Genomic DNA, 230,686 nt, shown 5'->3' with positions numbered 1-230,686 from the left:
GCCTCGATGTTGTGTTTGGCTAATTCAGGAATTATATTTTGATCTTCGGGATTTAAATTAGGAAGTTTTTCGCAGGTAAGGATGGCGATTTTCATTTTTTGATAAGTATTATTTGGAATTTTAAACGCAATCGTAATTTGGGTTCCCTAGCCCGGATAGAAGTGGAAATCCTTTTATAAAAGCCTATAGCCTTTTGAGGGCTGAAAGCTTTTATAAAAGATTGTAGCGAATAGCCGGATAAGCTCCTAAAAAAAACTATTTAGAAGTGTCGCTTTCTATGAGTCCGTCACGCAAACGAATGACGCGATTGGCGTAAGCGGCGATTTCTTCCTCGTGCGTTACTAGAATTACAGTGTTTCCATTGGCATGGATGTCTCCAAAAAGTTTCATGATTTCTAAAGAGGTTTTACTGTCTAGATTTCCTGTAGGTTCATCAGCAAGAATAATGGATGGTTTGTTGACCAAAGCACGGGCAATGGCTACACGCTGGCGTTGTCCTCCCGAAAGTTGGTTGGGCTGGTGGTCCATTCTGTCAGCAAGATTTACTTGTTCGAGTACTTCGGTAGCTCGAACTTTTCTTTCTGATTTTGAAAAACCTGCATAAATCATGGGTAAAGCCACGTTGTCTAAAGCGGTAGTTCTAGGTAAAAGGTTGAACGTTTGGAAAACGAAACCTATTTCTTTATTTCGAATTTCGGCTAATTCATCATCTTTCATCTGGCTGACATCTTTTCCGTTCAGAATATAACTTCCTGAAGTAGGCGTGTCTAAGCAACCCAATAAATTCATTAAAGTTGATTTTCCAGATCCAGAAGGTCCCATTAATGCTACATATTCTCCTTTGTTTATTTCTAAATTAATGCCTTTAAGAACATAAACGATTTCGTTTCCAAGTACAAAGTCTCGTTTGATATTGGTTATTTTGATTAGCGGGTTTGCCATTAGAATATATGATTTTTGACCTTCGACAGCGCGCAGGTTGCTATTAAATTTGATTTTAAAAGTACAAAAGACTTTTGAATTATTAATAAGTAGTTGTTTTTTAAAATTTGTTACATTTTAATGTCTAATTTTCAATTCAAACTAACTTTTTTAAAATCAGGTAATTGCGAATTTTGTGAATTTCTTTTAAAATACAATTTTTAGTACATAGAATAAGTCAAAAGTTATTTATACTATTTAAGTGTTAATTTATATAATTCACACTTTATTTCTTTTTATTTCATAATTATATGTATTATTTATATGATTTTTGGATTATAATTACGAATTGAATATTGTTTCCTAAATTTACACAAATAATATTAATCAAATCAAGTAGTTATGAAAAGTTCAAAAATGGTTTTAGGAATAGCGGTAATCGCTTTAGGGTTTACTTCATGTAAAGATGAAAAAGCTGTGCAAGCAGAAAAAACAGTTGACACTTATGTAATGTATGTGGATTCATTAGGAAATGTTGCGTCAGAAGATGCTAAAGCAAACTGGCAAGGTATTGAAGCAACTTATCAATTAAGAAGTGGAGATGCTCAAGCAGCTTTGGCAAACATCAAAGATAATGCAGAAGCACAAGAACGTCTTGATGCAGCAACTGCTAAATATGAAGCCTTGAAAGCTAAGTATGAAGCTGAAATGCAAGAAAAAGCTATGGCTGCTAATCCAAAACAACAACTAAGAAATGCTTTGTTTGGTGAAGGAAAAATAGGGGATGATATGAGTTTTACTTGGGTAAACAAAGACAATATTCTAGGGGTTTATCAACAATTTGTAAGTACTGTAGAAACGAATAAAGATGCTTATTCTCGTGAAGATTGGGATGAAGTTAAATTAATGTACGAAGCACTAGACAGCAGAAAAAATACTGTTGAAAAAGAAGGGCTTTCAGGCGAGGATAACAGAAAAATTGCTGGTTTAAAATTGAAATTTGCACCTATGTATACTTTAAATAGAATGGGAGCAAAATCAGGAGAAATGAAAAAAGCTAAAGAATAAAGAAAAAGGAATTATTAGTTTAAAATTAGAAATGACAGTCAGTAATGGCTGTCATTTTTTTATTAAACAGAGACAGTAAATAGTCTTATGTTTGTTTTAGGAGTTGTCAGACGGCTTTTTTTTTATTCCAAAAAGGCGAGTTATTCTGAAATTTTGTAAATCTTTGTAATGTCTTTTAATATTGTATCAAAATCAATATTTAAATCAATCAATTTTCCAGTATGAATGTCAAAAACCCAACCGTAAACTTTTAGATTTCGTTGTCTGTTTGCTCTTTGTACTTCGGCAGTTTTAATGACATTAATGCATTGTTCCTGTACATTCAGTTCAACGAGTCTTTTGTATTTTTCACCTTCATCGGTTATGGAATCTAGTTCTTTTATATGAATTCTATATACATCTCGAATGTTTCTTAACCAAGGATTCAGTATTCCTAAATCAGCTTGTTGCATGGCTGCAAATACACCTCCGCAACCATAATGACCGCAAACTACGATATGATTTACTTTTAAGCTCGTTACAGCATAATTAATGACTGACATGGAATTTAGGTCTGTATTGGGAACCATATTCGCGATATTGCGATGCACAAAAACATCACCAGGCTCTAAGCCCATAAGCTCTTCGGCAGAAACTCTGCTATCTGAACAACCAATATATAGGAATTCAGGAGATTGCCCTTTTCCTAATTTGTCAAAATAATTGGTATCGCTTTGAAGTTTTTTAGTGATCCAATTGCGATTATTCTCGAAAATTTGTTTGATATCCATGAGGTTTTATTTATGATTCAAAAATACAAATCTATATCCTAATGACGAAATGTTCTTTGGGTTGTTCGCGTCTAAAAAAGACCAATCCCCATTGAAACGTATCAATAGTGACGGTTACTTTTGGATGGGTTTTAATGATTTCCCAAGCTATTTCCATTTCTGGAGACCAATGAATGTCATCAAATATCCAAACACTTTCGTTAGTTATCGTAGGGAGTAATAATTCAAAATAGTCTAGTGTTGCTTTTTTGGAATGATTTCCATCGAAGTAAATTAAGGAAAAGTGTTCAGTTGCAGTATTCAGTGATGAATTCCATTTCTCTAAATAAGAACTAAACGTTGTTACAATAGATTCTACATTGTTGAAATTGAATTTTTGCAAATGTAATTGAGCAATTTTTGCTGTTTCAGGACAGCCTTCCAGCGTTGTGATTTTTGCTTTTATCCCGGCACTTCGGGAGCCTATGGCAAGTGCAGCAGTCGCTAATCCTAATGAAGTTCCAATTTCTAAAATAGAGTTAGGTTGAAAATAACGAGTAATTCTATATAATAATTCGGCACGTTTTGCTGAAATTCCGGCCGTTTGGGCAATTTTAGCAATTACTCTTGTATTGGATTTGAAAACTTTAGAACCCGCCCCAAAGTCCGTTACTTCAATCGTATTATTGTTTGCTAAAAGTCCATTTCTATACTCTTTTAAGATGCTATATTCGGGTTTGAATGTTTTATCATAACAACATTTAGTCAACAAACTAAAGACAAACGGAGAATGTACCGCATGCTCATTTTTTGAGTGCCAAAGGAATTTAAGATAGGATTGGATTTGAAATAACATAGTCATTATTACGCAAAGGTTCGCAAAGTAAAAACACAAAGATACACGGAGATTTTTTAAAATTTGAAAAACAAAAAATAAACTTTGTAAGGCTCTGCATTTGCTTTGAGTGTCTCTGTGAAATAGCATTTTGCCTTTGAAACTTTACGACTTTAAAAAGGCTATATTTGCGCCCTTGGAATTCTACCAAGAATAATACCCATTTTTTACGATGATGATTGAACAAATACAAAATAAAGCGGAGATAAGTTCGGAAGAAATTGACAGATGTATTGCCATTTTAGCGCAATTAAATTCTGATACCGACCAAATTTTTGACATTCCAAAAGAGCAACGAACGGCTTTAATAAAAGCGGCCGGAATGTTCTCCAGACCAGACCGTGACGAGCTTTCTCGACGTAAAAAGGATGGCAAATTAGTTGCTAAACGAAAAAAAGAAAAGCAAGATAGAACCGCCCGAAAAGAAACAGGAATCCGATATGCTCGCGAGGCAAGTGTTTTTGTAGCGCCAAAATTATTGGCTTACAATGATCTTGCCCAAAAAGAACAATTGGAGCTGGAAACTCCACGAAATTGTTACGTTTGTAAAACCGAGTTTACTAAAATGCACCACTTTTATGACACGATGTGTACGGATTGTGGCGATTTTAATTATGCCAAACGTTTTCAAACCGCAGATGTAAAAGGACAAGTAGCTGTTATTACTGGTTCTAGATTAAAAATAGGCTATCACATTACCCTAATGCTGTTGCGTGGTGGAGCTACTGTTATTGCAACTACTCGGTTTCCGGTGGATTCGGCTTTGCGATTTTCAAAGGAAGACGATTTTATGGAGTGGGGACATCGCTTGAAAATACACGGCTTGGATTTAAGGCACATTCCTAGTGTGGAAATTTTCTGCAATTTTATCGAACAAAAATACAAGCGATTGGATATTCTAATCAATAATGCGGCGCAAACGGTGCGACGTCCTGCAGGATTCTACACCCATTTGATGGAAAACGAGGATCGTTCTATCGCTTCTTTGTCCCAACAAGTACAGGAGTTATTACTGGATCATACCAATTGCTTGGATGAATTAAAGGTATTGACATCTGGGGCTTCTTCCAATCAAAATATGCCGGTGACTTGGCATGGGCCAGAACCAGGAATTGGTTTGCGGGCTTCCGCCAAATTATCTCAGATTCCGTATTCGTTTGATAATGCACTTGTGGCTAACGAAGTTTTCCCAGAAGGAGAACTCGATGCCGATTTACAGCAAGTGGATTTAAGAAAAACCAATAGCTGGCGTTTGCGTTTGGGACAAATAGAAACCACGGAAATGATCGAAGTCCAGTTGGTTAATTCAGTGGCACCATTTGTATTGTGCAACCGTCTTAGTGAAGTGATGAAGAAAGACAATACTGGAAAAAAACATATTATTAATGTTTCGGCAATGGAAGGGAAATTTCATCGTTTTTTCAAAGAAGACCGCCATCCACATACCAATATGGCCAAAGCCGCTTTGAATATGTTAACTCATACTTCCTCTGGGACTTTGGCGAAAGCCGGAATTTTTATGAACGCCGTAGATACTGGTTGGGTAACTGACGAAGATCCTGCCGAATTAGCCAAAAGAAAACAGGTAGAAGAGGATTTTCAGCCGCCATTAGATATTGTAGACGGTGCGGCACGTGTTATGGATCCGTTGTTTGACGGAATAAATACAGGAAAACACTGGTGCGGAAAATTCTTGAAAGATTACAACCCGATTCCTTGGTAAAAGCGACCTAAACTCAGAAATCAAAATTAAAAAGGTATAATATAAAATAACCACAGCAGAATTCAATTTTGTTGTGGTTTCTTCTTTAAGGGCAACTGCTGCTGATTGTGGAATGCTGCTAACTATAATTTATTGAAATATTTAGAGTTTGAAATGTGATTTGAATTTATTTATGAATTAGTTTTGTTATTATTTACTAAATTTAAGACTGCTATTATGCGGTTTTCTTTTTTTTAGTATCTTTAATGAAGAATTTATTAAAATAGCATCAAGAGACATTATTCAATCGAATCACATTTAATTTAAAATACTATGGTAATAGAGTATCAAGGGGAACAAAACGGAATTCCGACAAGATTTACTATAAAAATTATCGGAAATAACATATCGAAAACAAGTTCGAATTTTCAAATTGATTTATTGGTAGGTGACAAGAAGTTACCTACTTTCAGATCATTTATTCATAAGAGTTTGTCTAATTGTTTAAAAGAAGTGTACTTGTTTCGCAAACATAACGGAATTAAATTTGATGTCTCTTCTGAAAAAATAGGGGCTAAATTTCCAATTTACACATCGAATTTATACAACTACCACAAGAAGACTTTGTTTATGGCATAAAGTTATTGCAGTAGCTATGCTTGTAAAAAAAAAACCACAACAGAAATAGATTTTGTTGTGGTTTTTTGTTAGTCTAGTGCTTTTATCTAGTTAGAGTAGCGAATTATATTTTTGTGGCAGTATATCCTTTTACAAATTCGACTAAATTTAATTTTAAAAAGTCAATTAAATAAGTTGAAGTAAGATGTGACTTAAAAGCGGTTTCATTTTCGAAACATTCCCAAATTATAAATTCAGATGCATCTTCATTTGATTGTTGAATTTCAAACAAAAGATTTCCAATTTCATTTTTGGTGTGTTTTTGCAATTTTTTTAGTTCTTTCTTTGTTTTTTCAATGTTATCTTTCTCCAGTACTTTCAAAATAGCAGTAGAGTAGAAGTTATCATTTTTCTCTTTATTAGGCTCTATTAAATCCCATAAATTCCCAAAACAATCTTCAAATACAAGAACTTTACCATAAGATTCAATTTTTGGTTCTCGTACTATTTTTATCTTTTTTTTAATTAAATTTTTATAATCTGCTTCAAAATTATCAGTATTTAGGAACAGAAAAACTCTTCCGCCGGTTTGATTTCCAATTCTTGTTTTCTGTGTTTCGTTTGCCGCTTTTGCTACTAATAAACTAAATTCAGATTGTTTGTTAGGTGCTATTTTTACCCAGCGCTTTGTTTCATCAATAACTGTGTCTTCCAGCACAATAAAGTTAAGTTTTGTGGTATAGAATTCAATAGCTTTGTCATAATCGTCAACTACAATTGAAATTTGAGCAATTTTTTGATTCATTTTATATTAATTTACACTTGACGGATTACCTTGATTTTAATAACTTTGTATGATTCTAAAAGTGGTATATTGTTGAGTCTTTTATGAAATATTTGCTAGTCTATCACTATACGACTAGTTCTTTTACTTTTCTCAAATATATACAAATAGTGTTAGGAATTATAAAAAAAGTTTGTTGTAGGGGAGTGTTTTTTACAATTATCAAGGTAGATATCAAAAAGTAACCCACAACAAAATCTAAATTCCGATGTGGGTTTATAAATTAAATAGCATTTATGAAAGTCATGGCAAATTGTACCTGAAACCTGAACTAATTCTATCCTTCTATCTTCGTGCTCAGCTCAAACCAGCGTTCTTCTTTATCTTCAATTTTATTATTGATGTTTTCCAGTTCTTTGGCTTTGGCCAAAACATTGCTTTCTTCTACTTTTCCATCTGCAAATAATTGCTCAATAGCTACTTTCTGAAGTTCTAAGTCCTTGATTTCACGTTCTAGTTTTTGATATTCTTTTTGCTCGTTGAAAGTCAAGTTTCCAGTTGGGTTGTTTTGTTTCCAGTCTTTCTTTTCGGCTTTGTTTTCCTCTTTTTGCGCTACATCAGTACTGTCTTCATAGGCTCTAAAATCAGAATAGTTTCCAGGGAAATCTTCGACCACACCATCACCTCTAAAAATGAATAAGTGATCTACAATTTTATCCATGAAATATCTATCGTGAGATACTACTAAAAGACAACCCGGATAATCCAAAAGGAAGCTTTCTAGAACATTCAGTGTTACAATATCCAAATCATTCGTTGGCTCATCCAGAATCAAGAAGTTTGGATTCTGAATCAAAACCGTACACAAATACAAACGTTTTAATTCACCACCGCTTAATCTGTCTACAAAATCATATTGTTTTTTAGCATCAAACAAGAATCGCTCTAATAATTGTGATGCCGATATCAATTTCCCTTTCATCAACGGAATGAATTCTCCGTATTCCTTAATCACATCAATTACACGCTGACCCGGTTTTGGGTTGATTCCGCTTTGTGTATAGTATCCTACTTTTATCGTTTCACCAATGACTACTTTTCCACCGTCAAGTGGCAAGGTCCCGGTCAATAAATTCAAGAAAGTCGATTTTCCTGTTCCGTTTTTTCCAATAATCCCAATGCGTTCCCCACGTTGAAAATCAAAACTGAAATTATCCATGATGACATGATCCTTGAATTTTTTGGAAATTTTGTGAAGCTCAATAATCTTGCTTCCCATTCGCTCCATGTTAATTTCAAGCTCTACTTTATTTTCACGACGGCGACTTTGTGCTTTTTCCTTGATTTCATAAAAATCATCCTGACGTGATTTAGACTTAGTAGTTCTCGCTTTTGGTTGGCGGCGCATCCACTCTAATTCTTTCACAAAAAGATTCTGCGCTTTATCCACACTCGAATTCTCGGAGGCAATGCGTTCTTCTTTTTTCTCTAAATAATAAGAGTAATTTCCTTTGTATTGGTATAATTTTCCGTTGTCCAGCTCAATGATTTCATTACACACACGCTCCAAGAAGAAACGGTCGTGCGTCACCATAAACAACGTAATATTTTCTTTGGCAAAATAGCTTTCCAACCATTCAATCATCTCTAAATCCAAGTGATTCGTAGGTTCATCCAGAATTAATAAATCAGGACGATTAATCAAAATGATAGCTAGCGATAACCTTTTTTTCTGCCCACCCGAAAGATTTTTGACTTTCAATTTGAAATTTTCCAACTTCAGTTTGAACAAAATCTGCTTGTATTGTGTCTCAAAATCCCACGCATTGTGCTGATCCATTCCGTCAAAAGCTTTTTGGTAGGCTTCTTCATCTTCAGGATTTTCTAGCGCTTTTTCGTAGGCTTCGATTACTTTCAACGTCTCATTATCTGAAGCGAAAATGCTTTCTTCAATGGTCAACTCGTCTTGCAAGTTGTTATTTTGCGAAAGGAAAGCCATTTTGATGCCTTTTCTCAAAACGACTTGTCCGGTATCTGATTCTTCTAAACCGTTAATGATACTCATCATAGTCGTTTTTCCAGAACCGTTTTTGGCAATGAAAGCAATTTTTTGATCTTTATTAATTCCGAACGAGATGTCTTTAAACAAGGTACGTTCACCAAAAGATTTCGAGATATTTTCTACAGAAAGGTAATTCACAGGACTAAATTTTTTGCAAAAGTAAACTATTAAATAACCATTTGCCAATAGTTTAGTGGATTCTGAGTTTTCTATGCCATTTATTGTTTCACATAATTTGATAAAAACGCACTTAAATCAAATTGATGCAACTTTTGAGGGATAGTAATAATTGGTTTTCGAGTGAAATTTTCATTGGTTACATAAAAATGAAGCCCATCTTGGGTACTAATGCCTTCAATTTGATGAAAGGGTAGTGCAATTTTGATTTTTCTTTTATTCCCAGAAAAGAAATCAGAGCCGTGATAATCGTAAAACAGATACATAAATGGCGATAAAAACCTGTTGTAGCCAGCAAGAACAAGCAATTTTTTTTCAGGAAAATGAGTTGCTGAGGTAATCAATCCCTTTACATTATAGGATTCTTTTAGTTGAGCTACATGCTTGCCTGGAATCTTAGGAATCTGATATACGCTGGTTTTTTTCTCTTTCCATTGTTTGGTAAACAAGAAAATATTTTCTCCCGAAACAATAAATGCCTCGCAATCAAAATTGGTTGCATTCGCTTTATTGGTCTTAAAATCCTTTTGATTGGAATAGGAAAAGGAGAGTGTGTCAATTTTTTGGATCTCTGTGTTGAGCGATTTTTTTTCAATTCTTAAAATCTTTAGATCTTTCCGATTTCCAGTGAAATTATTCCCGAAATCTCCAATATAAAAATAATCACTGTCTTGCGAAATATCCTCCCAGTCGGTATTGGTAACATTTTTGAGTTGGATTTTACTTTGAATGGCTCCTTTTTCATTCATGCCATAAAGAACAGTATCTGTATTGTCGTTACTTGTCCAAAACAGAGAATCGCTTTGTATTAAGCTGGACGTTTCTTTCAAAAGTGCATTCAGTTTAACTGAATATTTTGGTTTTATTTTTACCGAAACATACGCACAACTCCCGTCATTGACTGTTGCGGCAGGATTGTAGTTTTTAGAAAGCGGATCGGTACAACCCGAAACTTGTGCTTGCGAAGTACAAATGGTAAACAAGAGGATGAATAAGAATATTTTTTTCAATGAATTGTTTCTTGGGATTCTAGATTTGCCCACAAAAGTACTGAATTCTTAGCTTAAAAATTAGAATTTAAATGGTTCTGAAGCATTTATCTTAAGCTTATTTGCCGATTAAGGTCGCGATTTCTATTGAGCTTTTCTTTGGATTTTCTCAAAGTATTTTGAACACAAACGAAGTTTACTAGACTTCCATGAAAATAAGTTTAGTGAAATAATCGTGGCTAATGGAGATACTTATTTTTTAATTTTGAACCTTTGTGTCTTTGCATCTTAAAATATATCTTTGAAAAATGCAACTATCTGTTATCATTCTCAATTACAACGTTCGCTATTTTCTGGAACAATGTGTTTTAAGTGTTCAAAATGCTTTGGAAAACATTGAAGGAGAAATAATTGTAATTGATAACAATTCTTCTGATGACAGTTGTGCGATGATGGAGCAACGTTTTCCAAACGTAAAACTTATTCGAAACAACGAAAATGTAGGTTTTCCAAAAGGTAATAATAGTGGCGTAACCCAAGCCAAAGGAGAATACATTTGTATCCTCAATCCGGATACCGTTGTTGCTGAAGATACTTTCGTAAAAGTATTGACTTTCGTCCAACAACAATCAGATTTAGGAATCGTGGGATGTAAACTCATTGATGGAGCTGGAAATTTTTTACCCGAAAGTAAACGAGGAGTTCCTACACCTTGGGTTGCTTTTACCAAAATTACAGGTTTGTACAAATTATTTTCTGGAACATTCGGAAAATATTACGCGCAACATTTAAACGAAAACCAAACGGGAAAAGTAGACATTCTCGTGGGTGCTTTTATGTTCCTGAAAAGGGATTTATATCTTGAAGTGGGCGGATTTGATGAAGATTGTTTTATGTATTCTGACGATATTGATTTGTCATATCGGATTTTGCAAAAAGGAAAGTCGAATTATTATTTCCATGAAACCACAGTGATACATTATAAAGGAGAAAGCACTATTAAGGACGAAACGTATATGAAGCGGTTTCAGGAAGCGATGAATTTTTTTTATAAAAAGCATTTCAACGTACCATTGGTGTTTTCAATTTTTATGAAAGCAGGAATCGTGTTTTTCTCTTTTATAAAAATGTTTCAAGGAAAATCAACCCGAAAAATAAGGCTTGAAATAATTTCAAAAACTTATCTGTTGTATTCGGCTAATGAGAAATTAATAGACAAACTCCGTTTAGTCTTGCAAAAAAAAGTAGTGTTTCACGATTTGAAAACAGAAAAAATGGTAATTTCGTCTTCTGTTAAAAGTAAACAAAACAGGGAAGTTATTTTAGATAACGAATTCATTTCTTATAAAGACTGTATCGCAATTCTCGAATCTTCAAGAAATAAAACGTTTACCTTTAAAATTATACCAAAAAAAGCTAATTTTTTAATAGGAAGTAACAATAGTAACGAGAGAGGTGAGATTATAAAAATAGAGTAAAAAATTACATTTAATGTAATTTATATTTGAAATATTTAGTAATTTCGCAAACTGAAAATCAAAATCACCTTTTAGGTTAACAATATGGCAAGATTTGAATTAAAGCTCCCAAAAATGGGAGAAAGCGTTGCAGAAGCGACCATTACAAATTGGTTGAAACAAGTTGGAGACAAAATTGAAGCCGATGAAGCGGTACTCGAAATTGCTACAGATAAAGTAGACAGTGAAGTACCAAGCGAGGTTTCTGGGGTTTTAGTGGAACAACTGTTCGGGAAAGATGATTTAGTTCAAGTAGGTCAGACCATAGCAATTATTGAAACGGATGGCGATGCTGTTGCAGAAACGGTTCAAGGAGCTGTTGCTCCAGTTGAAGTTGCTGTTATCGAAGAAACAATGGACGCTGTTAAAGAAAGCGTTGCTCCTAATGCTTCGGGCATGACTGATTTTTCTGATTCGGAGAAATTCTTATCGCCTTTGGTGAAAAATATTGCCAAAGAAGAAGGTGTTTCTGTTGCTGAATTAGCATCGATTGCAGGAACAGGAAAAGAAGGAAGAGTTACTAAAAACGATATTTTAGATTATGTAAAAAATAGAACAAGTCAACCAGCAGTTTCGGCTCCTGTTGCGGCAGTTCAAAAAGCAGTTCCAGTTCCAGTAGCTCAAAAAGCAGCTCCAGTATCAGTAAGTGGTGGTGATGAAATCATAGAAATGGATAGAATGCGTAAGCTGATTTCTGGATACATGGTGGCTTCTGTGCAAACATCGGCTCACGTTCAATCATTTATTGAAGTCGATGTTACCAATATTGTAAAATGGAGAGAGAAAAATAAAGTTACTTTCGAAAAAAGAGAAGGTGAAAAATTGACGTACACACCTATTTTCATGGAAGCGGTTGCTAAAGCGCTGAAAGATTTCCCTGGAATGAATATTTCGGTAGATGGGGATTTCATTATCAAAAAGAAAAACATCAACCTTGGAATGGCTGCTGCACTACCAAACGGAAATTTAATTGTTCCTGTAATTAAAAATGCAGATCAACTAAATTTGGTTGGTATGGCAAAAGCGGTAAACGATTTAGGAAACCGTGCTAAAATGGGGAAACTAAAACCAGACGATACGCAAGGCGGAACCTATACGGTTACTAATGTGGGAACTTTTGGAAGTGTTTTTGGTACGCCGATTATCAATCAACCACAAGTGGGGATTTTAGCTCTTGGAGCAATCCGTAAAATGCCAGCGGTAATTGAAACTCCAGAAGGTGATTTTATTGGAATTCGTCAAAAAATGTTCTTATCTCACAGCTACGATCATAGAGTAGTTGATGGAGCGTTGGGAGGTAGTTTTGTAAAACGAGTTGCGGAATACTTAGAAGCTTTTGATGTAAACAGAGATGTTTAAGCATATATAATTACATTAAAAACCCGATTGATTTTTAAAAATTAATCGGGTTTTCTTTTTTTGAGGTTTTCGAGAACTTTAAACGTTGAACTTTAAACGAAATTAAACCCAAATTTCTATATTTGTATCCACACAAAATTTAAAAATGGAACTCAAACTCAATAAACCAATTTGCTTTTTCGATCTTGAAACCACAGGAATTGATATCGGAAAAGATAGAATTGTAGAAATCTCAATATTCAAAGTTTTCCCAAACGGAAACAAAGAAAGCAAAACTTGGCTGGTAAATCCAACGATTCCAATTCCACCACAAACAACAGCTGTTCATGGCATCACCGATGAAAAAGTAGCTAATGAGCCTACTTTTAATGAATTAGCGGCGCAAGTGTACAATATGATTAAAGACAGTGATTTGGCTGGATTTAATTCAGATCGTTTTGACATTCCGTTATTGGCAGAAGAAATGTTGCGAGCCGGAGTTGATTTTGATATGAAAAATAGAGTTTCGGTGGATGTACAAACCGTTTTCCATAAAATGGAAGAGCGAACGTTAAGTGCGGCACATAAGTTTTATTGTGGGAAAACGCTAGAAAATGCGCATTCTGCAGAAGCAGATACGATGGCGACTTACGAAATTTTAAAAGCGCAACTGGATCGTTATCCGGAACTGGAAAACGATATGAAATCACTATCGGAATTTACCACAAGAAAGAAAATTGCTGATTTTGCTGGTATGATTGCTTTTGATAAGGATGATGAAGAGATTTTTACTTTTGGAAAGCACAAAGGAGTGAAAGTGGATAAAATTCTGGAAACAGAACCCGGTTATTTCAGTTGGATACAAAATGCGGATTTTCCGTTGTATACCAAGAAAGTTTTAACGGCAATCAAACTTCGAAAACTGAATAATAAATTAAGCTAATTTTTGAATCAATAAGAAATGAAAATAATCTGCATTGGTAGAAATTACACCAATCATATAGAAGAATTACAGAACGAAAGACCAACAGAGCCTGTTGTTTTTATGAAGCCGGATTCGGCCGTTTTGTTAAAGCAGCATCCATTTGTGATTCCGGAATTTTCGGAGGATATTCATCACGAGATTGAGATTATTGTCAAAATAAATAAAGTTGGTAAATACATCGAGCCTAAGTTTGCGCATAAATATTATGACGAAATTAGTGTTGGAATTGACTTTACGGCACGCGATTTACAGGCGAAATTAAAAGCAAAAGGCTTGCCTTGGGAAAAAGCAAAAGCATTTGACGGCTCGGCAGTTATAGGTGAATTTTTACCAAAAAATCAATTTAGTTCATTAGAAAATATTACTTTTGAATTAACCAACAACAATAAAACGGTACAAAAGGGTAATTCCAGTCATATGTTGTGGAAAATTGACGAACTAATTTCACACGTTTCTCAGTTTTTTACCTTAAAAATTGGAGATATTATTTTTACAGGAACTCCAGAAGGAGTAGCTGCTGTAAAGCCAGATGACGTTTTGGAAGGATTTTTAGAAGGACAACAACTCTTTAGAATACAAGTAAAATAATGGCTATAAACTACAACCTTTCAAAAGTGTACGCACTTTCAGACAACGATGCAGAATTTGTAAATGAAATTTTGACATTGTTTGTTACCGAAGTTCCAGATGATTTAGTACAAATCAAAGAAGGAATAAAAAAGAAAGACCATAAGCACGCTTATGCTTATGCGCACAAGATAAAACCTACGCTTGATTTAATGGGGTTGAACGTGGCTTTTGAGGAGATTCTTCAAATCGAAGCCTGGACCAAAGCCGAAGGTAAAAAGAAAGACATCAAAGAAACTTTTAAAAGTGTCAAAAACCAAGTTAATGATGCTATCAAAGAAATCAAGAAAGATTTCGATTTGTAATATTGGGGCGTGACCCGCTGGAAAAGCGGGTCGGGCTATCCGTTACAAACTCCGGTAAAAAAACCGGGAGGATTTCACTGCTATCCCTCACGCGTGAATATTTACATAAGCTAAGTTCCGAAATATAGTTTTTAGTGCAATCGCACTAACATAAACGTTGTAAAAAATGAAAGCAACCATAGTTACCATTGGTGACGAAATTTTAATAGGTCAAATTGTCGATACCAATTCGGGTTTTATAGCCAAATCATTAGATAAGATTGGTGTTGAAATCAAGGAAATGATTTCGATTAGTGATGATAAAAAGCACATTTTAGATACGTTTGCATCGCTTCAAAATAAAGTTGATTTGGTTATTATAACCGGTGGTTTAGGGCCAACAAAAGATGATATTACCAAGAAAACATTCTGCGATTATTTTGAAGATGAATTAGTGGTTGATAAAGCGGTCGAAAAGCACGTAATTGAGCTTATAGAGCGTGTGATGAATAGAACGGCATCGCAAATCAATAAAGATCAAGCGTTGGTTCCGTCAAAATGTACGGTTCTTCACAATCAGGTGGGTACAGCGCCAGGAATGTGGATGAAGAAGGAAGATACCGTTTTTATTTCGCTTCCGGGAGTTCCTTATGAAATGAAATATTTGGTAGAAAATGAAATTATTCCAAAAGTAATTCGGGAATACAAACGTCCTTATATTATTCATAAAACAATTCTGACTTATGGACAAGGCGAAAGTCTTGTGGCAGAACGCATAGAGAATTGGGAAAATAATCTTCCGGAATTTATTAGGTTGGCTTATTTGCCTGCGCCAGGAAGAGTTCGTTTGCGTCTTTCGGCGCGTGGCACAGATAAAGAAAAATTAGAAGTGGCTCTCGAGGAAAATGTAAACTCGCTGAATGCTATAATCCATGATATTATCGTTGGTTTTGATGATGACGAAACTTTAGAGGTTGTAGTAGGAAAAATGCTTATAAAGCAAAATAAAACTATTTCCACTGCCGAGAGTTGTACCGGAGGAAAGATAGCAGCAGTTTTAACATCTGTATCAGGAGCTTCGGGCTATTTTAAGGGTAGTGTAGTTTCGTACGGAACTGAAGTAAAAATTAATGTTTTAGGAGTGCCGAAAAGTCTTATAGACGAAAATTCGGTGGTAAGTAAAGAGGTGGTTTCCGCAATGGCTTTGAATGTAAAAAGCATGATGAAAACAGATTACGCAATTGCAACAACTGGTAACGCTGGACCTTCAAAAGGAGATTCAAATGCCGAAGTTGGATCAGTTTTCATCGCATTGGCAACACCAACCGAAGTAATTGTTGAAGAATTTAATTTTGGTCAACCACGTGAAAAAGTGATAGATAGAGCTGTAATTAAAAGTTTAGAACTATTACAGAAAGAAATTTTAAAAAATGTGCAATAAATTTGTTGCTTAATAGGTTTATTTTTCTTTTCTTTGCACCCTGATTTTGAATAACGATAAAAGATAAGTATAATGTCAAGAGTTTGTGACCTTACAGGTAAAAGAGCGATGGTAGGAAATAACGTTTCTCACGCTATGAACAAAACTAAGAGAAAATTTTCTGTAAACTTAGTTAAAAAGCGTTTTTATCTTCCAGAAGAAGATAGATGGATTACTCTAAGAGTAGCTGCATCTACGATAAAAACAATTAATAAAAATGGAATCGCTGCAGTTTTGAAAAAAGCGCAGTCAGAAGGATTTATTAAATAATCTATTCCAAAATAAAAAAATAGCAAGATGGCAAAGAAAGGTAATAGAATCCAGGTAATTTTAGAATGTACTGAGCACAAGACTTCGGGTGTTGCAGGAACTTCAAGATACATAACAACAAAGAACAAAAAAAATACACCAGACAGATTAGAGATTAAAAAATTTAATCCAATCTTGAAACGTGTAACTGTTCACAAAGAAATTAAGTAATAATTAGAGATTTTGATAAAATCTTAAATGGTAACATTTAGAGGTTTTATTTAAATTTAAATAACATTTGAATCATGGCAAAGAAAACCGTAGCATCGTTACAAACATCTTCTAAGAGATTATCAAAAGCCATCAAAATGGTGAAATCTCCAAAAACAGGTGCATATACATTCGTAGAATCTATTATGGCTCCTGAAGCTGTTGATGAATTCTTGAAAAAGAAATAATTGACATTCACATTATATAGAAAAGCTACTTTCATTCGGAAGTAGCTTTTTTATTTTCTATATTTACAGTTAGAAAAACGTATTGGTTCTTTGGGCTTAAATACTTCATTCTTAATACTATTTATACAATGAGTTTTTTTAAAAGAATATTTTCATCAGAGAAAAAAGAGACATTAGACAAAGGTCTTGAAAAATCAAAAACAAATTTCTTTTCGAAGCTAACTAAAGCGGTAGCCGGAAAGTCAAAAGTAGATGATGAAGTTTTAGATAATTTAGAGGAAATCCTTGTGGCCTCAGATGTTGGTGTGAATACTACATTAAAAATAATTACCAGAATCGAAAGCCGTGTTGCATCAGATAAATACCTTGGTATAGAGGAACTCAATGGAATTCTTAGAGAAGAGATTGCAGCTTTATTATCAGAGACAAATACTGGAGAAGCTACTGAATTTGTAATTCCAATACAAACGAAACCTTATGTTCTAATGGTCGTTGGAGTAAACGGTGTTGGAAAAACCACTACTATTGGGAAGTTAGCGTATCAGTTTAAAAAGCAAGGATACAACGTAGTTTTAGGTGCTGCCGATACTTTTCGTGCCGCAGCTATTGATCAATTACAAATTTGGGCAGATCGAGTAGGGATTCCTATTGTGCGTCAAGAGATGGGTAGTGATCCTGCTTCGGTAGCGTTTGATACCTTACAATCTGCTGTTGCTCAAAATGCGGATATCGTTATTATTGATACTGCTGGACGATTGCATAATAAGATTAACTTGATGAACGAATTGACCAAAGTAAAACGAGTGATGCAAAAAGTCGTTGTTGATGCGCCACATGACGTGTTATTAGTTTTGGACGGCTCAACCGGTCAGAATGCTTTTGAACAAGCAAAACAATTTACAGCCGCTACTGAGGTGACTTGTTTAGCTGTTACTAAACTAGACGGAACTGCTAAAGGTGGGGTTGTAATAGGAATCTCAGATCAATTTAAAATTCCAGTAAAATATATTGGTGTTGGAGAAGGAATTGAGGATCTTCAGGTTTTTAATAAGTATGAATTTGTAGATAGTTTTTTTAAATAATAATTAGAATGGATTTTTCGTCTTTAAAAAATACACCGCCGATGTATCTTTATTTAGTGAGTATCATTTCTTTTGTATTGGCAAATGTTATTCGAGATAAAAGCCTTGGCTTTTATTATTTCTTGTTGATAATAGGTTTGGTTTTCTTTGTTTTAGGTTTTATGAGACGTCTGAAAACCAAGTAGATTTATTGATATAATGCACTGATTTTTTGCCACAAAACTGCATCAAAATCGGATAAAGCGAAAGTTGGATTATCTGGATTTGCAACATCGCCCATTCGGATAACGACCATTTTTTTGCTTGGAATAATATAAATTTTTTGATCGTTTTTGCCTAAGGCCATGTACATATCAGCTGGTGCTGTAGGTATTAAACTACCGTTGAACTGGAGTTGACTTTGTGGCAAATGGTAACTTGATTTTCCATTCAACCACCATAAATAGCCGTATCCCAGATTTATATTTTGTGAAGTGTTTGTAGCTTCGTTTATATAGTTCTCATTCACTATTGTATTGCTTTCCCATTTTCCTTTGTTGTAAATTAAAAGTCCAAAACGCGCCATAGAACGCGAATTACTTCCATAAACTGAATTGTTGCCTAACTGAAACCAAGCGCCATCCATTCCTATTTTATCTTTTAATCTGGTATTGAAATAGGAATTCCAAGTTTGACCGCTGGCTTGCGCAATGGCATCCTGTAATTTCACATATACATTGTGATACGCCCAACGCGTTCCTGCATCAGCTTTGTATGTAAGGCTTGTTGGATCAACATCATCTGTGCTATCGTCTAATCCAGAAGTCATATTGAGTAGATGTTTGTTTGTTATTAAATTTTCTTTGGCTAAAGGCAAACTCGTCCAACCGGTTCCTATGTATTGCGAAACTTTATTGTTTATGTTTAAAAGGTTTTCTTGTTGTGCAATTCCTGTTACAGTTGAGGTCAGTGTTTTTCCGGCACTTGCCCAATACCAAAAAGCGTTAGCGTCATGACCATTGAAATAATTTTCCATTACGATTCTTCCGTTAACAAGAATGATAAAAGATTTAGAATTTTTGAGTTCTAAATAATCCAATAGCGGTTGCACAGCGGATTGTTTCCAACCTAAACTTGCAATGGATTTTGTTTCCCAAGTGGTACCAGTTAAAGGCGGGAAATAGAGTGTTTCTAAAGGAGTGGGAATGGGAGTTGGTTCAGCAGTGTCGGAGCTGCAGCTACTACAAAATAATACAATGAGGAGACTATAGATTATTTTTGACATCTTGGTACTGATTTATTTCTAATTCCTTTACCACCAAAAATATAGAAAATAGTTTAATGTGTTTGAACTATTTTTGTTTTCTTTGAATTTAATAAGAGTAACTTTGTAATTAGAAAAAACGTGATTTAACTCAAATTCCCTAGCCCTGATTGCAGCGTAAATCCTTTTTAGCCGCTTTTTCAGCGGATAAAAAGATTGCAGCGAAAAGCAGGAAACAGCTCCTAAAAATAATTAGTATTATGAAAAAAACAGTTAGCATTCTATTTTTAGTATTCCTTTTTGTTGCTTGTCAGCAAAAGGTAAAGCCAGAAGACATTTCGAAAATAAATGGATATTGGGAAGTGGAGAAGGTTGTTTTTGATTCCATAAAGGATAAAGAATATGGGATGAATGAAGTGTATGATTATTTTGAAATAAAAAATAATAAAGGGATTCGGAAGAAAGTGATGCCGCAATTAGACGGAACTTTTTTAGTGAATGATACGTATGAAAACGTAACGGTTCGATTTGCGGATGACAAAGTTTTTTTAGACTATTCTACACCTTACATGAAGTGGAGTGAGGAGTTGATTGCTGTGTCAGCGGAAGAATTAGTATTATTGAACAAGGAAAAAATGGAATATCATTACAAGAAAGCAACATCAATAAATTTACTGGGCGATGGCAAAACGACTAAATAATCAGAGTACGATAGGGGATGTTTTGAAACAAATAATCCAAGTGAATAAACTGCAACCCGGAATGGATCAAATTGACGTGAAAGATGCGTGGAAAAACCTAATGGGTAATGGCGTGAACAGTTATACCAATAATGTGGTTTTGAAAGGAAGTACGTTGTATGTTGAGTTGACTTCGTCTGTTTTACGTGAGGAATTAAGCCACGGAAAGTCTAAAATTGTGGCTATGATCAATGAGGAACTACGACGAGATGTAGTGAAGGATGTGGTTTTGAGATAATGAAGAAGTGTTCAGTATTCAGTTTTTAGTGATCAGTTTCGGTTTTCAGGTTCATAAAAAAATCCCGTTTCAATTTTGAAACGGGATTTTCTATTTTTTTGTTTTCAGTATAATATCTGACTGAACACTAAAAAGTGAACACTGAATACTAGAATTGCTCTCTTCCAGCAAAATGGAACGCACCTTCGATAGCTGCATTTTCATCGCTATCAGAACCGTGAACTGCATTTTCTCCAATAGAAGTTGCGTATGCTTTACGGATAGTTCCATCAGCAGCTTCAGCAGGATTTGTAGCTCCAATTAAAGTTCTGAAATCTTCAACTGCATTGTCTTTTTCTAAAATAGCAGCAACAATTGGTCCTCTTGACATGAATTCAACTAATTCACCGTAGAAAGGTCTTGCAGCGTGAACTTCGTAAAAAGCTTGAGCATCAGCAACAGTTAATTGTGTTAATTTCAAAGAAACGATTTTGAAACCTGCATTTGTAATCATTGCAAGTATGTTTCCGATGTGTCCGTTAGCAACAGCATCAGGCTTAATCATTGTAAATGTTCTATTAGTAGCCATCTTTTGTTTTTTAAATTTTGTGCAAAAATAGTATTTTTTTATTGATTATTTTTACAAATTTAGCATTCAAATACCGAAAATTTGATTAAAGCACAATGGTATCAAATATATTGTTCAATGGCTTGAGTTGTTTGACTATTATTGGGATTAGATTTTCGCCGTATTCCAAGTAAAATTCAGAAAAGTTAGTTTGACGTTCCTGCAAACTTTGGTTGGGAAACAATTCGTTTTGTAAGTCGGTGATGCGGTGTAATACATCACTTAATTTTCTTTTTTGTGCTTTGAGCAAACGTTTCTCTAAATTTTCTAATCCTTTCGTTTGTTTTTTTTCTTGTGCTTTTACCGCTCCAATAAATGATTCATCTGTTTTGTTCGCTATTGCATACAGCATTTCAAATTGTTGGTGTAATTGTTCTTTCAAATGTGCCAAATCGATAGAGAATTCAGATAATTTGTTGGTTTTAGAGTCTACTAAGAGGGCTTGTTTCGAAAATAAATCGCTCCAATTTAAATCTAGTTTTTCTGCTTTTTTAGCCTGTTTTTCAGTTGCTAAGAGTACTGAATTTCTAAGTAAAAGCATTGGGAAAGTTATCTTTACAGATTCAAAATAGGATTTTAGTTCTAACCAATAAGCAATTTCTCCACCTCCGCCAATGTAACATAAATTGGGAAGAATTACTTCTTGATATAATGGACGCATAATTACGTTAGGACTGAATTTTTCTGGATGATTTTCTAATAATGTTAGAATTTCTGTTTCAGAAAACTCAATTTTTGTATGATTTACTTTGTATTTCCCATCTTCAAAAAGAATACGCTCGCGTACATTATCCTCGATGTAAAACAAATTTATTTCACGGGGATTAACTTGAATCGTATATTCTTTTAATTTTTCGGCAGTTTCTAGTACTAATTTGTGCGAGGATTGGTGTAGTAATTCTTCTTTTACAAATGGAATGAAATTACGTTTTAAATCGGCATTATCTGCATCCAAAATAACTAATCCATAGTCGCCAAAAAGTGCATTTGCCAAAAAACGTGTTGCATCGGCTAGGTTGTTGTGCGCAAGATAAGAATCTTTAAATAATTTTTTTAATGTTTCGGCATTCGTACTGGAACCCAATTCCAGTTTGTATACTTCTAGGAAATCAGCTAAACCATCGGTGGATAATCGTCCAACGGGACCTGTGCTTTCTTTGTTCCAGCGGAATTTTTTTCCTTTAAAATTGAAATAATTGATTTCTTCAAAATCATGATCCTCGGTAGCCATCCAGTAAATGGGTACGAAGTTGTAGGTTGGATATTTTGCTTTTAATTCGCTTGTTAAATTAATAGTCGAAATGATTTTGTACAAGAAATAAAGCGGTCCGCTGAATAAATTCAACTGATGTCCAGTTGTAACAGTAAATGTATTAGTATTGCTTAAAGCATCAATATTTTGTTTGGTTAAAACCGAAGTTTCAACATTCAAATATTGTTTTTGTAAAATGGAAACTAATGTTTTTCTGGAAGTTTCATTAAAATTTGCTTGCTTCTCGAGAATTTGTTCTTTATAGTTTTCAAGTGTTGGAAATCTGTTATATAAGGATGATAAGTTGTTTTTTTTGTCTAAATAATCATTCATCAAAGGAGAAAAATATCCGGAATTCTGATAGCTGATACAGTCGGTTGGCATAATAAAGTTTTATATGTTGCTAATTTACCATTATTTATTGGAATTATTTATTTGTTACTTTCGAAAAATAGTCTCATTTTTATCTAAATATTTTAACAATTCTATGAAAGATATCTCTAAAAAAATAACAAAAAATACAACAAAACATGTTCTTTTTGGCAGCTTAATAGGAACTACAATTGAATTTTTTGATTTTTATATTTATGCGAATGCAGCTGTTTTGGTGTTTCCTCAGTTGTTTTTTCCAAGTTCAGATGCAACAATGGCTACATTACAATCGCTAGCCACTTTCTCCATTGCTTTTTTATCGCGTCCGCTTGGTTCAGCGTTTTTTGGACATTATGGAGATAAAATTGGACGTAAATTCACCTTGGTAGCTGCATTATTGACTATGGGAATTTCGACCGTAACTATTGGTTTTTTACCTAGCTATGCCAGTATTGGGATTGCAGCACCTTTGTTATTGATGTTGTGCCGATTTGGTCAAGGTGTTGGTTTAGGAGGCGAGTGGGGAGGAGCGGTACTGTTAGCTATTGAAAATGCACCACCTCATAAAAGAGCTTGGTATGGCATGTTCCCACAATTAGGAGCCCCTATTGGTTTGTTGCTTTCTGGAGGAACTTTTTTGTTATTGACTGATACATTGAGTAATGACGATTTCATGAATTATGGCTGGAGAATTCCTTTTATAGCCAGTTCGCTTTTGGTAGTAGTAGGTTTTTATATCCGAACTAAAATTACCGAAACTCCTTCTTTTGAAAACTCAAAAAAAGAACAGAAAGAGGTGAAAATCCCTTTCTTTACGCTTATTAAATCGTATAAAAATCAATTAATTTTTGGAACTTTTGCTGCCGTGACTACTTTTTTAGTTTTTTATTTAATGACAGTGTTTACATTGAGTTGGGCTACATCCGACTTAGGTTTTGCCAAAAGGGATTTTCTATTGATTCAGTTGTTCTCGGTTTTATTTTTTGCGGCTTTTATTCCAATTTCAGCCCTGGTAGCTGATAAAATTGGGCGACGTAAAATGCTAATTATTGCCACGACTGCTATTGCGGTGTTTGGTTTTGCATTTTCTTATTTTCTAAACTCAGGAAGTACGGTCATGATCACTGTATTTTTATGCACAGGAATGGCTTTGATGGGATTTACGTATGGTCCCTTAGGTACTTTTTTGTCTGAATTATTTCCCACTGCAGTTCGTTATTCAGGAGCTTCTTTGACCTTTAACTTAGCTGGAATTTTGGGAGCTGCTTTTGCACCCATGATTGCGATTTGGTTAGCAAGCACTTATAGTCTGACTTATGTTGGATTTTATCTGACCATAGCGGCTTGTATTTCGTTGTTTGCACTACTGGTGATTAGTAAAGAAGAACATAAATTTTAAAATAGAAAAGATTTTGAAAGATAAAGGTCGACTGAAATTTTTCAGCCGACCTTTTTTTATCGTTTCAAACTAAAGTGCCCTATATACTCTTTTCCGTCTGCTCGAGTAACTATAAACCAATAATCAGTAGCAAGAAGTTGTTGGCTATTGAAAGTTCCGTCCCAAGTTTGATTTTCTTTTAGAATTTGTATTAATTTCCCATAACGGTCAAAAATTTGAATTCCAGTATTAGGTTTCAAATAAGCAAAATTAATAGTCCAAGTATCATTGAACCCATCTCCGTTTGGCGTGAAGAATTTTGGGTATGGAAGCTCATCTACTAAATCAATACAGCCTGCATCTGTTGCTTCAAGAATATTCACTGTTATCGGAGTTAGCATACTTTCGCAGTTGTTTATAGTTTGAGATGCGTAATAAGTCATTCCATTTTCAAGTACAATCGATTCAGATAATGTAGTTAAATAGGAAATGCTTGCGTACCATTTTATGTTTTGACCTTCGATAGCAATATTGCTAATTTTTGCATTTTCTTGAATGCAAAAAGTTTGGTTTGGATTACCAAATGGGATTTGCGTATCCTGAATTCTTACCGTAATTGCTATTCTTTCACTTTCGCAGTCATTTAATGTTTGCGTAGCATAATAGGTTACGCCATTTGATAATGCAGTTGTTTCAGCTAAAGCCGTTCCATTGGTTAATGAATCATACCATTTAATATTGGAACCCAAAATATTTAGATTGGAAATTTGTGTATTTGCATCAATACAAAATTGTTGATTAGTGTTTCCTGTTGGAGGTGGAGTGTCATAAATTCGAATTAAAATAGCAATTCTATTACTTTCACAGCCTATAGTTTGTGAGGCATAATAGCTTTTGTTATTTTCAAGTAAAGTAGAATTAGGTAAACTAATTGTACTAAAATTAGTTTCATACCATTTTATGTCTTGTCCAGCTATTTGAATAGTGCTCAACCTTGCGTTTTCTTTTTTACAGAAAGATTGAGTTGTAATTGCAGTTGGAGTAGCGGGCGTATTTACAATTGAAATGGTGATTCCAAGTCGTTCGCTTTCGCAATTATTTACAGTTTGAGTTGCATAATAAGTCACTCCGTTTTGCAAAGAAGTTGAATTAATCAAAAGCGTTCCAGAAGAGTTATACCATTTTATTGAAGTTCCAGAAATCTGGATGATGTCTAACGTTGGATTTTGGCTAGAACAAAAAGTTTGGTTGACATTTCCTGTTGGTGCAGGTGTATTCTGAATATTGATTAAAACAGGAATTCTTTCACTTTCGCATCCATTAATGGTTTGAGAACCGTAATAAGAAGTTCCGTTTTGTAATGGAGTTGTAATTGATAAAAGTGTTCCATTAGTTAAAGTATCATACCATTTTATATTTTGACCCGTAATTGCAATTGAACTTAAAGTTGCATTTTGTTGGATACAGAAGGTTTGGGTGGAGGTTGATGTTGGTAAGGGCTGATTATTAATTGTGATGGTTTGGTTTTGTGTTGATGTATTTCCGTTTCCATCATTATAATTCCAAATCACATTATACGTTCCAGGTAAACCATAAGTAAGGGGACTTAAGGTTGTTGCTGTAATCGTACCTGCACAACTATCTGTTGCTGTTGGGATTGTAGTAATTACTGTGTTGCAATCTCCGGTAAGTGTTGGCAGGGTTAAACTATCTGGAATTGGCGATTCAACATCACCAACAATTACATCTAGTGTTTTTGTATCATCGCAACCGCCTGTTCCGGTAATACTACAACTATATTGACCGCTATTTTGAGCAGTTGGATTAGAAATCGTTGGATTTTGTAGAGTAGAAGTAAAACCGTTTGGTCCCGTCCAAGCATAATCGGTTCCGCCGGATGCTTTTAGTTCTAATGTTCCACCAATGCAAATTGGAGAATTTGAAGTGGCTGTTGTAGAGGATAGGCAATCTTTAAATTTAACAAGGAAAGCATCGCCTCCATTAAACGTGTAAAAGTTGGTGTCTGGATAGCGATTTGGTTGATAGGTGTTTGGTGTCGCTATACTTGTAAAACTGTTAGTAATCCCAGCTAAATAAATATTTGAATTGTCACCTACTTCGGTTATGTAAGCATTATCAGCCATTTCTCCACCAAAATAGGTTGCCCATTCTCTCTTCCCATTAGTGTTTAATTTTACTAAATATGAATCAGTTCCTGAATTGCTACTTATTGGTTGATCTTGATATGAATTTGGAGTAGCTTCAAAACCATTTTCTACTCTTCCCGTAAAATATACATTTCCAGTTTTGGAAACAGAACCTCCTAAAGTCTCTGGAAAAAAATAGGAGCCCCAAGTTTTAAATCCATTTGGATTTAATTTAAAAATACATCCACTGTGATTAAGTTGATTAGATTTATAGATTTCTTGAAAAACTCCAGTTGTAGCTATGTTTATAGTACTATAAGTTTGTCCAAAGCAATACAAGTAATCGCTTGCATCTATTCCTAAATTGAAGAATAAATCATCACTATTTCCACCAAAATAAGTACCCCAAATTCTATTTCCATTGGTGTCGAATTTCACTAAAAAACCGTCTAAACCATTATTCATCTCTTGGTAGGAATTTGGTGTTGCAATACCGGAAGTGCTATTGGTAATCCCGAGAAAAATAAGGTCACCATTAGAATCTAATTTAGAATCTAAAATTGCATCTCTATTATTTCCTCCACAGTATGTTCCCCATTCTCGAACTCCATTAGAGTTAAATTTCGCTATAAATCCATCATAAGGATACTGACCTTGATTCGTGTAATTAGGCTGATATGAACCATTTGTAGCAATGTTTTTATCGCTTCTAGTTTCTCCTGAAATATAAATTTTTTCATTTGAATCGATTATTAAACTATTTATTCTTTCATCATTCAAATCACCATAGTATGTTCCCCATTGTCTGATTCCATTATTATCAAATTTGACTAAAAAACCATCATAACCATTCGAAATTGGATCACCAGAATTTTGTTGATGACTTCCAAAAGTTGCTATATTAGTTTTACTCAAAGTTTCACCTCCAATATATACGTTATCATTGTTAGAAACTCTAATTTGATTAATTCTGTCCGCATATCCTCCTCCATAGTACGTTCCCCAAACTCTTGTGCCGTCTGAATTAAGTTTGGTAAAAAAAGAGTCATAATCCCATCCTGCGTTGTAATAATTTTGATACGCTCCTGATGATGCTATATTGTTGTTGCTGTAAGTAGTCCCTGCCCAATATACAAAACTATCTTTTACGAACACTGAGGAAGAAAATTCCAAATTCTCTCCCCCATAATAAGTCCCCCACAACCGCACTGGAACCGGGTCAATTATTACGGTTTTATTAGTAGTAATACTTGCGGTTTCAAATCCGTAAACATTGTTTTTGATTCTTTTGTAACCAACAGTAATTTCTTTTTTCTCTATCCCGTCTTCTGTCCAACTAGCGGGCAGGGTTTCTTCCATTTCACCAAAACGAACTTTCATTTGGATTTTATTATCAACTAAATCCGTTTTAACACCGTTAAATTTCATTTGTATATCCGAAATTTTGCCTTTTGGATGCACTACAAAATTATATTCCACTGTTTTCAAAGTATCTTTTGGAATTGAAAAAACCACATCAATATTTGGGTAAATATTTTTATATGTTATTTGTTGGAACTTATGTACGTTAAGAATACCTTCAGGTTTATTCGTGACATTGTAATAATTATCATAATCTTTAGAAGCTTCAGCTGTAACTAATTCTACGTTGGGATTGGAATTAATAAAATCAATATCTATTCTGTGAAAGACATATTCTAAAGTATAATCAGGTGTTTTTTCTTTATTGTAATCTAAAGGAGATAAACTTCTTTTTTCTTCTATAGAATGTCTTATAGGATGTTTTTTTGTCTCATAAACATCATACGAAAACCCATTCTTCTTTAACTGAACATTTAGCCCATTTGAATTTAATAAATACTTTACTTCAGGATTCGCTTTTCCTTTCTGGTCAATAATCTGCCCTTTATTTTCTTTAAAACCGACCGATTGATTTTTATTTTGAGCAAATAAAGGTGTAATTAATAATATAAATAATAGCAGCAATTTTTCTTTCATCTGTACCGTTTAATCAGTTTTTGTTGGGTTATGATTGTTAGCGTTTCAAACTAAAATGACCTTTGTATTCTTTTCCATCTGCTCTGGTCGCGATAAACCAATAATCATCGGACGAGAGTTCATAACCATTCATGGTTCCGTTCCAATCATTATTTTGGATTAATGCTGTGATTAATTTCCCATAACGATCAAATATTTTTATCGTCAAGTTGGTTTCCAAATCTGAAAATTTAATACTCCAAGTATCATTAAAACCATCACCGTTTGGGGTAAAATATTTGGGATACATTAATAAAAAAACTTTGTCTGTGGCGGTTCCGCAACCATTTTTGTCTCTAACATGAATGGTATATTCACCACTATATAATGCCGAAAATTGATTGCTATCCTGAAAATGAATACCGTCAATTGAATATTCGAAATCACCTGCACCTGATGCAAAAACGGTAATTATATTCTCATTGTCCGTCCAATCTTTAGTTTCGGTAGCTGTAATTGTAGCAATATTTGATTTTTTGACCTCAAAATTCTTTGTACTGGAACAAGAAATAGTACTATAATTATTAGTAACGGTTACCGAAAAATTGCCGGGATTAGAGACTGATATGGATGATGTTGTGGCTCCATTCGACCATGAATAAGTGTCGAAACCTGAACCGGCATCAATAATAATGGAATTGTTTTCACAAATGGGAACAACATCAGGAATTATAATAATTGGTTTTGATAGTAGAGTTAATTTCAGTTCAATGATGGCATAACAAGGCGTATTTGAATTGATTCGAACGTAAATTTTGTTTTCACCCAAAGCTAAGTTGTAATTTGAAAAATTATTGATTTGATTCCCTGTCAATTGATTTTCGGCACCTAAAAAAGTCGAATAATAAGAAAAGGTGTATCCTGAAGTATTTGAAATCAACTTAGAATCATAATCTGATAAATTCACTTTCTCGGAGCCGTCATTCAAATCATCACAAAATAATTCTTCATAATTATTTGCAGGTAAAGTGTTTATCAAAGAGATTGTAATGGCGAGTTTATCTGGGCTTTCACATCCACCCATAGTTTGAGAAGCATAGTAAATCAAGCCGTCTTGCAAAGGAGTTGAATTAGACAAAAGAACTCCAGCTGAATTATACCATTTTATTTCATTACCTGAAATTTCGATGGTTTCTAAAGTTGGATTTTGACTGGAACAGAAAGTTTGATTTGTATTTCCTGTTGGTTGAGGAGTATTTTGGATGTTTATAAGAACTGGAATTCTTTCGCTTTCACAGCCACTAATGGTTTGCGATGCGTAATAAGTGGTTCCGTTTTGTAGTGGAGTTGTGTTTGATAGGAGTGTTCCATTAGTTAAAGTATCATACCATTTTATATTTTGACCCGTAATTGAAATGTTACTAATTGTTGCATTTTGTTGGATGCAAAAATTTTGTGGGGAAATTATAATGGGATTTGTAGGCTTATCCAATGTATAAAGTTTTAAATCGGTTTCAACAAAGCAAAATGGATTATTTTGAAAATAACTTTTGACTCTTATGGTTTCTTCTTTTTTGATAGTATTGGTATATGGATTTGGTAAAGGACTGGGTAATAAATTTCCATTTGAATCTAAATATTCTACTACTAAATTAGTTTGACTCCCTACTATAGTCGAGTTTATATTCGAAGTATCAAAGGAGTTTGATATTCCAGATCCTGGAATCGTCTCGCAGGAATAAATGGAGTTCAGAGTATTAATAGCAGGGGTATTAGTAATAGTGATGTCTTTTTCTAGCGTTTGTGAATCAGAGCCGCAATTTACTATCACTTTAACGTGATAAGTCCCTTCAGCTGAAAACTGGTGTGTTGGATTATTAATTGCTGCACTATTTGATGATGAATTAGGGTCGTTAAAATCCCAAGTAATTGAATCAAATGTTCCGTTTACCTTAAAGCTAGTCAAGCCGTTCAAACAGGTATTTTCAGTGATTATTTCACCAGTGGCATTTGATGCATCAAGTTTATATTTATAAAACATAACATCGCTGGCATTGTTACCACTGTTATTGTTGATAAAAGAACCGTTGATAGTTAATGGGGAACTTTGAAAATTTGCCGTTAGGAATAGGTCATTTCCATTAAATAAAATTGGGCTAGCAGCATCAGTAGACATGCCTTGCGAATAATAATTTGTTCCATTTGATTTTAGTATAAATTCAGATTCAAAATTGTTTAAATTGACTTTAAAAAGTACCAAATCCTCACTATCATATTCAGACGAACCACTAGTGTACGTTCTACTTTTGATGGTTGCATTGGGAAATGTCATTGTGCCGGTAAAACTAGAAAAAATAAATAATTCATTTCCTTTTTCAGTTAAATAACCAGTGTTTCCTGAAGAGTTTCCATCCATCCCGGGAATGTCCAAACGTGATGAGTTGTTAATTTGTTTAATTCTCTCTAAGTTTCCTGTGGTAATATTGAATTCTGATAAAATACTTTGGGTAAAAAGATATCCTTCGATAGGATCTGTATAAATAGTTCCAAGTATATCTGCTAGTTTGTAAAAAGATGCCCACAGATATAATTTGTCATTGTTAGGGTTATAATGTAAAAGAGTTGGTCTGTGAAAAGATGCATTTTTAGTTTTATTGTTGGAAATTTCTTTACTCCAGACAATATTTAAATTAGTATCGATTTTATCAATGTCTGAATGAGTATATGAACTATTTGAAGGTGAATATCTTGCGAAATATAAATCTCCATTTTTATCCATTGTAGAGCTAGTATACTCAGCATCGCTAGTTCCAAATTTTTTAGCTTCTTTTAGATTTCCATCAAGATCAAATTTAGAAATGAATAATAATGGATGATACAAATAATATCCGGTATTAAAGGTGTTTGTCAGTGTTATTTGATTGTTGATTGTTATGCTAGCATAGAATGTGCCAGTTATGTATAGAATATCATTGTAGATATAGATATCTCTCATTCCGTAATCTGCACCACTACCTATTGATCGGTTCCAAACAAAATTTCCATTTTTATCAAATTTCACCAGATTTAATCCAGGATACATAGGCAATCCACTAAATAATTGTGGATAGGTGCCTACAGTATTATGAGCATTATACCAAGTAAATAAAACATATATATTGTCTTGGCTGTCAATTGCTAACTTGCTTAAATAGAGATTTCTTTCGTCAATTTCTTTTTTCCAAACTAAATTGCAATTAAAATCAAATTTGTAAATAGACATCCAATCTCCAAAATTCCCTCCATTCTTTGCTAAGTATATACCATCGCTTGCTTTCTTTAAATCAGCAGTAGCATCATCATTCCAACCACCAAAGTTTTTTGTACAATCAAAACATTGACCTTGCATTGCAAATGAAAAAGTAAAAAGTAAAAAAAGTAAGCGTAATTTTTGTCTCATATAAAAAATTTAAACAAGCGTAAATGTAATTAAATATATAAAGATAACATGAAAACTAAAAAGGACTTTGTTTTGTATATGAATCTAAAGAATAAATAAAAATGTAGCCTTTTACTTTTGTGAAAAGAATAGAATTATCCCTTATTTTTGCACAAAACAATTCCTCTTGAAAACCAAATTATTTCTCATCACGCCGCCTTTTACCCAACTGAATACACCGTATCCGGCAACTGCATATATCAAAGGGTTTCTGAATACCAAAAATATTGAGTCTGTTCAGGCTGATTTGGGTATCGAAGTGATTTTGAAATTGTTTTCGAAAGAAGGACTTGAAAATTTGTTTAAAAATGCAAGTTTCAAGTTTACCGTTAGAGAAATTTCGGATAACTCGAAACGTATTTACGCTTTAAAAGACGAGTACTTAAAAACAATCAATCCAGTAATTGCTTTCCTTCAAGGGAAAAATCCAACTTTGGCGCTTCAAATTTGTCAGGAAGATTTCTTGCCGGAAGCGTCTCGATTTGCACAATTGGAAGAACTCGATTGGGCTTTTGGAACGATGGGAACGCAGGACAAAGCAAAGCATTTAGCGACATTGTACCTTGAAGACATCTCCGATTTTATTGTGGAATGTGTCGATGCTAATTTTGGTTTTAGTCGCTATGCAGAACGTTTGGGACGAAGTGCTAATTCTTTTGATGAGTTGTACGAAGCCTTACAACAAGAGCCAACGTATATTGATAATTTACTTCTTTCAATTCTAAAAGAGAGAATTGAAACTATTCAACCCACATTATTCTTAATTTCAGTTCCGTTTCCGGGAAATTTATATTCTGCTTTTCGTTCCGCACAATGGGTAAAAAAACATTATCCGAATATTAAGATTTCAATGGGTGGCGGTTTTCCAAATACAGAACTGCGTTCGCTTTCGGATGCTCGCGTTTTTAAGTTTTTCGATTATATTACATTGGATGATGGCGAAACACCAATTGAAGAATTAATTTCCAATATTGAAAATAAAGATTACAATTCTTATAAAAGAACTTTTCTGTTGGAAGAGGGGAAAGTAGTTTACAAAAATAATTCCCTAAAACACGATTACAAACAATCGCAAGTGGGAACTCCCGATTATTCGGATTTACTTTTGGATAAATATATTTCGGTTATCGAAATTGTGAATCCAATGCACCGAATGTGGAGCGATGGACGCTGGAACAAACTCACCATGGCGCATGGTTGCTACTGGGGAAAATGTACGTTTTGTGATATTTCTTTGGATTATATAAAAATATACGAGCCTGTCGCTGCCAATTTATTGTGTGATAGAATGGAGGAAATGATTGCTCAAACAGGCGAGAATGGATTTCATTTTGTTGACGAAGCGGCTCCTCCGGCTTTGATGCGTGCTTTGGCTCTTGAAATTCTTCGCAGGAAATTAGCAGTGACGTGGTGGACGAACATTCGATTCGAAAAAAGTTTTACTAAAGATTTATGTTTGCTTCTAAAATCATCCGGTTGTATCGCTGTTTCTGGTGGTCTCGAAGTTGCTTCCGATAGATTATTAAAACTAATAGATAAAGGCGTAACGGTGGAACAAGTAGCAAAAGTCACCCGGAATTTTACCGAAGCCGGCGTTATGGTTCACGCGTATTTGATGTATGGTTATCCTACACAAACTATTCAGGAAACGGTGGACAGTCTTGAAATGGTACGTCAATTATTTGAAGTTGGTGTATTGCAATCCGGATTTTGGCACCAGTTTGCGATGACCGCGCACAGCCCAGTGGGTTTGTACCCGGAGAAATTTGGTGTGGTAAAAGAAACCGAAGCGATAGGAACTTTCGCCAATAACGATATTAATTATACGGATGCAACAGGAATCGATCATGATAAATTTAGTTTTGGACTGAAGAAATCCTTGTTCAATTTTATGCACGGAATCTGTTTTGATTACGAACTGCAGGATTGGTTCGAGTTTAAAATTCCAAAGACTAAAATCTCCCCTGATTTTATATTTGACGCTTTACAGGAAGAGGAGGGTTTCAACATCAAGCCTACAGCCAAAATCGTTTGGTTGGGTGGAAAGCCATTTGTAGAACATTTTACCAAATCTAAAAAAGGAAATTCCTGGGAGATGATGATCTTGACTTTTCATGATAAGAAAGAAAGTTTCAATATTCAAACTAATAAGGAAGAAGGAGAATGGTTGGTAGAAATGTTACAAAAAATCTCTGTTTCGAACACTAAAATTTATAATTACCAAGAAGTTAAAGCTAATTTCGAATCAAATCTGGAGGATTTTGAATTATTTTGGTACTCAAAGCCAATTAAAACACTCAGAGAGTTTGGATTATTAGTTTTATAAATTTTTCTCTCTAACTATATCTATTTAGCATAAAAACTTAATTTTAGGTTTACGAAAACGTTTTCTTTTACTTATTTTTACGATTCTAAAATAGAAACAAATGAGTATTGGTTATAAAGTTAATGTAAACGACACTTTTCATTTTGATTTGGAAAAAGAAAGTGTTTCACAATTGGATGCAGTAAGTGTAGCAAAAGATAAGTTCCATATTTTAAAGGAAAACATACCTTATCAAGCAGAAATTATTGCTTCTGATTTTCTTCAAAAAAGCTACACCGTCAAGGTAAACAACAACACGTATACCATTGCTATTTCAAACCCTTTGGATATTTTAATCAAAGAAATGGGATTCGAAACAGGACTTACCAAACAAGTTAATTTTATCAAAGCACCTATGCCCGGATTGATTCTGGAAATCAGTGTTGTGGTAGGACAAACTGTAAAAGAAAACGACAATTTAATAATTCTTGGCGCTATGAAAATGGAAAACAGTTTCCTTTCTCCTCGAGATGGCGTTATTAAAACCATTTCGGTATTGATGGGAGATGCCGTTGATAAAGGACAGTTGTTAATTGAATTCGAATAAGATTATGAAAAAAATACTAGTTGCCAATAGAGGGGAAATTGCTATCAGGGTGATGAAAACCGCACAAAAAATGGGCATTAAAACCGTAGCAGTTTATTCAACTGCCGACAGAAATGCACCGCACGTAAAATTTGCCGATGAAGCCGTTTGGATTGGAGAAGCACCTTCGAGTCAATCGTATTTGTTAGGAAGCAAAATCATAGAGGTTGCCAAATCTTTAAACGTGGATGCTATTCATCCGGGTTATGGATTTTTGAGTGAAAATGCAGATTTTGCTGAAGAAGCTGAAAAAAATAACATCATTTTTATTGGTCCAAAGTCGAAAGCAATAAAAATCATGGGAAGTAAATTAGCGGCGAAAGATGCCGTTAAACAATATAATATTCCAATGGTTCCCGGTTTTGACCAAGCCATTACGGATGCCGAAAAAGCAAAAGTCATTGCCAAGGAAGTTGGTTTTCCAATACTGATTAAAGCTTCAGCAGGTGGTGGTGGAAAAGGAATGCGTGTGGTAGAAAGCGAAGCTGATTTTGAATCTCAAATGGATCGTGCTATTAGTGAAGCTATTGCTGCTTTTGGAGACGGTTCGGTTTTTATCGAAAAATATGTGGGTTCACCAAGACATATCGAAATCCAAGTTATGGCAGACAGTCACGGTAATGTACTGTATTTATTCGAAAGAGAATGCAGCATCCAGCGTCGTCACCAAAAAGTAATTGAAGAAGCGCCTTCTTCAGTTTTAACACCGGAATTGCGTAAAAAAATGGGAGAAGCAGCCGTTTTGGTTGCCAAATCTTGTGATTATTTAGGAGCTGGAACTGTAGAATTTTTATTGGACGAAAATAATAATTTCTACTTCTTGGAAATGAATACCCGTTTGCAGGTAGAACATCCCGTTACAGAATTGATAACCGGAACCGACTTAGTAGAAATGCAAATCAGAGTGGCAAGGGGAGAAGCATTAGCAATCAAACAAGAAGATTTAAAAATAAAAGGTCATGCAATGGAATTGCGTGTGTATGCCGAAGATCCGATGAATGATTTCTTGCCGAGTGTAGGGCATTTGGATGTGTATCAATTGCCAGTGGGCGAAGGAATTCGTGTGGATAATGGTTTTGAGCAAGGCATGGATATTCCTATTTATTATGATCCAATGTTGGCCAAATTAATCACATATGGAGAAACTCGCGAGGAAGCGATTCAAATTATGATTAAGGCCATTGAAGACTATCATATAGAAGGAGTTCAGACTACATTGCCTTTTGGGAAATTTGTTTTTGAACATGAGGCGTTTCGTTCCGGGAAATTTGACACGCATTTTGTAAAAAACTATTACAATGCTAATGTGTTGAAAAATCAAATAGCGCAAGAAGCCGAAATCGCTGCGAAGGTCGCTTTGAAACAATATTTTGAAGATCAAAAAATTGTACGCTTACTAAATTAAACAATGATTTTAAAAAAAAATAGCGGATTAGCGGTTAAAAAAAGAATAGTATGAAAGACAAAATAGATACATTAAATCATAAAATTGCTGAAGCTCATTTAGGTGGAGGTAAAAACAGAATAGCAAAACAACATTCGAATAAAAAACTGACGGCAAGAGAACGTGTCAATTATTTGATGGACGAAGGTTCTTTTGAAGAAATTGGGATGTTGGTGACGCACCGAACATCTGATTTTGGAATGGAAAAAGAACTGTATTACGGAGATGGAGTCATTACGGGATACGGAACCATAAACGGACGATTGGTCTATATTTTTGCTCAGGATTTTACCGTTTTTGGTGGTTCATTATCCGAAACTCATGCCGAGAAAATCTGTAAAGTGATGGATATGGCTGTCAAAATGGGTGCGCCCATGATTGGACTAAATGATTCTGGTGGAGCACGTATTCAAGAAGGTGTTCGTTCTTTGGGCGGTTATGCCGATATTTTTTACAGAAACGTACAAGCCAGTGGTGTTATTCCGCAAATATCTGCTATTATGGGGCCATGTGCCGGAGGAGCAGTATATTCTCCTGCGATGACCGATTTTACAATGATGGTTGAAGATACCAGTTATATGTTTGTAACAGGTCCGAATGTGGTGAAAACCGTAACCAATGAAACCGTGACTTCAGAGGAATTAGGTGGTGCAAGTACGCATTCTACTAAATCTGGTGTCGCGCATTGTACCTCGACCAATGATGTGGAATGTCTGGAAGATTTGAAACGCTTGTTGAGTTATTTGCCACAAAGCAATAAAGAAAAAGCACATAATTTACCTTATGAACTGAATGACGAAGTTCGCACCAAATTAGCAACTATCATTCCGGATAATCCCAACAAACCCTACGACATGCACGAGGTGATTGGTGGAATTATTGACGAAGATTCGTTTTTTGAAATTCATAAAAATTATGCCGAAAATATCCTCGTCGGTTTTGCTCGATTGGGAGGTAAAAGCATTGGGATTATAGCCAACCAACCGATGATTTTAGCTGGTTGTCTGGATGTGAACAGTTCCAAAAAAGCGGCTCGATTTACGCGTTTTTGCGATTGTTTTAATATTCCGTTATTGGTTTTGGTAGATGTGCCGGGTTTTTTACCGGGAACCGACCAAGAATGGAACGGAATTATCGTTCACGGTGCTAAACTGTTGTACGCTTTAAGCGAAGCAACTGTGCCGAGAGTAACTGTAATTACCCGTAAAGCCTATGGTGGCGCGTACGATGTAATGAATTCGAAACACATTGGTGCCGACATGAATTTTGCTTGGCCAACTGCCGAAATTGCCGTGATGGGAGCCAAAGGAGCTTCTGAAATTATCTTCAAGAAAGAAATCAATGAAGCCGAAGACCATGAAGCAAAACTTTTGGAAAAAGAAGCTGAATATGCCGATTTGTTTGCGAATCCTTACACCGCAGCGCAACGTGGTTTTGTTGATGAAGTAATTCTTCCGCAAGATACAAGACGCAAATTGATAAAAGCGTTTAGTATGCTCGAAAATAAAGTAAGCATTACTCCAAATAGAAAACACGGGAATATTCCTTTGTAGCATTTTATAAGAATTAAAAACCACCTGATGAGGGTGGTTTTTTTGTTTTATGCAAATTTAGGGCGTCAGATACTATTTTTGGAAAAAAGTAAAGAATAGATGATTTGAAGTAGTTAATTTAATTGCAAATGTTATAAAATTAGATATCGCTTGAATCAAAAGAAAGATTGAACTGGACAATTCTAATGATTTTGTAAGTAGGAAAAATATTTATTTTTAAAAACGGGTGAAGATTATTGGAAAATTTAAAAAAGGATCCTGTGATAGTATCAAATGTTCAGTTTATATAGTTCCTCAGAGAACTATAATCTTGATAAGTAAAGTGTTATTTAAATTAAAATTATCAGATTTAAAGACTATTATTTTTTTTTAGAACAAAAATAACTAACTTGCACCGTTGAAAAAAAGCGATATATCCTACAAAAAATTGATATTGAGTTCGCAATTTACTTTTTTTCACCGTCTTATTTTCCATGAAGAGATTGATTAATTTAAATACGTATTCTAAACTCCTATTGTTGATAATTTCGACAAGTATTTTCTTTTTTCTAATTTATATCTCGCTTTATCTTTATACCGTTCAAGAAGAGAGTCATTTTTACAAAACTACATACAATCAATACGATAAAGAAGTAAAGTCTTTGTTTAGGCTTAATTCTAAAACACATACTTCTATAATTATTGATGTCACCCATTGGAATGAGTTGGTTCATTTTGCGAAAACAAAAGATGAAAAGTGGTATAACGAATATATTCTTAGTGAATTTGAATCATATGGGGCTGATTATATTGGTATTTATGGTTTAGATAAAAAAATAATCAATAAGACTGTTTCTTCTAAGATTAAAACCTTTGATTTTATTCCAAAGGAGATGATGGCTGTGCTTTATAAATCTAAATTAAAAAGATTTTATGTGAAAATTCCAGAAGGTATTGTCGAGGTTTTTGCTGCGACAATTCATCCTTCAAATGATCCTAAAAAGACCAAAACGAAGCCCTCTGGTTATTTTTTTATGGCAAGACTTTTAGACGAGTCATTTTTCAATGCTTTAGGAAACATAAGTAGTTCAAAAGTAAATCTAGCATCAAAAGATTATGTAATTGCTAATGAAGATGATTTCGTTATTGTAGGCTTAAATTTAAAAGATTGGAAAAATGAAGTAGTAGCCAAATTACTTTTTAAAAGACCTTTCAATTTAAATTATACAAATACAAAAGAGATTCTTTTTATTGTTGTTCTGGTTTCCTTGATTAATATTTTTGTCTATATTTATTACACAAAGCGGTGGGTTTATAATCCATTAAAATTAGTCAAAAGTATACTTGAAACGGGTAACTCAAATGCTATAAGTAGTTTAAAAAGGGCTGATGGCGAGTTTGGGTACATTGGGAACTTATTCGAAGAGAATAGCAATCAACGGAAACAATTAGAGATTTCCAAACAAAAAGCAGAGGAAAGTGACACGTTGAAATCCTCTTTCTTAGCTAATTTATCGCATGAGATTAGAACGCCTATGAATGCTATAATGGGTTTTAGCGATTTACTTCATGATGCAAATTTGAAAGAAAATGAGCGATTAGAATATTTAAAAATTATAAGAAATAGTGGTGGTAGTTTGATATCAATTATCGAAGATCTAATCGAGATGTCTAAAATTGATGCAAAGCAAATTATGCCTAATTATAAAGGATTAGATATAGAAAATTGTATTAAAGAATTGTATAATGCTATTAAGGTTACCATCCCTAAAGACAAAGAAATACAGTTTTATATCCTTGAAAATCCAGAAAAACTTGAAAGGAATATTTTAACTGATGAAACAAAACTAAAACAGATTATTGTTAATTTGATTACGAATGCTTTAAAATTTACAGACAGAGGTTTTGTAGCTTTTGGATATTCAATTAACAAAGAAAAAAATGTTATTGAATTTAAAATTGAAGATTCAGGTATAGGAATTAGCGAAAATTATTTAAAAGTAATTTTTGATAGGTTTAGAAGAATTGAAAACGACGGATCGGTCGATTTATCTGGACTAGGATTGGGTCTGTCTATTACAAAAGCGTACGTAGAAATGTTGGGAGGAGAAATAAAGGTAAGCTCAACAATTGGATTGGGGTCGGTTTTTTTATTTACCATTCCATTAAAATGGGATCAAACGGTAAAAACAATACAACCCGAAAAAATAAAATCATTGTATAGGAATAATGACAATGAAATTATTTTAATTGCGGAAGATGATATGATTAATTTCTTGCTTTTGAAAAAAATTATTGAATCAAAAAAACACACCGTTTTAAGAGCTAAGAACGGACAAGAAGCAGTCGATATTTGTAAAGAAAACCCAAATATTTCGTTGGTATTTATGGATATAAGAATGCCTGTTTTAGATGGTTATCAGGCTTATGAAAAAATAAAAGTAATGAAACCAGAACTTCCAGTTATCGCCCAGACTGCTTATTCTTCATTTGAAGATAAAGAAAGGATAATACGTTTAGGTTTTATGGATTGTATCACAAAGCCCTTGGATAAGGAAAAAGTATTCGAATTATTGGATGCTGTTTTTATGGAAATTGATAAATAAAAGTTAGTCTATTTAAGTTTAGCAAATTACTTATTATTGTACTGTTTTATAAATTCTGAATTTAGACTTGATTCATCTTACCTGTTTTTTTAAATTTCTCTCTCATTAATCGCTTAACATTTACTAAATTTAGAACGGTTACTTCTTTCTTTAAAGTATATTTCTAAAATTTAAATCACAAACACATGGTTTTTAAATCGATAAATCCTTTTTCGCAATTATTGATTGGCGAACATGAGGTATTGACTAGTGCGCAATTGAATCAAAAATTGCAATTATCAGAACGGGCATTTAAAAATTGGAAGCAAACTACATTTGATCAAAGAGCTTTTATGATGAGAAAGCTAGCAGATACTCTTAGAAGGAACAAAGAGGAACTAGGTTTGTTGATAACCAATGAAATGGGTAAAATATTGCAAGAAAGTATTTCTGAAGTAGAGAAATCAGCTTTGAATTGTGATTTTTATGCAGATAACGCTGAGGTAATGCTGAAAGAGGAGTATTATGATACTCCTTTTAAAAGCATGTCGGTTTACGATCCAATGGGAGCTGTTTTTGCAATAATGCCATGGAATTATCCTTTTTGGCAAGTATTGCGTTATGCTGCACCGGTAATTATGTCGGGGAATGTGACACTTTTAAAACATGCTCCAAACGTTATTGGTTGTGCTAAAGCTATTGAAAAAGCTTTTTTGGAAGCCGGTTTCCCTGAAGGAATTTTTCAACATATTACGATAGATATTTCTCAAGTTGAAAGTGTAATTGCATCAAATATTGTGCATGGAATCACTTTGACTGGAAGTGAAATGGCTGGTTCATCTGTCGCTTCACTAGCAGGAAAGCATATCAAAAAAACAGTAATGGAGTTGGGAGGATCTGATGCTTTTATAGTTTTGAAGGATGCAAATCTTGAAAAAGCAGCCACAGTTGCTACACAATCTAGGATGTTAAATGCTGGTCAGGCCTGTATTTGTGCCAAACGATTTATTGTTGTTGATAAAGTAGCGGAGGAATTTACAGCACTTTTTACTCAAAAAGTCAAATTACTGCAACAAGGAAATCCATTACTAGAAGGAATCAATCTAGGTCCTTTGGCTCGCCTGGATTTAGCGGAGAAATTATCTGATCAGTTGGAAAAGTCAATACAACAAGGTGCAAAATTAATACTAGGTGGGGATCGCGAAAATTGTAATTTCCAGCCCACACTAATTGATTTGGTAGATTCAAACAATATTGCGTTCCAAGAGGAAACTTTTGGACCGCTAGCAACTATTATTAGAGCTAAAGATGAAAATGACGCTATAACCATCGCTAATAATCATCGATACGGATTAGCTGCTGCAATTTGGACTGAAGATCGTGAAAATGGGTACACATTGGCTAGAAAAATTGAAGCAGGAAATGTGTTTGTGAATTCATTAGTACGCTCTGATTCTAGAGTTCCTTTTGGGGGAATAAAAAAATCAGGTTATGGTAGAGAATTAGGCACAATTGGGATTAAAGAATTTATGAATGCTAAATCATTAATTCTTGAATAATACATTTGCGTTATTTTATAATTGAAGAATCGAGAACAGGAATTGTGTTTGCCACAAGTCTGCTCTCGATTTTTTTATGTACTCTATTTTCATGTATTAAAATGTCAAGCTATGAATTCATTGCTTGTTTTGCATTTTATTAATAGGTATAGATTGCGGCTTTTAAATCTTTTGGTTTATTGGCAAGGATTACGACAAATTGAGCTCCTTGGAGCGCAGCGTTTTGTTTTAATCGTTTTTCACCATTATCAGAAAATGACAAGGGAGTTTCTCCTTTTGTTCCACCGTAAAAACTAGTAATTACTCCAGACTCCTTTAATCCGATTGTTTGATGTTTTTTTAATATGACCACTTTTTTATAATCGGATATTCCATTTAGCTGAATTTTTTCTGATATGATTTTTGAATCATTTTTTAATTTTTCATTCAATTGTGCCACGGCATATTGACTTATTGTTTTTTCTTCAGTGCTTTGAACTAAGGTATAGTAAACTAAATTATTTTCTATTTTAATGAAGTTTATATCAATTCGTTCACCGTCATGCTTTATGATTTCATGAGTTTGTGCAAATAATGAAGAAGTAAATAAAATTGTGAAGGCTATAAATAAATTTTTCATATGTGTATGTAATAGTAGTTGTATATGAGCTCATTTTTTGAATGGGACATATATTAATATTTTTTTTCTGAAAAAATGTATTAAACTATTTCTGGTGGGGGAGTGAATTTTTTTAAAGCAAACTCTTTGACTACAAATAAGTCGAAAGAATTAATTCTGTTGTTATTTATAGAATAATAGTCAAAACAATTTAAAATTTCAATTGAATCGATGAAAAGGAGTTTCAATTTCCCTTCAGCATTGTTCTCTTCGGGATTGTTTTCTGTTAATTCATAAAAATTATAATGCTTTTCATGAACAAGTGCTGAAAGTTTCTCGCTCACCCATATCAAGGAAAAAGCGAGGAATAGGAGTGAAAATGATATTTTAAATATGATACGTAACATGGTTTAAAATTACAAAAAAAGGAATCGGTACACAATTAAAATTTTCATAAAAAAGGTACTAATGATAGTTTAATAAAGTTTTTATAATTCTTGATTCAGTCCTTTTCTCAATGAAAAGTTAATTGCGTTTTTATCGAAATATGAAGAGATTTTAGGTTTCTTAGTTTGAGGAAATTAGCTAGTCGGCAGTTTTGTTGTTTAAAATTAATAATTTAAATAAGAGTCAATTTTAAGGGGGTGTGTTGTTTTTTTTTAAAATAAATGGCATTAAATAGCATTTTTTTTTATTTATTTTAATTAATGTATTTGAAAAATAGGGGGTATTACTAAAATTTTGATTATTGAATTTTTAAAATTGATGTTTTAAAATACGGAATATCTATTATTTTTTGATCATTTTTCGTTATTAATAATTCTTCTCGAAACAAGGTAAAAAAGTAGTAAATAGTAATTCAAGTGAAATAAAAGTTAATAAATTCGCTTCAGATAAAAGAAAAATTAACATCTTAAAATGTATGGATTTTTTTACTATTTAAATATTTGTTCGCGACATAAATAATTAACTAGAATTAAAATTACCAAACTTGATTACTAATTAAAACTAACTAAACATGAAAAATTACTTTACTACGGTTGCAATACTATTTATATCTGCAGTAACATTTGCACAAGAGTCAACTCCAGTTCCAGCAACTACTTTTGCAGGATCTGCCGATGCATATTACAAATATGATTTTTCTGGAGTAGATAACAGTCTTACCAGTTTTACAAATTCTCACAATTCATTTGAATTAGGGATGGCCTCTATAGAAGCATCTCATAAAATGGGGAAAGCGTCTGTTTTTGTCGATTTAGGGTTCGGAAACAGAGCTGCTCAATTTACTTACAATGATGCTGCTTCAACTTTCATGATTAAACAATTGAATTTTACTTATGAGTTTTCAGATAAATTTAAAGTTACTGCTGGTAGTTTTGGAACTCATGTTGGATATGAATTGTTGGATGCAGTAGATAATAAAAACTACAGTATGTCTTATGCTTTTACCTATGGTCCATTCTTTAATACGGGAGTAAAAGCACAGTATACATCAGGAAAATTCAGCTTCATGGCGGGAGTTTCGAATCCAACAGATTTTAAAACGGCAATTGAAGCTGGTTCAAGTCAAAAAACTTTTATAGGTCAATTGGGATATGTTGGTGATACAGGAAGTGCCTATTTCAATGTGACTTCTGGAAGTAGTAACCCTGCTTCTGATGAGAACAAAACACAATTTGATTTTGTAGGTTCTAAAAAAGTGAGTGATTCATTTTCTTTAGGATTCAACGGTACGTATGCAATGACTAACAATGACTTTGATAGTTCTTTGGATGGAGAATGGTTTGCTTTAGTTGGATATGCTAATTTCGCATTGAAAGAATCATTAAGCTTAGCTTACAGATTAGAGTATTTAGATGCTAAAGATGCTACTGCGGGACTTGGTTCACTTGCTGGAACTAGTGTTGTAGGTAATACTTTATCACTAAACTACAAAGTAGGAAACTTGACTATTATTCCTGAGTTCCGTGTTGACACAGCTTCAGAAGATATCTTTACAAACAGTGATGCTGCGCCAAAAGGTTTAACGGCTTATGCATTACTTGCAACAACATACTCGTTCTAGTATTGAAATAATATTTTTTTTTTTAGCTGCCAAGATGCATTTAAGTATTTTGGCAGCTTTTTTTGTTTAGATTACAGTTGATTTGTTATGCGGTCATAGAAGCTTTAAGGGTTTGTATATTACATGCAACAACTTGTTCATCTTGTATTGAGTTGTTATTATGATTTCGAGTTTTTGACAGCCTGTTTATTTAGCTTTTAAAAGTATAAGAAGTCTATATTAGGATAAACTACGAAAAGAGTTTGAAATCTCTTTAAATAGAAAGCGGTTCTTTGAAAGATTCAAAAAACCGTTTTTGTAGGTATTGTATGATGAGTAAATTACTTATTGTTTTTTATAAATAGAATAAATGGTATTTCTTGTTTTTTCATCTAATACATCATTAACTTCTGTTTGAATATAATGTAGCTTAAAAGCCATTATAGCCGCAGGTAGATTTTTAGTGTCATACCCTATAATTCGCAATCCTTGTTCGACGTTAAAATCAATTGGAGCAGTTTCTAAAAATTCATCTGACCAAAGACCAAAACCTTTGTCTGCTAATATTTTCCAGGGGAATAATTGGCTAGGATCTTTTTTTCTGGTTGGTGCAATATCTGCGTGACCAATTATGTTTTGAGCAGGAATGTTGTAATCTTTTTTTAGCTTCGTCAAAAGTGCCAGTAAGCTATTGATTTGTAATTCAGAAAAAACTTCAGAGCCATTGTTATCCAGTTCAATTCCTATTGAAGTCGAGTTAATATCGGTATTTCTTCCCCAAGTACCAGCACCTGCATGCCAAGCTCTTAAATAATCATTCAACATTTGGACTACCTTACCGTCATCTGAAATTAGATAATGGGAACTCACTTGAGATTCTATTTTTGTGAATGTTTTTAGTGTTTGTTGTAATGAATCCTGCGCTGTATGGTGAATAATAATGAAATTTGGTTTTCTTAAATTAAAATTTACAGTTCCTATCCATTCTGTATTAACACCGTTTTGCAAAGGCGTAGATCCCATTTTGAAAAGAGTGTCTTTGTAAGTATGCAACTGTTTCGTGTATAGTGTGTCAATGTTTATTTCTACATGAGGAATAACAGGTAATGGCTGCGGATCTTTATTAGAAATGGTTTCTTTTAATGTTTTGAGCTTAGAATCATAAATTTTTTCACTCTTTTTATAAGGATTTGTTGAGCAAGAAGCAGCGATAACTGCCAAAATAAGGTAGTAAAAAATTTTTCTCATGTAGGTTTTTATTTAGCAACAGACTAAAAATCGATTAGTTAGATTTTTTTTTAGATTTCGATTTTTTAGGATTTTTAGACTCTTCATTCAAAGCAATATATTTTTCCTTTTGGTCTTTGTTTAATAATTCCATTATTTTTCTATCAGTAGTTTCTGAAAGAGCTTTGATATTTTTTATTTTGTCATCTTGGCTAACTTCTGCTTTTATAAGCATGCCTTGTGTCTTTATACTTTCGGTCAAAATATTTGATATTGCAATAACCTGAAGCTCATCAAGAATGAGTTCCGGTTTTATGCGCTCCATGATTTTTCCAACCGTTACTTCAACAGGAATTTCTTTTGGTTTGTCCTGAGCTCTGGACTGATCCATGGCACTATTCATTCTACGATTACTTCCATAACCATTGCCATAACCGTTTCCATATCCGCCATTACCGTATTGTGCAGAAATTATATTTGTAGATAATAATACAAATGCGATGATAAGTAGTGATTGAAATGGTTTCATATTTAGTTTTTAGAATGGATTAAATCGTCTTAAGAAAATTATGCGGGTTCTCCGTACAAATCAAATTCTGTTGCTTCAATAATTTTTATCATTACAAATTCACCCGTTTTTACATAATGTTTTGTTGCGTCTATCAAGACTTCATTATCTACATCTGGGCTGTCAAATTCAGTTCTTCCTACAAAATGGCCACCTTCTTTTCTGTCGATGATGCATCTGAATGTTTGTCCCACTTTCTCTTGGTTTAGATCCCAAGAAATTTGTGATTGTAATTCCATGATTTCATTCGCACGTTCTTGTTTTACGGCATCAGGGACGTCATCTTCCAACAAGTATGCATGTGTATTTTCTTCGTGAGAATAAGCAAAACAACCCATTCTGTCAAATTTCATTTCTTGAACAAAATCTTTTAGTATGTTGAAATCCTCTTGCGTTTCTCCTGGATATCCTACAATCAAAGTCGTACGAATAGCCATTCCTGGAACCGCAGCACGGAATTCTTTTAATAATTTAGTTGTTTTTGCTTGAGTGGTTCCACGGCGCATAGATTTCAAAATTGAATCTGAAATGTGTTGCAATGGAATGTCTAAATAATTACAAATTTTAGGCTCGCGCTTCATGATTTCCAAAACATCCATTGGAAAACCGGTAGGGAAGGCATAATGCAAACGAATCCATTCAATTCCCTCTACTTTTACCAACGCTTCCAATAATTCTCCAAGAGCTCTTTTCTTGTAAAGGTCTAAACCATAATACGTCAAATCTTGGGCAATTAAAATCAATTCTTTTACCCCGTTTTTAGCTAATCCTTCTGATTCTTTAACTAATTTTTCAATGGTTTGTGAAACATTTTTTCCTCGCATCAATGGAATCGCACAAAAGCTGCACGGTCTGTCACAACCCTCTGAAATTTTCAAATACGCATAATTTTTTGGAGTCGTAGTCAATCTTTCTCCAAGTAATTCATGCTTATAATCTGCTCCTAAAGCTTTCAATAATTGTGGCAACTCTGTAGTTCCAAAAAACTGGTCTACATTTGGTATTTCTTTTTCTAAATCGGGTCTATAACGTTCAGATAAACATCCGGTAACGAATACTTTATCAACCAACCCTCTTTCTTTCTTGTCTGCATATTCCAGTATCATATTTACTGATTCTGCTTTAGCATTATCAATAAATCCACAAGTGTTTATTACAATAATATTTCCCTCTTCAGCTTCCGGAGCTTCGTGCGTAACGTCTTTTCCGCTTGCGCGAAGTTGTCCCATTAGCACTTCACTATCATACACATTTTTCGAACACCCTAGAGTGATTACGTTGATTTTATTCTTTTTTAAAGACTTAGTTCTCATAACATTAGAATCCCGATAATTTGGGAATTTTGCAAAATTACAATTTTTATTTTTAGGACCATAAATCTTTATGTTTTTTATGGAGCTATTCCTGGTCTCGAGGATTCGAGACATTCCAATCTCCCGAAAAAATAGGAAGATTTTTCCCGAAGTATCAGGACAATCAGTGCTAAAAAAAATCCGTTCCATAATAAAGAAACGGATTTTAAATTTTGTTTTTTGGATTGATTACAATTCAAATAGTAATGTTACTGAAACATTGTTGTTTATGGCCTCAATACTGGCGCCATCAGTAAATCCTTGATTAAAAAATCCTTGTTGTGAGTTTCTCTTGGCGTACGAATACGCTAAGTCTACTTTTGTAGAACCAAAACTGTATCCTAAACCTGCTGAATATCCGGTTAAATCTCCTATTGTTACAGCATTTTTATAAGGACTTTGTTCGTAACGATATCCTGCTCTTAGGCTCAAAGCTTCAATTTTATACTCAGCACCTATTCTTAGTTCGCCTGTAGTGTCTAGGATTGAATTCATATCTCTATTTAAATCATTAAAATAAGGATCGTTTTCAGGTTTAAATTTAGTGTTACTGTAATCCTTAATAGCATAATCAACGCTTATTAAGCCAGATTTTCCAAAAACATAAGCAAAGCTTCCTGTTAGTTTGCTTGGAGTTTGTAATTTATAAGGTTCGTAAATATTAACAACCTGAGGATTTACCACGTCATTAGTATCGTCAGCATTTGTTGCACTGCTTACTGCAACCAGTCTTTGAGACAGCTCATCATTTAATTTATACCATGTTGATGATTCGTAAGCTAGGCCTAAGCGAATTTCATCTGATAGTTTTGCAATCGCTCCTAATTGAAAGGAAAATCCTGTTCCATAAGTATATAAGTCATTTTCAAAACTCAATCGGGTTACGGTATAATCATTTGTCAATGGTGCATTATTATCTTCGTAAAAAGTTGATGATTTGTGAAAGTCAGTAAAATGAGAGTTTAAATTTAGTCCTATATAAAGCTTGTCTTTATAAGCAGTTGCAGCATTAAAAGATAGTTTTCCGTTGTATCCCGTGCTATAAATAGAATTTTCTTGATAATAATTGCCTCCAGAAGGAACATTGGAGCGATAAGGAGAATTATTATTAGTCCCGTCAACTGCGTCAATAATATAGGCTTGGTAGCCTAAAAATGCTTGTTGGGCTGCAAATCCATTTAAATTTGGATACTGGCTGTTAGGTAAGTTGCTGCCTAAAAATGAATATAAATCTGAAATAGATTCTCCAGGATTTGTGTTTACAAATTCTTGAGGTACTGGGGCTCCATTGTTAGAATTATTAGCATAACTTAAAAAATAATCGCCTATGGAATTATTTGGGTTGGTTCCAGCTGAAAAAAATCCATTATCAAAATTAGTAGTGTTTTCATAATTAATACCCAATGAAATCTTTTTCCAATTGCTATTTGGGTCGTTGTTATTGAAAACAAAAACTGCTCCAGCTTGGTTTAAGTCAAAAGAATTGTTTTTTTCACTTGCTGTGCTGCCAAAATAAGTAGACTTATTTTTCGTATCAAAATTACTCAAGGTAAGTGCCATTTGGTTATTTGTGAATACTGCTGAACCAGCAGGATTTACATTCAATGAAGATAAGTCACCACCGAGAGCACCAAAAGCACCACTCATTGCTCTAAAACGGGCTGTCCCGTTCAAGTTGTCCTGTGCATAATGCATTGCATCAGCTATTTCTTGTGATTGAACAGCATTTGCAGATATACCAAAGGCTAATAAAAATATATATTTTTTCATTTTTAATTCGTAGGTTTTAGTTTAATTTAAAAATAGGTCGGACTTCAATAATTATTATCCTCGACCACCTCTTCCTCCTCCTCCTCCAGACGATCTTCCTCCTCCTCCAGAACTATTTGAGCTAGGGCTATATGATCGGGAATTATTGTCGTTTCTTGAGCTTGGAGTATAGGATCTTTCCGATCTGCTATTTTCGTTGCGAGTACTATTTGTATTCGATCTTCTGCTTGGAGAAGTAGTCGAATTATTTTGATTTCTTGAAAATGATGGACTTGTTCTGTTGAATCCATTTGTAGTATTTCTTCTGAAATCTGTATTCGTATTTCCTCTGTAATTTGAATTGTTTCTACCGCTAATAGAACTGTTCTGAGTTCTAGAGTAATTTGCTGAACTTCGGGTGCTATAATTTCTATTGCCGCTTGTGTTAGCGGTGTAAGAAGAGCCTCTTCTACCAGCATTATAGGCGTAAGCTCTGTTGTTGTAATAATTAGGGTATCCCCAATTATTCCCGTACCAGTTATTCCAGCCCCAATTGTTTCCGTAATAGTTATTCCATCCAAAACCACCATTCCAACCCCAATTATTCCATCCAAAACCAATATTGTTCCCCCAGCCATATCCGCCGTTCCAACCCCAATTGTTGCCGTACCAACTATTCCATCCAAATCCTACATTCCATCCCCAGTTATTTCCATACCAATTATTCATTCCCCAACCATTGTCATAAACGTTTATGCTTACAGTTTGAGGATTACTTCCCCATCCGGGATAGTTGGTATAGTCTTGTAGGCTATCATTTTCTATATTATAATCATTGTAGTTCTCTATATCTGTGAAAATTTCTATAGGTTGATTGTTGTTCTGTAAAGATCCGAAATAGTCTTTATATTGATTGTTTGGAGTGTTTTGTGTCTCTACTTCTACAGCTCTTCTTGGAGTGTTTCCATATATTCCATCAGAATCATAATAGGAACTGTTTTGATAAGAGCCACAGGATGTTAACAAGATGCTCAAAAATCCAACAAAGTAATATATTGTAGGGTTTCGGAAGGAAAGAGTACTAGTTTTCATATATATGGAGTTTTTATTGTTGCACATTACAAAAATAGTTAGTTTTGCTGAACTATTTAGTTAAAATTATTAATGCAAAATTTGTGCCAAATTATTCAATATGAGTAAGAACTTAACTACAAGATCGGAAGATTATTCAAAATGGTATAACGAATTGGTTGTTAAAGCCGATTTAGCCGAAAATTCAGGAGTTAGAGGTTGTATGGTTATCAAACCTTACGGATATGCAATATGGGAAAAAATGCAAGGAGAGTTGGATCGAATGTTTAAAGAAACAGGGCATCAAAATGCTTATTTTCCATTGTTTGTTCCTAAAAGCATGTTTGAAGCAGAAGAAAAAAATGCGGAAGGATTTGCAAAAGAATGTGCAATTGTAACTCATTATAGGTTAAAAAATGATCCAGATAAGCCGGGAAAACTTATGGTTGACCCTAATGCAAAACTAGAAGAGGAATTAATTGTTCGTCCTACAAGCGAGGCTATCATCTGGTCTACTTATAAAGGATGGGTTCAATCGTATAGAGATTTACCTTTGTTGATTAATCAATGGGCTAATGTAGTGCGTTGGGAAATGAGAACAAGATTGTTTCTTCGAACAGCTGAATTTTTATGGCAAGAGGGGCATACTGCTCATGCTACAAGAGTCGAAGCTATTGAAGAATCAGAAAAAATGATGAATGTCTATGCTGATTTTGCCGAGAATTTTATGGCAATTCCAGTTATTAAAGGAATGAAAACTGAAACCGAACGTTTTGCTGGGGCCGAAGAAACTTATTGTATAGAAGCGTTAATGCAAGATGGAAAGGCTTTACAAGCAGGGACTTCACACTTTTTAGGTCAGAATTTTGCTAAAGCCTTTGATGTTAAGTTTGCAAATGCCGAAGGAAAGCAAGAGTATGTTTGGGGGACTTCTTGGGGAGTTTCCACTCGATTAATGGGGGCTTTAGTGATGACGCATTCAGATGATCAAGGATTGGTATTGCCTCCTAGTTTGGCGCCTATTCAAGTGGTGGTCGTTCCTATTTATAAAACAGATGAGCAATTGGCTGCGATAACCGCTGAAGTAAATAAATTGACTGCTGCTTTAAGAAAATTACAAATCTCAGTAAAGTTTGATGATAGAACTACTCAAAAACCGGGATTTAAATTTGCGGAATGGGAATTAAAAGGAGTGCCGGTTCGAATTGCTGTTGGTCCAAAAGATTTAGAAAATGGAACTTTTGAGGTAGCTAGGAGAGATACGTTGACTAAAGAGGTAGTTTCCAAAGATGAAATCACAACTTATGTAAGTGATTTATTAGGGCAGATTCAAAAAGAATTGTTCGAAAAAGCATTAAATTACAGAAACACACATATTACTGAGGTAAATAGTTTTGAAGAGTTTAAAGCGGTTTTAGATACTAAAGGAGGTTTTGTGTCAGCACATTGGGATGGAACTGCAGCTACTGAAGAAAAGATTAAAGAGTTGACTAAAGCTACTATAAGATGTATCCCTTTGGATAGAGTAGAAGAGGCGGGAAGTTGTATTTTTACTGGGCAAAGCTCGATAGGTAGAGTGTTGTTTGCGAAGGCGTATTAAAAAAAAATAATTTTTTTCGTATGTGCTATTGTACGTTTCAAAAATAGTTGTATTTTTGCATCCGCATTAGAGAAGCAGGGCCCGTTCGTCTATCGGTTAGGACGCATGGTTTTCATCCATGTAAGAGCGGTTCGATTCCGCTACGGGCTACTATTTTTATTGCAGATTAAAGTTTTCCTGAACTTAGAGGGAAGTATGGCCCGTTCGTCTATCGGTTAGGACGCATGGTTTTCATCCATGTAAGAGCGGTTCGATTCCGCTACGGGCTACAAATTTCAATATTTTAGATTGATAAAAACTTAGGGGATAATGGTCCGTTCGTCTAGGGGTTAGGACGCCAAGATTTCGTCTTGGTAACAGGGGTTCGATTCCCTTACGGACTACAAAAATTAGTAAAAGATAAAAAAATAATAAAATGGCAAATCATAAATCAGCTCTAAAGAGAATTAGAAGTAACGAAAAGAGAAGAGTATTAAATAGATACCAACACAAAACTACTCGTAACGCTATAAAAGCCTTAAGAATAGCTACTGATAAAACAGATGCTACTTCTAAATTGTCAAGCGTTATATCTATGATTGATAAATTAGCAAAAAAGAATATTATTCATGATAATAAAGCTTCTAATTTAAAATCTAAATTAACTAAGCACGTTGCAAATTTGTAAGTAATGCTATTTTTAAGATATAAAAAAAGCTCTCAGAAATGAGAGCTTTTTTTATGTTTTATAATTTTTTATTCCATCTTGTTTTTTAAGTATTCAAGCATTGAATGGGTGATTGGTTTAGATAGGAAATCAATGACCATTGGGTATTGTTTTGCTTTTTCTAAGTCTTCTGGGTCTATGGTCGAAGAAAGTACAACAACTTTTATAGTATTGAATTCTGAAAATTCTGGGCTATTAAAATGATCTAAAAACTCCCACCCCCCCATAACGGGCATATTTAGATCTAAAAAAATTAATTGAGGCTGTTCGTCAGTTTTGTTTTTAGTATACCTAAAAGCGTTAAAGTAGCTGAGTGCTTCTTCTCCATTTTGTGCTGTTATTATTTCATTAGAAAATGATGATTTTATTATAACTTTTTTGCATAACATGAGTGTTATCGGGTCGTCATCAATGCATAAAATTTGATCTAACATTATTGTTTGTTTTTAAATGTTAATGTAAATATAGTTCCTTTATTTACTTCACTTTCAATTTCAATTGTACCTCCCATAGTTTCAACTTGTGATTTCACTAAATAAAGCCCTAATCCTTTGCTGTCGGGGTAATTATGGAAGCGTTGATAAAGTCCGAATACTTTGTCTCTGTTTCTTTCTAAATCAATACCTATCCCGTTATCTTTAAAAATTAATTCAATGGTATTATCTGTTTCGCGTGCAGTAATGGTAATCTTTAGTTTCCTGTTTTCTGATTTGTATTTTATTGCATTTGTCAAAAGATTCAATAATATACTTTCTATGTAGGCTTTGTTGATGTTTAGGATAGAAACTTTTTCGAAATTAAGTTTTATGATTGGTTTGTATAATTCGATTTGAAAATTAAGTTGGCTAAAGACGTTTTCAAAGATTTCTTTTATTAAAACAGCTTCTTTCTGAATGGAAGGGTTGTCTTTGATGATGATAACTTTTACTAAGTCGTTGATAGTGTCGTTTAATAAATGAGTTGATTTATTAAAGCCGTTTAAGATTTCTTTTAATTCTTGATTTTCAATAGGAATGTCTTCCAGTAGGTTTAGTAGTCCTGTTAAGTTTGATAATGGAGCCCTAAGGTTGTGTGAGGTTATGTAGGAGAATTGTTTTAAGTCTTTGTTGTTTTGAGTTAATTCTCTGATAAGTTGCTCTTTTTCTTTTTCTTGCCTTTTTTCATCGGTTATATCTCTTTGAATGGAAATCCAGTGCGAGAGTTCATTTTCTGAATTGTAAATAGGAATCATTGAGAAGCGAACCCAGTATTCTTCTCTGTTTTTGGTTAAGCTAATTGTTTCTATAAGGCACTCCTGTTTGTTTTTAATAGCGCTTAATAGTTTTTCAAGTTCATTCATATCCGAATTTGGACTGTTGAATGGATCTGCTGTTTTTCCCGAGATTTCTTCAAATTCATATCCTGACATAGAAGAAAAAGCGGGATTTACATAAATAATATTAGGGATTTTTTCATCTAACGAATTGGCTTCGGTAATAATAATTGAATCTTTGGATTGTGTAAATACGGTTTCTAATAATTTAAGTCTTTGTTCTTCTTCTTTTTGTTTTGTGATGTCTTGTATGGCTCCAATCATTCTGATTGCTTTTCCATTTTCATCTTTTAGGAGGAAACCTCTATCTAGAACGTATTTATAAGAATTGTTGGCACATTTAAAACGGTATTGATCTTGCCAGTTTTCGGTTTTTTGCTCTATAAAAGAATAGAGTCTGATGGACATTTTAATACTATCTTCGGGATGAATTTTATCAAACCACCATTTTGAACTGTTGCCAACTTCGTTTTGAGTGTAACCAAAAACACTTTCAATTCCTTTATTCCAAGTAAAACTATCTTCTTGTATTTTCCAGTCCCAAATAGTATCGCTGGTTGCTTTGGCTACAATATCGTATTTTTCATTCGACTCCTTGATTTCGTCATTTGTATTTTTAAGCTTTTCGAAAATAGATATATTTCGAGTGTCATTTTTTGATAAAATAAGTTTGAAAGTTATTCCAGTTAAAACTATGAATAAAATATCTTTAGTAAAATTGTAAAATTGATGGTTTGAATCAGAAATATATTGTAGTAATAGTTTATGACTAACAATGGCTACAAACATTGAGATTAGAATGTAGATGATGATTACTTGATTGGTTTTGCTTTTCATTACTCAAATATAATTAATTATTGCGGAATTATTAAACAACATCGGTAACTTATTTTTTGAGATTTTTTCAAACCCCTCTTTTTGTGTCTAATGGGTTAAGAATATGTAAACTATTGCATAAATATTTTTTATATCAAAATAAAGTGTACCTTTGCACCCATTAAAAATCACAGATGGAATCTATTAGAAACATTGCAATTATTGCCCACGTCGATCACGGTAAAACAACTTTGGTTGATAAAATTATGTATCACTGTCAGTTATTTCGTGATAACGAAAACACAGGTGACTTAATCCTTGATAACAACGACTTAGAGCGTGAAAGAGGTATTACTATTACTTCAAAAAATGTTTCTGTAGTTTACAAAGGAACAAAAATCAACATTATTGATACTCCTGGTCACGCCGATTTTGGAGGAGAAGTAGAACGTGTATTGAACATGGCAGATGGAGTTTGTCTACTTGTAGATGCTTTTGAAGGTCCAATGCCTCAAACTCGTTTTGTACTGCAAAAAGCGATTGACTTAGGTCTAAAGCCTTGCGTTGTAATCAATAAAGTTGATAAAGAAAACTGTACTCCAGAAGAAGTTCATGAAAAAGTTTTCGACTTAATGTTTGAGTTGGGTGCTGAAGAGTGGCAATTGGATTTTCCAACTGTATACGGATCTGCTAAAAATAACTGGATGTCTGACCATTGGGAAAACGTAACTGATAATGTTGAAGCATTGTTAGATATGGTTATAGATAATGTACCAGCTCCTAAAGTTTCTGAAGGGACACCACAAATGTTAATTACTTCATTAGATTTTTCAGCTTTTACAGGTCGTATCGCTATTGGTCGTCTTGAAAGAGGAGTTTTAAGAGAAGGAATGCCAATTTCTTTGGTAAAAAGAGATGGTACAGTAACAAAATCTAGAATTAAAGAATTACATACTTTTGAAGGCCTTGGACGTAAAAAAGTAACAGAAGTAATTGCTGGAGATATTTGCGCAATTATTGGGGTGGAAGGTTTTGAAATTGGTGATACTATTGCTGATCATGAAAACCCAGAAGGTCTAAAAACGATTGATATTGATGAGCCTACAATGAGTATGTTGTTTACAATTAATGACTCTCCTTTCTTCGGTAAAGAGGGTAAATTTGTAACCTCTCGTCATATTAGAGATCGTTTGACAAAAGAATTAGAGAAAAACTTAGCAATGAAATTGGGTGAAACTGATTCTGCTGATAAGTTCATGGTTTTTGGTCGTGGTGTACTTCACTTGTCTGTTCTTATTGAAACAATGAGAAGAGAAGGATATGAATTGCAAATCGGTCAGCCACAAGTTATCATCAAAGAAATTGATGGTAAAAAATGTGAACCAATTGAGGAATTAACTATTGATTTACCAGAAACACTTTCAGGTAGAGCGGTAGAGTTTGTTACTATGCGTAAAGGCGAAATGCTAAGCATGGAAACAAAAGGGGAACGTATGATTGTAAAATTTAATATTCCATCACGTGGAATTATTGGATTGCGTAACCAATTACTAACTGCAACAGCTGGTGAGGCTATTATGGCACACCGTTTTATTGGATATGAGCCTTACAAAGGAGAAATTGCTGGACGTAACAAAGGTTCATTAATCTCTATGGAAAAAGGAAAAGCAATTCCTTATTCTATCGATAAATTGCAAGATCGTGGTAAATTCTTCGTTGAGCCAAATGCTGAAATCTATGAAGGTCAGGTAATTGGAGAAAATTCTCGTGGAGATGATATGTGTGTAAACGTAACGAAAGAGAAAAAACAATCTAACGTTCGTTCTTCTGGAAATGATGAAAAAGCTAGAATTATTCCTCCAATCATTTTCTCTTTAGAAGAAGCATTAGAGTACATTCAAAAAGATGAGTATGTAGAGGTTACACCAAAATCTATTCGTTTGAGAAAAATTTATTTGACAGAAACTGATAGAAAAAGATTTAAAATCTAATTTTATCTTTTGTGATATTGAAAAAGCCATTCGTTTATTCGAATGGCTTTTTTTTTCTTTCATTTTTAGGAGATCAATTTTAGAACCTTGTCACTAAAATCATTTTGTAATACTAAAGATTGCCTAAATTTATAGGTGAGAATAGTCGTTTAAAAGACTACTATATATTTTGTATTACCTTTTTAAACTAAAATGTCCTTTAGCTTCTCTTCCGTCTTCAAGTTTTATTGTGAACCAATAATCGTCTGATGGTAAAGCTTCCTTTAGGAAAGTACCATCCCAGCCAAGACTTGATGGTGATAATTGTTTTAGCAGTTTTCCATAGCGATCAAAAATATATATAATTGCATTTTGATATATACTACTATTAATTCCTTTTAGATTCCAATAATCATTGTATCCATCGCCATTAGGGGTAAAGAATTTTGATGCATTCAATACTGCAAAACTTTTTGTTGTTTGTCCACATCCATTAATACTCTCTATTATTAATTCGTGAAAACCACCAGGTACATTCTCAAATATAGTAGAAGTTTGAAAAGAAGTTTTAGTCCCATTTTCGTATTGAATCATATAGGTATAATCACTCGGATTATTGAGTTCAATTATAACTTGATTAGTTTGTTGAAGATCATGAACAATTATGTTGTTTATTTTTGCTAGATGAGATAGTGTTACAATACATTTTCGGGTCGTAGTACAGCCTAATCTATTTTTTACAGTTACAGTATATTCACCTTCCTTGGTTATTGATATGGTTGGGGTTGTTTCGCCTGTTGACCAAAAATAAGTAAAATCATTAGTCCTTGCTGGGGCTAAAATCCCTGCATCTAATTGTATTAAAGGGTTTACAGATGCCTCGCATAAAATCATATTTTCTAAGTTAGTAATATTTGGAGAAGTCACAACTGTAATGTCAAAATACCCAGTTCCATAGCAACCTTCCTTATTTTCTGCTCGAATAAATACTATTTTAGAATCAGAAACGAATGGCTCTTCGAGCTCATTTATGCCCATAGAAGCATCTTCTTTATTAGAATAAAAGAACAAATTAACATCTGAAGGTAAATTTAATTCAGTTTTTATTGAATTTTCTTTGTGTTTTAAATCAAAAGACCCTTTTCCATCACCAAGATCACATTCGTACATTGCTTCGGGTAATAGTAATATGTTTTTATTGGCATGTAAAATAACTGTTCCAATACTATAACAACTAGAATTTGGCTGCATTACTTTTGCATATAAAAGCTCATCTGGAACGTTATTTCTATAATCTATTGGAATAGATTGGGTATTCGTTACATCATTTTCAGCATCTATGCTACTATGGTAGTAATACACTTCAAAGTCTTTTTTGCCTAAAGCAATTGGCTCATCAGCAAGAGCTAAATTAAATAAAGCTAATCCATCAGTAGGTGTATTATCTTGTGTGTCACATTGTGTTAACTTGTAAGAAGTTGACAGTATTTTCGGAGCATCATAAATTGTAATTGTTTTTTCAAGAGGCTCTCTGTCTTTCCCGTTTACAGTTTTTATTAACGTTACTTTATAATCACCAGCTTGAGCGTAAGTATGATAGGTGTCAATATCTGTAGAAGTAAATCCATCTCCAAAATCCCAAACTACAGAGTCAATTTTTTCAACAGAATTACTATAAAAATGCGTTGCATCTCCCAAACAATTGAATTCATAACTAAAGGCATATAAAAATAAAGAAGTTATAAACGGTGGTAATCCTTGTTCTGTGCTGCCAGTTTTTAAGTCAATCGCATTTGTTATATAATTGCAACTAGAACCATCTAATTCTGGGTTGTTGATTACGGATATTTTATTACGATTGAAATCAGTTGTAAGGTATCCAGCTCGGTATATTTTTTCATCAATTGCTAATTGTAGTGCTCCTGCTATTAAAGGTGAAGTGTTAACAATTGTCTTAGAGGATAGGATATTGGTGCTTTTTAGATTATATTGGATTAAGTAACTTTCTAAAATAGTTTCACCATCAGTATTAAATTTATTAGCAGTGACATATAATTTTTTGGATTTTGCCGAGAATTCTACTCCATAAGGATTTGAATTACTAAGCAGTGCCATTTCATTACTTATTTTTCCTGTACTCGAATCAAAATCATAAAGTAAAACATTACCGGTGTCTCTTATTGGATTTCCTTTCGGTCCATTTTCATTTGTTCGTCTTGAAGCATTGTTTGCTATAACTACTTTTTTGCCGTTTGGAGATGCTTTTAAGTATCCTATTGCATTGGCTAGATAACCAGCTATTGGAATAGTAAGAGTAGTTGTTGTCTTGACAGGAGTTTTGTTTACACCCTGTGTACTTATTTTAAAAGCATAAAAATTATTTATAAAATGTGTAATTACCCAAAAAGAAACTCCGTCTCCATGTTGAACGGCTGTGATTTTTTCAGAACATTTGTATTTAACCTCGTCGCTATTACCAGGATTATAAGTAACTAGAGGGATGTTTTTTTCAGTAGTTACAATGTCACCAAGACCATTATCTAGTCGTATATCAACTTGAGAATAATTTAATCCATTATTTGGGGGATCTAGGTCATTTAATGGATTTTCATCGGCATTTGCAGGAAGCGGTTGGTCAACAGTAAAAATATAATAGATATAGGGATTGTTAGGTTTAGGAACTATTATCGCCGACTGTGTACTTGAATTATGTCCCATTAAACCATAGCCATTAGGCATAATCTGATGGTTTCTATTATAAACAATAGAACCATCTGTGTAAAAAAGTAAATTACCGTTTTTATCAGAAATTGTGGTGCAGCCTTCTTTGGTAACTAATTTGCCGTTAGTTAAAGCAACAGGACTCCCTGAATTAAAATCGAGACCAGCATTATTGCCAAAATACCATATAGCCGCTTCTTTTTGTCCAAAAGTCGGAATGGTTAAAAAAAGGAAAACAAACAGTAAATGGTAATAATATTTCATAACTATCAAATATAGTTAATATCTACAAAAAAAGTAATATTACGAATCATGAATATGGTTTGTAAATTATCTTTTCAAACTGAAATGGCCTTTAACTTCTCTACCATCGTCTAATTTTATAGTGTACCAATAATCATCTGAGGATAAAGGTTGATCTAAAAATGTGCCATCCCAGCCTTGACTAGAGGGGACAATTTGTTTTAGAAGCTTACCGTAACGATCAAAAATATAAATGATTGAATTTGTATTAAAATTTTCATTTACTCCTTTTACATTCCAATAGTCATTATGACCATCTCCATTTGGAGTGAAAAATTTTGGAACACCAATTACGGCAATTTTTTGACTCACAGTTCCACAACCATTTTTATCATTAATGTATACTTCATGAATTCCGGCAGTTACATTATCAAAGAAATTAGAATCTTGAAATGGACCAGAAGGTGCGTCCAGACTATATTCATATTGTCCTTCTCCAGTTACATTTACCGTTACTGAGTTTACATCTGATAAATCGGTAATGGCAATATTTGTAATTTTTGCAACATCTGAAGTGGCTACTTTTATAGTTTGGATTTTACTGCAGCCCGAATTATTTTTCACTTCGACGGTGTATAATCCTGCGATATTTATGTCAAGTGTTGAAGCCGTTTTGGTTGATAATACCGTTCCGTCTTTTGACCAAATATATGTATAGTCACTCGAAAGGGAATCATCCGGAATTCCTGCGTTGAGTTGAATAAAAAATGTTGGAAGGTTGGAACAAACAAAGCTAGTTGCTATAGTAGTATTTAAATCGGGTAATTTTAGTACTTCTAATTTAATTTTGCTTATCCCAAAACAATCATTCCCTTCTTCGATTCTAGCATAAATAATTTGATTATATGCTGTTTCATTGAAATAAGAAAAAGGATTAGTAAGCTCATTTTGTTCTAATAAAGCGTCATTTATATTTGAATAATAAAAAAGTGTTTGTGTATTAGTAGTGGGAATATTAGCTTCTTTTAGATTAAATAGATGTTTTCCATCTTCGATTCCATCAGTGTCACAAACTGGATTTATAGTGTATGTTTTTTCAGGAATCACGTTGACTTTTAATTCCAAAGTACTAAGACTTGAGCAACCTGTTTTGTTATTTGTAACTCGGACAGTAATATTTTGCGGATTGACGGTGTTATAAAAAGATGTATTTAGTTCGTTGATATTATTTTGGGCATCACTATCATTTATAAAAAATGCAGTTATTAGATCATTATTTTTATTTGTAAATTTCGTATTTACTTCATTTAAATTGAATAAACTAATGCCATCAGGAGTAAAACCTGTATCACATTGTACCAATATTGCACTGGTTTTTAATGGAAGTGGATTGACTATAAGTTTAATTTTACTTATAGCCGTACATAAATTAGGACTAGAAGCTTTTATGTATATTGATTGAAGATTGGGAATCGTATTGTAAAAAAAATTAGGTAATGGATTGGAATCATTACTAGCGTCGTTCTCTGATGGGTAATATTTTATTGTAAATGTATCTGTATTTTGGTCCCCAAAAATATGTGAAGAAACTGTGTTTAAATCAAAAAAAGATTGTCCATTTGAATCATTTCCATCTGTTGCATCATCACAAATAGAAAATTCAGTTACAGGAAATTTTATCAGGTCGTTTACGGTAATTTTAAAATCGGATGTGTTGAAACAACCCGTTAATGTATTTGTTATTCTTGCAAAAATATTCTGAGGATTTGAGGTATTTATATATTGAGTCGTATTTATGATTGGATTGATGTTTGTCAGTGCATCGTTTTGTTCAATGTGGTAAGTTACAATTACATAGTCTTGTAAGCCAATAATTTTAGTAGTATTTTTTGTTAAATCAAATTTTGTCGAAAAATCAGCTATTCCATCATTATCGCATTGATTTAGATCAAGTGCAGCCCCATTGGGGACATCAAAAGTGGGAGCCGAATTGAATGTTGCGGTTCCTGTCCATTGTAGTGAAAAATTACTACTTCCGATAGGTCGATCAACTACTAAATAATAGAAATCATCATCATCAACGGTCAGCCATTTTACAAAACTGTTTCCATCTGCACCTGGTCCCTCAGAAGTATCAGTTTCATTCTCCTCCATACCAGTAAAATTATTCTTTTGGTTTATACTTCTAGGGTTTGTGGTTGAACATCTTATGGCCTGACCTAGCATATCACAACTTGTATTTGGTCCAAAAACAAAAAAATCAAAATCTTCATTAATATCAGTGTTTTCCGGTTTCAGCAGGAAGCCTAATGTTCCTCCTTTTTTTATTGATATTTTTAACCAAATGCTATTGTTTTCTTCACTGGAACAAGTATTTAATCCTGAAAGTTCCTGAGTGCCTATTCCAGTGACGGTTAACCCTTCGAAACCCGTGTTTCCGCATGCAATAATGGCATTGCTACAGTCACTTTGCGCTTTAGTACTAATAGTTAAAAGACCCAGGAATAAAATCACAAGTAATCTAAAATCCATCATTTTTTTATGTTTAAAATAATTTTTATTTTATCGTTTTAAACTGAAATGTCCTTTAGCTTCTCTCCCATCTTCTAATTTTATGGAGTACCAGTAATCATCTGAGGGTAAAGGTAACCCAGAAAATGTTCCATCCCATCCTTGTCTAGAGGGGACAATTTGTTTTAGAAGCTTACCGTAACGATCAAAAATATAAATGATTGAATTTTCGTTGAAATTTTCATTTACTCCTTTTACATTCCAATAGTCATTATAGCCATCTCCATTTGGAGTGAAAAATTTTGGAACACCTATTACAGCAATTGTTTTACTCACCGTTCCACAACCATTTTTATCATTAATGTACACTTCATGAATTCCAGCGGTTACATTATCAAAGAAATTAGAATCTTGAAAAGGACCAGAAGGTGCATCCAGACTATATTCATATTGCCCTTGTCCAGTTGCATTTACTGTAATTGAGTTTACATCTGATAAATCAACAATTGAAATGCTTGTTATTTCTGCTATATCCGAAGCAGTTACTTTTATAGTTCGAATTCTGCTGCAACCGCTAAATGAGCTAACTGCTACGGTATATTCACCAGGAGTATTTACCTCCAATGTAGAACTCGTCTCATTAGTTAAAACGATATTATCTTTTGTCCAGATATAGGTATAGTCATTAGTAGGAGTGCCATCTAGAATTCCTGAATCTAATCTTACAAAGAAAGTAGGAAGGTTTGAGCATACTAATTCATTCTCATCTAAATCAGCGTTTGTGTTAATATTAGGTTTTGGATTGACTGTTAAGGTAACTCTTGGACTCAATCCATAACACGAGTTATCAGATGTACTTTCAACACGAACCCAAATTTTTTGCTCATTTGGATAGCCAGTATTACTGTAGTTTGATGTATTTGTTATTTCATCATTTTCTGATAGTGCATCTGCTTCATTTTTATAAAATTTTATGGAATATGCAGAACTTGAAGAAGGAAGAATCGCTAAAATATCAGTTGCTACACTACTGAAATCAAAAGTTGCGAGGCCATCAGTATCATCATTAGTTGCTCCTAAATCATCACAAGTCGAAAAAGTGCGAAGGAAAGAAGCTGGAATTTGAGTAGTAGAAACTATTAAGTTAATTTGTACTATACTAGCGCATTCATTGGTGTTTTTTACTCTAACCCAAACTGGCATTCCTCCCGAAGAGGTGTTAGTAAATGCTAGCGGATTAGAAATTAATTTATCAATATCTGCTGTTTCAGCTCCTAAAAGAGAAGTGTAATAGGTAAATGTTTCTGAAGTGTAATTTGTCGATATCTCATTATTTTTTACTGTTAAATTAAAATCAGAGAACCCGTCGGTATCATCGTCACATTGAATGATTGTCACAGTGTTAATTACTGGTAGAGTATAGATTGTCAAGGTGGTTTCGGCAGAAATTAAACCACAAGAGTTTCCAGTTTTATCTAATTTTACTCTGTATTTGTACCCGTTCATGACATTTTGTACACTTGTTATCAATAAGATATTGGTTGTTGCTCCAGAATAGGTTGAATTGTTTGTGATGTTATTCCAAGTGGTTCCATCCGTTGAGAGTTGCCATTGATAGGTGTTTCCGCCATTATCAGTTAATGTAATTGTTGTGTTTTCTAATTCACAAGTTGGTGAAACTATTGGTTGGTTGGTTATAACAATTGGAGCAGCAATAATATAATTATTATTTGGTATTGTATATGCAAAACCACTTGTGACTTTCCCATTAGTGTTAACAGTAATGGGATTGTTACCTACTATTCCATCATTGTTAGCATCAGAAAATCCTGCCTCGGTAACATCAAAACAAAGATCATTATCACTATCCAAATCGATGTAATTCAAAGTTCCATCTGAATCGGTATCAGTAATTACATAATTTAGTTTACCGCTATCTGGACTTGTTTCAAGTCCGTCAAATAAACCATTTGTACCAAAAGCTAGAGGTAAGCCATCTATAATCCCATCATTATTAGTATCTATAGCCATGCTTCCAGATTCAATTAAATCATATATGCCATCATTATCACTGTCTAAATCTAATAAATCATAAACTGCAGGAAAAGTATTGAAGACATCATTGTCGGTATTAATTCGTGTTAGTCCAGGCTCAAAAGCATTGTCAAGACCATCTTTATTTGAATCAGATCCAGAAAAGGTTATAAATCCTTTTCCTTGAGCCTCAATTGTATCAGGGATTCCGTCATTATCACTGTCTATGTCCAATAAATCTGGAATTGTATCAGAGTCAGAATCAAAAGTTTCTGTATGATTAATCATAAAAATTGCTTTATTAACAGCAGTTTCGGATAGATTATTATGCGTTAATGTGATGGAATTAGTAAGATAGGATGAAAACCCAAAGCTACCCAAACCAGGAGTTAACGGTGTTATACTATTCAATCGGAATCGGATTTCGAAAGATGAGAATTCAGTAATACCACTTTCAAAAATCCCATCATAATTAGTATCGACGAGTAGTTGATTTTGTGGGTTAGTTAAAGTAATGGTTTTATCTGATGGTACTTGTAAAATAAAATCGCCATCCCCATTTATATATTCTGAAATAGAGGTAGTTTGTGTAGGACTGTCTTGTGCTATATAATTAATGCGAATGCTTTGAGGATTTGTTAAGCTTATCTTGTATGTAACGGAATTCGTGATTCCAGCAGGAACTTCTGTAACAAATCCATATAATGATTTTCCTGTAACTGTCCCACTACCAGTGATTGTAGCAGTATAATTAGAACTTGAGATGGTATTTGACTGGTTTAATAGAGAAATATTAGCTTCAAGATTATTTATGATACCATCATTATCTAAGTCAATATCAATGTTGTTATTTGTTCCGTCATTATCTGAATCTAATGGACAGTCGCTGACTGGAATCTTGTCTGAGAAAATAGGAACTGTAGTTGGACAACCCACAATACTTCCTTTTACTTGATAATAACCAGGTTGAGTTGGGGTGTATGAATTTGAATTTGCACCAACAATTGGATTGTCATTAAAATACCACTGAAAAGTATCATAAGAAGATAAAGTGCTAATTTTTAAAACAACATTTGGTATACATGCTGAATTAGACACTGTAATTTTATCAGTTACAATTTCTGGTTTTGTATCAAATCCCGAATAATATCCGCCATAAGTTGCGGCGCCATTTGTCCCAAAGTAAGAAACATAAACTTGCTTCGTGGATTTTACCGCAATATTCCCCGTTTGATTAAAAACGGTGTATCTCACATAATCCGTATTTCCTGCTACTACTATAGGAGTACTCGAGATAGGAATATTGTTTATGGTTACAGTAGCACCAGCTTCAGTAACAATATTTAAACCACCATTATAAATTGTATTTCCTATCGATTCAATGGATGGAATATTATCAACAATGCTTGGCGTAGCACAATTTAAGGGCGGTACAAAAAATAAATTTTGGTTTGCTGATGAAAAATCTCCACCAATACTCTGATAAGCAGATACATTTTCGGAGGTTGAAACATACAAATTACCATCTATGAATTGGCTTCCGTCAATAACGGTATATTGTCCTTTATTTAGAGTAGCAATGGGTATCAGGGAACCATTAACAAATACTTTAGTCATGTCGACATTTGCAATTAATAAAACCCGTTCTAATTCATCAGTCCCAAGTCCTTTTACAAATATATATTCCTTACCAGTTTTTTCTGTTGGAACAATTTGGTCAAAACCTACATCTCTTCCTAGGGGATTTCCTTGAGCATTAACAATAGTACTGTTACTACCACCAAAAGAACCCGAATTGACAACTACAGGTTTATCTGATTCCACTAACGCACCTATCATAGCTGTACTATTAGAAATAGTGTTACTGTAATTTTCCAATGCCAAAACATAACTTTCATTTTTACCTAAAGTAACCGTTATTGGTCCATTTATAATGGTTCCGTCTGATAGTACAGAACCTATAGGAATATTTGAAATAGTGACTTTAGTATTATTCTCTGTTGATAATATTGATGCAAAGTTCAATACAATTTGATCGTAAACGGGATTTAACATTGCTCCTAATCTAAATTCTCTTCCTAGAGCACTATTTCCCTTTGAAACCAATCCGCCTGCATGATTATAGGAGTTGTTTTGTGAAGCAAATCCGGCATTAACTCTAACACTTACATAAATTAAATCTTCGGCTTCAACGATATATCCTTTGTTCTTTATAATTCCAATAGTAGTTTTTGGAGTAATCAATTGTGTATCTTGTCCTTGACCAATAGAATAAATAAATGGAGTAGTATTTTTGACCACACCAGTTATTATATTGCCTCCGTTTGCTATAATTTTAAAATTAACATCAGTAGCGCTTGGTGTTGATATATATAAATAATGGTCTCCTGCTAAATTTGTTGAACAGGTTAACGGTGGGATATAGTGTGTTTTGCTAAACTGCGAGAAACAACTTATGGAAAAAAGGGTAATGAGTAAGAGTAATGTTTTTTTCATTTGCTAAAAATAGCAAAATTTAGATTATCTTTTTAATGAAAAATGCCCTTTTATTACTCTTCCATTTTCTAAAATCAAATGAAACCAATAATCATCCGTGGGTAATGGCAATCCATTGAAAGTCCCATTCCAACCTAAGTCTGCGGTGGTTAATTGTTTTATTAATTTTCCATAACGGTCAAAAATAAATAAAGTAGATTTAGGTAAATTCTCTAGATTTTTAATTCTCCAAATATCATTATAACCATCATTATTTGGTGTGAAATATCTTGGATAATCTAAAACATAAACTAAAAATGGATTGGATAGACCACAACCATTTTTATCTCTGGCATACACTTCATATTCTCCCGGTGCAACTCCGTTAAACAATGGATTATCCTGAAAAAAAGAGCCATCTATCGAAAATTCATAATCGCCAATACCTGTATATTCAATTGTTATTGTATTTTTATTTCTTTCAAAATCATTTACTGTTACTCCGATAATGGTAGCAATTTCTGAAACTGCTACAAGATATTTTTTTGTTTTTGAACAACCATCAGCATTTGTAACGGTTACCGTGTAATCTCCGGGAGTAGTAACCGTAATTGTATTTGAACTTACTCCAGTGCTCCACAAATAGCTTGAAAATCCTGCGTTAGCAGTCAAGCTAATAGCGTTTCCTTGACACAAAATAACAGTTTCATCTTGAAAATTGGCTGGGTCAAACGAATTTACTTTAAGGGTTATCGGGGTGATGGCATAACAATCTGGACCGTTAATGATTCGTGCATAAATAATTTGTTGGGTTGTGACGGTATTTTTAAAAATATTTGACAAACTGTTTTGTTGCGCTACTGCATCTGTTGGGTTTAAATAATATTCTACGATTAAGCCAGTAGGTAAACCTGTTAGAATTTGAGGTGTTACTTGTACGTTTAAATCAAATTGTGATAAGCCATCATCAATACCATCGATGTCACAAGTTGAAATTGGGTTTTGTGTTACAATAACGTTATTGGAAATCATCAATTTTACTTCGGCATAATTGGCACAATCGTAAGAATTATTCACTCGTGCATATACCGACTGATTGATGAGTGTATTGGTATACGTGGTGGGATTTGTAATTGAATTAATTTTTGCCTCAGCATCAGCTAAATTTTCATAATAAACTACTGTACTTAAATTACTTGCATTGTTTTTTACAATGGCATCAACTTTTGTTAAGTCAAAAATAGTTTTTCCGTCATTATCGATGTCACATTGTATAAGGGAAGTATCATTTAAAATAATTTCTGTAGTATACTCGATTTTTATTTCCTCGGTTGCAATACAACTGGGAGTCAATTGGACCTCTAATCGATAAATACCAGGGCTTGTAGCTGTGTAAGAAGAAGAGTTGTTCACAAATGCTACATTATCCTTAAACCATTTGTAAGTGTAACCTAAACTTGCTGGTAGTTTTGCGTCAATAGTATAGCTTTCACCAAAACAAATAGGATTGTTTGTAGCCAATAATCGGTCTGGTCCCAAATCAATTTTTGGTAAAAAGCTACCAGCTTTAAGAAAAACTGCAGAGTCATAATATTGGTTCGTCTGGTCAGCAATTACTAATTTAACATGGTATATTTTCCCTGGTTCAACGTTTGTTTGAGCGGTCAATGTTTTTGTTTGTCCAGCATGATTGATTGAACTAGAAGCATTGTTGTATCCGCCAAAATACAATTCATTTTCTGGTCCACAGCTTTTTATGGGTTCGTTCGAACTTGGAATCGGATTAATTTGTGGATGAATACTTTTTGATGAAACTGGGATGGTCGTGCCGGGTAGTACTGCTAAATTTTGATAAGTGCTAGTTCCACTTTCTTTTATTAAAAAGGCGAAACCATCAGAATAATTACAAGGAAAATCATCTTGGTATTCATTAGAGGCAAATATATAATCAAAGCTTATAAAATCTGTTAGCGCTGTAAAATCGAATTCTAGAACAGTAGCGTTTAAAGTGTTCGAAATTCCTAATGCTTGTTCTAAATCGCTATCTCCTGACCAAGAAGAATTTCCTCCTCCGAGGTTTCTTATAAAAGGCCCTTCAGATTTATTACTGCTCCAAGTGCTCAAAAGAACACCTTCTGTAAAAGGAAAACTACCACCTTGATTATTAAAATATCCGTAGCTATTTTGACTGCCAGAAAAAGGATCTCCTTTTACAACGAAATTAGAAACATTGGCGCAGGAACTATTTACTAAGATGTTTTCAATAAGTTGCTGCGCTGTGTAAGAGTCATTTACGGAAATAGATTGTGCAGTCACATTAAATGTAGTGCAACTAATAAAAATATAAAATAATAGTATTTTTACACATTTCATCATGTGTAAAGATACTACAAATCTCTATTTTTTAATAATCGATACGAAAGGAAAATAAAAATTACGGTCCAAAGTAACACGATAGTAATTGAGAATATTGAAACATTGTATTCTTTAATATTATCCAAACCAATTTGAGTTCCCAAGTTTTTCACCACAGACAATCTACTAAAAGGTTCTACTATCAAATTAGACATGGATTGTAACGGTAAAAACTGAGTAATAGATGCTGCCGTATCGCTGTTAGGGAATACTTTAAAAGTTAAAACTCCATTAATGATTCCTTCGATGATATTCCAAACCAAAAGAAATCCTAATGCAAAAGCAGAGCGTTTTACTAATATTCCTAAAAATAAACAGAAAGAGAAAAAACCAACTAGTTTAACAAAATAAGCTAAAAGGTATTCTAAATCAGAGAAGACAATACTAAACTCCGTATAGGAAGAGTAACTTATTCCTAAAATGAGTGACATTATAAAAATAAAAACAGTTGATACTGTTGCAAATAGAACGACAGTTAGGAATTTAGATTGTATAAATTCCTTTTTACTCATTCCGTCTATTAAGTTTTGTTTTAGTGTTCCATAACTATACTCGTTTGCCATCATGGAGACTATTACTATTGCTAAAAATAGTTTTAGTATTGCTGCAATATATGTGTTGAAATGCCAGATGAAAGGGAAATTAAAAATTCCCATCTCAGCAAGATGGAATTTAAAAATACCAAGATCAAATTTTATGGAGGCTATTAAAGCTATAAAGGTTAAAAGAATAAAATAGGACAATGTTAAAACACGGCTAGCTTTATTTTTCCAAATTTTTTGCAGTTCTATGGAGAGTAATCTTTTCATGATTTAGTTTTTGAAAGTTGGGTTGCCATTAGTCAGTTCTAAAAATTGTTCTTCTAAGCTGTTTTTACGTTTTACTAAATGATTGAGTATGATGTTTTTTTCAAAAAGAAATTGATTCAATTCTTTTGCGTCTAAATCATTTTTCAGGTAAACCAAAACTTTCCCATCCTCATTTACCACATTTTTAATGGCAGGATGCGTTTTAACAGTTAGGATTAAATGTTCAGTGTCATCAGCTTGTAATTCAAAAAATCCTTCATTAGCTGACATTCCATCAACTAAACCAGTGTATAAAATTTCTCCTTTTCTTAAAACCAAAACATGAGTACATACTTTTTCTACTTCGTCCAATAAATGAGAAGCGAGTAAAATAGTAGTTCCTTTTGAGGCAATTTGTTTAATGATATCTCTAATTTGATGAATCCCTTGAGGATCTAAACCATTGGTGGGTTCATCAAGAATTAAAATTTCTGGATCATTCAGTAGGGCAGAAGCAATGGCCAACCGCTGTTTCATTCCCAATGAAAACGTACTGAATTTACTGTTTTGTCTGTCTACTAAACCTACTAATTCTAGTTTTTCATCAACTTTTGTATAGTTGATTCCTTTAATCTTACAAACTAGTTCTAGATTTTCTTTGGCAGTCATGTAAGGATAGAAATTAGGTCTTTCTATAATTGCTCCTACTTTTTTTAGCGCTTCATGAGTTTCCATTGAACCATTAAACCAGCTATATTCACCGGAGGTTTTATTGACCACGTTTAAAACGATTCCTAAAGTTGTTGATTTTCCGCTTCCGTTAGGACCTAGAATTCCGTATACATTGCCTTTATGTATGTCGAAAGAAACGTTTTTAAGGGCTTGAAGTGAGCCATAACGTTTGTTGAGATTTTTGATAGAAAGTATCGTTTCCAATGGGTTCGTCTTTTTGGTTTACTATAGGACGAACAAGACAGGAAATTGTTACCGCTGAAATTAAATTAGTTTATTTTAGACATCAATTTGCATAGCATATCTAATTTGTTTGCAGTAATAGGTTTCATTATATAATCTTTTATGACATCATATTTTTTCGCCATTTCTATATCTGCAGGATCAATAGAAGAGGTCATAATAAAAATTGAAATTTCTTTTTTTATGGGTAAATGAATAAATTCGTCCAAAAACTGCCACCCATCCATTACTGGCATGTTTAAATCAAGTAAAATGGCATCTGGAAGTATATCAGTTTCATTCCAATTTTCTTTTAATTTATCAATGGCAAATTGAGCATTATTAAAGGAATGAATTTCTTCGCAAAACTTACTTTTAGAGATAAGAATGCTCATCAATTTTACGGTTAATTTGTCATCATCAATAATGTATGTTAATTTATTTTTCATTTAAATAAATTTTAAAATTAGAACCTTGTCCGACTTCGCTTTCTATTTCAATTTTACCATTCATAGCTTCGAGTTGGTTTTTGGTTATAAATAATCCAATTCCTTTTGCGTCTTCATTGCCATGAAAGGTTTTGTACATTCCAAAAATTTTATGCCCATTTTTTTTTAAATTCAATCCTAATCCGTTATCTTTAAAGTTGATAACGGTGTAGTTGTCAATAATTTCGTGACTAATCTCTAAAGTAGCTTTCCGTTCGGGTGATTTATATTTAATGGCATTTGTGAATAAATTCAACAAAATACTATCTAAGTAAGCTGGAATTGCAGTAACAACAAGATCTTCTGGAATGGTATGTGTAATCTTTATTTCACTATCCTTAATGGCCAAGCTCAATGCCATTTTTGTTTTTTCTATTTCATTCTTTAATTGAATCTTAGTCTTTTCAATATTTGTTTTTTGTTGAATTGTGATAATTTCATTCAAATATTCGATGGATTCGGAAAGTTTTTCAGTTCCTTCTTTAAATAAATCAAAATAAGAAAGTTTCTCTTCAATATCATCTGTATTTTCAATCACGTCCACTACCATTGATAAATTACTCGTATGGGAGCGTATATTGTGGGAAACGATATGGGTAAAATTATATAGTTTATTATTTTGACTACTAGTTACATCCAATAATCGTTTAAGTTCAAACTCTTTTTCAATTCTGTGAGTTACGTTTCGACCCACACCAATGAAGTTAATGAAGTTGTTATTACTATCAAATACGGTAGTTATATTGAGTTCAAACCAATATTTTTCCTTGTTTTTATTATAATTTAAAATTGTGATTTTGATGCTTTCTTTATTTTTAATTGCTTTTCTCATTAATGAGGAAGCATTTAAATCAGTTTCAGGACCTATGGATAAATAGCCTGGTTTTTGTCCTATAACTTCTCCCATACTCAAACCGGTTAGATCTAAATAAGCTTGATTTGCCCACACTGCTTCTCCATTTTCATTTGCAATAACAATGGTATCTGTAGTTTCAGAGGCTGCAAGTGATAATAAACTCAATTTAGCTTCAACATTTTTTCTTTCGCTAATATCTCTTATGAAACAAACCAAGTAGGTTATATTATCCACTACAAATTTTTTTCCTGAGGCTATTTCTACGGGTATTGTTTCTCCAGATTTTGTCTTGATATACGTTTCATTGATGGTATATTCGTTTCGGTCTAGATTGTATTTCAGAAAAAACCGAAGTTCTCTTCTAAATTCCTCTGGAAATAATTTTGAATTATGTGAACCTTTCAATTCAAAGTTATTATATCCTGTAAGCTCTGATGATCTGGGATTACAGTCTGTAATTAATCCATTTGAAGTGTCAATAATAAAAATGGCATCATTGGCACTGGAAAAAATAGAAGAAAATTTCTCAACGCTTAATTGTAATTCATTTATTAAATTTTGCTCATTTGTAATGTCTTGAAATGTGCCCAATAAATTCATTGGCTTTCCGTCTACAACTTCTACCTGACAGATACATTCAATGTATTTAATATTATTTTTTGCTGTGGTAATCTGAAATTTATCATCAAATGAAACGCCTTCATTGATGGCTCTTTCGACAAGTAATTTAATTCGATCTCTATTTTCGCCTGGTGAATAAAAGTTTATACCACTTCCATTTATAGGCTCAAAATCTTCAGGAACTTCAAGGATACATTTTGTAACAGCGTCCCAAAATACCTCATTAGTTAAAATGTTCATTTTCCATATTCCAATTTTAGCTGATTGTGCAGCCTTGAAATAAAGTTCAAGCTTATTTGTCATTAGTAGGGTTTAAATTTTTAATTGTCTTGGGGACAACCAAATATAAAGTTTATATTTTGGTGCCATCCTTTTTTAACAAAAAAAATAATTAGAAATAATTTTATTTTCATGGGGTAATAGTTAAAGTGCTTGTATTTAGTGGTTTTTGTGTTTTTTGTGTTTTAATTCATTTAAAATAAAAAGTCAGGTTTTATCTAATAATTAAGGATTTGAAATTTGTAACTCATTATAATTTCGTTACTTCTGTCTGATAAAAACATTTAACTTACATAAAAATAAAAACCATTTAATGCTTGTAACTAGACTTATGTTGAAAGTATATATTTAAAAAAGAGTAGCCTTCAACGGCTTAATTTATTGTAATTTTGTATTAAATTCTTTTTCTAATGAGTAGTGAGCCAGTAATGCTGTTTAAAAAACCATCGTATCCAATAAATAAATCACTTTTGGAATACTTGGGGCGTTTTGATCGTCTGTCAAAAGTGCCTATTTTTTATGATGATTTATTGCGCTTTTCAGGATCTGTAAATGTTTATGATAAAAATGAAGAGGATACTTTATGGGTTAGAGTCTATTATACTGAATTTGAAAGACAAGAAATTGATTTAACGCTAAAAAAAATCTATTCGTTATTGCATTCTGATGGTAATCTGGGAATTCTAAAATTTTTGAATGTGGATTCCATTGATTACTGTACTTTTGGGAACTCGAAACCTTTTCGAATAAAAGTCAGAAACATATTGAATGATAATTATACTCATTTTTACATCAAGAAAGCCGATGCTTCCCGTATTTACGGACTAGAATTAGAGCATATTTTATCTCCAGATAAAATCAATTTTCTAGTGTATAATGATACTCTGATAGAGGAACATATCATGGGAATTCCAGGAGATGTTTTTATAAAAACACTTTTGTCAGATTGTACCGAAACTGAGAAAGCACAAATTGCTAAAGAGTTTGTAAAATTCAATGAACGTTGCATGATACGATTACTTGGCGACATGCGTTCCTATAATTATGTAATAGTTCCTACACATGATTTTGACCATGTTGTTTATAAAATTCGTGCTATCGATTTTGACCAGCAGTGCTATGAAGGGAATTTTAAAGTTTACCGTCCTCAATTTTTTAAAGAAAATTATCCTATGGTAAAATTGGTTAAAGACAAACTTCAAAACAGTTCTATTGAGCAATATAAAGATGAAGAAAGAGCGGTTCTTGCAAAAAGAATTCATTCAGCCGAAAATCGTATTAAAAGATTATTACAAATTATGGGAGATGATGTTATCGCTCCCGAAGAACATTTGAAACAATTGCAATTAGAATTGTACCGTTATACCAATGATTTGAATTTTAAAAAAGCCAAATCTATGGGTAATATCATGAGTGCAGCTTTTGGATTTATTACAAGAAATTTTAAAAACACGAATTTATTTAACACCGGATTTTAGTCTTTATAATTTGTGGCTGAAATAATCATTTAACTTTCAATACGAATACCCACAATTTATTTACATTACTTCAATTATGAGAAACTACATTTTCATTTTATCAGCGTTCACCTTTTTATCTTGTCAGCAAGAATCAGGAAATTTAACAACGGTTTTTTCGCTACCAAAAAAACTAAAAGAAGTTTCGGGAATCACCTATTTGGTCTCTAGTAATTTGATTTGGACACTAGAAGACAGCGGTAATGCAAATGAAATTTATGGGCTCAATTTTGAAAATGGTGCAATTGAAAAAACGCTTACCATCGAAAACACGGAGAATATCGATTGGGAAGATATTACAAAAGACAAAGAAGGAAATCTTTATATTGGAGATTTTGGGAACAATGACAATGAAAGAAAGGATTTGTGTATCTACAAAATGGATAAAAAGTCTTTAGCTACTGAGAGTGCAATGCCTACTTATAAAGTTTCATTTGCATATCCAGAACAAAAAGATTTTCCTCCAAAAAAAACAGCAATGTTTTATGATGTTGAAGGTTTTTTCGAATTCAAAAATAATTTCTATCTCTTTACTAAAAACCGAAGTAAAGGTTTTGACGGTACTGCTTTTTTATACAAAATTCCAAACACACCCGGTTTTCATCAAGCAGTTTTGATGGGAGAATTTAAAACCTGTGACAATTACAATCATTGCGCAATCACGGCCGCCACGATAAGTCCTGATGAGACCAAAGTTGCTGTTTTAACCCATGACACGGTTTTTTTATTCGAAAATTTCGAAGGTGATAATTTTTTAAAAGGAATAAAAAGCACTCTCGAATTAAATCATTTCTCTCAAAAAGAAGCAGTGTCTTTTATTGATAACGACAGGCTTTTTATTGCCGATGAAAAAACCAAAAGCGTAGGAGGGAATGTTTATGAGGTAAATATCAAAAAATTAAAATCCAAATCCTAATCCAAAAGAAATTCGGGCTTCCTCAGTGGCAGTTTTAAAATAAGTAATTCTTGCAGTAATGACGTTTAGTCCGTTGAGCCATAATCCTCCCCCAAAAGACTGATGCCATTTGTCTGAATTCTCTCCTTTTTGCCAAACTCTTCCATAATCAAAACCACCTAGAATTCCGTAAGTCATAGGCAAAATGCTCTTTCTAATTTTTCCTAAATTCCAACGGATATCACTACTTTGATAGAACGATTGATTGCCTAAAAAGCGCTCGTTTCTAAAGCCTCTTAAGTCATAATCACCACCCAAAGTTGCTCCTTGATAAAATTCGAAATTGTTATTCAATAGCATTTTTGCTTTGAGAATAGTTGCCAAAACTACTTTTCCATTAGCATCAATTTTATGGTTAAAATTCAATTTAGTTTCTACTGATGGAAAATTTCTTTTTGACTCATTCAAATTCATTTTCCATGTTCCAGCAATAGAAAATCCCATTCCCATAGAGGGAAATGAAGGGATATCGTAATTTTCAAAACTATATTTCAATGTTGCCCCTGCAAATTGTTGGCTATCAAAAATATCAGGATTTACAATGCCAGGAATGTTTATGAATCGATTATTGGTTTCCTCCACGCTAATTTGTTCAAATGAAGTTTGAAAATGGATTGCACTACCATATTTACCCACCTTTTTGATGGATGGTAAAACTTTCAACATTCTGATCCGGACACGATTGTAATCCATTCCGAAAATTTCATCATTATTTGCGGTTTCATTTCCAGTACCAAAATAATTGATAGTGAAATTCGGACTCGTAAATTGGCTCTCTAAGTCCAAATCCCATTTGCCAACTGATTTCGGGAAATGGGCATTGTAAATCAGTTCGTATCCACTTGTAGCAAAAAAGTAATTTGCTATTAAAATGTGTTTTTGCGTATATGGATTTTGATTGAATTTATTGATGGTATAGTTGGTAATAAAACCTATTTTCACTCCGTCATCTGGATTAAAACCAATATTTGGTAATCCTGAAAAAGCATTGTATTTTGGCTTTTCATAATCATACAAACTCGCTTCATAATCATCAGATAAAAGAACTCTGGTTTTTGGATCTACAGCGTAAGTATTTGTTTTGGATTTAAAATCATGAATTTTTACCTTTTTTCCGTTTTCTACGGTATAAGAATCTTCATTTTGACCTCCTATTAATCGTATGTTTATATTTGATTTCGCATTTCCTTTTACTTCAAAAATATCGTCTTCATCTAATCCGTAAATCCAAATGTTTTTTGTTTTTCCGGCAAAAAAATCTTTTGTGTAGAGCAATTCATCTCCCTCTTTTTTAGAACGATATACTTCGATTACAATCTTGTTTTTTGTTGCCTGACGAATTATAAATTTGTCTTTTTTATCGGTACCAACAATTAAAACTGTTTTTTGCAGCACTCTATAATAGTCAGATGCATAGTGCTGTAATTGTGTTTTTCGTATTTTTAATTTACGTTTTATGTCTGCTATAGTTACATCCTGAACTTCTTTTGGCAGATTATCAAAGGCATTTTCTATAGCACTATCCGAAAGGTTTTCCTGAATGAATTTAGCTTGTTTAAGCCACTCCTTTTCGTCAGATGTTTTAAGAAAGGCAAGGTCTAAAGGATAAGGTTCGCGATTGAGCCATTTTACATTTTTAATTTTCTCATTAAAAGTTTGCATGTGTCGCAATGCAGGCATATTCATCACTAGTTTCAGCAATGCTCCATCATATTTTGTAAAGGCCTGATCCCGATCTCTTGGAATGGGTTTGTAAATTATTTTATTACCTACTTTATATTCGCCCCAGCGCCATTGATCTTCATGTCTGTCCCAATCTCCAATGAGCATATCAAATAAGCGTGCTTTGATATATTCACCTTCATCAATACTATATTTTTCATCTTTATGAAGATTCTTGAATAGGTCTTCGGTGCTGATTATTGCGGTAGGGTTTCCAAAGCTTTTTACTTCAATTTGGCTATCTGTGGGGCGCTCTTCCACCATGTACAATTCATCCCCAAAATCAGTATTGAAATTTTTTAGAGCTTTATGTTTAGGAACATAATACAATTCAGGATTTGAATGCGAAACGCCAATTTTTTCGGCTAAATTCCCAATTGCGAAAGGAGTATATGGATGTGAAGTGGTGTAAAAATCAAGTAAAAAATTCTCCGCATAGGTGTCTTTAAATTCATTTTCAATAAATTGATCTTTAAATGCTACCGCTTGTAGAAAGCGAGAAGCGCTTTTTTTCAAGGCACGCATTACATATTCTTTTCCGTTTTTGTCAACAATTTGTAATGATCTGGATTGGTGACCGCCACCAGCACGTTTTGGTTTTAAACCACCAAAAAGAGTGTCAATCGTTGTTGTTTTTACTTCTATCGGTAAGCTATAATATTTTCGATAATGCTTTCCGAAAAGGAATCTATAAAATGCATTTTTATCGGTTTGCTTTGTAGAATAGATTGTTGCCGTGGTCGTTTTATCAAATGAAGTCGGAAAATTTTTGGTGCTGAAATCATCTTTTTTAGCCACTATAAATTGTTCGAAAATCAGTTTTTCTTTGTTGTTTTCCTTCCCGTAAAAAGAAACCTTTGCGGCTCCATTTTCATAAAAATTTAATGTAGCGTAGCCATTGCCACCATAAGAAAAATCATTTGGGTAAACGGCTTTTGCTGCCTCTGATTTTGATCCGGCACCACTTATAATTTGCTTGATATTGTCTTTTTCAATGTATTGTAAATTGTGGTCATGGCCAGAAACCACTATCACATTATCCTGACTTTGTAAGAGCGCTTTTATGCGTTTGGTAAAAAATGTATATTGTTTGTTTTGAATGTCTTGCGGACTTATACCAGATGTTTTTCTGATGAGGTTAATAACAGAACCCAAAACTGGAAGTGGAATTTTTTGTTCTAGAGGGAAAAATTGTTTTTTTAATGAAAACTGGCCACCATGTGTTCCATTACTCATTAATGGATGATGCAATGCTAGAATTATTGTTTTTTCTTGATTTTTATTCAGAATAGATTCGAACTCATTAAAAAAAGCTTCTCTTGATTTGATGTTACAATCATCATTTATAGTAGGGCTTTTGTCCCAGTCTTCCAGAAACCATTGACTGTCTATGGTTATTAAAATCAGGTTTTTATTGATTTCTATATCGTCAATTCCACAACCTTTTCGGGGTAAGAATGATTTTTTATCGTTTAAATATTCCGATACAAATTTTGCTTGGCGTTCTACACCTTTTATACCGCTATACCAATCGTGATTTCCTAGAATAAAAAGAGTCTGGCCTTTGAAGTTTTTAGATAATTTTAGTTGATTGGTAAGCTTACTTTCGGCAATAATTCGCTCATTTGCTTTATCAGTATTTGGTAATCCTTTTGGATAGATATTGTCGCCAAGAAATAAAAGTGTCGCATTTTTATTTGCTTTTTCTAATTGATCTTTCAGTAAACCAATTGTTTGTTGCGCTTTTTCTTCATTGGCATTTCCAGCATCGCCAATTAAATAAAAAGTATGCACAATTTTTGAGCTATCTATACCGTTTACAACTACCGGATTCTTGGTTTTTTTACCAAATTGTGCGTGGTGAGTAGCACACGATTGAAAAATCAAGGCCGAAACAAATAACATTAATGCTACTTTATTCGAAGTAATAAAACAATTATCCGAAAACAATTTCATAATTTAGTAGTGTAAAAATTTCTTTATGAATCTTATAGAACAATCCGAAAATTTTGTTAGTAAATTACTCAAAGATAAACTTTCTAATTCATATACCTATCATAATTTTAACCATACTCTAGAAGTAGTAGCTGCCGTAAATACTCTTGCTGACAACGAAAATAGTAGTGCTTCTGAAAAAGAAATTTTACTTATCGCCGCTTGGTTTCATGATACGGGATATATACAGCATTGTAATAATCATGAAGCTTCAAGCATTGTTATAGCCTCTGATTTTTTAACAAAAATGGGAAAATCTGATGATTATATTGAGAAAGTGGCCGGATTAATTAAAGTGACTGAAAAGCAATGTGTTCCCCAAACCCTTTCTGAAAAAATAATAAAAGATGCAGATTATTACCATATTTTGAGTGATGATTACATTTTTAGTTGTGAAGGTTTAAGAAATGAATGGAAAAACGTAGAAGGGAAATCGTTTACAGATAAAGATTGGGCTTTAGAAAATTATAATTTTTTAACGAACATTCATCGGTTTTATACAGATTATGCTTTGGCAAATTGGCAGCCTTTAAAGGAGAAAAATATAAAACGGTTGCAAAAAAAAATAAAAAAAATGAGCATAAAAGCAAACAACGAAGCTGAAAAAGAATATAAAAAAAGAGAAAAAGAAGACAAACCAGAGCGAGCTGTTGATACTTTATTTAGGGTAACGTTAAATAATCATACTAGTTTAAGCGGTATTGCTGATAGTAAAGCCAATATTTTACTCTCCGTAAACGCTATTATTATTTCTATTGCGCTTTCTACATTGATTCCAAAATTAGACAGTCCAAAAAATGTTCATCTCATGGTGCCTACTTTTATAATGCTGATGTCTAGTGTGATTACTATTATTTTTGCCATACTTTCCACACGACCAAAAGTCACAAAAGGCGTTTTTACTCGACAAGATATTGAAAATAAAAAAGTAAATTTACTTTTCTTCGGGAACTTCTATAAAATGCCTTTGGATGAATACCAATGGGCAATGAATGAAATGATGAAAGACAGAGAGTATCTTTATAATTCGATGATTAAGGATTTATATTTTCTAGGATTAGTTCTCGAGAAAAAATACCGTTTATTAAGAATTGCCTATAATTTTTTCATGCTAGGAATTATAATTTCAGTAATTGCTTTTGTAATTGCTTTTAAAATGGTTGGTTCTTAATTCAATTCATCCAATAGATCCTGGTAAGAATAGTTTTTTGGATTTTGTTCTTTAGTGTCGTTAATCACTTTTACCCTAATGGCTCTCAAACCGGAAACTCCTTGTAATTCTTCCACTTCAAATTGTTCGATCGTTGGTTCTAATACTTTTTTAAATTGTAAAAACTTGATATAATTCAAATATTCTGTTTCCTCATTATTATGGGAATAGACTATTGTGATTTTTTCTTTTTCGGTAATTCTCTCTTGGGTTCCCTTGATATTTGCTTTGTCGATGCGTTTTTTGACTACTTCATAACGCGCATTATAAGTTCCGTCAACATCAAAACGTTTTTCATCCATTCTAAATCGGATTGAAATAGCAGAACTAAACACCAAAATCAATGATGTTACATCAAGTTCATAAGGCAACGTAGATTTGAGTTGATGGTGTTCTAGCTCCATTTCGCAAAGCGTTTGCAATTGCCATAATCTCAAATTATGAAGATACAACGTGTCAAAAGGTTTTGATGGAGCAATTGAAGATCCAATATAAAGATTGTGTTCTACACCATCAGTTTTAAAGCGTTCATAATAATGGGGGTATATGTTTTGTGCTTCCGCTTGTTTTTTATCGAGAATAGAAGCGAGTTTTTTATTAATGATTGACATGGCATTGTCAAATTTCTTTCTCGAATGATAAAACATGCCTGTTTTTTCATCCAAACTTTCAAAATATTTTTTTTCCAAAGTTTCTCCGGTAGCGTCCGTTTTGGTATTTCTTAAAATTGGATGAATTTCATTTTCAATATAAAGCTGAATTTGTTGCTCGGTATCCGCTTTCAATGGAAATTCCAACTGGTTAGAAAACGATTGTAATTCAAATTTTCGTTGTTCTAATAAAACCAAATTCGTATTTGAATTCTGATTTTCAAAAATTTCAATAAGTGATTCGAGTTGATTTTTTAAATCTTCTTTCACCGTTTCATTTCTGTGACTTGAAGAGCCTTTAATGTCTATTTGCCCATATAAAGGATATACTTCCTTGAATACAATTTCCTTGAAAATATAATCTTTATTCGGATTATTAGTTTGAAAATATTTAAGCGCTTCTCTTCTAAATTTCCAATACACACTTGGGTGAATGGCGGTATATTCTCTTTGTATGATAGCTTCAATTTGGTGTCGCATATCATTATTATAGCGCTCTAATGTGTCTACCAAATAGGGCAAAATCAAATCAAGTTTGTTTGCATTAATGCTGTTAAGTTCTCTTGATTCTCCCGAAACCAATTCAATAATACCTAATAGCTTATCGTTTTTTATTACTGGGGCGAGAATACAGCTTTTAATATTTAGTTTTAAAAAATGTGCTCCTAGTTTTTCATTTCCTTCAATTTTGGCAAATTTCTCAACATTTGAAATTACAAAAGGTTTATTTTGTTCCAAAATATTTTCTAATGAACAACCAAAAAGTGCATTTTTACAGTCTACTTCTTGGATATCATGCAGAATAAAACTGTCTATTTTTTTATCATCATATGGAGGTTTTACAAACTTTTCTTCTTCTTCATTGTAAATAATGAAACCTACTTTTAAATTAGCTATTTTAAAAATAGAACGGAAAATAGTTTCAAAATCACCACCATTTCCAGTAGTGTCCGTTTTTGATTTCAAGAGATTGCTTTTCAAGTTTGAAACGGCACTCTCTATGGAAGCATCAAATAAGGATACAATTCCAAAGCCTTTTAAAATCCAACTTTCAGAAGGAAATTTTTCTTTCCAGAGCTCAATATTATCATAATTGTCCATTAATAAATCAATATCTTCATTAGTTAAGGTTATTGATTTATCCGTGGGGATGATTTCCATAAAATCAGCATTGTATAGAATCCTATAATGTTTCATTACACCATTTTCATCTGGAATATCATAAAATAAAGGTTTGTTGAAATCAAAATGCTGATTATAAAAGGTATTTAGAATCAAAAGACAATTCATGATGTAAAATTGATTTTGATCAAAATCCCTAATGGTCATGTCAAATGTTGTTCCAGCATTTAGGAGTATTTTTTTGAATCTTTCACTATAATTAAACGTGAAGTTTTGAAACGGAATTGTTACCGCTTTAATTTCATTTTTTGTTAGGGCTGTAGGGAAAAGATCAGCTAATAGGTACTGTATCAGTGTTTCGTTTTCAGGAATTAAATTCAAATTCTCGATTCCAGTTCTGAACTCAGGAAAAGGTTCGATTTCTTTCAATAAAGCCTTGGCATAATTCGATCGATAATCGATAGTACTGTCTTCGATTTCCTCTAAAGCTTCAATGAGTTTATGAAATGATATAAGCGTTTTGAACGGGCTTTCTTTAAACAAATGATAATCCATCTGATAGTTTATTTAGAATACAAAATTACTAATAAACGAAATTGGATAGTCACATTTTTGGCTCTTTTTTAGAATTAATAGGATTAAATCGTATTAATGAATTTTTTATAATAGTGAATCTGATTCGTCCTTAAAAAAAACAGGCTAATTATGCGATAGAAATGGCATTATGTTTTAATAGCTATTACTTTTATACAGAATGAATCCTTTTATTATAGAAACCTAAGAGTGTTTCATTTATTTCTTTTAGTTCAGGTGTAAGATATGTTTTTCTACCTTTTTCATCGTTTGTTAATTCGAGTTGACAAACAGTGCATTTAAATTCCTTGAAATGATTTGTTACATTTCTAGTAGTAATTATTTTATGACCAAATAGAGTGCATAGAATCTTTTTACTTAGAAATTTTTCTATGATTTGGATTGCATTCATACTATTTGGTCATTTAGATTTGGGGTTAAAAGGGGATTAAACTTAATTAATTGTCGTTTAAATACAAAATAAAATCGATTAAAAGCATTTTAATTTAATAAAAACAATAAAATTCTTATAAATTAAACGAAGGAAAAATTTGTCACCCCACATAAAAAAATGGGAGAGCAAAAAAAATCCTCAACTACTTAAGCAGTTGAGGATTAAAATTTATAACGATAAAAATTACTTACTAACTTTTTTCTTCTTTATTAAAATAAACCAAGTAATAATACATCTGTTTTTCTTCATCCCAACCTTTTTCTACAAATTTTTCTGCACTTTCAGGATTGATGAAATCCATTTTAATTTGGATGTGCGTATCTAAATTGATTACGTTTTTGATTGATTTTCGAGCATCAGAAACTGCTGCATTTGCAATAGGAAATGACGTGACATCTTCAATACTATATTTCTCTCCTTTGTCAACTTTATAGTTCTTAAACTCAGGAATTAAGTCGGGATTGTCTAATACTTCGTTTAAGAAATTTGTTTCCTCGAACTGATCATTTTTCGCAAAATAATTTACGGAGCGGTTCATAAACATCACCTCTTCTTTTTTGTCCTCGGCAGGGAAAACTACATCTTTAGCAAAGTTTTGACAGAATTTTAAATACTTTTTAGTGATAAAGTTTTCATCTTCAAAAGCATCTACAGATAAGAAATGTTCCAACCAATATCTGGCATCATAACGATTGCTGTCAACAGTTAGGATTTTGTAACCTTCTTCTTTTTTATAATTAAAGATAATACATCCTTTGTCTAGTTTATTCAAACTCACACCATGTTGCAAAATCATCTCTAAATGCGAAGCTTTTTCTTCAAACTGCAAAAAGTCTGCTTGAATTTCACTTTTGAAAATCCCTATAGCATCCACGACATTATTATCAATACTTACATTGGTTAAATAGGTAACATACACCTCACCATTCTTGATGTGCGGGTGATTCGACTGCTCAAATAAGTGTGAGGTGATTTTTTTAGAAACGTCATGAATTGTACTTGGATTATCAAAAACTTCCGTTGCAAATTTGAACATATCATTGTAATCCAAATCAATTTCATGGGCAAACTGAAAATAGTTTTCTTCTTTTTCTCTAAAAGGTTTAAAGAAAAATTCTTTCATCAAAGGCACAATTTCATCATTCAGATTAAAAGGTTGCTCTGATAAAAAAATCGCTTCGTTTCTACTTTTATTCCCCACTCTGTGAATGGATAAATTTTCAATGTGTGTATTGTATAAGTTGATCATTTTGTATGTTTTTTAGATAAAAGAACCAAGATGAAAGACAGTTAAAAAAGGTCTTTTATCTTGGCTCTTGATTCTTAATCTTCTAATTTTTTTAATTCCAGTTCTCCTCAAATCCAAAGTCTTCAAAACTATCGTCACCTTCAAACATGTCTAAATCATCTTCGTCTAAGCCGTCTTCAAATTCATCATTGTAGTCATCTGCATTATCAGATTCAAAGTTTTTCTCCATCGCTTCATCTGGCATTTCACCATGAGAAAAAATAGTTTCCGGATATAAATTACCAGCAACTTGATCTTCTATAGCAGCGAGTTCCACAAGGAATGTCCACATATTGATGAAATCATAAACATAGAGGATTTTAGTGTTTTCCTTGTTTAAAATATCAGATAATTGGTAATCGCTCATTATTTTTTGTTCACCTAAAACATCACCGGTATCAAAAAGTGAAATTTCTTCTTCTTGATTCCAAGTTTCATCGCAAGTGTAAAACGAAGCTACTTCCATTCCGTCAAATCCAAAAGAATTGAAAATTGCATTGTGCAAATCTTCTAAAGTATCGTCTTCAAGTATTGCAATGTCTCTAAAAACATCTTCTTCCGCGTCTAGAATTACTCTAAATTTATAAACCATAATCTTTGTTTTTATTGAAAGCTCAAAGGTAAAATTTAATTTTTAGATTTAGATTTTAGATTTTAGATTTGTTGATAAGATTTTTGTGTATAGATTCATTTATCAATAATGGTAATTCGAAGTTTATCTAAGTCAAGGTCTTAATAGAAAACGAGAGTTGTGAATTAGAATTTTCATTCGAAGGATTTCATTTTAATTGTTTTTTTAGACTTCAGTTTTATTTTTAAAGATGGTTGCAACTCTTTTTCTAAATTTATGGTATTTTTTATGATTTGGATAAGACCTGTTTGATGTCATATTATTAAAAACTAAAGCTACAGCAAGCAAAATTAGTACGCCGCTTAATACTGGAGAAAGTACATACCAATAGCCCATATTTTTAATTTCATTTGAACCAGTAACTGCTATAAGAGCGGTTGCCCCGCCTGGAGGATGTAGCGTTTTCGTTATTTGCATAAAAACGATAGATAGAGAAACAGAAAGTGGAGCAGTTAACCACAGTATATCTGGAACGAATTGATACACGGTAACTCCTATAATTGCAGAAATTAAGTGTCCTCCAATAAGGTTTCTCGGTTGCGCCAATGGACTTTGGATTACGCCATAAACTAGCACACTGGATGCGCCAAAGGAACCAATTAAATAAACAACATCAGATTGTGGTAACGTTTGGGATTGCAAATAAGCGAGTATTCCAATGCCTATAAAAGAACCGAGAAATGCCCAGAAATGTTCTTTGAAGTCAACCAATGTTTCTTTGTAGAGAATATATTTGGTTTTGCGGTAACTCCTTTTTATTTTTTGAACTGCCATCGATAATTATTTTGCTAAACTGGGAGAATAAGAGTAAACGGTGAACGGATAAATCATTTTAGAAGTGTATTTCGAAATTATACACACCACCAGAATTGGCAGAAACAATGTATAATCATTGGTTAAACCACAAACTAAAAATAGGGCAGTAAAAGGCGCATGAATACTGGCGCTCAAAACGGCTGCCATTCCTATTATCATGAAATTTATTGGAATTACATTGGCATTGAAAAACTGATTTAAAATTAAAGCAAGCAGTAATCCTAAAAAAGCACCAATAAATAAACTTGGTGCAAAAACGCCGCCATCGCCTCCTGAAGCTAAAGTGGCTGATGTAACAATAGGTTTCAAAACTAAAATTCCAATGCAAGTGAGTACCAATGAAAGCGAAAGTACCATTTCATTTGGATTGATGAAAATAGTTTTGATGGCATGATAGCCTTCGCCATACAGCTGTGGAAATACAAAAAGGCAAACGCTTAAAATTACAGATCCGAGGATGATTTTGTAATAGGGTACCTTTATTTTTGAAAATTGTGCTTTAAAAAACAACACACAACGGGTCAAATAAACCGAATTTATTCCTGCCATAATTCCAAGCAGTATAAAGTAAGGAATAGCTCTTAAATGCCAAGTCATATTATGTACTGCAAACAAAGGTTTTTCGTCCAATAAATGAATGAGTCCAAAAGCGATTGAAACAGCGATTAGATTGGTTAGTATAAATGCCCGAGTTACTTTTTTTGAAATTACTTCCAATGAAAATAAAAGACCGGCAATAGGACTGCTGAATAATGCGGTAATTCCGGCAGCAACTCCCGCACAGATTAACTCGGTTTTGTATTGTCGGAATACATTTTGTTTTCTTTGTGCCACAGAACCGATAGTAGCCGAAGCAACAACTGTCGAGACCTCTATTCCAGTAGAGCCACCAAAAACTACAGTCAATAAACCGTTAATGAAATGGGAAGGAATTTTATAACTGGGTAAATTATTCGAATTGGAATTAGTGCTTTCAAAGACTTCTTTTATGCCTTTGTTTTCCTTTTTCTTGAATACATTTTCTCGTAGAAAATAAATTATTGACAATCCAAAAACGGGGAAAACAACTAAAAATATTGGGTTAACTACCGTTTTATGAAAAAAGATTTCTTCATAATATTCAGTTGTATTTTTTAAAATAACACCTAAAAAAGCAGAAAGAAAACCAATTAATATGGATACAATTACTAGTTTTTGAACTTTAATGAAGCGATAATTTTTTTTGATTTGTGTGGTATTGTTCATTTGTAAAAGGAATGTGTCTGATTACTACAAAATTAAAGAAACATAATGGGAATCGAATAAAGAAAATGGATAGACTATTTTCTTTTGTGATTTAGATATTATTTTCACTTTTTTACAAGTAAAAACGCCTTATTTTTCATAAAACTCTACCGGTAAATCATCTGGATCTGCAATAAAGAAAAAACGTTTTTTAGTGTACTCATCAATACGAATTTCCTCTGAAGTTATATTTTGATTGATTAAAAAATCGCGGGTTAGTTGAATGTTGTTAACTTCAAAAGCTAAATGGCGTAACCCCGTTGCTTCTGGCTTTGAAGGTCGTTGTGGCGGGTTTGGAAATGAGAATAATTCAATCACATATTCTCCGTTAAGCGCCAAATCTAGTTTATACGATTGTCTTTCTTCGCGATAAATTTCATGAATAATTGTAAGCCCTAAAATAGTTGTATAGAACGTTTTAGATTTCTGATAATCGGAACAAATAATGGCAATGTGGTGGATTTTATTGAGTTCAAGCATGGCTGTTGTTCAAAAAAGCCTAATCGGTTGATTAGGCTTTAGGTTTTTATTTTTTTGTGTCAGAGCAAAGTCCTACAATTTCATGAAAAGTGTCGTGCAAATCCGTAATTGATTTCACAATTTCGGCATCAGTTCCATTTGACTTTACTAATTTGTGAAGTGCTTTGCTTTTAAGTTGCAGTCGTTCCGCTGAAGCTAAAATAGCGTTTGTTCTAAATTCTGTTGGAATATCTGATTTTAATAACATCGCTGCTTTGTTCATCATTTCTTCCGAACGTGCTTTTATTGGAGCCAGATTTCCTTCTTCTGCTGGATGGAAAGTTTGCGACATTACTTCGTGAAATTCTTTTATGGCAGGCCACTTATCAAAAGTAGATTGTGCCGAAACAGAGTTTGCGACAACGATAAGTGCCAAGACTAAAAATGTTTTTAGATGTTTCATTATGATTTGTTTAAGTTATTATAACAAAGATAGGGAAATTTAGTTTTGAGAAATTGCAATTCCAATATTCATCATTCATTCAATTTCCGAATCACTTTTGCCGGATTTCCAACCGCCAATGAATTGTCAGGAATGTCTTTGGTAACTACTGAACCAGTACCAATGACACAGCCATTTCCAATGGTAATACCCGGACAAATAACTGAATTTCCGCCAATCCAGCAATCATTACCGATGGTTATGGTTAAGGCGTTTTCCAAGGTTTTTCTCAATTCAGCATCCAGCGGGTGTGTGGCGGTATACAATTGTACTCCCGGTGCAAAAAAAACATTAGAACCAATAGTGACTTTGGCACAATCTAAAACAACACAGTTTACATTAAAATAAACATTTTTGCCACAACTGATATTGTATCCGTAATCACAATGAAATGGCGGTTCAATATAAAGATTCGCTCCTGCATTAGGAATCAGTTCTTTTATAATTTCCTTCGCTTTCTTGGTCATTCGATATTCTGTGACATTCAATCGGTGAAGTAAGTTTTTAGCTCTTCGACGGTCTTTTACTAAAACAGGATCGCCTGCTAAATAATATTCTCCGGCAATCATTTTTTCTTTTTCGGTTATCATAGTTTTTTTAATTGGAGCAAAGCAAGAAGGTATTTTTTGCTATTACATTTTAATTTTTGCTACTTTATAATGAATTTTCAGTGTTTCTTGCAATGCTGCACTTCCGTACCACAGCGTCAGTTCCGCTTCTAAAAGTTTCGATTGCACCGCAGGGTCTGTCGCCACAAATGTTTTCGCTTCTTCGAGACTGCTAGCATTAAAAATATAAATCCCTCGATAATTTTTATCATTTTTCATAAAAGGCCCTGCTACAACCAGTTTTCCTTCTTTGGCTAATCGATTGATGTTATTCATATGACCTTCAAATAGTTTTTGAGTTTCTTCTTTGGTAGCGTTAGTGTTGCTTCCTGTTTTTAGTAAACAAAAAACATATTGTTTCATTCCGTAATCATCTGCTTGTAGCGATTTTGCTAATTTTTCATCAAATGTAGATGCAGTTTCCTGAGAAAATAGTGCAGTACTAAAAGAGAACAGTAAAAGGAATATTATTGATTTTTTCATCTTTTTAGATTTGATTGTACACAAATTTAAGGTTTTCATTATAATATAAAAAATGTAGGATTCAAATTCGAAATGGATAGTGTAAAACAACTCATCCTGTAATTTCAACAGTTCAGTAATAACTTTTTCTGGTTCTGATTTTTGCGGGAGATATTTGCTTCATCAAAATCAAATATCATGAAACCAAGACGTGTAGAACTATCAAATCATTCAAAGAAAATTCTTAAATCGATTTTTACTTTTGCCATTTTATTCTTCAACTTGACTATTTTTTCGCAAAATACGATTTCAGGAAAAGTAGTAGATGAAAAAGGGAAACCCGTTTCGGGGGCAAATGTTTTTATCGAAGGAACTTATGATGGTTCGTCCACTACTGAAACAGGAAGTTTTAGTTTTACGACTACAACCGCGGGCAATCAAACATTAGTAGTGAGTTTCTTGATTTATGAAACTTCAAAAACGATAATTGATGTAGCTAATTTTCAAAATAAAACCATCAAACTACGAGAAAGCGTGACTTCGCTTGATGCAGTTGTGATTACAGCTGGAACATTAGAAGCGGGCGACAAAGCCAGAGTTTCGATGCTAAAACCATTGGATATTGTGACTACAGCTGGTTCTGCGGGGAATATTATTGCGGCTTTGCAAACGTTGCCAGGAACACAAACGGTAGGCGAGGACGGGCGATTGTTTGTTCGTGGCGGCGAGGCCAATGAAACACAGACTTTTGTAGATGGCATTCGGGTAGCGCAACCGTATGGCGCAACCACAAATAATTTGCCTACACGAGGTAGGTTTTCTCCTTTTCTGTTCAGCGGAATTTCTTTTTCTACAGGTGGATATTCAGCGGAATATGGCGAAGCGTTATCTAGTGTTTTATTGTTGAATACACAAGATGACCCAGACCAAAATAAGACGGAAATTTCTTTAATGACTGTAGGATTGGGTATTGGGAACACTCAAAAATGGAAAAAAAGTTCACTGAGCGTCAATGCGAATTATATTAATTTAGCTCCTTATCAAGCCGTAATTTCTCAAAACGTGGATTGGAATAGTCCTTTTCAATCGTTGTCTGGAGAAACGGTGTATCGCTATAACTTCAATAATGGGATTTTGAAAGTGTACGCTGCTTTTGACTCTTCAAAATTTGATATTAATCAGGAAAGCATCAATTCAGCGGAGAAAATCAGAGTTGATTTGAATAACAATAATTTCTATTTGAATTCGTCTTACAAAGGCGTTTTTGGTAACAATTGGCAAATTACTTCTGGATTGAGTTATGGCTACAGCAACAACAAAATAAATTTAGATTCAGATAAAGTGGCGAATGATGAAAATGCGGCCCATTTGAAATTAAAATTAAAAAAAAGCTTTTCTGACCGATTGAAACTTTCCTTTGGAGCGGATTATTTTGTGACTCAATTTAAGGAAGATTTCAACGAAAATTCAGGTTCGGTTTTCACCAATGGGTACGATTCGAACATTGCAGCTATTTATACCGAAGCTGATATTTTCTTCTCTAAAAAGTGGGCCGCAAAAGTTGGAATAAGGGCTTCAAATAATGATTTGCTGAACGAAACCGCTATTTCTCCCCGAATTTCATTTGCGTATAAAATGGCTAAAAACAGTCAGTTTTCATTTGCTTATGGCGATTTTACCCAAACTCCAAACGATGAATATATTAAGTATTCTAACAACAATCAGTTTGAAAGTGAAAAAGCTTCACATTACATTTTGAATTTCCAATACAATAAAAATGGAAAAACGTTTCGTGCAGAAACCTATTATAAATACTACAGTAATTTAGTGAAATTTGACACTAAAATGGCAGCGTACAATTCCATTTACAATAATTCTGGTTCGGGTTATGCGAAAGGTTTGGATTTGTTTTGGAGAGATGGAAAATCAATTAAAAACTTAGAATATTGGGTTTCCTATTCGTACATCGATACGGAAAGAGATTATAAAAATTTCAGTTCCCAAGTCACACCAAGTTTTGTTGCAGATCACAGCTTGTCTATCGTTACGAAATACTGGATAAACGACTGGAAATCTCAAATAGGTTTTACGAATTCCTACAGTTCAGGACGACCATATAACAATCCTAACGAAACGAAATTTATGAATGGAAAAACTAAATCGTACAACAGTTTAAGTTTCAATTGGGCGTATTTATTGAGCCAACAAAAGATTTTGTACTTCTCAGTTTCTAATGTTTTAGGTTCTCAGAATGTATTTGGTTATGAATATGCTAACAATCCAGATAATACAGGTTTTTACAAGAGAAAAGAAATTATACCTACTGCTGATCGTTTTTTCTTTGTAGGATTCTTTTGGACCATCAGCAACGATAAAAAAGACAATCAGTTGAGAAATCTTTAAGACTTTCAACTTAATCACAATTCATCCTTCAAAATTGACAGTTCAGTATTTTTAAATTTTATACCAATATAAACTGAGATACTTTTGAAGTATAAATAACACAACGTTTCAATCATCAAAAAAATAACCATTTAAAACCAAGAAATCATGACAAAAGTTATCACCACAATCGTATTTTTTATCTGTAGTTTAGTATCTGCTCAAGGGCAATTTGAGCAAGGAATGGGAAAAGCCTTCCAGTTATGGGGCGAAGGAAAAAACACCGAAGCTTCGGATTTATTTGAAAGAATTGCTGCTGCGGAAAAAACAAGTTGGTTGCCTAATTATTACGTGGCATTAGTAAATACGACGACTGCTTTTAGAACAAAAGATAAAGAGCAAATGAATTTATTGCTTTCGAAAGCACAAAACGCATTGAATATTGAAATGGATAAAAATCCAAGTAATGCCGAATTATTAGTTATACAAGCTATGATTCACACCGCTTGGATTGCTTTTGATCCAATGACAAACGGACAAAAATTATCTGGAACGGTTATGGAATTGTACGGAAAAGCAGAAGCAATTGCTCCAGAAAATCCAAGAGTTGTTTTTGGCAAAGCCGAATTTGAAATAGGCGGTGCTAAATTTTGGGGTACAGACACTAAACCAATGTGTGTGCAAATTGAAAAAGCTATTGGACTTTTTGCTACTTTTAGACCGGAAACACCTTTCTCTCCAAAATGGGGATTGGACAGAGCTTTAGCAGCACAAAAAAATTGTAAATAAGAGAATTTTTTTTTTCTGGATTGTAGCATCGGAATAAACAGCAAAGAAATGAATATACTATACAAACAACTTCAAAAAGTAATAAAACTAACCCTGATTATATTTATTGTAATTGAAGTTATTAATGTGATTATGGGTAGTGAAATTCATTTTGACAAGAGGCTTTTGGTACATTTTTTCTTTACAGCATTGTACACGTTTTCCCTTTATGGAGCTAATGCGTTGCTTTTTGTAAAATTAGATGCCTTTTTTGTAGATCGATTTTCAATTAAAAGATTGGTAACGGGTTTTATAGGTTCTTTTGGAGTCTCATTAGCAGTGATTTTTTTACTGCATGTTTTTGAAGAAGTAGTTTACGGTAATAACTCTTTTGAAAACTTTTTAGCAAACGAAAAGCCTTCGAATTATTTAGCGTCGATCATAATTACTTTTTTTGTGACGTTGTCAGTACACGCCATTGCTTTCTACAAGGCTTATAATGAGAACAAAGTCAAAGAGCAAAAAATTATAGCGGGAACCGCTAACGCTAAGTTTGAGAGTTTAAAAAATCAAATTGATCCTCATTTTTTGTTTAATAGTTTGAATGTATTGAGTTCTTTGATCGAAGAAAATCCAGATAATGCACAGCGATTTACAATTTCACTATCAAAAATTTACCGTTATGTATTAGAACAAAAAGACAAAGAACTGGTTTCTGTTGAAGAAGAATTAGCTTTCGCCAAAACATATATGAATTTATTGAAAATGCGTTTTGAGAACAGCTTGTTTTATGAATTGCCAACAACTATCATTTCGGCCGAAGCCAAAGTAGTACCACTTTCTTTGCAGCTTTTATTGGAGAATACCGTTAAACACAATGTGGTTAGTGAGCAAAGGCCTTTGCATATTAGAATTTATGTGGAAGGCGATTATTTAGCCATTCAAAATGATTATCAGAAGAAAGAAGTTTTACAGGAAAGACAAGGTGTTGGGTTGCAAAATATTGTCAACAGATATGCAATCATAACGAACAGGAAAGTCTTGATTGTACAAAATGAGAAAACATTCACAGTCAAAATACCGCTTTTGACAAAACAAATTACAGTTATGGAAACAACTTCAAATATTAACGAAAATAGTGCGTATTACAACGCCAAAAAAAGAGTGGATGCACTTAAAGGATTTTACACAAACTTGATTTCTTATTGTTGCGTAATTCCGTTTTTAATCTTTATTAATTTAACGTTTTCGCCACATTTTCAATGGTTTTGGTTTTCTGCAGCCGGTTGGGGATTTGGATTAACGATGCATGCTTTCAAGGTTTTTGGTTACAGTTCGAATTGGGAAGAAAGAAAAATCCAAGAGATTTTGCGCAAAGATGAGCAAAGACAAACTTGGAAATAGAAATCAAATGAATTTTAAACGCTTAAAAATTTAAATAAAAAATCATGGAAAATACTTATAAAAATGATGAACGCTATTATAAAGCGAAAAAACAAGTGGAAGAAATTAAAGGGTTCTACGGGAACTTGACAGCCTATATTGTCTTTAATATTGCTCTCCTAGTAATAAATTTAGTAACATCTCCGGAGCATTTATGGTTTTTTTGGCCTATGTTGGGGTGGGGAATTGGAGTGATTTTTCATGGTATGAAAGTCTTTAACTATATGCCGTTTTTTGGAGAAAATTGGGAGCAGCAAAAAATCAAAGAGTTCATGGATAAGGAAAATTTAAGAAAAGACAATTGGACTTAATGCTGTAGTTTTATCTCAAAATAGAATTTGTTTTAATAATAAATACATAATAACATCAAAATGAAAAGAAATAATAATTCTGAGTTTGGAGAATTCCAGCCGGAAGATAAGTACGCAGCCGCCCAACGGGAAGTTAAACGATTGAAAGGTTTTTATACGCATTTAATAGTGTATATAACGGTAAATTTACTAATCGTATTCATTAACTTTAGAGATTTAGATGCGGGAGAAAGTTATTTTAAAATAGAGAATTTCTTTACGGCTTTCTTTTGGGGAATTGGATTGTTAGCACATGCTCTTTCGACTTTTATTCCTAATTTTATTTTTGGAAGAAATTGGGAAGAGAAAAAAATAAAGGAATTCATGGACAAGGAAAAAAGTGAAAAATGGGAATAAAACCCAAGGATTCAGTACTAATTTAATTAAACAACCCAATAAACGATTCAATAGTAAATGACCACAATCATAATCGAAGACGAAAAACCGGCAGCAAGATTACTGCAACGAAAATTAGAAAAGCTAAACATTCAAGTGGGGGTACTATTGCATTCTGTTGCAGAAGCGATTGATTGGTTTTCCACAAATGAGCATCCGGATTTGATTTTTTTAGACATTCAATTATCGGATGGATTGTCTTTTGAAATTTTCGAGAAAGTTGAAATTAAAAGTGCCGTAATCTTCACAACAGCTTATGATGAATATGCGCTTCGTGCTTTCAAATTGAATAGCATCGATTATCTTTTGAAACCCATTGACGAAGATGATCTTGAAATTGCAGTTGCTAAATTCAAGTCGCTTTTGCCAAAGCAAGAATTACAATCTCAAAACCTTGGAATCGATTTTGAGCAAATTAAAAAGATGTTGACCAATCCATTTGAGAAAAACTATAAAAAACGATTTACGGTAAAAATAGGCCAACATTTAAAGGTGATTGCTACCGATGAAATTGAGTGTTTTTTTAGTGAAAATAAAGGAACCTATTTGCATACTTTTGACAATAGAAATTATTTAATGGAGTGCACGCTGGAACTTTTGGAACAGGAATTAGATCCCGCTGATTTCTTTCGAATCAGTAGAAAATTTATAATTCCGCTGAAAGCAATCAAAGAAATTGTTGTCTACAGTAACTCTCGTTTGAAAGTTATTTTGCCATCTTATAAAGAGGAAGAGGTGATTGTGAGTAGAGAAAAAGTATCCGATTTTAAGACGTGGATTGGGTAGTTTTAGAGCATAAAAAAACTGTTTCAAAGCGCATTCAAAAAAAACTAAAAAGGAAAAATTGGACGCTAGCAATTGAAACAGTTTAAGTACGTTTAGAACTTAGAAATTAATCAAATAATGATTTGATTTCTTTTTCTGTCTTGCCTAATTTTTGTTGTAATTTACCCCACATTTCATCTTCTTTTCCTTCATCGTATAATAAATTATCATCCGTCAAATCGGCAAATTTCTGTTTAAGTTTGCCTTTTAGTTCATTCTAGTTTCCTTCAATCTCTTTTGAATTTGGCATAATATCTAAGTTTAAAATTACTATTTGTTGATTACAAATTTGACTATTTTAAACTTCAAAAATATTATATAATTTTGAGAAACTGTTGCGAAATCCCATTGCATTATTCAGTTTTGTTTTGAGTTTAGTTAATAAAATAAATCAAATCAAGTCTTGAATAATTACTGTAAGTGTTCCTATTTAAAATAATGGTAACGTGTAACTTGTGTTTTTAATATAGATTATATCTATGGAGGTTTTAAGCCTTAAAAAACACTTTTCGGATGCCAATAATTACAAAAATTAATGCGGTGTAAATAATGAAAAATGGAATGATATATTCTATTAAACCCATTGGTAGCATTACGGCAATTATCAATAGTTGAAAACCCAATCCGTAAATTGAAAGTACCGTCATGAACCAGTTTGGAAACGTTTTTACTTTGTACGCTTCTTGGTCAAGTGTGTGGATTATTTTGTCAAAAGTTCCGTAGACAATTGTATATATTCGGAATAAAATATCAACTGATTTTTGTGTTTCGCCAGGTAAAGCACGAGGGGATTTGTATTCGAAAATTTTGCTGGTTGTATCTCCACCTACTGATTTATTTCTTAAAATAACATAGTAATAATTGTATAAAGTACCTTGTAATTGGATGCCAATAAAAGCTAAAATAGTAAGCCAAAATGATGTTTTTGAAACGTAACAAATTGTCATCAAAAAAAGAAAATTCAGAATGATATCAAACACGCTGTCTAAGTATCTTCCGGTGTAAGAAGGCGTGTTTTTTATTCTTGCCAATTCACCATCAGCAGCATCGATCATTGATTTTAAAATGATAAAAAAACCGGCAAAATAATAACTTCCTTCTAGGATAAAGTAAATTGCAAGTAATCCTGAAACTCCAAAAAGTAGGGTAACATGGATGGGAGTGAACCGAGTATTTTTTAGTGTATTGGCTAGAAATTTCCCAAATGGTCTTCCATAATCTGATAAATCTAAAAATTTATCTTGAGCGGCAAGTTTAGACATTTATGTTGATGAACAAAGAAATGTGACAATATAGTCAGGTGTAATAATTGTTGTGTTTTATTGATTTCAAATATCGTTTAAAACTATGCATTTTCAGTACACATCTCGCTTTAACTTCTAAAAAAAAATCAAACTACAGATTCGCAAATTATTCCAATTGTAATAGTTTAAAATTTGCAAATCTGCAGTAAAAAAATCGTAATTCAAACTTGCAGATTTCAGTCTGCTAACCAAATTTATGGACTTTCAGTCCGTGGTTTATTTTGATAATCGATGTAAAGTAAATGTCATTGCTGTCAATAAAAAGAAAGCCATTACTTGGTGTACTAATCCCAGCCAAAGTGGAACATGGTAAAGTAATGTGAAAACACCTAATGTGAATTGTAAAAATACAATTAATACTAGGATATTGATTCCTTTTTTCTGCAACAAAGAAAGTGCGTATTTTTTACTACTGAAATAGAGCGCAAGAATTAATCCTACAACAACATATGCCATAGTTCGATGTACAAACTGAACGCCACTTTTTCCTTCAACGAGATTCAAGAACAAAGTGCTTTTTTCAATAAACACACTGTCGTGAATGAATTGTCCGTCGCTCATTAATGGCCAGTGATTGTGAATTAAACCTGCATTTAATCCGGCAACAAACCCACCGTAGATTATTTGTAATAGTAAAAATACTAACGAAATACGTGCTAATTTCCGCAAGGGTAGTATGACAGCTACTTTGTTTGGATAGATTAAGTCCAAAGCTACCCACAGCGTATAGGCAAAGGTTATAAAGGCGAATGTCAGGTGTAATGCCAATCTAAAATGACTTACATCTGGATTGTCAATTAATCCGCTTCGTACCATAAACCAGCCTAAAAATCCTTGGAAACCACCCATTAAAAGTAAAACAACACATTTTTTGATGGTTCCGCTAGAAAGACGTTTCTTGAATAAGAAATAGATGAATGGTACAATAAATGCTAACCCAATTATTCTTCCTATAAAACGGTGAAACCATTCCCAGAAATAAATAAATTTATAGTCACTGAGTGTAAAATCGTTGTGTATGTTGATTTTTTGATATTCTGGAAATTTTTTATACTCTTCAAAAGCGTGAGACCATTTTTCTTCAGTTAAAGGCGGAAAAGTATCGGTTACTAAATGCCAATCGGTCATTGATAAACCAGAATTGGTCAATCGGGTAATTCCTCCCACTACAACCATCATAAACAATAATAAGCATCCTGATAACAACCAAATGATAACGTAATTATTCTCTTTTTTCATTATTTGAAATTAATTTATGCAAAGATATTTGAAATGTAATTAATTGTTAATTCAACAAGCGTTAATCTTTAATCCAATTTTCGCTGCTCTTTTTAGCATGAATTCATAGGCTGCTTCATATTCATTTGGAATTTCTCCTTCCAGAATAGCTTCTTTTATGGCTTCTTTTAGCATTCCTATTTCTTTTGAAGGCTTTAAATTGAATTTTTCCATAATCTCTTCACCTGATATTGGCGGTTGAAAATTACGTACTTGATCGCGTTCTTCTACTTCTACAATTTTCTTTCGAACAATTATAAAGTTATTGTGGTATTTTTTGAATTTATTAGGGTTTTTGGTTGTAATATCAGCCTCACAAAGTGTCATTAAATTTTCAACATCTTCACCAGCGTCAAAAACCAAACGACGTACAGCAGAATCTGTAACGGTATCTTGCGATAAAACTATCGGGCGCGAACTCATCATGACCATTTTTTGCACAAATTTCATTTTGTGATTCAATGGCATGTGTAAGCGTTCAAATATTTTTTTTGCCATTTTTCCACCCAGAAATTCATGTCCGTGAAAAGTCCAGCCTTGTTTTTTATTAAAACGTTTTGTGGGTGCTTTTCCAATGTCGTGCAATAATGCAGACCAGCGCAACCAAACATCATCAGTATGTGGGCAAATATTGTCAACAACTTCAAGCGTGTGATAAAAATTGTTTTTATGTGTGTGTCCTTCAATTTCTTCAACTTGATTCAAAGCGGTCAATTCTGGTAAAATAATATCCAAAAGGCCTGTTTTGAACAAAAGCAAAAATCCTACTGAAGGTTTATCGGTAGAAAGGATTTTGTTCAGTTCATCCACAATGCGCTCTCCAGAAATAATTTTGATTCGTTCTGCGTTTTTGGTTATAGAATTCAACGAATTTTCTTCGATTTCAAACCCTAATTGATTCGCAAAACGAATGCCTCGCAACATGCGCAACGGATCATCAGAAAAAGTCAGATCTGGATCCAACGGTGTTTTTATTATTTTATTTTTTAAATCGGCTAAGCCATTAAAAGGGTCTGAAAGCGCTCCAAAATTTTCTTTATTTAAAGATAAAGCCAATGCATTTATCGTAAAATCACGGCGATTTTGGTCGTCTTCAAGCGTCCCGTTTTCTACTACTGGATTCCGACTTTCAAAATGATACGATTCTTTTCTAGCACCTACAAACTCAATTTCAGTATCTTCAAAACGCAACATCGCTGTTCCATAGGTTTTGAAAACTTGAACTTTTGGTTTGTTAGGAAGTAGTTTTGAAACGTGCAAAGCCAATTCGATTCCGCTGCCCACGGCAACAATATCAATGTCTTTTTTGAAGTCTCTTTTCAAAAGCAAATCTCGCACGAAACCTCCAATCACGTAACTTTCAACGTTAAGTTCTTGGGAAGCTTGAGAAATGACTTCGAATATCTTATTATTTAAGGCTGATTTGTAATTCATATTTTTGATGACCGCAAATTCGCAAATTATTTTTTTGAATCTATGATGCGTTTGTATTCTAATGATGTTAAGTTAAAATTGGCAAGTATTGCAAGTTTACTTTTAGAGACTTTTAAATAGTTTAAACATTGGTTATAATGATTGTTGTTGAAACAATCAACGGTTTTTATTTCGAGAATATTTTTATCGTAAACCACAAAATCTGCATAAAATTTATGTTTTAAAATAGTGTCTTTGTAATAAACAGAAAACTCTTTTTCTCTTTGGTATGGAATAATTTGTTGCTGAAATTCATATTCAATAGCATCTTTATACACTATTTCAGAAAAACCTTTTCCGAGATTTTTATGCACTTCAAACAGAATGCCTACTATTGTGTAATTTTCATCTTTATAAATGTATTCTTCCATGTAGACTAAAAAAAATTTGCGAATTTGCGGTAAAATTTTACTTTCGAATCACTTTCACCTGAGAATCATTCGTTAATTTTATTATTGTTGAAGGTTTTCCTCCAATTTTTTCGCGATGTAAATTTACAACATAGTCTACACCTTTTATAATTTCGGGATTAATATCTTTGAAGGCAATAGGAGTTGGCTGTCCAGAGATGTTTGCCGAGGTTGAAACCAATGGTTTTTTCATCTTTTCCATTAGTTTAAAGCAAAACGGTTCTTTTACAATACGAATTCCAAGAGATTTATCTGCTGATATAATATTTGGTGCTACATTTCTAGGATTATCTAAAATTAGAGTGGTTGGATTTTCAGACAAGTCGATAATTTGCCATGCTACTTCAGGAATGTCTTTGAAAACATTATACATCATTTTTTCGCCATTCATCAAAACAATCATACTTTGGGTTTCGGCTCTTTGTTTGAGTTTGTATATTTTGGCAACAGCCTCAGCATTTGTGGCGTCACAACCAATTCCCCAAACAGTGTCAGTAGGATAGAGAATGATTCCGCCTTCTTTTATGATTTCGTAGGCTTTGTGTACTTCTTCGTTGATGTTTTCCATATTTTTATTTTTGTGGATAAGTTTTAATTTCCTAAAACTAATGTAATTTCCAGAGTGTAAAAATACTTCATTTGTGGTTTGTAATCCAAATATATTTAAAGGTTTACTTTTTTGAATTTTGGATATGATATAAAGAAAATAGTTTTTGTCATGTAAACAATCGTTTTGAGTAAATCACTTTTAAAATTTGAAGTCTGAACCGCAATACTTACTTTTGTAGTAGTTTAATTCGAGTCTTTATGAAATATATTTTGAATCCATCTTTTAAAACGTTTGAAAAAGAAATTAGTAATGATGTTAGTAGTTTTTATCAAAAAGGAACTCTTTTTGGAGATGGTAAGCGCAATACTATAAAGTTATTTGAATTAGAAGGTAAAATGATGAATATTAAATCATTCAAAAAACCACATTTAATTAATAAAATAGCCTATAAATATTTTAGAAAATCTAAAGCCAGACGTTCTTATGAGTATGCAAATAAATTGCTCGAAAATGAAATTGGGACTCCACAACCCATAGCGTATTTTGAAAATTATGATTGGCTAGGTTTGATGGATAGTTATTATTGCAGCGAACACCTTCAAGCGGATTTGACTTTTAGAGAATTGGTAAATGACCCCAATTATCCTGATTTTGAAAATATTTTGCGTCAGTTTTCTAAGTTTTCATTCGATTTACATCAAAAAGGCATTGAGTTTTTAGACCATTCCCCAGGAAATACATTGATTAAAAAAGGCAATGAAAATCAATATGATTTCTTTTTGGTAGATTTAAATAGAATGAATTTTCATAAATCTATGGATTTTGATCAACGAATGAAAAATTTAAGCAGGCTTACACCAAAGAAAGAAATGATTGCGATAATGAGTGATGAATATTCTAAATATTATTCAGAGTCCAGTAGTTTAATTTTTGAAAAAATGTGGCAAGCTACTAATGAGTTTCACTATAAATTTGCCCGCAAAAAGAGATTGAAAAAGAAGCTCAAGTTTTGGAAATCTTAATTTGAATTCATTTTTTTTAATTCCTGAAAGCGAGTGTACACACTGAAGGCTTTCAAATAACAAATAATAATTCCATTTTTACCATCTAAAAAACCCAATCTAAAGAGGTATTTATTTAGGAATAGGTACATAGGGCGAATGTAAAAATGAAAAAAAGTAGGCTTGATTCCATTTTTGAATGCTTCTTTAGCCTTTAGTTTTCCGTAAAAAATCATTTTTTGCTTGTAATCAGAATAATTTCTATAGGAATAATGGATTAGTTTATTCTTTAACGTGCCAGTTTTTCCTGTTACAATTAATTTTTCATGAACAATTTTTTCTAAATTATAATGGGCATTTTCTTTCTTGAAAAGCCTGAAAATTTTATCTGTTTGGGAACCGCAAAATCGTATTCTTGTGTTTTTAAACATAAAAGTTCTGTAGAAATAATAGGCTGAAAACGCCTCTTTTGATTGAATTGTTTTCAGTATTTCCTCTTTTAGTTCTGGAGTTAACCTTTCGTCAGCATCTAAAAAAAGAATCCAAGAATTCTTAGCTAATCTAACGGCATAGTTGCGTTGTGTGGCATAATTTTCAAAATGATGTTGGACGATCTTCACATTATTGTAACTAGACGCAATGGCTATGGTCTTGTCTGTGCTAAAAGAATCCACGACGATAATTTCATCTGCAATATTCAAATTTTCTATAACGGATGCAATATTATGTTCTTCGTTCTTCGTTATAATCAAGGCGCTTAATGGCATGTTCTTTTAGACCGTTTTTCTATTAGTATAGCTCTATTTTTTGAAAATGGAGTTGATTTTAAATCTTCTTAATATTGAAATTTTGCGTTTTTCGGGTACTCCATTTTTTTGGATATAATCGGCAACTGCCTCTACCATTCTTTTTGCTGATTGTCCATCATTATAAGGATGGTAATTTTCAAAAATAAATTTGCGCTCTTTTGAATATGGATCTTCATTAAGGTTTTTCTCCACTAATGATAAGAGTTCATCATAGTGGGAACTATTTTGCCAAAGTATTTGTTCTGATATGTTATTGAATGTTATAACAGGCTTGTCGAGCAATAAAAATTCATAGATTACAGAAGATGTATCGCTAATGAGTAGATCAGAAATTAATAAAAATTTGATAATATTTTTTTCTGTTTCAAAAATTATATTAGTAATTTCACGGGCTAAATCGGTATAGATTTGAATCCACGATTCGTCCATTAAAGGATGAAACTTTAATAAAATCAAATAGTCTTTATGCTCTGATAACGCCTTTATTTGCTCCTTTAAAAATGGCGCGGAAGTCAGTTTAGGAGAAAATGTAGGAGCGTAAAGCAGGATTTTTTTTGCGTTATGCTTTTCTAGTAATTCTTTTTTTTCTTGTTCAAAAGCTGATTTGTCTGTCCCGTAAATATCTAATTTGGGCCAGCCAGTTTCAATAATATCAAAGTCTTTATGAATCGATTTTAATTTCTTAAATCGTTCTGTGAAGTAAGGTCCTTGAGTTAAGTATAAGTCAAAATAATGACGAATTCTAAAATGTCCTTTTTTCTCACCAGCTAATCCATGAAATATTTGAACTTTCAGTCCTCTTAAATAATAAGGAACTTCGTTGCCTGGTACAAATAGTACATCACTTTCAAAGTTTTTTAATTCAGTAATAGACGAAGTGTGTTTCTCCTCTTTAAACGGAAAATCATGAATTATTTTGTCATTAATATACCAAATATACTCATGACCATTATTTTCACAATAGGTTTTTATAGGTTCAAGAATTCCAAAAGCATAATTATTTTGACAAAAAAGAATACACTTCATGTTTACAACATATTATTGACATTTTCTAAATCTTCTATAAAGTCAATTTCCATACAATTATAGGCTGAAATATCTACAGCTTTAATTTTAAGATTGTCCTTTTCAATTGCTAGTTCTAATCCTCTTTCAAAATAATCATTGTCATCACATTCTTCAAGTCTGTTGATGAAGCTTTTTATATCATTTGATGAGATAAAATTGATTCCTACGGCTTCTCCAAGACCATTTTCTACCGTTTTAGAAAGTTGGTCGATGTAGTCGTCTTTTAAGGTATATTTTACTTCTTCATCAGCAACTTTACTAGTGTTTACAGCAACAAAAGATTGATTTGACTTAATGTATGGTTTTAGTATGTTTAAGAGTAATTTGTCAAAAACAACATCTCCATTCATCCATAAAACCGATTTGTCAATGTTTTTCTTTAATGCTTTTAGTAGGCTTTTTGAGGTATTGGTTCTGTCAAAAAACGGATTGTAGATGTAGGTTAATTCAGGAAAACGCTCCATAATGAGGTCTTTTTTAAACCCTACAACCACATTGATATTGTCAATATTGTATTTTGAAGTTATATTTTCAAGTTGGGTTTCCATAATGCTTTTTCCGTTTTTCAAAGGGGTTAGCGGTTTTGGAAATGGGTTTCCAAGTCTAGAGCCCATACCAGCAGCAAGAATAATGATCTTCATGATTTATTTTTAAATAATTGTAATTTTTCAAAGGTAAAGAAAATGATGTAGGATAAAAACAATTTTATAGAATTGTTAAATTTTTAATACCAAAAATGTCTGATGTTATAATGCTATTATTCGGTTTAATATCAGTTTACATACTCTTATGGAAATGGCAATAGCCAATAATACTAACGCTTTTTTTGACTAATAGTAATGCTTGTAAAAAATATTCTTTAAATATCTATAACACTCGTTTTCTATAGTTGCTAAAATGTATTTAAATTTTTGTTGAATTTGTAGTACAATTTGTTTACTTGAAGAACAAGTTAAGGATTTAAACAATTTTTTTGTTTGCTTACGGTTTTGGTATTTAATCCTTAAAGTTTTTTATGCAACCAATTTAAAATATAAGATTGTGTTTTGTTATCTGCCATTTCTAAACTTTGAAATGTCATGAATACTTTGTTTTTATTAATGTCAAACCAAAATAATTTAAGCATCACCACTAAGTGGTTTTTGTAGGATCGAAAATAAGATAATTTAGTATTCTTTTGAAAATCGTAAGTATTGTTTTTAATTTCTAGATGATCGGATAATGAGCATATTATAAATTGGTTTTTATCTCGAAATCTATATTGTATATTGTTTTTTACATCGTAATTTTTAAAAAAAGCAGCTATAGTCGATTTTCTTATAGGGTATGGAGAGTGAAATCTTCTGATGTATTTGTCGGTTCCAGCTAATTTCGCACCATTTTGTTGCAATTCTTTATAGCTAATGCCTTTTTTAGGTACATATTTCCCCATTGATGCGAGTAGATTATGATACATTTTTCTGTACATTCTGTCCTCGTTAAATGTTTTCCAGTTCCCTCTGATTATTGGTTTTCCGTTGGTAAAAAAATCAGAAACATTTGCATCTCTCATGATAAAGAAATCATCATTAAAAAGAACGAAATGTTCTGATAATTTTGGAATATTAAAAAGTAAAGATTCTATAGAGCAGGAATTGAAACACGGTAAAAATTCCTCATACCCTTTAAATAACACTTTATGATCAATTAATTCCAAATTAATTCCTGATGATTTACCCAAAGCTTTTAGCGATTCAAAAGCTTCAGGTTGTTGATCATCAGTAATTAAGTATATGTTTTTAAAAAAAGGAGCGTATTTTATAATGGATTTGATAGCAATATCGATCTCACCTATAGAATTAAACCGAACACTTTCTTTCTTATTAGTAAAATCTATTTTAACGGTTAAGTAGTTATTTAATTGTTCTTGCCATTTTTTGTCGTTACCATTAACCCATGGAATAACTGCATCAAGCTGAAAAGTCGAAGTTTTTTCACTCATAGGGTAGCTTAGTTTAAGATATTCCCTCGTTTTTTGGGAATCTGATTTATGGCAAAAAAATAAAATGCTACTAATTTAAATTCTTATTATACCGCTACATCATATTCGCGTAAAGCATTATTCAACGACGTTTTCAAATCTGTTGAAGGTTTACGAGTTCCAATGATTAAAGCGCAAGGCACTTGGAATTCACCTGCAGCGAATTTTTTAGTATAGCTTCCTGGAATTACAACGGAACGAGCAGGAACATAACCTTTCATTTCAACTGGAGTTTCACCTGTAACATCAATTATTTTTGTGGATGCAGTCAAACAAACATTGGCACCAAGAACCGCTTCTTTCCCAACGTGAACGCCTTCCACTACGATACAACGGGAACCAATAAAAGCACCGTCTTCAATAATTACCGGAGCTGCTTGCAAAGGTTCTAGAACACCACCAATACCAACACCGCCGCTTAAATGTACGTTTTTACCAATTTGAGCACAACTTCCTACGGTTGCCCATGTGTCCACCATTGTTCCCTCGTCTACATAGGCACCAATGTTTACATAGCTAGGCATCAAAATTACACCACTTGAAATATAGGCGCCATAACGTGCTACCGCATTTGGTACTACACGAATTCCTTTTTCGGCATAGCCTCTTTTCAATAACATTTTGTCATGGTATTCGAAAATTCCAGATTCTAATGTTTCCATTTTTTGAATAGGGAAATACATCACTACCGCTTTTTTAACCCATTCGTTTACTTGCCATCCCTCATCAACTGGTTCAGCCACACGTAATTTTCCAGTGTCTAATAATTCGATAACTTCTCTGATAGCATCAGTTGTTGTAGTTTCTTGCAACAATGCACGGTTTTCCCAAGCTTGTTCTATAATTGTTTGTAATGGATTCATTTTAGTTAGATTTTTAGCAAAGATATGTTTTTTAACTAAAATCAAAAATGCAAATTGATTTGAATAATGTTACATATTTAACTTCGTAGTGTTTTCTTTTTGTAACGATTAAAACTAAAGGAGTGAAATTTGTAATTATCATAAATGATTAAGCATTGTTTTTCAAGTCTAAAATATTTTATCTTTGCATAAGACATACATTAGTTCTAGAGATAATTAGATTAGAATTTCAACCCACATAAAATGCCAAGAATTCTGTCCATAGATTACGGTCAAAAACGTACAGGAATAGCCGTTACTGATGAAATGCAAATCATAGCTTCAGGTTTAACTACTATTCCATCACCAACTGCAATTGCTTTTTTGAAAGATTATTTTGCTAAAGAAAAAGTTGAGGCCGTACTCATTGGTGAACCCAAACAAATGAATGGAGAACCTTCAGAAAGTGCTTCTATCATCAAAGGTTTTGTAACTCATTTTACCAATCATTTTCCAGATATGAAAGTAATTCGGGTAGATGAACGTTTTACTTCAAAAATGGCTTTTCAAACCATGATTGACAGTGGTCTTAGCAAGAAACAGCGACAAAACAAAGGGCTTATTGATGAGATTTCGGCAACGATAATGCTTCAGGATTATTTAACTCGAAAATTGTTTTAAAACCCAACTCGAATTCCATAGCAATACTCTAAAGTAGATTTGTAATTCCTTACTTTTTAACAATAATTTGTTACATTTTTTTTACATATATAAAGTATATTTGCACTTTAAAATTTTGTTATGCCCGATACAACCATTCGTTCGCAAAGTGATGTAGTTCTTATAGGAGCTGGAATAATGAGCGCCACTCTTGGCTTAATCCTAAAAGAGTTACAACCAGATATAAAGATTGAAATTTACGAAAGATTAGATATTGCTGCTGCCGAAAGTTCTGATGCATGGAATAATGCAGGAACGGGACATTCTGCTTTTTGTGAGCTTAATTATACTCCAGAAAGTGAAGATGGAAGCATCAATCCAAAAAAAGCAATAAGTATTGCAGAATCTTTCGAGGTTTCCAGACAGTTTTGGGCCTATTTAGTGCAACAAAATAAAGTTTCATCACCTGAAAATTTCATTAAAAGTATTCCTCACATGAGTTTTGTTTGGGGAGAAAAAAATGTAGAATACCTTAAAACAAGATTTGAGGCTTTACATTCGAATCCTCTTTTTAAACAAATGGTTTTCAGTACTGATTTTGCTCAATTAAAAGAATGGATGCCTCTTGTTATGGAAGGTAGAAATGAATCTGAAAAAGTTGCTGCAACGTCAATGGCTATTGGAACTGATGTGAATTTTGGAGAATTAACCCGAAATATTTTTAATTATTTGGCTAAATTGGATGGAGTTACGATGTATTTTAATCATGAAGTTCAAAAATTGAGACAACGTGAAGATAAATCGTGGAGAATAAAAATTACTGATTTGGCTACAGGCCAAAAAAGAAAAGCATACACTAAATTTGTTTTTATTGGAGCTGGTGGCGGTTCATTGCCATTATTAGAAAAAGCAAACGTTCCAGAAGGAAAAGGCTATGGCGGTTTCCCTGTGAGCGGACAGTGGTTAAAATGTACCAATCCTGAGGTGATTGCTAAACATCAAGCAAAAGTATATGGAAAAGCGAGTGTGGGTGCGCCCCCTATGTCAGTTCCACATATTGATTCCCGAATGATAAATGGTGAAAAGCAACTACTTTTTGGACCTTTTGCAGGTTTTTCTACTCGATTTTTAAAAAATGGTTCTTATTCTGATTTGCCATTATCCATAAAACCTGATAATATCATTCCCATGATTGCTGCTGGTATTAAAAATATCCCACTTACAAAATACTTGATTGAGCAAGTGCGTCAGTCTCCTAAAGACAGAATTAATGCATTGAGAGAATATGTTCCTGGTGCAAGGTCTAAAGATTGGGTTTTAGAACGTGCAGGACAACGTGTTCAAGTCATAAAAAAGGATGAAAAAGAAGGTGGAATATTAGAGTTTGGAACCGAAGTAATCACAACTGCAGATGGATCTTTAGCTGTTTTGTTAGGAGCATCTCCAGGCGCTTCAACTGCTGTTTCTATTATGGTGGATTTAATAGGAAGGTGTTTTAAAGACGAAATAGAAACTCCAGAATGGCAGGATAAATTAAAAGCTATGATTCCTTCATATGGTCAGACTTTGAATGATAATCCAGATTTATTAGAAGAAGTAAGAAAAAATACCTCTTCAGTTTTGAAACTGAAAAATTAGTAAAAGTAACTTTGTAACAAAAGGCGCTAGATTTTAGATTTTCTCTAATTCTGGCGCTTTTTTCTTTACGATTCCATTAATTCTTTTGTCGTTTTGAAAATATTTTCAGAGAGATTAGTCAACCAGATTAATTGCTCAATAACTAATTGTGCTTCTTGCATTTTCAATTTAAACGCTTCTTCATCAATAGCAATTCCTGCTTTTAATTCTTTTTCTATACTGTTTTTTAATTCTGAAAAACGCATGGCTAAATCTTCTTTTGGAAGATCTTTTTTTAGGTGTAAATCGTTTACTTTCAAAAGTGAAATCGCGTTATCTAGATTTCTAATAACGGTGTCTACTACAACATTAAACGCTTCAGAAGCAGATGTGGTTTTGTGTGATTGGATGTAAGTTCCTAGCGAAGCTGATGAGGATAGCAAGGAATGATTCAGTACAGCTAGTTTATAGACTTGTGGCAACTGCTTTTGTTTTGATTTTGGTTCCTGAACCATTCTTTGGAAAGAAGCCATTAAATTACCAATTTCGATAAAAGCATTTTTTCGAGCTAAACGATACGAGGTAGAAACAGTTCCTTTTTTATTGTAAAAAAAAGAGATTTCCTTTAGGTAATTTTGATTTGCAACAATCGCTTTTTCTATATGCGACGGAATATTTAAAAATTCCCAGGAAGGCCATAAAAAGTGATTGGCAAGAAAAGCTAATGCGGAACCTACAATGGTATCGAGTATTCTATATTGAACGACATCACCAATATTGGGAGTTAATATTCCGTAAATGAAAACAACATACATGGTTACAAATGTGGCACTGACTTTATAATTTATTTGGGTGAATGAAAACCCTAAAAGCATGCTGATAATAGCAAGTACACTGATGGCGATGTTGTCGTGTAGGAATGAAAGAATCCCAAAAGCGATTAATCCACCTAGTATTGTGCCAAAAATTCGATGAAAAGACCGTTGTTTCGTTAGGCCATATCCAGGGCGCATAATTACTATAATTGTCAATAAAATCCAATAGACATTATGAAAAGGCAGTATGTTTCCAATGATAAAACCAATCAATAATGTTAAGGTTAGTCGCAGCGAATGCCTGAAAATGGTGGAAGAGAAACTGAGGTTTTCAGTCAAAGTACTCAAAGGATAATATTGGGGCGTGAGGAATTTTTCTAAGTCTTTGTCCTTTTCTTTAAAATCCTGTGAATTATAGGCTAGCGTAAAAGAACGCTCAACAATTTTTATTTTCTCCACTTGTTTTTCTGCATATTGTAGCATAGTGGTTAGCATAAAAACACCTTCAGAAGCAGGAATTTTTCCTAAATCATTTTCATAATCAGTAATGGCCAGTTGTAAATGATACAAGTCACTTTGTAAAGTATGCTTAGAAATGTATTTAGTTTGGTTTTGTACGCTTTTAGATAGTTTTTTTAAACTTGAGGCAAGATTGTAGGCTAGTTTTTGATAGGTCAATAATACCTTTGGATGATCGTCAAATTTTTGATGTAATTTATCATGGTCGAATGAAGTGGCTAATGCGAGTTCCAGGATTTCCATCAATGAAATAAAAACAATCAGCATCTTTCGGTTTTGATTAGAAGAACCAGATGAAGTATGACTACTAATCAATACCTCTCTAATGTTTTGCCGAATAGTGTTTAGGGCTACCTGAAGGTGTAATTGTTTTTCAATAATGGCTTTTTTATCGGCATCAATCGTCCATAAATCACCTCTTAGTTTTAAATATTTTGCGGTAAGTTTGATGCATTCTGCAATTTGTAGTTCAATGTAGCGATGGGGTCTTACATAATTAAAAATAAGGGAAATTAGGAGATAGAATAATCCTCCAGATAATAGTAAAAGAGCATGTTGAACCATTGCCCAGCCAGTATTGATATTGGCAAAGGCCAATGAAACCGATATTAAGGCGGAGAAAGATACCATTGTAGCCCGTTGTCCATAAACAGAAATCAGTGCTATTAAAAACAGTAACACCGCCAAAAACGGATAGAAGATAAAGGAATAGGGATAAATAATATTCACTACTATATTGACACCTGCAACAAGTAAAGCTGTAACCAGAATACCATTTATTTTATGTTTTAGATTACTAGGAATATCACTCGGATAAGTAAAAAATGCACCTAAAGCTATAGTAAAACCTATTTCGAAATTGCCCAAAAAAGAAAGCACTATAACCGGAATAACTGCTGCTATGGTTACTTTTAAAGCATTAGTAAAGTAAGTACTATCGGTAAATTTTCGGATTTTGTAAATCATATAATTGGATTACAAGCAAAGGTAAGAATTGAGCGACTCATTAAAAGAATAAATAGTGCTGTTTTTGTCTAAATGGTAAAAAAATACTAATAATCAATTCAGGATTATTCATTGTCTATTTTTTTACTATTTTTGCAGACTGAATTTAAGGACAACTTATTCCTAATTTCCAGTAGATAATACTTAATATAAAAACAATGATTTTACCAATTATAGGATACGGTGATCCAGTTTTAAGAAAAGTAGGCGAGGTTCTTTCACCAGAACATCCTAATTTGAAAGAAACAATTGCTAATATGTACGAAACAATGTATAATGCCTATGGTGTTGGTCTTGCCGCACCTCAAGTAGGATTGGCACTTCGTTTATTTGTAATTGATACAACCCCTTTTAGTGATGATGAGGAATTAGACGATACAAAACAAAAAGAATTAAATGGATTCAAAAGAACTTTTATCAATGCTAAAATGATAAAAGAAGAAGGTGAAGAATGGAGTTTTAACGAAGGTTGTCTGAGTATTCCGGATGTTAGAGAAGATGTTTATAGAAATCCAACTATAACACTTGAATATTGCGAAGAGGATTTTGTTATGAAAACCGAAGTGTTTGACGGATTGATTGCTAGAGTAATTCAACATGAATACGATCACATTGAAGGAGTTTTATTCACCGATAAAATTTCGTCATTAAAAAAACGATTAATTCAAAAGAAGTTAAAAAATATTTTAGAAGGAAAAACATTTCAAGACTACCGAATGAAATTTTTTGCTAAAAAAGGAAGATAAGAACGTTTTTAACAACTTTATCTTGGTATGATTTTTGGTTCTAATTGAAAAAAAAATAAGTCAAATTCTTAATAATAATTACACAAAACATGAATTTAGAAAAAATATTAGCCATTTCTGGGAAACCAGGTTTATATGTATTAAGAGTACAAACACGCACTGGGTTTGTTGCTGAATCATTATTAGATGGAAAAAAAATTACAGTAAACCTAAAAAGCAATGTAAGTTTATTGTCTGAAATTTCAATTTATACGTACGAAGGCGAAAAACCATTAGCTGAAATCATGCAAAAAATTGCTGATAAAGAAAATAAAGGGCAAGCAATTTCACATAAAGAAGACAATGCTACATTAACGGCTTATTTCAAAGAAATTTTACCTGATTATGACGAAGAAAGAGTATATCCTTCTGACATCAAAAAAGTTTTAAATTGGTACAATATGCTTCAAGCAAAAGGATTAGTTGTTGATGAAGCACCAGCTACTAGCGAAGAAAAACCAGCTGATGAAGCACTTGTTGCTGTTGAAGAGACAGTAGCTCCTGCTAAAAAAGCAAAAGCTAAAAAAGAGTAATACTACTTAAAAATAATATTTAATCCTGTTCAGCTATTTTCTGAACAGGATTTTTTTATTTTTACCAAAAACCATTTCTAATGAATTCAAGACAAAACCAATTGCAAGCTTTCGAAAGATTATTAGACATCATGGATGATTTGCGTGAAAAATGTCCGTGGGACAAGAAGCAAACCATGCAAACATTGCGTCATTTAACTATTGAAGAAACCTACGAATTAGGAGATGCAATTTTAGATAACGATTTAAACGAAGTCAAAAAGGAATTAGGAGACTTGTTATTGCATATTATTTTTTATGCCAAAATAGGAAGCGAAACCAATGATTTTGATATGGCTGATGTATGTAATGAAATTTGTGATAAACTGATTCACCGTCATCCGCATATTTACAGTGATGTTGTGGTAAAAGACGAAGAGGAAGTAAAACAGAATTGGGAAAAACTAAAACTGAAAGAAGGTAAAAAATCGGTTTTAGAAGGTGTTCCAAGAAGTCTGCCAGCATTAGTCAAAGCCAGTCGCATTCAGGATAAAGTGAAAGGTGTTGGGTTTGATTGGGAGGAATCACATCAAGTTTGGGATAAGGTTCAAGAGGAATTAGAAGAGTTACAAGTTGAGGTTAAAGCGGGAGATCACGATAAAATTGAAGCTGAGTTTGGAGATGTTTTATTTTCAATGATCAATTATGCCCGATTTCTGAATGTAAATCCCGAAGATGCTTTGGAACGTACCAATAAAAAATTCATTAAGCGCTTTCAATATTTGGAAAGCAAAGCAGGAGAATTAGGAAAACCCCTAATGGACATGACTTTAGCTGAAATGGATGTTTTTTGGGAAGAAGCGAAGAAGTTGTAGTGTTCAGTATTTAGTAATCAGTGCTCAGATTTCAGTCCCGATACTTCGGGATTAGTATCCAGTTTTAAATAATTAAATTATCCAATGTCAGAAAATAAAACCGAGTTAAAACGTTCATTAGGATTAATAGATGCCACGAGTTTAGTTGCGGGTTCCATGATAGGATCCGGGATTTTCATTGTTACCTCCGCCATGGCAAGAGATATTGGTTCTGCTGCTTGGTTATTGGTTATTTGGTTGGTAACCGGATTAATCACAGTGGCTGCAGCATTGAGTTATGGCGAATTAGCAGGAATGATGCCTAATGCGGGCGGACAGTTTGTTTATATTCAACGCGCTTATGGTCGATTAGTTTCTTTTCTGTACGGTTGGACTGTTTTCACGGTAATTCAAACTGGAGTCATCGCTGCCATTGCAGTTACTTTTGCTAATTACGCTGCTATCTTTTTTCCTGTTTTAGACCAAACACTGTTTACAGTTGGTTCTAACTTTGTTTTTTCGTACCAAAAAGTATTGGCTATTTTTAGTATAATTTTGCTTACTTACATCAATACTAAAGGTGTCGAAAGCGGAAAAACAGTTCAGTTGATCTTTACTTCGGCTAAATTAATAGCACTTTTTGCATTGATTGTTTTAGGATTGTATGTTGGTTTACAAACAAATGTTTTGTCCAATAATTTTGCAAATATGTGGGAAGCCAGTAAAACGGTTGTCAATCCTGACGGAACAATTACAGTAACAAAACTAGCAGGAATGGCACTTCTTGGCGCTGCTGGAGCCACAATAATCAATTCCTTGTTTTCTAGTGATGCTTGGAATAATGTAACTTTTATAGCAGGTGAAATTAAAGAACCCAAAAAGAATATTCCGCGAAGTTTATTTCTTGGAACCTTAATAGTAACCATTATTTATGTTTTAGCGAATGTTGCTTATTTGGCTTTGCTGCCTATGCAAGGAACTCCAAACGCTGCCAATATTGCCAGCAATGGAATCATGTTTGCCAGTAATGATAGAGTAGGAGCTGCTGCAGCTAGCATGATTATGGGAAATGTGAGTGTTTTTGTTATGGCTGCTTTAATTATGGTTTCTACCTTTGGTTGCAATAGCGGATTGATTCTTTCGGGAGGACGATTATTTTTTGCTATGGCAAAAGATGGATTGTTCTTCAAACAAGCGACGGAATTAAATAAAAACCAAGTTCCTGCCAAAGCATTGTGGGTACAATGTATTTGGGCTTGTGTGCTTTGTATATCTGGAAAGTTTGGTGATTTATTGACGTATGCTACTTTTGCGTCGTTGCTGTTTTATATCTTGACGATTCTGGGTGTTTTCATCCTTCGAAAAAAAGAACCTAATGCCGATAGACCCTACAAAGCCTTTGGTTATCCATTTGTACCTGCACTTTATATTGTAGTTACAGTGGCAATTTGTCTCACCTTATTGATTTATGATACCTTCAATACAGGATTAGGATTGTGTATTGTGGCGTTTGGAATTCCAGTATATTATTTTGTTATGAATAAGAAAGAATAATATGAGTGTGATTAATCTGCTAGTTTTTTAAGTTGAGTAAGATCTTTTAAAACTATTTTTTTACCAGTTAACTCAATCAATCCTAATTTATTGAAATCAGATAATAAACGAATGCAACTTTCAGTGGCTGTACCAATCATACTGGCCAATTCATCTCTGGAAAGTTGTATTTTTAAGGATTTATCTTCATTTTCACCAAAGGTATGATGCAAATAAAGAAGTGTTTCTGCTAATCTTTCTTTGACTGTTTTTTGGGCTAATTTGACCATAAGTTCATCTGCTTCTTTTAAGTCTCCGCAAATCGTTTTCATGACATTCATGGAAAACTGATTGTTTTTGTCAAAATATCCCATCACCTCTGACTTTGGAATAAAACAAACCTGCATGTCTTCGAGAGCTATAGCGCTTAGGTTTACGGGTTCATCACTAATCATAGAGCGTTGCCCTAATAATTCTCCTTTTGTAACTAATTTTACAATATGATCTTTACCATTCGCACTGAGTTTAGTCAGTTTACAAATGCCATCTTTTATGCAATAAATACCATTTACATTTTCTCCCTCTTCAAATATAACCGCTCCTTTTTTAATGGTATGGGATGTTTTACAGTCTGAAAGTTTTAGTAATTCGTCTTTAGTAAGTGCTTTTAAAGAGCTAAATTCTCTGACGATACATTGTTCGCATTTGCTCATAATTGTTTGTCATTTATTTACAATACAAAACTAACTCTTTAATATGATAAATGTCATATTTTAATTAACAATCGTTTAAGTTCTTTGTTCTAGGTAAAATGAGCAAAGTTATGGACACACAAAACTGTTTCCATTGTGGTTTAGATATTATAAAAGCAGACGAAATTATTTTTGATACTAAAAATTTCTGTTGTAACGGTTGTAAAACCGTCTATGAAATTTTTAGTCTGAATGATTTGACATGTTATTATGATTTTGAAAAATCCCCTGGAGCAACTCCGCAAGATAATAATGGTAAATATGATTTTTTAGACAATGAAAGTATTGTATCCAAATTGTTGGAATTCCAAGAAAATTCAACTGCAATTATTTCACTTAACATTCCTCATATTCATTGTAGTTCGTGTATTTGGATTTTGGAAAATCTACAGCGTCTTCAAAAAGGAATAAGTACTTCGCAGGTTAATTTCCCAGAGAAGAAAGTCCGAATTACTTTTAATCCCGAACAAGTTTCTGTTAAAACAATCGTTTTTTTATTAAACTCAATTGGATACGAACCCTACATTAGTTTAGAAAACTATGAAACGGGAACTACCACTGTCGATAGAAGTTTAACCTATAAATTAGGTGTTGCTTTCTTTTGCTTTGGAAACATCATGTTGCTTTCTTTTCCTGAATATTTTGAGGTAAAAGAATATTGGCTGGATCAATATCGTGGTTTTTTCCGTTGGTTGATTTTTGCATTAGCATTACCGAGTTTCTTTTATTCGGCAAGTGGCTATTATGTTTCGGCGTACAAAAGTATCAAAACTAAAATGCTCAATATCGATATTCCTATCGCTTTAGGAATTGTGGTAATGTTTATTCGAAGTACGTTTGATATTGTCATGGATTACGGTTCTGGTTTTTTTGATAGCTTAACGGGATTGATTTTCTTTATGCTTTTGGGTAAGATGTTCCAAATCAAAACGTATAGTTTTTTGAGTTTCGAGAGGGATTTTAAATCGTATTTTCCAATAGCGATAACCAAAATAAATTCGGATTTATCAGAAGAAAGTGTGGCGATTTACGAAGTAGAAAAAGGCGACAGACTACTTATTAGAAACCAAGAACTCATTCCTGTTGATGGGATTCTAATTTCGGAAAAAGCGGAAATCGATTATAGTTTTGTTACTGGAGAAGCAATTCCTATCACAAAACAATCTGGTGATAAAGTATTTGCCGGAGGAAAACAAATAGGGAAAGTAATCGAAATGGAAGTGCTACATTCTGTTTCCCAAAGTTACTTGACACAATTATGGAGCAATGATGTGTTCCAAAAAAATGTAGCGCAAAAACACAAAACGATTACCGATAGCATTAGTCGCTATTTTACGCCTATTTTATTACTGATTGCTTTTGCGGGATTTGGCTATTGGATTTTTATTGATGCCAACACTGCTTTCAATGTCTTTACAGCAGTACTTATTGTGGCTTGTCCTTGTGCTTTGGCATTAACTGCGCCTTTTACTTTTGGGAATGTATTGCGAATAGTAGGAAAACAAAAATTCTATCTCAAGAATGCTTTAGTGATTGAACAATTAGCGAAAGTAGATACGATAGTTTTTGATAAAACAGGAACGATTACAACTAACATAAAATCGAATATTTCTTATGAAGGAAGTGTTCTATCTGATGAGAATTTATTGCTTATAAAAAATGTGCTACGCGCCTCCAATCATCCGTTGAGCCGCATGTTATATGACTATTTACCTATTCCAATATTGCAAAGTAAATCAGGAAATGATACTAAAAAGTTGAAAGTGGATCATTTTGAAGAAATCACCGGAAAAGGAATTCAAGCACAGATTTTTGGTCACCAAATCCAAATTGGTTCTGCCGATTTTGTTGGAAAAATTGAAGAAAAGAACGTCCAGCAAACTTCAGTTCACATCAAGATAAATAATGTTTATTTCGGGAAATTCATTTTTAATAATCAGTACAGAGAAGGTTTAGAAGCGCTTTTTAGGAACTTAAGTGCTAACTATCAGATCAAAGTTTTATCAGGTGACAACGAAGGCGAACGAGAAACTCTTGAACAGCTTTTGCCGAAAGGCACGGAATTAATTTTCAACCAGAAACCAGAGCAAAAATTAGAATTTATAAAAAAATTGCAGGATGAAGGTAAAAATGTAATGATGGTAGGCGATGGACTGAATGATGCCGGGGCTTTGGCGCAAAGCAATGTTGGAATATCTATTTCTGAGAATGTTAATGTTTTTTCACCGGCCTGTGATGCTATTTTAGATGCTAGTGAATTTCAAAAATTAAACTATTTCTTGAAATTATCTAAGAACGCTATTACGACCATTAAAATGAGTTTTGGACTGTCTTTATTATACAATGTGGTGGGATTATCATTTGCCATTACGGGGAATTTATTACCATTGGTAGCAGCAATTATAATGCCTTTAAGTACTATAACGATTGTAAGTTTTGTAACGGTGATGAGTAGTTATTATGCAAACAAAAGATAGGATTATAAAAGTTTTTGAATTGTGCTTTCACATAAATTTAACATAGATTAACAAGTATGACAAATGTCATATTTTACTCCAAAACGTCAAAGTAACTTTGTTAACACAAATTAAGGTATGAGTGTCATCTATTTATTAATCACCATCAGTATCATCGTTGCTATTGGTTTCTTTATTGCTTTTATACGAGCGGTAAAAACGGGACAATATGATGATGATTACACGCCATCAGTCAGAATGCTTTTTGACGATGAGCTAATTCAGTCGAAAGCTAAAAAAACGAAATCCAAGGATACTAGTATTCTATAGCTTTCAATAAATCAAATAATAAACAACTTTAAAAATAATTATATATATGGAAATGCAGCAGTTTTATTATGACAACAAAATTGTAAAAAAATTCATTTACGCTACCATTGTCTTTGGAGTAGTAGGAATGTTAGTAGGTCTTACATTGGCCTTTATGTTCCTTTTTCCAAATCTTACTGATGGCATATCGTGGTTGAGTTACGGTCGATTGAGACCATTACATACCAATGCGGTTATTTTTGCTTTCGTAGGAAATGCCATGTTTGCGGGTATTTATTACTCTTTGCAGCGACTGTTAAAAGCCAGGATGTTCAGTGATTTTTTAAGTAATCTTAATTTCTGGGGGTGGCAATTAATCATCGTTGCGGCAGCCATATCATTGCCATTAGGATATAGTTCTTCAAAAGAGTATGCTGAGTTAGAGTGGCCAATAGATATTGCAATTGCATTAATTTGGGTTGTCTTTGGTATCAACATGATTGGAACCATTTTAAAACGTAGAGAGCGCCATTTGTATGTTGCAATTTGGTTTTACTTGGCAACATTTGTAACTGTGGCAGTTTTACATATATTCAATAGTTTAGCATTACCGGTTTCTGGAATGAAAAGTTATTCCGTTTACGCAGGAGTTCAAGATGCTTTAGTGCAGTGGTGGTACGGTCATAATGCGGTTGCGTTTTTCTTGACAACACCTTTCTTGGGATTGATGTATTATTTTATTCCAAAAGCGGCGAATCGTCCGGTATATTCGTACCGATTGTCAATTGTTCACTTTTGGTCGTTGATTTTCATTTATATCTGGGCTGGACCTCACCATTTATTATATTCGGCTTTGCCTAACTGGGCGCAAAATTTAGGAGTAGCTTTCTCGATTATGTTGATTGCGCCATCTTGGGGAGGAATGATAAACGGACTATTAACGTTAAGAGGAGTTTGGGATAAAGTACGTGTAGAGCCAGTCTTGAAATTCTTTGTAGTTGCAATTACAGGTTACGGAATGGCCACTTTTGAAGGTCCAATGTTATCCTTGAAGAATGTAAATGCTATCGCGCATTATACGGATTGGATTATAGCTCACGTTCACGTAGGTGCATTAGCTTGGAATGGATTTATGGCTTTTGGTATGATTTATTGGTTGGTTCCTAGAATGACTAAAAGCAATTTGTACTCAGTTAAGTTGGCTAATTTTCACTTTTGGATTGGAACACTAGGGATTATTTTATATACCATTCCAATGTATGTTGCTGGTTTTTTACAAGCATCTATGTGGAAACAATTTAATCCGGACGGAACTTTAACGTATGGTAACTTTCTGGAAACAGTAACTCAAATTATGCCAATGTATTGGATGAGAGCTATTGGTGGAACACTTTATTTAATTGGAATGTTCACCTTAGTGTATAATGTAATTCAAACGGTTCGATTAGGTTCTAAAATTGAAGACGAATTAGCGGAGGCTCCTGAGTTAATAAAAATTAGTGCAGGAAGAGTAAAAGGAGAAAAATTTCACCCTTGGTTAGAAAGAAAACCGATTCAATTAACCATTTTGGCAACTGTTGCTATTTTAATTGGAGGTGTTATCCAAATTGTTCCTACAATTATGGTTAAATCGAATATTCCGACAATTGCCAGTGTTAAACCGTATTCTCCATTAGAGCTAGAAGGTCGTGATTTATACATTCGTGAAGGTTGCGTAGGATGTCACTCACAGTCAGTTCGTCCTTTCCGTAGTGAAGTGGAACGTTACGGACCACAATCTAAAGCTGGGGAATTCGTATACGATCATCCATTTCTTTGGGGATCAAAACGTACCGGTCCGGATTTATTAAGAGTAGGAGCGAAGTATAATGACAATTGGCATTTTAACCACTTTTGGAATCCTCAAAGTATATCAGCAGGTTCTATTATGCCAGGATACAAATGGCTGTTTGACAATAAACCAATGGACGTTTCTTTAACGCAAAAGAAAATGCAAGTTATGGTCACATTGGGTGTTCCTTATACAGAAGCTCAGATTGCAAGCGGTTTAGACGATTTAAGAAAACAAGCTGTCGCTATTGAAGAGAGCTTGAAAAACGATCCTGATTTTGTAAAAAGTTATGACGAAAGCAAGAAGAAAGCTGAAGCTAGAGGAGAGAAATTTGTTCCAATGAACGAAAGAGAAATAGTTGCTTTGATTGCTTACATGCAAAGATTGGGAACGGATATTAAAGTAAAAGATGTCGCTAAAAAATAAAAATTATGTTCGAACAAATAAAACACAATATGGAAACGATAGACGGTGTGGCAATATATCCCATCCTATCATTATTAATTTTTTTCGTCTTTTTTGTAGGACTCGGTCTATGGGTGTTCTCCTATAAGAAAGAAAGGATTAATGAATTGAGTCAAATTCCATTGAGGGACAATTAAATAGTATAATTTTTTAAAATTTAGAAAATGAAAAAATTAATTCCAGTATACGTTAGAGTACCTGTTATTTTCTTTGCTGTAATGATGGCAATGGAATACTTCATAGATTCAGGAGATCGACCTGCGTTTATAAAATTTCCAATGGTTTCTGTATTCTTATTCGTGTTCCTTTTCCTTTTGATAGCAATAGAAATTACGATTAAGGCAGTTGACAATATTACCTATCATTTATTGACCGAGGAACAAAAAAACAAATTAAATGAAGCAAATGAGTTGAGTTTCAAGGATAGCGAATGGTACAAAAAGCTGATGGAAAAATTGACTAAAACAGAGCCTTTAGCAAATGAAAATCAGTTATTATTAGAACACGATTACGATGGCATCAAAGAATTAGATAACAATTTGCCGCCTTGGTGGGTATATTTATTCTATGCGTGTATTGTTTTTGGGGTTGTTTATATGGTTCGATACGAAGTTTTAGGAGCTGATAATCAAGAAATGGAACTTAAAAAAGAAGTGGCTCAAGCCAAAATAGATATTGCAGAATATATGAAAACTGCACCAGATTTAATGGATGAAAAAACGGTGACCTTGTTAACAGATCCTGCTGATTTAGCAGCTGGAAAAGAAATATTTACCACAAATTGTGCTGCTTGCCACAGAGCTGATGCTGGAGGACAGATTGGACCAAATTTAACAGATGAAAAATGGATCTTAGGAGGCGGAATAAAAAATGTATTTCATACGCTGGTAAACGGAGGACGTGACGGGAAAGGGATGATTTCATGGAAAGGTACCTTGAAACCTAAAGAAATGCAAAAAGTTGCCAGCTACATTCTATCCTTACAAGGAAGTAATCCTCCTGATGCTAAAGCTCCAGAAGGGGAAGTTTGGGTAGAGGAAAACGCCACAGTTGCTGTTAAATAATAAGTACAAACACACGTTTTTATTTAGCTTAAGAATTTTAATAATTATTTCAAACCTGTGTTTTAAATAAAAAAAAATGTCAAAATTACCGGACGAAGCATTTAGAGATACCATTGGAACTATTGACGAAGCGGGAAATAGAAAATTTATTTTCCCTAAAAAACCTTCGGGAAAGTTCTATGACTATAGGAAATGGGTGAGCTACTTTTTACTGATTGTTCTTGTTGCAAATCCCTTTTTAAAGATTAATGGCAATCAGTTTATGATGTTCAATATATTGGAACGACGATTTAATATTTTCGGATTTCCTTTTTGGCCACAGGATTTTTATCTATTTGTTGTTTTTATGATTATTGGCGTTGTTTTCGTCATCCTTTTTACAGTTATTTTTGGACGTATATTTTGCGGATGGATTTGTCCGCAGACTATCTTTTTAGAAATGGTTTTCCGCCGAATAGAATATTGGATAGAAGGCGATCGTGGTGCTCAAATTCGTTTAGAAAAGCAAGAATGGAATGCGGAGAAAATTAGAAAAAAAGGCCTCAAATGGTCGATTTTCTTAATCATTTCTTTTTTTATTGCCAATGTCTTTCTAGCGTATCTGATCAGTAGCGATAAGTTGTTTTTAATGATTGAAGATGGACCAGAAAATCACATTAGCACTTTGATCTCATTATTGATTTTTACAGGAGTTTTCTATTTTATTTTTGCATGGTTTAGAGAACAAGTTTGTATTATAGCCTGTCCCTACGGAAGATTGCAAGGTGTTTTATTAGACGACAAATCGATAAATGTAGCCTATGATTTTGTTCGTGGTGAAAAAGAAGTAGGTAGAGCTAAATTCAACAAGCAAGAAGACAGAGCGACTACCGGAAAAGGCGATTGTATTGATTGTAAGCAATGCGTAAATGTTTGCCCAACCGGAATTGACATCCGTAACGGGACACAAATGGAATGTATTAATTGCACCGCTTGCATTGATGAATGTGATACGATTATGGATAGTGTTGGTTTACCAAAAGGGCTTATCCGATACGCTTCAGAAGATGAAATAGAGAAAAAAGAAAAGTTCAAGTTCACGCCCAGAATGAAAGGCTATTCAGCTGTATTATTTATTTTGACAGGAATTTTAATCGGATTGTTGTTTTTGCGTTCCGATGTGGAAGCCAGTATTTTGAGATTGCCGGGACAATTGTTTCAGCATAAAGGTGAAAATATTAGCAATGTGTATACTTTTAAAATCATCAATAAGACCAATACTGATTTTGATGCGATTCATTTTAAATTAGTGGGTATAAAGGGGACTTTAAAAGTAGTTGGAAATCAGGATTTAAAAGTGCCCAAACAGGGGATGAATGGAGGAACTTTATTTGTCGAAATCAATCAAAACGTATTGGACAGCGACAAAACAAAATTAAAAATTGAGGTCTATAATGGAAATGAAAAAATTGAAACGGCGACCACTAATTTTTTAAGCCCGCGCAGTTTTGATTAAAAGGCTCTAGTTCGAGATTCACAAAAAAATATAAATTAAATATCATGAAATTTAGCTGGGGAACAGGAATCGTAATCGCTTTTGGTTTGTTTATGACCTTCATTTTGTATTTTGTTTTTACGGTACAATCTGATTCAAAATATGACAATGAGTTAGTCGTAGAAGAATATTACAAACATGATGCTCATTTTGGAGATGAAATGACTCGAATTCAAAATGCAACAAACTTGGCCCAAAAGCCAGTAATTAATATTGTTTCAAGCGGAATTGAAATAGTTTTTCCAAAAACATTTGTTCCAAAAAACATTAAAGGTAAAGTGTCCCTTTACAGACCGTCTAACAAAAAATTAGATTTTGAAATTCCAATTTCACTTTCTGATGCTACTACTTTGCTCATACCTAAAAAAAGTTTGGCAGGCGGTCGATGGGACATTAATATGGAATGGCAATATGAAGGGAAATCCTATTTGTCCAAAGAAACGATTTATTTCAATTAGTCTTAAAACAAGAGGCTTTGAAGTTAATAAATGACTTTAAGACTTTTAATTTTATGACATTAGACTAAAAAAATGCTTTACACTGCCTTTATTTTCGGTTTAATAAGTAGTTTTCACTGCATCGGAATGTGTGGCCCTATTGCTATGATGTTGCCTGTAGATAGGACGAATCAGTCTAAAAAAGCAACTCAAATAATTACGTATCATTTAGGGAGATTAACGGCGTATGCGACCATCGGTTTTGTTTTTGGACTGCTGGGTAAAGGTTTTTTTATGGCTGGTTTGCAACAGAATTTATCCTTATTTATTGGTATAGCCATGATTATTGTAGTGGTGATTCCAGACAAACTTTTTGCCAAATACAATTTTTCAAAACCAGTTTTTAAAGTAATCTCCAGAATTAAAACGGCTTTAGGAAGTCAGTTTAGAAACAAAAGCTACAAATCCCTATTTACAATTGGTTTACTGAATGGCTTTTTGCCTTGCGGAATGGTTTATGTCGCCTTATTTGGCGCCATTGCCATGCAAAGTGAAAGTTTAGGTGTTTTGTATATGATTTTATTCGGATTAGGAACCGTTCCCTTGATGAGTAGTGTTGTATACATCAACTCATTTTTGACAATTCCTATTCGAAACCAAATCCAAAAAGCAATTCCTTATGTCGCCGTAGGTATTGGTTGTTTGTTTATTTTAAGAGGATTGGGATTAGGAATTCCATATATTTCACCAGCTACTATGAGTTTGTTTATTCAAGCCAATCCGAACTGTCATTAATTAGCTAATAGTTTCCCACAAAAAAACACGCGAATTTGCGTGCTTTTTTGTGTTTTATAAAGATGAAATATTAGATTGTCATCGAAAACAATTCGGTTTTTGGAGCTTTTCGCTTTAGACGCAAATCAAATGCCATGCAAATATTTCGTACATAAGGTTTCCCCTTTTCGGTAACGGCAATGCTGTTGTTTTTAATTATCAGTAATCCATCATTTTCCATTTCTTTCAATTGAAGAAGTACATCTGGAATTTCGTTAAAATAATTTTCATTATTGTTCCAAGAAGTTTCAAATTGGCACATTAAATTCAGGATGTGTTTTCGGATGATGAGGTCTTCAGCAGTGAGTAAATGCCCTCTAAAAATGGGTAATTTATCCCATTCTAACATTTGATAATAATCCTCCAAGTTTTTTACATTCTGTGCAAAACTATACCAACTGTCACTAATGGACGAAACTCCCAATCCAATCATTAGTTGTGTTTTAGAAGCGCTATATCCCATAAAGTTACGGTGTAAATTGCCGTTTTGAAAAGCTTCATATAGACTATCTTTTTCCAAAGCAAAATGATCCATTCCTATTTCATGATAGCCATTCTCATACAAGAGTTTCTTACCAGTTTCATAGAGTATTCTCTTTTTATCATCTTTTGGAATATCTTCATCATTAAAACCACGTTGCCCGTTTCCTTTGATCCAAGGAACGTGAGCATAACTGTAAAAAGCCAATCGGTCAGGTTGCAATGATTTTGTTTTTTCAATCGTATCAATAACATCCTCTAATTCCTGAAAGGGCAATCCAAAAATAATATCATGTCCAATAGAAGTATAACCTATTTCTCGTGCCCAAAACGTAACTTTTGCTACATTATGAAAAGGTTGTAGGCGATGAATTGCTTTTTGAACTTTTTCTGAATAATCCTGAACGCCAAAGCTAACTCTTCGAAAACCTAAATCGTACAGCTTTTGCAAATGGGCATGCGTCGTGTTATTAGGATGGCCTTCAAAACTAAACTCATGGTCTTTGGCTTTATTAGCATGAGAAAGAATACCATTTATTAAATCCTCTAAATTTTTGATAGAAAAAAATGTGGGAGTTCCACCGCCTAAATGAATCTCTTTTATAGTTGGTTTTTTACCAAGAATCTTACAATACAAGGTCCATTCTTTCAAAACTGATTCTATGTATGGATGTTCAACATCGTGATTTTTGGTAATACGTTTGTTGCAGCCACAAAAAGTGCACAAGCTTTCGCAAAAAGGCAAATGGATATACAAACTGATACCTTCTGCTGAATTACTTTCTATAAATGATTTCCTCAGCGTTTGGGCCCAAATGGCATCTGAAAAATCAGTTTCATCCCAATACGGAACCGTAGGATAACTCGTGTATCTAGGACCAGGGACATTGTATTTTTGAATTAAGGAATTTTGCATAGCAGACTCATTTAATGTTCCTCAAAAGTAAAACGACTCATCAACTATTAAAATGATAATTATCATAAAGAGGATAAGCTATAACAAAAAAAAGAGGCTTCAAAAGCCTCTTTTACAGAACAAATCAGTTTCTTAAACGGTTATACAATCCTGAATCTTCTTTGCCCATTTTTTGGCTAGTTGATGGTCTTCATACAAACAAACTTGACCTATTTGATCATTTTCAATTTTATAAAATGAAATCAGTGTTGCTTTATTATCTTCTTTGAAATGAAATTGAAATTCAATTTTCAGAATAGTTTCAGTATTATTCTCAGTTGTTAGAATCAGTTTACACGATTGAATTGTATTTAAATCTACGAAAGAAACTACTTCATCTTTTGTATTAAAATCAATCAAAAGAAATCCTTTGTTTTTTTCATCTAAAGACAAGACTTTTTTATTCAGTGTTTCGGTTATTTCAAAATGAAAACGATTATTTTGACTGAACTTGTTTTTTATAGTTTTTATTTTTGTTTTGTTAAGCGAATTTGATTGTAAGACATAGAAAAGAGGAATAGCAATTAGTAAAGTTAATGCTAGTCCTATTATTGTTACGGATGTATCCATTTTTTAATTTTTTAGTTATTTGTAAAGCATGATAAATGGGATTGGAATCCAAAAAGGAATCCATTCTAAAAGGAAGATAAATAGATCTTCTAATTACGTAATCAAGGCTTTAAATCACCAAAAAAAATGGAAAGGAAAGAGTAGGAGCGAAACCATCTCACATCGATTGATGTCTTGTTTCGCAAAACGAATAAAGGAAATGTTGCGTTTAAAATCTAGAATTGCAATCAGAAAATTTTCTAGATATTTTGAAATACTATAATCTGGAGTTTTTTGCTGAGAAGTAAAAAGATTATTTACGTGCGGTTGTATAAAATCAGATGAATGAATACTGTCAAAAGAGAGAGAAGAACTGGTTTTTTCGGATTGAGTAATAGGATTAGGAATTTCATTTGCACTAAAAGCAAATAAAAAAACTACTATAAGCCCAATAAAAATAAGAGTTTTTCGAAACCAATTCATTTTGTAAATTTAAAATTTATAAGTTGGTTGATATAATTTTTTCTAATAAATGAAAGTTAAAGTTTAGAATTAGACTTTTTATAAAAAAACCTCGAACTATTTAAGAACGAGGTTTTTATTTTAATGCGAATAAAGCTTTACTCTATTTTCAAATTTCTAAGCTGTTTTAGTTTGTCTTTCCAAACATCTAGACTTTCTTTGTGGATAGCAATGTTTTTACGAACTTCTAATACAATTGAATTTTCTTTTTTTGCATTTCTAGTATTGGTGAAGAATTGGATATTATTCTCCAATTGGAAAATTTCGTTCTGAACTTCCTCAATTTTACGCATCAAGAAAATCTTTTCGTTATCTAGTTTTCGAGTATCGTTGCTTTCAGATAAATGATCCATTCTATTAGCGAAACGCATCATATCGGTATCTTTTTTACTCAAACTCAATTTTTCAAAAAGAGCATCTAGGATTTTATTGAATTTCCCTTCAATATGTCTTCTTGGGAAAGGTACTTTTCCGAAGTTTTTCCAAGTTTCAATATGCAATTTAATAGCGTCCAGATCTGTTTTATGATCTCCAGTTAATTGAAATTCTCTCAACGTTTCTAAATATGCCTTTTTATGATCAAAAGCGGCAACTTCTTCACTGTTTTCCTCATTCTTTTGCTCTTTTAACTTGTCAAAATAATGATTGCAGGCATCTTTAAACTCTTTCCAGATTTTATCCGAATATTTTCTTGGTACGTGACCTATCTGTTTCCACTCATCCTGAATTTGTTTCATTATCGGAGTAGTCACAGCAAAATCAAGACTTTCTTGTAACTCTTTGGCTTTGGCAACAAGAGCCATTTTCTTGCTTAAATTGTCGTTTTGATCCTTTTTTATGTCTTTATAAAAGGAGTTTTTGAAAGAATTAAAATTCCTCACCGCAGTTTTAAAACTAGCCCACGTTTCCTCATTTACATCTGATGGAACTTTTCCGGCAGAGAAAAAAGCAGTTCGCAATGCTTCAACCTTTTCTATTTGAGCCAGCCATTGGGAATGAGCATTTACTTTTTCAGTAGCTAAAACTTCAATTTTGGCAATGATTTCTTTTTTCTTTTCTAAATTCTCAAGTTCAGTTCCTCTTAAATTTTCGAATAAAACTTCTCTTTTATCATGCATTTGTTTGGTCAAATCACTAAACTTGTTCCAAATTGCATCACGATGTTCTCTAGAAACAGGACCGATGTCTTCTTTCCAAATTCTATGTAAATCCTGTAATTCTCTAAATGCTTTGTTGATATCAGCTTCTTTTACCAATTCTTCAACACGGGCAACAATTTTTTGTTTTTGCTCTAAGTTATGTTTGAAATCTAAGTCTCTAGCCTCTCTATCTAAATGTAGATAATCGTAGAAGTTTTCCACATGAAAATGGAAGTTATTCCAAACGTGGTTGTATTTATCTTTCGGAATTGGTCCGGCAGTTTTCCATCGTTCTCTTAAATCATTAAAATGTTTTAAAGTGTCTTTGATGTTTTCCTGTGGGTTAATCAACTCTTTCAATTCCTCAACAATAGCCAAACGGTTTTCTAAATTTGTTTTCAGATTCGTTTGTAAGCTCTTGAAATGGCTGTTTTTTGTATCTCTAAAAAGAGAATAATATTTATCAAATTGTGTCTTCAGTGGAGAATGGTATTGAAAATCTTCGTTTGGATCTTGATTTTCAGCAAGGAATTCTTCTTTTTTCTCCTCAAGAAGATGATTGTATTTAGCTAGAAATGCTTTTTTGATTTCCTCAATATGATCCTTAAATGATAGTATTTTGTCATTAGAAACTAAACTTTTTAGTTCGTCAACTAATGCTTCAAGTGATAATGTATCATAATCCTGCATTGGAATTTCATGACGTTCCTTCAACGTTTCATCCTCGCTCTCTTCTGCATTTGTTTCCGCTATTGCATCAAGCGCAGTTTGATTTTTTGTTTGGGAAACGGTTTGTTCCGGAGAAGGTATTACAACATTATCTTCTGCGGGAAAATCGATTGGTTCTATTGGTTCAATAACTGCCGCAGTGTCTGTAGTAGTAGCTACTGAATTGTTTTCTAAATTTCCATCTGCTTCGTTTTCTTGACGAGACAGGTTATCATTCTTTTCTTCTAACATTTTTTCAATGTGTAAGGTTTCTAAATCTATTCAACACGAAAGGTAGTAAAGCAGTATGAAAATACAAAATAAAACCTCTTATTTATTGTCATTTTAGGTTACAAAATTTTTCTTTTTGGAGCATTTTCCTGCTGTACGCTGTATCTTTTTTGTTCGCCAAAGGGGCTCTTAAAAAAGGATGCCGCTTCTATCAGGGCTAGGGATTTGGAAATTCAATTGTAATTTTTTTTCTCAATTTCGATATGTTACCACAAACAAAAAACCACTCAAAAAGAGTGGTTTTTTACTTACTCATATACGTGTAAGAAGTTAACTTCGTGTTTAGATTATTTATTCCAAATCTTCCAGGCTTTCTCTGCTTGAAATATTAGCATATCCAAACCGTTTTTTATTTGAGCTCCTTGTTGTTTTGCTTTTTTTAGGAATTGCGTTTCAGCGGGATTGTAAATCAAATCATAAGCTATGTGCTTATCCGTGAAAAACTCATACGGGAGTAATGGAAAGGCTTCCACATTAGGACTGGTTCCTACCGGAGTAGCATTTATGATGATTTGGTAATTATCAAATGTTGTGGCATTGATGCGGTCATAATCAATTCCATTTTCTTTCGCCTCTCTCGAGACAAAAGTATATGGTATGTCCAGTTCATCCAAAGCAAAAGCCACTCCTTTAGAAGCGCCTCCTGTTCCTAAAATCAATGCTTTTTTATGGTGCGCTTGCAATAACGGTTGTAATGATTTTTTGAAACCATAATAATCAGTATTATAGCCTTTTAACTTTCCTTTTTTGGTGATTTTAATGGTATTTACAGCACCAATTATTGTCGCTTTTTTTGAAAGTTTATTCAGAAACGGAATTACTGTTTCCTTGTACGGAATCGTGACATTCAATCCTTTTAAATCCAAAGTATTTTTAATTACTTCTGGAAAGGCAGTTATTTCTGAAATATCAAAATTTTCGTAGGTACAACCAGCAAAGTTTTCGTTGTTAAATTTATCGGTAAAATAGCCTTTAGAAAAAGAATAGCTAATGTTGCGTCCTAATAATCCAAAGCGTTTTCTAACTGTATCAACCATTATTCTTTTTTATGTTTTGCAATGTAATTCTGTACCATTTTTTTAGCCCAAACTACTGGAAATAAATCTTCTAAAAGAATGTAATTGTCAAAATTCAATCTCAAGGCATTGCTCAAATGGAATTTTGCTTTTGTATTATCCGTTAGCATAAAATACAGCCCTGCCAAACGGTACTCCACTTCATTTTCTTCTGGAAAATATTCCGATGCTTGTAATAATGTTTGAATGGCACTTTCGAATTCACCTAAAAATTGCAAAATATCCACCCAAAACAACCAGGTGTCTAATGAATAATCTCCAAATTCTACCGCTTTTCTATAGCCAAACTCCGCTTCTTCAAAGAAGTTCATTTGTTTGTTAATGGTTGCAAAACGTTTCCAATACAAACGATTTTGATTGTCAATTGCTAATGCTTTATTTACAAAAAATAGCGCTTTTTGGAAATTTTTCTGGCGGACGTAAAAGTCAGTGATGGCAATCCAACCTTTATCTAAAAGTGGATCTTCATGCACGGTTTGATTGAAATATTTTAAGGCAAGCGCTTTGTTGCCTAATCGTTCGTAACATTTTCCCATTCGGAGTAGTGCATACGAAGTCGCATCATCTAATTCAATGGTTCTGCTGTAGCTTTCAATAGCTTCATCGTATTTTTTTAAACGTTCATACGCTTTTGCTTTTTCCATGAAAGCACCAAGGAATTCATCATCGATTAAAGTTGCATAATCAAAGGCGCGAATTGCATTCTCGTATTCTTTAACTCCATAATGCAAACGGCCTAATTGATGCCAAGCAATTTCGCTGTAGGGATTTTTGTCTATGTATTTTTTTAGATAACTAATTGCGTCTTGATTTTGATCTAAAAATTCAAAACAATAGACTACGTTGTACAATGCAGACTGGTCTTCTAAATCTTCTTCTAAACACTTGATAAAGCTTTCTTTTGCCATTTCAAGATTGTCCATAAATAAGTATTCCATGCCTATTAAATTATAGACATCAGCATAATCATCGGTGTATTTTAACGCTATTTTTAATAATTCAACTGCTTTTTCATGTTGGTCTCTTTTCGAGCAAATATTGGCTTTTTGAATATAAATTTCTTCATTAGTTGGTTCAATGGCATACAACTCATTCAATAGCTTTTCGGCTAATTCAAGTTTGTCGTCATAGACCAGCATTTCTACTTGCACTAGTTTTAGTCCAGTAGATTTTGGGTGTTGTTCTAAGGCTAGTTTAAGTGCTTTTTTTGCCAAAGCGGCCTTACCCATATCGAGATAATGAAGGATGATTTCTTCAAATTCTTCGGAGTCAAAAAAGAGCACTTTGTTGGTTTTCAACATGGACTCAAATTTAGACAAGGATAAGTTATAGTCTTCTTCTTCGTTGCTTAATTGCATACTGTGTGTTTTTAATTTGGCCTAAATAAATTTAGGTAATCGTGCGTGTACTGTGAGGGAAAGTCAGAATTGTTGTGAACAATTTAATTAACAAATTTTCAATGTCAATTGCAAAAATCAAATTCAATAATTAATTTTCTTATCAACTGGAGATCTTAGCCTCGATAGTAGTGAAAATTCTTTTACTTTTTGCTTGCAAAAAGTAAAATATTATAATGTTCAGAAGGATCAGGAGCGGGAAAAGCTCCTCATTTTTTTCATTGTTTTGAATAGGTATTTTGATATGTAAATCTTTCTACTTCTAAAATCAAAAATCGTTAATCATCATTCTTAAATCATCATTTCATCCATTACTTCCAGTATAATGCTGCAACCTTCACGTATTTCTTCTTCAGATATGGTTAGCGGTGGCGTTATTCTTATGGCGCAACCTTCAAACAGCAGCCAGAATAAAATAAGTCCTTTATCTTGACATTTAAGAATCACTTCATTAGTTATATCGGCACTTTTTGTCATTGCGGCCAGCATCAATCCTTTTCCTCTTATTTCTTCTATCAAAGGATGTACCAAAAGTGATCGGAAAAGCTTTTCTTTCTCCATTGCTTCGGCCATCAGATTGGTTTCAGTTATTTCCTGCAAAGTCGCCAAACAGGCTGACGCAATGACAGGGTGGCCTCCAAAAGTGGTGATATGTCCCAGTTTTGGATCATGACTCAATAAATCCATGATTGCCGATGAAGCCGTAAAAGCGCCAACTGGCATACCGCCTCCCATTCCTTTCCCCATGACTACAATATCAGGAACGACATCGTAATTTTGGAATCCGAAAAGTTTTCCGGTTCTCCCAAAACCAGGTTGGATTTCGTCCAGAATCATCATTGCACCCATTTCATCACAACGTTGACGCACTTTTTTAAGAAAATCATTATGCGGCTGAATAAATCCAGCACCACCTTGAATAGTTTCTAGAATAATTCCAGCTGTTTTTGTGGTTATTTTTTGTAAATCGTCCTCATTATTGAACGTTATAAAATCAACATCAGGAATCAACGGACGAAAAATTTGTTTGCGCTCTTCAAATCCCATGACGCTCATAGAACCCATAGTATTGCCATGATACGCATTATGACACGAAATCAACTGGCTTCTTCCGGTGGTTCTTCTAGCGAGTTTTAAGGCGCCTTCAATAGCTTCTGTACCTGAATTGACTAAATATGTGGTATCTAAAGGAGCGGGCAGGAGCGAGGCTAACAATTTGCAATATTCTACAGCCGGGCTTTGTGAATATTCACCATACACCATTACGTGAGAATATTTGTCTAACTGATTTTTGATGGCTTGATTGACTCTCGGGTGTTGGTGTCCCAAAGCGCAAGCGGAAACTCCAGCCACAAAATCTAAGTATTTTTTATTATTGGTATCGTAAATATAGGAACCTACCGCATGAGACACTTCCATTCCTAATGGATAAGGGGAGGTTTGCGCTTGGTATTTTAGGAAATCGGTATTCAAAATTTATTATTTTAATCGTTTATTAGTTTGATAGTCTATTCATTTTAAGAAAAGCTGAATACTGTGACTCAACACTATTTTATTCCTTTCTTCTTATCGTAATTCAAGGTTTCCTTTCGGATTTTCATCGGAGTATCTTCTTTGGCTTCTGCCGCTTTTGTGGCTTTAGCTATTTTATCGTTGTCTTCATTTTCTTCAGGAGGAAAAATATCGTCCTTGGATTTTATTCGTTCGTCGCCTCGCCACACTAGTCCTCGCAGTTTTCGGGCATTTTCTGGTAAATCTTGTTCGGGAAAAATATCACCATCTACCTGCTGAAAAAAGGTGATTGTTTCAATCTCATTTTTTTCTAAAATAAGATTGATTTTACTGCTCACATTTTTATTGATTCCAATGAGTTCTTTCGCGTCGTTCCGCATGTAATAAATGACTTCGGCATTTTTTACAATATCAACATCATGTAATTTCCCTTCCTCAAATTTACCGTAGAGGTTTTGTCCCTTGACTTGATTATATCCGGTTCCTATGGTGTCTTTGGAGACTATAAAGGTATTATTGAGTACCTTTAGTGAGTCTAGTTTTTTGGTGTTGTTGTTTCCTATAAGATGCATTACATCGCCTGTAATTTGGCTTTCGGCGTTCCAAAGTATTGGATTTCCAATCATTTTTGTCAAAGCTGTTTTAGAACTCGAATGAATCGAATCGCATTTGCCACTCATATCGGTTTTGAAAAATCGGACATTATTGAACGCTCTGATAATTCGGTTTCCTTCTTTTCCAGTAACCATTAATTTTTTTCCGTGGATGTAAACCGAGTCATTTTCGACAAAATTCACGGCTACGGCTCTTTTGGTTACGTACATCGAATCCAGTTTTTTAAACACCTCGGCATAATGTCCTTTTACGATGCCGCGATTGATGGAATCTGTTATTTTTACATTTCGTGTTGCCGATGCAAATTCCCGGTTTCGGTCATAATATAAACTATCGCCTTTGATCACCCGATCATCGTACTTGATGTAGGATTTATTCAGGAAATGTGCCAGATTTTTTTTGGTATCATAAAACCCTTTTTCGGTATAAATATAATTGGCTTTGCTAGTAATTGTTGAAGGTCCAAAAAGATACGAATGCCCGGAATTACTAAAATAATCCAAGTGATTTGATTTAATTACATACGTTGGATTTGTAATGGTAACCGCAGTTAGGAATTGGAATTTCTTTTGTTTCACGTAATACCTGCCTGAATTACTTTTTAGTGTGTTGTCTTTATTTGTAATTGTCCCTGGGGTATCGTAAAATACTTCTTGAATATTTCGGTCAAAATTAATAATATCTGTTACCAAAGTTGCATCTGGTGAACTCATTACCGCATCTCCTGAAGCGTATGCTTTTTTTACATTTCCATTGTATTCAGCGTATTTACTGTTTAAAAATAAAGTATCGCCTTGCACCATTTGTACATTTCCAAAAGCCTTGATGTAGTTTTCCTTTTGAAAATAATACGCTTTATTACAGGTCATTACAACGCCATCATGATTGACACGTACGTTTCCGATGAGTAATAATGCGTCAGGAATTTCTACTTGATTTACATCGGCAAAATCAGAGTTTTCTACAATAATTTTTTTTGGGGCTTGCGCCAAAACCAAATTAGTAACAAGCAGTAGTAAACAATAACGAAGGAAAAATAGTGATTTCTTCAATGGATTTAATTTTTGTCAAATTTATGAAAAAGGAAACAACCATAATGGATATTAGGATATTTTTATAATTAGTTAAAAATGTGTCATGAAATAGTTGTTAGTACTTTTAAAGTTTTCAACAAATGGGATTACTCCTTCGTTGTAGTGTCTGTTTTTAAAAACAGAATTATACAATTTCAAACGATATAGGCTTCTTTATATTCAAAAAATATTAAATTTAAAAATTGATATTCATTTTGCTACAAAAAGGATTGAAATCAATATAAAAAAATTATATAATGAAAAAAATAACTATGGTTGCAGGATTGAGTCTAGTGCTCTGTGCAACAGCTTGTAAAACGAAAGATATAAAAATGAATACAGATAAAGAAGAGAAAGCAATTCCTAAAAAAGAAGTAGTCTATCAAGTATTTACCCGATTGTTTGGGAATAAAAATACAACCAACAAACCTTGGGGAACCATTGAGGAAAATGGTGTAGGGAAATTCAACGATTTTACGGAAACTGCATTAGAGAAAATCAAGGATTTGGGAGTTACTTATGTTTGGTACACTGGAGTTCCACATCATGCTTTAATTCGGGATTATTCTGCTATTGGGATTTCTAATGATGACCCTGAAGTGGTAAAAGGACGAGCAGGTTCTCCTTATGCCGTAAAAGATTATTACAATGTAAACCCAGATTTAGCGGTTAATCCCGAAAATCGTTTACAGGAATTTGAAGCTTTGATTGCCCGAACACACAAAGCGGGTTTAAAAGTGATTATCGATATTGTTCCCAATCACATTGCACGTAAGTACGAAGGAAAAAGTAACCCTGTGGGCGTTAGGGATTTTGGTGCTGATGATGATACAACTGTTGAATATAAAAGAGATAATAACTTCTATTATATTCCAAATACTCGCTTTGAAATTCCCGATACGGACAAGCCATTAAATGGAGAAAAGAACCCATTAATTGATGGCAAATTTGAAGAAAGCCCAGCAAAATGGACTGGTAATGGTTCTCGTATGGCAAAACCAGATCGCAATGACTGGTATGAAACGATAAAAGTTAATTACGGGATTCGTCCGGATGGTTCCAAAGATTTTCCGGAACTTCCAGCTGGTTTTGAAACCAAATCGTATCAGGAACATTTCGATTTTTGGAAAGGAAAAGACGTTCCAGATTCTTGGGATAAATTCAAAGACATTGCGTTGTATTGGACTGCAAAAGGAGTGGATGGTTTTCGATTTGACATGGCAGAAATGGTTCCGTATGAATTTTGGAGCTACATGAATTCAGCTATTAAAGTAAATAATCCGGATGCTTTTTTATTGGCCGAAGTCTATAATCCCAACGAATATAGAAATTACATTCGTTTGGGTAAAATGGACTATTTGTATGATAAAGTTGAAACCTATGATAAATTGAAAGATATTATTCAAGGAAGATCTTTGCCAGATGGATTATCAGACATTCAAAACGGAATGGCAGATATTGAGCATCACATGTTGCATTTTCTGGACAATCATGATGAACAGCGTTTGGCTAGCCCGGAATTTGCGGGAACTCCTCAAAAAGGAAAGCCTTTGATGGTGGTTTCTACAACCATAAGCACATCGCCTACGATGGTTTATTTTGGTCAGGAAGTAGGAGAGGCCGGAAATGAGAATGCAGGTTTTGGAACGCATTCCAGAACATCAATCTTTGATTATATTGGAGTTCCGAATCATCAGCGTTGGATGAATGGAGGGAAATTTGATGGCGGTCAATTATCGCAGGATGAAAAAGAGTTGCGTGATTTTTACAAAAAATTGTTGAATTTTTCTTTGAACAGCTCGGCTTTGATGGGAAAATACCAAGAAATTCAAACATTAAATCGCCAAACTACTCAAGGCTACGATCCTGGAATTTATGCTTTCACACGCTGGTCAGATACTCAGAAACTAATAGTTGTCACTAATTTTTCTTGGCTTACCACTAGCAATTTCGAATTAATAATCCCTTCAGATATCATTCAAAAATGGAATTTGAAAGATGGAAATTATACAATAACGGATCAATTATACCACAAAAATTCTGTTGAGTTAAAAGTATTGAATGGTGAAGGAAAAGCGCAAATTACAATCGCACCCTCAGAATCGTTTATTTATCAACTGTAAAAAAAACAATAACTAAATTTCAAACTCTATTTAATGACAAAAAAAATAACAATTTGTTTACTATTTTTAGTATTCATGCCATCGTTTGCACAAACTGATTTTACCCCAAATTGGAGTAAAGGAGTCGTGTGGTATCAAATATTTCCGGATAGGTTTCATAACGGGGACCCTTCAAACGACCCAAAAGTAGAAGATCAAGATGGAGCCTATCCCTTTGATAGTACTTCTGATTTTCAAATTCATCCCTGGACGAGTGATTGGTACGAATTAAAACCTTACGAAAAGAAAAACGGAAAAGATATTTATTACAATCTTCAACGCAGACGTTACGGTGGAGATTTGCAGGGAGTAATTGATAAATTAGACTATTTGCAGTCATTGGGCATTAATGCTATTTATATGAATCCGATTTTCTGGGCGCCATCTTCCCATAAATACGATGCTTTGTGCTATCACCATGTTGATCCATCATTTGGACCCGATCCGGAAGGTGATAAAAAAATGATAATGAACGAAGATCCTTTAAATCCTGAAAAATGGGTTTGGACCAAAGCAGATTTACTGGCTCTTAAGCTAATAGATGAAGTACACAAACGTAAGATGTTTATCATTTTTGATGGTGTTTTCAACCATTTAGGAGTAAACAGTTTTGCTTTTCGAGATGTGGAGGAAAAACAAGAAAAATCAGCTTACAAAGATTGGTTCATGGTCGATAGTTGGAGAGATGCTGCCAAAGGAACTAAGTTTGAATATCAAGGTTGGTTTGGTGTAAAAACCTTACCAGAGTTTAAAGAGGATGAGAACGGAATCGTATCCGGTCCTAAAAAATATATTTTTGATGCTACCAAGCGTTGGATGAATCCAATGAATAAAGGCGCTCAATACGGAATTGACGGTTGGCGATTGGATGTAGCGTATTGCATTGCGCACCCTTTCTGGAAAGATTGGAGAAATGAAGTAAAATCGATTAATAGTGAAGCGTATTTGACTGCTGAATTAGTTGATCCTATTGATAAAACAAAACCATATTTAAGCGGAGATGAATTTGATGCTACGATGAATTATAATTTTTCTTTTCTGATGCATGATTTTTTTGTGCAAGATGCAAAAGGGATTTCTGTTACCCAATTTGATACGCAATTAAAGGAATTGCGTGAAGGATTTGGAGAAGGTGTTGCACAAAATATGCAGAATTTGGTAGGAAGCCACGATGCCACAAGAATTGGTAGTGCCGTAGCAAATCCTGACGGGAAAAAATTTAGCGATTGGGGAGCCTACTTTAATTGGAGTCAAAAAAGTAATAACATCGATTACAATGCTCGAAAACCAACCGATAAACAATTGCAAAAGCAAAAATTGATTGCAGCATTTCAGATTTTATATTTAGGCTCACCCATGATTTATTATGGTGATGAAGCCGGTATGTGGGGAAGTAATGACCCTGATTGCCGTAAACCAATGGTTTGGTCTGACAAAGAGTATGATTCAGAAACATTCAATCCCAACCAAAGTAAACATGAGGCAGATAAAGTAGATTTCAATTCTGATTTATTTGAATGGTATAAAAAATTCATTGCTTTACGCAATCAATACGAGGCAATCAGGATTGGGAACTTCACTACGATTGAAACTAATGATGCCGGAAAGACGTATGCTTTTAGTCGCAAACTTGGCAATCAGGAAGTGATTGTAATCATTAATCGAAGTGATAAAAATATTGATTTCACCAATCCAATTCTTAAAAAAGGAAAATTCAGAGATGTTTTTACTAAAAAAGTAATGAAAAAGCTGATGGTAAAACCTATGGATGTTGTGGTGTTGAGCAACGCAAAATTCTAAATATAGAAAGTGTTAAAGTTGTCTTTGTAGTTATAATCAGAATATGCATTTAAATTAAAAAAGCTGAGGTAAAAATCTTACTTCAGCTTTTTTAATTTCATTAATTACTTTTTTATAGCACTATAATTCTCTTCTACTTTTTTCCAATTGATAACATTAAAAAAGCCATCAATATAATTTTTTCGTCGGTATTGGTAATCTAAATAATAAGCGTGTTCCCATACGTCTAAAGCTAATATTGGAGTTCCTAGAACAACTGCATTTCGCATCAATGGGTTATCCTGATTGGGTGTACTAGTTACCTGAAGTTTTCCAGTTCTGTCTACTATAAGCCATGCCCAACCAGAACCAAATTGCTTTGTTGCTTGGTCTTTAAAAAGAGAGGTAAAAGTATCAAACGAACCAAAATCTTTGTTAATTGCTTCTAAAAGACTACCAGAAGGTTGTCCACCAGCTTTAGGAGCCATACATTTCCAATATAAGGAATGATTGTAATACCCACCAGCATTGTTGCGAAGAGTAGCATCGTTAGGATCTAATTTAGACAATACTTCTTCGATTGTCAAGTTTTCTAAAGGTGTCCCTAATACTGCTTTATTCAAATTGTTAGTGTAAGTTAGGTAATGCTTTGAATAATGCATTTCTAAAGTCGTAGCTGATATATTTGGCGACAACGCATTATAGGCGTATGGCAATTTTTCTAGTTGAAATGAACCTTCATCTGCCTTAACATCATCTGGAGAGCCCATTACGGATACCGCTTGCTCAGTTGTAGGTAAAGGAACTTCCACAACTTCAGTTAATTTCTTATCGTTGCATGAAAGTAAAGTAACAAATAGAAATAAAACAGGAATTAAAAAATTCAGCTTTTTCATGATTTGTATTATTTTTTAATCAGTATGTTAATGATTTCAATGTATTGTTCTTTTGCCTGTTCAGGAGTTAGATGACTAATTTGCATCCATGCGTTTGTTTTAAATGCATCTCTTAAATGGTACGATGAAGTTTGTTTTAGATCCAAAGTTCCAAAGGTTGCTTGTTTATAAAAAGCATAAAGTCGCAACTGAACATCTTGAGGTAAAGATGCTTGCGTCATTTCAGAAGCTATTTCAACTGCTTCTAAAAACTGAGTATCTAAATCTTTTTCAATCATGCTTATTTTGTAGCAATAATAGTTTTTCCTCCAATTGCTTTTTGATTTAGTACTACGTTTACCGGTGTACCCAATGGTAAAAAAATATCTACTCTTGAGCCAAATTTGATAAAACCAGCATCAGTTCCCTGAATTACTTGCATTCCTTCTTCGGCATAATTTACGATTCTTCGAGCTAAAGCTCCAGCAATTTGACGGTATAGAATTTCACCAAAAGTTTTGTTTTCAATGACAACCGTAGTTCTTTCGTTTTCTTCACTAGCTTTAGGATGCCAAGCTACTAAAAATTTTCCAGGATGGTATTTGCTGAATTTTACGATTCCACTTAAACCATAACGCGTTACATGAACATTTATTGGCGACATGAAAATAGAGATTTGTAATCGTTTATCTTTAAAATACTCGCTTTCAAATACCTCCTCAATAACAACAACTTTTCCATCAACTGGAGCAAGGATCTGGTTTTCATTAAGTATCACTGTTCTTTTTGGATTTCTGAAAAATTGCAGAATGATAATCAAAAGCAATAAAGTAGCTATTTGTATCACCATTTTGATCCAATTGGTATCAATGAAATTGTCAGTCAATAAAAGGACAACAGCAGTGAAAATGGTGCCTAATAGAATAGATTGGGTTCCTTCTTTATGAAACATAGTTTAAAATTTGATAAAATAAAAATATAATTGGTGCTACAAATATAACACTATCTAATCGATCTAGTATGCCTCCGTGGCCTGGCATTATGCTTCCGCTGTCTTTTACCCCTGCAATACGTTTGAATTTAGATTCAATTAAGTCTCCTATAGTACCTGCAATTCCAACAATAACGGCTATTGAAGTCCAAATTAGTATAGATCTATCACTAAACTCAGGATTAGCTTTGATATAGTATTTTGATATTAAATAACCTGCTAAAACTGCAAAAACGATTCCACCTAAGAACCCTTCTATTGTTTTTTTAGGTGATATTTTTTCGAATAATTTGGTTCGACCTATAGATTTACCTACAATATAAGCAAAGGTATCATTGGTCCATATTAAGATAAATAAACCAATAATAATTTTTGGATTGTAGTCATTTATTCCAAATGAAATCTTTGTAATAAATACAAATGGGAGTATAATATAGCCTAGTAAGTAAAGGTATTTGGATGAAGTACTAATTTTTTGGATGTTGTCATAAAATAGAAAAAGAATACACTTTATAGATACCACTAAAGCAATAACTAATAAAACAACATCTAATTGTTGGATATTGATTGCTATTTCTAGATCAGTATTAAATATCTGATTGATACTATCTGCCGTAATTTTATTGTAGTGGCTTACTAAAGTTACTATTGTGTATAGTGCAGTTCCAAAAACAATTGGAAATACTTTGTTTATTTGAATTAAATTACAAAATTCATAAACTGAAATAATAAGGAATATACCAAAAAGAATAAAAAAGCTTTCAGTAGAATATAAAATAGAAGCAAGTAATAATATAATGTAGATAGCTCCTGATATTCCTCGTTTTAGAGTTTCATTCATCTTAAAGATCTTCTAGAAGCAATAAATATAGATTTTTTGCTGAACTTCCGTATTGTGTAAAATCTTCTTCTTTCGCTTTCTCGAAATATTTTATTGTAGTAATATTGGTAGGATAATCTCTTTCGTATTTCTTTTTTATAGCGCTAAGTCCATCGCTTTTTGCAGCAAGAATTTGGCTTGTATTGGCAATAATAATAATATTAGTTGGTAACTCGTTAGGTTTGTTTTGTTTAATTTGTTTCGATGAAAAAAGAATAGAACCTTCCTCAGCAATTAAATTTTCACAACTTGCAAGAAGGAATTTTGGGTTGCTCGGTTTTGTGTAGGTTAGTTTATTGTCATCAAGCATTCCAAAAAGATTGGGTTCATAACACAATACTTCGCTCTCAAACCAATCATTTTCTTCTAAAATGTTTTCAAATTGTTCTTTTACTTCTTCCGAATTTTCACAATACAAAAATTTACCGCCATTTTTTTTAAAATTGTATATAAATTTTTCATCTATAGAAGTTGCGTTATCAGTATGGGATTTACTAAATTCACTTTCTTGATCTTCCTCAGAAGCCGGATTGCTAGAACCAAAAATTTTTCTAAAAAGACTCATATTTTTGTAAAATACTATAATTTGTTATTTGAAAACGTCCAAAGATAAAAAAATCTTAATTCAAAAGTAGTTTTTGAATTAAGATTTTAAAAATAATTAAATAATTTATGTGTTTTCTAAGATACTACTTCCTCAAGATTTTTATCAAATGTTCTTTTTCCGAAAATAGCTTCTAAGTCATCTTTAAAAATAACCTCTTTTTCGATTAAGATATTCGCCAATTGATTCAATTTGTCTTTGTTATCTTCTAATATTTGAATGGCTCTTTGGTACTGACTTTCAATTAATAATGAAATTTCTTCGTCAATCACTTTAGCAGTTTCTTCTGAATACGGCTTAGAAAAGTTGTATTCACTTTGTCCAGTTGAATCGTAATAAGTGACATTTCCAATTTTCTCATTCAAACCATAAACCGTTACCATAGCACGAGCTTGTTTTGTAACTTTTTCTAAATCGCTTAAAGCTCCAGTAGATATTCTATTAAAAGTTACTTTTTCAGCGGCTCTTCCACCCATTGTTGCACACATTTCATCAAGCATTTGATCTGGTCGAACAATTAAACGTTCTTCTGGCAAATACCATGCAGCACCTAAGCTTTGACCTCTAGGAACAATGGTAACTTTAATTAGTGGAGCAGCATGTTCTAGCATCCAGCTTACAGTGGCGTGTCCTGCTTCATGAATAGCAATTGCTTTCTTTTCTTCAGGAGTTACAATTTTATTTTTCTTTTCAAGACCACCGACAATTCTATCTACAGCATCAAGGAAATCTTGTTTGTCTACAGCCGTTTTGTTATTTCTAGCAGCAATCAAAGCTGCTTCATTACAAACATTTGCAATATCAGCACCAGAAAAACCTGGAGTTTGTTTGGCAAGGAATTCAGTGTCTAATCCTTCAATTTTTTTCAAAGGAGCAAGGTGTACTTTGAAAATTTCAGCACGTTCACGAATGTCTGGTAAGTCAACAAATATTTGCCTGTCAAAACGACCTGCACGCATTAATGCCTTGTCCAATACATCAGCTCTGTTTGTCGCAGCTAAAACAATTACATTCGAATTAGTTCCAAAACCGTCCATTTCTGTTAGTAATTGGTTCAACGTATTCTCACGTTCGTCATTTCCACCGGACATATTGCTTTTTCCTCTAGCTCTACCTACTGCATCAATTTCATCAATAAATATGATTGCAGGAGATTTTTCTTTGGCTTGTTTGAACAGATCACGTACGCGAGATGCACCTACACCTACAAACATTTCTACAAAATCAGAACCTGATAAAGAGAAGAAAGGTACTTGGGCCTCACCAGCAACTGCTTTCGCAAGCAAGGTTTTTCCAGTTCCAGGAGGTCCTACAAGTAAGGCTCCTTTTGGTATTTTTCCTCCTAGGTTAGTGTATTTTTCAGGATTTTTCAAAAATTCAACAATTTCTTGTATTTCTTCTTTTGCTCCTTCTAAACCTGCTACATCTTTAAAAGTTGTTTTGATATCTGTTTTTTCATCAAAAAGTTTAGCTTTTGATTTTCCAATATTGAAAATCTGACCGCCACCGCCACCAGCACCACCGCCAGACATTTTTCTCATGATAAATATCCAAACAGCAATAATGATGATAATTGGTAGTAAACTAATTAAAATATCCGACCAATTGTTTTTTGGCAAGAAGTTAAAATCTTTCAATTTGCCTTCAGCAACAGCCTTTTCCAGTTTGTTCTGGAAAATTTGATCGTTTCCAATGTCAAAAGTATAATGCGGACCTTTGTTTGGTCTGTCAAAAACGTCTTTGGAAACTTTTTTATGCACTGCTTCTTTCAATGCTGCTGCATTCAAAAAAACTTCAGCCTCTGTTTTGTTGTACACTATAACTTTTTCAATCTGACCTTTTTCTAAATAATCATTAAATTTAGAAGAAGTTAATTGACCTGGTTCGTTTAAGCTAGAACCACCAGTTATGTAACTTATAAACAAGAAAATTAATAATATTGCAGTGTAAATTAACCAAGGGCTTATTTTAAACTTATTCGAATTTGGATTATTATCTTTAGCCATTACTAGGAGTTATGTTTCTTTAGTATTTGTTTTCAATGGTAGTTATTTTTGCATCGCCCCATAAACTTTCGATGTTGTAGTATTCACGGATGTGTTTTTGGAATACATGAACCACTATGTTTACATAATCCATTAGTACCCATTCAGCATTATCTGTTCCTTCAACATGCCAGGGCTTGTCTTTTAATTCTTTGGATACAGTTTTTTGAATGGAGTTGACTATAGCGTTAACTTGTGTATTTGAATTACCATTACAGATGATGAAATAGTCACAAACTGCTGTGTCTATTTCTCTTAAATCTAGAATATCAATATCATTTCCTTTTACCTCTTCTATCCCCTTAATGATGTTCGCTAATAGAACGTCATTATTTATAGTCTTTTTCGCCATGAATTATTTTTATATATAAGTTTGTAAAGTTACCATTTTTTGTGATTATTTTTGAACCTTAACACAATATTAAATTCTGTTTCACAAAAATCTGTATATGAAACTAATCAAACTCGATGCCATAGATTCTACAAACGAATTCCTTAAAGGGGTATCGAATAAACAAGAGTTGGAAAATTTTACTGTTGTCACTGCGGATAATCAAACAAAAGGGAAAGGCCAAATGGGTGCCGTTTGGGCCTCTGAGTCGGGTAAAAACTTAATAATGAGTATTTTGGTCAAGGATTTTTTAGGGGATATTTGTCAGATTTTCAACCTGAATATTGCGGTTTCACTTGCTGTAATTGAAGTTTTGGAATCGTTTAAGATTCCTAATCTTAGTATAAAATGGCCTAACGACATAATGTCATACAACAAAAAAATAGGTGGCATTTTGATTGAAAACAGTATCAAAAGTGACGGAACCATTATTTCTATTGTAGGTTTAGGACTAAATGTGAACCAAACCAATTTCGAAAATTTGCCAAAAGCCTCTTCTTTGTCGGTTATTTGCAATTCAAAATTTGATAAAGAGGAACTCCTTTATTCCATTTGTGATGCAATAGAGAAAAAGGTAGAGTTGTGTAAAAGTGATGCTGCTGTTTTGTGGTCTGAATACAGCAATAAATTATATAAGAAAGGTTTACCAATGCCTTTTTCTAACCAAAATAAACACCATTTTATGGGAATTATTCAAGGAGTTTCTTCAGCGGGTAAGCTTCAGGTTCTTCTAGAAGATGATAGCCTTGATGAATTTGATATTAAAGAAATTCAAATGTTGTATTAACTAGCAATTGGATGAAATAAAAAAACCTTTCAGTGTACAGTTTGCACTAAAAGGGTTTTTGTTTATGATAAAATAGGTATTATAATTTAGTCATGTTCCCGGCTAAAGTCTCGATAAATTTACCAATGGGACCTTTAATCATCATAGCCATCATAGGATTGAAATCTCCTTCGAAATCAAGTTTTACATCACTAGAGTTATCAGATACAGAATCTATGTTCGCAATTAATGTGAAGGGAAGTTTATCACTTGCTGCTCCCAATACAATTTTATTTGGAGCTATTTTTTCTTTCATTTTGAGCTTAATTTCTGGCATTCCTTTCAATCCAAAAATAAAAGCATCATCTCCTATAACTTCAAATTTAGCAATGTTTTCAGGCATTAATTTTTCGAAATTTTTGACATCACTCAACAATTCAAATAATTCTTGAGCAGATTTTTGGACGCTAACTTTTGGACTTTCTAAGTTCATTTTTTTTTTTTTTGGTATTTATTAGGTTGTTTTAAACTTCAATGGTCCAAGTAGACGGACTCATATTCCATTCTCTTAAAGTTTGCTCTTCCTCTTCGGTGATGTACCTCTTGGCAACAGCTAAGTTTAATAAATTTTGATAATTACTCAAAGTGTATAAATCGATGTGTGCTTTTTTAAAGTTTTCTTCTGCAATTTCAAAACCATACGTGAATATAGCGGCCATGCCTTTTACATTGGCTCCAGCTTCGCGCAACGCTTCTACAGCAAGTAAACTACTGCTTCCTGTGCTGATTAAATCTTCTACAACAACTACATTTTGTCCTTTTTGTAAAAAACCTTCTACTTGGTTTTGTCTGCCGTGTTTCTTTGGTTCTGGACGCACATATACAAATGGCAATCCCAAACTTTCCGCTACTAGCATTCCAATTCCTATTGCTCCAGTGGCAACACCAGCAATAACATCTGGTTTACCAAATTGTTTCTCAATATTTTTGGAAAATTCATCCCGGACGTAATTCCTTACGGCTGGAAATGAGAGGATTAATCGGTTATCACAATAAATAGGCGATTTCCATCCAGAAGCCCATGTAAAAGGATTTCTTGGATTCAATTTAATTGCATTTATTTGCAAAAGAAATTCGGCTGTTTTTTCGGCTGTATCTTTATTAAAAATCATAGTACAAATGTATAAAGTTTTTGTTAACGACAAACCACTTTTTTTGACAAATCACATCTCTAAGGAGACAGATTTTCAGTTGTTCTTGCTGGAAAGTATTGACATCGAACAGCTTATAGTAAAAATCTTTCAAAATAAAATTCAAAAAGCCTACTTGTATCATCCTGATGAAAGCGTTATTTTGAAGACTTTGAAAGCAAAAATACCTGTTGCCAAAGCTGGTGGCGGTTTAGTTTACAATAAAAAAGGCGAGGTTTTGTTCATTTTTAGAAATGGAAAATGGGATCTACCAAAAGGAGGAATAGAAAAAGGCGAAGAAATTGAAGTTACTGCTATGCGTGAAGTAGAGGAGGAAACCGGTGTAAATGGATTGTCGATTTCTCATAAACTTCAAAAAACCTATCATGTTTTTAGACGTAATGGTAAGTACAAATTGAAAATTACGCATTGGTTTGAAATGCAATCTGATTTTGAGGGAACACCACAAGGCCAACTAGAAGAAGGAATTGAAAAAGTGGCTTGGATGAATCCAGAACAAATAAAAGACGCATTGAAAAATTCCTACGAGAATATAAAATTATTATTTGAAGAAGAAAAGCTCCTGAAATAGGAGCTTTTTTTTAGTTTAAAATGCGATATACCGGATATTGTAAATGTGCCTTTTCATAATAAACGGAATGTTTATATATCCAATCCAATTGTGCCTCAGTATTATTGATAAAGTTGATATCGCTTTGTTTTTTCAAATCAAATTCAGCTTTTAGTTTGGGATTTTCTTTTAAAATCTGAGTAGCTGAATCTTCAAAAACATAATCAGAATAGCCTTCTTTTTGTTGTAACATCGTATCGAAAAAATTCCAATTGAAAAAAGAATCAATTGCTTCCGGTTCTAGTGTTTCCAATAAATATTTGATTCCCTTTTGTTGTGTAGGAATAACGTAATCTCCTTTGGCGAAAGCCACTTTCTCTGTTTTAGAAGTTACCGACGTGTTTCGATGCAAATAATGTCCTTCATAAGCAGAATTTGTCGTTTTAAAATCAGCAATTTTATAGCTTTCGACTTCAATTATGGTGTCATTTTTTAGTTGCGTGTAGGTTATCGAATTACTCTTTAATAAATCAATTACTGGCCAAAAGCCTTTTGGAAGAATATACGCTTCTGGAATGATAATTTCTTTTGTAGATTTGAATTCTTTGCTGTAAGGAATGTCTTTTTTGAATGGTTTTGTACGGTCATAAAACAAACGATTTCCGGATGTTACATCACTTTTTTTGTAACTAGCTTCATAACCTAAAAACGTAAAAGGAATCGTTTTTGTACTGTCAATTTCCCATTTTATTGTGTACGATTTTTTAGGTTGGTACTGCTCTTCATTTTTCAATCGCAGTTGTTTGATTTTTTTATAATTAGCATCTGTAAAGTCAATCGCGGAACGCATGTATTCGTAGGTTACTTTTACGCGATCGGCATATTTTTTCAGCATGTGCGTTTCTACGACAAATCCTATTGTATTGAATAACGAAGTGTATCCTGTTGCAAATCGTGGGCTTTCAAAAAATTGACCAAAACCTTTATCCGGTGTGTCTTGAAAAGCATTGACATAAGGTGTTGTTTCGATGTTCTTTTTTTGTAAATCTTGGACCAAAGCAGGCATCATTTCCGTATTTAAAAAATCACCTAAAACGGTTCCTAATTTGTTGTGCTGAGTCATAATATAGGTCAGTTTGTATTGGTAATCAGAACCATTGCTAACGTGATTGTCAATAAAAACATCGGCATTTATTTTATGGAAAATGTCTACAAAACTCTTTGTGTTTTTGGTGTCTGACTTGATGAAATCGCGATTCAAATCGTAGTTTCTAGCGTTGCCACGAAAACCATAGATTTCCGGTCCATCCTGATTGGCTCTTGAAGTGGAATTTCTGTTTAAAGCGCCTCCGATATTATACACTGGAATACAAACGATAACCGTGTTTTTTGGTGCTTTTATCTTACCCAAAGCTAAATCTCTAAACAATTGCATGGAAGCATCGATTCCGTCGGGTTCGCCTGCATGAATGCCGTTATTGAGCAAAATAACCGCTTTGTTTTTTTGGATAATTCTAAAGTCAAATTGTTTTTCTGGATTAAAAACAACCATGTGTAATGGTTCACCACTGTCTGTCAATCCCATTTTCTGCATTTCGATAGTAGGAAAATCATCCGCCAAGAGTTTGTAATACGCAATTGTTTCTTGATAACTAGCAGACTGATTTCCATTGCCTTTTTCAAAAAAAGTATCGTATTTAGTACTTTTTTGTGCAAATGAAGAGATGGAGAATAGTAAAAAAAGGAATGTGAAAAATCTCATATTTCGGTTTTTAAATTGAATTTCAAATGTAGCTTTTTTTCTAAAGCTATAGAAATGATAGTCGGAAAAGGAAGCACTCAATTTAAAAAAATGATAATTTAAAATTTAAAATTACCTTTGCCCAAATAATAAAAATGAATAAGAAACACCATTCCAACAATATACTTTTGAATTTAGGCATCGAAAGTCTAAACGAAATGCAGGAAGTAGCGCAAGATACAATCCTGAATGATAATAATATTCTATTGCTTTCGCCTACAGGTTCTGGAAAAACTTTGGCTTTTTTGTTGCCTATTTTAGAAATGTTACAACCCGAAATTCAATCGGTTCAGTGTTTGATTTTGGTTCCATCACGTGAATTAGGATTACAAATCGAGCAGGTTTGGAAAAAAATGGGAACCGATTATAAAGTAAATGTCTGTTACGGCGGACATTCTATTGATACTGAAATTAAGAATTTAAGCAATCCTCCAGCTGTTTTAGTTGGAACACCAGGAAGAATTGCAGATCATATTGACAGAGGAACTTTTCGTGTGGATAAAATCCAAACCTTGATTCTGGATGAATTTGATAAATCATTGCAATTGGGTTTTCACGAGCAAATGTCTTTTATCATTGGAAAATTAACAAAACTGAACAAACGTGTTTTGGTTTCGGCCACTTCGGATATTGAGATTCCAAGATATACAAGAGTCGTAAATCCAACTATTTTAGATTTCATTCCAGAAAACGTGGACGAAACGAATCTTTCCATGAAAATGGTCGTTTCAAAGGAAAAGGACAAAATAGGAAGTTTGTTCAACTTGATTTGTTCGTTGAAATCACAATCGGCTATTGTTTTTTGCAACCATCGAGATGCAGCAGAGCGTATCAGTGATACCTTGAACGATAAAGGAATTTATGCTACTTATTATCATGGCGGAATGGATCAGGACGAAAGAGAACGCGCACTCATCCAGTTTAGAAACGGAAGTGTGAGTTATCTAATCACAACCGATTTAGCAGCTCGTGGTCTTGATATACCTGAAATGAACCACGTAATTCATTATCATTTGCCATCCAAAGAAGATGAATTTACGCATAGAAACGGACGTACAGCACGTATGTTAGCCTCTGGTACGGCGTATATTATTGCTCATGAAAGTGAGAAAAAAATGGATTATATCGATTATGGAATGAGTGTTTTTAATATAGAAAACGCAACTTCACTGCCAAAACCTCCTGAATTCCAAACCATTTACATCAGTGGTGGAAAGAAAAATAAGTTAAATAAAATTGATATTGTAGGTTTCTTTTCTCAAAAGGGAAAATTAGAAAAAAGCGATTTAGGATTAATCGAAGTGAAAGATTTTATCTCATTTGCTGCCGTAAAATTCAATAAAGTAAAAGATTTATTGCACGCCATTAAAGACGAAAAAATGAAAGGAAAGAAATTTAAAATTGAAGTCGCTAGAAAAGTGATTAAGAAAGAAGAGGAAAATTAGTGTTCAGTTTTCAGTTTCTAGTGAGCAGTAAAAAAAACATTATACCAATAAAAAAATCGTTAACAGTAAATTTGATTACTGTTAACGATTTTTTGTTATCAAGAAAGTCACTAATCACTCTTTTTTCCGATCACTGATCACTGCAAACTATATTTTCTTCACGTATTGGGTAATGATAACAATAGTCTGGCCATCAACTTTACCTTCAATATATTCGGCATTTTCATGGTCTAAACGAATGTTACGTACTGCAGTTCCTTGTTTGGCTACCATACTGGAACCTTTTACTTTTAAATCTTTGATTAATACAACTGAATCTCCAGTTTCCAGAATTACGCCATTACTGTCGCGGTGAATTACTTTGTTTTCGTCCTCTTCGCCTTCACCTGTTGCTTGCGCCCAAGCTAAAGTATCTTCGTCTAAATACATTTGGTCTAATAATTCTTGAGGCCATCCAGCAGCACGCAAACGACTCAACATTCTCCATGCCACAACTTGTACTGGGGCATGTTCGCTCCACATACTGTCATTCAAACATCTCCAATGATTCAAATCTACAGTATCTGGATTTTCAATTTGATTGATACAAGTGCTACAAGCCAAGATACTTTCGCCAAGTCCACCTTTTTTGGTAGGCAATACATCATATACTTTTAGGTTTTCGGTTGTACCACAAAGTTCACATTTAGATCCGCTGCGTTTATTTAATTCTCTTTCTATACTCATTGTTTGATGGCTTTTATTTTTAGGCGAAATTATGGCTTATTGCCTCGCTTCGCAAATTTATATTTGGTTGATGGCAAGTATTATTTCACTCGTACTGCATCTGGAACCAGCATTTCATATTGTCCTCCATTGCGGATTACATCTCTTACAATACTTGAACTGATATATGAAGTTCTTGCGGCAGTCAATAAAAAGACAGTTTCTATTTTTGATAATCGACGATTGGTGTGTGCAATGGCCTTTTCAAATTCGAAATCGGCAGGATTACGTAAACCGCGAAGTATAAAATCGGCTTTTATTTTGTGGCATAAATCAATGGTCAAACCTTCATAAGTGATGACAGAAACTTTAGGTTCGTTTTTGAAAGTTTCCTCGATAAAACGTTTTCTATCTTCTAGTGAAAACATGTATTTTTTTTCGGCATTGATACCAATGGCAATTACGATTTCATCAAATAGCGGAAGGCTTCTCTTGATGATGTCTTCATGTCCTAAAGTTATTGGGTCAAAAGAACCCGGGAATATGGCTTTTCTCATGTGTTTGTTTTGTTTGTCAATATCACAAAGAAAAAATCTCTTTGTGTGTTTTTTCTTCTTCTTAGAAATGACAAGTTATGATTTAGGCTAATGCCAATTCTATCGCATTGGTAAACAAATCCTCTAGTGAAATTCCAGCGGCTTTGGCTTGTTGTGGAATCAAACTTTCCGTTGTTAATCCCGGAATGGTATTCATTTCCAACATGTGTGGTTCTCCGTTTACCAATATAAATTCGCTTCGTGAGAAACCTTTCATTTTGAGCACTTCGTAAGCACGTTTGGCAATTTCGCTTACTTTTTGGGTCATTTCATCTGAGATTCTTGCTGGTGTGATTTCTTGTGATTTACCTAAATATTTGGCTTCATAATCGAAGAAATCATTGTCGGAAACAATTTCAGTGATTGGAAGAACAGTTACAGTTCCCTTGTAATTGATCACACCAACGGAAACTTCGGTGCCGTCAAGAAAACTTTCGATGATGATTTCGTTGTCTTCTTTATAGGCGACTTCAATCGCGATTGGCAATTCGGCAGCCGTTTTTACTTTTGAAATTCCAAAACTGGAACCTGCTTTATTGGGTTTTACAAAGCACGGCAAACCAACTTTAGCTACAATCTCGTCTGTATTGATTGCATCGCCTTTGTTTAAATAATAGGAAGTAGCCGTTTTTATTCCGTATGGTTTTAAAACCGACAATAAATCACGTTTGTTGAACGTTAAAGCCGCTTGGTAATAATCGCAAGAGGTTTGCGGAATATGCAGTAACTCGAAATAGGCTTGCATTAATCCATCTTCACCGGGAGTTCCGTGAATGGCATTGAAGACACAATCGAAAGTGATTTTGTTTCCACCAACCGTCACTGAAAAATCATTTTTATCGATAGGAAATTCAGTATCATTAGCATCAACATAGACCCATTTTTCTTTGAAAATATGGATTCGGAATCCATTGTATTTTGTTTTGTCTAGAAATTGATATACGACGTTTCCGCTGATGAGTGAGATTTTATACTCGCTGGAATATCCGCCCATGATGATGGCAATGTTTTTCATTTTTATAAAATAAGTGTTGTGAAAAGGATTTGTTTTTAGCCCCGATAGTAGCGATATCCTTTACTTTTTTTCTTTAGAAAAAGCAAAGATTTAAGCGAATAGCGGGAAATAGCTCCTGAAACTCATCAGGATTATTCCTAAAAACGATTAAACAAAATTATCATTTTTTTTGAAACGAAATAGCTTTATCTTTGCCACATCTAAAAATAAATTTATGAGTTTACGTAAGTATCTTACTAGCCGTGTTTTTCTTGTACAAGTATTAATTGCACTAGCCATTATTGCTGCTTTGGGTTATTTGTTTATGCATTGGTTGACGTTTACTACAGATCATGGTCATGAAATTGCTGTTCCAAATTTGAGTAAATTGACTGAAGAGCAAGTAGAAGAAAAGCTGGATGAGTTGGATTTAGATTATGTGCTTTTGGACAGTGTGGATTACAGAAGTGATTTTCCCCAATTTAGTGTGGTTGAGCAAGATCCATCGCCAGGTACAAAGGTAAAAGTGGGTCGAAAGATATACATAAAAATAAATACTTCAGGATTCTCATCTGTACGAGTTCCTGATTTAGTGAATAAAACCTACCGTGAAGCAGTGCCTACATTGAAAGCTTTAGGACTTGAGGAAGGAACGGTTACGTATGTTCCAAATCTGGGTAAAGACATGGTACTGGAAATGCGTTTTAAAGGAAGAAACCTAAAAGTAGGCGACAAAGTCTTGAAATCATCTAAAATTGATTTGGTTTTAGGCGACGGAAAAATGAGTTATGAAGAAGAAGAAAGTGCCGCAGATACTCTGGTTGCACCAATAGAAGAAACACCAGTTGATGAACAATAATATAGATACACTAGATTTAGAAGACGAGTTATTTGAACATTTTAGGTTTGAAGTTCCCAAAGGGCAAGCGTCCTTGCGAATTGATAAATACTTGATGAGCCTGATACAAAATGCAACTCGTAATAAAATACAAACTGCAGCTACCGAGGGAAATATTTTTGTAAATGACGCTACGGTAAAGTCAAATTACAAGGTAAAAGCACATGATGTAGTTCGGGTTATGCTCACTCATCCTCCGTATGAAAATCATATTATTCCAGAGAATATTCCGCTAGATATTGTTTACGAAGACGATACCTTGCTCTTGATTAACAAGTTACCAGGAATGGTAGTGCATCCTGGTCACGGTAATTACACAGGAACTTTAGTGCATGCATTGGCGTATCATTTTGATAATTTACCAATGAACAGCAGTGAACGTCCTGGATTAGTCCATCGTATTGATAAAGACACTTCAGGCTTATTGGTGATTGCCAAAACGGAAGCGGCGATGACGCATCTTGCTAAGCAATTTGAAGCTAAAACATCTGAAAGAGAGTATATTGCTTTAGTTTGGGGAAATGTAACTGAGGATAAAGGAACAATTGAAGGAAACTTAGCAAGGCACTTGAAAGATCGCATGCAAATGGCAGTTTTTGCTGATCCGGAAATCGGGAAACCTGCTGTGACGCATTACAAAGTGTTGGAGCGTTTTGGATACGTGACATTGATTTCATGCCAACTGGAAACGGGAAGAACGCACCAGATTCGGGCACATTTGAAACATATAGGACATCCTTTATTTAATGACGAACGTTATGGTGGTCATTTGATTTTGAAAGGAACTACGTTTACTAAATACAAGCAGTTTATAGACAATTGCTTCAAGGCATTGCCAAGACAAGCGTTACATGCTAAAACTTTAGGTTTTGTGCATCCTACAACCGGTGAGATGATGCGTTTTGATACAGAACTCCCACAGGATTTTCAAGATTGTATTGAGAAATGGAGAGGATATTCTAAATCGCATAGCACGGACGAAGAATTAGAATAAAATAGTAAAAGCCCCAGATTGGGGCTTTTTTTATAGATGCTGATATTGATTTAAGTCGTTTAATAGCTGAAAATCAGCTAAATTAACAATCTCAAAAAAGGGGGTGAATTTTTTTAAGATTATCAAAGGTACCGTTCTAAGGCATGTTAACTGTTAACACTCTTTATATTTTGAACAGCTCAATTCCTTTCATCCAGAAAATTTCAGACTCTAAGAACTTAATTCTTGTCTTAATTATACGGTCTGTTTTGTCTCTAGGCGACTTTATTATAAATCTTGCTTTGGAATTTGAGAAGTTCAAAGTATGTTTTTCATCTAAGTCTAATTGTTTATCGCAAAACAATGAAATCACTTTGTTTTCTTCAGTCCATTTTCCTTTTCCGTATTTATTTACTTTGGGTGGAATTCCTTTTTTGATATTGGAGTAATAATGCAAGAAAAACGTTCCGTCTTGATTTAAAGTCATTTTATACTCAAATACGTCATTCTCGGAACTTCCAAGTACAAGTTTATAATCGCCAACCACAGTGTTAGACTGGGAGAATACGGTAAAATTTGAAATTAAAATTAAGTATGTCAATAGTATTTTCATAGATTAAAATGTTGGTGATGACAGCTCGATTAGACCTTGATAAAAGTTTTTATTAATACTTTATTTATTGTAAATATAGTCGATTTGTAATGCAAAAAAACGTTTTTAAAAAATGCTTAAAATGATTTCCGAATAATTTTAAAATAGTAAAAGTCTTTAAATCAGATTTTTTTGTGGTTTATTTTGAAATATATGGATGTTGTACATCAGTTATCTTTATTTGAGGAGCCTTTTTTTAAGCTGTTCGTAGTATTTTTTCCATTTTTTTGCCTTTGGCTAATTCGTCCACTAACTTGTCTAAATAGCGTATTTGTTTAGTCAATGGATTGTCTATATCTTCAATCCTATAACCACATATTATGCCCGTTATCAATTGCGCATTTGGGTTTAGCTTAGCTGTTTTAAAAAAGGTCTCAAATGTTACTTTCTCTTCAATTAAAGCCTGCAATTTTTGGGCGTCAAATCCTGTTAGCCAATTTATGACTTGGTGTAATTCTTCTACCGTTCTGCCTTTGCGTTCCACTTTTGAAATATAGTGTGGATAGACAGATGCAAAAGTTAATTGGGCAATTCGTTCATTATGTACGGCTGTTACTTTCATATTAAGTGGTACTTTTTTATGGTTTTCCTTTGTACTTGGGGTCAAAATCTACCATCCATTCAATGCCAAATTTGTCTCTAAACATTCCAAAATAAGAACCCCAAGGACTATTATTTATTGGCATTTCAATATTTCCACCTGCTGAAAGTCCATTAAATAAATGGTCTGCTTCTTCCTTACTTTCAGCACTAATAGCTATTTTTGACCTATTTTCATTTTCATTTACACGCCCCATACTTTCTGGAACATCATTAGCCATTAATATATTTTTGCCAATAGGTAGAGCAATGTGCATTATTTTGTTTGCTTCATTTTCTGAAACTGGATTTTCCGGACTCGATATATCTTTGAACCGCATAATCATAGCGAATTCACCACCAAATACTGATTTGTAAAAATGGAATGCTTCTTCGGCATTTCCGTTGAAGTTAATGTGAGGATTGATAAGTGCCATAATTTTAATTTTTTAAATGTTTTTCTAAATGTCTGAGTGCAAGGTGCCACAATGCTATGATGTTTAACGATCTCTTGCTCATAGTTATTAGTTGCGGGAAAGCAAAACATTTTATTTCCTGTGAAGATAAAAATTTTCTGTGAGAAAATAGTTGAAGCTAATGTAATCTAGTAATTATGTTTATGCGCTGTTAGCAGTAATTTTTATAATAATTTCCAATTTTACTCAAAAATTTCCTTGCTAATTTCTGTCATAGCAAATTGTTTTCGGAAATTATCAAGTACTAAATTGATATCAATCCAATATTCATAATTACTCTTGAAAGGCATTTTAGAATTATTCGGTTGTACTTAAATATTAGATTGTCATGATTTTAATTGTTTTTTAGCGTTTCTAGTAGTGCTGCGGGAGATTTTGGGAACATGTATTTGCATTTTTGAGGCTTTGGACGAGAGGAGAATTACCACTAGCTAGCCTCTGGTATTAATCCTTAGCAAGGGTTATTTTTGCTGAAGTCACGTTTAAAAAGGATCGTATTTTTTCGCGCAATATAGTCGCCCGATAGAATTAAATAGGGGTGATTAGGCGAATACCCTGCGCTGCGGCTTTTTACAATTATTTTGTCGTTAACTTTCAGGCTTTTTAACTGCTCAAAATCCTTAGGAATATATTGCATCATGTAATCTTCACCATTTATCCGAACTATAAGCCATTTTGGTCCTGATGATTTCGCGTTTTCACGCTGAAAAGTTACAGAGGTTACCACAGCTTCCATATTGGAGAAATCCTTAATGTACTGCTTTATTTTATCATGACTGGCATGTATCTTTTTACCTTCAGGAGAAACCTCCCATGCTTTGTACTTTATACCGTCAGGAGAAGTCTCCCATTTTTTTCTTTTATCCAAGTTGGCTTTCCTTTCAGCAATGGACAACGATCTTGAAGATGGGGTAGTTTCATTTTTAATTTCACGATTAACATCCGTGCCGAAGGCAAACTGAGCGAAGCTAAATACCAGTCCACTTACCACAACAAGCATTAAGATTAGTGTATAAATAATTCTTTTCCTATTTTTTGTAGATTTAATTAATGACATAGTTTTATCTCTTTTTAAGTTTTAAGCAGCTAAATTACTTCGATATTTTTCGGTTTGAGTGATTAAAATTGTAAATAAAAATGTAAACTTTGTAAATAAAAACTTGACTCTATGCATGATAGTCGAAATTTTCTTTCTGGAAAACGCAATTACCTTTTCGGGTCGATACTGCTATTATTTATTGCTGTAATCTGTGTGGCTTTCGTGACGGTGGATAAAGATGATTATACTATTTCTAGAAGGGTAGTTTTACTACGTAGGATTGGGCATGAAATACTCCTTCAGTCTGGTGATAGTACATCAAGGGTGCTCCCTATAAAAAAGATCGCAGAAAATGAATACCAAATTAGCTTTGAGAACGAACTTACTTTTCTACCGGACTCCCTAATGAGTTCTACCCAGCGTTTTTTGGACAACGTGCCACTCTCCAATAATTATATAGTTAATGTTCTGAACTGTGATAACTCAAGTATAATCTATGGCTATGCTATATCCAAAAATAAAAAAGATGATATTGTAACTTGTATAGGAAGAAGGCAACCCAAAGCCTGTTATAGGATTAACATTAAGTTCAAACCGAATGGAATAACTATAGAAGAAAATGGATACGTTTTGGTTAGCCTGTCATTTTTAGCATTTGTAGGTTTTATTTTTTGGAGATCTATTACTTCACGAAAAACTTTACCTGACGGTCAACAAACTAATATGTTTGCTTTGGACTCAGTGTTGTTTGATGCCAAAAATAGGAAACTTATTATAGATGGAAAGACAACAGACCTTACTGGAACGGAAACCCGTGTATTGCTTATGTTTGCATCGTCTCCCAACGAGATTATCGCGAGAAGCCGACTGCAAAAAGAGATTTGGGAAGATGAAGGTGTTATTGTGGGGCGTAGTCTGGATATGTTCATATCAAAACTTAGAAAAAAACTGGAGCTTGATCCTAATATCAAAATTGTTGTTATCCGTGGCAAAGGATATAGGCTTGAAGTCAACACTCGAGAAAATACTTGGAATACTTAATTGCTGTAGTGCTTAATGTGTCAAATGTAAAAAAAAATGGGTTATAGACTCTTGATTTTGAGGTTTTATTACCGCTAATGTTCCGGCTTTGAGATGGCTGGAAGTTCGTAATCGCTCAATTTTCGGCTTAACGAAAACTTGATGCGAAACGGTAATTCCACTAAACTCCAGCTAGCTCAAAACAGCTGTTAGCAAATGTTTTTTATCTTTTATTTCTAGTTTTTTTATCAGGGAATCCATCACCCGGTTCTATATTTGTCACAATATTAACTTCTGGAAAATACTTTTTAATTAAATGTCGTAAAGGAACTTTAGTTTCAAGATTTTCTTTAAACATTTCTTGTAACTTTTCTCCAGACATTGTCATACCTTCAGGCATTGATGCCATAGTTTGTGTATTAAAAGTCGCAGCGTCGGGATTATCGGATGCAACCATTAATTGGTCCATTTCGTTGAGCAATTCTTCATCTTCAAGAACAGACATTCCAGGTGCTCGACTATGCCCGAATTTTATTATGTCGCTAGCTTCATTCATTAATTTAATATCTATTAAATCATATTTGGAAAAAGGAATATGAAAATCGTTAAATCTAATGAATGGGTTTCCGTCAATTAGCATTTGTATATGATAATGAGGGAAATCTGCATTTTTTGAATTTGAATGACCTTCCAAATCAGTTTTACCATAATGTAACGACCATTCAATATTTTTATATTTTATCGTAACTTCTCTCAATTTACTTTTGGAAGTTTCACTTTCCAAGTCATTTATATTCTTAATGAAATTTTCAGTTGTAGCTACCCATCTCAAATAACTTTCCAGTTTAAAAAAGCCAATGGGTTCAGATAAATAATTATTAAAATCTTTTTTACGAATGTCTTTAGGTCTTAAGAACCAATGAAAACAAGGTTCGCCGGGATAAAATTTTTCAAGTTTATTTCCACATAGAAAACAACAAGATTTTGAAAAAGCATCTTCAAATTCCGCAAACATAATTTTGTTTTCTTCAATTTGTTCCTGATTCCTTCTTTCTACATATTCAGGTGGAAGACTCGCTAAATGGTCTTTTAGTTCTTGTATGTTATTAGGATTTAACTTTTCCAATTGCGTTCTGTTAAAATGTTTGCTAACTTGTATATACCCGCTATAAACGAGCGCATATCCAACCAAAATCAGGTTGCTTAGCGCCAAAAATAGCTTTCCTATTGTTCTGCTAATGTAGTTCATTTATTACGAATTACTAGTATTGAAATTCTAAAGTAATCGAATGAAAATAAATAAACTTAGGAATCAGATTTCCTAGCCCCGATAGCAGCAGCATCCTTTATGTTCTTTCTTTAAGAACATAAAGATAGAGCGGAGAGCGGGGGAGAGCTCCTAAAATTCCGACTTCCGCCAGAATGACAAACTCTCTGAAATGTCATCTTGTCAGATTTTTTTACGCCAATTTTAACATAAACTGACAATTTAATAGACCATTTTGTATTGGCACAAAGATTGACTTATCGACTTCGAGTCATTAAAACAAGTATACAATAAAATTAAATATATTAAAAATGGGTAAAATAATCGGAATTGATTTAGGTACGACCAACTCTTGTGTTTCTGTAATGGAAGGTAATGAAGCAGTTGTTATTCCTAATGCAGAAGGAAAAAGAACAACACCATCTATCATCGCTTTTGTTGAAGGTGGAGAAATTAAAGTAGGAGATCCTGCTAAAAGACAAGCGGTAACTAATCCAACTAAGACTATTGCTTCTATCAAACGTTTTATGGGTCACTCTTTTTCAGAAATTACAGCTGAAGCAAAAAGAGTTTCTTACAAAGTAGTAAAAGGGGACAACAATACACCACGTGTGGATATTGATGGTCGTTTATACACTGCTCAAGAATTGTCAGCTATGACACTTCAAAAAATGAAAAAAACAGCTGAGGACTATTTAGGTCAAACTGTTACTGAAGCAGTTATTACTGTTCCAGCTTACTTTAATGATGCGCAACGTCAAGCTACGAAAGAAGCGGGTGAAATTGCAGGTCTTAAAGTAATGCGTATTATCAACGAACCAACTGCAGCTGCACTTGCTTATGGTTTAGATAAAAAAGGTAAAGATCAAAAAATTGCTGTTTACGATTTAGGTGGAGGTACATTTGATATTTCTGTTCTTGAATTAGGAGACGGAGTTTTTGAAGTATTGTCTACAAACGGAGATACTCACTTAGGTGGAGATGATTTTGACCACGAAATTATTGACTGGTTAGCTGACGAATTTAAAGCTGAAGAAGGTATTGACTTACGTCTTGATCCAATGTCATTGCAACGTTTGAAAGAAGCTGCTGAGAAAGCAAAAATTGAATTGTCTTCTTCTGCTGAAACTGAAATCAACTTGCCATACGTAACTGCTACGGCTTCAGGACCAAAACACTTAGTTAAAAAATTAACTAGAGCTCAATTTGAAAAATTAACTGATTCATTAGTAAAACGTTCTATGGCACCAGTTGCTAAAGCGTTGAAAGATGCAGGTTTAACTGTTTCTGATATTGACGAAGTTATCTTGGTTGGAGGTTCTACTCGTATGCCAAGAATTGCTGAAGAAGTTGAAAAATTCTTTGGTAAAAAAGCGTCTAAAGGAGTTAACCCTGATGAGGTTGTTGCAATTGGAGCAGCTATTCAAGGTGGAGTTCTTTCTGGAGATGTAAAAGATGTATTGTTACTTGACGTTACACCTTTATCTTTAGGTATCGAAACTATGGGTGGTGTTTTGACTAAATTAATTGAGTCTAACACAACTATTCCAACTAAAAAATCTCAAGTTTTCTCTACTGCTGCAGATTCTCAACCAACAGTTGAAATCCACGTTTTACAAGGAGACAGAGCTATGGCAGTTGACAACAAAACTATCGGTCGTTTCCATTTAGATGGTATTCCACCAGCTCCAAGAGGTGTTCCACAAATTGAAGTAACTTTTGATATTGATGCTAATGGTATCATCAAAGTTTCTGCAACTGACAAAGGAACTGGAAAATCTCACGATATTCGTATCGAAGCTTCTTCTGGATTAACAGCTGAAGAAATCGAAAGAATGAAAAAAGATGCAGAAGCTAATGCTGATTCTGACAAACTTTTAAGAGAAAGAGCAGAAAAATTGAACGAAGCTGACGGAATGATCTTCCAAACTGAAACTCAATTGAAAGAATTAGGTTCTAAATTATCTGATGAAAACAAAGTTGCTGTAGAATATGCATTAACTGAATTGAGAATGGCTCACCAATCTCAAGACATTCCTGCAATTCAAACTGCTCTTGACAACATCAACGCTGCTTGGAAAAAAGCAACTGAAGCGATGTATGCTCAAGGAGAACAAGGTCAAGGTGAAGCACAACCACAAGGTGATGCTGCTCAAGGAGACAATGTTGAAGACGTTGAATTCGAAGAAGTAAAATAATAATTCCCCGTAGAGATGCACTGCGGTACATCTCTACTATTGATTTAAAAAACCGTTCCCCTTTGGTGAACGGTTTTTTTTATGCGTTTCTATTTTTAGTTTGTTTTGTGCCGAACATATTAGTAATCACTACCGCATGGGGGAATGTTATGGCGGCCAAAAAGGAGAAAAACAAAGCATTAAAAAGTTGTTCCTCTTTACATATATAATAGATCAGTGTAATTCCTACTATAGATATCAACCAATAAATCCAGGCGGTCTTGCAGTAAGCAATAAAATATTTTATTGAAAAGGAACCATTTAAAAATTTAATCTGGTCAATTATAGACGGAATACTGTGCCAAATCACAAAGTAAATAGCAAATCCCCATATCAAACTAGAAGACTTAAAAATAATGGTAAATAGGATTAAATTAAAGCATTCTAAAAGGAGTTTACTTCTAATTTTTTCCGTTTTCCAATACGCATACCCACATAAACTTAGAAATAAGACACCCGCAATTTGAAGACCTGTTATAAAATAGGGCAGAGGTACCGTTAGCTTTGCAATTTTAAAAATGATATTCTGAACTTGAATTGTGTGAAAAACAAATAATAAAAGCAAAACTACAATTCCATACAAAAACTGAAAAAGAATAAGCAACCCTTGCGGAAAAGTACTTTTTAGATTTTGCCATTGCTGCTCCCCAAAATGATAGGCACTCACCATAATAAATAGGAGTAATGCTATTTGTGGAATCCAATAGAATAAAAGTACTCCCGTTAAAACAATCACGATGTAATACGTTAAGATAGTAAGCCAAGAACGAGGGCTTTTTACTACATTTATATTTTTAATAAGCAGTACATCATTAGCTCCATGCAGAATTCCGAAGGTGAAAATTAAGAAAAATCCAGAAATTACTTGAAACGTGGTAGAAAGAAAGGAATCCATCCACAATCCGAAAAAGCTTGCTACAATTGCGATATTGGAATAATTTTTCATAAAATTTAATTAATGTTTAAAAATAAGCAAAAATAATTAAACAAAAATTATTTTTATTGTTTAACTTTTATTAACTTTGATTAAACAAAACCATTTAAAACTATATTTTATGACAAATTTTATGTTTATTTCAGGATTAGTCGGTAAATTATCACCAACCGATTACGTAGGGTTTACTTTTTTTGTAGGCTGTATGGCTATGATGGCTGCATCAGCATTTTTCTTTTTATCATTGAGCCAATTTGATAAAAAGTGGCGTACTTCAGTCTTAGTATCCGGTTTAATTACGTTTATTGCTGCAGTACATTATTTCTACATGAGAGATTATTGGGCTTCATTTGGTGAATCTCCAACATTCTTCCGTTACGTTGACTGGGTACTAACGGTGCCGTTGATGTGCTTAGAGTTTTACTTAATTTTGAAAGTAGCTGGAGCAAAACAATCATTGTTATGGAAAATGATTGTTTATTCAGTAATTATGTTAGTTACTGGTTATTTTGGAGAAGTTGTATTTACAGATAGTGCGGCGCTATGGGGAGCAATCTCTGGAGCTGCTTATTTCTTGATCGTTTATGAAATCTGGTTAGGAGAGGCTTCTAAATTAGCTGCTGCTGCTGGCGGAGAAGTACAAAAAGCACACAAAATCTTGTGTTGGTTCGTACTTGTAGGATGGGCAATTTACCCATTAGGATACATGATGGGAACAACAGGGTGGTACAACGGATTGATTCCAGCAGGAAACATCGATGTAGCTTATAACATTGCTGATGCCATTAACAAAATTGGATTTGGTTTAGTAATTTACAGTTTAGCAGTGAAATCGTCTAAAGATTAATTCCATTTTTTATTTTTTTAATATTTGATTTTAAAACCGAACTAGCAATAGTTCGGTTTTTTTATGGGTTAAAGCTTTGATTCCGTTTTTCTATTCATGGCGATTTACAGTGGGTTGATGAAATATTTAGTAAAAAGGGGTTTATAGGTTTGCAGCATTAAAATAGTTTACTTGTTATTCTGCACCATTACTCAAACATCAGTATGATTAATGCAAAAAAGCACAATGATTGAGACACTTCTAGCGTGATAAATAGCAAGAATAATGGAATGCCTGTATTAGTAGTTTCGAAAGCTGACAGTGTTAACGCACCAAACTAATCTTACTGACTAATGAACCTATAAATCCGCGAATCTGCGGTGGGTATTAAAAGTGGAGTTTAGTTTCATTCAAAAAAAAAGGGAAAATGTACTAACACATTTTCCCTTTTTCAATTTAGTTTGGTATTTTATTTAGGATCTAAAGCTTCTCCAATTCTAGAAATTAAATCTTGTAAGTGGTATCTACTCATTCGATCAGTCATTCTAGCTGAGGCTAACTTCATCTCATTTTTTAAAGTATTCAATTGGCCTCTTGCAACAGAAGGTAAATCAGTTTGTGCTAAGTTTACTCTTCTTGTTGTGAAACCGTAAGTAACTCCTACAGGAACCGCTCTAACTGTTGCAGTACCTGGTTTAAGTAATTCGATCATTTTGTCAACATATAGTTTTTGGATGTTTCTACGGAACACATCAATTGAAGCACTTCCTTTCAATTCAGAAAAGATACCATTTTTAAGATCGCTTACCAATTCATCAACAGTATAGTTTCCTTTATTCATAGATGAAGTTTCAATAAGGCGAACCATTCTGTCTCCAGCTAACAAACTTGATAAGGTAGCGTCTTGCATTCCTTTGATGGCTTCAACACCACTATCTGGGTTTATTTTTGACAATACATTTTGATCCAATAACCATTTTGGTGTGTTAAATAATTGCGTGTTCAAGAATAATACAGCATCTTTTTGGATAGCTCTTGGAACTACTTCAAATTGATTTCCTGTCATGTCATACGTTTTTGGAGAATCATAGATTCCACCTACGTTTTTAGTAACATGGCCCATATATCTTCTGAATTGTCCTGTAAGTGCACCGTAAAGTTCATCTAGTTCAGCATAGCTTTCCCCGTTTTCTTTAGTCCACTCTAATAAATTAGGCAAAATTCTTTTTAGGTTTTTGATTCCGTACTCAGAAGCTCTCATCGCATTATCTCCAATATCCTCTGTTTGGTATCTTGGGTCATAAGGACTGCTTTCTGTACCAAACCATAAACGGTTATTTTTGTATGCTTCTTTAGTCATTTCATTCAACTTCGCTTTTTCCTCAGTTTCAGTTTTAGCTCCGTCAAAATAAGAATAGCCCCATTTAATAGCCCATTTGTCATAATCCCCAATTCTTGGGAATAAGGCAGTAACACCATCTTCTGGTTGTGCCACATAATTAAAACGTGCATAATCCATGATAGAAGAAGTATGTCCGTTTTTATCTTGGTACGCTTTATCTCTCAGTTTTTCAACCGGAGTGGCAGAACTTGCTCCCATGTTGTGACGTAATCCTAAAGTGTGTCCTACTTCATGTGAAGAAACGAAACGGATTAATTCCCCCATTAATTTATCATCAAACTTTTTTGTTCTTGCTGCAGGATCTACAGCCGCAGTTTGAATCAAATACCAGTTTCTTAAAAGACTCATGATATTATGATACCAACCAATGTGGCTTTCCAAAATTTCACCACTTCTAGGATCATGAACATTAGGTCCGTATGCGTTTTGAATTTCAGCAGCAAAATATCTCAATACTGAAAAACGGGCATCTTCCAAACTCATTGTTGGATCATTTTCTGGCCAATATTCGCCACGAATTGCATTTTTCCATCCTGCAGCTTCAAATGCTACTTGCCAATCATCAATACCTTGTTTAATGAATTTTTTCCATTTGTCAGGTGTAGCTGGATCAATGTAGTATACAATTGGTTTTAGTGGCTCAATTAATTCCCCTTTTTTTTGCTTTGCAGCATCTTCGGCAGATTTTGGCTCTAAGCGCCATCTTACAGCAAAAGTTTTAGTGTCTGATTTTTGAGATTCTTCTTCAAAAACTCCGTATTCGTTTGCAAAATATCCTACACGTGCATCAAATTCTCTTTTGCGCATTGGTGTTTTTGGCAATAAAATCATCGAAGTATTCATCTCAACCGTTACTACTCCTGCATCTAAAGCAGAAGGTAAATTAACTCCAATTTGTGGTGTTGGAGTAATTGAAATACGCGGTGGAGTAGTTGTAAATGTTTTTACAGTTCTAATCTCAGTATTTATTGGATAACTGCTTATTTTTGAGATGAATGATTTATCCTTTTGAAAAGCTACAATGTTTAACAATTGTTTTTTAATTGGATCTAATGAAAAAGTCTGAATATCACCATCGAAAGTACTCGTTAAATCTATTACATATCCAGCATTATTTTTACCGGTTGAATCTTTTTTGAATGCCAAGATATCATAGTTTCCAATAATTGGATCTGAAGTTGAATTCTTAACAGCTTGAGCCATTGGTTTGTCGCCGTCTGGAGACATAATAACGTAGGTAACAGATCTAAGGAGGATGTTGTTGTTTAGTCCTTTTTCCCAACGAACAACTTGTCTGTTGATTTCTTCTCCTCCAAAAATTCCTCCTCCAGCAGGAGTTTTAGAGTAACGGGTAATAGTCATTATTTCACTTCCTAAAAGAGAGTCAGGAATTTCAAAAAGATATTTGTCATTAATTTTATGAATGTCAATTAATCCTTTTTGTGTTATTGCGGTGGAGTCAATAACTTTTTTGTACGGTTTTGGTTCTTTCTTCCCGTCTTTGGATTCGGGTGCTCTAGCTTCGACTTTGGCTGGAGCATTTTTGTCTGCTCTTTTCTTTTTTTTACTTTGTGCAAATGTGCCTTGCGCAAAACAAAATAACAAACATGTAATAATTAGGGTTAGTTTTTTTTTTACCATTTAGTTAATTTATTAATAAAGTTTATAATTGGATATGGTTAATAAGTCGTATTTTATTTTATTTTGTTACGACTTAACATCAAATTTATTGATATATTTTTTATTAAAAGGCCATTTTGAGGTGCGATTTTAAATAATTAACAATATTTAACAATCGTTGAATAATAGCTTTTTTTACCACATAATATGATTTTTCTCATAAAAGGAATTGTTATTTGAACTTATCTTTGTTTTTTAAAACATTAAATTGAACTCCTTTTTTTTCGTTTATAAGAATTTCAAAAGTAATAGAAAACGATTTTTTTGTAAAAGTTTTTTGTAATATTACTACATAAATCAGTTGGGATGAGAAAAATTAAATACAAGAAAGGAAAGAAAATGCAACCCTATTCTTTAGAATATACTGGTCTTCATAAAAGTAAGGAATCAGAGTTACAATTGTTTGTTTATGATGATTTGAATCTTACCGAATATGAGGATTTTAGCGTTTCGTATTTAGATAAATATATTGAGGCACAAAAAACAAATTGGATTAATATTCACGGTTTAAACAATGTTGACTGGTTAAAATCGATTGGCAACTATTTTGAAATTGATAATTTTATGTTGGCCGATATTTTGAATACCACTCGAAGAACAAAACTCGAAGAATCTCATGATTTTCTATTTTTCAATATAAAATCACTCTTGCCGGCAGAACATTCAGATAGTATAAGTGTAGAACAAATTAGTTTTTTGTTAAAAGATGGGATTCTAATTTCTTTTCAGGAAAAGCGAAGTGATTTTTTTTCGCACATTCGAGAACGCATTCGAACACACTCAGGACTTGTAAGAACCAAAAAAGCGGATTATTTGTTATACATCCTGCTAGATGCAATTATGGAGAATTTTTTCATCACTTTAGAAAATGAAGAAGATAAAGTAGAGGAATTGATTAATCTTACTAAGGAAAGTGTTGACCCAATAATTTTAGAAAGAATTGAGAAACATAGGGATAATTTAAATTTTTTAAAACGGTCTATTATTCCGCTTCGGGATTCGTTGTATGATATAAAAAGCATCAAAGACGATACCATATTTAATGCAATGGAAACGGATACTTTCAGCTTTTTTGCCCGATTGCATCAAAAGAGTTTAGAGCTTTTAGAACAAATTGAATCGGATATGGGATCTTTGGAAAGTGCATCTAATTTCTTTTTTTCGGCACAAACGCATAAAATGAACGAGATTATGAAAACGCTGACCATTGTGTCTGCAATATTTATTCCACTTACTTTTATTGTGGGAGTTTACGGAATGAATTTTGAATATATGCCAGAACTCAAAAGACATTATGGGTATCATACCGTTATGGGCGCGATGTTCTTAATAGTAGTTGGGATGATAATTTATTTTAAAAAACGCCGTTGGTTTTAGGAATTATATAAAGGAATGCATCCAAGTTAATTTGGAAATACATTAATAAATAAAAGAGATGAACAAGGCCATATACATTGCTACAAGCGAACAAAATAGTGGGAAGTCGATTATCACATTGGGACTGATGAGTATGCTGATTGGCAAAATGGCCAAAGTAGGTTATTTTAGACCTATTGTGGAGGATTTTGAAGAGGGAGGATTTGACAATCATATCGAAACTGTGGTAGGGCATTTTGGAATGGATATCGAGTTTGAAGATGCGTATGCCATTACCAAAAGTAAATTAATCAAAAAGAAAAATAAGGGAAAAATAGGAGAGGTTCTGGATCTAATTATCGAAAAATATAAGAAATTAGAAGAGCGTTTCGACTTTGTATTGGTTGAAGGAACTAGTTTTACAGGAGAAGGAACAGTCATAGAATTAGATATGAATGTGCTGATTGCTAAAAATCTTGGTATTCCTACTATAATTGTTGGAGCTGGAGTGGGTAAAACATTAGAGGAATTAATAGATAGCCTTTATTTGGCCTACGATTCATTTAAAGTAAAAGATGTTGAAGTCTTAGCTGTTATCGCCAATAAAGTACAACCTGAAAACATTGAATTAGTAACTAATGGGCTAAAGAAAAGTTTGCCCAAAAGCATATTAGTTAATTCCATTCCTTTAATTCATAACTTAAATAATCCTACCGTACAAGAGATTGTAAATGAACTCGATGCCAAAGTACTTTTTGGCGAAGCACACCTAAACAATCAAACTGGAAATTTTAGCGTTGGTGCCATGCAGTTGCGGAATTATTTGTTACATCTCAAAGAAAATAGTCTTGTAATCACTCCTGGCGATAGAGCTGATATTATTTTGGGAGCACTGCAAGCCAATGAATCTGCAAATTATCCTACCATTTCTGGTATTGTTTTGACAGGGAATATTTTGCCTGAAATTAGTATTTTGAAATTGATCGAGGGACTTTCTACTATTGTTCCAATTATCGCAGTAGAAGAAGGAACGTATTACATCACTAATAAAATAGGTTCTATTAAATCTAAAATTTATGCAAATAACAAGCAGAAGATTGAAATTTCGATTACTACTTTCGAAAAATATGTAGACCTAGACAACCTTGCCGAAAAGCTAATCACTTTTGAACCTGAAGGAATGACTCCTAAAATGTTTCAGTACAATCTTGTCAAGAGAGCCAGACAACATCGTAAGCATATTGTATTACCTGAAGGGAACGATGATCGAATTTTGATGGCAGCCGCTCGATTATTTGAAATGGATGTGGTTGATATTTCGATTATTGGGAATAAAAAACAAATTGAAAGCAAAGTATTGGAATTAGGATTGCCTTTTGATTTTTCTAAAATTAAAATTATAAATCCGATTGAATCCGAGTATTATGATGACTATGTAAATACGTATTATGAGTTGCGAAAAGCAAAAAATGTAACCATAGGAATGGCTAAGGATTTGATGGAGGATGTTTCGTATTTTGGTACCATGATGGTGTACAAAGGTCATGCAGACGGAATGGTTTCTGGAGCGGCACATACGACGCAACATACCATTTTACCAGCGTTGCAATTCATTAAAACAAAACCAAATTCCTCTGTAGTTTCTTCTATATTTTTCATGTGTTTAGAAGATAGAGTTTCTGTTTTTGGAGATTGTGCCATTAATCCAAATCCTACTGCGGAACAATTGGCAGAAATAGCGATTTCCTCGGCTGATTCGAGTTTGGCTTTTGGTATTGAACCAAAAATTGCCATGCTTTCCTATTCATCTGGCTCTTCAGGAAAAGGTGATGAAGTCGATAAAGTAAGAACCGCAACGGAAATAGTAAGAAAAAAACGTCCTGATTTAAAAATCGAAGGTCCTATTCAATACGATGCTGCGGTAGATATGACTGTAGGAAAAAGTAAAATGCCCAATTCCGAAGTGGCGGGACAAGCCAGTGTTTTAATTTTTCCGGATTTAAATACGGGAAATAACACCTACAAAGCAGTGCAAAGAGAAACGGGCGCGTTAGCAATTGGTCCGATGCTTCAAGGTTTGAACAAACCAGTAAACGATTTAAGCCGTGGTTGTACCGTTGATGATATTATAAATACTGTGGTTATCACAGCGATTCAAGCACAAGGATTGTAACATTTAATTTGAACATTGAAATAGTTAATGATTTAAAAATTAATATTTTAACACTTCAATTTTTTAATCTTTTAATGAAATATTAATGAAAATAGTAATTATAAACTCTGGTAGTTCGTCTATAAAATACCAATTAATTAATATGCCGGCAAACGAAGTGATTTGTTCGGGGATGATTGATCGAATAGGACTGGAAACTTCGAATCTAACGTATGTAACTAATACGACTAAATTAGAAGAAATGGTACCTATTGCTAACCATAAAATCGGTTTAGAAAAAATTGCCCAACTCTTAATGGATGAAAAAGTAGGAGTGATAAAAAGCACGGATGAAATAGAAGCCGTTGGGCATCGTGTGGTGCATGGTGGAAGCACTTTTTCTAATACGGTAGTTATTACAACTGAAGTAAAAGACAAAATCAGACAACTTTTTGAATTAGCACCTTTGCATAATCCTGCCAATTTAGAAGGGATAAATGTGGCTGAAGACATTTTTAGTTCAGCACAACAAGTGGCCGTTTTTGATACGGCTTTCCATCAAACGATTCCTGTTGTGGCACACAAATACGCGTTACCCAATTATCTCTTGACGGAAAATAAAATACGCGTATATGGTTTTCACGGAACGAGTCATAAATATGTTTCGGAAAAAGCGATTGGGTATTTAAAACAAAATGCGAATAATGAGGGCTCTAAAATTATCACGATACATTTAGGAAATGGTTGTAGTATGACCGCTATAAAAGACGGGAATAGTATCGATCATACCTTGGGTTTTGGTCCAATGAATGGCTTGATTATGGGAACCCGAAGCGGAGATGTGGATCAATCTGTGATTTTTTACTTGGTCAACACCTTAGGTTATTCACTCGAAGCCGTGAATACGATGCTGCAAAAACAAAGCGGAATGCTAGGGCTTACGGGCTACAGTGATTTAAGAGATATTGAGGCTCATGCCGAAGACGGAAATGAAGTTTGTCAATTGGCTTTGGCTATGAATGCCTACCGAATCAAAAAATATATTGGTTCTTATGCAGCAGTCTTGAATGGTTTGGATGCGATTATTTTTACGGCGGGAATCGGAGAAAATTCGTCTTACATACGGAAATTAGTGTGTACTGATATGGAGTATTTCGGAATCGATTTGGATGCATCCAAAAATGAAATTCGTTCTAAAAACATTCGCGAAATCAATACACCTGATTCTAAGACTAAAATTTTAGTAATTCCTACTAATGAAGAAATTGAAATTGCCAATCAAGTGTTTGAATTATTAACGAATTAAGGAAAGCGTTAATTCCCAAAAAGCTTCTGTAAACAGAGGCTTTTTTTATGCTTTTTATTTAAGAAATCTGTTTATATTTGGCTATAAAATACCATATTTTGAAAGCAAGAATTACAACTATAATCCTATTCTATTTTATTTCATTCTCACTTTATGCACAGGAGGTCCTTCCTTTTGTCGAGAATTACAGTAAGTCAAATTATCAAGGAGACAATCAGATATGGAGTGTGGCACAAGGAAATGATAACGCCATGTACTTTGCCAATAATTATTATTTACTGCGGTATGATGGCGTAAAATGGGAAAAATACAGTTTGCCAAACAAAACCATCATTAGATCTGTGCTGGTTGATGGCGACCGCATTTATTCAGGTTCTTATAAAGAATTTGGCTATTGGTTCCGAAAAAAAGGAAAGATGTTTTATGTTTCTATTTCCAATTCCAATAAAACCAAAGTTTTTGATGACAGTGATAATGAAGAAATTTGGAAGATATTTAAATTTAATGGTAAAATATATTTTCAATCTTTTAATGGGCTTTTCAGCTATGACGGAAAAGGAATTAAAGAAAGTAAGTTTGATTTTTTGGTTTCCTATTGCTTTCCGGTTGATAATGAATTATTCGTTGCTTCAGTAGAAAAAGGAATTTATAAAATGAAGAATGCCAAGTTTGAAAAGATGGAAGGCTGGTCTGTTTTAGAGAATAATGTCATTCATGCTATTGAAAAATACCAAAATAAAACCTATTTTTTTACAAAGAAAAATGGGATTTATGTAGCAGAAAATGGCGTTTTAAAGGCTTGGCAAAGTCCATTAAATGCCATTTTGAAAGCCGCAAATATCAACGTTGCCAAGTTCATCAAAAATAGGAAACTAATCATAGGAACAGCTAACAAAGGAGTTTATATTTTCGATTTGAATTCTGGTTCCTATAAAAACATCAATCGAAATAACGTATTGATGAACAATTCTATTTTGAGTATTGGCCTAGACAAAGAAAATGATTTGTGGTTGGGCTTAGATAATGGTATTGCTCATATAGAGGTTAATTCTCCAATTTCTATTTTTTATGATAATTCGGGTGTTTTGGGCTCTGTTTATTCGGTAGCAAGCACACCAACAGGCTATTTAATGGCTTCGAATCATGGTGTTTTTAAATACGAAGACAAATTACTTTCGTTAATCCCCAATACCCAAGGACAGGCTTGGAATATTAGTAAAATAAATAACAAATATCTTATTGGTCATAATGAAGGCACTTTTGTGTACGAGAATGGATTGTTCTATAAATTAAGCGCTATAAATGGAGGTTGGAATTTAGTGAAAAGCAGTATTAATAATTCCTATTTACAAGCCACTTATAGCGGTGTAGTCATTTATAATAATACCAATGATTTGAATCAGAAGATTGTCATAAATGGCATATTGAAGCCTATTAAATATGTTGCTCAAAATAGAAAAAATGAAATATGGGCCGCTGATAACAATAGAGGTTTGTATCGGATTCTTTATAATGATGCTTACGAAACAACTGATATCAAGAATGTCACCCAACACAGTAAGATAAGTAATGATTTTGGGGTAAAAATATTTGAATTCAGGAACGAAATCCTTTTCTTGATTAATAAATCGTGGTATACCTATAATTCAATCACCAATCAATTAGAAAAGAATGAATTGTTTAATGCTAATTTTAAAAATGTATCAAATATCGTTTCTATTGATGAAAATCATTTTTTGATCCTTCAAGAAGGACTTTTGTATCATATTTATGCCCAAGGCAATACGTTTGTTCGCAATATCATTCAAGAGAAATATTACAAAGGAAAAATTATTAATGACAATGTAAAAGTTTTTAAAAATAAAGATAATTATCTGCTAAATCTGGATGATGGTTTTATTTCATTGCAATTAAAATACGCGAGCAAGAAAGCCTCAACTATTAGTATAGAAGCTTTTGTTAATGATGAATTGGTTCAAAATAAGGCAAAGATTCCTTATAATTCTGAGCTTCGCATACATGTAATATCAGGTGTTTTTGGAGCTACAAGACCTAATTTGTTTTATAAAATAAATGGAACTAAAGAATTTATTCCCGTAAATGAGGGTTTGATTGTATTGAATAATTTAAATAGTGGCTCGAATGAAATTACAGTTTATCTTCATGACGGATTAGATTACGATTCCATTTCCAGCTTTCAATTTCTAGTCGCTAAACCATGGTATTTTTCGCTATGGATGATTGTATTGTACCTCATAGTTATAGGAGGAATACTCTATCTGTATTATAAATGGAATAAAATGCGCTACATACAAAAGTTGGAGTTGCGTGATGAAGAATTGAAACATCAAAAGAAAATCCTGGAGATGGAATTAAAAGCCGAAAACGAATTGAATATTCAAGAATATGAAAAACATATTTTGGAACTAGAATTACAATCTAAGTCATCAGAAGTTGCCGGTAAATCACTTTCAATTGCAAAACAAAGTGAGATGATTGAAAATATTCAAAGTATTCTGGATTCAGATATGGATTTTAATAAATTAAAAAGTGAAATCAAAAAAGCCATAAAAATCAATGCTGTAAACAAACATGAATGGGAAACGTTTGAAACAAATTTGAACCAAATTCACAATGAATTTATCATCAATCTATCCAAGAAATATCCAAATCTCACTTCAAAGGATATTAAGCTTTGTATTTACTTAAAAATGAATCTTTCATCTAAAGAAATTGCTCCACTGATGAATATTTCTTTTAGAGGCGTAGAACTTCACCGCTATCGTTTAAGAAAGAAATTAAACCTTGTTCAAGATGAAAATCTTTCTAAATTTTTATTAACCATATAAATACCGAATATTTTTTATATATAATATATTATTTCAGTGTATTTATTACAGAATTGCAACACATCATTACTACATCATGTAGATGTAGTGTAGTGCTTCATCATGGCTATTATCCTCAATACTACATTGATTTATGAACTTTTCTTGTTGTTTTGATGTATTCGTGTAGTATCGCTATTTTGCTTACTATAACGTTGTAATTATTTACTTTGGCTCCACTAACTTTAACAAAATATTACTATATGAGAAATATTATTTTTAGCTTTTTAGCACTCATTTTACTACCAGCTTACATGTCTGGACAAGTAATTAAGGGAAAGGTATTAGATAAGGATGGAATTGGGATTCCTGGCGCTATGATAGTAGCTGCTGATTCTAAAACTTCAACTGATACTGATTTTGACGGAAATTTTAATATTAATGCCAAAGCAGGCGAAGTATTAAAAATAAGTATGGTAGGTTTTGAAGCCCTATCAGTTTCTGCACTAGCAGAACCGATGCGCATAACATTACAAGAATCCAAAGACACTGCCTTAAAAGAAGTAGTCATCATTGGGTACGGAACCAGAAAAAAGATTGATAACACTACAGCAATAACTTCATTGAAAGCAGAGGAAATATCTAAAACCAAGGTATTAAATGCTTCTCAAGCTATACAAGGAAAAGCAGCTGGGGTTCAGGTAATTTCATCCGATTTGCCGGGAAGCACTCCTTCTGTAATTATTAGAGGTTTGGGTACCGCTTTAGGTGGACGTACTCCTTTATATATTGTAGATGGGATGCCTACTGACAATATCAATAACATCAATACAAATGATATTACTTCGTACGAAATTTTGAAAGATGCCTCTGCATTAGCTATTTATGGTACAAGAGCCGCAAATGGTGTTATCATTATTACCACCAAAAAAGGTAAAGGAGACAAAGTTTCGGTTGAATTTGAAAGCTTTGCCGGTTTTAGAGAGCCTTTGAAAAAAGTAAAAATGGCCGGAAGTAATAAGTACGCACATTATTCGAATAGCGCTTTACAAACAACAACTTTTTCACAGGATCAACCCGTAAATACAGATTGGTTTGATGCTATTACAAGAACAGGTTCGTATACTCAAAATAACGTGTCGGTTTCTGGTGCAACAGAGAATATTAAATATTTTTTCAGTTTAGGAAATTACCAAGAGAAAGCAATCCTTAACGGATTGGATTACAGTCGTACCACTTTTAGAAATAACAACGAATTCAAAATTTCTAAAAAACTGACTTTGAATCAAAATTTGAGTTTTGGTGCAGCAAATTCTACTCCAAAACCATTGAGTGCTTTTACTAATGCTTACAAACAATCTCCAATAGTTCCCGTTCGTTTTTCAAATGGACAATATGGCGTTTCTTACGTTGGTGCTGACGGTTTTGCTGGTACTGCGGGTTCTTCTTTTAACAATGTAGGAAATCCTGTAGCGCAATTAGACTATTTTGATGAAGAGCAAAGAAGCATAACCTTGCAAGGTGGTTTGAAATTGGATTATGATATTATAAAATCATTAAAATTCACATCGCAATTTAACGGAGAATATTATTCTTGGAAAAATTACAACTTCGAAGACACAAAAACTATTTGGCAATCCAATAATAATCCAGGTCAATTAAGCAGTATTATTTATCCAGCGGACAGAAATATTAATTTATTGACAAAAGGAAGAAATCAATATTTCAATTGGAATTTATCGAATTACATGACTTATAACAAAGTTTTTGCTTCCATACACGATGTTGAACTAACAGCTGGTATAGAAACTTCTGTTCGTGGAGCAAGAGAACAATTGACAGTAGCAAGAAAAAATGTAAATGCTGATTCAAATTACTGGTCATTAGCTGGTGTTGATTATGTAGGGACAGTTGTGAATTATAGAGATGAGGTTTTCAATGAAAATAAAATAGCCTCTTATTTTGGTCGTTTCCAATATAAATTAATGGACAGATACTTATTTACAGGTACCATTAGACGTGATGGATCATCAAACTTTGGTAAAGACTACCGTTGGGGAACTTTTCCTGCTTTTGGTTTAGGATGGGTTATTACCAAAGAAGAATTTATGGCTAATGCAAAAGGAATTGACTTGTTGAAATTAAGAGGTGGATGGGGTAAATTAGGAAACCAAAATGTTCCTCTTAACAGTCAAGCCTATAGTTCTGGTCTTACGTATTATTTAGGCGGTTCTTTATTGAATGAAGGAACGACTATCAATTCTCAAGTAGATCCAAGCTTGTCATGGGAAATTACGGAAGAGACTTCTGCAGGTTTAGATTTTGAAGTATTGAATAGCAGATTGAAAGGATCCTTTGATGTTTATGATAAAACAACAACCAATGTTATTTTAAACACGAGACCTTACATCACTTCAGGAATCAGTAATTCTTCGCCGGCACACGTAGGTGAAGTATCGAATAAGGGATATGAAATTGCGTTGCGTTGGGATGATAAACTAACGGACAATCTGAGTTACTGGGTTGGTGGAAATTTTTCGAACAACAAAAATGAACTAACAGGTTTAAAAGATGCTACGCTTGCACCAATTAACGGTGGAGATTTAGCAAATGGGCAATGGACTAAATTATTAGACAATTCATCAATAGGCAAGCCATTAGGTAGTTTCTATATGTATGAGTATGCTGGTTTTGATGCTACAAATGGTAAAATGTTATACAACACCGCTGCAGGAACGCAGGTAACTCAAGATGCTTTAGATGCAAATGCTGATAAAAAATATGTAGGTTCTATTTTACCAACTTCAACCTATGGAGTTACTTTAGGTTTGAACTATAAAAACTTCGATTTTTCAGTAGATGGTTACGGAACCCAAGGAGCAAAAGTCTACAATGGTAAAAAAGCACAGCGTTTTACTGGAGAAAATATCGAAGATGTATTAGCAACTGATTTTTGGACAGTAAACAATACAACAGCTACAAAACCAGGTGCATTTAATCAAGTTCCGGTTGCTTCAACGTATTATTTAGAATCGGGAGATTTCTTCAGAATCAACAATATTACTTTAGGATATAAAATTCCATTTAAAGAAGGATTTTTAACTGCTTGTAGAGTATATGTAAATGCTATTAATCCATTTATTACCCAAAAATTCTCAGGATTCTCTCCAGAACTAAATGGAAATGGAGATCCTTATGGAACACAAGGTATTGAGTTGGATGCATACCCAACATTAAGATCAGTTGTAATTGGTGCTAATTTAAAATTTTAATACAATGAAAAAGATATATATATCCATTTTTGCGCTATCCGCATACTTTTTTTCGGGATGTTCAAACGACTATTTAGACGTAGATCAAACAGAGGCTATTTCTACAAAAGATATTGAATTGTTCAATAATGATGCTGGAGCAGCCACTTTTGTAACGGCAATCTACAGTAAATTTTTAGACTGGAACTTGACTTCATTTTCATGGATTGGATTGTCAAGTATTGCTTCTGATGACGCTGACAAAGGATCGTCTCCAGGAGATACTGGTTCTGATAAAGATTTAATGGATGCTTTAACATACAATCCTTCTTCACCATCTACCAGTGAGATTTTTGCAGCAAATTACGAAGGAATTAATAGATGCAATCAAGCCTTAAATATCATTCCACAATTAGATAAAGCAGATTCCGCTTTACGCGCACGATTATTGGGAGAAGCTAAGTTCTTGAGAGCTTTTATGTATTTCACTTTGGTGAAAACCTACGGAGGTGTTCCTATTGTGGATCATTTACCAAATCCGTCTTCAGAGGAGGATAGAATTATGCAATTAACGCGTAAATCAAGTGCAGAAGTATATGCTTTTATCGAAAATGATTTGAATGATGCTATTGCGGCATTGCCTAATAAATCAGAATATCCTGCTGCTGAAAAAGGAAGAGCTTCTAAAGGAGCAGCCTACGCTTTATTGGCAAAAATAAATTTGTACCAAAAAAACTGGCAGAGAGTAGTGGACAACTGTAATTTAGTTACTGGCTATGCTATTGTTTCTGATTACGCATCGATGTATAAATTGGCAGGAGAGAATGATGCCGAATCTATTTTTGAAATTCAAGGAACGGGTTCTGTGCCAGCCAAAGGAATTTCGGGATACTCTAATACACAAGGTGCTCGTGGTGCTGGTGGATGGGGCTGGGGTTTCAATACGCCTTCTCAAAGTTTAGTAAATGCATATGAAACGGGCGATGTTCGAAAAAATGCAACCATTATTTTTAGAGGAACAACCTTGTATGATGGTAGAGTGGTACCTTTTACAGTTGAAAACGAACGATACAATTACAAAGCGTATTCTTCTGCTTTTACAGATGGTTGGGAGACGGATGTCAATATCAAATACTTGAGATATGCTGAGGTTTTATTAATGAAAGCAGAAGCGCTAAATGAATTAGGACAAACTACAGCAGCGATTCCGTTGTTGAATCAAATTAGAACAAGAGCAGGATTAGGAAATACAACTGCTGTTTCTCAAGGTGATGTTCGAACTGCAATTTGGAAAGAAAGAAGAGTGGAAATGGCATTTGAGCACGATAGATTTTTTGACTTAGTGCGCACAGGGCAAGCAGTAGCTGCATTTGCTATTGACGGAAAAACATTTGTTGCAGGCAAACATGAATTGTTCCCATTGCCACAAGCGTTTATAAATCAAGCAGGCGGATTATCAGCTCAAAATCCTAATTATTAATTCAATACAACCGTAAAATGAAAAAAAATAAATATATTTTCTTATATGCTTCTGTTTTAGTGTCACAATTTTTTGTGAGCTGTAACGAGGATAGTATAGATAAAGTTAATGCCCCAATTGCTTATGAAGCAATTGGTGGTTATGAAAGTTCAGATGATGTGGCTGCTGCTAACTTAATTACTAAATTTAGTTTTGAGAATAGCATTGCCGATTCCAAAAATGGAATCACCGGTGGAGTAGGAACTAATGTGTCCTATGGAAACGGAATAAAAGGCATGGCCTACAAAGGATCTACAAGTTCTTTCATTACCTACAGCACAGTGGCTAGCTCTGTAGTAGATGTAAAAAGTATCACGGTTTCGATGTGGATTAATACCAATCCACACACAGGTGGTGCGCAGTCTTTATTTATGTTACCTAAAACAACAGATTTTTGGGGGAATATTTTCACTTTAATCGAAGGAACGGGCCCAGCAACAACAATGTTAGTCAAAAATCACGTTCAAAAAGATGTAACGCCAAGTATTGCGTGGTCTGGTCAGTTTATAGAGCATGGTGGCGCTAATGTTTTACCTAATATGTTTGGTAGTTGGAAACATGTCGTTTGGACCTACAGCGGTGCAAGTTCTACCTACAGCATCTACATTGATGGTAAAAAATTAGATTTACCAGCCTCAATTGCTAAGCGATATGCAAGTGATCCTCTTGCCGGTGGTGTAGGGTATGGCGATCTTGCCAATTCGAATGTTTCAAAGTTCATTATTGGAGGATACCAACAGCATTTAGGTGCGCCATGGAATGCACCTGATGGGTGGATGTTGAATTATACAGGTATGATGGATGAATTCAGGATATACAATGCTGCTCTTTCAGAAAATGAAGTGGTTGCTTTGTATAAATTAGAAAAGGACAACAGATAAAATGCTTTTATACAACTAGTTAGCTTTAAACTAGGTGTTTTTTCAATTATTAATACTTTTATTTTATACAAATGAAAAAGTACGTATACGGATTATTATTTTTTAATTTTTTTATCTCTTGTTCCTCTTCAACGCCCGAAGGTAAAGGAGGTGGCACGCCATTGCCTACAAGTCCGACAGTGCCCACAGTTCCTTTGACTGATACAGAAGCGATGGATCAAGTCCAAAAAGATGCTATCAAATATTTTTGGGACTATGCCGAAACCAATTCGAAGTTAGCTCGAGAACGTTACCTGACTGAGGATCCTAGTTTTGAAGCCAATATCGTTACTACTGGAGGCTCTGGTTTTGGGTTAATGACCCTTATTGTAGGGATTGAGCGAGGTTTTATACCAAGATCCGAAGCTGTTTCTCGATTAACAACGGCTATGATGTTTTTAGAAAAAGCAGATCGATTTCACGGTGCTTGGCCACATTGGATTAATGGAACGACAGGAAAAGTAATTCCTTTTGGGACCAAAGATAATGGAGGTGACCTTGTTGAAACGGCTTTTTTATGCCAAGGATTATTAACAGTTAGAGAATATTTTAAAAACGGAAATACTGCTGAAAAAGCACTTGCTACCAAAGCAGATGATTTGTGGAAAGGCGTTGAATGGGATTGGTATACCAAAGGTGAAAATGCCATGTATTGGCACTGGTCTCCTAACTATGGTTGGGAAATGAATTTCAAATTAGAAGGTTACAACGAATGTTTGATTACTTATGTTATGGGTGCTGCTTCTCCAACACATCCAATTCCAGCAGCAGCGTATCATCAAGCTTGGGCTCGTAACGGTGCAATTGCAAACGGAAGTTCTCAATATGGAATACCAGTAATTTTTAATTATAACGGAGCTACAGGAAATGTTGGGCCTTTGTTTTGGGCACAATACTCTTATTTGGGAATGGATCCACGAGGACTAACGGATACGTATGCCAATTATTGGACACTGACACAAAACCACTCTAAAATCATCAATCAATATTGTATTGCTAATCCAAAACAATGGGCGGGTTATTCTGATAAATGTTGGGGACTTACCGCTAGCTATACCAGAAATACGGATGGATCTACTGGATATACCGCACATCAACCACTAAATGATACCGGAGTTATCACACCTACGGCTGCATTATCTTCATTTCCTTTTACACCAGTAGAGAGTATGAAGTTTTTACATTATTTATACGATGAAAAAAAGAGCTCGTTAGTTGGTATTGCAGGACCTTACGATGCCTTTTCGCCTCATTACAATTGGGTAACTCCACGTTATTTAGCCATTGATCAAGGGACTATTGTTCCCATGATTGAGAATCATCGTACAGGATTGATTTGGAAATTGTTTATGCAGGCACCTGAAGTAAAAGTAGGGTTAAAAACACTTGGTTTTTCATCTACTCAATATGGATTTTAAATAAATAACAGATGAAAAGTAAGTTAGTACTAGTTGCGTTTTTATTTTCTATGCTATCTTTTGGGCAGAGCGATGTCATTGGAACTATAAAAACAGAAATCGTTCACAAAAGCGAATTGAATTACGCTTTGCATCTTCCAAAGAATACCAAAGATAAAAAGCCTCTGATTGTATTTCTTCATGGTTCTGGTGAAAAAGGAACCGATATCGAAAAAGTAAAAGCTCATGGACCATTCAAGTATTTAAAAAATCACGAATTAGACGCGTATGTTTTGGCACCACAATGTCCTGAAAATGAATATTGGAACCAAGAGGCACTGCATCGTTTGATTTTAAAAATACAAAAAGAGAACAATGTTGATAGCGATAGAATCTATCTCACAGGACTCAGTATGGGTGCTTGGGGCGCTTGGAATTTAGTTGTTGCACATCCTGAAACCTTTGCGGCTTTAGTTCCTATAGCAGGATTTGTAGATCGGATTCCAATGATAGAAAACTGTAAGATTGCAGTCATTCCTACTCGAATTTTTCACGGTTTGCTGGATGATGTGGTGAATGTTTCGTATTCGATTGAAATGTATAAAAAATTAAAAACCTGTAATACTAATGTTACGCTAACCATTTTTGATGATGCCAATCACGATAGCTGGACAAGAGTATATGACAACCAAGAAATCTATGATTGGATGTTCAAACAAACAAAAAAGAAATAAAATGAAAATCAAACTTATAATCCTTTTAATTGGTTTTTCACTTTTTGGCTATAGCCAAAAAAAGGCTACTAAAAAGGCGATTGCCATCAAACCAAAAACAGAATTTGTTGCCGAATTACTGTCGAAGATGACATTAGAAGAAAAAATAGGACAATTAAATTTACCAACTTCAGGCGATATCACTACGGGTGCAGCCAATAGCTCTAACGTAGCTAAAAATATCGAAGAGGGCAAGGTAGGCGGATTATTCAACATAAAATCTGTTCAGAAAATTAAAGAAGTTCAGAAAATTGCTGTTGAAAAAAGCCGATTGAAGATTCCATTGCTTTTTGGAATGGATGTCATCCACGGTTATGAAACTACTTTTCCTATTCCGTTAGGCTTGTCTTGCATTTGGGATATGAAACTAATCGAGAGAACTGCACAAATTGCTGCTCAGGAAGCAAGTGCCGATGGGATAAACTGGACGTTTTCTCCTATGGTTGATATTTCTCGTGATCCACGTTGGGGTAGAGTTTCTGAAGGTTCCGGTGAAGATCCTTTCTTAGGAAGTCAGATTGCAAAAGCCATGGTCAACGGCTACCAACAAAATGATTTATCTAAAAACAATTCTATTTTATCATGTGTGAAACATTTTGCATTGTATGGCGCGCCAGATGCGGGACGCGATTACAATACAGTAGATATGAGCCGTATCAAAATGTACAATGATTATTTCCCGCCGTATAAAGCTGCTATTGACGCCGGCGTAGGTTCCGTAATGGCGTCTTTCAATGAAATTGATGGAATTCCTGCAACTGGAAACAAATGGTTAATGACGGATGTATTGAGAAAACAATGGGGTTTCAACGGTTTTGTGGTAACTGATTTCACCGGAATTCCGGAAATGATAGAGCACGGAATGGGCGATTTGCAAACTGTATCTGCTCTGGCATTAAATGCCGGAATTGAAATGGACATGGTAGGCGAAGGCTTCCTTACAACGTTGAAGAAATCATTGGCGGAAGGAAAAGTGACTATCGAACAAATAGATAATGCAGCGCGTCTTATTTTGAATGCCAAATATGATTTGGGATTATTCCAAGATCCTTATAAATATTGTGATGAAAAAAGAGCGAAAACAGAAATTTTCACTAAAAATCATAGAGCAGAAGCGAGATCTATTGCTTCACAATCATTGGTTTTATTAAAAAATAACAATCAGTTGTTACCGCTTAAAAAATCAGGAACGGTTGCTGTTATTGGCCCATTGGCTGATGCCAAAGAAAATATGGCAGGAACTTGGAGTGTGGCTACTAATATGGAAAAATCCATATCTGTTTTAGCCGGAATCAAAGAAGTGGCAGGTGATGCTACAAAAGTGCTGTACGCCAAAGGAAGTAATTTGGATTATGATGCCGTTTTCGAGGAGAAAGCAACCATGTTTGGGAAAACCTTGCACCGTGACAACAGAACCGCCGAAGAATTATTGACAGAAGCCCTGAAAATTGCCAGCCAATCTGATGTGATAGTTGCCGCTTTAGGCGAATCAGCAGAGATGTCAGGCGAAAGCAGTAGCCGAACTAATTTAGAGATTCCTCAAGCGCAAAAAGACTTGTTACAAGCCTTATTGAAAACTGGAAAACCTGTAGTATTGGTTTTATTTACCGGTCGTCCATTAGTGTTAGTACAAGAACACGAAACGGTTCCAGCAATTTTGAATACCTGGTTTGCAGGAAGTGAAGCAGGAAACGCAATAGCTGATGTGTTGTTTGGAAATGAAAATCCTTCGGGTAAATTAACGGCTACATTCCCAAGAAGCGTTGGGCAAGTGCCGATTCATTACAATCAAAAAAATACAGGAAGGCCACTTGGAAATAAAGAAGGGAAGTTCGAAAAATTCCGTTCTAATTATATCGATGAAAGAAATGAGCCTTTGTATCCATTTGGATATGGGTTGAGCTACACGACTTTTGCATATTCTAATTTGAAGATTTCTTCTGATAAAATGACGGTTTCAGAAAAGCTTACTGTTTCGGTTGATGTGACTAACACTGGAAATTTTGACGGTAAAGAAGTAGTTCAATTGTACATCAGAGATGTAGTAGGATCGGTAACTAGACCCGTAAAAGAATTGAAAGGATTCCAAAAAGTAGTCATCAAAAAAGGAGAAAAACAAACCGTAACTTTCGAAATTTCTGTCGAGGAGTTAAAGTTTTATAATTCTGATTTACAATTTATAGCTGAACCTGGTACTTTTCAAGTTTTTGTAGGCACAGATTCTAGCACCGATAATAAAGTTGATTTTGTGTTGATTAAGTAAATGTTTGGTTTGTTTATTTATGATCAGCCCTTCGGTATTTCTATCGAAGGGTTTTTTTATTACAAAAAAATTAGATTTGTCATTTTCAAATACTACTAGAAAACACATTTTTCGCTACTTTTATCCTTTCAAAAATTAATCCAAATGAAATATGTATTTTCTCTTTGTCTGCTCTTCGTTCTGAGTGTGGCACAAGCACAAAACGTTTTGTCTCCGTCAGGTAAACTCAATTTAATCTTTAAACTTGACGATTCTGGACGCCCTTTTTACAGTGTTACTTTCAATACTAAAACAGTTGTTCTAGAAAGTGCTCTTGGGATAAAATTAAAAGACAAACCCGCATTAGATGCCAATTTTGAAAAAATATCGGCTACCACAAGCACTTTTAATGAAACTTGGAAACCTGTTCTAGGAGAGCAATCTAGTGTAGTAAACCATTACAATGAGTTGAATGTTGCACTCATCAACAAAGGGACCAAAGTGAAAATCAATATTATTTTTAGGGTTTTTGACGAAGGTGTGGCTTTTAGATACGATTTTCCTAAACAAGCGGAGCTTAATTATTTCATCATTTCGGATGAGGGAACTCAATTTAATCTGACTGAAAACAATAAAGTATTCTGGATTCCAGGTGATTTTGACAGTAATGAATACGAATACAACGAGACCAAAATTTCAGAAATTGATAACACAAAGATCAATATGAACAATGGAATCGGCGTTAAATCTATTCCTGGTCGTTACATGGTGCAAACGCCTTTGATGATGAAAGCACCCTCAGGATTGTACCTAAATATTTTTGAAGCTGCCGTTGTCAATTATCCCGTGATGCATTTGAATACAGATGTAGCAAACAACAAATTTAAGGCAGAATTGGTTCCGAATGCTATTGGTGATAAAGCTTATTTACAAACACCTTGCGTTTCGCCTTGGAGAACCATTATGATTAGTAATGATGCCAGAGATATTGTTAGCTCAAAGATGATTCTGAACCTAAACGAACCTTCAAAATTAGAAGATACTTCTTGGATAAAACCGATGAAATACGTTGGTATTTGGTGGGAAATGCACGTAGGGAAATCGACTTGGGATTATGCTGGATCTCAAAATGCCACTAATTTTGCCGATGCGCCAAAAGCTTCCGGAAAACATGGTGCTACTACTGAAAATACCAAACGATACATTGATTTTGCTGCAAAAAACGGTTTTGATGGCGTTCTAGTTGAAGGCTGGAATGTAGGTTGGGAAGACTGGAACGGAAACTGGAAAGAGGAAGTTTTTGATTTTACAACGCCGTATCCGGATTTTGATATTGCAGCACTTTCGGCTTACGCCAAAGAAAAAAAAGTAAAAATGATCATGCATCACGAGACCTCAGGCTCGGTTGGTAATTATGAAAGACATCTGGACCGTGCTTTCAATTTGATGAAAAAATACGAGTACCCTGCAGTCAAGTCAGGCTACGTTGGTAAAATAATTCCTCGTGGTGAATTTCATGACGGACAAGCGATGGTAAATCACTTTAATTTTGTGGTAAAACGCGCTGCCGATTATAAAATAATGATCAACTCACACGAGTCGTCACGACCAACTGGTTTTGGAAGAACGTATCCTAACTATATTGCTGCCGAAGCGGCTCGCGGTAACGAATTTAATGCGTGGAGTGTGGGTAATCCGCCAGCGCACGAAACCATTTTGCCATTTACCAGACAATTGGGTGGTCCGATGGATTATACGCCAGGAATTTTTGAAGTTAAAATGAGTTATTACGACAAAAACAAAACAGAGCAGGTGCATACTACTTTAGCAAAACAATTGGCCTTGTATGTTACTATGTATTCACCTTTGCAAATGGCTGCCGACTTGCTTGAAAATTATGAGAAATATTCTGATGCATTTCAATTCATCAAAGATGTCGAAACAGATTGGGATAATAGTATTTATTTAGAGGCAGAACCAGGCGATTATGTGACAGTAGCCCGTAAAACCAAAGGAAAGGAAACGTGGTTCTTAGGTGCTATTACCGATGAAAATGCAAGAAAATCAGAAGTGAAATTGGATTTTTTGACAGCAGGAAAAAAATACAAAGCAACAATATATGCCGATGCAGCTACTGCACACTGGAAAAACAATCCAATTGCGTACCAAATTAAAACCATGACGGTCACTAGTAAGTCAAAACTAAAATTGATTTTAGCTGCAGGTGGCGGTACAGCGGTTAGTTTTGAACCCATTCAATAATCCAAATCCTGCAAGAGCGATATTCTTGCAGGATTTTTTTTTAGCGAAAGCAAAAATTCCAAACAGAATGTCGAAATTGCTACCTTAATTACAACAAAAAATACAACAATCACTTGCAACAACTTTTTTAAACTATGAAAAAATCAATTCTTATGGCTGCACTTTTGTGCGGTACATTACCGCTCTTAGCGCAAACCGCCGCTGAGCAAACTTTAAAAGAAATTTACAAATCGTCATTAACCGATGCCAAATGTTATCCTTGGTTAGATCATTTATCGAATACTATTGGTTCTCGATTATCAGCTTCTCCAGGGGCTGAGAAAGCGGTTTTGTATACCAAAGCACAACTCGAAACCTTGGGCGTAGATAAAGTGTACCTTCAAGAAGTAATGGTGCCAAAGTGGGTGAGAGGCGAAAAAGAAATTGGTTATTTACAACTGGGGAAACAAAAAATTACTTTTCCAATTTGTGCGCTGGGAGGTTCTGTGGCAACTCCAAAATCAGGTTTAAATGCTACCGTAATCGAAGTAAAAAGCTTAGAAGAATTGACCGCTTTGGGCGAAGCAAAAGTAAAAGGAAAAATCATATTTTTTAACCGACCAATGAATCCTGAATTTGTAGAGACTTTTAAAGCCTACAGTGGTTGTGTGGATCAAAGATCATCTGGAGCAAGAGAGGCAGGAAAATTAGGTGCTTTGGCTGTTATTGTGCGTTCTATGAATTTACGTATGGATGATTTACCTCATACTGGTGCAACTAATTATGGAGATATCAGTAAAGATCAACGCATTCCCGCAGCTGCAATAAGCACAAATGGAGCTGAATTATTGAGCAAAAGTTTGAAAGCCAATCCAAATGCTACTTTTTATTTAAAACAATCGTGTCAAACTTTTGATGATGTATTGTCGCATAATGTTGTGGCAGAAATGACAGGTACTGAACATCCAGAACAAATTATGGTAGTGGGCGGACACCTTGATTCTTGGGATTTAGGAGACGGTTCGCATGATGATGGTGCTGGCTGTGTGCAAAGCATGGAAGTGTTGAACATCTTTAAAAACATTGGCTATAAACCGAAACATACTTTACGAGTAGTACTGTTTATGAACGAAGAAAACGGAGTTCGTGGCGGTAAAGAATATGAAATTCAGTCTGCAAAAAGTAATGAAAATCATATTTTTGCTTTAGAAAGTGATTCAGGAGGCTTTTCTCCAAGAGGTTTTTCTATCGATGGGGATGAGGCAAATTTCAACCAAATTAAAAATTGGGGAGTCTTATTTGAACCGTATTTGATTCACAAATTTGTGAAAGGACACTCAGGTGTTGATATCGGACCTTTGCAATCAAAGCAAATTATTAAAGTAGGTTTACAACCAGATTCCCAACGCTATTTTGATTACCATCATGCTGCAAATGATACTTTTGATGCAGTTAATAAAAGGGAACTGGAGCTGGGTGCTGCCGCTATGGCCTCGCTGCTATATCTTATTGATCAAAACGGTATTGTAAAATAAAATTAATGAAATTTGTGAAGGTGTTGCAGTAACTATTCTTTTAATATTTAAAGGAAATAGTAAATGTAGCACCTTCATTTATTTTACTCTCAACTGCAATTCGACCACCCAAACTAGTAATATGATTGTAAACTAAATACAATCCTATCCCATTACTGTCTACGTTACTGTGGAATTTTTCATACAAACCAAAAACCTTATCTTTTACTTTATCCATATCAAAACCAAGTCCATTATCAGAAAAAATTAATTGGTTCACTCCATTGTTTTTTCTAGATTGAATCTTAATAATGGGTGCATGGTTTGGTTTTGCGTATTTAATCGAGTTGGTTAGTAAATTCAAAAAAATACTTTTGATGTATGCTTTGTTGAAAGTAACATTCTCGAACTCTGAAAAGTCAACATTAATAATTGCTTTTGAATCGAGTACCAAGGAATTTATAGATACAAGAACTTCAGCAAGGGATTCATTTAAATTTATTTCTTCTATTTGTGTTGTTAAACTCTCATTTTTAACTAAATCATCAATAGAATTGTTTAAAGTTTGTTTCAAGTTTTCACTGGTTAATTTTAAAATTTCGATTAACTCTAAGGTTTCAGGATCATTGATTTTAGAAATATCGATAAGGCTAAAAACCGAAAGCATATTATTAATCGGTGATTTTAAGTCATGAGATGTTTTGTGTGATAAAACGGTAAGTTCCTTATTAATTTGTGTAAGATTTGCCAGAAGTATATTTCGTTCTTCTTCTACTTTTTTTTTGTGAGTAATATTTTTGGCAATAGCGTATACTAATTTTTCAGACTCGACTGGCATGGAGGTCCATGACAACCAAACAATACCTCCGCTTTTAGTTAAATATCGGTTTTCAAAGTTTAAAAGAGGTTTGTTTTTATATACTTGCTCTCTGGTTTCAAGGGTGATTTGCAAGTCTGGGGAGTACACTAAACTACTAATAGGTCTAGCATACAATTCTTCATCTGTATATTCTAATAATTTAGAAACTGCTGGATTTATTCTCTTAAAATAGCCATCAAACCCTGCAATACAAATAAAATCAGCCGAGATATTAAAAAAGTTATCAAAGTGATAAATTCCTTCTGGATCAGGATTAGTTTTGTTTTTAGTCATTGAGCTTAATGATAGTTATTATTTAGATTAAGAGCTGATACTAATACTATATTTTTTTTTATTATTTTAAAAAGTAAATATAATTTCAAATTTAGCTAATATATTAAATCAACAGTAATATTTTAAACAAATTTTATTTAAAATAGCGGTAAATAAAAGAAGGCTGTTGTAAAACAACAGCCTAGTCTTTCGTATTTTAAAAAAAAAGTATTTAGATTTTAAAAATCCCTCCAAATGCAATGATTCTTTGGAAAAAGAAAAAGTCTTGTGAGGCACTATCTTCGTTACTTTGCGTAGTTTTAATATCTTGCATATTGATATAACCGCCTTTAAGTTCGCCTTGTATATAAAAGTGCTTAAAAAAAGTAATATTCAAACCTGCTTTCAAAGAAGTTCCATAACCAGAAACATGAAAATCATCATGGCGTTCTTTACCTAATAGTTTTGTATTTGTTTTGGGGTACAAAAGACCAACACCAAAACCTTCGGTTAAATTTACTTGAATTTTATCGGTATTTCCAATTTTAAAAAGAGAGGAAATATCATCGTGTCTTGAGACTTCAGTATTTACATAATTCAAACCATCAGTATGCTCGAAAGTTAAAAACTCTTCGGTCAAGAGTACCTGATTGTTTGGCAGTAACTCATTGTATGATCCTGGATTAGGATAAAAGCCATCAATAGTTACAGCTTTATCTTGTGTCATCACATATTTCATGTGGTCCACACCAATTGCAACGCTATAATGGTCATTTATGAAATACCCCAATTTAAAATTTGTTTGGGGAATAGTCATTCTTGAAGGATTGATATAATCTACATGCCAGCCCTTTGGTTTATCATGCGCTTGAACATTCTCTAAAGTAAAGTTGTAATCTTTACCACGAAAAGTGATATCTGATTTAGAGTAACTGTCTCTATTTCCTCCCCATGAAACAAAGAACTTTCCTTTGTTATGAGCGGTATATTTATTTTGAATTTCAGTGTTTTCCTGTGCATTTGTACTATTAGTAAATAAGACAGCAAGGAATGCGGAATATAAAAAAAAATGTTTCAATGAATTTGTGTGCTTAAATTTAAAATGTATTTATGGTTTTTTTAATAGCAACTAACTTAGTCATTAAAGATTCAAAATAATCCAAATGCAACATATTAGCACCATCGCTTTTTGCATTAGCGGGATCAAAATGAGTTTCAATAAAGATTCCATCTACACCTACAGCAATACCAGCTTTGGCAATGGTTTCAATCATATCGGGTCTTCCGCCTGTTACACCAGCAGTTTGGTTGGGTTGTTGCAGTGAGTGTGTAACATCAAGGACAGTTGTAGCATACTGTTGCATGGTAGGTATTCCTCTAAAATCAACAACCATATCTTGGTAGCCAAACATCGTTCCTCTATCCGTAATCATTACATTTTCATTGTGACAATCCAATACTTTTTGAACGGCATGTTTCATACTTTCTGGACTCATAAATTGTCCTTTTTTCAAGTTTACTACTTTTCCAGTATTGGCAGCAGCCACTACTAAATCCGTTTGGCGCACTAAAAAAGCAGGGATTTGTAGTACATCAACATATTGTGCTGCCATGTCAGCATCTTCATTCGTGTGGATGTCAGTAACGGTAGGAACCTTAAATGTTTCCGATACCTTTCTAAGTATTTTCAATGCTTTTTCGTCACCTATTCCTGAAAAACTGTCAATTCTAGAACGGTTTGCTTTCTTAAAAGAGCCTTTGAAAACGAATGGAATTTGTAAAGTATCAGTAATGCCAACTAATTTTTCGGCAATTCGCATCGCCATTTCTTCACCTTCAATGGCACAAGGACCAGCAAGTAGAAAGAAATTACCACTTTCTGTATATTTAATTTGTGGAATATGTTGTAAGTTCATAATTTGAATTTTTAGAAAGCGCAAAGATAGTCATGATTTACGAGTTCCGATTTATGATTTATAATTTATTTGAAGCTATTTCCCGCTATCCGTTTCAATCTTTTCCTTTTTCAAGAAAAAAGTAAAAGGATTTTCACTGCTATCAGGGCTAGGGATTTGATTTATAAGGATATTTTGGAATTTGATGTCTATTATTTTTTCAATGAAAGTCCCACTGGAACCATCAGTATTCCTTTTTCATAGATGTTTAAGTACAGAATGATAGGTTTTTTTTGACCAGCCCACTTTACTTCATAAACATCGAGAAAGCCAGCGCCTAATTCGCTCCTTTTTGTTGGAAACGGACAACAATTTTCTAGTTTAGTATAGGTGATTGCCTCACCACTAGGTCCTGTAAGCGCATTGAAAAAACGCTGTTGGTTGATGGTTTCATTTACGGTATTGTTAAAGAAAATATTGATAGGATAATCTTTGTCATAGCCGTATTTTTTGTCTTTGCTGTACTCCGTAATTACAAATGCATTGTCTTTAGAAAGAGTAAGGTTTGGTGCATTATCATCCGTATTTTTCAAAGTAGATTGTGTACTGGAGCAAGAAGCTATGCTAATTAGTAACGCAATAAAAAAGATTGATTTCTTCATGTTTAGTATATATTCATTAGATGAAATTTAAATAGCAATAACAATACCATGCAATTTAAAGAATACAAATATAAACAGAACTTTAGACCTTAGGTTGGCTTCTGTGACTATTTTGGACACATACTTTTTAACCGAATCTAGTATTTCTTCTAAAATCTCTTGAAATGCTTCTTATCTTTGCATAAAAAAAAACAATATGGATATTATTTTTCAAACCTGGTCTTGGTATTTTTCTGGATTTTTGATTGGTATGATTATGTTAGCACTTATTTATTTTGGAAAGTCTTTCGGAATGTCTTCTAATTTGCGTTCGCTATGTTCTATGGCAGGTCTAGGAAGACGAGTGGCTTTTTTTGACTTTGATTGGAAAGCCCAACGGTGGAATTTAGTGGTCGTTCTAGGTGCTATGTTAGGTGGTTTTGTAGCCGTTCATTTTATGAGTGATGCCTCAAATGTATCAATCAATCCCAAAACAATTGCACAATTAGCACAAATGGGTATCGAAGCTCCAAACGGAAAACTAATGCCAGATGCTCTTTTTGGAATTTCCATTTTAGAATCTCCTAAAAGTATTTTAATCCTTCTTATTGGTGGCGTTTTAATTGGTTTTGGCTCCCGTTATGCGGGCGGTTGTACTTCAGGTCATGCCATTTCAGGCTTAAGCAACTTACAAATTCCTTCTTTGAAAGCCGTTATCGGATTTTTCATAGGTGGCTTGATCATGGCTCATTTTTTATTGCCATTAATTGTAAACTAACGAAGCAATCATCATTTAAAAATTTAAATTAAAAGCATGAAAAATATACTAAAATATCTATTGGTTGGATTTGTTTTCGGAATTGTTTTGACCAAATCAGAAGCGGTTTCCTGGTATCGCATTTACGAAATGTTTCAATTTCATTCGTTCCACATGTACGGAATTATTGGTGTGGCCATTTTTACAGGAGTTATTGGAATCCAAATCATAAAAAGAAACAATATAAAAGACATCAAAGGAGAATCTATTGTAATTCCTGACAAAGAAAAAGGATCAGCTCGCTACTGGATTGGTGGATTGTTTTTTGGATTGGGTTGGGCATTGGTCGGTTCTTGTCCTGGGCCTATATTTATATTGCTTGGCGCGGGTTTTTGGACTGTTTTGATAGTGCTTTTTGGAGCGCTTCTAGGAACTTATTTATATGGATTATTGAAAAATAAATTACCTCATTAATAAAACAGATAACACTATAAAAGTAGCATTTTCGAATGAAATGCTACTTTTTTTTGTTTAATTCCAAAATTCCTATAACAATCAAGTATTGCGCAGTTAAGTAGGTTGTCATAATCAGAAATGAGCTATACTGTATTGGTGCATAAAATTTATCAAACGCCAAAATGCTATCAGAAGCCACAAAAACAATAGCTCCAATTAGAATATATATGCTGGCAGGTTTGTGCCAGTTCATAAAGCCTTTCAAGGCAAATAATAACATAATTGAAATTGTAAGCGCGTAAACAAAAACAGGGATTTTTAAGTCTCCCAAACTTGGCAATAAAAGAAGCATCATTACGATTAAATAAAAGGCAATTGCGGTAACTCCTATCCAAAAAATCATTTTGCTTTTCTTTAAATAAATTTTTAATTGCTTGCTGAATAGTACAATATAGAAAATATGCGAAAGAAGAAAGGCTATCAATCCTGCTATAAAATATAACTCTCCTTTGTCAGCAAACATCAAAATAATATCACCTATCCATGACAAAGTCAAGGCAGTTAAAAGAACTTTCTTGGTAGTGAATCTTTCATGTAGAAAAACTGCCAGAATTAGAAAAGGCAATAAAAATGGTTTTAAGAACCAAACAATATCTTCTCTCCCTAAGAGAATTATCAATAGATAAACAAGGCTAAACCCGATGTAACTTTTTGCTATTATGTTACTCTTCATATGTTGTTTTTAAGATTGAGCTACAATCATTGTTTCTTTTTCAAAATTACTGCTGACAAAGTAAATGGTTACTAGCAATGACAAAACAAGATAGCTAGCAATTATATAACTGGCAAAAGGAAAGAGTTGATTCATTCCAAACCAATCACCAAAATATAAAATCAGTCCAATCCCGAATGCAAAACGAATACTTTCCCAAAACATAGAAATTTTCCGGGTATCCATTAATTCAGTGTAGCTGTAAACAGTTAGGAAAAGGAATGCGCCGTAAATAAATACATTTGGCAAACCTATTAACGCGATTGAATTATATAAATAACTGATGAGTAATAAAGTAGTAATAGCTTGAAATAAGGACCAATACATTAGTTTTTTAGGATGTTGAACACCGTATTTTTCAAAATCATAAACATTGGTGATTTTAGTTACCGGATATTTTTCTTCAAAATTTTCTGGACGCCAGCCTGTTGGTTTAAACCAAATAGTGAATTTGTCTTTCCAGTTTTCAGCGTGCCATGCATCGGTAATTAATAACCACAAATGCTGAAAGTTAATCCGAAATGGATTCCAAGTTCTAGCCGGTCGAGTGATTCCAAAAACTGGGGGAACCGATTCTAATTCTGCTTGAAAAGTACCAAATAACTTATCCCAAATAATAAATATTTGAGAATGGTTTTTATCCATATATTCTGGATTAATGGCATGATGCACTCTATGATGTGAGGGAGAAACCAGTATGTTTTCTAGAAAGCCAATTTTTTTAATGTGCTTGGTATGGTACCAAAATTGAAGAAATAAATGAATAGGAAGCGTTATTGCAATAACTTTGGAGGGAACTCCTAAAAGTGCGGCTGGAATCAATAAAAAGGTAAAAAGATTGACAAAACTAGAAATGGGTTGGCGTAGAGCACAAGCCAGATTGAATTCTTCACTACTGTGATGTATAGCATGTTTGTTCCATAAAAAGTTAATTTGATGAGACAAACGATGACTCCAATATCCATAAAAATCGATGGCTATAAATCCAATAAGATAAGTAAAAACAGTTGCTTCAAGATCAAATAAAGCTATTTTAGAAACAATCCAATCGTAGGTAACTACTGTTATGCTAAGTCCCAAAACATCTTTTAGGGAATTAACCATTCCAGAACTTACGCTCGAAACAGCATCCATATTAGGTGCAGTGTCTTCCCCTTTGTAATGCCCATATATTTTTTCGATGATAATTAAAATCAAAAAAATGGGCATTGCAAAAACTAAAATTTTACCGTATTCTTCCATAAAAACACTTTTTTTTATTCAAATATAGAATAAAAGAGAATGTTTTTGAATTATTCACAGTAATTTATTTATTAGAGAGAATGTTTTTTGTGGTGTTAAATTATCTCCGCATTTAATCCTGCTTCTAATAATTGGGTGCATTGGGGTTTCAATTTTTCGTAAGGTCCAGTTTTTACGGTACACTTGCCATTATAATGTACAATTAAGGAACATTGTTCAGCTTGTTCTGGAGTGTGATCGCATACACGAATCAAAGTATCTATGACATGGTCAAAAGTGTTTACATCATCATTGTAAACTACTATTTCATTGTCTAAACTAACTGATTCTTTGTGGCTTACTCTTTCTCTTACTTTTTCTTTAGTACTCATTTTGTAGGTTTTTGTACTTTCGTAATTAATAAAAAAATAATACTACTAATTTACATATTTTAAAGACACCCAATTGTTTCTTTCCAGTTTTTTAACATATGTTAAGCCTTTCTCAGTACAAGAAGCGTCTATTATTGGAATGTCCTCGTTATAAAAACCGCTTAACAATAATGTTCCATTAGGATTTAAACTGTCTACATAACTTTGCATATCGTTCAACAAAATATTTCTGTTGATATTAGCAATAATCAAATCGTATTTTTTACCTGCTAATAATGCTGCTTCTCCTTCATAAACTGTAATATGCTTACAATTATTGCGTTGTGCATTTTCTATAGAATTCAAATAACACCAGTTATCAATATCAATGGCATCAATAGGTTGAGCACCTTTCATCTCGGCAAGTATTGCTAAAATGGCAGTTCCACATCCCATATCAAGGGTTTTCATTCCAGTAACATCTATTTCTAATAAATGCTGAATCATCATGTGTGTAGTCTCATGGTGACCTGTTCCAAAACTCATTTTTGGTTCGATTACAATATCAAATTCAGCAGCTGTTTTTGGGTGAAAAGGCGCACGTACATGACAGTTTCCATCTACATCAATCGCTTCAAAATTCTTTTCCCATTCTTCATTCCAGTTTACTTGTTCGATTTCTTCGAATGTATAATCGATTGTAAATTCCTCAGATTGTAAAATATGAATGTCATCAAGAATCATTTCATCCCATAAATCCTTTTGTACAAAAGCAGAAATACCCGTTTCAGTTTCTGTAAAACTCTCAAATGCTCTTTCTCCTAATTCAGCAATTAGTATTTCTGATCCTAATTCTTTTGGCTCAATAGTGAAATGATACCCAATATAAATGTTTGACATACTTCTTTTTTTTGCAAAGGTAACAATCACTATTTAAATCGCATTTGTAAATTAAATTTTATTTTACATTTGCAGAACTAACACACAACCTTACAATGAAAAAAATTATTTTATTTTTTATTTTCATCTCTAGTATTACCAGCAATGGGCAAGTTACTATAAAACAGAATAAACACGATAATGACTTAAAATTATCGGCACTTCCTTATTACAGCTTTGGTAAGGGAATCGGAATTACCTCTCCAGACAGTTTATACCAATTGAATATTCGTTTTCGAATGCAAAACAGAGTAACATATACCGAAAATGAAGGTGAAGATGGTGTTTATGATGGACAAATCAGACGCTTGCGTTTGCGATTAGACGGATATGTAGGAACTCCAAAGTTTTTGTACGCTATCCAATTGTCATTTGCCCCGGGCGACGTGGGAGAAATTAAAGAAGGCGAGAACATTAATATCATTCGAGATGCGGTAGTTTTTTACAGACCCAATAAACATTGGAATATCAGTTTTGGTCAAACAAAATTACCTGGAAACCGTCAGCGTGTGAATTCATCAGGAGGTTTACAGTTAACTGACAGATCCATCAACAATGCCCGATTTACTATCGATAGGGATTTTGGTTTTCAAATTCACAATTTAAATGAATTTAAAGATAAATTTTCCTATAATTTTAAGACGGCAGTTTCTACTGGTGAAGGGCGTAATATAACAGGGAATGCTGATGCAGGAGTTGCCGTAACGGGAAAAGTGGAGTTATTGCCGTTTGGAGCGTTTTCTAAAGATGGAACCTATTTTGAAGGAGATATTGTGAGGGAGAAAAAACCGAAATTGATGCTTTCGGGAGCTTTTCAGCAAAATAATCATGCCAAAAGAACACAAGGGCAATTAGGAAATGATTTGTTTGAAGAACGGACTATGAAATCAGTTATGCTGGATGCGATGTTAAAATATAATGGCTGGGCAGCAATGTCAAGTTATATGTCGAGAACTACTGCTACAAATGCTGTGACTGTAAATCCAGACGATAGTTCACAATCGAATTATGCTTATGTAGGGAATGGATTTGATCATCAGTTGAGTTATAATTTTCCTTCAAACTATGAAATTATTGGTAGGTATTCTACTCAAAAAGTAGGAGAGGATATTAGAACTTTGGCTCCAAATTCGAAACAATATACGTTAGGTTTAACCAAATATATTTGGGAACATACTTTTAAATTACAAAGCGAATTGACTTTTGATACTTTAAGTTATTTTGACGGAAGGACTAAGAACAATTGGTATTTACGTTTTCAGGTAGAAATAGGAATTTAAAAAAAAAAGCGGTGAAATGAATCACCGCTTTTTTTATGAAGTTTAAATATGAAATTTAGATAGCATTTACAATAGCTACAAAATCATCTGCTTTTAGTGCAGCACCACCAATAAGGCCTCCGTCTACATCTGGTTTGGAGAAAATTTCTTTTGCATTTTCAGGTTTTACACTTCCTCCATAAAGGATAGATACGTTTTCTGCGATTTCACTTCCAAAAGCCTTACGAACTGTTTCTCTGATGAATTCATGCATTTCTTGTGCTTGTTCCGGAGAAGCTGTTTCTCCTGTTCCAATTGCCCAAACTGGCTCATAGGCCAAAACAATACTGTCCCAATCTTTTGATTCAATATGAAACAAACCATCTCGCAATTGGTTTTCTACCACATTAAAATGATTTTTTGATTGACGGTCTTTTAATTCTTCACCAAAGCAAAAAATAACCATCATATCATGCTCTAAAGCTGTATTAACTTTATTAGCAATTAAATCATCCGTTTCATTGAAAATAGCTCTACGTTCTGAATGTCCCAGAATTACAATATCTACACCAACACTTTTTAACATATCAGCTGAAATTTCACCAGTAAAAGCACCACTTTCTGCTTGATGTACGTTTTGTGCAGCAACATCAATATTTGTGAATTCTAAATGATCAACAGCAGAAGCCAAGTTTACAAATGTTGGAGCTACTATTACTTTTGCTTTTGTATCAGTTGGTATTTTTGCTATTAATTCATTCAATAAATCTTCAGTTTGCTCTGCATTTTTATGCATTTTCCAGTTTCCGGCAACAATCTTCTTTCTCATTTTAGTTGTATTATATTTAGTTTTTGGTTATTTTTATCAAAATTGTAATTGAATAGTACACGGTATTATTTTAAGTTTCTCAGTGTTTCATTGATTTTATCAAAGTCAGTTTCTATAGCGCGGTACAAAACAATTTTTCCATTTTTGTCAAGAATAATATATCTTGGAATCCAATCTACATCGACAGCTTTTGCAAAAACGCCTTTCATTTGGTCATTTGCCATGAAATGGCCTCCTTTTAAATCGTGTTTTTCAATTCCAGCTTTCCATTTATCAGCAGTTTTATCCATTGAAATGAATAAGTACGCAACATCAGGATTATTAGCTTGAAGTTCTTTTAGTTTAGGCATTGCTTTGACACAATCACCACACCAAGAAGCCCAAACTTCTATTACCAAGGTTTTTCCTTTGTATTTTTTTAAAATATCTTTAAAAGCGACTTGACTTCCATCGGTAGCTAAAAGAGTTTCAGATAAAGCTTTTTTGGAGAATTCAGTTTTTTGCGCATTTGAGGTACAGGAGAATGTTATAAACGCAATTAGTAATGCTAGTATTTTTTTCATTATTGGATTGTTTTTTAACAAAGTTAAACAAACAATTTGAATGCGTTATACAGAATAAGAAATTTTGAAAGCATTATTCGAAAATGATAAAACAATATCGTTATAGTATAAAAATAATGGAGTGATTTTGAATCACGGGATTATGTAATACCGTTTGTTTATCTTTTAAAAAACAAAGTCGTAAAGTTTCCTGTTTTGGACTTTACGACTTTGAATTTTATATTGAATTTATAGTTTTAAATCTTTGAGATCGTTGTGATGAACCTTTTGTCTGATGGTTCCTTTTTCAAGTATTACAATACTTGGATTGGCTCTTTCGATGGTTTTTACGGTTATGGCATCGCAAAAATAGAAGTCAAATGTTAAACCGAATTGTTTTTTTGCAGCAGCTATTTCTTCTGGTGAAGAAGCGGTCATTGCAACCACTTTATATCCTTTTGCTTTAGCATCCTGATTCAGTTTTTCCAATTTTTCCATTCCACTGTAATCGGCTTTTACTAAATCATAAGCGGTTATCATTATCAGTTTAGGTTCATTTAGAAACTCATCTTTGTAATCAGAACCGTCTTTCTCCATTGTGAAATCATGTATTGGCGGCACGTAACCTTCTGTGATAACTTTGTCTTTTCGGTCTACAAATACGGCACCTTCTGGAATTGACATTAAATCTTTTTCGGTAAATTCTTTATCGACACCACCCACTTTGTAAATAAAGACCATCTCAACCACTGATTTTTCGGCTCCATCAGGGATTCGCATTCCTTGTTGAATGTTGTTTCCTACTTTGTAAGGTCTGAAATCGATCAATGGCAAATGGTTTAAAACCCAAACACCCATCAATGAGGATAGAACGATACTGGCGTAAATAACTATGTTTTGTACGTTGTTACTAAACAACGGTTTTACTAAGTTTTGATTGAAAAATAATATCAGAATAAAGAAAAGTAAAACGATATCCTTAGTAAACGATTGCCAAGGAGTCAGTTTTAAAGCGTCTCCAAAACAACCACAGTCTTTTACCACATTAAAATAAGCGGAATAAAAAGTCAGGAAAGTAAACAATACAATCAGGATTAGTAAACTCCAAATAGTGAATTTGGTTTTGTAACCAATGAGCAACATAATACCCAAAACCACTTCCAAAATGACTAAAAATAAAGCGATTCCTAATGCAAACGGAACAAAAAACGGCATGTTGAAAACAGGTTCACTGAAATATTCAGCTAATTTATAGGAGAAACCAATAGGGTCATTCAGCTTGATTAATCCGGAGATAATGAATAGGATTCCAACGAAAATTCTAGAAAATTGAGTAGTTATATTTTTCATTTTTTTGCGATTGCTTTTTTATTATTTATTTCCAAAACCCATTAGAATCAGAGCAAAAACCGAGTAATTTATCATGTCCTGATAATTAGCATCGATTCCTTCAGAAACTAATGTTTTTCCTTTATTGTCTTCAATTTGTTTGACACGAAGTAGTTTTTGTAAAATCAAATCGGTTAGTGAACTCACACGCATTTCGCGCCAAGCTTCCCCATAATCATGATTTTTATCTTCCATTAAATCTTTGGTCAATTTAACTTTGGCATCGTATAATTCGGTTGCTTTTGCAACGTCTAAATCGGGTTGATCCACAACGCCTAGTTCCAACTGAATCAAAGCCATAATAGAATAATTGATAATTCCGATGAATTCGCCTGATTCATCTTCATCAATTTTGCGAACTTCATTTTCTTGTAGGCTTCTAATTCTTTGGGCTTTAATGTAGATTTGATCCGTCAATGAAGGCAATCTTAAAATGCGCCAAGCACAGCCATAATCTTTCATTTTGTTGATAAACAGTGCACGACAAGTCGCAATTACTGCATCATATTCTTTTGAAGTATTCTTCATTATTGGTGTATATTTGTATTCAAATTTTTTCAAAAATAAGATAATTTTTTTGAATGTAGAATTTTGAAGTCTTTAAAACTGTAAACGAATGACTATTAACTGCAAAGGAATACTTGTTGACTTATCTAGTCCCAAAGTAATGGGGATTTTGAATGTCACGCCTAACTCTTTTTTTGATGGTGGAAAGTATAAAAATGAAATTGAAATACTTGCTCAAGTCGAAAAAATGCTGCTAGATGGCGCTACTTTTATAGACATTGGTGCGTATTCCAGTAAACCAAATGCAGAATTTGTCTCGGTACAAGAAGAAGTTTCGAGAGTTGTTCCTGTTGTAAATTTGATTCTAAAACATTTTCCAGAAACGATAATTTCGATTGACACCTTTAGAAGTGAAGTAGCAAAAGCTTCGATTGAAAGTGGTGCGACCATTATCAATGATATTGCAGCCGGAAATTTGGATGATAGAATGTTTGAAATAATTGCAAAATATAATGTTGCTTACATCATGATGCACATGCGTGGCAATCCGCAAACCATGCAAACGCTCACAGATTACGATGATATTATAAAAGAAATGTTGTTCTATTTTTCGGAGAAAGTGGCTGAAGCAAGACGTTTTGGAATCAATGATTTAATCATCGATCCAGGCTTTGGCTTTGCCAAAACAACTGCTCAAAATTACGAAATTTTTCAAAAAATGGAATTGTTTAACATGTTGGAGTTACCACTCCTTGTTGGGATTTCCAGAAAATCAATGATTTATAAAACACTTGGGACAACAATAGAAAATGCGTTAAACGGAACTACGGTTTTGAATACTTTGGCATTGACAAAAGGAGCAAAAATCCTTCGTGTTCACGATGTAAAAGAAGCTATGGAATGCATTACATTATTCAATAAAATCAATTTACAAAGATGAAATATTTTACGCTGATTGTTCTTTTTGCTCTGTTTTCTTGTGCAAACAAGGAAGATATTTTACTGCCAAAAGCCAATACCACAATTGTCAAAAATGTAGATGATCTTTCTCCAATCTATATTTTTTTTAGAACAAAAGGAAAAGATACCCTAGCAGAAGTAAACAGGAAAAACAGTATTATTTCAACCAATTGGATTCTAAATGTAGACAAACGTTTGCCGTTGCGACTTGCCATTCCGGAAATCATCAAGTTGCAGGAGAAAAAGCGTACTGAGAAAGCACACAAGAACGAAAAGGCCGAAAATTATTATTCGTACGCCGATACGATTGGAAAAAACTTAGCCTTTATTCCTTTTACTAACGTGTATTACAAATTGGAAAAACCAAAGTCAGGAGGTGCGATCTTTTTTACCAAAAACAATGAAGTTTTAGTGGATGGTATTGTGGTAAAACAAGAAGAGTTGCAAACCTATTTGAATAAATCATTAAATAATAAATCCATCCAATACATTTTTTGCTTTGACAAAAACTTGAATTTTGGAAGTTACATTCAAAACAAAATTTTCATTAATAGTTTAAAACTGCCATCATCAGAATTTAATATAAAACAGGAAGAATTTATTTACTAAACTTCAAACAAAGAAAACTGTAAACAAAATATTTACTGATGATGATAGGGTTCGTTTCTTAAAATCGTAAAGCCGCGATACAATTGTTCGATAAAAAATAACCGAACCATTTGGTGGGAGAACGTCATTAAAGACAGCGATATTTTTCCTTGCGCTTTGGCATAAACGGTATCTGAAAATCCATAAGGACCGCCAATAACGAAAACTAATGTCTTTACTCCTGAGTTCATTTTCTTTTGTAATTCTTCTGAAAAACCTACACTGGAAAAGTTTTTTCCGTTTTCGTCCAACAAAATTAGTTGGTCCGTAGGTGTAATTTTCGCCAAAATCAATTCGCCTTCTTTTTCTTTCTGTTGACTTTCGGATAAGTTTTTTACGTTCTTGATATCAGGAATAATATCCAAATCAAATTTAATGTAAAAAGATAAACGTTTGGTATAATCGTCTATTAAAGATTGTAAGGCTTTGTTATCGGTTTTGCCAATAGCAATTAATTTGATGTTCATTTTTGTTGGATTTCAGAGGAGCAAAGATAAAAAAAATCAGTGTTTTTTAATCAACATCTAATTATTGAATCTGTAAAACTGTTTTTATTTCACCTCAATAGTATCAATTAACAATTGAAACTGTTCGCCTTTTTTATTTCCAATCAAGAATGTAATTTCTTCTAAATTAGAACCGTCATAATTAGGCAGATTTAATTTTTGTCCTCTAAAAGCGGGATATAATTCGTTGATAGGAATTTCAATGTTTTGCCAATCGGTATTTGTTTGGAATGGAAACACATACGAATGAGAATCTGTGCGATGGGTTTTTACTCTAAATTGATATTGTTTACCGTCACCTTTAAGCCGAATGCAAAAATGTGTAGTGCTTTTTAAAATTAATGGCTCAAAAGTATATTTTACAGCGCAAAATCCGCCATTATTTTCTAAAGAAACGTTACCTTCAAAGGTCCCATTTCCATCCAGATTAAGATAGAATTTACTTTCTGATTGTCCTCCCATGACCGCATCATTTACAATTCTCCAATTGGTCAGATCGCTTTTTAAATTAAAATCAAAAATTAGGAAGGGTTGCATTAATTGCTCGTTTAAATAAATTTTAAATTATGATTTTGGTAATGGCGAACCTACAGCAATATCACATCGATGATTCGCTTGTCCATGTGGCGGATTCATTCCTTCTGGTGTAGGCATAGCGGCAGCTGGTGTTGTAGTTGTGGCAGTAGCTGAAGGAACTGATTGAGCTTGTTGCTGAACTACAGGTTTGCTTGCGGTTGAAGCTGGAGCTGGAGGAGAATTTAATGGTGCTCCAACAGGAATATCACAACGGTGAGATGGCTGACCGTGCGCGGGATTCATTCCTGCAGCTACAGAACCGGCAGAGGCAACTGTATTATTTGGATTTACAGTATTTGTAGTTGGTTGAACCTGAGTTGCTGTTGAAGCTTCATTTTTCATTTGTTTACCAACTTCAGTAAATGGAACTACAACTGTTGGAGATGTATTATTTTGTGCTTCAACTTCTTTTTTGCAAGAAGTTAATAGTATTGATGATACAAATACAAGGCTTAAAAAAGATTTCATAATCAGTTTTTTAGTTATTAGCTCAAATATAATATTTTAAATAATACAGTACGGCATAAACTAATTGATTTTATCGAATGAAATTTACAAATAAGATCAAACTAATACTAAAATGGAATGGTGGTTTTTTCTTAATTAAGTAAATGAGATTGTGTTAAAGGTCATTGATTTGTCTCTTTTTTTTAAGAACCAAGCGTACCTATTTTTAAATCCACAAAATAAATGGTATTTTAGCATTCCATAAATTTTTTAAAAAATGATTAGCGATATACAGTTTAAAAACGAGTTAAATATACTAATACAAAATGCCATTCGAGAAGATGTAGGACCAGGTGATTACAGTTCATTGGCATGTATTCCAGTCACTGCAATTGGAAAAGCAAAGTTGCTTGTAAAAGAAGATGGTATAATTGCTGGTGTGGCTTTCGCCAAAATGATTTTTGAATATGTAGATCCTAATTTGCAAATAGAAACTTTTATTGAGGACGGAACAGCAGTAAAAAAGGGCGATATTGTTTTTCATGTTTCCGGAAGTTCACAGTCTATTTTGAAATCGGAACGTGTAGTTTTGAATTCAATGCAAAGAATGTCTGCAATTGCTACAAAAACCAAAGAATACGTTCGTTTATTAGAAGGAACAAAAACTAAAATACTCGATACCCGCAAAACTACACCGGGATTTAGAGCTTGTGAGAAATGGGCAGTAAAAATTGGCGGAGGCGAAAACCATCGTTTTGCTTTGTATGACATGATTATGCTAAAAGATAATCATAATGATTTTGCTGGTGGAATTACTTTGGCGATAGCCAAAACTAAAGCCTTTTTAGCAGCAAATAATTTGGATTTAAAAATCATTGTCGAAGCCAGAAATTTAGGTGAAATTAAAGAAATTCTGCAGAGTGAAGGTGTTTTTAGAATTTTAATTGATAATTTTAATTACGAAGACACTAAAAAAGCGATCGCTTTGATTGGTGATAAATGCCAAACAGAATCTTCTGGGAATATTAATGAAAATACGATTCATCATTACGCAGAATGTGGAGTAGATTATATTTCATCAGGTGCATTGACACATTCTATTTATAACATGGATTTGAGCTTAAAAGCGATATGAGTAAAGAAATAGAAGTTAAATTACAAAGAATTCCTATAGTACGAAATCTCGTTAATCTACTAAAAAGAATCGAGCTTCCTTGGCTTCAGGGATTGTCGTTATATGATTTATTGGAGTTATACGGATTAGGAATTGTTGAAAGTGCTTTAACGTACCATGCTAGTGCAATTGCATTTAGTTTTTTTATGGCATTATTTCCTTTTGCTTTATTTATTCTAAATCTCATACCATATATTCCTATTGAAGGTTTTCAGGAAGATTTTTTATTGTTTGTAAAAGAAGGAGTGCCACCTAATACTTATGACGCTATTTATAAAATAATCACTGATATACTTAATAATAGCCATTCAGGATTAGTTTCGTATGGGTTTTTATTGTCCATTTTATTAATGGCAAATGGTTTAAATGGGATCCTTGGAGGATTTGAATCTTCTAGGCATGTTCTTATCAAAAGAGGGTTCATTAGGCAATATGTAGTAGCTTTGGGAATGTCTTTATTGCTATCTTTTTTATTGATTGTGACCGTAGCAACGATAGTTGTTTTTGAAGTTGTTATTCAAAAAACAATATTGAGTGATCAAATAGCGTTGATAGTTTTAGGAAGATATGCATTTGTAATTTTAATGATTTTAGGGACTACATCTATACTTTTCAAGTTTGGTACAAAACACGATAAAAATAGAGCATTTATATCCATAGGTTCTGTGTTTACTACTATATTGATACTTCTGGATTCCTATGCTTTTGGAATCTGGGTCATACGGTTTTCTAAATACAATGAATTATATGGGTCTATAGGTACATTATTGATCTTGATGTTTTACATTTGGATTAACTGCATGATATTGTTGTTAGGTTTCGAATTGAACGCAACAGTAAATAAATTAAAAGCAAAAAAAGAATAAATTATTTAAATCAAAATTGGGAGCTATTTCCTGTTCCAGAAGTCTAGTCATCTGATAGTCTTTTTTCTTGCTAAAAGGATAATAAAAAAAAGATTTTTCCCAGCAATCTTGATTAATAGAGTTTAAAAAAAAGTATAACAATGAAAAAAAAGATAACAATACTCGCATTATTTATTTCTATGGTTTTCTATGGTCAAAATCATACTGTAATAGGGAAATGGAAGACTATTGATGACGAAACTGGGAAAGCAAAATCCATTGTAGAAATCTACGAGCGTTCTGGGAAAATTTATGGGAAGGTAATTGATATATTTGATGTAGAAAAGAAAAAAAACTTGTGTGTAAATTGTCCCGGTGACGAAAAAAATAAACCCGTTTTAGGTTTAGTGGTTATCAAAGGACTTGTAAAAGATGGTAATGAATACAACTCAGGGAAAATTCTTGACCCAATTTCAGGAAAATTATACAAATGCTTTTTAGCTCTCGAAGGAAATGATAAACTAAAAGTACGTGGATATATCGGCGTAGCTTTATTTGGAAGAACACAAACCTGGAACAGAGTAAAATAATTATAAATTGGGAGTTATGAGTTCTTAATAAAGAATCAGCATAACTATAAATTCACAACTCAATAATTACATATAAATGCATTTCGTCGAAGTAATTTTACCACTTTCCTTAGCCAAAACTTTTACCTATAGTGTCTCTGAAGCGGAGTTTCATTATATAAAAATTGGAATGCGAGTTGCGGTTCCTTTTGGGAAAAGTAAAATTTACACGGCATTAGTAATTGAAATTCATCAAAACAAACCCACTTTATACGAAGCAAAGGAAATTCATCAAATTATGGATGAAAAATCCATTGTAACTGAAATTCAAATAGCACATTGGCAATGGATTGCATCCTATTATATGTGTTCTATTGGTGATGTATATCGTGGCGCGATGCCAACTGCACTTTTGCTGGAAAGCGAAACTGTAATTTCTCAAAAAACGGATTTGGTTGTAGATACAAGCTTACTTTCAGATGATGAGTTTTTAGTTTACGAAGCCTTGCAACAGCAAAGTTCATTAAAAGTGCAGGATATAATGGCTATTTTAAATAAGAAGAATATTTTTCCTGTTATTCAAAAATTAGTAGATAAAAATATATTAGTATTACAAGAAGAAATACAGGAAGCCTATAAACCTAAGCTGGTTCGCTGCGTTCGTTTACATAAAAGATATGAATCAAACGAAGGATTAAGCGAGTTATTAGAAACGCTTAAGAGTGCCAATAAACAGAAAGAAATTGTTTTAAATTATTTTCAATTGAGCGCTACTGAGAAAAAGCCAATTACAGTAAAAAAACTGGTAGAAGCGGCTAATTCTTCTTCGGCAATTGTTAAGACATTGCTTGAAAAAGGGATATTTGAAGATTATTTTCTTCAGGAAGATCGAGTAAATTTTACAGGAAAAATCCGTGAAGATCAATTGCGATTGAGTTTAGATCAGCAAAAAGCTTTTAACGAAATCAAGGAGAGTTTAACTCAAAAAGAAGTGTGTTTGTTGCATGGTGTTACTTCGAGTGGAAAAACAGAAATTTATATTAAGCTTATTGAAGATTATCTAGAAACAGGAAAACAAATCTTGTATTTGTTGCCTGAAATTGCCTTGACTACTCAATTAGTTGGTCGTTTGCGAACTTATTTTGGTAACAAAGTAGCAGTTTTTCATTCGAAATACAATAATAACGAACGTGTTGAAGTTTGGAATCAGGTTTTGGTAAATTCAGAGAAAGCACAGGTTGTAATAGGAGCGAGGTCATCGTTGTTTTTGCCTTTTTACGATCTCGGATTCATAATAGTTGATGAAGAACACGAGTCTACTTTTAAACAATTAGATCCAGCACCGCGATACCACGCGCGAGACGCGGCCATAGTTTTGGCTCATTCTCATAAAGCAAAAGTACTTTTGGGTTCGGCTACTCCAAGTATTGAAACGTATTTTAATGCTCAATCGAAAAAATTTGGGCTAGTCGAAATTTCGAAGCGATTTGGGAATGTAATGATGCCAAATATTGAGTTGGTGGATTTAAAAGATAAATACTTTCGTAAAAAAATGACTGGGCATTTTAGTGATGTTTTAATTGAAGCAATAAATATCGCTTTGTCATTAGGGGAACAAGTTATTTTGTTTCAAAACAGACGGGGATATTCGCCTGTAATAGAGTGTATGACTTGTGGTCATGTACCCCAATGTCAGCAGTGTGATGTGAGTTTAACCTATCACAAACATAAAAATCAGTTGCGTTGTCATTATTGTGGATATACGATGGCAAAGCCTACACATTGTCATTCGTGTTCCAGTGTCGATTTGACTACTAAAGGTTTTGGAACGGAACAAATCGAACAAGAATTAATGTCTATTTTTCCAAATTCAAAAATTGGTAGAATGGATCAGGATACCACCAGAGGAAAATTTGGATTCGAAAAGATTATCGATAGTTTCAAAAATAGAGAAATGGATATTTTAGTTGGAACACAAATGCTGGCCAAAGGATTGGACTTTGATAATGTGAGTTTAGTGGGAATTATGAATGCTGATACTATGTTGTATCATCCTGATTTTAGGGCTTTCGAGAGAAGTTTTCAAATGATGACTCAAGTTGCAGGAAGAGCTGGGCGTTCTGAAAAACAAGGAAAAGTTGTTATACAGACCTATAATCCCAATCATAATACAATACAGCAAGTTACTAATAATGATTATTTGGGTATGTATAAAGAACAATTGTATGACCGCCAGATATATAAATACCCGCCGTATTTCAGAATTATAAAGCTTACTTTGAAACAGCGTGATTTTGATAAATTAAAAGAAGGTTCGATGTGGTTGTATCAAGTGATGAGTCAGAATCTGAATATGCCGGTGCTGGGACCCGAAGAACCTGCAATCAGCAGAATTAGGAATGAATATATACGTACAATTATAATTAAAATCCCTCAAAGTGTATCAATTGCAAACACAAAAAAAACTATCCAAAAAATATTGAATAGTTTTGAAGCTGTTGCTCAATATAGAGCAATAAAAGTTACATCAAACGTCGATTTTTATTAAATTCCGTTGCCTATGAAAAGGCAAGTGCTTTAACTAAATCTTCTTTTTTGTGTCGGCTCAAAGGAATTTTTGTCACTCCAATTTCGGCAAACTTACTGTTGAAACGTTCGACTTTATCAATGTTGATAATGTAGGATTTGTGTACGCGTACAAATTTTTCTTTTGACAGGTCATTTTCAAAAGATTTCATAGTTGAAAGTACAAGATTACTATCTTCTTCTGTAACTACTCTAACATAATCACCAAAGGCTTCAATCCATTTTATTTTAGAAGTGAATATTTTCAATTTTTTTAAATTACTTTTAATGAAAATATGTTCTCCTTCTTCTTCTTTGTTTTCTTTTTTAAGTAGGTGTAAATCAATAGCTCTTTTAACCGAAGCGTTGAATCTATCGATTGCAATTGGTTTTTGAAGATAGTCTGTAGCATCATAATCAAAAGCTTTCATAGCGTACTCAGCTTTTGAGGTTATGAAAATAATTTGAGGTTTTACTTTTAATCCATCCAAAAAATCAAAGCCGCTGATTACTGGCATTTCGATATCCAAGAAGATAAGATCTACATTGTGTATCGACATACAACTTCGAGCTTCGATTGCATTAGAAAAATCACCGATTAAGTGTAAATTTTGATGATTATTAACTAACTTTGCGATAATCATCCTCTGAATAGAACTATCATCTACTACAACACAGTTTAGTTTCATAATTTAGTATTTTAGATTTGGCAAAGTAAATATATTACTTTTTTATTTAAAAACAACTGGTTGAGCGGATTTTTTTGCCTTACGTCGAATAAAATCAAATATAGCTTGCTTAATCAGATTAATTGATTACTTTTGCACCCAAAATAACAAATAAATATATATTTATGAATCATTATGAAACTGTTTTCATTTTAAATCCCGTTTTATCTGAAGTTCAGGTAAAGGAAACAGTAAGCAAATTTGAAGATTTTCTTACTAGTAGAGGAGCAGAAATGGTATCTAAAGAAGACTGGGGTCTTAAAAAGATGGCTTACGAAATCCAAAACAAAAAATCTGGTTTTTACCACTTGTTCGAATTTAAAGTATCAGGAGAAGTTCTTATTGCTTTTGAAACTGAATTTAGACGTGACGAAAGAGTAATGCGTTTCTTGACTGTAAGTCTTGATAAACATGCTATTTCTTGGGCTGAAAGAAGAAGAACTAAATTAAAATCTACAAAAGCTTAATTATCATGGCAACATTACAACAATCGGCTTCAGGAAAAAAAGACGGAGATATCAGATATCTTACGCCTTTGAACATAGAAACTAACAAACAGAAGAAATACTGTCGTTTCAAAAAATCAGGTATCAAATATATTGACTATAAAGATGCTGATTTCTTGTTGAAATTCGTTAATGAGCAAGGAAAAATACTTCCTCGTCGTTTAACTGGTACTTCATTGAAATACCAAAGAAAAGTGTCAGTAGCTGTGAAAAGAGCACGTCACTTAGCTTTAATGCCGTATGTGGCAGATTTACTAAAATAATATTTAACTCAGTTGTTGGTTTTCTGAAATATGAAACCTAACTTCTATAATAAAGGACAACAACATGGAACTTATTTTAAGACAAGACGTTCAAAACTTAGGATTTAAAGATGATATCGTTAACGTGAAAAACGGTTACGGTCGTAATTTTTTAATTCCTCAAGGTCACGCTCATTTAGCAACTTCTTCTGCAAAGAAAGTATTAGCTGAAAACCTAAAACAAAGAGCACACAAAGAAGCTAAAGTTGTAGCGGATGCAAAAGCATTAGCTGAAGCTTTGAAAGCTATCGAAATTAAAATCTTTGCTAAAGCAGGTGGTGAAAAATTATTCGGTTCAATCACGAATATTGATATTGCTGAATCTTTGGCTAAAGGTGGTCAACAAATCGAAAGAAAATTCATTACAAGCGGAATTGTTAAGCGTACTGGTAAATATACTGCTAGTGTTCGTTTACACAGAGATGTTATCGTTGAATTAGATTACGAAATTGTTGCAGAAAAATAACATTTGGTTAAAATTATGTTAATAAAATATAAAAATCACTCTTTGGAGTGATTTTTTTTTGTCTAATTTTGAACCTTAAACAACACATACTTAAAAAATGAAAAAAATCATTACAGTACTACTTATTTTTTGTAGTTTTTACTCTGTCATTGGGCAGACAACTACTTCAAGTATTAAAGGGATTGTGAAAAGTGTAACAGGCGAAACGCTTCCTGGTGCTACAATTCAAGCAATTCATACTCCAACAGGTTCTAAGTATTCAGCTCTTTCTAATGAGGATGGAAGGTTCAATATGCTAAACATGCGTATTGGTGGGCCATACAAAGTGACGGTATCTTTTGTTGGATATGAGTCCTTTGAAACTAATGAAGTTTATCTTGAGTTAGGAAAAGCACTTATTCTTGATGCTTCATTGAGTGATCAAAGCCAAGAGCTAACTGAAGTAAAAGTTACGGGTTCAAAAAATAAAGTTTTTGGTAGCGGCAGAACGGGAGCAGAAACGACAATTGGTCGAAAAGAATTAACGGCCTTACCAACAATTTCTAGATCTGCAGATGACTTTACTCGTTTAGAGCCTTCTGCTAGTGGTGGTTCTTTTGGTGGTCGAAACGATCAATATAATAGCTACTCTTTAAATGGTGCAGTTTTTAATAATCCATTCGGATTAGATGCAGCAACTCCAGGTGGTCAAACGGGTTCTCAGCCAATTTCATTAGATGCTATTGAGCAAATTCAAGTGGCAACGGCACCTTATGATGTAACATTGTCAGGTTTTACAGGAGCTTCAGTTAATGCAGTTACGAAATCTGGAACAAATGAATTTCATGGTACAGCGTATGCTTTTTTTAGAAACCAAGATTTGACAGGTGGTAAAATTAATGGTGAAAAAATATTTGTTCCTTCTTTAGAACAAACACAAGCGGGATTTAGTATTGGAGGACCAATTGTTAAAGACAAGTTGTTCTTTTTTGCCAATTATGAAATAGACAAGAGAAGTGATCTAGGTTCTAATTTTGTTGCTAATAATGGTGATGGCGTTACCGGTGTTAATGAATCCAGAGTTTTAGAGACTGATTTAATTGCAGTTTCTTCTGCTTTAAGTAATCTAGGATATAATACTGGAGCTTACCAAGGTTTTAAGCACAACTCTGATTCTAACAAAGGAATTATTAAGTTGGATTGGAATATTAATGACAACAACAAATTAGCTGTAATTTATAACTTTTTGGATGCATCCAAAGATAAGCCTGCACATCCATCTGCTTTAGGTTTTAGAGGACCAGATGCAAATACATTGCAATTTGAAAAGTCAGGATATCAGATTAATAATAAATTAGATTCATTTTTAGTTGAATTAAACTCAAAAGTAAGCGAAACGGTTTCGAATAAATTGCAAGCTGGTTACACTCATTTTAATGATTTTAGAAATCCGTTCTCGACTCCAGCTCCGGTAATCAATATTCAAAGTAATGGTTCTAATTACATAATTGCAGGACATGAGCCGTTTTCTATAAATAATACCTTAGATCAAAAAGTATTGCAAATTACTAATAACTTAAGTTATACAGTAGGTAAGCATGCTTTTACTTTTGGTGTTTCTTTTGAAAAATATAAATTTGAAAACTCCTTTAATTTAGCTGGGTATGATAATTTTGGTAACCCTAACGGTTACGCAGGTACGTTCTTCTCACCATATTTTAGTGTTCAAGACTTTTTAATTGACGCAGCTAAACCTTTTGCTACAAGTATTATTGCTCAAAATTTAAAATATGCTCAAGATACATTTGATGCAAAAAATTCATTTGGTGTAGGAAAAGATAATGGATGGAAATTAGCGGAATTAAATGTGGGTCAAGTTGCTCTATACGCTCAAGATGATTGGAATATTACCGAGAATTTTAAATTAGCTTTAGGGCTAAGAATAGATAAGCCTTTGTATTTTGATACTTCTGATTTAATTCAAAAATATATTGATACTCAAAATGGATCTACTAGAAACAACAATGTCTTGTATTTTAATCCAAAAACTGGAGCTAACGAACAATTAATTTCTACAACATTACCTACTGATAAATTATTGTGGTCTCCACGATTAGGATTTAATTGGGATGTGTCAGGAGATAAAACTACACAAGTTCGTGGAGGTTCAGGGATATTTACTGGAAAACTTCCTTTTGTATGGTTAGGAAATCAAGTGAGTGGTGCTGATGATGGTTTTTTTCAAATTATGGATAAAAATTTCAAATGGCCACAAGTGTGGAGATCAAGTTTAGGATTGGATCACCGTTTTAAAAATAATTATATTGGAACGTTTGATATAGCGTACAATAAAGATATCAATGGTGTGCATGTTCAAAACTGGGGATTGAGAACTCCATCAGGTACTTTGGCTGGAACTGATGATAGAGCTATTTATAATGCGGCTGATAAAGGAGCAAACAATGCTTACGTAATGACAAATTCTAACAAAGGATATGTTTTAAATACATCTGTTAAGCTTCAAAAAACTTTTGATAATGGCTTGTATGGTAGTGTAGCTTATAATTACTTAGTTGCTAAAGATGTGAATTCTATTGAAGCTGAAATTACGGGTGATGCTTTTGCTTTTAACCCAGCTTTAGGGAATGTAAATAATGCTGTTCTATCTAATTCTAAATATGGAGATACGCATCGTTTTATTGGTGTTGCTTCTAAGAAATGGAAATATGGAGCTAATGATAAATGGGCTACAACAGTATCTACTTTCTTTGAGTATGCTCAAGGAGGTCGTTTTAATTACATCTATGGAGGTGATATTAACAATGATGGCTCAGGAACTAATGATTTGATTTATGTTCCTACTACAGCAGAAATTAATACAATGGCTTTTACTGGAGTTGGTCAAGGAGCTGCTTTTGATGCTTTTATTAGTCAAGATAAATATTTGAGTGAAAGAAGAGGACAATATGCAGAGCGTTATGGTGCTTTGGCTCCATGGAGAGGAAAATGGGATATGAAATTAATTCAAGATTATAATTTTAAACCATCTTCTAGTTCAAATAAAACAAACACAATCCAGTTTAGTGTGGATGTATTAAACGTTGGAAACTTATTGAATTCTGATTGGGGATTAGTTCAGGTACCTACAAGCATTCAACCAATTGGTGTATCTGTAGATCAAACTACAAAAGTACCAACTTATACTTTTAATGGAACTCAGACAAAAACGTTTAATTACGATGCAAGTTTGTTGTCAAGATGGCAAGCACAATTTGGAATTAGATATATTTTCTAAAAAAAAGATTAAAATATAGTAAATTTGCCCTCTCGATTGAGAGGGCTTTTTTTTGATTCTAACTTTCAAGAATAAGTGAATACTAAAATAAATATTAAAATAGAATAATGAAATACTCAAGATTAACAAAAGAACAGTTTGAGGAATTGAATCAGGAATTCAGTACTTTTTTAGCAACTCAAGCGATTGATAAAGCAGAGTGGGATAAAATAAAATCCGAGAAACCAGAAGTTGCAGAACAAGAATTAGACGTTTTTTCTGATTTAATTTGGGAAGGTGTTCTTTCTAAAGCAACGTATTTAGAGCATTTTTCTAAAAATCATATTTTCCTTTTTCATTGTTTTGATACCTATGTACAATCTATTGTTCTGAAATCATTGGTTCCTGAAGTGGATTTTTTAACTAAAGATGGATTGCAATGGCTTAGCGATAATATGTTTACGGATACTATTGAAATGAAAGTAGGAAAAAAAGAGTTTACAGAGGAGCGTAATGCTTCTATTTTTGAATTAATACAACAAGGTTCGTTTTTGAGCGATGGCCTTTTATACCAGCAAATAAATACAATTATAGCATCGTAATTGTATTGCTATTTATTTTTAATTGGTTATTTTAGTGCCTTATTTTAAGCACAAAATAGCCAATTTTTATTTTCTATGGATATTCAAAATACGATTCAAAAATTAAGGGAAGAACTAAATTTACACAATTATAATTACTATGTGTTAGATAAACCTATAATTTCTGATTATGAATTTGATTTAAAATTAAAGCAACTTCAAGACCTTGAAAGTCAATATCCAGAATACTTTGACGAAAACTCTCCTACACAAAGAGTTGGTGGGGCAATTACTAAAAATTTTCAAACGATTGCTCACGAACACCGAATGTATTCTCTTGATAATTCATATTCTAAGGAAGAACTTATCGATTGGGAAAAACGCATTCAAAAAGTTCTAGGCGATGTGCCTTTAGAATATACTTGTGAACTTAAATATGACGGGGCGTCAATTAGTATTACTTATGAGAAAGGAAAACTAAAACGTGCTGTTACTCGTGGGGACGGATTTCAAGGTGATGATGTGACGAACAATATTAAAACCATAAAATCTATTCCATTACAATTAAAAGGAAATTTTCCTGATAAATTTGATGTTCGTGGTGAGATTATTTTGCCTTTTGCAGGTTTCGAAAAAATGAATCAAGATTTGATTGAAATAGGAGAATTACCGTATTCAAACCCTAGAAATACAGCTTCTGGAAGTTTGAAATTACAGGATAGTGCCGAAGTAGCAAAAAGACCTTTAGATTGTTTGTTGTATTTTTTAATTGGAAATAATCTTCCTTTTAAGTCACAATTTGAAGGTTTGGAAACGGCAAGAAATTGGGGATTTAAGGCTCCAAAAGAAGCAAAACTAGCTCGAAATTTAAATGAGGTTTTTGAGTTTATTGCCTATTGGGATATTCACAGACATAACCTTCCGTATGAAACAGATGGTGTGGTAGTGAAAGTAAATTCCTTTGATTATCAAGACGAATTAGGTTTTACTGCGAAATCACCGCGTTGGGCAATAGCGTATAAATTTAAATCAGAGCAAGTTGCTACACGATTAAATTCTATATCGTACCAAGTAGGACGAACAGGTTCTATAACTCCTGTGGCCAACTTAGAACCAGTGCAATTAGCGGGAACTATTGTGAAACGTGCTTCTTTACATAATGCAGATCAAATTGAGAAATTGGATATTCGTGTAGGAGATACTGTTTTTGTAGAAAAAGGAGGCGAGATAATCCCTAAGATTATTGCTGTTGATTTGAGTAAGCGTCCAGAAAATACAGAACCTACAAAATACATCACACAGTGTCCTGAATGCAATACAGCTTTGGTTAGAACAGAAGGTGAAGCCAATCACTATTGTCCTAATTTTTATGGTTGTCCACCGCAGATTATTGGGAGGATTCAGCATTATATTTCTCGAAAAGCGATGGATATTGAAGGTTTGGGAGGCGAAACTGTTGCTTTGCTTTTCAATAATGGATTGGTTCATAATTATGCCGATTTATATGAACTGACTGTAGATCAAATTCTTCCTTTGGAACGAATGGCTCAAAAATCTGCTGAAAACTTGGTGAAAGGTGTTGAGAATTCAAAAAACATTCCTTTTGAGCGCGTTTTGTTCGCTATTGGAATTAGATTTGTCGGTGAAACGGTTGCTAAAAAATTAGCCAAACATTATAAAAATATTGATGCATTGAGTCAGGCGACAGTAATGGATTTGATTTTGGTGGACGAAATTGGAGAGCGAATTGCGCAAAGTGTTATTGACTTTTTTGAAAATCAAGAAAATAGACTTATAATTGAAAGATTAAAAAGGTTTGGTATTCAGTTTGAAATTGTTGAAAAGATAAATCCAAACGCTACGGATAAACTTTCTGGAAAAATATTTGTTGTTTCAGGAGTCTTTGAGAAATTTTCCAGAGATGATTTAAAAAAGGCAATCGAAGATAATGGTGGTAAAGTGGGAAGCTCTATTTCGGCAAAAACGGATTATGTTGTTGCTGGAGATAATATGGGACCTGCAAAATTAGATAAAGCAAGCAAGTTGAACATACCAATAATCTCTGAAGATGATTTTATGAATCTAATTAATAACGCTAATGCAGCTACCGACTAAAAAGTATAATTTTTTACAAGAAAATGCAATCCTTGGTTTGCTCTTTTCTTTTTCAATTATTGAAGTTCTAGCAGAATTATTTTCATTCAAAGTAATTCTGTTTGCATTTAGGCCTTTGGTTGCCATACTGCTAATCTATCTTTATTGGGTCACTTCTAAGGAAAGAAATGTGCTTTTTTATATGACCGTATTTTTTTTACTCCTTACCAGTATTTTCATTCTTTTTGAATCAATACTTTTTTTGATTTTGGGCTTAATTGGTATTTTTACGCATCGAATCTTACTTATATTTTATATTATAAAGTTGAATAAGATTAAGGATTTTGTACCAATACTAATAGCAATTATTCCTTTTGTTTTTATTTTTTCCTATTTGCTTTCTATTTCGGATGAAATTCCAAAAGGCAGTTATTATCCTTTGGTAGCTCAAAACATTTTAGTGTCGATTCTTGCCGGTGTTATTTTGTCTAATTATTTCATGAACGACAGTAATAATTCTCCCTGGCTGGCTATTTTTGGATTATTATCTACAGCGCTCTATTTTACAGTTTTTATTGAAAAATGCTTTTTGTCTAATCTGCCACCCACATATTTCAGACCACTGGCAATGATTTTGTATGTCACAAGCTATTATTCCTTTTATAGATTTGTGATTGATGCAGAAACGATAAATGCAAAAAAAGAATCGATTACTGTTATACAATAATCGATTTTCCTTCAAATGCTTTAGCTTTATCGTTATCCAGATAAAAATCAATTCGCCCTAGATTTATACCATAACAACCCACTTGATTTACCAGTACTTCTTTACCTGCAAGGTTTTTTATAACGGTAGGTTTGTCTAGAAAAGTATGGGTATGTCCGCCAATAATCAAGTCTATGTCTTGCGTTAGTTCAGCTAATTTTAAATCACATATTTTAGAAGGTTCATCTCTGTATTTGTAACCTAAATGCGACAAGCAAATCACTAAATCACATTTTTGTTCTTTCTTTAAAATCCGAACCATATCTTGTGCCGTTTCAACAGGATTGTTGTAAACGGTTTCTTTGTACATTCCTTTATCAACTAATCCTTCAAGCTCTATTCCAAGCCCAAAAACACCTACTTTAATACCGTTTTTGTTGAATATTTTATACGGTTTTACAAAGCCATCCATCACGGTGTTTTTAAAATCGTAGTTAGCTGATATAAAATCAAACTTGGCATGTGGCATTTGGGCGTGCAAACCTTCTACTCCGTTATCGAAATCGTGATTTCCTATCGTAGAAGCATCATATTGCATCATGCTCATCAATTTGAATTCTAATTCTCCGCCGTAATAATTAAAATAAGGTGTGCCCTGAAAAATATCCCCAGCATCAAGCAATAACACATTTGGATTCTCTTTCCTGATTGTTTCAATCAACGCTGCTCTTCGGGCTACGCCTCCCATATTTGCATTTCTGGGATGATCCGCTGGAAATGGATCAATATAACTGTGTACATCATTCGTATGTAAAATAGTCAAATGTCTTTTTTGTGAAGATTCAAAACTACTCAATGATAAACCTAAACTTAGTAAAGCTGAACTGGCAGCTGTTTTTTCTATAAATTCTCTTCTTTTCATTTTTTATTTTTTTGGAGCTATTTCCCGCTTTACGTTACAATCTTTTTATTCGCCGAAAAGGCGAAAAAAAAGGATTTTCACATCAATCGGGGCTAGGGCTATGTGTTTTCTAAAACTATTTTGGTATCTAAATTGGAGTTGCTTATTCAACAGTAATTCTAGTATCATTTATTACAGGAATAGTATCAACTGCTTTAAAATAATCAATAAGAATATTTCGTAACTTGTACTCTAAATCATATTTTTGAATGCCTTTTTTAAAGAAATTCATATTGTCACCACCATTAGATAAATAATCATTGGTTCCGACATAATAAATGGTCTCTTTTTCAACAGGTTTTCCTTGAACTAATATGTTTTTAGGAATATTGTTTTTTCCAATAGTAAATGTTAATCCAGCTAAAGGGTGTGGTTTTTTTTCGGCGATAAAATAATCAACCATTTCAAGAATTTGTTCTCCTTTTAACGCAATCACAACCAAACTATTTTCAAAAGGCATAATTTCAAATGCGGTTCTCGCAGTTACATTTCCTTTTGGAAGTATAGCACGAATTCCTCCGCTATTGAGCAAGCAGATATCTATATTCTTTTTTTCTTTGGCTTGAAATACAATGTTTCCTCTCATTACGGTAACATCAGCCATCAAATTCCCAATTGTAGTTTGCCATTTGCCTGTACTTTTGTCTAATGTTTCTGGGCAATAAGCAAGAACGCTGTCGAGATCTTTATTGATGTGTTCTCGAAAGGGTTTGATGAAATTTTCAATTTCAGGCACTTGGATTTCCTTTTCGGTGATTGGAATTCGTTTGCCTTCTATCTTAGTAACGTAGTAATTTTGTTTGCTGCAAGAGGCAACAAAAAAAAATGTTAAGAATATAACAAAAAGTTTAGAAACGTCGTTATACTTTTTTAGATTTACCATTTTAAATGCGACTTAATTAATTAATTTTGTAATCAAGTAAAAGTAATATGTTTTTGAATTATATAAAGGATTTTTTTGTAAAAAAAACATTAAAAAAAAGCTTTCAAAATTTAAAAAATATTGAGTCAGTTACTGTCGTAAAAACAATTGGTATCGTGGTTGATGCCAAGCGTTTTGAAGAGACTGAATTGTTGATTAAAGAGGTAATAGCCATTGGAATAGCTCCAGAAAATATAACAACAATTGTTTATAGAGATCAAGTAAATAAAATAGTAGCAAAAGCATATCCTGTATTTAATTCAGGCCAACTAAATTGGAATGGAGAAATTTCTTCAGTTGAAGTAAATGATTTTATCAATCAAAATTTTGATTTATTAATCAGTTATTACGACGTAGAAAAAGCCATTTTATTAAAAATTACTCATAGTTCAAAAGCGCAATTTAAAGTGGGTTTTTCATCAATAGATAAAAGCTTAAATCATTTTATGATAAAAACAGATGTTGAAAACTATGCGCTTTTTGTAAGTGAGCTATTCAAATATTTAAAAATATTAAACAAAATATAAATCTAATTATGCAATCATTAATAGGTACTGGTGTTGCTCTTGTAACCCCGTTTAAAGAAGATTTTTCAATTGACACAGAAGCATTAACAAGAATTGTAAATTTTTCAATCGATGGAGGAATTGAATATCTTGTTGTTTTGGGTACAACTGCGGAAAATGCTACTTTGTCTCAAGACGAAAAAGAATTAGTTATTAGTACCGTAATCGAAGCTAATAATGGTGCTCTACCATTAGTACTGGGAGTAGGAGGAAACAATACTTTAAAAGTTGTTGAAGAATTAAAAACAAGAGATTTGTCTCCATTTGCAGCGATATTGTCGGTTTCACCATATTATAACAAACCCACTCAAGAAGGGATTTACCAGCATTTTAAAGCAGTTGCTGAAGCGTCTCCAATTCCAGTTATTTTATATAATGTACCAGGAAGAACAGCTAGTAATATGTTGCCTTCAACAGTGATACGTTTGGCTAATGATTTTAAAAATATTGTAGCAATAAAAGAAGCTGCAGGTGATATAGTTCAAGCGATGCAATTGTTGAAAAACAAACCAAAAGATTTTTTGGTAATTTCAGGTGATGATATGATTGCTTTGCCAATGGTTTTAGCTGGAGGTGCAGGCGTTATCTCAGTAATTGGGCAAGGTTTTCCTAAAGAATTTTCTGAAATGATTCGATTAGGATTGAATCGTAAAGTAGATGAAGCATTCAAATCTCAATACCTTTTAGCAGATTGTATCGATATGATTTTTGAACAAGGAAATCCTGCAGGAATCAAACAAGTGTTTCTATCACTGGGAATCTCTGAAAACACAGTGCGTTTGCCACTCGTAAAAGTAGATGATTCACTAGCAGAAAGAATTGATCAATTTGTCAAAAAAGTGAATAAACAAGGGTAAAAAAAGAGTCTTTTTTTAAACAAAAAATATATTTTGAAGTCGCTAAATTAATAACTAAATTTGCCACCGAAACTTCGGTATGATTTTATGGGTTGTTTCTGCCAAGAAATCATAAAAAAAGTAAAAAAATGAAAAAAATAATATCTCTATTGCTTCTTGTAGCTCTATTCAGTTCTTGTAACGAATACCAAAAAGCATTAAAATCCGAAGATGTCGCTGTTAAATTCGAAATGGCAACTAAATTATATGAAGCTGAGAAGTATTCTAAAGCGATTCGAATTTTTGAACAAATTGCTCCAGCTTACAGAGGGAAGCCTCAAGCGGAAAAATTATTTTACATGTTTTCTCAGTCGTATTACAAAACAAAACAATATTATTTAGCCGGTTATCAATTTGAGAGTTTTGTTTCAGGATATCCAAAAAGTGAAAAATTAGAAGAAGCTGCTTATTTAGGTGCAAAAAGCTATTCTATGTTGTCTCCAATTTACAGTTTAGATCAAACAGATACAAATAAGGCCTTAGATAAATTACAAGCATTTATTGATAATTATCCAAATTCACAGTACCAAGCAGAAGCAAATGCATCTGTTAAGGTATTGAGTGAAAAAATTGAGAAAAAAGTATTTGAAAATGCTAAAGGGTACAATACAATTTCTGATTACAAATCGGCGATTGTGGCTTTAGATAACTTTGTTGCTGATTATCCTGGAACACCGTTCAAAGAAGATGCTTTGTATTACAAGTTAGATTCAGCTTATCAGTTGGCTATAAATAGTGTTCCTTCAAAAATGGAAGAGCGATTAAATGTTGCAAAAACAGCACAATTGAATTTGATTAAATTTAAAGCAGATACTAAATACAAACAAGTAGCGAACGAAATGTTAGCTAGAATAGATAAAGATTTACAAAAATTTACTAAATAAATAAAGTCATGGATTTAAAAAAGACGAATGCTCCAGTAAATACAATAACATACAACAAAACTGTTATTGAAGAACCTACTGGTAATGTGTATGAAGCGATAACCATTATGGCTAAAAGAGCAAACCAAATCAATTCTGAAATTAAAAAAGAATTGACTGAGAAGTTGGAAGAATTTGCTACATATAATGACAGTCTTGAAGAAGTTTTTGAAAACAAAGAGCAAATAGAGGTTTCAAAATTTTACGAAAAACTACCTAAGCCACATGCTTTAGCAGTTCAAGAATGGTTAGATGGTAAAATCTACCACAGAGATTCAAATAAATAACAGTACTATGTCAGTTTTAAGCGGTAAGAAAATTCTACTTGGAGTTTCTGGTGGAATTGCAGCCTATAAAACAGCCACATTAGTACGACTTTTCATAAAAGCAGGTGCACATGTCCAAGTGATAATGACACCTGCTTCTAAGGATTTTGTAACTCCTCTTACGTTATCTACATTATCTAAAAATCCGGTTCATTCTAGTTTTTATAATCAAGATGATGAGAATGAAAAATGGAACAATCATGTTGAATTAGCCCTTTGGGCTGATTTGATGGTAATTGCTCCAGCAACTGCAAATACATTGTCTAAAATGACAAATGGTACTTGTGACAATCTTTTGATTGCAGCATATTTATCAGCAAAATGCCCAGTATATTTTGCTCCTGCAATGGATTTAGACATGTACAAACATCCTTCTACTATTACTAATTTCTCTTCTCTGACTCAGTTTGGGAATACAATAATTCCTGCAGAAAGCGGTGAATTAGCAAGCGGATTATCCGGTGAAGGAAGAATGGCAGAACCTGAAAACATTGTAGCTTTTATTGAAGCAGATTTAAATAGTAAATTACCTCTAAAGGGAAAAAAAATATTAATTACTGCTGGTCCCACATACGAAGCAATAGATCCTGTGCGTTTTATAGGAAATCATTCTTCTGGTAAAATGGGTTTTGATATCGCAATTAGCGCTGCAAATTTAGGCGCTTCAGTGATTTTAGTTTCGGGACCTACAAATTGTAAAGTTTCGAATCCATTGATAAACGTTATTGATGTTGTATCTGCAGCAGAAATGTATGTGGCTTGTCATCAGTTTTATGCTGATGTGGATGTTGCGATTGCAGCAGCAGCTGTGGCAGATTATAAACCCAAGAATGTTGCACAACAAAAAATAAAAAAAGCTGCGGATAATTTTACAATAGAGCTAGAAAAAACGCAGGATATTTTAGCGTCTTTAGGGGAACAAAAGAAAAATCAGTTTTTGATTGGTTTTGCTTTAGAAACTGAAAATGAAATTGAAAATGCTACCTTGAAAATTAAGAAAAAAAACTTAGATTTGATTGTTTTAAATTCGCTTCAAGATAGCGGTGCTGGTTTTGGTAAATCAACAAATAAAGTTACCTTTATAGATAAGTATTTCAATGTAGAACCAATGGAATTGAAATCAAAAGAAGCAGTTGCAGATGACATTCTGCACAAAGTAAAAGTACATTTTATGAAATAAGCGTAACGGATTTGTAATACAAATGCAATGTTTCAATTATTGCTAACCGTTAATAAATTATACAAATCTACAGATGAATAAAATAATTATTTTTTTTCTGCTTTTTTCTTTTGGGCTTACGCAAGCGCAACAATTAAACTGTACGGTAACGGTTGATTCACAAAAATTGAGTGTTACAAATCAGCAAGTTTTTAAAACATTACAAACTTCAATAAGTGAATTTGTAAATAAAACAGACTGGACTGGACAAGCCGTAAAGCAAAATGAAAAAATTAATTGTTCGATGTATATTACTGTTTCTTCAAACAGTTCAGATCAATTTACAGCTACTATTCAAGTGCAATCTTCAAGGCCTATTTTTAATTCATCTTATTCCTCTCCGGTATTAAATTATAATGATAAAGATTTTAATTTTAGGTATACAGAGTTTGAAAATCTTATCTTTAGCCCAACTACATTTGATTCTAATTTAGTTTCAGTATTGGCTTTTTACAGTTATATGATTTTAGGAATGGATGCGGATACTTTTGTTTTGGAATCGGGAAATTCATATTTTGAAACTGCACAAAGCATATCAACTCTGGCGCAACAAGGTGGTTCAAAAGGATGGAGTCAAGCTGATGGAAATCAAAACCGTTACTTTTTGATAAATGATATTTTGTCTCCGGCATTCAAACAAATACGTCAAACCACGCTTGATTATCATGTTGGGTTAGACCTAATGAGCCAAGATTTAAAAGCTTCTAAAGAAAAAATAAAAGGATCATTAATTGATTTAACCAAGTTAAATACTTCCAGACCCAACGCATTTTTGACCCGTGTCTTTTTCGATGCCAAATCAGATGAAATCGTTTCTATTTTTTCGGGCGGACCTAGTATTACAATCTCAGATTTGACAGATAATCTGAATAAAATCTCTCCTTTGAATTCAAGTAAATGGATGCTGATGAAATATTAATTTATTTTCAATTTTTAGTTTATTTCAGCCCACATCACAAAATAATATAGTAAATGATAACGTCACTTTCGATAAAAAACTATGCCTTAATAGAAAAATTGTCTATTGACTTTTCTAAAGGTTTTTCAATAATTACAGGAGAAACAGGTGCAGGGAAATCAATAATATTAGGTGCAATAGGATTGGTTTTAGGAAAAAGAGCCGACTTAACTTCTTTAAAAAATAAGGAAGAAAAATGTGTTATTGAAGCGCACTTTGAAATTTCTAAGTATAATTTACTTCCTTTTTTTGAGGAAAATGACTTAGATTATGAAAATGATACCATAATTAGACGTGAAATACTTCCCTCTGGAAAATCTCGTGCTTTTATAAATGACAGTCCTGTAAACCTTCAGGAATTGCAGGAATTGAGTTTGTTCTTGATTGATATTCATTCGCAACAGCAAACCCAAGAACTTTCGGATGAAACTGTACAGTTCGAAATTATTGATGCAATTGCCAATAATAAAGAAACAATTCTGGAATATCAATATCTTTTAAAAAGCTATAAATCGGATAAATCCAAATTGAATTCGCTACTGAAAAGACAAAGCGAATCTAAGAAAGAACAAGAATACAATACTTTTTTATTGGATGAATTAATTGCAGCTCAATTAAAATCAGGCGAACAAGAAACCCTGGAGGCTGATTTTGAGAAGTTGAATAATGTTGAAATTATAAAAGAATCTATTGATAAGTCTTTGGCTATTGCCAATGAAGAACAAATAGGTGTACTACATAATTTGAATGAAATTAAGCTCTCTTTGCAAAAAATCGCCTCTTTTTCAACTGATTATCACTCTTTATTAGAAAGAATAACAAGCGTAATAATTGAATTTGATGATATTTCCGATGAGATGAACCGCTGTTCAGAGAAGTTAATTAATGATCCAGAACAATTGGATTTAATCAGTCAAAAACTTCAAGTGATTTTTAATTTGCAAAAGAAACATCAGGTTTCCTCAGTGGATGAATTATTGGAAATTCAAGCTAATCTGGAAAATTCAGTTTTAGCCTTAGGAAATATGGAAGAAGAAATTGCTACATTAACTATTTCTATTGAACAAAAAACAGTTGAATTAGATGCTTTTTCGAGGACAATTCATAACAATAGATTGGATTCGATTCCTATTTTATCTCAAAAGTTGATTGCTATTTTAGAGACATTAGGAATGCCAAATGTTCGCTTCAATATTGAGATTAATAGTACTGAAACGTATTATCAAAATGGAAAAGATACTCTTCAGTTTTTATTTTCGGCTAATAAAGGAACTGATTTTGGTGTATTGAAAAAAGTTGCTTCCGGTGGAGAAATGTCAAGGATTATGCTTGCGGTTAAAGCGATATTGGCACAATATTCAAAATTGCCAACATTAATTTTTGATGAAATTGACACTGGTGTTTCTGGAGAAATTGCCATCAGAATGGGGGAAATTATGAAAGAAATGAGTCAGGAAATGCAAATTTTTGCCATTACCCATTTACCACAAATTGCTGCTAAGGGGAACGCACATTTCAAAGTATTTAAATCAACTGTTGGCGAGGACACACTTTCTGAACTGAAGCTTTTGAATGGAGAGGAAAGATTGGTTGAAATAGCACAAATGTTATCAGGAACAGTTGTTTCTGATTCGGCCTTAAATCACGCTAAAGCCTTGCTGAACTAATATTTTACTTTATATTTGTTTCCTTATAAAAGCAAGACTTTTGCAATAGGAATAAAACGATTTTACGAATAAATAAAAAACGAATAACCAAGAGTATGATTATAGAACCTAGAATGAGAGGATTTATTTGTACGACATCTCACCCAAAAGGATGCGAACAAAATGTTAAAAATCAAATTGAATATATTAAATCAAAAGGACCTATAAACGGGGCTAAAAAAGTATTAGTAATTGGAGCTTCAACCGGATTTGGTTTAGCTTCGAGAATTACAAGTGCTTTTGGATCTAATGCAGGTACGATTGGTGTATTTTTTGAAAAACCTCCAACAGAAGGTAAAACGGCTTCACCAGGTTGGTACAATTCTGCTGCTTTCGAAGCAGAAGCGCACAAAGCAGGTTTGTATGCAAAAAGTATCAATGGAGATGCATTTTCTAATGAAGTAAAACAGCAAACATTAGCTCTAATAAAAGAAGATTTAGGTCAAGTGGACTTAATCATTTATAGTTTAGCTTCTCCAGTTCGTATGCATCCAGTTACCGGTGTTTTACACCGTTCTACTTTGAAACCAATTGGCGGAACCTTTACCAACAAAACAGTTGATTTTCATTCTGGTAAAGTGTCTGAAATCTCAATTGAGCCATGTAGTGGCGATGATATTGAAAACACAATTGCTGTAATGGGTGGTGAAGATTGGGCAATGTGGATTGATGCTTTAAAAGCTGAAAATCTATTAGCTCCCGGCGCTACAACTGTTGCTTATTCTTATATTGGGCCTTCATTGACGGAAGCAGTTTATAGAAAAGGAACAATAGGTCGTGCCAAAGATCATCTGGAAGCGACTGCATTTGCTATTGCTGATAGTTTAGCAGCTATTGATGGTAAAGCATTTGTTTCGGTAAATAAAGCATTGGTAACACAAGCAAGTTCTGCAATTCCAGTTATTCCATTGTATATTTCATTGTTGTATAAAATAATGAAAGAAGAGGGAATTCACGAAGGTTGTATCGAACAAATTCAGCGTTTGTATCAAGAAAGATTATATACAGGAAATGAAGTTCCTGTAGATGAAAAAGGAAGAATACGCATTGACGATTTAGAAATGCGTCCTGATGTTCAAGAAAAAGTAGCTAAATTGTGGATTGAAGCTGTAACTGAAAATTTATCTGAAATAGGAGATTTAGCGGGATACAGAAAAGATTTCTACAATCTATTTGGTTTTGACGTTGAAGGAGTTGATTATAAAGCAGATGCAAACGAAGTGGTAAACATCGAAAGTATTGCTTAATCTTAATGATTACTAAATCATATATTTAGTTTCTGTAATGCATCTTAATTTCACAATGGTTTTATTCATTTCGAAATTAAGGTGCATTATTTTTTTAAAAGAACAGACTTAAATTACTTGTATTATGTATAACTTATTAAAAGGTAAAAGAGGAATCATTTTTGGCGCTTTGGATGAAAATTCAATTGCATGGAAAACGGCTGAAAGAGTTTTTGAAGAAGGGGGAACTTTTGTGCTTACAAATGCTCCTGCTTCTATACGAATGGGAACGATTGATGAACTGGCGCAAAAAACTAACTCTCAAATCATACCTGCAGATGCTACATCGGTCGCTGATTTAGAGAATCTGGTAGATCAAGCTATGGAAATTTTAGGCGGTAAAATTGATTTTGTTTTGCACTCAATAGGAATGTCTGTTAATGTTCGAAAAGGAAATCATTATACCAATCAGAATTACGATTATACCGAGAAGGGATGGAATGTATCAGCGGTTTCGTTTCATAAAGTAATGCAGGTTTTGTATAAAAAAGATGCCATGAATGAGTGGGGAAGTATTGTTGCTCTATCTTATATGGCTGCACAACGAGTGTTCCCAGATTATAACGACATGGCAGATAACAAAGCGTTTTTAGAATCTATTGCAAGAAGTTTTGGTTATTTCTTTGGAAGAGATAAAAAAGTGAGAGTCAATACAATTTCTCAATCACCAACACCTACAACGGCTGGACAAGGTGTGAAAGGATTTGGCGGATTTATAAATTTTGCCGAAAAAATGTCTCCTTTAGGAAATGCATCTGCTTTAGATTGTGCTAATTATACACTGACGTTGTTTTCTGATTTGACCAGAAAAGTGACATTGCAAAACTTATTGCACGATGGTGGTTTTTCAAACATGGGAGTAAGTCAGGAAGTCATGGAAATGTTTGAATAAAAATTACAAATTATTTATAAAACCATCAATTAATAGTTGATGGTTTTTTTATGGATAAAGATTATATTTGTTAAAATTTTTTGAGCCTAAAAAAATACCTTTAATACCACATTCATAATTTATGTTATTTTCCCTAATTATACCAGTTTACAATCGTCCGGATGAAGTTAATGAACTTTTAGAAAGTTTATCTCATTCCACGTATAACAAAATTTTTGAAATTGTTATTATTGAAGATGGTTCTTCTATCGTTTGTAAAGATATAGCTCAGAAATATGGTGACAGATTAGATATTTCCTATTACTACAAGGAAAATTCAGGACCTGGGGATTCCAGAAATTACGGAATGAAAAAAGCCAGAGGAGATTATTTTATCATTTTTGATTCGGATTGTATTATTCCAAAAGAGTATTTATCAGAAGTTGACAAAGCTTTAAAACAGAATTATGTAGACTGTTTTGGAGGACCTGATAAGGCTCTTGACAGTTTTTCGGACATACAGAAAGCAATTAATTTTGCAATGACCTCTTTTTTAACCACGGGTGGAATTCGCGGTGGGTCTGAAAAAATTGATAAGTTTCAACCTAGAAGTTTCAATATGGGATTGTCACGTAAAGCGTTTGAAGCATCAAAAGGTTTTGGAAATATTCATCCGGGAGAAGATCCAGATTTGTCAATTCGTTTGTGGAATTTAGGTTTTGAAACCAAATTATTTCCTAATGCATTTGTATATCACAAAAGAAGAATTGATTGGAATAAGTTTTCTATTCAGGTAAATAAATTTGGGAAAGCACGACCAATTCTGAATAGTTGGTATCCTAAATACAATAAGCTTACTTTTTTCTTTCCTTCGGTATTTATAATTGGATTTTTTTCCTCCTTTTTATTAATGTTGATTTTTAATTTTGATTTACCACTTCAGTTGTATTTTGTTTACTTTTTGGTACTGTTTTTGGTGTCTTCCTTTCAAAATAAAAGCTTGAAAATTGGGTATTTGTCCTTGATAGCCGTTTGGAAACAATTTTATGGTTATGGAACCGGTTTTATAAAATCTTTTTATAAAATTATCATTTTGAAACAAAAACCTCAAGAAGCTTTCCCTGAATTATTTTTCAAAGTTTAATATGACAAAAATAATTGGTTTGACTGGTGGCATTGGAAGTGGGAAAACCACTATTGCAAATTATTTTAAATCATTTGGTATCCCAGTATACATAGCAGATGATGAAGCGAGAAAAATCATGCAATCTGCACAAATTTTGGAAGCTATTAAAAAAGTATTTGGTGAAACTATTTTTGAAAATGATAAGTTGAACAGAGAAGAATTAGCCAAAATTGTTTTCAACAATCCTAAAAAATTAGAAAAACTTAATAAAATTGTTCATCCTGCCGTAAAAAAACATTTTGAGCATTGGCTTTTACAACATACTGCCGCTCCTTATGTGATTTATGAAGCAGCTATTTTATTTGAAAGCGGTAGTTATAAAAACTGCGATTTGGTTATAACTGTTACGGCACCAGTAGAATCAAGGATTCAAAGAGTTGTTGAACGTGATAAAACAACACGAGAACTTGTTTTAAAAAGAATAAATGCACAATGGACTGATGAACAACGCATCTCAAAAAGCGATTTCGTCATAGAAAATACTTCTATAGAAACTACAAAATTAGAAGTTGTTAAAATTCTTAAAATTTTAAAGATTAAACAAAATGTGTTCTAGATGTTAATGTTTGGTTAATCTATTATTTAATATATTGTTAAAATACTAAATTTGTTTCGATGAATAAACTTTTTTTTAGATTACTTGTTTTATTAATGAGTTTGTCCTTAATAGGGATAATTCTTGTTCAGGTATATTGGTTTAATACGTCATTTAAAAATAATGACGAGCAGTTTAAATTTCATGTTAAGCAAGTGATTGGTAACGTGGCGGATAAGCTTCAAAAGCAAGAGGCGTATAGTTTTTATGATAAAATAAATCATTATAAAGACAGTACTGGAAAAGTACCTGAAAAAGACGATATTTTAGAGTTTTATTATGTTCAAAAAAATCCACGAACTAATAAAACAATTATATATTCAAACAGTATCATTTCTCAAAATTATAATATTGCACCAACGTTCTTTGATAAAAAATTTGATAGTGAAAAATTTAAAAGCTTTAGCGCGAAACGTGTAACTGAAGTGTATAATAATAATTCGATTGATAAATCAGGAGTAAGTCAAAGTTTGATTCCTGATGTTAGAATTGAAAAATCAGGCAATCTAGATATTTTAGACAATGCTCTTTTTGAAATTTCTGCGAAGGATGTTTTATCCGCAATGCCTCTAGAAGAACGTGTTTCTAGTGATGTTTTACAGAAACTTATTAAAAAAGAATTAGAAGAATATGGTATCGAGACAAGATTTGAATTTGGTATTTACAGCAACAATTTAGCGACCAAAATTAAATCAAATGAGTTTAAATATGATAAAGAGGCGACCTATTCAATTCCTATTTTTACGGATAATGAAGGGAATAGTAAATACCAATTATTAGTTACGTTTCCGCTCAAAAAGAAATTTTTATTGTCAGAACTCGTTAGTGTAACTGTTCTTTCTATTGTTTTTACACTGATTATTTTAATTGCTTATACGAGTGCATTGAATCAATTAATTCGTCAACGTCAGATCTCTGAAATCAAAAATGATTTCATTAACAATATGACACATGAATTTAAAACTCCAATTGCAACTATAAATTTAGCATTGGATGCAATAAA

197 protein-coding genes, 3 tRNA genes and 1 pseudogene (2 of these 201 cut by a window edge) are annotated in these 230,686 nt (G+C 33.4%); 103 read left to right on the top strand and 98 right to left on the bottom strand.

Translation table 11 applies throughout. From position 1 onward, the window contains the following. Both V5J73_RS10075 and V5J73_RS10070 read right to left on the bottom strand, forming a co-directional pair. Positions 1-95, bottom strand: partial view of an ATP-grasp domain-containing protein gene (locus V5J73_RS10075; protein WP_338645571.1) — the 5' end (the start) only. Its footprint begins 763 nt before the window's first position; 95 of the gene's 858 nt are visible here — the first part of the coding sequence; its start codon is at positions 93-95; the stop codon falls past the left edge of the window. A gap of 160 nt (positions 96-255) precedes the next feature. Then, entirely contained in the window at positions 256-942 is a 687-nt protein-coding gene (locus V5J73_RS10070; RefSeq protein WP_338645570.1) for an ABC transporter ATP-binding protein, read from the bottom strand. Positions 943-1,323: 381 nt separating this feature from the next. Here V5J73_RS10070 and V5J73_RS10065 point away from each other — a divergent pair, with 381 nt between their 5' ends. Beyond that, the gene (locus tag V5J73_RS10065; protein ID WP_338645568.1) at positions 1,324-1,989 is read left to right on the top strand and encodes a hypothetical protein; all 666 of its coding nucleotides are present in this window, start codon (positions 1,324-1,326) and stop codon (positions 1,987-1,989) included. 140 nt (positions 1,990-2,129) lie between these two features. On the opposite strand, the gene V5J73_RS10060 is transcribed toward V5J73_RS10065, so the two are convergent. Both V5J73_RS10060 and V5J73_RS10055 read right to left on the bottom strand, forming a co-directional pair. After that, positions 2,130-2,759: a carbonic anhydrase gene (locus tag V5J73_RS10060; protein WP_338645567.1), complete on the bottom strand. Its 630-nt coding sequence runs from the start codon at positions 2,757-2,759 to the stop codon at positions 2,130-2,132. 31 nt (positions 2,760-2,790) lie between these two features. Next, complete coding sequence (locus V5J73_RS10055) at positions 2,791-3,594, bottom strand: O-methyltransferase (RefSeq protein WP_338645566.1); 804 nt, start codon at positions 3,592-3,594, stop codon at positions 2,791-2,793. A gap of 214 nt (positions 3,595-3,808) precedes the next feature. Here V5J73_RS10055 and V5J73_RS10050 point away from each other — a divergent pair, with 214 nt between their 5' ends. Next, on the top strand, positions 3,809-5,356 hold the full coding sequence (locus V5J73_RS10050; RefSeq protein ID WP_338645564.1) for an SDR family NAD(P)-dependent oxidoreductase: 1,548 nt from the start codon (positions 3,809-3,811) through the stop codon (positions 5,354-5,356). Between the two features lie 312 nt (positions 5,357-5,668). Further along, the gene (locus V5J73_RS10045) at positions 5,669-5,974 is read left to right on the top strand and encodes a hypothetical protein (RefSeq protein ID WP_338645562.1); all 306 of its coding nucleotides are present in this window, start codon (positions 5,669-5,671) and stop codon (positions 5,972-5,974) included. Between the two features lie 103 nt (positions 5,975-6,077). On the opposite strand, the gene V5J73_RS10040 is transcribed toward V5J73_RS10045, so the two are convergent. The 3 genes from V5J73_RS10040 to V5J73_RS10030 form a co-directional block, all read right to left on the bottom strand. Continuing rightward, entirely contained in the window at positions 6,078-6,758 is a 681-nt protein-coding gene (locus tag V5J73_RS10040) for a VOC family protein (RefSeq protein WP_338645560.1), read from the bottom strand. 316 nt (positions 6,759-7,074) lie between these two features. Further along, entirely contained in the window at positions 7,075-8,937 is a 1,863-nt protein-coding gene (locus V5J73_RS10035; protein ID WP_338645559.1) for an ABC-F family ATP-binding cassette domain-containing protein, read from the bottom strand. An 80-nt stretch (positions 8,938-9,017) separates the two neighbouring features. Next, the gene (locus tag V5J73_RS10030; protein WP_338645557.1) at positions 9,018-9,986 is read right to left on the bottom strand and encodes a T9SS C-terminal target domain-containing protein; all 969 of its coding nucleotides are present in this window, start codon (positions 9,984-9,986) and stop codon (positions 9,018-9,020) included. A 287-nt stretch (positions 9,987-10,273) separates the two neighbouring features. Here V5J73_RS10030 and V5J73_RS10025 point away from each other — a divergent pair, with 287 nt between their 5' ends. The 10 genes from V5J73_RS10025 to ftsY all read left to right on the top strand — a co-directional run bounded on the left by V5J73_RS10025 (position 10,274) and on the right by ftsY (position 17,985). Continuing rightward, positions 10,274-11,443, top strand: a complete 1,170-nt coding sequence (locus V5J73_RS10025; RefSeq protein ID WP_338645555.1) for a glycosyltransferase family 2 protein — start codon at positions 10,274-10,276, stop codon at positions 11,441-11,443. Positions 11,444-11,527: 84 nt separating this feature from the next. Continuing rightward, complete coding sequence (locus tag V5J73_RS10020) at positions 11,528-12,841, top strand: dihydrolipoamide acetyltransferase family protein (RefSeq protein WP_338645553.1); 1,314 nt, start codon at positions 11,528-11,530, stop codon at positions 12,839-12,841. Positions 12,842-12,986: 145 nt separating this feature from the next. Continuing rightward, a complete protein-coding gene (locus tag V5J73_RS10015) occupies positions 12,987-13,763 on the top strand; it encodes a 3'-5' exonuclease (protein WP_099715941.1) in 777 nt (258 codons plus the stop codon). An 18-nt stretch (positions 13,764-13,781) separates the two neighbouring features. Beyond that, positions 13,782-14,393: a fumarylacetoacetate hydrolase family protein gene (locus V5J73_RS10010; RefSeq protein ID WP_338645551.1), complete on the top strand. Its 612-nt coding sequence runs from the start codon at positions 13,782-13,784 to the stop codon at positions 14,391-14,393. Next, positions 14,393-14,737, top strand: coding sequence for an Hpt domain-containing protein (locus V5J73_RS10005; protein ID WP_099715939.1), 345 nt, complete (start codon positions 14,393-14,395; stop codon positions 14,735-14,737). The genes V5J73_RS10010 and V5J73_RS10005 overlap by 1 nt, the downstream gene beginning before the upstream one ends. A 166-nt stretch (positions 14,738-14,903) precedes the next feature. Beyond that, positions 14,904-16,157, top strand: coding sequence for a CinA family nicotinamide mononucleotide deamidase-related protein (locus V5J73_RS10000; RefSeq protein WP_338645549.1), 1,254 nt, complete (start codon positions 14,904-14,906; stop codon positions 16,155-16,157). A 72-nt stretch (positions 16,158-16,229) separates the two neighbouring features. Then, entirely contained in the window at positions 16,230-16,466 is a 237-nt protein-coding gene (gene rpmB / locus V5J73_RS09995) for a 50S ribosomal protein L28 (protein WP_024980263.1), read from the top strand. A gap of 27 nt (positions 16,467-16,493) precedes the next feature. Beyond that, entirely contained in the window at positions 16,494-16,676 is a 183-nt protein-coding gene (rpmG, locus tag V5J73_RS09990; RefSeq protein WP_017495179.1) for a 50S ribosomal protein L33, read from the top strand. A 74-nt stretch (positions 16,677-16,750) separates the two neighbouring features. Then, positions 16,751-16,903 (top strand): DUF4295 domain-containing protein, encoded by a 153-nt coding sequence (locus V5J73_RS09985; protein WP_073370281.1) that lies wholly within the window; start codon positions 16,751-16,753, stop codon positions 16,901-16,903. 128 nt (positions 16,904-17,031) lie between these two features. Beyond that, positions 17,032-17,985 carry a signal recognition particle-docking protein FtsY gene (gene ftsY / locus V5J73_RS09980; RefSeq protein WP_338645547.1) on the top strand — a complete coding sequence of 318 codons (954 nt, stop codon included), beginning with the start codon at positions 17,032-17,034 and terminating at the stop codon, positions 17,983-17,985. A 187-nt stretch (positions 17,986-18,172) separates the two neighbouring features. Here ftsY and V5J73_RS09975 read toward each other — a convergent pair whose 3' ends face one another. Continuing rightward, positions 18,173-19,249, bottom strand: a complete 1,077-nt coding sequence (locus V5J73_RS09975; protein ID WP_338645545.1) for a serine hydrolase domain-containing protein — start codon at positions 19,247-19,249, stop codon at positions 18,173-18,175. Between the two features lie 239 nt (positions 19,250-19,488). Between V5J73_RS09975 and V5J73_RS09970 the strand changes: the two genes are divergently transcribed. Both V5J73_RS09970 and V5J73_RS09965 read left to right on the top strand, forming a co-directional pair. Then, positions 19,489-19,929 carry a hypothetical protein gene (locus tag V5J73_RS09970; RefSeq protein ID WP_338645543.1) on the top strand — a complete coding sequence of 147 codons (441 nt, stop codon included), beginning with the start codon at positions 19,489-19,491 and terminating at the stop codon, positions 19,927-19,929. Further along, the gene (locus V5J73_RS09965; RefSeq protein WP_073355171.1) at positions 19,910-20,206 is read left to right on the top strand and encodes a DUF721 domain-containing protein; all 297 of its coding nucleotides are present in this window, start codon (positions 19,910-19,912) and stop codon (positions 20,204-20,206) included. Before V5J73_RS09970 ends, V5J73_RS09965 begins: the two co-directional genes overlap by 20 nt. A 148-nt stretch (positions 20,207-20,354) precedes the next feature. Here V5J73_RS09965 and V5J73_RS09960 read toward each other — a convergent pair whose 3' ends face one another. After that, positions 20,355-20,774, bottom strand: a complete 420-nt coding sequence (locus tag V5J73_RS09960) for a nucleoside-diphosphate kinase (protein ID WP_338645541.1) — start codon at positions 20,772-20,774, stop codon at positions 20,355-20,357. 85 nt (positions 20,775-20,859) lie between these two features. After that, positions 20,860-22,449, bottom strand: coding sequence for a bacillithiol biosynthesis cysteine-adding enzyme BshC (gene bshC, locus V5J73_RS09955; RefSeq protein WP_338645539.1), 1,590 nt, complete (start codon positions 22,447-22,449; stop codon positions 20,860-20,862). Positions 22,450-22,552: 103 nt separating this feature from the next. Between bshC and V5J73_RS09950 the strand changes: the two genes are divergently transcribed. Next, entirely contained in the window at positions 22,553-23,836 is a 1,284-nt protein-coding gene (locus V5J73_RS09950) for an MFS transporter (RefSeq protein ID WP_338645538.1), read from the top strand. 56 nt (positions 23,837-23,892) lie between these two features. Here V5J73_RS09950 and V5J73_RS09945 read toward each other — a convergent pair whose 3' ends face one another. Both V5J73_RS09945 and V5J73_RS09940 read right to left on the bottom strand, forming a co-directional pair. Then, positions 23,893-27,960 (bottom strand): DUF7948 domain-containing protein, encoded by a 4,068-nt coding sequence (locus V5J73_RS09945; protein WP_338645537.1) that lies wholly within the window; start codon positions 27,958-27,960, stop codon positions 23,893-23,895. 37 nt (positions 27,961-27,997) lie between these two features. Continuing rightward, positions 27,998-31,378 (bottom strand): T9SS type B sorting domain-containing protein, encoded by a 3,381-nt coding sequence (locus V5J73_RS09940; RefSeq protein WP_338645536.1) that lies wholly within the window; start codon positions 31,376-31,378, stop codon positions 27,998-28,000. Positions 31,379-31,544: 166 nt separating this feature from the next. On the opposite strand from V5J73_RS09940, the gene V5J73_RS09935 reads away from it, so the two are divergent. From V5J73_RS09935 to V5J73_RS09910, 6 genes are all read left to right on the top strand, one after another. Continuing rightward, entirely contained in the window at positions 31,545-33,743 is a 2,199-nt protein-coding gene (locus V5J73_RS09935; RefSeq protein WP_338645534.1) for a B12-binding domain-containing radical SAM protein, read from the top strand. Positions 33,744-33,843: 100 nt separating this feature from the next. Continuing rightward, entirely contained in the window at positions 33,844-34,329 is a 486-nt protein-coding gene (locus V5J73_RS09930) for an acetyl-CoA carboxylase biotin carboxyl carrier protein subunit (RefSeq protein WP_338645532.1), read from the top strand. 4 nt (positions 34,330-34,333) lie between these two features. Next, a complete protein-coding gene (gene accC / locus V5J73_RS09925) occupies positions 34,334-35,773 on the top strand; it encodes an acetyl-CoA carboxylase biotin carboxylase subunit (RefSeq protein WP_338645530.1) in 1,440 nt (479 codons plus the stop codon). A 50-nt stretch (positions 35,774-35,823) separates the two neighbouring features. After that, positions 35,824-37,365, top strand: a complete 1,542-nt coding sequence (locus tag V5J73_RS09920) for an acyl-CoA carboxylase subunit beta (protein WP_338645528.1) — start codon at positions 35,824-35,826, stop codon at positions 37,363-37,365. 518 nt (positions 37,366-37,883) lie between these two features. Continuing rightward, the gene (locus V5J73_RS09915; protein ID WP_338645526.1) at positions 37,884-39,950 is read left to right on the top strand and encodes a response regulator; all 2,067 of its coding nucleotides are present in this window, start codon (positions 37,884-37,886) and stop codon (positions 39,948-39,950) included. Between the two features lie 185 nt (positions 39,951-40,135). After that, positions 40,136-41,488 carry an NAD-dependent succinate-semialdehyde dehydrogenase gene (locus tag V5J73_RS09910; protein WP_338645524.1) on the top strand — a complete coding sequence of 451 codons (1,353 nt, stop codon included), beginning with the start codon at positions 40,136-40,138 and terminating at the stop codon, positions 41,486-41,488. Between the two features lie 139 nt (positions 41,489-41,627). Here the strand turns inward: V5J73_RS09910 and V5J73_RS09905 are convergent, their stop codons facing one another. Then, entirely contained in the window at positions 41,628-42,107 is a 480-nt protein-coding gene (locus V5J73_RS09905) for a hypothetical protein (RefSeq protein ID WP_338645523.1), read from the bottom strand. 80 nt (positions 42,108-42,187) lie between these two features. Next, positions 42,188-42,493 carry a hypothetical protein gene (locus V5J73_RS09900; RefSeq protein WP_338645522.1) on the bottom strand — a complete coding sequence of 102 codons (306 nt, stop codon included), beginning with the start codon at positions 42,491-42,493 and terminating at the stop codon, positions 42,188-42,190. Positions 42,494-43,104: 611 nt separating this feature from the next. Here V5J73_RS09900 and V5J73_RS09895 point away from each other — a divergent pair. Then, positions 43,105-44,154: an outer membrane beta-barrel protein gene (locus V5J73_RS09895; protein ID WP_338645521.1), complete on the top strand. Its 1,050-nt coding sequence runs from the start codon at positions 43,105-43,107 to the stop codon at positions 44,152-44,154. A 324-nt stretch (positions 44,155-44,478) separates the two neighbouring features. Here the strand turns inward: V5J73_RS09895 and V5J73_RS09890 are convergent, their stop codons facing one another. The 5 genes from V5J73_RS09890 to V5J73_RS09870 all read right to left on the bottom strand — a co-directional run bounded on the left by V5J73_RS09890 (position 44,479) and on the right by V5J73_RS09870 (position 50,121). Then, positions 44,479-45,381, bottom strand: coding sequence for an N-acetylmuramoyl-L-alanine amidase (locus V5J73_RS09890; protein WP_338645519.1), 903 nt, complete (start codon positions 45,379-45,381; stop codon positions 44,479-44,481). A 34-nt stretch (positions 45,382-45,415) separates the two neighbouring features. After that, positions 45,416-45,889: a hypothetical protein gene (locus tag V5J73_RS09885; RefSeq protein ID WP_338645517.1), complete on the bottom strand. Its 474-nt coding sequence runs from the start codon at positions 45,887-45,889 to the stop codon at positions 45,416-45,418. A gap of 38 nt (positions 45,890-45,927) precedes the next feature. Further along, the gene (gene rimO / locus V5J73_RS09880) at positions 45,928-47,241 is read right to left on the bottom strand and encodes a 30S ribosomal protein S12 methylthiotransferase RimO (RefSeq protein ID WP_338648609.1); all 1,314 of its coding nucleotides are present in this window, start codon (positions 47,239-47,241) and stop codon (positions 45,928-45,930) included. A gap of 228 nt (positions 47,242-47,469) precedes the next feature. Further along, entirely contained in the window at positions 47,470-49,050 is a 1,581-nt protein-coding gene (locus tag V5J73_RS09875) for an OmpP1/FadL family transporter (RefSeq protein ID WP_338645515.1), read from the bottom strand. A gap of 54 nt (positions 49,051-49,104) precedes the next feature. Continuing rightward, a complete protein-coding gene (locus V5J73_RS09870) occupies positions 49,105-50,121 on the bottom strand; it encodes a hypothetical protein (RefSeq protein ID WP_338645513.1) in 1,017 nt (338 codons plus the stop codon). Positions 50,122-50,221: 100 nt separating this feature from the next. Here V5J73_RS09870 and proS point away from each other — a divergent pair, with 100 nt between their 5' ends. The 5 genes from proS to rpsT all read left to right on the top strand — a co-directional run bounded on the left by proS (position 50,222) and on the right by rpsT (position 52,367). Beyond that, a complete protein-coding gene (gene proS, locus V5J73_RS09865; RefSeq protein WP_338645511.1) occupies positions 50,222-51,700 on the top strand; it encodes a proline--tRNA ligase in 1,479 nt (492 codons plus the stop codon). A gap of 78 nt (positions 51,701-51,778) precedes the next feature. Further along, positions 51,779-51,850: transfer RNA gene (locus V5J73_RS09860), tRNA-Glu, on the top strand. Between the two features lie 47 nt (positions 51,851-51,897). Next, positions 51,898-51,969 (top strand) — tRNA-Glu (locus V5J73_RS09855). Positions 51,970-52,011: 42 nt separating this feature from the next. Next, positions 52,012-52,083, top strand: a tRNA-Glu gene (locus tag V5J73_RS09850). Positions 52,084-52,115: 32 nt separating this feature from the next. Beyond that, positions 52,116-52,367 (top strand): 30S ribosomal protein S20, encoded by a 252-nt coding sequence (gene rpsT / locus V5J73_RS09845; RefSeq protein ID WP_338645509.1) that lies wholly within the window; start codon positions 52,116-52,118, stop codon positions 52,365-52,367. Positions 52,368-52,435: 68 nt separating this feature from the next. Here the strand turns inward: rpsT and V5J73_RS09840 are convergent, their stop codons facing one another. Both V5J73_RS09840 and V5J73_RS09835 read right to left on the bottom strand, forming a co-directional pair. Next, entirely contained in the window at positions 52,436-52,840 is a 405-nt protein-coding gene (locus V5J73_RS09840; protein ID WP_338645508.1) for a response regulator, read from the bottom strand. Next, entirely contained in the window at positions 52,840-54,555 is a 1,716-nt protein-coding gene (locus V5J73_RS09835) for a PAS domain-containing sensor histidine kinase (protein WP_338645506.1), read from the bottom strand. The genes V5J73_RS09840 and V5J73_RS09835 overlap by 1 nt, the downstream gene beginning before the upstream one ends. Positions 54,556-54,728: 173 nt before the next feature. On the opposite strand from V5J73_RS09835, the gene typA reads away from it, so the two are divergent. Next, positions 54,729-56,525 (top strand): translational GTPase TypA, encoded by a 1,797-nt coding sequence (gene typA / locus V5J73_RS09830; RefSeq protein ID WP_338645504.1) that lies wholly within the window; start codon positions 54,729-54,731, stop codon positions 56,523-56,525. 174 nt (positions 56,526-56,699) lie between these two features. Here the strand turns inward: typA and V5J73_RS09825 are convergent, their stop codons facing one another. The 8 genes from V5J73_RS09825 to V5J73_RS09790 all read right to left on the bottom strand — a co-directional run bounded on the left by V5J73_RS09825 (position 56,700) and on the right by V5J73_RS09790 (position 72,913). Next, a complete protein-coding gene (locus V5J73_RS09825) occupies positions 56,700-59,489 on the bottom strand; it encodes a T9SS type B sorting domain-containing protein (RefSeq protein WP_338645502.1) in 2,790 nt (929 codons plus the stop codon). A gap of 66 nt (positions 59,490-59,555) precedes the next feature. Next, positions 59,556-62,003 (bottom strand): T9SS type B sorting domain-containing protein, encoded by a 2,448-nt coding sequence (locus tag V5J73_RS09820; RefSeq protein WP_338645501.1) that lies wholly within the window; start codon positions 62,001-62,003, stop codon positions 59,556-59,558. Positions 62,004-62,030: 27 nt separating this feature from the next. Then, positions 62,031-66,509 carry a T9SS type B sorting domain-containing protein gene (locus tag V5J73_RS09815; protein ID WP_338645500.1) on the bottom strand — a complete coding sequence of 1,493 codons (4,479 nt, stop codon included), beginning with the start codon at positions 66,507-66,509 and terminating at the stop codon, positions 62,031-62,033. A 24-nt stretch (positions 66,510-66,533) separates the two neighbouring features. After that, positions 66,534-68,864 (bottom strand): choice-of-anchor L domain-containing protein, encoded by a 2,331-nt coding sequence (locus V5J73_RS09810; RefSeq protein ID WP_338645499.1) that lies wholly within the window; start codon positions 68,862-68,864, stop codon positions 66,534-66,536. Positions 68,865-68,875: 11 nt separating this feature from the next. Continuing rightward, entirely contained in the window at positions 68,876-69,712 is an 837-nt protein-coding gene (locus tag V5J73_RS09805) for an ABC transporter permease (protein WP_338645497.1), read from the bottom strand. A 3-nt stretch (positions 69,713-69,715) separates the two neighbouring features. Further along, on the bottom strand, positions 69,716-70,627 hold the full coding sequence (locus V5J73_RS09800; RefSeq protein ID WP_338645495.1) for an ABC transporter ATP-binding protein: 912 nt from the start codon (positions 70,625-70,627) through the stop codon (positions 69,716-69,718). 65 nt (positions 70,628-70,692) lie between these two features. Continuing rightward, complete coding sequence (locus V5J73_RS09795; protein ID WP_338645493.1) at positions 70,693-71,094, bottom strand: response regulator; 402 nt, start codon at positions 71,092-71,094, stop codon at positions 70,693-70,695. After that, positions 71,084-72,913, bottom strand: coding sequence for a PAS domain-containing sensor histidine kinase (locus tag V5J73_RS09790; RefSeq protein ID WP_338645491.1), 1,830 nt, complete (start codon positions 72,911-72,913; stop codon positions 71,084-71,086). Before V5J73_RS09790 ends, V5J73_RS09795 begins: the two co-directional genes overlap by 11 nt. Before the next feature lie 386 nt (positions 72,914-73,299). Between V5J73_RS09790 and V5J73_RS09785 the strand changes: the two genes are divergently transcribed. Next, entirely contained in the window at positions 73,300-74,367 is a 1,068-nt protein-coding gene (locus V5J73_RS09785; RefSeq protein WP_338645488.1) for a hypothetical protein, read from the top strand. 76 nt (positions 74,368-74,443) lie between these two features. Beyond that, entirely contained in the window at positions 74,444-75,322 is an 879-nt protein-coding gene (locus V5J73_RS09780; RefSeq protein WP_338645485.1) for a hypothetical protein, read from the top strand. Here the strand turns inward: V5J73_RS09780 and V5J73_RS09775 are convergent. Then, positions 75,305-79,039 (bottom strand): metallophosphoesterase, encoded by a 3,735-nt coding sequence (locus tag V5J73_RS09775; RefSeq protein WP_338645483.1) that lies wholly within the window; start codon positions 79,037-79,039, stop codon positions 75,305-75,307. The genes V5J73_RS09780 and V5J73_RS09775 overlap by 18 nt on opposite strands. Positions 79,040-79,064: 25 nt before the next feature. Between V5J73_RS09775 and V5J73_RS09770 the strand changes: the two genes are divergently transcribed. Then, the gene (locus tag V5J73_RS09770) at positions 79,065-80,249 is read left to right on the top strand and encodes a Pycsar system effector family protein (RefSeq protein ID WP_338645481.1); all 1,185 of its coding nucleotides are present in this window, start codon (positions 79,065-79,067) and stop codon (positions 80,247-80,249) included. Here V5J73_RS09770 and V5J73_RS09765 read toward each other — a convergent pair. The 9 genes from V5J73_RS09765 to V5J73_RS09725 form a co-directional block, all read right to left on the bottom strand. Then, entirely contained in the window at positions 80,246-82,615 is a 2,370-nt protein-coding gene (locus tag V5J73_RS09765; RefSeq protein ID WP_338645479.1) for a GAF domain-containing protein, read from the bottom strand. The two genes, V5J73_RS09770 and V5J73_RS09765, sit on opposite strands and share 4 nt — an antisense overlap. A 662-nt stretch (positions 82,616-83,277) precedes the next feature. After that, entirely contained in the window at positions 83,278-84,336 is a 1,059-nt protein-coding gene (locus V5J73_RS09760; RefSeq protein WP_338645477.1) for a nucleoid-associated protein, read from the bottom strand. Between the two features lie 91 nt (positions 84,337-84,427). Continuing rightward, on the bottom strand, positions 84,428-84,967 hold the full coding sequence (locus tag V5J73_RS09755) for an IS1096 element passenger TnpR family protein (RefSeq protein ID WP_338645475.1): 540 nt from the start codon (positions 84,965-84,967) through the stop codon (positions 84,428-84,430). A 204-nt stretch (positions 84,968-85,171) separates the two neighbouring features. Next, complete coding sequence (locus V5J73_RS09750) at positions 85,172-85,780, bottom strand: HPP family protein (RefSeq protein ID WP_338645473.1); 609 nt, start codon at positions 85,778-85,780, stop codon at positions 85,172-85,174. 6 nt (positions 85,781-85,786) lie between these two features. Beyond that, positions 85,787-87,067: a chloride channel protein gene (locus V5J73_RS09745; RefSeq protein WP_338645471.1), complete on the bottom strand. Its 1,281-nt coding sequence runs from the start codon at positions 87,065-87,067 to the stop codon at positions 85,787-85,789. Between the two features lie 129 nt (positions 87,068-87,196). Next, positions 87,197-87,586, bottom strand: a complete 390-nt coding sequence (gloA2, locus tag V5J73_RS09740; RefSeq protein ID WP_338645468.1) for an SMU1112c/YaeR family gloxylase I-like metalloprotein — start codon at positions 87,584-87,586, stop codon at positions 87,197-87,199. A 46-nt stretch (positions 87,587-87,632) separates the two neighbouring features. After that, complete coding sequence (locus tag V5J73_RS09735) at positions 87,633-88,028, bottom strand: hypothetical protein (RefSeq protein ID WP_338645466.1); 396 nt, start codon at positions 88,026-88,028, stop codon at positions 87,633-87,635. A gap of 71 nt (positions 88,029-88,099) precedes the next feature. After that, a complete protein-coding gene (locus V5J73_RS09730) occupies positions 88,100-88,657 on the bottom strand; it encodes a sugar O-acetyltransferase (protein WP_338645464.1) in 558 nt (185 codons plus the stop codon). Between the two features lie 42 nt (positions 88,658-88,699). Further along, a complete protein-coding gene (locus V5J73_RS09725; protein ID WP_338645462.1) occupies positions 88,700-89,158 on the bottom strand; it encodes a YciI family protein in 459 nt (152 codons plus the stop codon). 177 nt (positions 89,159-89,335) lie between these two features. Here V5J73_RS09725 and V5J73_RS09720 point away from each other — a divergent pair, with 177 nt between their 5' ends. The 6 genes from V5J73_RS09720 to V5J73_RS09695 all read left to right on the top strand — a co-directional run bounded on the left by V5J73_RS09720 (position 89,336) and on the right by V5J73_RS09695 (position 95,262). Next, positions 89,336-91,540, top strand: a complete 2,205-nt coding sequence (locus V5J73_RS09720) for a TonB-dependent receptor (RefSeq protein WP_338645460.1) — start codon at positions 89,336-89,338, stop codon at positions 91,538-91,540. A gap of 147 nt (positions 91,541-91,687) precedes the next feature. Next, positions 91,688-92,308 carry a hypothetical protein gene (locus V5J73_RS09715; RefSeq protein WP_338645458.1) on the top strand — a complete coding sequence of 207 codons (621 nt, stop codon included), beginning with the start codon at positions 91,688-91,690 and terminating at the stop codon, positions 92,306-92,308. Between the two features lie 48 nt (positions 92,309-92,356). Beyond that, complete coding sequence (locus tag V5J73_RS09710; RefSeq protein ID WP_338645455.1) at positions 92,357-93,691, top strand: histidine kinase; 1,335 nt, start codon at positions 92,357-92,359, stop codon at positions 93,689-93,691. Positions 93,692-93,735: 44 nt separating this feature from the next. Next, complete coding sequence (locus V5J73_RS09705; RefSeq protein WP_338645453.1) at positions 93,736-94,041, top strand: 2TM domain-containing protein; 306 nt, start codon at positions 93,736-93,738, stop codon at positions 94,039-94,041. Positions 94,042-94,101: 60 nt separating this feature from the next. Then, positions 94,102-94,437, top strand: a complete 336-nt coding sequence (locus V5J73_RS09700; protein ID WP_338645450.1) for a 2TM domain-containing protein — start codon at positions 94,102-94,104, stop codon at positions 94,435-94,437. Positions 94,438-94,494: 57 nt separating this feature from the next. Beyond that, the gene (locus V5J73_RS09695; protein WP_338645448.1) at positions 94,495-95,262 is read left to right on the top strand and encodes a LytR/AlgR family response regulator transcription factor; all 768 of its coding nucleotides are present in this window, start codon (positions 94,495-94,497) and stop codon (positions 95,260-95,262) included. A gap of 106 nt (positions 95,263-95,368) precedes the next feature. Here the strand turns inward: V5J73_RS09695 and V5J73_RS09690 are convergent. From V5J73_RS09690 to V5J73_RS09665, 6 genes and pseudogenes are all read right to left on the bottom strand, one after another. Then, positions 95,369-95,551: pseudogene (locus V5J73_RS09690) on the bottom strand (CsbD family protein). A 238-nt stretch (positions 95,552-95,789) separates the two neighbouring features. Then, positions 95,790-96,563, bottom strand: coding sequence for a CDP-alcohol phosphatidyltransferase family protein (locus V5J73_RS09685; RefSeq protein WP_338645446.1), 774 nt, complete (start codon positions 96,561-96,563; stop codon positions 95,790-95,792). A 258-nt stretch (positions 96,564-96,821) separates the two neighbouring features. Continuing rightward, positions 96,822-97,844, bottom strand: a complete 1,023-nt coding sequence (locus V5J73_RS09680; protein WP_338645444.1) for a COX15/CtaA family protein — start codon at positions 97,842-97,844, stop codon at positions 96,822-96,824. A 51-nt stretch (positions 97,845-97,895) separates the two neighbouring features. Further along, positions 97,896-99,317, bottom strand: a complete 1,422-nt coding sequence (locus tag V5J73_RS09675; protein WP_338645442.1) for a CCA tRNA nucleotidyltransferase — start codon at positions 99,315-99,317, stop codon at positions 97,896-97,898. A gap of 26 nt (positions 99,318-99,343) precedes the next feature. Further along, a complete protein-coding gene (locus V5J73_RS09670) occupies positions 99,344-99,727 on the bottom strand; it encodes a GxxExxY protein (protein ID WP_338645440.1) in 384 nt (127 codons plus the stop codon). Positions 99,728-99,764: 37 nt separating this feature from the next. Further along, positions 99,765-100,334 carry an L-threonylcarbamoyladenylate synthase gene (locus tag V5J73_RS09665; RefSeq protein ID WP_338645439.1) on the bottom strand — a complete coding sequence of 190 codons (570 nt, stop codon included), beginning with the start codon at positions 100,332-100,334 and terminating at the stop codon, positions 99,765-99,767. A 239-nt stretch (positions 100,335-100,573) separates the two neighbouring features. Between V5J73_RS09665 and V5J73_RS09660 the strand changes: the two genes are divergently transcribed. Further along, complete coding sequence (locus tag V5J73_RS09660) at positions 100,574-101,338, top strand: Kdo domain containing protein (RefSeq protein ID WP_338645437.1); 765 nt, start codon at positions 100,574-100,576, stop codon at positions 101,336-101,338. Here the strand turns inward: V5J73_RS09660 and V5J73_RS09655 are convergent. From V5J73_RS09655 to V5J73_RS09635, 5 genes are all read right to left on the bottom strand, one after another. Beyond that, positions 101,335-102,084 carry a glycosyltransferase family 2 protein gene (locus V5J73_RS09655; RefSeq protein ID WP_338645434.1) on the bottom strand — a complete coding sequence of 250 codons (750 nt, stop codon included), beginning with the start codon at positions 102,082-102,084 and terminating at the stop codon, positions 101,335-101,337. The two genes, V5J73_RS09660 and V5J73_RS09655, sit on opposite strands and share 4 nt — an antisense overlap. A gap of 33 nt (positions 102,085-102,117) precedes the next feature. After that, positions 102,118-103,152 carry a CDP-glycerol glycerophosphotransferase family protein gene (locus V5J73_RS09650; RefSeq protein ID WP_338645432.1) on the bottom strand — a complete coding sequence of 345 codons (1,035 nt, stop codon included), beginning with the start codon at positions 103,150-103,152 and terminating at the stop codon, positions 102,118-102,120. 2 nt (positions 103,153-103,154) lie between these two features. Continuing rightward, a complete protein-coding gene (locus V5J73_RS09645; protein ID WP_338645430.1) occupies positions 103,155-103,835 on the bottom strand; it encodes a phosphocholine cytidylyltransferase family protein in 681 nt (226 codons plus the stop codon). A 362-nt stretch (positions 103,836-104,197) separates the two neighbouring features. Next, complete coding sequence (locus tag V5J73_RS09640) at positions 104,198-105,175, bottom strand: Stealth CR1 domain-containing protein (protein WP_338645428.1); 978 nt, start codon at positions 105,173-105,175, stop codon at positions 104,198-104,200. Positions 105,176-105,261: 86 nt separating this feature from the next. Then, positions 105,262-106,077 carry a 2,3,4,5-tetrahydropyridine-2,6-dicarboxylate N-succinyltransferase gene (locus V5J73_RS09635; protein WP_338645425.1) on the bottom strand — a complete coding sequence of 272 codons (816 nt, stop codon included), beginning with the start codon at positions 106,075-106,077 and terminating at the stop codon, positions 105,262-105,264. A gap of 243 nt (positions 106,078-106,320) precedes the next feature. Here V5J73_RS09635 and ruvX point away from each other — a divergent pair, with 243 nt between their 5' ends. Beyond that, positions 106,321-106,737 (top strand): Holliday junction resolvase RuvX, encoded by a 417-nt coding sequence (ruvX, locus tag V5J73_RS09630; RefSeq protein WP_338645423.1) that lies wholly within the window; start codon positions 106,321-106,323, stop codon positions 106,735-106,737. Positions 106,738-106,857: 120 nt separating this feature from the next. After that, positions 106,858-108,354, top strand: a complete 1,497-nt coding sequence (locus tag V5J73_RS09625; protein ID WP_338645420.1) for a malate:quinone oxidoreductase — start codon at positions 106,858-106,860, stop codon at positions 108,352-108,354. Between the two features lie 65 nt (positions 108,355-108,419). On the opposite strand, the gene V5J73_RS09620 is transcribed toward V5J73_RS09625, so the two are convergent. Next, the gene (locus V5J73_RS09620) at positions 108,420-110,633 is read right to left on the bottom strand and encodes an FUSC family protein (protein ID WP_338645417.1); all 2,214 of its coding nucleotides are present in this window, start codon (positions 110,631-110,633) and stop codon (positions 108,420-108,422) included. 197 nt (positions 110,634-110,830) lie between these two features. Between V5J73_RS09620 and def the strand changes: the two genes are divergently transcribed. The 4 genes from def to V5J73_RS09600 all read left to right on the top strand — a co-directional run bounded on the left by def (position 110,831) and on the right by V5J73_RS09600 (position 114,377). Further along, positions 110,831-111,418, top strand: coding sequence for a peptide deformylase (gene def / locus V5J73_RS09615; RefSeq protein WP_338645414.1), 588 nt, complete (start codon positions 110,831-110,833; stop codon positions 111,416-111,418). An 89-nt stretch (positions 111,419-111,507) separates the two neighbouring features. Beyond that, positions 111,508-111,990: a DUF5606 family protein gene (locus V5J73_RS09610; RefSeq protein ID WP_338645411.1), complete on the top strand. Its 483-nt coding sequence runs from the start codon at positions 111,508-111,510 to the stop codon at positions 111,988-111,990. Between the two features lie 80 nt (positions 111,991-112,070). Continuing rightward, positions 112,071-112,844: a nucleoside triphosphate pyrophosphohydrolase gene (gene mazG, locus V5J73_RS09605; RefSeq protein WP_338645408.1), complete on the top strand. Its 774-nt coding sequence runs from the start codon at positions 112,071-112,073 to the stop codon at positions 112,842-112,844. An 84-nt stretch (positions 112,845-112,928) separates the two neighbouring features. Next, complete coding sequence (locus V5J73_RS09600) at positions 112,929-114,377, top strand: APC family permease (protein ID WP_338645406.1); 1,449 nt, start codon at positions 112,929-112,931, stop codon at positions 114,375-114,377. Between the two features lie 11 nt (positions 114,378-114,388). On the opposite strand, the gene V5J73_RS09595 is transcribed toward V5J73_RS09600, so the two are convergent. After that, positions 114,389-115,069 carry a Crp/Fnr family transcriptional regulator gene (locus V5J73_RS09595; protein ID WP_338645404.1) on the bottom strand — a complete coding sequence of 227 codons (681 nt, stop codon included), beginning with the start codon at positions 115,067-115,069 and terminating at the stop codon, positions 114,389-114,391. A gap of 110 nt (positions 115,070-115,179) precedes the next feature. Between V5J73_RS09595 and V5J73_RS09590 the strand changes: the two genes are divergently transcribed. The 8 genes from V5J73_RS09590 to V5J73_RS09555 all read left to right on the top strand — a co-directional run bounded on the left by V5J73_RS09590 (position 115,180) and on the right by V5J73_RS09555 (position 123,999). Then, positions 115,180-117,585 (top strand): heavy metal translocating P-type ATPase, encoded by a 2,406-nt coding sequence (locus V5J73_RS09590; RefSeq protein WP_338645402.1) that lies wholly within the window; start codon positions 115,180-115,182, stop codon positions 117,583-117,585. A gap of 117 nt (positions 117,586-117,702) precedes the next feature. Next, the gene (ccoS, locus tag V5J73_RS09585) at positions 117,703-117,894 is read left to right on the top strand and encodes a cbb3-type cytochrome oxidase assembly protein CcoS (RefSeq protein WP_338645400.1); all 192 of its coding nucleotides are present in this window, start codon (positions 117,703-117,705) and stop codon (positions 117,892-117,894) included. Positions 117,895-117,940: 46 nt separating this feature from the next. Continuing rightward, positions 117,941-120,130, top strand: a complete 2,190-nt coding sequence (ccoN, locus tag V5J73_RS09580; protein ID WP_338645397.1) for a cytochrome-c oxidase, cbb3-type subunit I — start codon at positions 117,941-117,943, stop codon at positions 120,128-120,130. Positions 120,131-120,135: 5 nt separating this feature from the next. Further along, entirely contained in the window at positions 120,136-120,306 is a 171-nt protein-coding gene (locus tag V5J73_RS09575) for a cbb3-type cytochrome oxidase subunit 3 (protein WP_338645395.1), read from the top strand. A 27-nt stretch (positions 120,307-120,333) separates the two neighbouring features. Next, entirely contained in the window at positions 120,334-121,233 is a 900-nt protein-coding gene (locus tag V5J73_RS09570; protein WP_338645393.1) for a cbb3-type cytochrome c oxidase N-terminal domain-containing protein, read from the top strand. 76 nt (positions 121,234-121,309) lie between these two features. Next, entirely contained in the window at positions 121,310-122,728 is a 1,419-nt protein-coding gene (gene ccoG, locus V5J73_RS09565) for a cytochrome c oxidase accessory protein CcoG (protein WP_338645391.1), read from the top strand. A gap of 44 nt (positions 122,729-122,772) precedes the next feature. After that, a complete protein-coding gene (locus V5J73_RS09560) occupies positions 122,773-123,225 on the top strand; it encodes a FixH family protein (protein ID WP_338645388.1) in 453 nt (150 codons plus the stop codon). A gap of 72 nt (positions 123,226-123,297) precedes the next feature. Next, the gene (locus tag V5J73_RS09555; protein ID WP_338645386.1) at positions 123,298-123,999 is read left to right on the top strand and encodes a sulfite exporter TauE/SafE family protein; all 702 of its coding nucleotides are present in this window, start codon (positions 123,298-123,300) and stop codon (positions 123,997-123,999) included. Between the two features lie 70 nt (positions 124,000-124,069). On the opposite strand, the gene hemN is transcribed toward V5J73_RS09555, so the two are convergent. The 8 genes from hemN to V5J73_RS09515 all read right to left on the bottom strand — a co-directional run bounded on the left by hemN (position 124,070) and on the right by V5J73_RS09515 (position 134,334). Continuing rightward, positions 124,070-125,434 carry an oxygen-independent coproporphyrinogen III oxidase gene (gene hemN / locus V5J73_RS09550; protein ID WP_338645383.1) on the bottom strand — a complete coding sequence of 455 codons (1,365 nt, stop codon included), beginning with the start codon at positions 125,432-125,434 and terminating at the stop codon, positions 124,070-124,072. Positions 125,435-125,566: 132 nt separating this feature from the next. Next, complete coding sequence (locus V5J73_RS09545) at positions 125,567-126,043, bottom strand: hypothetical protein (RefSeq protein WP_338645380.1); 477 nt, start codon at positions 126,041-126,043, stop codon at positions 125,567-125,569. Between the two features lie 114 nt (positions 126,044-126,157). After that, positions 126,158-126,505 carry a hypothetical protein gene (locus V5J73_RS09540; protein WP_338645377.1) on the bottom strand — a complete coding sequence of 116 codons (348 nt, stop codon included), beginning with the start codon at positions 126,503-126,505 and terminating at the stop codon, positions 126,158-126,160. A 137-nt stretch (positions 126,506-126,642) separates the two neighbouring features. Next, complete coding sequence (locus V5J73_RS09535; protein ID WP_338645374.1) at positions 126,643-128,643, bottom strand: DUF349 domain-containing protein; 2,001 nt, start codon at positions 128,641-128,643, stop codon at positions 126,643-126,645. A gap of 326 nt (positions 128,644-128,969) precedes the next feature. Then, positions 128,970-129,719 (bottom strand): shikimate dehydrogenase family protein, encoded by a 750-nt coding sequence (locus V5J73_RS09530; protein ID WP_338645371.1) that lies wholly within the window; start codon positions 129,717-129,719, stop codon positions 128,970-128,972. Next, the gene (locus tag V5J73_RS09525; RefSeq protein ID WP_338645369.1) at positions 129,719-131,116 is read right to left on the bottom strand and encodes a tetratricopeptide repeat protein; all 1,398 of its coding nucleotides are present in this window, start codon (positions 131,114-131,116) and stop codon (positions 129,719-129,721) included. Before V5J73_RS09525 ends, V5J73_RS09530 begins: the two co-directional genes overlap by 1 nt. Positions 131,117-131,446: 330 nt before the next feature. Next, positions 131,447-132,628: an aspartate aminotransferase family protein gene (locus V5J73_RS09520; RefSeq protein ID WP_338645366.1), complete on the bottom strand. Its 1,182-nt coding sequence runs from the start codon at positions 132,626-132,628 to the stop codon at positions 131,447-131,449. Positions 132,629-132,702: 74 nt separating this feature from the next. Then, positions 132,703-134,334 carry an OstA-like protein gene (locus tag V5J73_RS09515; protein ID WP_338645365.1) on the bottom strand — a complete coding sequence of 544 codons (1,632 nt, stop codon included), beginning with the start codon at positions 134,332-134,334 and terminating at the stop codon, positions 132,703-132,705. Between the two features lie 278 nt (positions 134,335-134,612). Between V5J73_RS09515 and V5J73_RS09510 the strand changes: the two genes are divergently transcribed. Then, a complete protein-coding gene (locus V5J73_RS09510; protein WP_338645359.1) occupies positions 134,613-136,478 on the top strand; it encodes an alpha-amylase family protein in 1,866 nt (621 codons plus the stop codon). Positions 136,479-136,511: 33 nt separating this feature from the next. Next, positions 136,512-138,317: a glycoside hydrolase family 13 protein gene (locus V5J73_RS09505; protein ID WP_338645356.1), complete on the top strand. Its 1,806-nt coding sequence runs from the start codon at positions 136,512-136,514 to the stop codon at positions 138,315-138,317. 104 nt (positions 138,318-138,421) lie between these two features. On the opposite strand, the gene V5J73_RS09500 is transcribed toward V5J73_RS09505, so the two are convergent. The 7 genes from V5J73_RS09500 to rsfS all read right to left on the bottom strand — a co-directional run bounded on the left by V5J73_RS09500 (position 138,422) and on the right by rsfS (position 144,043). Next, positions 138,422-139,192 carry a superoxide dismutase gene (locus V5J73_RS09500; protein WP_338645353.1) on the bottom strand — a complete coding sequence of 257 codons (771 nt, stop codon included), beginning with the start codon at positions 139,190-139,192 and terminating at the stop codon, positions 138,422-138,424. A gap of 8 nt (positions 139,193-139,200) precedes the next feature. Next, entirely contained in the window at positions 139,201-139,470 is a 270-nt protein-coding gene (locus V5J73_RS09495; RefSeq protein WP_338645350.1) for an acyl-CoA-binding protein, read from the bottom strand. A gap of 2 nt (positions 139,471-139,472) precedes the next feature. Then, the gene (locus tag V5J73_RS09490; RefSeq protein ID WP_338645347.1) at positions 139,473-140,123 is read right to left on the bottom strand and encodes a phosphatidylserine decarboxylase family protein; all 651 of its coding nucleotides are present in this window, start codon (positions 140,121-140,123) and stop codon (positions 139,473-139,475) included. Then, complete coding sequence (locus V5J73_RS09485; protein ID WP_338645345.1) at positions 140,113-141,003, bottom strand: phosphatidate cytidylyltransferase; 891 nt, start codon at positions 141,001-141,003, stop codon at positions 140,113-140,115. The genes V5J73_RS09490 and V5J73_RS09485 overlap by 11 nt, the downstream gene beginning before the upstream one ends. Before the next feature lies 1 nt (position 141,004). Then, positions 141,005-141,607 carry an LUD domain-containing protein gene (locus tag V5J73_RS09480; protein WP_338645343.1) on the bottom strand — a complete coding sequence of 201 codons (603 nt, stop codon included), beginning with the start codon at positions 141,605-141,607 and terminating at the stop codon, positions 141,005-141,007. A 116-nt stretch (positions 141,608-141,723) separates the two neighbouring features. Then, on the bottom strand, positions 141,724-143,652 hold the full coding sequence (gene ftsH, locus V5J73_RS09475; RefSeq protein ID WP_338645341.1) for an ATP-dependent zinc metalloprotease FtsH: 1,929 nt from the start codon (positions 143,650-143,652) through the stop codon (positions 141,724-141,726). A 19-nt stretch (positions 143,653-143,671) separates the two neighbouring features. Next, the gene (gene rsfS, locus V5J73_RS09470) at positions 143,672-144,043 is read right to left on the bottom strand and encodes a ribosome silencing factor (protein ID WP_039109645.1); all 372 of its coding nucleotides are present in this window, start codon (positions 144,041-144,043) and stop codon (positions 143,672-143,674) included. 97 nt (positions 144,044-144,140) lie between these two features. Here rsfS and V5J73_RS09465 point away from each other — a divergent pair, with 97 nt between their 5' ends. After that, entirely contained in the window at positions 144,141-144,869 is a 729-nt protein-coding gene (locus V5J73_RS09465) for a biotin--[acetyl-CoA-carboxylase] ligase (RefSeq protein ID WP_338645339.1), read from the top strand. Positions 144,870-144,948: 79 nt separating this feature from the next. Here V5J73_RS09465 and V5J73_RS09460 read toward each other — a convergent pair whose 3' ends face one another. Beyond that, a complete protein-coding gene (locus tag V5J73_RS09460; protein ID WP_338645337.1) occupies positions 144,949-145,341 on the bottom strand; it encodes an SRPBCC family protein in 393 nt (130 codons plus the stop codon). A gap of 31 nt (positions 145,342-145,372) precedes the next feature. Next, positions 145,373-146,020: an orotate phosphoribosyltransferase gene (gene pyrE, locus V5J73_RS09455; protein WP_338645336.1), complete on the bottom strand. Its 648-nt coding sequence runs from the start codon at positions 146,018-146,020 to the stop codon at positions 145,373-145,375. Between the two features lie 7 nt (positions 146,021-146,027). On the opposite strand from pyrE, the gene V5J73_RS09450 reads away from it, so the two are divergent. Then, the gene (locus V5J73_RS09450; RefSeq protein ID WP_338645333.1) at positions 146,028-146,630 is read left to right on the top strand and encodes an NUDIX hydrolase; all 603 of its coding nucleotides are present in this window, start codon (positions 146,028-146,030) and stop codon (positions 146,628-146,630) included. A 10-nt stretch (positions 146,631-146,640) separates the two neighbouring features. Here the strand turns inward: V5J73_RS09450 and V5J73_RS09445 are convergent, their stop codons facing one another. Then, positions 146,641-148,371, bottom strand: coding sequence for a M14 family metallopeptidase (locus V5J73_RS09445; RefSeq protein ID WP_338645330.1), 1,731 nt, complete (start codon positions 148,369-148,371; stop codon positions 146,641-146,643). 134 nt (positions 148,372-148,505) lie between these two features. On the opposite strand from V5J73_RS09445, the gene V5J73_RS09440 reads away from it, so the two are divergent. Next, positions 148,506-149,855, top strand: coding sequence for a DEAD/DEAH box helicase (locus V5J73_RS09440; RefSeq protein ID WP_338645327.1), 1,350 nt, complete (start codon positions 148,506-148,508; stop codon positions 149,853-149,855). 147 nt (positions 149,856-150,002) lie between these two features. On the opposite strand, the gene V5J73_RS09435 is transcribed toward V5J73_RS09440, so the two are convergent. The 3 genes from V5J73_RS09435 to V5J73_RS09425 form a co-directional block, all read right to left on the bottom strand. After that, positions 150,003-150,581, bottom strand: a complete 579-nt coding sequence (locus tag V5J73_RS09435; RefSeq protein WP_338645325.1) for a PhnA domain-containing protein — start codon at positions 150,579-150,581, stop codon at positions 150,003-150,005. A gap of 80 nt (positions 150,582-150,661) precedes the next feature. Continuing rightward, complete coding sequence (gene coaD, locus V5J73_RS09430) at positions 150,662-151,117, bottom strand: pantetheine-phosphate adenylyltransferase (RefSeq protein ID WP_338645324.1); 456 nt, start codon at positions 151,115-151,117, stop codon at positions 150,662-150,664. 82 nt (positions 151,118-151,199) lie between these two features. Next, the gene (locus V5J73_RS09425; protein ID WP_338645321.1) at positions 151,200-152,171 is read right to left on the bottom strand and encodes a D-alanine--D-alanine ligase; all 972 of its coding nucleotides are present in this window, start codon (positions 152,169-152,171) and stop codon (positions 151,200-151,202) included. A gap of 214 nt (positions 152,172-152,385) precedes the next feature. Here V5J73_RS09425 and V5J73_RS09420 point away from each other — a divergent pair, with 214 nt between their 5' ends. After that, positions 152,386-153,009 (top strand): PASTA domain-containing protein, encoded by a 624-nt coding sequence (locus tag V5J73_RS09420; RefSeq protein WP_338645320.1) that lies wholly within the window; start codon positions 152,386-152,388, stop codon positions 153,007-153,009. Beyond that, positions 152,999-154,042, top strand: coding sequence for an RluA family pseudouridine synthase (locus tag V5J73_RS09415; protein ID WP_338645317.1), 1,044 nt, complete (start codon positions 152,999-153,001; stop codon positions 154,040-154,042). The genes V5J73_RS09420 and V5J73_RS09415 overlap by 11 nt, the downstream gene beginning before the upstream one ends. A 163-nt stretch (positions 154,043-154,205) precedes the next feature. Here the strand turns inward: V5J73_RS09415 and V5J73_RS09410 are convergent, their stop codons facing one another. The 4 genes from V5J73_RS09410 to V5J73_RS09395 all read right to left on the bottom strand — a co-directional run bounded on the left by V5J73_RS09410 (position 154,206) and on the right by V5J73_RS09395 (position 156,785). Then, positions 154,206-154,634 carry a hypothetical protein gene (locus tag V5J73_RS09410; RefSeq protein WP_338645314.1) on the bottom strand — a complete coding sequence of 143 codons (429 nt, stop codon included), beginning with the start codon at positions 154,632-154,634 and terminating at the stop codon, positions 154,206-154,208. Positions 154,635-154,869: 235 nt separating this feature from the next. After that, a complete protein-coding gene (locus tag V5J73_RS09405) occupies positions 154,870-155,235 on the bottom strand; it encodes a DUF2200 domain-containing protein (protein ID WP_338645311.1) in 366 nt (121 codons plus the stop codon). 16 nt (positions 155,236-155,251) lie between these two features. Then, the gene (locus tag V5J73_RS09400; RefSeq protein WP_338645308.1) at positions 155,252-155,689 is read right to left on the bottom strand and encodes a VOC family protein; all 438 of its coding nucleotides are present in this window, start codon (positions 155,687-155,689) and stop codon (positions 155,252-155,254) included. A 490-nt stretch (positions 155,690-156,179) separates the two neighbouring features. After that, a complete protein-coding gene (locus V5J73_RS09395) occupies positions 156,180-156,785 on the bottom strand; it encodes a hypothetical protein (RefSeq protein WP_338645305.1) in 606 nt (201 codons plus the stop codon). A 111-nt stretch (positions 156,786-156,896) separates the two neighbouring features. On the opposite strand from V5J73_RS09395, the gene V5J73_RS09390 reads away from it, so the two are divergent. Continuing rightward, a complete protein-coding gene (locus tag V5J73_RS09390) occupies positions 156,897-157,808 on the top strand; it encodes a winged helix-turn-helix domain-containing protein (RefSeq protein WP_338645302.1) in 912 nt (303 codons plus the stop codon). A gap of 202 nt (positions 157,809-158,010) precedes the next feature. Here the strand turns inward: V5J73_RS09390 and V5J73_RS09385 are convergent, their stop codons facing one another. Continuing rightward, the gene (locus tag V5J73_RS09385) at positions 158,011-159,036 is read right to left on the bottom strand and encodes a hypothetical protein (RefSeq protein WP_338645299.1); all 1,026 of its coding nucleotides are present in this window, start codon (positions 159,034-159,036) and stop codon (positions 158,011-158,013) included. 329 nt (positions 159,037-159,365) lie between these two features. Here V5J73_RS09385 and dnaK point away from each other — a divergent pair, with 329 nt between their 5' ends. Then, complete coding sequence (gene dnaK, locus V5J73_RS09380; RefSeq protein WP_338645297.1) at positions 159,366-161,252, top strand: molecular chaperone DnaK; 1,887 nt, start codon at positions 159,366-159,368, stop codon at positions 161,250-161,252. 79 nt (positions 161,253-161,331) lie between these two features. Here the strand turns inward: dnaK and V5J73_RS09375 are convergent, their stop codons facing one another. After that, the gene (locus V5J73_RS09375; protein WP_338645295.1) at positions 161,332-162,237 is read right to left on the bottom strand and encodes a Brp/Blh family beta-carotene 15,15'-dioxygenase; all 906 of its coding nucleotides are present in this window, start codon (positions 162,235-162,237) and stop codon (positions 161,332-161,334) included. 109 nt (positions 162,238-162,346) lie between these two features. On the opposite strand from V5J73_RS09375, the gene V5J73_RS09370 reads away from it, so the two are divergent. Continuing rightward, on the top strand, positions 162,347-163,072 hold the full coding sequence (locus V5J73_RS09370) for a bacteriorhodopsin-like (protein WP_338645293.1): 726 nt from the start codon (positions 162,347-162,349) through the stop codon (positions 163,070-163,072). A 448-nt stretch (positions 163,073-163,520) separates the two neighbouring features. On the opposite strand, the gene V5J73_RS09365 is transcribed toward V5J73_RS09370, so the two are convergent. Continuing rightward, positions 163,521-166,094 (bottom strand): zinc-dependent metalloprotease, encoded by a 2,574-nt coding sequence (locus tag V5J73_RS09365; RefSeq protein ID WP_338645291.1) that lies wholly within the window; start codon positions 166,092-166,094, stop codon positions 163,521-163,523. A 345-nt stretch (positions 166,095-166,439) separates the two neighbouring features. Between V5J73_RS09365 and corA the strand changes: the two genes are divergently transcribed. The 12 genes from corA to V5J73_RS09305 all read left to right on the top strand — a co-directional run bounded on the left by corA (position 166,440) and on the right by V5J73_RS09305 (position 187,653). Next, positions 166,440-167,510 carry a magnesium/cobalt transporter CorA gene (corA, locus tag V5J73_RS09360; RefSeq protein WP_338645288.1) on the top strand — a complete coding sequence of 357 codons (1,071 nt, stop codon included), beginning with the start codon at positions 166,440-166,442 and terminating at the stop codon, positions 167,508-167,510. Positions 167,511-167,568: 58 nt separating this feature from the next. Then, complete coding sequence (pta, locus tag V5J73_RS09355) at positions 167,569-169,662, top strand: phosphate acetyltransferase (RefSeq protein ID WP_338645285.1); 2,094 nt, start codon at positions 167,569-167,571, stop codon at positions 169,660-169,662. Positions 169,663-169,747: 85 nt separating this feature from the next. Continuing rightward, positions 169,748-170,947, top strand: coding sequence for an acetate/propionate family kinase (locus tag V5J73_RS09350; protein ID WP_338645284.1), 1,200 nt, complete (start codon positions 169,748-169,750; stop codon positions 170,945-170,947). A 98-nt stretch (positions 170,948-171,045) separates the two neighbouring features. After that, complete coding sequence (locus tag V5J73_RS09345; RefSeq protein WP_338645282.1) at positions 171,046-173,796, top strand: helix-turn-helix and ligand-binding sensor domain-containing protein; 2,751 nt, start codon at positions 171,046-171,048, stop codon at positions 173,794-173,796. Between the two features lie 242 nt (positions 173,797-174,038). Further along, the gene (locus tag V5J73_RS09340) at positions 174,039-177,047 is read left to right on the top strand and encodes a SusC/RagA family TonB-linked outer membrane protein (protein WP_338645280.1); all 3,009 of its coding nucleotides are present in this window, start codon (positions 174,039-174,041) and stop codon (positions 177,045-177,047) included. Between the two features lie 4 nt (positions 177,048-177,051). Further along, positions 177,052-178,506 carry a RagB/SusD family nutrient uptake outer membrane protein gene (locus V5J73_RS09335; RefSeq protein WP_338645278.1) on the top strand — a complete coding sequence of 485 codons (1,455 nt, stop codon included), beginning with the start codon at positions 177,052-177,054 and terminating at the stop codon, positions 178,504-178,506. 17 nt (positions 178,507-178,523) lie between these two features. Further along, positions 178,524-179,426, top strand: coding sequence for a LamG domain-containing protein (locus tag V5J73_RS09330; protein WP_338645276.1), 903 nt, complete (start codon positions 178,524-178,526; stop codon positions 179,424-179,426). Positions 179,427-179,497: 71 nt separating this feature from the next. Next, on the top strand, positions 179,498-180,883 hold the full coding sequence (locus tag V5J73_RS09325) for a glucoamylase family protein (protein ID WP_338645274.1): 1,386 nt from the start codon (positions 179,498-179,500) through the stop codon (positions 180,881-180,883). Positions 180,884-180,894: 11 nt separating this feature from the next. Further along, positions 180,895-181,596: a carboxylesterase family protein gene (locus V5J73_RS09320; RefSeq protein WP_338645272.1), complete on the top strand. Its 702-nt coding sequence runs from the start codon at positions 180,895-180,897 to the stop codon at positions 181,594-181,596. Between the two features lies 1 nt (position 181,597). Further along, a complete protein-coding gene (gene bglX, locus V5J73_RS09315; RefSeq protein ID WP_338645270.1) occupies positions 181,598-183,898 on the top strand; it encodes a beta-glucosidase BglX in 2,301 nt (766 codons plus the stop codon). Positions 183,899-184,042: 144 nt separating this feature from the next. After that, positions 184,043-186,139: a glycoside hydrolase family 97 protein gene (locus V5J73_RS09310; RefSeq protein ID WP_338645268.1), complete on the top strand. Its 2,097-nt coding sequence runs from the start codon at positions 184,043-184,045 to the stop codon at positions 186,137-186,139. Positions 186,140-186,273: 134 nt separating this feature from the next. After that, positions 186,274-187,653, top strand: a complete 1,380-nt coding sequence (locus tag V5J73_RS09305) for a M28 family peptidase (protein ID WP_338645266.1) — start codon at positions 186,274-186,276, stop codon at positions 187,651-187,653. Between the two features lie 40 nt (positions 187,654-187,693). On the opposite strand, the gene V5J73_RS09300 is transcribed toward V5J73_RS09305, so the two are convergent. From V5J73_RS09300 to V5J73_RS09285, 4 genes are all read right to left on the bottom strand, one after another. Beyond that, complete coding sequence (locus V5J73_RS09300; protein WP_338645264.1) at positions 187,694-188,785, bottom strand: PAS domain-containing sensor histidine kinase; 1,092 nt, start codon at positions 188,783-188,785, stop codon at positions 187,694-187,696. Between the two features lie 211 nt (positions 188,786-188,996). Then, positions 188,997-189,842, bottom strand: a complete 846-nt coding sequence (locus tag V5J73_RS09295) for a hypothetical protein (protein WP_338645261.1) — start codon at positions 189,840-189,842, stop codon at positions 188,997-188,999. A 19-nt stretch (positions 189,843-189,861) separates the two neighbouring features. Next, positions 189,862-190,680: a 3-deoxy-8-phosphooctulonate synthase gene (gene kdsA, locus V5J73_RS09290; protein WP_338645259.1), complete on the bottom strand. Its 819-nt coding sequence runs from the start codon at positions 190,678-190,680 to the stop codon at positions 189,862-189,864. Positions 190,681-190,871: 191 nt separating this feature from the next. Continuing rightward, the gene (locus tag V5J73_RS09285) at positions 190,872-191,321 is read right to left on the bottom strand and encodes a 2-dehydro-3-deoxyphosphooctonate aldolase (protein WP_338645257.1); all 450 of its coding nucleotides are present in this window, start codon (positions 191,319-191,321) and stop codon (positions 190,872-190,874) included. Between the two features lie 196 nt (positions 191,322-191,517). Between V5J73_RS09285 and V5J73_RS09280 the strand changes: the two genes are divergently transcribed. After that, a complete protein-coding gene (locus V5J73_RS09280; RefSeq protein ID WP_338645255.1) occupies positions 191,518-192,078 on the top strand; it encodes a YeeE/YedE family protein in 561 nt (186 codons plus the stop codon). Positions 192,079-192,114: 36 nt separating this feature from the next. Then, positions 192,115-192,531: a DUF6691 family protein gene (locus V5J73_RS09275; RefSeq protein WP_338645253.1), complete on the top strand. Its 417-nt coding sequence runs from the start codon at positions 192,115-192,117 to the stop codon at positions 192,529-192,531. A 43-nt stretch (positions 192,532-192,574) separates the two neighbouring features. Here V5J73_RS09275 and V5J73_RS09270 read toward each other — a convergent pair whose 3' ends face one another. The 4 genes from V5J73_RS09270 to prmA all read right to left on the bottom strand — a co-directional run bounded on the left by V5J73_RS09270 (position 192,575) and on the right by prmA (position 195,777). After that, entirely contained in the window at positions 192,575-193,246 is a 672-nt protein-coding gene (locus V5J73_RS09270) for a lysoplasmalogenase (RefSeq protein WP_338645251.1), read from the bottom strand. Between the two features lie 9 nt (positions 193,247-193,255). Continuing rightward, the gene (locus V5J73_RS09265) at positions 193,256-194,527 is read right to left on the bottom strand and encodes a sterol desaturase family protein (protein ID WP_338645249.1); all 1,272 of its coding nucleotides are present in this window, start codon (positions 194,525-194,527) and stop codon (positions 193,256-193,258) included. A 95-nt stretch (positions 194,528-194,622) separates the two neighbouring features. Next, positions 194,623-194,898 carry an ATP-dependent Clp protease adaptor ClpS gene (locus V5J73_RS09260; RefSeq protein WP_338645247.1) on the bottom strand — a complete coding sequence of 92 codons (276 nt, stop codon included), beginning with the start codon at positions 194,896-194,898 and terminating at the stop codon, positions 194,623-194,625. A 45-nt stretch (positions 194,899-194,943) separates the two neighbouring features. Next, the gene (prmA, locus tag V5J73_RS09255) at positions 194,944-195,777 is read right to left on the bottom strand and encodes a 50S ribosomal protein L11 methyltransferase (protein ID WP_338645246.1); all 834 of its coding nucleotides are present in this window, start codon (positions 195,775-195,777) and stop codon (positions 194,944-194,946) included. Between the two features lie 95 nt (positions 195,778-195,872). Between prmA and V5J73_RS09250 the strand changes: the two genes are divergently transcribed. After that, positions 195,873-197,096: a porin gene (locus V5J73_RS09250; RefSeq protein WP_338645244.1), complete on the top strand. Its 1,224-nt coding sequence runs from the start codon at positions 195,873-195,875 to the stop codon at positions 197,094-197,096. Positions 197,097-197,151: 55 nt separating this feature from the next. Here V5J73_RS09250 and tpiA read toward each other — a convergent pair whose 3' ends face one another. The 4 genes from tpiA to V5J73_RS09230 all read right to left on the bottom strand — a co-directional run bounded on the left by tpiA (position 197,152) and on the right by V5J73_RS09230 (position 200,363). Continuing rightward, entirely contained in the window at positions 197,152-197,904 is a 753-nt protein-coding gene (gene tpiA, locus V5J73_RS09245) for a triose-phosphate isomerase (protein WP_338645242.1), read from the bottom strand. A 65-nt stretch (positions 197,905-197,969) separates the two neighbouring features. After that, positions 197,970-198,467: a TlpA family protein disulfide reductase gene (locus V5J73_RS09240; protein WP_338645240.1), complete on the bottom strand. Its 498-nt coding sequence runs from the start codon at positions 198,465-198,467 to the stop codon at positions 197,970-197,972. A 228-nt stretch (positions 198,468-198,695) separates the two neighbouring features. Beyond that, entirely contained in the window at positions 198,696-199,796 is a 1,101-nt protein-coding gene (locus tag V5J73_RS09235; protein ID WP_338645237.1) for a BT_3928 family protein, read from the bottom strand. Positions 199,797-199,817: 21 nt separating this feature from the next. Beyond that, the gene (locus V5J73_RS09230; RefSeq protein WP_338645235.1) at positions 199,818-200,363 is read right to left on the bottom strand and encodes a DUF1599 domain-containing protein; all 546 of its coding nucleotides are present in this window, start codon (positions 200,361-200,363) and stop codon (positions 199,818-199,820) included. An 88-nt stretch (positions 200,364-200,451) separates the two neighbouring features. On the opposite strand from V5J73_RS09230, the gene folP reads away from it, so the two are divergent. Both folP and V5J73_RS09220 read left to right on the top strand, forming a co-directional pair. Then, positions 200,452-201,282, top strand: a complete 831-nt coding sequence (gene folP, locus V5J73_RS09225) for a dihydropteroate synthase (protein ID WP_338645233.1) — start codon at positions 200,452-200,454, stop codon at positions 201,280-201,282. Next, on the top strand, positions 201,279-201,911 hold the full coding sequence (locus V5J73_RS09220) for a hypothetical protein (protein ID WP_338645232.1): 633 nt from the start codon (positions 201,279-201,281) through the stop codon (positions 201,909-201,911). Before folP ends, V5J73_RS09220 begins: the two co-directional genes overlap by 4 nt. Positions 201,912-201,943: 32 nt before the next feature. On the opposite strand, the gene rlmH is transcribed toward V5J73_RS09220, so the two are convergent. The 3 genes from rlmH to V5J73_RS09205 all read right to left on the bottom strand — a co-directional run bounded on the left by rlmH (position 201,944) and on the right by V5J73_RS09205 (position 203,500). Beyond that, positions 201,944-202,417: a 23S rRNA (pseudouridine(1915)-N(3))-methyltransferase RlmH gene (gene rlmH, locus V5J73_RS09215; RefSeq protein ID WP_114753979.1), complete on the bottom strand. Its 474-nt coding sequence runs from the start codon at positions 202,415-202,417 to the stop codon at positions 201,944-201,946. 84 nt (positions 202,418-202,501) lie between these two features. Further along, positions 202,502-202,993 (bottom strand): CIA30 family protein, encoded by a 492-nt coding sequence (locus V5J73_RS09210; RefSeq protein WP_338645231.1) that lies wholly within the window; start codon positions 202,991-202,993, stop codon positions 202,502-202,504. Positions 202,994-203,020: 27 nt separating this feature from the next. Beyond that, positions 203,021-203,500, bottom strand: coding sequence for a hypothetical protein (locus V5J73_RS09205; protein WP_338645230.1), 480 nt, complete (start codon positions 203,498-203,500; stop codon positions 203,021-203,023). A gap of 256 nt (positions 203,501-203,756) precedes the next feature. On the opposite strand from V5J73_RS09205, the gene nadC reads away from it, so the two are divergent. The 4 genes from nadC (at position 203,757) to priA (ending at position 208,615) form a co-directional block, all read left to right on the top strand. Next, positions 203,757-204,614, top strand: a complete 858-nt coding sequence (nadC, locus tag V5J73_RS09200) for a carboxylating nicotinate-nucleotide diphosphorylase (protein ID WP_338645228.1) — start codon at positions 203,757-203,759, stop codon at positions 204,612-204,614. Then, positions 204,611-205,519 (top strand): YihY/virulence factor BrkB family protein, encoded by a 909-nt coding sequence (locus V5J73_RS09195; RefSeq protein WP_338645226.1) that lies wholly within the window; start codon positions 204,611-204,613, stop codon positions 205,517-205,519. Before nadC ends, V5J73_RS09195 begins: the two co-directional genes overlap by 4 nt. A gap of 140 nt (positions 205,520-205,659) precedes the next feature. Then, positions 205,660-206,088 (top strand): DUF2147 domain-containing protein, encoded by a 429-nt coding sequence (locus tag V5J73_RS09190; protein WP_338645224.1) that lies wholly within the window; start codon positions 205,660-205,662, stop codon positions 206,086-206,088. Positions 206,089-206,164: 76 nt separating this feature from the next. Then, the gene (gene priA / locus V5J73_RS09185; RefSeq protein WP_338645222.1) at positions 206,165-208,615 is read left to right on the top strand and encodes a replication restart helicase PriA; all 2,451 of its coding nucleotides are present in this window, start codon (positions 206,165-206,167) and stop codon (positions 208,613-208,615) included. A 10-nt stretch (positions 208,616-208,625) separates the two neighbouring features. Here the strand turns inward: priA and V5J73_RS09180 are convergent, their stop codons facing one another. Further along, complete coding sequence (locus V5J73_RS09180) at positions 208,626-209,321, bottom strand: LytR/AlgR family response regulator transcription factor (RefSeq protein ID WP_099715088.1); 696 nt, start codon at positions 209,319-209,321, stop codon at positions 208,626-208,628. A 164-nt stretch (positions 209,322-209,485) separates the two neighbouring features. Here V5J73_RS09180 and rpsF point away from each other — a divergent pair, with 164 nt between their 5' ends. The 7 genes from rpsF to V5J73_RS09145 all read left to right on the top strand — a co-directional run bounded on the left by rpsF (position 209,486) and on the right by V5J73_RS09145 (position 217,289). Further along, positions 209,486-209,827 (top strand): 30S ribosomal protein S6, encoded by a 342-nt coding sequence (rpsF, locus tag V5J73_RS09175; protein WP_338645220.1) that lies wholly within the window; start codon positions 209,486-209,488, stop codon positions 209,825-209,827. A 5-nt stretch (positions 209,828-209,832) separates the two neighbouring features. Further along, a complete protein-coding gene (gene rpsR, locus V5J73_RS09170; RefSeq protein ID WP_066077030.1) occupies positions 209,833-210,129 on the top strand; it encodes a 30S ribosomal protein S18 in 297 nt (98 codons plus the stop codon). Positions 210,130-210,193: 64 nt separating this feature from the next. Beyond that, on the top strand, positions 210,194-210,634 hold the full coding sequence (gene rplI / locus V5J73_RS09165) for a 50S ribosomal protein L9 (protein ID WP_114753986.1): 441 nt from the start codon (positions 210,194-210,196) through the stop codon (positions 210,632-210,634). A 97-nt stretch (positions 210,635-210,731) separates the two neighbouring features. Beyond that, on the top strand, positions 210,732-213,908 hold the full coding sequence (locus V5J73_RS09160; RefSeq protein ID WP_338645218.1) for a TonB-dependent receptor: 3,177 nt from the start codon (positions 210,732-210,734) through the stop codon (positions 213,906-213,908). Positions 213,909-214,015: 107 nt separating this feature from the next. Next, positions 214,016-214,489, top strand: a complete 474-nt coding sequence (locus V5J73_RS09155) for a DUF6495 family protein (RefSeq protein ID WP_338645217.1) — start codon at positions 214,016-214,018, stop codon at positions 214,487-214,489. A 75-nt stretch (positions 214,490-214,564) separates the two neighbouring features. After that, positions 214,565-216,583, top strand: coding sequence for an NAD-dependent DNA ligase LigA (gene ligA, locus V5J73_RS09150; protein WP_338645215.1), 2,019 nt, complete (start codon positions 214,565-214,567; stop codon positions 216,581-216,583). Further along, entirely contained in the window at positions 216,567-217,289 is a 723-nt protein-coding gene (locus V5J73_RS09145; RefSeq protein ID WP_338645213.1) for a hypothetical protein, read from the top strand. Before ligA ends, V5J73_RS09145 begins: the two co-directional genes overlap by 17 nt. Here V5J73_RS09145 and V5J73_RS09140 read toward each other — a convergent pair. Together V5J73_RS09140 and V5J73_RS09135 are read right to left on the bottom strand one after the other, a co-directional pair. Further along, positions 217,279-218,190: a bifunctional metallophosphatase/5'-nucleotidase gene (locus V5J73_RS09140; protein WP_338645211.1), complete on the bottom strand. Its 912-nt coding sequence runs from the start codon at positions 218,188-218,190 to the stop codon at positions 217,279-217,281. The genes V5J73_RS09145 and V5J73_RS09140 overlap by 11 nt on opposite strands. A 142-nt stretch (positions 218,191-218,332) precedes the next feature. Then, positions 218,333-219,112: a 5'-nucleotidase gene (locus V5J73_RS09135; protein WP_338645209.1), complete on the bottom strand. Its 780-nt coding sequence runs from the start codon at positions 219,110-219,112 to the stop codon at positions 218,333-218,335. 47 nt (positions 219,113-219,159) lie between these two features. Between V5J73_RS09135 and V5J73_RS09130 the strand changes: the two genes are divergently transcribed. From V5J73_RS09130 to V5J73_RS09075, 12 genes are all read left to right on the top strand, one after another. After that, complete coding sequence (locus tag V5J73_RS09130) at positions 219,160-219,678, top strand: DUF6913 domain-containing protein (RefSeq protein WP_338645207.1); 519 nt, start codon at positions 219,160-219,162, stop codon at positions 219,676-219,678. An 8-nt stretch (positions 219,679-219,686) separates the two neighbouring features. Next, entirely contained in the window at positions 219,687-220,574 is an 888-nt protein-coding gene (dapA, locus tag V5J73_RS09125; protein ID WP_338645205.1) for a 4-hydroxy-tetrahydrodipicolinate synthase, read from the top strand. Between the two features lie 128 nt (positions 220,575-220,702). Next, positions 220,703-221,497: an outer membrane protein assembly factor BamD gene (locus tag V5J73_RS09120; RefSeq protein ID WP_338645203.1), complete on the top strand. Its 795-nt coding sequence runs from the start codon at positions 220,703-220,705 to the stop codon at positions 221,495-221,497. Between the two features lie 8 nt (positions 221,498-221,505). Then, positions 221,506-221,823 (top strand): DNA-directed RNA polymerase subunit omega, encoded by a 318-nt coding sequence (locus V5J73_RS09115; protein ID WP_026709525.1) that lies wholly within the window; start codon positions 221,506-221,508, stop codon positions 221,821-221,823. A 7-nt stretch (positions 221,824-221,830) separates the two neighbouring features. Then, positions 221,831-223,042, top strand: coding sequence for a bifunctional phosphopantothenoylcysteine decarboxylase/phosphopantothenate--cysteine ligase CoaBC (coaBC, locus tag V5J73_RS09110; protein ID WP_338645201.1), 1,212 nt, complete (start codon positions 221,831-221,833; stop codon positions 223,040-223,042). Positions 223,043-223,115: 73 nt separating this feature from the next. Then, positions 223,116-224,000 carry a type IX secretion system protein PorD gene (gene porD / locus V5J73_RS09105; RefSeq protein WP_338645199.1) on the top strand — a complete coding sequence of 295 codons (885 nt, stop codon included), beginning with the start codon at positions 223,116-223,118 and terminating at the stop codon, positions 223,998-224,000. 53 nt (positions 224,001-224,053) lie between these two features. Next, positions 224,054-225,706 (top strand): DNA repair protein RecN, encoded by a 1,653-nt coding sequence (recN, locus tag V5J73_RS09100; protein WP_338645197.1) that lies wholly within the window; start codon positions 224,054-224,056, stop codon positions 225,704-225,706. A gap of 95 nt (positions 225,707-225,801) precedes the next feature. Then, on the top strand, positions 225,802-226,992 hold the full coding sequence (gene fabV, locus V5J73_RS09095) for an enoyl-ACP reductase FabV (RefSeq protein ID WP_338645195.1): 1,191 nt from the start codon (positions 225,802-225,804) through the stop codon (positions 226,990-226,992). A gap of 121 nt (positions 226,993-227,113) precedes the next feature. Further along, positions 227,114-227,923 (top strand): enoyl-ACP reductase FabI, encoded by an 810-nt coding sequence (locus V5J73_RS09090; RefSeq protein WP_282728666.1) that lies wholly within the window; start codon positions 227,114-227,116, stop codon positions 227,921-227,923. Positions 227,924-228,044: 121 nt separating this feature from the next. After that, positions 228,045-229,046, top strand: a complete 1,002-nt coding sequence (locus V5J73_RS09085) for a glycosyltransferase (protein WP_338645193.1) — start codon at positions 228,045-228,047, stop codon at positions 229,044-229,046. 1 nt (position 229,047) lies between these two features. After that, a complete protein-coding gene (gene coaE / locus V5J73_RS09080) occupies positions 229,048-229,644 on the top strand; it encodes a dephospho-CoA kinase (RefSeq protein ID WP_338645191.1) in 597 nt (198 codons plus the stop codon). Between the two features lie 59 nt (positions 229,645-229,703). Beyond that, on the top strand, positions 229,704-230,686 hold the 5' portion of the coding sequence (locus tag V5J73_RS09075) for a sensor histidine kinase (protein WP_338645189.1). Its footprint extends 601 nt past the window's final position; 983 of the gene's 1,584 nt are visible here — the first part of the coding sequence; the start codon lies at positions 229,704-229,706; its stop codon lies off the right edge, out of view.

Origin of the sequence: Flavobacterium sp. KS-LB2 (genome assembly GCF_036895565.1) — a bacterium.
GTDB lineage: Bacteria > Bacteroidota > Bacteroidia > Flavobacteriales > Flavobacteriaceae > Flavobacterium.
Note: the sequence above shows the minus strand (reverse complement) of the source record. Positions and strands in the feature narration are given on the sequence as shown.

Coding starts and splice junctions, on each gene's coding strand:
- V5J73_RS09705 (WP_338645453.1), top strand. CDS start 93,736: ATGGAAAATACTTATAAAAATGATGAACGCTATTATAAAGCGAAAAAA.
- V5J73_RS09235 (WP_338645237.1), bottom strand. CDS start 199,796: ATGAAAAATATAACTACTCAATTTTCTAGAATTTTCGTTGGAATCCTA.
- V5J73_RS09210 (WP_338645231.1), bottom strand. CDS start 202,993: ATGCAACCCTTCCTAATTTTTGATTTTAATTTAAAAAGCGATCTGACC.
- V5J73_RS09945 (WP_338645537.1), bottom strand. CDS start 27,960: ATGAAAGAAAAATTGCTGCTATTATTTATATTATTAATTACACCTTTA.
- V5J73_RS09480 (WP_338645343.1), bottom strand. CDS start 141,607: ATGAGTCTTTTTAGAAAAATTTTTGGTTCTAGCAATCCGGCTTCTGAG.
- V5J73_RS09785 (WP_338645488.1), top strand. CDS start 73,300: ATGAGTAGTGAGCCAGTAATGCTGTTTAAAAAACCATCGTATCCAATA.
- V5J73_RS09340 (WP_338645280.1), top strand. CDS start 174,039: ATGAGAAATATTATTTTTAGCTTTTTAGCACTCATTTTACTACCAGCT.
- V5J73_RS09715 (WP_338645458.1), top strand. CDS start 91,688: ATGACAAAAGTTATCACCACAATCGTATTTTTTATCTGTAGTTTAGTA.
- V5J73_RS09300 (WP_338645264.1), bottom strand. CDS start 188,785: ATGACTAAAAACAAAACTAATCCTGATCCAGAAGGAATTTATCACTTT.
- V5J73_RS09970 (WP_338645543.1), top strand. CDS start 19,489: ATGAAAAAAACAGTTAGCATTCTATTTTTAGTATTCCTTTTTGTTGCT.
- ligA (WP_338645215.1), top strand. CDS start 214,565: ATGGATATTCAAAATACGATTCAAAAATTAAGGGAAGAACTAAATTTA.
- V5J73_RS09770 (WP_338645481.1), top strand. CDS start 79,065: ATGAATCTTATAGAACAATCCGAAAATTTTGTTAGTAAATTACTCAAA.
- V5J73_RS10020 (WP_338645553.1), top strand. CDS start 11,528: ATGGCAAGATTTGAATTAAAGCTCCCAAAAATGGGAGAAAGCGTTGCA.
- V5J73_RS09810 (WP_338645499.1), bottom strand. CDS start 68,864: ATGATGAAATGTGTAAAAATACTATTATTTTATATTTTTATTAGTTGC.
- V5J73_RS09195 (WP_338645226.1), top strand. CDS start 204,611: ATGAGTAAAGAAATAGAAGTTAAATTACAAAGAATTCCTATAGTACGA.
- V5J73_RS09625 (WP_338645420.1), top strand. CDS start 106,858: ATGCCCGATACAACCATTCGTTCGCAAAGTGATGTAGTTCTTATAGGA.
- V5J73_RS09260 (WP_338645247.1), bottom strand. CDS start 194,898: ATGAGTACTAAAGAAAAAGTAAGAGAAAGAGTAAGCCACAAAGAATCA.
- folP (WP_338645233.1), top strand. CDS start 200,452: ATGACTATTAACTGCAAAGGAATACTTGTTGACTTATCTAGTCCCAAA.
- porD (WP_338645199.1), top strand. CDS start 223,116: ATGAATAAAATAATTATTTTTTTTCTGCTTTTTTCTTTTGGGCTTACG.
- V5J73_RS09250 (WP_338645244.1), top strand. CDS start 195,873: ATGAAAAAAATTATTTTATTTTTTATTTTCATCTCTAGTATTACCAGC.
- V5J73_RS09900 (WP_338645522.1), bottom strand. CDS start 42,493: ATGTTACGTATCATATTTAAAATATCATTTTCACTCCTATTCCTCGCT.
- V5J73_RS10010 (WP_338645551.1), top strand. CDS start 13,782: ATGAAAATAATCTGCATTGGTAGAAATTACACCAATCATATAGAAGAA.
- V5J73_RS09985 (WP_073370281.1), top strand. CDS start 16,751: ATGGCAAAGAAAACCGTAGCATCGTTACAAACATCTTCTAAGAGATTA.
- V5J73_RS09560 (WP_338645388.1), top strand. CDS start 122,773: ATGAAATTTAGCTGGGGAACAGGAATCGTAATCGCTTTTGGTTTGTTT.
- V5J73_RS09440 (WP_338645327.1), top strand. CDS start 148,506: ATGAATAAGAAACACCATTCCAACAATATACTTTTGAATTTAGGCATC.
- fabV (WP_338645195.1), top strand. CDS start 225,802: ATGATTATAGAACCTAGAATGAGAGGATTTATTTGTACGACATCTCAC.
- V5J73_RS09285 (WP_338645257.1), bottom strand. CDS start 191,321: ATGAAGAAATCAATCTTTTTTATTGCGTTACTAATTAGCATAGCTTCT.
- V5J73_RS09720 (WP_338645460.1), top strand. CDS start 89,336: ATGAAACCAAGACGTGTAGAACTATCAAATCATTCAAAGAAAATTCTT.
- V5J73_RS09450 (WP_338645333.1), top strand. CDS start 146,028: ATGTATAAAGTTTTTGTTAACGACAAACCACTTTTTTTGACAAATCAC.
- V5J73_RS09820 (WP_338645501.1), bottom strand. CDS start 62,003: ATGATGGATTTTAGATTACTTGTGATTTTATTCCTGGGTCTTTTAACT.
- V5J73_RS09325 (WP_338645274.1), top strand. CDS start 179,498: ATGAAAAAGTACGTATACGGATTATTATTTTTTAATTTTTTTATCTCT.
- V5J73_RS09190 (WP_338645224.1), top strand. CDS start 205,660: ATGAAAAAAAAGATAACAATACTCGCATTATTTATTTCTATGGTTTTC.
- V5J73_RS09115 (WP_026709525.1), top strand. CDS start 221,506: ATGGATTTAAAAAAGACGAATGCTCCAGTAAATACAATAACATACAAC.
- V5J73_RS09975 (WP_338645545.1), bottom strand. CDS start 19,249: ATGTCAAAAATAATCTATAGTCTCCTCATTGTATTATTTTGTAGTAGC.
- rpmB (WP_024980263.1), top strand. CDS start 16,230: ATGTCAAGAGTTTGTGACCTTACAGGTAAAAGAGCGATGGTAGGAAAT.
- V5J73_RS09655 (WP_338645434.1), bottom strand. CDS start 102,084: ATGCCATTAAGCGCCTTGATTATAACGAAGAACGAAGAACATAATATT.
- V5J73_RS09765 (WP_338645479.1), bottom strand. CDS start 82,615: ATGGATTATCATTTGTTTAAAGAAAGCCCGTTCAAAACGCTTATATCA.
- gloA2 (WP_338645468.1), bottom strand. CDS start 87,586: ATGCTTGAACTCAATAAAATCCACCACATTGCCATTATTTGTTCCGAT.
- V5J73_RS09930 (WP_338645532.1), top strand. CDS start 33,844: ATGAGTATTGGTTATAAAGTTAATGTAAACGACACTTTTCATTTTGAT.
- V5J73_RS09405 (WP_338645311.1), bottom strand. CDS start 155,235: ATGAAAGTAACAGCCGTACATAATGAACGAATTGCCCAATTAACTTTT.
- dapA (WP_338645205.1), top strand. CDS start 219,687: ATGCAATCATTAATAGGTACTGGTGTTGCTCTTGTAACCCCGTTTAAA.
- V5J73_RS09320 (WP_338645272.1), top strand. CDS start 180,895: ATGAAAAGTAAGTTAGTACTAGTTGCGTTTTTATTTTCTATGCTATCT.
- V5J73_RS09755 (WP_338645475.1), bottom strand. CDS start 84,967: ATGGTTTATAAATTTAGAGTAATTCTAGACGCGGAAGAAGATGTTTTT.
- ftsY (WP_338645547.1), top strand. CDS start 17,032: ATGAGTTTTTTTAAAAGAATATTTTCATCAGAGAAAAAAGAGACATTA.
- V5J73_RS09230 (WP_338645235.1), bottom strand. CDS start 200,363: ATGAAGAATACTTCAAAAGAATATGATGCAGTAATTGCGACTTGTCGT.
- rpsT (WP_338645509.1), top strand. CDS start 52,116: ATGGCAAATCATAAATCAGCTCTAAAGAGAATTAGAAGTAACGAAAAG.
- pyrE (WP_338645336.1), bottom strand. CDS start 146,020: ATGATTTTTAATAAAGATACAGCCGAAAAAACAGCCGAATTTCTTTTG.
- V5J73_RS09575 (WP_338645395.1), top strand. CDS start 120,136: ATGTTCGAACAAATAAAACACAATATGGAAACGATAGACGGTGTGGCA.
- V5J73_RS09500 (WP_338645353.1), bottom strand. CDS start 139,192: ATGAAAAAGCTGAATTTTTTAATTCCTGTTTTATTTCTATTTGTTACT.
- V5J73_RS09270 (WP_338645251.1), bottom strand. CDS start 193,246: ATGAAGAGTAACATAATAGCAAAAAGTTACATCGGGTTTAGCCTTGTT.
- V5J73_RS10000 (WP_338645549.1), top strand. CDS start 14,904: ATGAAAGCAACCATAGTTACCATTGGTGACGAAATTTTAATAGGTCAA.
- typA (WP_338645504.1), top strand. CDS start 54,729: ATGGAATCTATTAGAAACATTGCAATTATTGCCCACGTCGATCACGGT.
- V5J73_RS09730 (WP_338645464.1), bottom strand. CDS start 88,657: ATGATAACCGAAAAAGAAAAAATGATTGCCGGAGAATATTATTTAGCA.
- rimO (WP_338648609.1), bottom strand. CDS start 47,241: ATGAGAACTAAGTCTTTAAAAAAGAATAAAATCAACGTAATCACTCTA.
- proS (WP_338645511.1), top strand. CDS start 50,222: ATGAGTAAGAACTTAACTACAAGATCGGAAGATTATTCAAAATGGTAT.
- V5J73_RS09425 (WP_338645321.1), bottom strand. CDS start 152,171: ATGAAAAACATTGCCATCATCATGGGCGGATATTCCAGCGAGTATAAA.
- coaBC (WP_338645201.1), top strand. CDS start 221,831: ATGTCAGTTTTAAGCGGTAAGAAAATTCTACTTGGAGTTTCTGGTGGA.
- V5J73_RS09965 (WP_073355171.1), top strand. CDS start 19,910: ATGGCAAAACGACTAAATAATCAGAGTACGATAGGGGATGTTTTGAAA.
- V5J73_RS09635 (WP_338645425.1), bottom strand. CDS start 106,077: ATGAATCCATTACAAACAATTATAGAACAAGCTTGGGAAAACCGTGCA.
- V5J73_RS09610 (WP_338645411.1), top strand. CDS start 111,508: ATGAATTTAGAAAAAATATTAGCCATTTCTGGGAAACCAGGTTTATAT.
- coaD (WP_338645324.1), bottom strand. CDS start 151,117: ATGAGAAAAGCCATATTCCCGGGTTCTTTTGACCCAATAACTTTAGGA.
- V5J73_RS09920 (WP_338645528.1), top strand. CDS start 35,824: ATGAAAGACAAAATAGATACATTAAATCATAAAATTGCTGAAGCTCAT.
- priA (WP_338645222.1), top strand. CDS start 206,165: ATGCATTTCGTCGAAGTAATTTTACCACTTTCCTTAGCCAAAACTTTT.
- V5J73_RS09460 (WP_338645337.1), bottom strand. CDS start 145,341: ATGAACTTAGAAAGTCCAAAAGTTAGCGTCCAAAAATCTGCTCAAGAA.
- V5J73_RS09890 (WP_338645519.1), bottom strand. CDS start 45,381: ATGAGAAAAATTTTTTACTACCTTATTTTGGCAGTTATCGCTGCTTCT.
- kdsA (WP_338645259.1), bottom strand. CDS start 190,680: ATGAACTTACAACATATTCCACAAATTAAATATACAGAAAGTGGTAAT.
- V5J73_RS09395 (WP_338645305.1), bottom strand. CDS start 156,785: ATGTCATTAATTAAATCTACAAAAAATAGGAAAAGAATTATTTATACA.
- V5J73_RS09950 (WP_338645538.1), top strand. CDS start 22,553: ATGAAAGATATCTCTAAAAAAATAACAAAAAATACAACAAAACATGTT.
- V5J73_RS09555 (WP_338645386.1), top strand. CDS start 123,298: ATGCTTTACACTGCCTTTATTTTCGGTTTAATAAGTAGTTTTCACTGC.
- recN (WP_338645197.1), top strand. CDS start 224,054: ATGATAACGTCACTTTCGATAAAAAACTATGCCTTAATAGAAAAATTG.
- V5J73_RS09640 (WP_338645428.1), bottom strand. CDS start 105,175: ATGAGTGAAAAAACTTCGACTTTTCAGCTTGATGCAGTTATTCCATGG.
- V5J73_RS10025 (WP_338645555.1), top strand. CDS start 10,274: ATGCAACTATCTGTTATCATTCTCAATTACAACGTTCGCTATTTTCTG.
- V5J73_RS09745 (WP_338645471.1), bottom strand. CDS start 87,067: ATGAACAATACCACACAAATCAAAAAAAATTATCGCTTCATTAAAGTT.
- V5J73_RS09400 (WP_338645308.1), bottom strand. CDS start 155,689: ATGGCACTTATCAATCCTCACATTAACTTCAACGGAAATGCCGAAGAA.
- ruvX (WP_338645423.1), top strand. CDS start 106,321: ATGCCAAGAATTCTGTCCATAGATTACGGTCAAAAACGTACAGGAATA.
- dnaK (WP_338645297.1), top strand. CDS start 159,366: ATGGGTAAAATAATCGGAATTGATTTAGGTACGACCAACTCTTGTGTT.
- pta (WP_338645285.1), top strand. CDS start 167,569: ATGAACAAGGCCATATACATTGCTACAAGCGAACAAAATAGTGGGAAG.
- V5J73_RS10070 (WP_338645570.1), bottom strand. CDS start 942: ATGGCAAACCCGCTAATCAAAATAACCAATATCAAACGAGACTTTGTA.
- V5J73_RS09365 (WP_338645291.1), bottom strand. CDS start 166,094: ATGGTAAAAAAAAAACTAACCCTAATTATTACATGTTTGTTATTTTGT.
- V5J73_RS09535 (WP_338645374.1), bottom strand. CDS start 128,643: ATGTTAGAAGAAAAGAATGATAACCTGTCTCGTCAAGAAAACGAAGCA.
- V5J73_RS09650 (WP_338645432.1), bottom strand. CDS start 103,152: ATGAAGTGTATTCTTTTTTGTCAAAATAATTATGCTTTTGGAATTCTT.
- V5J73_RS09410 (WP_338645314.1), bottom strand. CDS start 154,634: ATGAAAATACTATTGACATACTTAATTTTAATTTCAAATTTTACCGTA.
- bglX (WP_338645270.1), top strand. CDS start 181,598: ATGAAAATCAAACTTATAATCCTTTTAATTGGTTTTTCACTTTTTGGC.
- V5J73_RS09495 (WP_338645350.1), bottom strand. CDS start 139,470: ATGATTGAAAAAGATTTAGATACTCAGTTTTTAGAAGCAGTTGAAATA.
- V5J73_RS09220 (WP_338645232.1), top strand. CDS start 201,279: ATGAAATATTTTACGCTGATTGTTCTTTTTGCTCTGTTTTCTTGTGCA.
- V5J73_RS09760 (WP_338645477.1), bottom strand. CDS start 84,336: ATGATCAACTTATACAATACACACATTGAAAATTTATCCATTCACAGA.
- V5J73_RS09275 (WP_338645253.1), top strand. CDS start 192,115: ATGAAAAATATACTAAAATATCTATTGGTTGGATTTGTTTTCGGAATT.
- coaE (WP_338645191.1), top strand. CDS start 229,048: ATGACAAAAATAATTGGTTTGACTGGTGGCATTGGAAGTGGGAAAACC.
- V5J73_RS09790 (WP_338645491.1), bottom strand. CDS start 72,913: ATGACAAATAAGCTTGAACTTTATTTCAAGGCTGCACAATCAGCTAAA.
- V5J73_RS09465 (WP_338645339.1), top strand. CDS start 144,141: ATGAAACTAATCAAACTCGATGCCATAGATTCTACAAACGAATTCCTT.
- V5J73_RS09540 (WP_338645377.1), bottom strand. CDS start 126,505: ATGAATTGGTTTCGAAAAACTCTTATTTTTATTGGGCTTATAGTAGTT.
- V5J73_RS09620 (WP_338645417.1), bottom strand. CDS start 110,633: ATGATTTACAAAATCCGAAAATTTACCGATAGTACTTACTTTACTAAT.
- V5J73_RS09390 (WP_338645302.1), top strand. CDS start 156,897: ATGCATGATAGTCGAAATTTTCTTTCTGGAAAACGCAATTACCTTTTC.
- prmA (WP_338645246.1), bottom strand. CDS start 195,777: ATGTCAAACATTTATATTGGGTATCATTTCACTATTGAGCCAAAAGAA.
- V5J73_RS10015 (WP_099715941.1), top strand. CDS start 12,987: ATGGAACTCAAACTCAATAAACCAATTTGCTTTTTCGATCTTGAAACC.
- V5J73_RS09130 (WP_338645207.1), top strand. CDS start 219,160: ATGTTTTTGAATTATATAAAGGATTTTTTTGTAAAAAAAACATTAAAA.
- V5J73_RS09815 (WP_338645500.1), bottom strand. CDS start 66,509: ATGAAAAAAACATTACTCTTACTCATTACCCTTTTTTCCATAAGTTGT.
- V5J73_RS09335 (WP_338645278.1), top strand. CDS start 177,052: ATGAAAAAGATATATATATCCATTTTTGCGCTATCCGCATACTTTTTT.
- V5J73_RS09700 (WP_338645450.1), top strand. CDS start 94,102: ATGAAAAGAAATAATAATTCTGAGTTTGGAGAATTCCAGCCGGAAGAT.
- V5J73_RS09240 (WP_338645240.1), bottom strand. CDS start 198,467: ATGAAAAAAATACTAGCATTACTAATTGCGTTTATAACATTCTCCTGT.
- V5J73_RS09350 (WP_338645284.1), top strand. CDS start 169,748: ATGAAAATAGTAATTATAAACTCTGGTAGTTCGTCTATAAAATACCAA.
- tpiA (WP_338645242.1), bottom strand. CDS start 197,904: ATGAGAAAGAAGATTGTTGCCGGAAACTGGAAAATGCATAAAAATGCA.
- V5J73_RS09545 (WP_338645380.1), bottom strand. CDS start 126,043: ATGGATACATCCGTAACAATAATAGGACTAGCATTAACTTTACTAATT.
- rpsR (WP_066077030.1), top strand. CDS start 209,833: ATGGCAACATTACAACAATCGGCTTCAGGAAAAAAAGACGGAGATATC.
- V5J73_RS10055 (WP_338645566.1), bottom strand. CDS start 3,594: ATGTTATTTCAAATCCAATCCTATCTTAAATTCCTTTGGCACTCAAAA.
- V5J73_RS09590 (WP_338645402.1), top strand. CDS start 115,180: ATGGACACACAAAACTGTTTCCATTGTGGTTTAGATATTATAAAAGCA.
- V5J73_RS09675 (WP_338645442.1), bottom strand. CDS start 99,317: ATGAATTACAAATCAGCCTTAAATAATAAGATATTCGAAGTCATTTCT.
- V5J73_RS09885 (WP_338645517.1), bottom strand. CDS start 45,889: ATGAAACCATTTCAATCACTACTTATCATCGCATTTGTATTATTATCT.
- bshC (WP_338645539.1), bottom strand. CDS start 22,449: ATGCCAACCGACTGTATCAGCTATCAGAATTCCGGATATTTTTCTCCT.
- V5J73_RS09435 (WP_338645325.1), bottom strand. CDS start 150,581: ATGAGTATAGAAAGAGAATTAAATAAACGCAGCGGATCTAAATGTGAA.
- V5J73_RS09825 (WP_338645502.1), bottom strand. CDS start 59,489: ATGAAATATTATTACCATTTACTGTTTGTTTTCCTTTTTTTAACCATT.
- V5J73_RS09665 (WP_338645439.1), bottom strand. CDS start 100,334: ATGGAAAACATCAACGAAGAAGTACACAAAGCCTACGAAATCATAAAA.
- nadC (WP_338645228.1), top strand. CDS start 203,757: ATGATTAGCGATATACAGTTTAAAAACGAGTTAAATATACTAATACAA.
- V5J73_RS09370 (WP_338645293.1), top strand. CDS start 162,347: ATGACAAATTTTATGTTTATTTCAGGATTAGTCGGTAAATTATCACCA.
- V5J73_RS09940 (WP_338645536.1), bottom strand. CDS start 31,378: ATGAGACAAAAATTACGCTTACTTTTTTTACTTTTTACTTTTTCATTT.
- V5J73_RS09415 (WP_338645317.1), top strand. CDS start 152,999: ATGAACAATAATATAGATACACTAGATTTAGAAGACGAGTTATTTGAA.
- V5J73_RS09140 (WP_338645211.1), bottom strand. CDS start 218,190: ATGAAAAGAAGAGAATTTATAGAAAAAACAGCTGCCAGTTCAGCTTTA.
- V5J73_RS09780 (WP_338645485.1), top strand. CDS start 74,444: ATGAGAAACTACATTTTCATTTTATCAGCGTTCACCTTTTTATCTTGT.
- V5J73_RS09180 (WP_099715088.1), bottom strand. CDS start 209,321: ATGAAACTAAACTGTGTTGTAGTAGATGATAGTTCTATTCAGAGGATG.
- ccoG (WP_338645391.1), top strand. CDS start 121,310: ATGTCAAAATTACCGGACGAAGCATTTAGAGATACCATTGGAACTATT.
- V5J73_RS10005 (WP_099715939.1), top strand. CDS start 14,393: ATGGCTATAAACTACAACCTTTCAAAAGTGTACGCACTTTCAGACAAC.
- V5J73_RS10065 (WP_338645568.1), top strand. CDS start 1,324: ATGAAAAGTTCAAAAATGGTTTTAGGAATAGCGGTAATCGCTTTAGGG.
- V5J73_RS09205 (WP_338645230.1), bottom strand. CDS start 203,500: ATGAAATCTTTTTTAAGCCTTGTATTTGTATCATCAATACTATTAACT.
- V5J73_RS09645 (WP_338645430.1), bottom strand. CDS start 103,835: ATGAAGATCATTATTCTTGCTGCTGGTATGGGCTCTAGACTTGGAAAC.
- V5J73_RS09330 (WP_338645276.1), top strand. CDS start 178,524: ATGAAAAAAAATAAATATATTTTCTTATATGCTTCTGTTTTAGTGTCA.
- V5J73_RS09420 (WP_338645320.1), top strand. CDS start 152,386: ATGAGTTTACGTAAGTATCTTACTAGCCGTGTTTTTCTTGTACAAGTA.
- V5J73_RS09375 (WP_338645295.1), bottom strand. CDS start 162,237: ATGAAAAATTATTCCAATATCGCAATTGTAGCAAGCTTTTTCGGATTG.
- V5J73_RS09695 (WP_338645448.1), top strand. CDS start 94,495: ATGACCACAATCATAATCGAAGACGAAAAACCGGCAGCAAGATTACTG.
- hemN (WP_338645383.1), bottom strand. CDS start 125,434: ATGCAAAATTCCTTAATTCAAAAATACAATGTCCCTGGTCCTAGATAC.
- V5J73_RS09870 (WP_338645513.1), bottom strand. CDS start 50,121: ATGAAAACTAGTACTCTTTCCTTCCGAAACCCTACAATATATTACTTT.
- V5J73_RS10045 (WP_338645562.1), top strand. CDS start 5,669: ATGGTAATAGAGTATCAAGGGGAACAAAACGGAATTCCGACAAGATTT.
- V5J73_RS09685 (WP_338645446.1), bottom strand. CDS start 96,563: ATGTCTAAACTTGCCGCTCAAGATAAATTTTTAGATTTATCAGATTAT.
- rpmG (WP_017495179.1), top strand. CDS start 16,494: ATGGCAAAGAAAGGTAATAGAATCCAGGTAATTTTAGAATGTACTGAG.
- V5J73_RS09490 (WP_338645347.1), bottom strand. CDS start 140,123: ATGTTTCATAAAGAAGGAACCCAATCTATTCTATTAGGCACCATTTTC.
- V5J73_RS09525 (WP_338645369.1), bottom strand. CDS start 131,116: ATGCAATTAAGCAACGAAGAAGAAGACTATAACTTATCCTTGTCTAAA.
- V5J73_RS09795 (WP_338645493.1), bottom strand. CDS start 71,094: ATGAAAAATAAATTAACATACATTATTGATGATGACAAATTAACCGTA.
- V5J73_RS09265 (WP_338645249.1), bottom strand. CDS start 194,527: ATGGAAGAATACGGTAAAATTTTAGTTTTTGCAATGCCCATTTTTTTG.
- rlmH (WP_114753979.1), bottom strand. CDS start 202,417: ATGAACATCAAATTAATTGCTATTGGCAAAACCGATAACAAAGCCTTA.
- V5J73_RS09835 (WP_338645506.1), bottom strand. CDS start 54,555: ATGAAAAGCAAAACCAATCAAGTAATCATCATCTACATTCTAATCTCA.
- V5J73_RS09160 (WP_338645218.1), top strand. CDS start 210,732: ATGAAAAAAATCATTACAGTACTACTTATTTTTTGTAGTTTTTACTCT.
- V5J73_RS09135 (WP_338645209.1), bottom strand. CDS start 219,112: ATGGTAAATCTAAAAAAGTATAACGACGTTTCTAAACTTTTTGTTATA.
- V5J73_RS09310 (WP_338645268.1), top strand. CDS start 184,043: ATGAAATATGTATTTTCTCTTTGTCTGCTCTTCGTTCTGAGTGTGGCA.
- V5J73_RS09875 (WP_338645515.1), bottom strand. CDS start 49,050: ATGAAAAAATATATATTTTTATTAGCCTTTGGTATATCTGCAAATGCT.
- V5J73_RS09145 (WP_338645213.1), top strand. CDS start 216,567: ATGCAGCTACCGACTAAAAAGTATAATTTTTTACAAGAAAATGCAATC.
- def (WP_338645414.1), top strand. CDS start 110,831: ATGATTTTACCAATTATAGGATACGGTGATCCAGTTTTAAGAAAAGTA.
- corA (WP_338645288.1), top strand. CDS start 166,440: ATGAGAAAAATTAAATACAAGAAAGGAAAGAAAATGCAACCCTATTCT.
- V5J73_RS09280 (WP_338645255.1), top strand. CDS start 191,518: ATGGATATTATTTTTCAAACCTGGTCTTGGTATTTTTCTGGATTTTTG.
- V5J73_RS09085 (WP_338645193.1), top strand. CDS start 228,045: ATGTTATTTTCCCTAATTATACCAGTTTACAATCGTCCGGATGAAGTT.
- V5J73_RS09485 (WP_338645345.1), bottom strand. CDS start 141,003: ATGAATGAAACTCTAAAACGAGGAATATCAGGAGCTATCTACATTATA.
- V5J73_RS09595 (WP_338645404.1), bottom strand. CDS start 115,069: ATGAGCAAATGCGAACAATGTATCGTCAGAGAATTTAGCTCTTTAAAA.
- rpsF (WP_338645220.1), top strand. CDS start 209,486: ATGAATCATTATGAAACTGTTTTCATTTTAAATCCCGTTTTATCTGAA.
- V5J73_RS09670 (WP_338645440.1), bottom strand. CDS start 99,727: ATGGAAGAATACATTTATAAAGATGAAAATTACACAATAGTAGGCATT.
- V5J73_RS10040 (WP_338645560.1), bottom strand. CDS start 6,758: ATGAATCAAAAAATTGCTCAAATTTCAATTGTAGTTGACGATTATGAC.
- V5J73_RS09750 (WP_338645473.1), bottom strand. CDS start 85,780: ATGGCAGTTCAAAAAATAAAAAGGAGTTACCGCAAAACCAAATATATT.
- V5J73_RS09120 (WP_338645203.1), top strand. CDS start 220,703: ATGAAAAAAATAATATCTCTATTGCTTCTTGTAGCTCTATTCAGTTCT.
- mazG (WP_338645408.1), top strand. CDS start 112,071: ATGAATTCAAGACAAAACCAATTGCAAGCTTTCGAAAGATTATTAGAC.
- V5J73_RS09960 (WP_338645541.1), bottom strand. CDS start 20,774: ATGGCTACTAATAGAACATTTACAATGATTAAGCCTGATGCTGTTGCT.
- V5J73_RS09445 (WP_338645330.1), bottom strand. CDS start 148,371: ATGAGATTTTTCACATTCCTTTTTTTACTATTCTCCATCTCTTCATTT.
- V5J73_RS09305 (WP_338645266.1), top strand. CDS start 186,274: ATGAAAAAATCAATTCTTATGGCTGCACTTTTGTGCGGTACATTACCG.
- V5J73_RS09510 (WP_338645359.1), top strand. CDS start 134,613: ATGAAAAAAATAACTATGGTTGCAGGATTGAGTCTAGTGCTCTGTGCA.
- ccoN (WP_338645397.1), top strand. CDS start 117,941: ATGGAAATGCAGCAGTTTTATTATGACAACAAAATTGTAAAAAAATTC.
- V5J73_RS09570 (WP_338645393.1), top strand. CDS start 120,334: ATGAAAAAATTAATTCCAGTATACGTTAGAGTACCTGTTATTTTCTTT.
- ccoS (WP_338645400.1), top strand. CDS start 117,703: ATGAGTGTCATCTATTTATTAATCACCATCAGTATCATCGTTGCTATT.
- rsfS (WP_039109645.1), bottom strand. CDS start 144,043: ATGGCGAAAAAGACTATAAATAATGACGTTCTATTAGCGAACATCATT.
- ftsH (WP_338645341.1), bottom strand. CDS start 143,652: ATGGCTAAAGATAATAATCCAAATTCGAATAAGTTTAAAATAAGCCCT.
- V5J73_RS09905 (WP_338645523.1), bottom strand. CDS start 42,107: ATGAAAAATTTATTTATAGCCTTCACAATTTTATTTACTTCTTCATTA.
- V5J73_RS09385 (WP_338645299.1), bottom strand. CDS start 159,036: ATGAACTACATTAGCAGAACAATAGGAAAGCTATTTTTGGCGCTAAGC.
- V5J73_RS09805 (WP_338645497.1), bottom strand. CDS start 69,712: ATGAAAAGATTACTCTCCATAGAACTGCAAAAAATTTGGAAAAATAAA.
- V5J73_RS09840 (WP_338645508.1), bottom strand. CDS start 52,840: ATGTTAGATCAAATTTTATGCATTGATGACGACCCGATAACACTCATG.
- rplI (WP_114753986.1), top strand. CDS start 210,194: ATGGAACTTATTTTAAGACAAGACGTTCAAAACTTAGGATTTAAAGAT.
- V5J73_RS09505 (WP_338645356.1), top strand. CDS start 136,512: ATGACAAAAAAAATAACAATTTGTTTACTATTTTTAGTATTCATGCCA.
- V5J73_RS10050 (WP_338645564.1), top strand. CDS start 3,809: ATGATTGAACAAATACAAAATAAAGCGGAGATAAGTTCGGAAGAAATT.
- V5J73_RS09910 (WP_338645524.1), top strand. CDS start 40,136: ATGGTTTTTAAATCGATAAATCCTTTTTCGCAATTATTGATTGGCGAA.
- accC (WP_338645530.1), top strand. CDS start 34,334: ATGAAAAAAATACTAGTTGCCAATAGAGGGGAAATTGCTATCAGGGTG.
- V5J73_RS09155 (WP_338645217.1), top strand. CDS start 214,016: ATGAAATACTCAAGATTAACAAAAGAACAGTTTGAGGAATTGAATCAG.
- V5J73_RS09600 (WP_338645406.1), top strand. CDS start 112,929: ATGTCAGAAAATAAAACCGAGTTAAAACGTTCATTAGGATTAATAGAT.
- V5J73_RS09775 (WP_338645483.1), bottom strand. CDS start 79,039: ATGAAATTGTTTTCGGATAATTGTTTTATTACTTCGAATAAAGTAGCA.
- V5J73_RS10060 (WP_338645567.1), bottom strand. CDS start 2,759: ATGGATATCAAACAAATTTTCGAGAATAATCGCAATTGGATCACTAAA.
- V5J73_RS09530 (WP_338645371.1), bottom strand. CDS start 129,719: ATGGTTGATACAGTTAGAAAACGCTTTGGATTATTAGGACGCAACATT.
- V5J73_RS09895 (WP_338645521.1), top strand. CDS start 43,105: ATGAAAAATTACTTTACTACGGTTGCAATACTATTTATATCTGCAGTA.
- V5J73_RS09735 (WP_338645466.1), bottom strand. CDS start 88,028: ATGAAACATCTAAAAACATTTTTAGTCTTGGCACTTATCGTTGTCGCA.
- V5J73_RS09725 (WP_338645462.1), bottom strand. CDS start 89,158: ATGAAAAAATCAATAATATTCCTTTTACTGTTCTCTTTTAGTACTGCA.
- V5J73_RS09710 (WP_338645455.1), top strand. CDS start 92,357: ATGAATATACTATACAAACAACTTCAAAAAGTAATAAAACTAACCCTG.
- V5J73_RS09660 (WP_338645437.1), top strand. CDS start 100,574: ATGAAATATATTTTGAATCCATCTTTTAAAACGTTTGAAAAAGAAATT.
- V5J73_RS09680 (WP_338645444.1), bottom strand. CDS start 97,844: ATGAAAAAAGAGAATAATTACGTTATCATTTGGTTGTTATCAGGATGC.